The 230,686-nt window shown below is 57.8% G+C and carries 203 protein-coding genes, 1 tRNA gene and 4 pseudogenes (2 of these 208 running past the window's edge); 118 read left to right on the plus strand and 90 right to left on the minus strand.

Translation table 11 applies throughout. From position 1 onward, the window contains the following. Positions 1-3,207 carry the 3' portion of a flavoprotein gene (locus JT51_RS12405; protein ID WP_037312972.1) on the plus strand. The gene continues 372 nt to the left of window position 1, outside the view, so the window shows 3,207 of its 3,579 coding nt (coding positions 373-3,579); the start codon falls outside the window, past its left edge; the stop codon is at positions 3,205-3,207. On the opposite strand, the gene JT51_RS12410 is transcribed toward JT51_RS12405, so the two are convergent. From JT51_RS12410 to JT51_RS12445, 8 genes are all read right to left on the minus strand, one after another. Beyond that, entirely contained in the window at positions 3,204-4,367 is a 1,164-nt protein-coding gene (locus JT51_RS12410; RefSeq protein WP_037312975.1) for a hypothetical protein, read from the minus strand. The two genes, JT51_RS12405 and JT51_RS12410, sit on opposite strands and share 4 nt — an antisense overlap. 16 nt (positions 4,368-4,383) lie before the next feature. Continuing rightward, positions 4,384-7,647, minus strand: coding sequence for an adenylate/guanylate cyclase domain-containing protein (locus JT51_RS12415; protein ID WP_081894681.1), 3,264 nt, complete (start codon positions 7,645-7,647; stop codon positions 4,384-4,386). A gap of 132 nt (positions 7,648-7,779) precedes the next feature. After that, positions 7,780-9,489 carry an ABC transporter ATP-binding protein gene (locus JT51_RS12420; protein WP_037312981.1) on the minus strand — a complete coding sequence of 570 codons (1,710 nt, stop codon included), beginning with the start codon at positions 9,487-9,489 and terminating at the stop codon, positions 7,780-7,782. A gap of 4 nt (positions 9,490-9,493) precedes the next feature. After that, positions 9,494-10,444 (minus strand): ABC transporter permease, encoded by a 951-nt coding sequence (locus JT51_RS12425; RefSeq protein WP_037312985.1) that lies wholly within the window; start codon positions 10,442-10,444, stop codon positions 9,494-9,496. Continuing rightward, positions 10,441-11,418, minus strand: a complete 978-nt coding sequence (locus JT51_RS12430; RefSeq protein ID WP_037312988.1) for an ABC transporter permease — start codon at positions 11,416-11,418, stop codon at positions 10,441-10,443. Before JT51_RS12430 ends, JT51_RS12425 begins: the two co-directional genes overlap by 4 nt. 107 nt (positions 11,419-11,525) lie before the next feature. Continuing rightward, on the minus strand, positions 11,526-13,091 hold the full coding sequence (locus JT51_RS12435; protein WP_037312990.1) for an ABC transporter substrate-binding protein: 1,566 nt from the start codon (positions 13,089-13,091) through the stop codon (positions 11,526-11,528). A gap of 172 nt (positions 13,092-13,263) precedes the next feature. Then, the gene (locus JT51_RS12440) at positions 13,264-14,844 is read right to left on the minus strand and encodes an ABC transporter substrate-binding protein (RefSeq protein ID WP_051927589.1); all 1,581 of its coding nucleotides are present in this window, start codon (positions 14,842-14,844) and stop codon (positions 13,264-13,266) included. Between the two features lie 175 nt (positions 14,845-15,019). Further along, positions 15,020-15,991 (minus strand): alpha/beta hydrolase, encoded by a 972-nt coding sequence (locus tag JT51_RS12445; RefSeq protein WP_037312993.1) that lies wholly within the window; start codon positions 15,989-15,991, stop codon positions 15,020-15,022. A 427-nt stretch (positions 15,992-16,418) separates the two neighbouring features. On the opposite strand from JT51_RS12445, the gene JT51_RS12450 reads away from it, so the two are divergent. From JT51_RS12450 to JT51_RS12495, 10 genes are all read left to right on the plus strand, one after another. Then, positions 16,419-16,838 carry a hypothetical protein gene (locus tag JT51_RS12450; protein WP_235216174.1) on the plus strand — a complete coding sequence of 140 codons (420 nt, stop codon included), beginning with the start codon at positions 16,419-16,421 and terminating at the stop codon, positions 16,836-16,838. A gap of 180 nt (positions 16,839-17,018) precedes the next feature. Next, entirely contained in the window at positions 17,019-17,675 is a 657-nt protein-coding gene (locus tag JT51_RS12455) for a metallophosphoesterase family protein (protein ID WP_037312998.1), read from the plus strand. A 159-nt stretch (positions 17,676-17,834) separates the two neighbouring features. Beyond that, complete coding sequence (locus JT51_RS12460; protein WP_037313001.1) at positions 17,835-19,283, plus strand: mannose-1-phosphate guanylyltransferase/mannose-6-phosphate isomerase; 1,449 nt, start codon at positions 17,835-17,837, stop codon at positions 19,281-19,283. 175 nt (positions 19,284-19,458) lie between these two features. Continuing rightward, on the plus strand, positions 19,459-20,448 hold the full coding sequence (locus JT51_RS12465) for a BMP family protein (protein ID WP_037313004.1): 990 nt from the start codon (positions 19,459-19,461) through the stop codon (positions 20,446-20,448). Positions 20,449-20,487: 39 nt separating this feature from the next. After that, positions 20,488-22,005, plus strand: a complete 1,518-nt coding sequence (locus JT51_RS12470; protein WP_037313008.1) for an ABC transporter ATP-binding protein — start codon at positions 20,488-20,490, stop codon at positions 22,003-22,005. Beyond that, positions 22,005-23,075 (plus strand): ABC transporter permease, encoded by a 1,071-nt coding sequence (locus tag JT51_RS12475; RefSeq protein WP_419177311.1) that lies wholly within the window; start codon positions 22,005-22,007, stop codon positions 23,073-23,075. The genes JT51_RS12470 and JT51_RS12475 overlap by 1 nt, the downstream gene beginning before the upstream one ends. Beyond that, entirely contained in the window at positions 23,075-24,016 is a 942-nt protein-coding gene (locus JT51_RS12480) for an ABC transporter permease (protein ID WP_037314199.1), read from the plus strand. The genes JT51_RS12475 and JT51_RS12480 overlap by 1 nt, the downstream gene beginning before the upstream one ends. 2 nt (positions 24,017-24,018) lie before the next feature. Continuing rightward, the gene (locus tag JT51_RS12485) at positions 24,019-25,356 is read left to right on the plus strand and encodes an amidohydrolase family protein (RefSeq protein ID WP_081894682.1); all 1,338 of its coding nucleotides are present in this window, start codon (positions 24,019-24,021) and stop codon (positions 25,354-25,356) included. 429 nt (positions 25,357-25,785) lie between these two features. After that, a complete protein-coding gene (locus JT51_RS12490) occupies positions 25,786-26,817 on the plus strand; it encodes an NADP-dependent oxidoreductase (RefSeq protein ID WP_037313013.1) in 1,032 nt (343 codons plus the stop codon). A gap of 304 nt (positions 26,818-27,121) precedes the next feature. Beyond that, complete coding sequence (locus JT51_RS12495) at positions 27,122-27,940, plus strand: DUF2189 domain-containing protein (RefSeq protein WP_037313017.1); 819 nt, start codon at positions 27,122-27,124, stop codon at positions 27,938-27,940. 316 nt (positions 27,941-28,256) lie between these two features. Here the strand turns inward: JT51_RS12495 and JT51_RS12505 are convergent, their stop codons facing one another. Continuing rightward, entirely contained in the window at positions 28,257-30,440 is a 2,184-nt protein-coding gene (locus JT51_RS12505) for an esterase-like activity of phytase family protein (protein WP_037313024.1), read from the minus strand. A 293-nt stretch (positions 30,441-30,733) separates the two neighbouring features. Here JT51_RS12505 and JT51_RS12510 point away from each other — a divergent pair, with 293 nt between their 5' ends. The 9 genes from JT51_RS12510 (at position 30,734) to JT51_RS12550 (ending at position 38,124) form a co-directional block, all read left to right on the plus strand. Continuing rightward, positions 30,734-31,813, plus strand: coding sequence for a hypothetical protein (locus tag JT51_RS12510; RefSeq protein ID WP_037313026.1), 1,080 nt, complete (start codon positions 30,734-30,736; stop codon positions 31,811-31,813). Positions 31,814-31,827: 14 nt separating this feature from the next. Further along, positions 31,828-32,202 (plus strand): hypothetical protein, encoded by a 375-nt coding sequence (locus JT51_RS12515; RefSeq protein WP_152563345.1) that lies wholly within the window; start codon positions 31,828-31,830, stop codon positions 32,200-32,202. Beyond that, positions 32,195-33,313, plus strand: a complete 1,119-nt coding sequence (locus JT51_RS12520; protein ID WP_037313032.1) for a hypothetical protein — start codon at positions 32,195-32,197, stop codon at positions 33,311-33,313. Before JT51_RS12515 ends, JT51_RS12520 begins: the two co-directional genes overlap by 8 nt. Positions 33,314-33,335: 22 nt before the next feature. Then, positions 33,336-35,267 (plus strand): AAA family ATPase, encoded by a 1,932-nt coding sequence (locus tag JT51_RS12525; RefSeq protein ID WP_037313035.1) that lies wholly within the window; start codon positions 33,336-33,338, stop codon positions 35,265-35,267. Beyond that, the gene (locus tag JT51_RS12530) at positions 35,267-35,560 is read left to right on the plus strand and encodes a hypothetical protein (protein WP_037313037.1); all 294 of its coding nucleotides are present in this window, start codon (positions 35,267-35,269) and stop codon (positions 35,558-35,560) included. The genes JT51_RS12525 and JT51_RS12530 overlap by 1 nt, the downstream gene beginning before the upstream one ends. Then, positions 35,557-35,793: a hypothetical protein gene (locus JT51_RS12535; RefSeq protein WP_037313041.1), complete on the plus strand. Its 237-nt coding sequence runs from the start codon at positions 35,557-35,559 to the stop codon at positions 35,791-35,793. Before JT51_RS12530 ends, JT51_RS12535 begins: the two co-directional genes overlap by 4 nt. Before the next feature lie 67 nt (positions 35,794-35,860). Beyond that, positions 35,861-37,198, plus strand: coding sequence for a DUF6638 family protein (locus JT51_RS12540; RefSeq protein ID WP_037313044.1), 1,338 nt, complete (start codon positions 35,861-35,863; stop codon positions 37,196-37,198). After that, positions 37,199-37,465 carry a hypothetical protein gene (locus JT51_RS12545; RefSeq protein ID WP_037313047.1) on the plus strand — a complete coding sequence of 89 codons (267 nt, stop codon included), beginning with the start codon at positions 37,199-37,201 and terminating at the stop codon, positions 37,463-37,465. Positions 37,466-37,476: 11 nt separating this feature from the next. Beyond that, positions 37,477-38,124: a DUF1523 family protein gene (locus JT51_RS12550; protein WP_037313050.1), complete on the plus strand. Its 648-nt coding sequence runs from the start codon at positions 37,477-37,479 to the stop codon at positions 38,122-38,124. Positions 38,125-38,169: 45 nt separating this feature from the next. Here JT51_RS12550 and JT51_RS12555 read toward each other — a convergent pair whose 3' ends face one another. The 6 genes from JT51_RS12555 to JT51_RS12580 form a co-directional block, all read right to left on the minus strand. Next, entirely contained in the window at positions 38,170-39,264 is a 1,095-nt protein-coding gene (locus tag JT51_RS12555; RefSeq protein ID WP_037313054.1) for a flagellar basal body P-ring protein FlgI, read from the minus strand. Next, positions 39,261-40,268 carry a flagellin gene (locus JT51_RS12560; protein ID WP_037313057.1) on the minus strand — a complete coding sequence of 336 codons (1,008 nt, stop codon included), beginning with the start codon at positions 40,266-40,268 and terminating at the stop codon, positions 39,261-39,263. The genes JT51_RS12555 and JT51_RS12560 overlap by 4 nt, the downstream gene beginning before the upstream one ends. 2 nt (positions 40,269-40,270) lie before the next feature. Then, positions 40,271-41,716, minus strand: a complete 1,446-nt coding sequence (gene flgK / locus JT51_RS12565) for a flagellar hook-associated protein FlgK (RefSeq protein ID WP_235216175.1) — start codon at positions 41,714-41,716, stop codon at positions 40,271-40,273. Between the two features lie 39 nt (positions 41,717-41,755). After that, positions 41,756-43,051 carry a flagellar hook protein FlgE gene (locus tag JT51_RS12570; RefSeq protein ID WP_037313063.1) on the minus strand — a complete coding sequence of 432 codons (1,296 nt, stop codon included), beginning with the start codon at positions 43,049-43,051 and terminating at the stop codon, positions 41,756-41,758. Between the two features lie 97 nt (positions 43,052-43,148). Next, positions 43,149-43,985 (minus strand): flagellar motor protein MotB, encoded by an 837-nt coding sequence (locus JT51_RS12575; RefSeq protein ID WP_037314206.1) that lies wholly within the window; start codon positions 43,983-43,985, stop codon positions 43,149-43,151. 86 nt (positions 43,986-44,071) lie between these two features. Next, positions 44,072-45,409, minus strand: coding sequence for a FliI/YscN family ATPase (locus tag JT51_RS12580; RefSeq protein ID WP_081894684.1), 1,338 nt, complete (start codon positions 45,407-45,409; stop codon positions 44,072-44,074). An 87-nt stretch (positions 45,410-45,496) separates the two neighbouring features. On the opposite strand from JT51_RS12580, the gene JT51_RS12585 reads away from it, so the two are divergent. From JT51_RS12585 to JT51_RS12625, 9 genes are read left to right on the plus strand one after another with little or no spacing between them, the layout of a single operon-like run. Continuing rightward, positions 45,497-45,883, plus strand: coding sequence for a FlgB family protein (locus tag JT51_RS12585; RefSeq protein WP_037313064.1), 387 nt, complete (start codon positions 45,497-45,499; stop codon positions 45,881-45,883). A 12-nt stretch (positions 45,884-45,895) separates the two neighbouring features. Beyond that, complete coding sequence (flgC, locus tag JT51_RS12590) at positions 45,896-46,282, plus strand: flagellar basal body rod protein FlgC (protein ID WP_037313066.1); 387 nt, start codon at positions 45,896-45,898, stop codon at positions 46,280-46,282. A gap of 11 nt (positions 46,283-46,293) precedes the next feature. After that, positions 46,294-46,584, plus strand: coding sequence for a flagellar hook-basal body complex protein FliE (fliE, locus tag JT51_RS12595; RefSeq protein WP_037313068.1), 291 nt, complete (start codon positions 46,294-46,296; stop codon positions 46,582-46,584). Between the two features lie 4 nt (positions 46,585-46,588). Beyond that, complete coding sequence (locus tag JT51_RS12600) at positions 46,589-46,861, plus strand: flagellar biosynthetic protein FliQ (RefSeq protein ID WP_037313069.1); 273 nt, start codon at positions 46,589-46,591, stop codon at positions 46,859-46,861. Continuing rightward, the gene (locus tag JT51_RS12605) at positions 46,861-47,571 is read left to right on the plus strand and encodes a flagellar hook-basal body complex protein (protein WP_037313071.1); all 711 of its coding nucleotides are present in this window, start codon (positions 46,861-46,863) and stop codon (positions 47,569-47,571) included. The genes JT51_RS12600 and JT51_RS12605 overlap by 1 nt, the downstream gene beginning before the upstream one ends. A gap of 22 nt (positions 47,572-47,593) precedes the next feature. Next, positions 47,594-48,379: a flagellar basal-body rod protein FlgG gene (gene flgG / locus JT51_RS12610; protein WP_037313074.1), complete on the plus strand. Its 786-nt coding sequence runs from the start codon at positions 47,594-47,596 to the stop codon at positions 48,377-48,379. After that, entirely contained in the window at positions 48,379-48,795 is a 417-nt protein-coding gene (gene flgA, locus JT51_RS12615) for a flagellar basal body P-ring formation chaperone FlgA (RefSeq protein ID WP_037313077.1), read from the plus strand. The genes flgG and flgA overlap by 1 nt, the downstream gene beginning before the upstream one ends. After that, positions 48,795-49,526, plus strand: a complete 732-nt coding sequence (gene flgH / locus JT51_RS12620; RefSeq protein WP_037314211.1) for a flagellar basal body L-ring protein FlgH — start codon at positions 48,795-48,797, stop codon at positions 49,524-49,526. Before flgA ends, flgH begins: the two co-directional genes overlap by 1 nt. 29 nt (positions 49,527-49,555) lie before the next feature. After that, positions 49,556-50,056, plus strand: a complete 501-nt coding sequence (locus tag JT51_RS12625; RefSeq protein WP_327285168.1) for a flagellar basal body-associated protein FliL — start codon at positions 49,556-49,558, stop codon at positions 50,054-50,056. Positions 50,057-50,078: 22 nt separating this feature from the next. Here JT51_RS12625 and JT51_RS12630 read toward each other — a convergent pair whose 3' ends face one another. The 7 genes from JT51_RS12630 to JT51_RS12660 all read right to left on the minus strand — a co-directional run bounded on the left by JT51_RS12630 (position 50,079) and on the right by JT51_RS12660 (position 56,877). Beyond that, complete coding sequence (locus JT51_RS12630; protein WP_037313082.1) at positions 50,079-50,465, minus strand: hypothetical protein; 387 nt, start codon at positions 50,463-50,465, stop codon at positions 50,079-50,081. Next, entirely contained in the window at positions 50,462-51,550 is a 1,089-nt protein-coding gene (flhB, locus tag JT51_RS12635) for a flagellar type III secretion system protein FlhB (RefSeq protein ID WP_037313084.1), read from the minus strand. Before flhB ends, JT51_RS12630 begins: the two co-directional genes overlap by 4 nt. Continuing rightward, a complete protein-coding gene (locus tag JT51_RS12640; RefSeq protein WP_037313088.1) occupies positions 51,547-52,320 on the minus strand; it encodes a flagellar biosynthetic protein FliR in 774 nt (257 codons plus the stop codon). Before JT51_RS12640 ends, flhB begins: the two co-directional genes overlap by 4 nt. Beyond that, positions 52,317-54,404 (minus strand): flagellar biosynthesis protein FlhA, encoded by a 2,088-nt coding sequence (gene flhA / locus JT51_RS12645; RefSeq protein ID WP_037313091.1) that lies wholly within the window; start codon positions 54,402-54,404, stop codon positions 52,317-52,319. Before flhA ends, JT51_RS12640 begins: the two co-directional genes overlap by 4 nt. 9 nt (positions 54,405-54,413) lie before the next feature. Further along, positions 54,414-55,109, minus strand: a complete 696-nt coding sequence (locus JT51_RS12650; protein WP_051927536.1) for a lytic transglycosylase domain-containing protein — start codon at positions 55,107-55,109, stop codon at positions 54,414-54,416. Between the two features lie 73 nt (positions 55,110-55,182). Beyond that, positions 55,183-55,611 carry an Lrp/AsnC family transcriptional regulator gene (locus tag JT51_RS12655; RefSeq protein WP_037313096.1) on the minus strand — a complete coding sequence of 143 codons (429 nt, stop codon included), beginning with the start codon at positions 55,609-55,611 and terminating at the stop codon, positions 55,183-55,185. 36 nt (positions 55,612-55,647) lie between these two features. After that, complete coding sequence (locus tag JT51_RS12660; RefSeq protein ID WP_081894685.1) at positions 55,648-56,877, minus strand: MFS transporter; 1,230 nt, start codon at positions 56,875-56,877, stop codon at positions 55,648-55,650. Positions 56,878-57,087: 210 nt separating this feature from the next. Between JT51_RS12660 and JT51_RS12665 the strand changes: the two genes are divergently transcribed. From JT51_RS12665 to JT51_RS12695, 7 genes are all read left to right on the plus strand, one after another. After that, positions 57,088-57,702, plus strand: coding sequence for a ribonuclease D (locus JT51_RS12665; RefSeq protein WP_037313099.1), 615 nt, complete (start codon positions 57,088-57,090; stop codon positions 57,700-57,702). After that, positions 57,699-58,667 (plus strand): KpsF/GutQ family sugar-phosphate isomerase, encoded by a 969-nt coding sequence (locus JT51_RS12670; RefSeq protein WP_037313102.1) that lies wholly within the window; start codon positions 57,699-57,701, stop codon positions 58,665-58,667. The genes JT51_RS12665 and JT51_RS12670 overlap by 4 nt, the downstream gene beginning before the upstream one ends. Positions 58,668-58,681: 14 nt before the next feature. Beyond that, a complete protein-coding gene (gene lptC, locus JT51_RS12675) occupies positions 58,682-59,281 on the plus strand; it encodes an LPS export ABC transporter periplasmic protein LptC (RefSeq protein ID WP_037313105.1) in 600 nt (199 codons plus the stop codon). A 3-nt stretch (positions 59,282-59,284) separates the two neighbouring features. Continuing rightward, positions 59,285-59,776, plus strand: a complete 492-nt coding sequence (locus JT51_RS12680) for an LptA/OstA family protein (RefSeq protein ID WP_037313108.1) — start codon at positions 59,285-59,287, stop codon at positions 59,774-59,776. After that, the gene (lptB, locus tag JT51_RS12685) at positions 59,776-60,534 is read left to right on the plus strand and encodes an LPS export ABC transporter ATP-binding protein (RefSeq protein ID WP_037313111.1); all 759 of its coding nucleotides are present in this window, start codon (positions 59,776-59,778) and stop codon (positions 60,532-60,534) included. Before JT51_RS12680 ends, lptB begins: the two co-directional genes overlap by 1 nt. Positions 60,535-60,786: 252 nt before the next feature. Then, a complete protein-coding gene (gene hpf, locus JT51_RS12690) occupies positions 60,787-61,350 on the plus strand; it encodes a ribosome hibernation-promoting factor, HPF/YfiA family (protein WP_037313115.1) in 564 nt (187 codons plus the stop codon). Between the two features lie 60 nt (positions 61,351-61,410). Next, positions 61,411-61,875, plus strand: coding sequence for a PTS sugar transporter subunit IIA (locus JT51_RS12695; protein ID WP_037313120.1), 465 nt, complete (start codon positions 61,411-61,413; stop codon positions 61,873-61,875). An 81-nt stretch (positions 61,876-61,956) separates the two neighbouring features. On the opposite strand, the gene JT51_RS12700 is transcribed toward JT51_RS12695, so the two are convergent. Further along, positions 61,957-62,472, minus strand: a complete 516-nt coding sequence (locus JT51_RS12700; RefSeq protein ID WP_037313123.1) for a CAP domain-containing protein — start codon at positions 62,470-62,472, stop codon at positions 61,957-61,959. Between the two features lie 168 nt (positions 62,473-62,640). Between JT51_RS12700 and JT51_RS12705 the strand changes: the two genes are divergently transcribed. After that, the gene (locus tag JT51_RS12705) at positions 62,641-63,240 is read left to right on the plus strand and encodes a L,D-transpeptidase (RefSeq protein WP_037313126.1); all 600 of its coding nucleotides are present in this window, start codon (positions 62,641-62,643) and stop codon (positions 63,238-63,240) included. 139 nt (positions 63,241-63,379) lie between these two features. Then, complete coding sequence (locus tag JT51_RS12710) at positions 63,380-63,562, plus strand: hypothetical protein (RefSeq protein ID WP_037313128.1); 183 nt, start codon at positions 63,380-63,382, stop codon at positions 63,560-63,562. 75 nt (positions 63,563-63,637) lie between these two features. On the opposite strand, the gene hemH is transcribed toward JT51_RS12710, so the two are convergent. Both hemH and JT51_RS12720 read right to left on the minus strand, forming a co-directional pair. Continuing rightward, positions 63,638-64,687, minus strand: coding sequence for a ferrochelatase (gene hemH / locus JT51_RS12715; RefSeq protein ID WP_037313131.1), 1,050 nt, complete (start codon positions 64,685-64,687; stop codon positions 63,638-63,640). A gap of 57 nt (positions 64,688-64,744) precedes the next feature. Then, positions 64,745-65,575, minus strand: coding sequence for a methyltransferase domain-containing protein (locus tag JT51_RS12720; protein WP_037313134.1), 831 nt, complete (start codon positions 65,573-65,575; stop codon positions 64,745-64,747). Between the two features lie 16 nt (positions 65,576-65,591). Here JT51_RS12720 and JT51_RS12725 point away from each other — a divergent pair, with 16 nt between their 5' ends. From JT51_RS12725 to JT51_RS12745, 5 genes are read left to right on the plus strand one after another with little or no spacing between them, the layout of a single operon-like run. Beyond that, positions 65,592-66,320, plus strand: coding sequence for a ComF family protein (locus JT51_RS12725; protein WP_037313138.1), 729 nt, complete (start codon positions 65,592-65,594; stop codon positions 66,318-66,320). A 37-nt stretch (positions 66,321-66,357) separates the two neighbouring features. Further along, positions 66,358-66,615: a glutaredoxin 3 gene (gene grxC, locus JT51_RS12730; RefSeq protein ID WP_037313141.1), complete on the plus strand. Its 258-nt coding sequence runs from the start codon at positions 66,358-66,360 to the stop codon at positions 66,613-66,615. After that, complete coding sequence (locus tag JT51_RS12735; protein ID WP_037313145.1) at positions 66,615-67,445, plus strand: carbon-nitrogen hydrolase family protein; 831 nt, start codon at positions 66,615-66,617, stop codon at positions 67,443-67,445. The genes grxC and JT51_RS12735 overlap by 1 nt, the downstream gene beginning before the upstream one ends. 14 nt (positions 67,446-67,459) lie before the next feature. Continuing rightward, positions 67,460-67,900: a MarR family winged helix-turn-helix transcriptional regulator gene (locus JT51_RS12740; protein WP_037313149.1), complete on the plus strand. Its 441-nt coding sequence runs from the start codon at positions 67,460-67,462 to the stop codon at positions 67,898-67,900. Positions 67,901-67,907: 7 nt separating this feature from the next. Beyond that, entirely contained in the window at positions 67,908-68,678 is a 771-nt protein-coding gene (locus JT51_RS12745; RefSeq protein ID WP_152563346.1) for a hypothetical protein, read from the plus strand. Positions 68,679-68,749: 71 nt separating this feature from the next. Here the strand turns inward: JT51_RS12745 and ubiG are convergent, their stop codons facing one another. Further along, entirely contained in the window at positions 68,750-69,496 is a 747-nt protein-coding gene (gene ubiG / locus JT51_RS12750) for a bifunctional 2-polyprenyl-6-hydroxyphenol methylase/3-demethylubiquinol 3-O-methyltransferase UbiG (protein ID WP_037313153.1), read from the minus strand. A gap of 48 nt (positions 69,497-69,544) precedes the next feature. Between ubiG and pip the strand changes: the two genes are divergently transcribed. From pip to infB, 6 genes are all read left to right on the plus strand, one after another. Further along, entirely contained in the window at positions 69,545-70,522 is a 978-nt protein-coding gene (pip, locus tag JT51_RS12755) for a prolyl aminopeptidase (protein WP_037313156.1), read from the plus strand. Continuing rightward, the gene (locus JT51_RS12760; protein ID WP_037313159.1) at positions 70,519-71,340 is read left to right on the plus strand and encodes an ABC transporter substrate-binding protein; all 822 of its coding nucleotides are present in this window, start codon (positions 70,519-70,521) and stop codon (positions 71,338-71,340) included. Before pip ends, JT51_RS12760 begins: the two co-directional genes overlap by 4 nt. 159 nt (positions 71,341-71,499) lie before the next feature. Continuing rightward, positions 71,500-72,090, plus strand: a complete 591-nt coding sequence (gene rimP, locus JT51_RS12765; RefSeq protein WP_037313163.1) for a ribosome maturation factor RimP — start codon at positions 71,500-71,502, stop codon at positions 72,088-72,090. After that, a complete protein-coding gene (nusA, locus tag JT51_RS12770; RefSeq protein WP_037313166.1) occupies positions 72,090-73,703 on the plus strand; it encodes a transcription termination factor NusA in 1,614 nt (537 codons plus the stop codon). The genes rimP and nusA overlap by 1 nt, the downstream gene beginning before the upstream one ends. 22 nt (positions 73,704-73,725) lie before the next feature. Next, positions 73,726-74,349 carry an RNA-binding protein gene (locus JT51_RS12775; RefSeq protein WP_037313170.1) on the plus strand — a complete coding sequence of 208 codons (624 nt, stop codon included), beginning with the start codon at positions 73,726-73,728 and terminating at the stop codon, positions 74,347-74,349. An 8-nt stretch (positions 74,350-74,357) separates the two neighbouring features. Continuing rightward, complete coding sequence (gene infB / locus JT51_RS12780; RefSeq protein WP_037313173.1) at positions 74,358-76,838, plus strand: translation initiation factor IF-2; 2,481 nt, start codon at positions 74,358-74,360, stop codon at positions 76,836-76,838. A gap of 59 nt (positions 76,839-76,897) precedes the next feature. On the opposite strand, the gene JT51_RS12785 is transcribed toward infB, so the two are convergent. The 6 genes from JT51_RS12785 to JT51_RS12810 form a co-directional block, all read right to left on the minus strand. Further along, on the minus strand, positions 76,898-77,725 hold the full coding sequence (locus JT51_RS12785; RefSeq protein WP_037313175.1) for an alpha/beta hydrolase: 828 nt from the start codon (positions 77,723-77,725) through the stop codon (positions 76,898-76,900). Positions 77,726-77,728: 3 nt separating this feature from the next. Next, positions 77,729-78,610, minus strand: coding sequence for a tryptophan 2,3-dioxygenase (locus JT51_RS12790; RefSeq protein WP_037313178.1), 882 nt, complete (start codon positions 78,608-78,610; stop codon positions 77,729-77,731). A 61-nt stretch (positions 78,611-78,671) separates the two neighbouring features. Further along, a complete protein-coding gene (gene tdh / locus JT51_RS12795; protein ID WP_037314217.1) occupies positions 78,672-79,700 on the minus strand; it encodes an L-threonine 3-dehydrogenase in 1,029 nt (342 codons plus the stop codon). Between the two features lie 14 nt (positions 79,701-79,714). Beyond that, the gene (locus tag JT51_RS12800) at positions 79,715-80,899 is read right to left on the minus strand and encodes a glycine C-acetyltransferase (protein WP_037313181.1); all 1,185 of its coding nucleotides are present in this window, start codon (positions 80,897-80,899) and stop codon (positions 79,715-79,717) included. A 136-nt stretch (positions 80,900-81,035) separates the two neighbouring features. Next, entirely contained in the window at positions 81,036-81,668 is a 633-nt protein-coding gene (locus JT51_RS12805) for a sulfotransferase family protein (protein WP_037313184.1), read from the minus strand. Positions 81,669-81,754: 86 nt separating this feature from the next. Then, the gene (locus JT51_RS12810) at positions 81,755-82,318 is read right to left on the minus strand and encodes a helix-turn-helix domain-containing protein (RefSeq protein ID WP_037313188.1); all 564 of its coding nucleotides are present in this window, start codon (positions 82,316-82,318) and stop codon (positions 81,755-81,757) included. A 118-nt stretch (positions 82,319-82,436) separates the two neighbouring features. Between JT51_RS12810 and JT51_RS12815 the strand changes: the two genes are divergently transcribed. After that, positions 82,437-83,612: an acetyl-CoA C-acyltransferase family protein gene (locus JT51_RS12815; protein ID WP_037313191.1), complete on the plus strand. Its 1,176-nt coding sequence runs from the start codon at positions 82,437-82,439 to the stop codon at positions 83,610-83,612. A 97-nt stretch (positions 83,613-83,709) separates the two neighbouring features. On the opposite strand, the gene ubiB is transcribed toward JT51_RS12815, so the two are convergent. After that, entirely contained in the window at positions 83,710-85,239 is a 1,530-nt protein-coding gene (gene ubiB, locus JT51_RS12820) for a 2-polyprenylphenol 6-hydroxylase (RefSeq protein WP_037313194.1), read from the minus strand. 3 nt (positions 85,240-85,242) lie between these two features. Beyond that, the gene (ubiE, locus tag JT51_RS12825) at positions 85,243-85,995 is read right to left on the minus strand and encodes a bifunctional demethylmenaquinone methyltransferase/2-methoxy-6-polyprenyl-1,4-benzoquinol methylase UbiE (RefSeq protein WP_037313197.1); all 753 of its coding nucleotides are present in this window, start codon (positions 85,993-85,995) and stop codon (positions 85,243-85,245) included. A 142-nt stretch (positions 85,996-86,137) separates the two neighbouring features. On the opposite strand from ubiE, the gene JT51_RS12830 reads away from it, so the two are divergent. The 7 genes from JT51_RS12830 to recF all read left to right on the plus strand — a co-directional run bounded on the left by JT51_RS12830 (position 86,138) and on the right by recF (position 93,422). Further along, positions 86,138-86,845, plus strand: a complete 708-nt coding sequence (locus JT51_RS12830) for a hypothetical protein (protein WP_152563347.1) — start codon at positions 86,138-86,140, stop codon at positions 86,843-86,845. Beyond that, complete coding sequence (gene mutM / locus JT51_RS12835) at positions 86,803-87,654, plus strand: bifunctional DNA-formamidopyrimidine glycosylase/DNA-(apurinic or apyrimidinic site) lyase (RefSeq protein ID WP_037313201.1); 852 nt, start codon at positions 86,803-86,805, stop codon at positions 87,652-87,654. The genes JT51_RS12830 and mutM overlap by 43 nt, the downstream gene beginning before the upstream one ends. A gap of 66 nt (positions 87,655-87,720) precedes the next feature. Then, positions 87,721-88,497 (plus strand): enoyl-CoA hydratase, encoded by a 777-nt coding sequence (locus JT51_RS12840; protein WP_037313203.1) that lies wholly within the window; start codon positions 87,721-87,723, stop codon positions 88,495-88,497. A 225-nt stretch (positions 88,498-88,722) separates the two neighbouring features. Continuing rightward, a complete protein-coding gene (gene rpsT / locus JT51_RS12845; protein WP_037313205.1) occupies positions 88,723-88,986 on the plus strand; it encodes a 30S ribosomal protein S20 in 264 nt (87 codons plus the stop codon). 554 nt (positions 88,987-89,540) lie between these two features. Beyond that, positions 89,541-90,926 carry a chromosomal replication initiator protein DnaA gene (dnaA, locus tag JT51_RS12855; protein WP_037313210.1) on the plus strand — a complete coding sequence of 462 codons (1,386 nt, stop codon included), beginning with the start codon at positions 89,541-89,543 and terminating at the stop codon, positions 90,924-90,926. A gap of 227 nt (positions 90,927-91,153) precedes the next feature. Next, positions 91,154-92,275, plus strand: coding sequence for a DNA polymerase III subunit beta (gene dnaN / locus JT51_RS12860; protein ID WP_037313212.1), 1,122 nt, complete (start codon positions 91,154-91,156; stop codon positions 92,273-92,275). A 49-nt stretch (positions 92,276-92,324) separates the two neighbouring features. Next, positions 92,325-93,422 carry a DNA replication/repair protein RecF gene (recF, locus tag JT51_RS12865; RefSeq protein WP_037313214.1) on the plus strand — a complete coding sequence of 366 codons (1,098 nt, stop codon included), beginning with the start codon at positions 92,325-92,327 and terminating at the stop codon, positions 93,420-93,422. Here the strand turns inward: recF and JT51_RS12870 are convergent. Next, positions 93,419-93,985, minus strand: a complete 567-nt coding sequence (locus JT51_RS12870; protein WP_037313216.1) for a carboxymuconolactone decarboxylase family protein — start codon at positions 93,983-93,985, stop codon at positions 93,419-93,421. The genes recF and JT51_RS12870 overlap by 4 nt on opposite strands. Positions 93,986-94,084: 99 nt before the next feature. Here JT51_RS12870 and JT51_RS12875 point away from each other — a divergent pair, with 99 nt between their 5' ends. Then, the gene (locus JT51_RS12875; RefSeq protein WP_037313218.1) at positions 94,085-94,657 is read left to right on the plus strand and encodes a TetR/AcrR family transcriptional regulator; all 573 of its coding nucleotides are present in this window, start codon (positions 94,085-94,087) and stop codon (positions 94,655-94,657) included. A gap of 102 nt (positions 94,658-94,759) precedes the next feature. After that, positions 94,760-97,177: a DNA topoisomerase (ATP-hydrolyzing) subunit B gene (gene gyrB, locus JT51_RS12880; RefSeq protein ID WP_037313220.1), complete on the plus strand. Its 2,418-nt coding sequence runs from the start codon at positions 94,760-94,762 to the stop codon at positions 97,175-97,177. A 558-nt stretch (positions 97,178-97,735) separates the two neighbouring features. On the opposite strand, the gene JT51_RS12890 is transcribed toward gyrB, so the two are convergent. Next, positions 97,736-98,494 (minus strand): nuclear transport factor 2 family protein, encoded by a 759-nt coding sequence (locus tag JT51_RS12890; RefSeq protein ID WP_037313224.1) that lies wholly within the window; start codon positions 98,492-98,494, stop codon positions 97,736-97,738. Between the two features lie 223 nt (positions 98,495-98,717). Between JT51_RS12890 and JT51_RS12895 the strand changes: the two genes are divergently transcribed. Further along, entirely contained in the window at positions 98,718-99,875 is a 1,158-nt protein-coding gene (locus JT51_RS12895; protein ID WP_037313225.1) for a DUF2235 domain-containing protein, read from the plus strand. A gap of 4 nt (positions 99,876-99,879) precedes the next feature. Here the strand turns inward: JT51_RS12895 and JT51_RS12900 are convergent. Further along, positions 99,880-101,231, minus strand: a protein-coding gene (locus JT51_RS12900; protein WP_419177295.1) for an IS3 family transposase whose coding sequence is annotated in 2 segments (ribosomal slippage) — positions 99,880-100,893 and positions 100,896-101,231 — 1,350 coding nt in all. Because the reading frame shifts where the segments join, the coding sequence is not laid out codon by codon here. A gap of 109 nt (positions 101,232-101,340) precedes the next feature. On the opposite strand from JT51_RS12900, the pseudogene JT51_RS12910 reads away from it, so the two are divergent. Together JT51_RS12910 and JT51_RS12915 are read left to right on the plus strand one after the other, a co-directional pair. After that, positions 101,341-102,237: pseudogene (locus JT51_RS12910) on the plus strand (BREX system ATP-binding domain-containing protein); the annotation flags it as partial. A 9-nt stretch (positions 102,238-102,246) separates the two neighbouring features. Beyond that, positions 102,247-104,418: a DEAD/DEAH box helicase gene (locus JT51_RS12915; RefSeq protein WP_037313227.1), complete on the plus strand. Its 2,172-nt coding sequence runs from the start codon at positions 102,247-102,249 to the stop codon at positions 104,416-104,418. Between the two features lie 196 nt (positions 104,419-104,614). On the opposite strand, the gene JT51_RS12920 is transcribed toward JT51_RS12915, so the two are convergent. Beyond that, a tRNA-Pro gene (locus JT51_RS12920) sits at positions 104,615-104,691 on the minus strand. Positions 104,692-104,798: 107 nt separating this feature from the next. Next, positions 104,799-105,914 carry a THUMP domain-containing class I SAM-dependent RNA methyltransferase gene (locus JT51_RS12925; protein WP_037313229.1) on the minus strand — a complete coding sequence of 372 codons (1,116 nt, stop codon included), beginning with the start codon at positions 105,912-105,914 and terminating at the stop codon, positions 104,799-104,801. 300 nt (positions 105,915-106,214) lie between these two features. On the opposite strand from JT51_RS12925, the gene JT51_RS12930 reads away from it, so the two are divergent. Genes JT51_RS12930 through nqrF form a run of 6 tightly spaced genes read left to right on the plus strand, consistent with a single transcriptional unit; the run spans position 106,215 to position 112,075 of the window. Then, positions 106,215-107,558 carry a Na(+)-translocating NADH-quinone reductase subunit A gene (locus tag JT51_RS12930; protein ID WP_037313230.1) on the plus strand — a complete coding sequence of 448 codons (1,344 nt, stop codon included), beginning with the start codon at positions 106,215-106,217 and terminating at the stop codon, positions 107,556-107,558. A gap of 5 nt (positions 107,559-107,563) precedes the next feature. Continuing rightward, positions 107,564-108,772, plus strand: a complete 1,209-nt coding sequence (locus JT51_RS12935) for an NADH:ubiquinone reductase (Na(+)-transporting) subunit B (RefSeq protein ID WP_037313232.1) — start codon at positions 107,564-107,566, stop codon at positions 108,770-108,772. After that, the gene (locus JT51_RS12940) at positions 108,765-109,580 is read left to right on the plus strand and encodes a Na(+)-translocating NADH-quinone reductase subunit C (RefSeq protein ID WP_037313233.1); all 816 of its coding nucleotides are present in this window, start codon (positions 108,765-108,767) and stop codon (positions 109,578-109,580) included. The genes JT51_RS12935 and JT51_RS12940 overlap by 8 nt, the downstream gene beginning before the upstream one ends. After that, positions 109,580-110,233 (plus strand): NADH:ubiquinone reductase (Na(+)-transporting) subunit D, encoded by a 654-nt coding sequence (locus JT51_RS12945; RefSeq protein WP_037313235.1) that lies wholly within the window; start codon positions 109,580-109,582, stop codon positions 110,231-110,233. The genes JT51_RS12940 and JT51_RS12945 overlap by 1 nt, the downstream gene beginning before the upstream one ends. Continuing rightward, positions 110,233-110,841, plus strand: coding sequence for an NADH:ubiquinone reductase (Na(+)-transporting) subunit E (gene nqrE, locus JT51_RS12950; protein WP_037313237.1), 609 nt, complete (start codon positions 110,233-110,235; stop codon positions 110,839-110,841). Before JT51_RS12945 ends, nqrE begins: the two co-directional genes overlap by 1 nt. A 10-nt stretch (positions 110,842-110,851) precedes the next feature. After that, positions 110,852-112,075 carry an NADH:ubiquinone reductase (Na(+)-transporting) subunit F gene (gene nqrF, locus JT51_RS12955; protein ID WP_037313238.1) on the plus strand — a complete coding sequence of 408 codons (1,224 nt, stop codon included), beginning with the start codon at positions 110,852-110,854 and terminating at the stop codon, positions 112,073-112,075. A gap of 51 nt (positions 112,076-112,126) precedes the next feature. Here nqrF and tviB read toward each other — a convergent pair whose 3' ends face one another. Beyond that, positions 112,127-113,410 carry a Vi polysaccharide biosynthesis UDP-N-acetylglucosamine C-6 dehydrogenase TviB gene (tviB, locus tag JT51_RS12960; RefSeq protein WP_037314223.1) on the minus strand — a complete coding sequence of 428 codons (1,284 nt, stop codon included), beginning with the start codon at positions 113,408-113,410 and terminating at the stop codon, positions 112,127-112,129. 14 nt (positions 113,411-113,424) lie between these two features. Beyond that, positions 113,425-114,438 carry a GDP-mannose 4,6-dehydratase gene (locus tag JT51_RS12965; RefSeq protein WP_037313240.1) on the minus strand — a complete coding sequence of 338 codons (1,014 nt, stop codon included), beginning with the start codon at positions 114,436-114,438 and terminating at the stop codon, positions 113,425-113,427. Positions 114,439-114,620: 182 nt separating this feature from the next. Here JT51_RS12965 and JT51_RS12970 point away from each other — a divergent pair, with 182 nt between their 5' ends. After that, on the plus strand, positions 114,621-115,394 hold the full coding sequence (locus tag JT51_RS12970; RefSeq protein ID WP_037313242.1) for a metallophosphoesterase family protein: 774 nt from the start codon (positions 114,621-114,623) through the stop codon (positions 115,392-115,394). 15 nt (positions 115,395-115,409) lie between these two features. On the opposite strand, the gene JT51_RS12975 is transcribed toward JT51_RS12970, so the two are convergent. Next, the gene (locus JT51_RS12975) at positions 115,410-115,934 is read right to left on the minus strand and encodes a CBS domain-containing protein (RefSeq protein ID WP_037313244.1); all 525 of its coding nucleotides are present in this window, start codon (positions 115,932-115,934) and stop codon (positions 115,410-115,412) included. A 121-nt stretch (positions 115,935-116,055) separates the two neighbouring features. Here JT51_RS12975 and JT51_RS12980 point away from each other — a divergent pair, with 121 nt between their 5' ends. From JT51_RS12980 to JT51_RS13010, 7 genes are all read left to right on the plus strand, one after another. Then, positions 116,056-116,241 carry a hypothetical protein gene (locus tag JT51_RS12980; protein ID WP_037313246.1) on the plus strand — a complete coding sequence of 62 codons (186 nt, stop codon included), beginning with the start codon at positions 116,056-116,058 and terminating at the stop codon, positions 116,239-116,241. A 67-nt stretch (positions 116,242-116,308) separates the two neighbouring features. Next, a complete protein-coding gene (locus tag JT51_RS12985) occupies positions 116,309-117,334 on the plus strand; it encodes an FAD:protein FMN transferase (protein ID WP_037313248.1) in 1,026 nt (341 codons plus the stop codon). A gap of 15 nt (positions 117,335-117,349) precedes the next feature. Continuing rightward, the gene (gene nqrM / locus JT51_RS12990) at positions 117,350-117,586 is read left to right on the plus strand and encodes a (Na+)-NQR maturation NqrM (protein WP_037313250.1); all 237 of its coding nucleotides are present in this window, start codon (positions 117,350-117,352) and stop codon (positions 117,584-117,586) included. Between the two features lie 73 nt (positions 117,587-117,659). Continuing rightward, on the plus strand, positions 117,660-119,348 hold the full coding sequence (locus JT51_RS12995; protein ID WP_081894686.1) for a sulfatase-like hydrolase/transferase: 1,689 nt from the start codon (positions 117,660-117,662) through the stop codon (positions 119,346-119,348). A gap of 89 nt (positions 119,349-119,437) precedes the next feature. Then, on the plus strand, positions 119,438-120,955 hold the full coding sequence (gene gpmI, locus JT51_RS13000; RefSeq protein WP_037313251.1) for a 2,3-bisphosphoglycerate-independent phosphoglycerate mutase: 1,518 nt from the start codon (positions 119,438-119,440) through the stop codon (positions 120,953-120,955). Further along, positions 120,952-122,082, plus strand: coding sequence for a murein hydrolase activator EnvC family protein (locus tag JT51_RS13005; protein ID WP_037313253.1), 1,131 nt, complete (start codon positions 120,952-120,954; stop codon positions 122,080-122,082). Before gpmI ends, JT51_RS13005 begins: the two co-directional genes overlap by 4 nt. A gap of 6 nt (positions 122,083-122,088) precedes the next feature. Next, positions 122,089-123,429, plus strand: a complete 1,341-nt coding sequence (locus tag JT51_RS13010) for a S41 family peptidase (RefSeq protein ID WP_037313255.1) — start codon at positions 122,089-122,091, stop codon at positions 123,427-123,429. A 47-nt stretch (positions 123,430-123,476) separates the two neighbouring features. Here JT51_RS13010 and JT51_RS13015 read toward each other — a convergent pair whose 3' ends face one another. The 3 genes from JT51_RS13015 to JT51_RS13025 all read right to left on the minus strand — a co-directional run bounded on the left by JT51_RS13015 (position 123,477) and on the right by JT51_RS13025 (position 126,225). Next, positions 123,477-125,003 (minus strand): MFS transporter, encoded by a 1,527-nt coding sequence (locus JT51_RS13015; RefSeq protein WP_051927537.1) that lies wholly within the window; start codon positions 125,001-125,003, stop codon positions 123,477-123,479. Positions 125,004-125,092: 89 nt separating this feature from the next. Next, the gene (locus tag JT51_RS13020; protein ID WP_037313257.1) at positions 125,093-125,452 is read right to left on the minus strand and encodes a hypothetical protein; all 360 of its coding nucleotides are present in this window, start codon (positions 125,450-125,452) and stop codon (positions 125,093-125,095) included. An 11-nt stretch (positions 125,453-125,463) separates the two neighbouring features. After that, entirely contained in the window at positions 125,464-126,225 is a 762-nt protein-coding gene (locus tag JT51_RS13025; RefSeq protein ID WP_037313259.1) for a DUF6478 family protein, read from the minus strand. Positions 126,226-126,474: 249 nt separating this feature from the next. Here JT51_RS13025 and JT51_RS13030 point away from each other — a divergent pair, with 249 nt between their 5' ends. The 4 genes from JT51_RS13030 to JT51_RS13045 are packed head-to-tail and all read left to right on the plus strand — an operon-like array spanning position 126,475 to position 132,725. Next, the gene (locus JT51_RS13030) at positions 126,475-129,573 is read left to right on the plus strand and encodes an ABC transporter transmembrane domain-containing protein (RefSeq protein ID WP_037314232.1); all 3,099 of its coding nucleotides are present in this window, start codon (positions 126,475-126,477) and stop codon (positions 129,571-129,573) included. Beyond that, positions 129,566-130,462, plus strand: a complete 897-nt coding sequence (locus JT51_RS13035; protein ID WP_037313261.1) for a CPBP family intramembrane glutamic endopeptidase — start codon at positions 129,566-129,568, stop codon at positions 130,460-130,462. Before JT51_RS13030 ends, JT51_RS13035 begins: the two co-directional genes overlap by 8 nt. A 59-nt stretch (positions 130,463-130,521) precedes the next feature. Then, positions 130,522-131,454: an acetyl-CoA carboxylase, carboxyltransferase subunit beta gene (accD, locus tag JT51_RS13040; RefSeq protein WP_037313263.1), complete on the plus strand. Its 933-nt coding sequence runs from the start codon at positions 130,522-130,524 to the stop codon at positions 131,452-131,454. After that, positions 131,451-132,725 carry a bifunctional folylpolyglutamate synthase/dihydrofolate synthase gene (locus JT51_RS13045; RefSeq protein ID WP_200876087.1) on the plus strand — a complete coding sequence of 425 codons (1,275 nt, stop codon included), beginning with the start codon at positions 131,451-131,453 and terminating at the stop codon, positions 132,723-132,725. Before accD ends, JT51_RS13045 begins: the two co-directional genes overlap by 4 nt. A gap of 60 nt (positions 132,726-132,785) precedes the next feature. Here the strand turns inward: JT51_RS13045 and zapE are convergent, their stop codons facing one another. Further along, the gene (gene zapE / locus JT51_RS13050) at positions 132,786-133,844 is read right to left on the minus strand and encodes a cell division protein ZapE (RefSeq protein ID WP_037313265.1); all 1,059 of its coding nucleotides are present in this window, start codon (positions 133,842-133,844) and stop codon (positions 132,786-132,788) included. A gap of 145 nt (positions 133,845-133,989) precedes the next feature. Between zapE and JT51_RS13055 the strand changes: the two genes are divergently transcribed. Beyond that, complete coding sequence (locus JT51_RS13055) at positions 133,990-135,228, plus strand: MFS transporter (RefSeq protein ID WP_037313267.1); 1,239 nt, start codon at positions 133,990-133,992, stop codon at positions 135,226-135,228. Position 135,229: 1 nt separating this feature from the next. On the opposite strand, the gene JT51_RS13060 is transcribed toward JT51_RS13055, so the two are convergent. The 5 genes from JT51_RS13060 to JT51_RS13080 all read right to left on the minus strand — a co-directional run bounded on the left by JT51_RS13060 (position 135,230) and on the right by JT51_RS13080 (position 139,768). After that, positions 135,230-135,850: an HAD family hydrolase gene (locus JT51_RS13060; RefSeq protein ID WP_037313269.1), complete on the minus strand. Its 621-nt coding sequence runs from the start codon at positions 135,848-135,850 to the stop codon at positions 135,230-135,232. 145 nt (positions 135,851-135,995) lie between these two features. Beyond that, entirely contained in the window at positions 135,996-136,451 is a 456-nt protein-coding gene (locus JT51_RS13065; protein WP_037313270.1) for a YaiI/YqxD family protein, read from the minus strand. Further along, on the minus strand, positions 136,448-137,896 hold the full coding sequence (gene sthA, locus JT51_RS13070) for a Si-specific NAD(P)(+) transhydrogenase (RefSeq protein ID WP_037313272.1): 1,449 nt from the start codon (positions 137,894-137,896) through the stop codon (positions 136,448-136,450). The genes JT51_RS13065 and sthA overlap by 4 nt, the downstream gene beginning before the upstream one ends. Before the next feature lie 3 nt (positions 137,897-137,899). Then, positions 137,900-138,733 carry an S-formylglutathione hydrolase gene (gene fghA, locus JT51_RS13075; RefSeq protein WP_037313274.1) on the minus strand — a complete coding sequence of 278 codons (834 nt, stop codon included), beginning with the start codon at positions 138,731-138,733 and terminating at the stop codon, positions 137,900-137,902. Between the two features lie 105 nt (positions 138,734-138,838). Continuing rightward, positions 138,839-139,768 (minus strand): AEC family transporter, encoded by a 930-nt coding sequence (locus JT51_RS13080; RefSeq protein WP_037313276.1) that lies wholly within the window; start codon positions 139,766-139,768, stop codon positions 138,839-138,841. A gap of 204 nt (positions 139,769-139,972) precedes the next feature. On the opposite strand from JT51_RS13080, the gene JT51_RS13085 reads away from it, so the two are divergent. From JT51_RS13085 to JT51_RS13115, 7 genes are all read left to right on the plus strand, one after another. Further along, on the plus strand, positions 139,973-140,590 hold the full coding sequence (locus tag JT51_RS13085) for a TetR/AcrR family transcriptional regulator (RefSeq protein ID WP_037313278.1): 618 nt from the start codon (positions 139,973-139,975) through the stop codon (positions 140,588-140,590). A gap of 305 nt (positions 140,591-140,895) precedes the next feature. Further along, a complete protein-coding gene (locus JT51_RS13090; protein WP_037313280.1) occupies positions 140,896-142,479 on the plus strand; it encodes an ABC transporter substrate-binding protein in 1,584 nt (527 codons plus the stop codon). Between the two features lie 67 nt (positions 142,480-142,546). After that, a complete protein-coding gene (locus JT51_RS13095) occupies positions 142,547-143,641 on the plus strand; it encodes a M24 family metallopeptidase (RefSeq protein WP_037313281.1) in 1,095 nt (364 codons plus the stop codon). Next, positions 143,641-144,648, plus strand: a complete 1,008-nt coding sequence (locus tag JT51_RS13100; protein WP_037313283.1) for an ABC transporter permease subunit — start codon at positions 143,641-143,643, stop codon at positions 144,646-144,648. The genes JT51_RS13095 and JT51_RS13100 overlap by 1 nt, the downstream gene beginning before the upstream one ends. Further along, entirely contained in the window at positions 144,645-145,550 is a 906-nt protein-coding gene (locus JT51_RS13105; protein WP_081894687.1) for an ABC transporter permease subunit, read from the plus strand. Before JT51_RS13100 ends, JT51_RS13105 begins: the two co-directional genes overlap by 4 nt. A gap of 4 nt (positions 145,551-145,554) precedes the next feature. Further along, the gene (locus JT51_RS13110; RefSeq protein ID WP_037313286.1) at positions 145,555-146,532 is read left to right on the plus strand and encodes an ABC transporter ATP-binding protein; all 978 of its coding nucleotides are present in this window, start codon (positions 145,555-145,557) and stop codon (positions 146,530-146,532) included. Further along, entirely contained in the window at positions 146,529-147,485 is a 957-nt protein-coding gene (locus tag JT51_RS13115; RefSeq protein WP_037313290.1) for an ABC transporter ATP-binding protein, read from the plus strand. Before JT51_RS13110 ends, JT51_RS13115 begins: the two co-directional genes overlap by 4 nt. Here the strand turns inward: JT51_RS13115 and JT51_RS13120 are convergent. Then, positions 147,482-148,162: a GntR family transcriptional regulator gene (locus JT51_RS13120; RefSeq protein WP_037313292.1), complete on the minus strand. Its 681-nt coding sequence runs from the start codon at positions 148,160-148,162 to the stop codon at positions 147,482-147,484. The two genes, JT51_RS13115 and JT51_RS13120, sit on opposite strands and share 4 nt — an antisense overlap. 176 nt (positions 148,163-148,338) lie before the next feature. On the opposite strand from JT51_RS13120, the gene JT51_RS13125 reads away from it, so the two are divergent. The 4 genes from JT51_RS13125 to phnY all read left to right on the plus strand — a co-directional run bounded on the left by JT51_RS13125 (position 148,339) and on the right by phnY (position 153,390). Then, positions 148,339-149,358: a GlxA family transcriptional regulator gene (locus tag JT51_RS13125; protein WP_037313296.1), complete on the plus strand. Its 1,020-nt coding sequence runs from the start codon at positions 148,339-148,341 to the stop codon at positions 149,356-149,358. 145 nt (positions 149,359-149,503) lie between these two features. After that, positions 149,504-150,631, plus strand: coding sequence for an iron-containing alcohol dehydrogenase PsrA (gene psrA / locus JT51_RS13130; RefSeq protein WP_200876088.1), 1,128 nt, complete (start codon positions 149,504-149,506; stop codon positions 150,629-150,631). A 51-nt stretch (positions 150,632-150,682) separates the two neighbouring features. After that, positions 150,683-151,927 carry a phosphonoacetate hydrolase gene (gene phnA / locus JT51_RS13135; RefSeq protein WP_037313301.1) on the plus strand — a complete coding sequence of 415 codons (1,245 nt, stop codon included), beginning with the start codon at positions 150,683-150,685 and terminating at the stop codon, positions 151,925-151,927. 14 nt (positions 151,928-151,941) lie between these two features. Further along, positions 151,942-153,390, plus strand: a complete 1,449-nt coding sequence (gene phnY, locus JT51_RS13140) for a phosphonoacetaldehyde dehydrogenase (RefSeq protein WP_037314237.1) — start codon at positions 151,942-151,944, stop codon at positions 153,388-153,390. Positions 153,391-153,464: 74 nt separating this feature from the next. Here the strand turns inward: phnY and JT51_RS13145 are convergent, their stop codons facing one another. The 8 genes from JT51_RS13145 to JT51_RS13180 are packed head-to-tail and all read right to left on the minus strand — an operon-like array spanning position 153,465 to position 160,751. Next, the gene (locus tag JT51_RS13145) at positions 153,465-154,307 is read right to left on the minus strand and encodes a fumarylacetoacetate hydrolase family protein (RefSeq protein ID WP_037313304.1); all 843 of its coding nucleotides are present in this window, start codon (positions 154,305-154,307) and stop codon (positions 153,465-153,467) included. 18 nt (positions 154,308-154,325) lie between these two features. Beyond that, positions 154,326-155,081 carry an SDR family oxidoreductase gene (locus tag JT51_RS13150; RefSeq protein WP_037314238.1) on the minus strand — a complete coding sequence of 252 codons (756 nt, stop codon included), beginning with the start codon at positions 155,079-155,081 and terminating at the stop codon, positions 154,326-154,328. 8 nt (positions 155,082-155,089) lie between these two features. Beyond that, on the minus strand, positions 155,090-156,592 hold the full coding sequence (locus JT51_RS13155) for an aldehyde dehydrogenase (NADP(+)) (protein WP_037313306.1): 1,503 nt from the start codon (positions 156,590-156,592) through the stop codon (positions 155,090-155,092). A gap of 13 nt (positions 156,593-156,605) precedes the next feature. Next, the gene (locus tag JT51_RS13160) at positions 156,606-157,718 is read right to left on the minus strand and encodes a fumarylacetoacetate hydrolase family protein (RefSeq protein ID WP_037313309.1); all 1,113 of its coding nucleotides are present in this window, start codon (positions 157,716-157,718) and stop codon (positions 156,606-156,608) included. 1 nt (position 157,719) lies between these two features. Then, positions 157,720-158,550, minus strand: a complete 831-nt coding sequence (locus JT51_RS13165; protein ID WP_037313311.1) for an amidohydrolase family protein — start codon at positions 158,548-158,550, stop codon at positions 157,720-157,722. Then, positions 158,547-158,975 (minus strand): RbsD/FucU family protein, encoded by a 429-nt coding sequence (locus tag JT51_RS13170; RefSeq protein ID WP_037313313.1) that lies wholly within the window; start codon positions 158,973-158,975, stop codon positions 158,547-158,549. The genes JT51_RS13165 and JT51_RS13170 overlap by 4 nt, the downstream gene beginning before the upstream one ends. Then, a complete protein-coding gene (locus tag JT51_RS13175; RefSeq protein WP_051927538.1) occupies positions 158,965-160,017 on the minus strand; it encodes an aldo/keto reductase in 1,053 nt (350 codons plus the stop codon). Before JT51_RS13175 ends, JT51_RS13170 begins: the two co-directional genes overlap by 11 nt. Beyond that, positions 160,014-160,751 (minus strand): GntR family transcriptional regulator, encoded by a 738-nt coding sequence (locus JT51_RS13180; RefSeq protein ID WP_051927539.1) that lies wholly within the window; start codon positions 160,749-160,751, stop codon positions 160,014-160,016. The genes JT51_RS13175 and JT51_RS13180 overlap by 4 nt, the downstream gene beginning before the upstream one ends. Positions 160,752-160,834: 83 nt before the next feature. Here JT51_RS13180 and JT51_RS13185 point away from each other — a divergent pair, with 83 nt between their 5' ends. The 6 genes from JT51_RS13185 to JT51_RS13210 all read left to right on the plus strand — a co-directional run bounded on the left by JT51_RS13185 (position 160,835) and on the right by JT51_RS13210 (position 168,642). Continuing rightward, positions 160,835-162,388: a UxaA family hydrolase gene (locus JT51_RS13185; RefSeq protein ID WP_037313316.1), complete on the plus strand. Its 1,554-nt coding sequence runs from the start codon at positions 160,835-160,837 to the stop codon at positions 162,386-162,388. 42 nt (positions 162,389-162,430) lie between these two features. After that, positions 162,431-163,957: a sugar ABC transporter ATP-binding protein gene (locus tag JT51_RS13190; RefSeq protein ID WP_037314244.1), complete on the plus strand. Its 1,527-nt coding sequence runs from the start codon at positions 162,431-162,433 to the stop codon at positions 163,955-163,957. Continuing rightward, positions 163,954-164,961 (plus strand): ABC transporter permease, encoded by a 1,008-nt coding sequence (locus tag JT51_RS13195; protein WP_037313319.1) that lies wholly within the window; start codon positions 163,954-163,956, stop codon positions 164,959-164,961. Before JT51_RS13190 ends, JT51_RS13195 begins: the two co-directional genes overlap by 4 nt. A 46-nt stretch (positions 164,962-165,007) precedes the next feature. Next, positions 165,008-165,952: an ABC transporter substrate-binding protein gene (locus tag JT51_RS13200; protein WP_037313322.1), complete on the plus strand. Its 945-nt coding sequence runs from the start codon at positions 165,008-165,010 to the stop codon at positions 165,950-165,952. Between the two features lie 223 nt (positions 165,953-166,175). Beyond that, complete coding sequence (locus JT51_RS13205; protein WP_051927540.1) at positions 166,176-166,781, plus strand: GNAT family N-acetyltransferase; 606 nt, start codon at positions 166,176-166,178, stop codon at positions 166,779-166,781. Between the two features lie 142 nt (positions 166,782-166,923). Next, positions 166,924-168,642, plus strand: coding sequence for a tetratricopeptide repeat protein (locus tag JT51_RS13210; RefSeq protein ID WP_235216177.1), 1,719 nt, complete (start codon positions 166,924-166,926; stop codon positions 168,640-168,642). Between the two features lie 54 nt (positions 168,643-168,696). On the opposite strand, the gene JT51_RS13215 is transcribed toward JT51_RS13210, so the two are convergent. The 4 genes from JT51_RS13215 to JT51_RS13230 form a co-directional block, all read right to left on the minus strand. Continuing rightward, a complete protein-coding gene (locus JT51_RS13215; protein ID WP_037313332.1) occupies positions 168,697-169,578 on the minus strand; it encodes a TrkA C-terminal domain-containing protein in 882 nt (293 codons plus the stop codon). Between the two features lie 149 nt (positions 169,579-169,727). After that, positions 169,728-171,023 (minus strand): hypothetical protein, encoded by a 1,296-nt coding sequence (locus JT51_RS13220; protein ID WP_051927541.1) that lies wholly within the window; start codon positions 171,021-171,023, stop codon positions 169,728-169,730. Positions 171,024-171,066: 43 nt separating this feature from the next. Next, positions 171,067-172,380, minus strand: a complete 1,314-nt coding sequence (locus tag JT51_RS13225; protein ID WP_037313335.1) for a TfuA-like protein — start codon at positions 172,378-172,380, stop codon at positions 171,067-171,069. Further along, positions 172,377-173,582 (minus strand): YcaO-like family protein, encoded by a 1,206-nt coding sequence (locus tag JT51_RS13230; protein ID WP_037313336.1) that lies wholly within the window; start codon positions 173,580-173,582, stop codon positions 172,377-172,379. The genes JT51_RS13225 and JT51_RS13230 overlap by 4 nt, the downstream gene beginning before the upstream one ends. A gap of 264 nt (positions 173,583-173,846) precedes the next feature. Between JT51_RS13230 and JT51_RS13235 the strand changes: the two are divergent. The 3 genes and pseudogenes from JT51_RS13235 to JT51_RS13245 all read left to right on the plus strand — a co-directional run. After that, positions 173,847-174,581: pseudogene (locus JT51_RS13235) on the plus strand (IS30 family transposase); the annotation flags it as partial. Next, positions 174,578-175,231 (plus strand): annotated as a pseudogene (locus JT51_RS13240) (IS3 family transposase); the annotation flags it as partial. The pseudogenes JT51_RS13235 and JT51_RS13240, both read left to right, overlap by 4 nt. A 350-nt stretch (positions 175,232-175,581) precedes the next feature. Beyond that, the gene (locus JT51_RS13245; protein ID WP_037313342.1) at positions 175,582-176,553 is read left to right on the plus strand and encodes a UDP-glucuronic acid decarboxylase family protein; all 972 of its coding nucleotides are present in this window, start codon (positions 175,582-175,584) and stop codon (positions 176,551-176,553) included. Between the two features lie 114 nt (positions 176,554-176,667). Here JT51_RS13245 and JT51_RS13250 read toward each other — a convergent pair whose 3' ends face one another. Further along, positions 176,668-177,972 (minus strand): UDP-glucose dehydrogenase family protein, encoded by a 1,305-nt coding sequence (locus tag JT51_RS13250; protein WP_037313344.1) that lies wholly within the window; start codon positions 177,970-177,972, stop codon positions 176,668-176,670. Positions 177,973-178,395: 423 nt separating this feature from the next. Between JT51_RS13250 and JT51_RS13255 the strand changes: the two genes are divergently transcribed. The 5 genes from JT51_RS13255 (at position 178,396) to JT51_RS21245 (ending at position 185,825) form a co-directional block, all read left to right on the plus strand. Continuing rightward, complete coding sequence (locus tag JT51_RS13255; protein WP_037313348.1) at positions 178,396-180,357, plus strand: glycosyltransferase family 39 protein; 1,962 nt, start codon at positions 178,396-178,398, stop codon at positions 180,355-180,357. A gap of 432 nt (positions 180,358-180,789) precedes the next feature. Then, positions 180,790-181,968 (plus strand): glycosyltransferase, encoded by a 1,179-nt coding sequence (locus tag JT51_RS13260; RefSeq protein WP_051927543.1) that lies wholly within the window; start codon positions 180,790-180,792, stop codon positions 181,966-181,968. Next, on the plus strand, positions 181,965-182,552 hold the full coding sequence (locus tag JT51_RS13265; RefSeq protein ID WP_081894688.1) for a GtrA family protein: 588 nt from the start codon (positions 181,965-181,967) through the stop codon (positions 182,550-182,552). Before JT51_RS13260 ends, JT51_RS13265 begins: the two co-directional genes overlap by 4 nt. Before the next feature lie 17 nt (positions 182,553-182,569). After that, positions 182,570-183,982 (plus strand): NAD(P)/FAD-dependent oxidoreductase, encoded by a 1,413-nt coding sequence (locus JT51_RS13270; protein WP_037313354.1) that lies wholly within the window; start codon positions 182,570-182,572, stop codon positions 183,980-183,982. Between the two features lie 148 nt (positions 183,983-184,130). Further along, positions 184,131-185,825: a PQQ-dependent sugar dehydrogenase gene (locus JT51_RS21245; RefSeq protein WP_051927544.1), complete on the plus strand. Its 1,695-nt coding sequence runs from the start codon at positions 184,131-184,133 to the stop codon at positions 185,823-185,825. Between the two features lie 138 nt (positions 185,826-185,963). Here JT51_RS21245 and JT51_RS13280 read toward each other — a convergent pair whose 3' ends face one another. Both JT51_RS13280 and JT51_RS13285 read right to left on the minus strand, forming a co-directional pair. Beyond that, positions 185,964-187,943, minus strand: a complete 1,980-nt coding sequence (locus JT51_RS13280; RefSeq protein WP_051927545.1) for a bifunctional 2',3'-cyclic-nucleotide 2'-phosphodiesterase/3'-nucleotidase — start codon at positions 187,941-187,943, stop codon at positions 185,964-185,966. Positions 187,944-188,169: 226 nt separating this feature from the next. Next, positions 188,170-189,084 carry a LysR substrate-binding domain-containing protein gene (locus tag JT51_RS13285; RefSeq protein ID WP_037313361.1) on the minus strand — a complete coding sequence of 305 codons (915 nt, stop codon included), beginning with the start codon at positions 189,082-189,084 and terminating at the stop codon, positions 188,170-188,172. A 179-nt stretch (positions 189,085-189,263) separates the two neighbouring features. Between JT51_RS13285 and ugpB the strand changes: the two genes are divergently transcribed. From ugpB to JT51_RS13305, 4 genes are read left to right on the plus strand one after another with little or no spacing between them, the layout of a single operon-like run. Further along, on the plus strand, positions 189,264-190,574 hold the full coding sequence (gene ugpB / locus JT51_RS13290) for a sn-glycerol-3-phosphate ABC transporter substrate-binding protein UgpB (protein ID WP_037314253.1): 1,311 nt from the start codon (positions 189,264-189,266) through the stop codon (positions 190,572-190,574). 59 nt (positions 190,575-190,633) lie between these two features. Then, positions 190,634-191,515 carry a sn-glycerol-3-phosphate ABC transporter permease UgpA gene (ugpA, locus tag JT51_RS13295; RefSeq protein ID WP_037313364.1) on the plus strand — a complete coding sequence of 294 codons (882 nt, stop codon included), beginning with the start codon at positions 190,634-190,636 and terminating at the stop codon, positions 191,513-191,515. A 20-nt stretch (positions 191,516-191,535) separates the two neighbouring features. Then, on the plus strand, positions 191,536-192,372 hold the full coding sequence (ugpE, locus tag JT51_RS13300) for a sn-glycerol-3-phosphate ABC transporter permease UgpE (protein WP_037314254.1): 837 nt from the start codon (positions 191,536-191,538) through the stop codon (positions 192,370-192,372). A 3-nt stretch (positions 192,373-192,375) separates the two neighbouring features. Continuing rightward, positions 192,376-193,431: a sn-glycerol-3-phosphate import ATP-binding protein UgpC gene (locus tag JT51_RS13305; RefSeq protein ID WP_037313367.1), complete on the plus strand. Its 1,056-nt coding sequence runs from the start codon at positions 192,376-192,378 to the stop codon at positions 193,429-193,431. 48 nt (positions 193,432-193,479) lie between these two features. Here the strand turns inward: JT51_RS13305 and tcuA are convergent, their stop codons facing one another. From tcuA to JT51_RS13335, 6 genes are read right to left on the minus strand one after another with little or no spacing between them, the layout of a single operon-like run. After that, the gene (gene tcuA, locus JT51_RS13310) at positions 193,480-194,955 is read right to left on the minus strand and encodes an FAD-dependent tricarballylate dehydrogenase TcuA (protein ID WP_037313370.1); all 1,476 of its coding nucleotides are present in this window, start codon (positions 194,953-194,955) and stop codon (positions 193,480-193,482) included. Continuing rightward, the gene (locus JT51_RS13315) at positions 194,952-196,634 is read right to left on the minus strand and encodes a thiamine pyrophosphate-binding protein (RefSeq protein WP_037313372.1); all 1,683 of its coding nucleotides are present in this window, start codon (positions 196,632-196,634) and stop codon (positions 194,952-194,954) included. The genes tcuA and JT51_RS13315 overlap by 4 nt, the downstream gene beginning before the upstream one ends. 3 nt (positions 196,635-196,637) lie before the next feature. Further along, positions 196,638-199,049: an FAD-dependent oxidoreductase gene (locus JT51_RS13320; RefSeq protein WP_037313374.1), complete on the minus strand. Its 2,412-nt coding sequence runs from the start codon at positions 199,047-199,049 to the stop codon at positions 196,638-196,640. Continuing rightward, the gene (locus tag JT51_RS13325) at positions 199,049-201,448 is read right to left on the minus strand and encodes a GcvT family protein (RefSeq protein ID WP_037313375.1); all 2,400 of its coding nucleotides are present in this window, start codon (positions 201,446-201,448) and stop codon (positions 199,049-199,051) included. Before JT51_RS13325 ends, JT51_RS13320 begins: the two co-directional genes overlap by 1 nt. Next, positions 201,445-202,734: an aspartate aminotransferase family protein gene (locus JT51_RS13330; RefSeq protein WP_037313377.1), complete on the minus strand. Its 1,290-nt coding sequence runs from the start codon at positions 202,732-202,734 to the stop codon at positions 201,445-201,447. The genes JT51_RS13325 and JT51_RS13330 overlap by 4 nt, the downstream gene beginning before the upstream one ends. Beyond that, positions 202,731-204,275 (minus strand): trimethylamine methyltransferase family protein, encoded by a 1,545-nt coding sequence (locus JT51_RS13335; RefSeq protein WP_037313379.1) that lies wholly within the window; start codon positions 204,273-204,275, stop codon positions 202,731-202,733. The genes JT51_RS13330 and JT51_RS13335 overlap by 4 nt, the downstream gene beginning before the upstream one ends. 109 nt (positions 204,276-204,384) lie before the next feature. Between JT51_RS13335 and JT51_RS13340 the strand changes: the two genes are divergently transcribed. Next, a complete protein-coding gene (locus JT51_RS13340; protein ID WP_051927546.1) occupies positions 204,385-205,287 on the plus strand; it encodes a LysR substrate-binding domain-containing protein in 903 nt (300 codons plus the stop codon). A gap of 105 nt (positions 205,288-205,392) precedes the next feature. On the opposite strand, the gene JT51_RS13345 is transcribed toward JT51_RS13340, so the two are convergent. From JT51_RS13345 to JT51_RS13380, 8 genes are all read right to left on the minus strand, one after another. Beyond that, on the minus strand, positions 205,393-206,040 hold the full coding sequence (locus JT51_RS13345) for a zeta toxin family protein (RefSeq protein ID WP_037313381.1): 648 nt from the start codon (positions 206,038-206,040) through the stop codon (positions 205,393-205,395). 50 nt (positions 206,041-206,090) lie between these two features. Next, a complete protein-coding gene (locus JT51_RS13350; RefSeq protein WP_037313383.1) occupies positions 206,091-207,578 on the minus strand; it encodes a mannitol dehydrogenase family protein in 1,488 nt (495 codons plus the stop codon). Between the two features lie 2 nt (positions 207,579-207,580). After that, the gene (locus tag JT51_RS13355) at positions 207,581-208,351 is read right to left on the minus strand and encodes an L-iditol 2-dehydrogenase (RefSeq protein ID WP_037313385.1); all 771 of its coding nucleotides are present in this window, start codon (positions 208,349-208,351) and stop codon (positions 207,581-207,583) included. Then, positions 208,351-209,355: an ABC transporter ATP-binding protein gene (locus JT51_RS13360; protein WP_037313388.1), complete on the minus strand. Its 1,005-nt coding sequence runs from the start codon at positions 209,353-209,355 to the stop codon at positions 208,351-208,353. Before JT51_RS13360 ends, JT51_RS13355 begins: the two co-directional genes overlap by 1 nt. A gap of 12 nt (positions 209,356-209,367) precedes the next feature. Further along, the gene (locus JT51_RS13365; RefSeq protein ID WP_037313390.1) at positions 209,368-210,198 is read right to left on the minus strand and encodes a carbohydrate ABC transporter permease; all 831 of its coding nucleotides are present in this window, start codon (positions 210,196-210,198) and stop codon (positions 209,368-209,370) included. A gap of 13 nt (positions 210,199-210,211) precedes the next feature. Continuing rightward, positions 210,212-211,090: a carbohydrate ABC transporter permease gene (locus JT51_RS13370; RefSeq protein WP_037313394.1), complete on the minus strand. Its 879-nt coding sequence runs from the start codon at positions 211,088-211,090 to the stop codon at positions 210,212-210,214. Between the two features lie 109 nt (positions 211,091-211,199). Next, positions 211,200-212,513 carry an ABC transporter substrate-binding protein gene (locus JT51_RS13375; protein WP_037313396.1) on the minus strand — a complete coding sequence of 438 codons (1,314 nt, stop codon included), beginning with the start codon at positions 212,511-212,513 and terminating at the stop codon, positions 211,200-211,202. Between the two features lie 96 nt (positions 212,514-212,609). Continuing rightward, positions 212,610-213,635: a LacI family DNA-binding transcriptional regulator gene (locus JT51_RS13380; protein WP_037313399.1), complete on the minus strand. Its 1,026-nt coding sequence runs from the start codon at positions 213,633-213,635 to the stop codon at positions 212,610-212,612. Between the two features lie 195 nt (positions 213,636-213,830). Between JT51_RS13380 and JT51_RS22240 the strand changes: the two are divergent. Beyond that, positions 213,831-214,209: pseudogene (locus JT51_RS22240) on the plus strand (transposase); the annotation flags it as partial. 296 nt (positions 214,210-214,505) lie between these two features. Here the strand turns inward: JT51_RS22240 and JT51_RS13395 are convergent. Further along, the gene (locus JT51_RS13395; RefSeq protein WP_037313405.1) at positions 214,506-215,270 is read right to left on the minus strand and encodes a hypothetical protein; all 765 of its coding nucleotides are present in this window, start codon (positions 215,268-215,270) and stop codon (positions 214,506-214,508) included. Between the two features lie 635 nt (positions 215,271-215,905). Between JT51_RS13395 and JT51_RS13400 the strand changes: the two genes are divergently transcribed. Further along, positions 215,906-218,041, plus strand: coding sequence for a GumC family protein (locus JT51_RS13400; protein ID WP_037313408.1), 2,136 nt, complete (start codon positions 215,906-215,908; stop codon positions 218,039-218,041). A 147-nt stretch (positions 218,042-218,188) separates the two neighbouring features. Here JT51_RS13400 and JT51_RS13405 read toward each other — a convergent pair whose 3' ends face one another. The 8 genes from JT51_RS13405 to JT51_RS13435 all read right to left on the minus strand — a co-directional run bounded on the left by JT51_RS13405 (position 218,189) and on the right by JT51_RS13435 (position 226,450). Further along, positions 218,189-219,385 (minus strand): hypothetical protein, encoded by a 1,197-nt coding sequence (locus JT51_RS13405; protein ID WP_037313411.1) that lies wholly within the window; start codon positions 219,383-219,385, stop codon positions 218,189-218,191. A gap of 15 nt (positions 219,386-219,400) precedes the next feature. Beyond that, complete coding sequence (locus JT51_RS13410) at positions 219,401-219,661, minus strand: hypothetical protein (protein WP_152563349.1); 261 nt, start codon at positions 219,659-219,661, stop codon at positions 219,401-219,403. Beyond that, on the minus strand, positions 219,634-220,671 hold the full coding sequence (locus JT51_RS13415) for a polysaccharide pyruvyl transferase family protein (RefSeq protein ID WP_037313416.1): 1,038 nt from the start codon (positions 220,669-220,671) through the stop codon (positions 219,634-219,636). Before JT51_RS13415 ends, JT51_RS13410 begins: the two co-directional genes overlap by 28 nt. Continuing rightward, complete coding sequence (locus JT51_RS13420) at positions 220,668-221,933, minus strand: hypothetical protein (RefSeq protein WP_037313418.1); 1,266 nt, start codon at positions 221,931-221,933, stop codon at positions 220,668-220,670. Before JT51_RS13420 ends, JT51_RS13415 begins: the two co-directional genes overlap by 4 nt. Beyond that, positions 221,933-223,069 (minus strand): glycosyltransferase family 4 protein, encoded by a 1,137-nt coding sequence (locus JT51_RS21255; RefSeq protein WP_152563371.1) that lies wholly within the window; start codon positions 223,067-223,069, stop codon positions 221,933-221,935. The genes JT51_RS13420 and JT51_RS21255 overlap by 1 nt, the downstream gene beginning before the upstream one ends. Beyond that, entirely contained in the window at positions 223,066-223,269 is a 204-nt protein-coding gene (locus JT51_RS21775) for a GDP-mannose 4,6-dehydratase (RefSeq protein WP_419177304.1), read from the minus strand. Before JT51_RS21775 ends, JT51_RS21255 begins: the two co-directional genes overlap by 4 nt. A gap of 42 nt (positions 223,270-223,311) precedes the next feature. Beyond that, a complete protein-coding gene (locus JT51_RS13430) occupies positions 223,312-224,526 on the minus strand; it encodes a glycosyltransferase family 4 protein (RefSeq protein WP_160175187.1) in 1,215 nt (404 codons plus the stop codon). Between the two features lie 694 nt (positions 224,527-225,220). Then, positions 225,221-226,450 (minus strand): acyl-CoA dehydrogenase, encoded by a 1,230-nt coding sequence (locus JT51_RS13435; RefSeq protein ID WP_037313424.1) that lies wholly within the window; start codon positions 226,448-226,450, stop codon positions 225,221-225,223. A 98-nt stretch (positions 226,451-226,548) separates the two neighbouring features. Here JT51_RS13435 and JT51_RS13440 point away from each other — a divergent pair, with 98 nt between their 5' ends. The 5 genes from JT51_RS13440 to JT51_RS13460 form a co-directional block, all read left to right on the plus strand. Continuing rightward, entirely contained in the window at positions 226,549-227,460 is a 912-nt protein-coding gene (locus tag JT51_RS13440; protein ID WP_037313426.1) for a LysR substrate-binding domain-containing protein, read from the plus strand. Positions 227,461-227,742: 282 nt separating this feature from the next. Further along, the gene (locus JT51_RS22245) at positions 227,743-227,862 is read left to right on the plus strand and encodes a cupin domain-containing protein (protein WP_235216179.1); all 120 of its coding nucleotides are present in this window, start codon (positions 227,743-227,745) and stop codon (positions 227,860-227,862) included. A 355-nt stretch (positions 227,863-228,217) separates the two neighbouring features. Continuing rightward, the gene (locus JT51_RS13450) at positions 228,218-229,297 is read left to right on the plus strand and encodes an ABC transporter substrate-binding protein (protein ID WP_037313431.1); all 1,080 of its coding nucleotides are present in this window, start codon (positions 228,218-228,220) and stop codon (positions 229,295-229,297) included. A gap of 72 nt (positions 229,298-229,369) precedes the next feature. Next, positions 229,370-230,425 carry an ABC transporter ATP-binding protein gene (locus JT51_RS13455; RefSeq protein WP_037313434.1) on the plus strand — a complete coding sequence of 352 codons (1,056 nt, stop codon included), beginning with the start codon at positions 229,370-229,372 and terminating at the stop codon, positions 230,423-230,425. An 11-nt stretch (positions 230,426-230,436) separates the two neighbouring features. After that, positions 230,437-230,686 carry the beginning of an ABC transporter permease gene (locus JT51_RS13460; protein WP_037313437.1) on the plus strand. The gene runs 593 nt beyond the window's last position, so 250 of the gene's 843 nt are visible here — the first part of the coding sequence; the start codon lies at positions 230,437-230,439; the stop codon falls past the right edge of the window.

Consider the following 230,686-nt stretch of genomic DNA (forward strand, 5'->3'; position numbering starts at 1 on the left):
GCCACCCTGTTTGGCGATCTGGTCAGCGTGCATTTGCAGAACTTTCAGCAGCCGATCAATTGTTGCAGCGTGACAGCGGCCGCGCTGAGCATGTCGGCGCTTGGGTTCAGCTGCGAGGTCAACGACATCTTCCGCGAATGCGCCCTGCCGACCTCATTCGTGGTGAATGACGGCATTTCACTGGGCGAGCTCTACGACGTCGCCTGCACCTTCATCCACACGCAGGGTTTGCGCGACCGGGTACAGGTTCAGGCGTATTTCATGGATGCGGCCACGACCTCTGTTCCGCTGCTGCTTGAGGCGATCGACGAATCCAACCGGCTGGGCGGGGATAACGACATTCTGGTGGCGAATTTTCAGGTCGGCGTGGCCCATGGCAAACCCACCATGCCCGGCGGCCATTTCGCCATCATCGCCAAATGCAACCCCAGCACCGGGTTGGTGCATATGATGGATGTACACCCGGAAAAATACGGCAAGCTGTGGGTCACCACCATCGACAGGCTGTGGGCCGGGATGTCGGATCGCGACGGAACCTCGATGCGGTCGCGGGGTATCCTGCGGTTTTCGGCGCGCGAGGCGGTGAAGACCAATCTGCAGACGTTGCAGCAGGACTGCAATTATGTCGACAGCACGCGCTATCTGGCCAAGGACCCCAAAAAGCGCCGCAACCTGTTCCGGCGGGCCAGCCCGAACATGAACTCGCTGGGGGTGCTGGCCGAAAGCCTTGCGATTCTTGGCGATGAACAAGTCGACGAAGACAAGCTGCTGATTGCGACGCAGACCAATTTCACCGATGCGCTCAGCCGGGTATCCACCGCGCGGGAAATGCACGCGATGGCGCAGCGGTACCTCAGCCAGACGCCGACTGTCCATCTGGGCAGCGCCTTCCGCAGCTATGGCAAACGCCCAGACACGGATGGTAAAACGCCTCAGGCGTGGTTCCACGATCAATTGCGCGGGCTGAACACGCATAAAGACCGGCACCTGATGATCAACATCGACTTTAACCGCGTGCTGGGGTTCGAGGTCATCCGATCTCCGGAAAACGTGTTTCGCGAAACCGCCTTGCTGGAAGAGTTCTGGTGCCTGTGTATCGCCTATGACGCGGAAACCGATCTGGTGACCGTGGTGGATATGAGCCCTGCAACCTCGCAGGTCTGGCAGGCCCCGCGCGGGCATATTTTCCGGGGTCTGCGCGACCTGAAGGCCCCGGCCATGCTGGTGATCGAAGAACGCGAACCACCCGAAGATCCAACCGATGTCGCCCGCATTATCGAGACCAACCCATTGGTTCTGTTTTATGCGGATGAGGACCCGTGGTCTTACATGCTGCGCAGTATTCTGGCCAATATCGGCATCACTCGCATCAAACTGGTCGATGTCGAAGGCCCCGGGGCCAACGTGATGAAGATGCGCCGGCAACTGAACGTGCTGACCGGAAAGGAAACCGCGCCCTACCTGTTCTTTCAGGGCGAATGCCTGGGCCGACGCAGCGATATCGTCGACATGATTCTGGAAGGCAGCCTGCAAGAACGTGTCCGCGAGGCTGGTTTGCCGGTTCTGCTGCGCCATCAGTCGCCCAGTCTGGACAAGAACATCTTTGGCTATCCAAAGGGCGGGTTGACCGACGCCCCCACCGAAAAGCGCAATGTGCTGCTGTGTGCCTGCGGGTCATCGGCGGCGGACAAGGTGCCCGAACTGGTCGAGCGGATCACCGAGGCCGGGCACAACGTCAAACTGATCCCATCCGTTTCGGCCGAGCGGTTCTTTCGCGATTTCGGGGCCGAGCGGATCGAAAAATGTATCTCGCACCATGATTATTACCGCGACGATGACGAATGGAATTTCCGGTATATCGAATTCGGAATGCCCCTGCGCGCCTCGCATCTTGCGCTGTGCGATTGGGCCGATTGCGTGATTGTGGCACCGGTGACCTGCAACACGATGGGCAAGATCGCCAACGGGATTGCCGACAACCTGCTGACCTCGGTTTTTGTCGCCTGGCAGTACCGGAACAAGCCGGTGATCCTTTGCCCGGCCTGCAACACCAACATGTGGAACAACGTCACCACCCAGAACAATGTCGAAAAACTGCGCGATCTGGGTATTGATCTGGTAGGCCCGCGCAAGGGGCGGCTGTCCAACGGCATGATGGGGATCGGCATGATGGCCACCCCGGATCAGATCATGGAAGTTCTGGACGAAGCCTTCGAAGAACTGGCCGATCAGGAGCACAACATCTGCAAATGGGCGCAAGAGGCCGCCGCCGCAGACAGTTTCGCGCAGTGGAGCCGGGTGCTTCAGGCCATCGACACCGGCATGGCCGGGATCGACATCGTGGACGACAGCAATGGCGACACGCTGCTGCATTATGCAGCAGGCGGCGAGGGCGAGCTGCACGAGAACGGGCAGGATTTTGGAAAGCCCGATCTTGAGGCCGCGCAGGCGCTGATCGACCGTGGCATCAACGTCAACGCCACCAATGACCATGGCTTTACCAGCCTGCATGTGGCGGTGATGAACAACTCGGTCGAGATGGTGAAAACCCTGCTGGCCGCCGACGGGATTGACGCCAGCGCCTGCATTCACTTCCTGCAAAACGCCAAAGACGTCACAGTCTCGGCTGAGATACAGGCGATGCTTGAGGGCTGGGCCAACACCCACACCCTGACCGAGGCAGACGACAACGAAGACTGCCTGATCGAGGATCGGGAACGGACCTATCTCTACTTCACATACGGATCGCTGAAAAGGGGGTTTCCCAATCACGACGCCCTTGCCGAAGTGCTGGATGATTTCGTAGGCGAGGCCGTGACCCGGCAGCCCATGCCTTTGATCGTCCCGCACGAGCCGTATTGCGACAATCCCAATTGCGGCTTCCTGCACCGGATGGCCACGCTGGTCGACCAGAAAGGGCGCGGCAAACCGGTGTGGGGCGAGGTCTATCGCGTCTCGTCCAGCGGGTTGAAGGAACTGGATAGATTAGAGGGCTATCACGGCCCCGGATCGCCCGAGAATGTCTATGTGCGCAAGCGGATCAATGTGGTCATGGACGGTATCAAAAAGCCCGCCTATGTCTATGTGATCGCGCAGCCGACCAAATATCTGGATCAGTGGGAACAGGGTGTTTCGGGGATAGTCGCGAATTACACGCAGGACATGTCCATAGGCACACCAAAACCGGGCTACCAGCCGCCCACTTAATTCTGTCTTTCGATCACGGTCTCATCCTCTGGCCCGGCCTTGAGGCTGAGGTTATAGGCCGTGATCCCCACCATGCACAGCAGGACAAAAGGCCAGAACGCGGCCTTTGGGATCAGGTTGTCCCGGTAATGGATGACCCACAGCGACGACGACGCCTCGGACGCAAACAGATAGGTGTTCACCGATACGGCCAGCAGCAGGAAGTACATCAGGAAAAAGAACGATTCCATATAGATCACCGGCGACCCGGCAAAGCCTTCGCGCAGTTGTACGTGCGCCAGCAGGATCACGAAGAACAGGACGGAACAGGTGCCGATCACACTGGAGGTGTTGAAATCGTGCCGTTCGACCAGATTGGGTTTGCGGGTGACGGTCATCACCGCCCCAAACAACAGCATCGTCACAACGATCAGGGGGATCATGTGGACGATGAAAGCGTTCCCGAAGTTGCGCTTGATGACAAAGTTGTAATGCAGCTCGGGCAGGTTAGTCTGAAACTCGTTCTCGCTGATGCCCAGCGTGGTATCCAGATCGGACAGGCGATAATCGAAATAGGTATTCTCACGCTCCCAGGTGCCCATGACGATGCGGTTGTCGATACCAAAAATATCGGCGGGACCGGTGGCGGGATAAGACGCGAAATCGGGGATCAGCGCCACATCAACGTCGAACTCACCGGGCCAGAACCGGACCCAGACGGTTTTATGGTCGAAGGGATAGCTGGTGTAGTCAAAGCTTTGCCGCAGGGTCTGTTCGAAATACCAGCCGATCAGCTCGGATCCATCCTGATCCATCCGATACGCCTCGTGTATCAGGCCGCTCGCGGCGTCGACAGCTTCGGGCAGGATGAACCCCACCTCACCGCTGGCGGGTTTGATGGCGTCATGCACGCCGTCCTCATAGTGCTGCCAGACATACCCCGTGATCCGCACGTCACTGGCACCTGTAAAGCTGAAGGATTTGATGAAGATGCCGGTTTTCACCCGATGCTCCGGCACATTGCCCAGCTTTTGCAAATAGTCGTCGACCGAAGCCTGATCAGGCAGCTGCGTCGGGTCTTCTTCGAAATGGTTCAGCGCCACCCAGAGATTGAACAGCAGAACCGCCAGGATCAGCGTAACCGCGCCAGAGATCAGCCAAACTTGCTTTTCGATGGTCATGCAGCGCCTCTTTTGCCTAGCCCAGCCGCCCGACCAACGACTGTGTGATGCCCATCTGGTCAAAGCGGGCACCCAGCGGCCCGAACCCTTCGTGCGCGGCCATAGGAATACCCCAGGCACCGCATTCGGCCAGAACCCGGGTGTGCTGAATGGACAGATCGACCATCGGCAGCGGCTCCTCCGCGGTGAATGCCGCCAGCGCATCCGCATAAGCGGTGGCCCTGTCCCATTCCTGTCGCGCCAGCATGACGGCACTGGCATCGGGGTAGAAATGCAGGTGGCTGTGGCCAACGCAGCCTTCGGCGATGATCTCGGCCCCCAGTTTCAGATGGCGGTCCTGCGCGTCAGGGTCTGTTTCGGCCATCGCCAGCGCCGACAGCGCCTTGGGCCCCACGAAGTTCCGGCCATGTTCCAGCGCGATATCAACCGCGCGCTGGCCAGTTTCGCGAGCCTGCCGGGACTGCCCCGTGTAGACCTGCGTGCGGGCCAGATGTTCCAGCGCCTGCGCCTCAAGCCTTTTGGCACTGACGCGATGCGCGATTTCGGCGGACAGGGAAAATGTCTCCAGCGCCTGATCCAGCTCACCCAGAAAGGTATGCGCCACCCCCAGACAGGTTTGCGCAACACATTCGGGCACAAAGGCAAAGTATTTCTGCGACACCTCGATCGCCTCTTGCGCGTCCAGCTTGCCCTGCGCCACGTCCCCTGCATAGCTGCGCGCCACGCTGAGGTTATGCAGATTGGCGGCCAGATCGCGGACCAGCCCCTTTTCCCGCGCCCGCTCGACCGCCTGCGTGTAAAACCCGGCGGCGGTCTGCATCGTGGCGTTCATGAAATTGGCGTCCCCAAACCCGCTGAGCGCCCCAACCTCCAGCCGCGCCGATTCCAGTTTGCGCGCCAGCGTCAGGGCGCGTTCGTTGCTTTTCAGGGCATCCTCGACCCGGCCCAGCGGGAAATACACATTGCCACGCACATAGTTGATCTGCGCGATATCACGGTCCGATCCGCATCGCTCCGCTGCGGCCTCGGCCTGTTCAAGGCTTTCCAGCGCATCCCCATACAGGCTGGCCTGACGGGCGGCCTGCGCCAGCCCGATATGGGCGCGGCAGACCTGTTCATCGGCCTCGGCCAGTTCGGCGGCCTCTTTGAATTCGCGCAGGGCGTCGTCGGACAGGCCCTGCAACCGGTGCGTTTCACCCCGGGCACAGAACAGATCGAACCGCACGCCCGACGGCGACGGCAGTTCAAGCGCCCGTTCGATCAGTGGGCTGGCCTCATCAAACTGAAAGGCCTGAACCAGTTTTTCGGCAGCCTCCAGATAGGCCTGCGCGGCATTGGTGGCCCCGGCCCGGTCCAGATGCTGCGCCCGCAGGGTGGCATCGCGGTCTTCGAACCATTTCGCCGCCTGCCGGTGCAGCCGCGCGCGTTCCGATTTCACCAGCGTCGCATAAGACCCATCACGGATCAGCGCATGGGCGAACATCAGGTCGGCCCCCGCCTCGCGGATCAGGGCCGAGCGGATCAGGGTCGACGTATCCAGATGCCCCTCGCCCAGCAGGAAATTCAGCACCTCCGGAGAGAACCTCTGCCCCAGTACCGAGGCCGCCTGAATCGCCGTCCGGCTGGCCCGGTCCAACGCATCCAGCCGCGATTGCACGATGCCCTGAATGCTGCCAGGCACCGATTCACGTTTTAACACGTCGATATTGCGCAGAAGCTGTTCCAGAAACAGCGGATTGCCCCCGGCGCGCTGCACGCAAGCGTCCAGCAGCTCGGGGTCGATGCCGGTGAATTCCTCGACCAGTTTGCGGGCCTGATCGTCACCCATCGGTGCCAGTTCCAGCTTTGAGATCAGCGCCCCATCGGTGCCTGACTGCCATTCACGGTTGATCGGGTCGCCTTCGACGCGGCTGGTCATCAACAGCACACAAGGCAGATCCCGCGTGGTGGCCGCAATATGGGCGCAGGCGGTCAGAATTTCGGGCGCGGCCCAGTGGATATCCTCAATCTGGATCAACAGCGGGGCGTCGCGGCTGCGTGCAGCGATCAGCTCATCAATCACCTGACGCCGACCGCGCAGACGGGTTGCATTGTCCATGACCGCATAGACCTCGGCCAGGCCGGGGTCCTGCTCCAGCTCCAGCAGCGCGCTCAGATGGGCGGCGTTCGACGGCGATACCCAGCCCTTGCCCACCGCCTGTTGCGCTTTTGCGGCGCAGGTGGCGGCGTCATCTGTGGGTTCCAACCCCAGAATGCTACGGGCGACGGATTGGATCGCGGAATGCCCCTCGCGCGCGCCGAAATCCATGACCACGCCGTTATGGATCGAATAGCCCAGACCGGCGGCCATTTCGGCCACCTGCTCGGACAGGTGGGTCTTGCCGATCCCCGGCTCGCCCAGAACGATGTGAACCTCACCCTTGCCGTGCTGCCGGCAGCGGTCGAAGGTGGCTGAAAACAACGACATCTCGCGTTCGCGCCCGACAAAGCGGTGCCTGCGCGATCGGATGTTGCGCGCCATCCGGTGCAGCCGCCACAGCTCGACCGGGTTCGCCAGCCCCTTGATCGCCTTGGTGCCGACGGATTCGCCCACAAACAATGGCCCCAGCGCGCGCTGAATGTCATGCGATACCAGCGTCTCACCCGGTGCCGCCATATCGGTGATGCGCGAGGCCAGGTTCACCCCGTCGCCGGTCACCGTGTATTCCGTATGCGCCTGACTGCCCGTCGTGCTGGCAATCACCTGCCCCGAGGCAATGCCCACATGGCATGAAACGGGCGGGTTCAGGCCGGGCAGAACCGCATGGATTTCCAGCGCCGCCCGCGCGGCGCGTTCGGTGTCATTGGTATGAGAGATCGGCGCGCCAAACACCGCCATCACCGCGTCACCGATATGCTTGTCGATCCGGCCGCCGAATTTCTCGACCACGTGATCCACTTTCTTGAAGAACTCATTGAGCAGTGCGTGCATGTCTTCGGCATCCAGCTCGCTCGTCAGACGGGTGAAACCGGTCAGATCGGCGAACATGACCGTGACCTGCCGCTTGGCGGGTTCCAACGGCGTCTGCGATTCATAGGCCGGAACGGTTTCAACTGTGTCCAGCTCGGATATCGCGCGCAGCAGCCGTCGGCGGTCGCCGACTGCGCTCACTCCGATTTCGATCAGGTCTTCGCCCGTCAAATCGGGCAGAATTGCGAAATCAATTTTGTTTTCCAAAAAGGCTTGCGCGTAGTCAGATAGCCCAAGTGCGCTCAGCCAGTCCCTAAGGTCCTGAGACATGTCGCCCCTCTGAAGCCCCCAGCTTCAGAGATAGACCTAGCACAGCAACCCTGCCTGAGTCTGCAAAACTTGACTAACTTAATGTTAATACACACCCATTTACCCGCAATACGTGCATCCGGACATCTTTGATCAAGCTTCCGCGCCCAGCCCTTCGGTCGACAGATCGTCAAGCCTGGGCATCAACCGCAGCAATTCGCGCGCATAATCCGTTTGCGGGTTGGCGAACAAGTCATCGGTGTTTTGCAGCTCGACCACCTTGCCCTGTTTCATCACCGCCACCCGATCGCACATCTGGCGCACCACCGGCAGGTCATGGCTGATGAACAGCAGCGTCAGACCAAGATGTTCCTGCAGATCCTTCAGGATGTTCAGGATCTGCGCCTGGATCGAGACATCCAGCGCGCTTGTCGGTTCGTCGCAGATCAGGAAACGCGGCTGCGTGGCAAGTGCACGTGCAATCGAAATCCGCTGCCGTTGCCCGCCCGAGAATTCATGCGGATACTTCATCCCGGCACCAGACCCCAGCCCGACCTGATCCAGCAACTCATCGACGCGCCGTTTGATATCGGCCCCGCCCATCAGCTTGTGATGTCGGATCGGCTCGGCCACGATGTCATCCACACGCATACGGGGATTCAACGAGGAAAACGGGTCTTGAAAAATCATCTGGATGTTCTTGCGATAGGCATCCAGCGCGGCCCTGTTGGTCAGATCGCTGACCACCTGACCCTCAAAGGTGATGGTTCCGCCATCCACCGGGTACAGCCCCGCAATCATGCGCGCGATGGTGGATTTGCCCGAACCGGATTCGCCCACAACACCAAATACCTCGCCCGCGCGGATATCAAAGCTGACGTCGTCAACAGCGGTGAAATAGGTGCGGTCCCAGGGCAGCAGCCCGCGTCGCTGCAGGAACTTCTTGGTCAGATTGCGGATCTCGAACACGGGTTTCGAGGTGTCGTTTTCCACTTTGGGCCAGTGGCGCGCCATATCGTCGATTGCAAAGCGGGTTTCACGCCCGCCATAGCTGATCTGGGGAAAGCGGTGCAGTTTCAGCGTCGGGCGCGGCACCGCCGCAATCAACGACTTGGTGTATTCATGGTGCGGCTGCCCCATCACCTGCGCGGTCGGGCCGGTTTCGACGACCTTGCCAGCATACATCACCGTGACCTTGTCGGTGGTGTCCGCGATGACCCCCATATCATGGGTGATCAGGATGACACCCACCTGCCGTTCCTGCGCCAACCCTTTGATCAGGTCCAGAATCTGCGCCTGCACCGAAACATCCAGCGCGGTGGTCGGCTCGTCCGCGATGATCACATCCGGTTCAGTGCACAGCGCCAGGGCAATCACCACGCGTTGCCGCATCCCGCCCGAAAACTGGTGCGGATACTGGTCCAACCGCGTGTCGGGGTCCGGGATACCCACCCGGTCGATCAGGTCGCGGGCGCGGGCATTGACCTCGACCTCGGATCCGCCCAGATGGGCCTGAATCGTCTCGGTCAGTTGCTCGCGCACCGTGAACAGCGGGTTCAGCGAGGTCAGCGGATCCTGAAAGATCATCGAGATCTTCTTGCCGCGCAACCCCCGCATCGCGTCAGCGTCCAGGCCGCTGATCTGATCCCCGCGCAGCCGGATTATGCCGCTGGCAATGCGTCCGGGGCGATCCAGCAGGCCCATGATTGCGGCGCCGATGGTCGATTTACCCGCGCCGGATTCACCGACCAGCCCATGGATTTCGCCGGGCTCGACCGACAGGTCCACATGGTCCACAGCGGTGAACAATTGGCGGCGGGTCGGGAATTCGACCGTCAGGTCGTTGATTGTCAAAAGGCTCATGAAATCACCGCAGCTTGGGGTTCAGCGCATCGCGCAGCCAGTCACCCAGCAAGTTGACCGAAAGGGCCAGCGCCAACAGGGTGCAGGCCGGGAAGAACAAAATCCACCACTCTCCCGAGAACAGGAACCCCTGTCCGATGCGGATCAAGGTGCCAAGTGACGGCTGTGTCGGCGGCGCACCGACGCCCAGAAAGCTCAGCGTTGCCTCAGCGATGATCGCAAGCGCCAGCGAGATCGTGGCGATCACCAGCACCGGGCTCAGCACATTCGGCAGGATGTGGCGGAACATGATCGGAAACGACCCGCGCCCGATCAGGCGGGCGGCCTGCACGTATTCCTTGTTCTTTTCCACCAGCGCCGCGCCGCGTACCACACGAGCGAACTGCACCCAGTCAGACAGGGCAATGGCGATAATCAGAACGTAAATCGCCATCTCGTTGCGGTATTCCGGGGGCGTCACCCCCTTGGCGATGCCAAAGATCAGCATGGCGACCAGAATGGCCGGAAAGGTCAACTGCACATCTGCGATCCGCATGATCAGGGTTTCGATCCAACCGCCGAAATAGGCGGCCACCAACCCTAGGATCACACCGATGATCATCGCGAGCATCACCGCCGCGGCCCCGACGAACAGCGAAATCCGCATCCCGTACAAGATGGTCGAGAACACATCCCGGCCCTGATCGTCAGTGCCCAGCAAAAACGTCTCTTGCGTAAAGGCGTTCGGGGTGCCGGGCGGGGTAAAACCGTTCATCAGATTCAGGGTCGCCGGATCAAACGGGTTATGGGGTGCGATCAGCGGGGCGAAAATGGCCGCCAGCACAAGGATCACCACAAACAGAAAGGCGATCACCGCAACCGGGGAATGGCGGAAAGACCACGCGAAATCACTGTCCCAGAACTTGCCCAGGCGCGATTTAGGGCGGGATTGCGGAGTATCGGATGTATCGGTCATGTGGCCCTCGCGTCGACCCGCAGGCGCGGGTCAATGGCGTAGTATAGAAGATCGACAATCAGGTTGATTGTGACGAACATGACCGAAATCAGCATCAGATAGGCGGCCATGACGGGGATATCGACGAACTGGATCGCGTTGATGAACAGCAGGCCCACGCCCGGCCACTGAAACACCGTCTCGGTGATGATGGCAAACGCGATGATCGAACCCAGCTGCAACCCGGTGATGGTGATAACGGGAACTAGGGTGTTCTTCAGCGCATGGCGGAAGTTGATCACCCGGTCCGACAGCCCCCGTGCACGGGCAAAGCGGACATAATCGGCGCGCATCACCTCAAGCATTTCCGACCGCACCAATCGCATGATCAACGTCATCTGATACAGGCCCAACGTGATCGCCGGCAGGATCAGCGCCTTGAGGCCCGAGGCGGTCAGGAACCCCGTTGACCAATTGCCGATCATAACGGTTTCGCCCCTCCCGAAGCTGGGCAACAGGTCTAATTCGACCGAGAATATGTAGATCAGCAATATCCCGATCAGGAAGGTGGGCAGCGACACCCCGATCAGGGATACGGTCATGATGATATTGGCGGCGACACCCTGTCGTCGGATGGCGGTGAACACGCCCAGCGCGATCCCCAAGGTGATTGCCAGAAAGCCCGAGACAAAGGCCAGTTCCAGCGTGGCAGGCGCACGTTCGGCAATGATCGTCGAAACAGGGCGCCCCTGACGGTAAGAGACACCGAAATTGCCCTGAACAGCACCCTGCAGGAACTTGAAATACTGAACCGGAAAAGGCTGATCCAGGCCAAGTTCCGTCCGCAGCCGGTCGATATCGGCCTGGGTGCGTTCCTGACCCAACATATTGTCGATCGGATCACCGACAAACCGAAACATCGAAAACGCGACAAGACCCACGACCAGCAGCACGATCACGGATTGGAACATCCTTCGAACGATAAATGCGAACATTCAATTTCCCCGTTGATCCGCCTCTCTTGGCGATCTTTGATCAGATGGTCAAGATACCGCTAACACGCGCGCCCCGGAAATTTTGGGTTGCAGCCCTTACCGCCACCTCAGTTCACCGTCACCCAGCGCAGCAAAAAGAAGTTGTCCGGGCGTTGGGTCAGCCCGATGTTGCTGCGCGTACCCCAGACCAGGGGCTGCACGTACATCGGAACATAAACCTGCTCATCCTGAATTATCTGCGCGACCTCGTCCAGCATGGCCTGCCGTTTGACCGCGTCCAGCTCGGACTGGATGGCGGGCAGCAGCTCATCCACGCGGGGGTTGGAAAAGCCGCCGAAGTTCCAGCTGCCCAGCTTCTTTTCCTCGTTGGGCGTCGCGACCAGAAAGCGCACAGGATGTTCTGCGTCAAAGGTGCCCGGGCTCCAACCCAGAAGGTACATGTCGTAATTGCCTTCGCGCAGTTCCGGCCAGTAATTGCGCACCGGCATCGCATCCAGTTCCGCCGTGACCCCGATCTGAGCCAGCATGCTGACCACCGCCTGACAGACGGCTTCGTCGTTCAGGTACCGATCGTTGGGGCATTTCAACCCGAATGAAAAGCCGTCGTCATAGCCCGCCTCGGCCAGCAGGGCCTTGGCCGCCTGAACATCATACGCGGGACGCTCGGCATTGGCCTCGGAATAACCGCTCATCGCAGGGCTGACCAGTTGCGAGGCGGCTTCGGCGTTGCCACGCATGATGGTGGCCAGAATGGCATCGACATTCACCGCCTGTGCCACCGCCCTGCGCACGCGCGGGTCGCGGAACGGGTTGGGCTTGCCCGCGTCATCCGTATACTTCAGCACTTCGGCCTGATGATCGAAACCCAGCATGATCACCCGCGCCTCGATCCCCTGAATGACATCGACATCGGCGTTTCCGGTCAGGCGGGCCACATCCTGAATCGGCACCGGGTTGATCATGTCCACATCACCCGAAAGAAGCGCCGCAACCGCGGTGGCCGGATTTTGAATCGGATTGAACTCGGCCCGGGTAATGTTGTGCTCGGCCTCATCCCACCAGCCATCAAATGGTTCCAGCTCGGTTTTCAGCCCCGGCTCGCGCGCGGTGACCTTGAACGCGCCGGTGCCATTGGCATTGATGGTCGCAAAATTGCCGGTTTCCTTGTCCGGCACGACGGCGTCATTGGCCTCGGTCCAGGCCTGATCCATGATCATCCAGTTGGCGATTGAGGACGGGAACAGCGGATTTGGCGCGATGGTCATGAAATCAATTGTATAGTCATCCACGACGTTGACCTCGCGGATCGGCGCAAACCAGCTGCGGGTGTCCGCCGCCTCGCCCGAGGCGCGCTGATAACTGAACAGAACGTCCTGCGCATCGAAATCGCCGCCGTCGTGGAATGTTACCCCCTGACGCAGGTGGAACCGCCAGCCCTCACCATCGCCGATGGGTTCCCAGCTTGTCGCCAGCGCGGGTTCAACGCGCATGTCCTTGTCGCGCCGAACCAGCCCTTCGTACACGTTGTTGAGAAACCCCAGAACCGGGGCAGAGTTGACCGCATGTGGGTCCATCGTCTGCGGATCGGTGGTCGAGGCCCATTTGAAATCGGCAGCTTGAACGCTGGTGGCAGCCAGCAGGGCCAGACCGATTGCACTGTTCCTGAGGATCATGGCGATTTCTCCCTGACTATGGACCAAGTGTTCTTGGTTTTTCGTGTTGGTGCAAGGAAATCCCGATTTCACGCCGGAATCTCAGGGCGTGGACCCTGGCCATCGGCCCAGCGATGCAGATAAACAGCAGGGCGCGAAAGCCGCGCCCTGCCTGATCATTGAAATGATCGCCTTAGTTCAAAGTGAAATATTTGATCTTGGGCGAATCTTCTGGCTCGACCACCGTGCCCACGTCTGACTTCATCCCCCAGTTCAGCACCTGATGGTGGATCGGGATATACAGCTGTTCGTCCTGCACCACCTGCCAGATGTCGGCGATCTGCTTGTCACGCTCGGGCAGGTTGGTTTCCGAGGCCAGCGCCACGATCTTGGCGTCCAGCTCGGGGTTCGAATAGCGGGTGCCGTTCCACGAACCGTACTTCTCACCCTTGGTGTGTGCCAGGAAGTTGAAAATATACTCGGAATCGTAGGTCGGAACCCCCCAGCCCAGCATGTAGAAGTCGGTTTCCAGATTGTTGATCAGCGGGAAGTGCTGCGCCTTGGGTTTGGCATCCAGATTCACCGTGACGCCGATCTGCGCCAGCATACCAACTGCCGCCTGACAGATCGCCTCGTCGTTGACATAGCGATCGTTCGGGCAGTCCAGCGTCAGCGAGAACCCGTCGCTATATCCAGCCTCGGCCATCAGGGCCTTGGCCTTTTCGACATCGGTGGCGGATGAGCTGTCCATCGCCTCGTCCCAGCCGTTCACGAACGGCGGGGCAATCATGCCCGCCGGTGCCGACTGACCGCGCATGACGACCTGCTTGATCGCATCGCGGTTGATCGCCATCGACATGGCCTGACGCACACGCACGTCGGACAGGGGGTTCTTGCCGTCGACATTGTCCGACGTCAGATCCGCATCGCCCATGTTCATTCCAAAGAAGATGACCCGGTTCTGCGGTGCCGTGCGCACGTCCAGGCCATCGGTTCCTGCAACGCGCTCAAGATCCTGCACCGGCACGTCCTGAATGAAATCAACCTCGCCCGACAACAGCGCCGCAACGCGGGTCGCTGCGTTCTGGATCGGGGTATAGACGATTTCGGTCACCTGCAGCGGGAACTCATCCTTGCCCCAATAGCTGTCGTTGGCAGCCAACACGGTCTTTACGTCCGGCTCGCGGCTGACCAGCTTATACGGGCCGGTGCCATTGGCGTTCTTGGCGGCAAAGGTATCTTCGCCACCCTCATAGTCCTGAACCTTGACCGCGTTGTTGGCCTCGGCCCAACCTTTGTCCATCATGAACATGTTGGTCAGGTTGTTGGGCATGATCGGGTTCGGACCATCGGTTTCGATCTCGACGGTATACTTATCCGGCGCGCGCACCTCTTTGACCGAGGCCAGCAGTTCCTTGTAATCGGAATCAGGTGTCATCGCACGATTCAGCGAAAAGACGACATCCTCGCTGTCGAACTCGGCCCCATCGTGGAAGGTGACGCCCTCGCGCAGCTTGAACACCCAGACATTCGGGTTCGCCTCGGACGGGGCCCATTCGGTCGCCAGCGCAGGCACAAGGGCGCCGGAATGGTCACGCATGACCAGCGGCTCCATGATCTGGTGGGCCAGGGCCGATGTCGGGCCTTCGTTCTGCGCGTGCGGATCAAGCGTCAACGAGTCGCCCGCCCGCGCCCAGCGCAGGGTTTCAGCCGATGCACCCGCCGCCATTATCGCAGTCGCGCTGGCGGCAATCATCAGGTTTCTCAGGATCATTTTAGTCTCCCCAGTTTTTTGTTCGCACCGTTTCGAAAAACGATGGACCGTCTTGTTACGGTCTTGGTGATCCTGATCATCCAGATCATTGTCACGGTTGCAACAACAGATTGTGACTATCGCCCACACAATGGGCTTTGCGTCGGATTTCCCTGCCCGTTTCCCAATCGCCACCTCAGCTTATGATGACCGAGCGTTGGTGCGCATCATGTGGAAAAACACGGCCTGATTGCACGCATTGGAAGATATGCCGGAACACCTGACCGGCCTCGCCGCCGGGCTTGATCGCTCCGAAATATTTGTGCCCGGTCGGGCTGTCGTACCGGGTGTTGACGTCGTCGCAGTCAACCTGAAACACGTTGCGCGGCGTGCGGTCGATGGCTTCTGGCCCCGTGTGCCCCAACCTGCGCGAGGCCACTTTGTTCCTGAGGTTTGCGGCCTTGCTGGCCCGCAGTGCCAGATCGTCGGACGCATAGTAAACCACCACATTGCGCGAGGCATGGCTGATCAGAACGCCCGGCTCATCCTCGTGCACCGATTCATTGACCACATCGGCGGCGACCATGAAGGTGTTTCGGAACAACAGCGGCACGCCGGACGCCAGATCATAGCGATCCCATGCGGTCAACGTCTGCCGCAGCACCCGGTTTCCCATCGAATGCGCCAGCAGATTGATCCGTTTCAGACATGGGTCGACGTCGGGCGCGTTGTCTTCACTGTTGCGCCATTCCAGAAACCGTTCCAGCACGCGGGCAAAGGAAAACCCGCTTTGATCGGCGGATTTCTGGTCATCCCAGTACTTTTGAACGATGCCTTCTTCGGCGTCGCTGGGCCAGATCAACGGCAGCACCAGAACCTCATTCGGCTTGGCCCCGTCGCTGAGCCGCTGAAGTTCGGCCGCGGTTTCAAACACGTCTTCGGGCAGGTTGTTGAAACCGTGCAGATACAGCAGGATTTGCCTGCACCGGCTGTCGCGCACGCGGCGCAGCAGCTCTTTGCTGGTGATTTCGGTGTGATGCCCATCCTCGCCCTTTTCACAATAAAAGACCGAATTGGACGGCGCATTGTTGTTGAGGTCGAAGGTAAAACGGCGCCCTTTGCGGGTGCGGATACTTTGGGTCGGAAATCGGTTGGTGATGAAAAGCATGTGAAAACTCCGGGCTGAAAAAGGCTCTGGATAGGGCCAGAGTATCAATCCGGGGCTGATCTGTCAGCAGCCGGGCTCAGGACACATAACCAACAAATGGCATGCGCCGCGCGGGCGAAGGCAAGGCTCTCGGGTGGTGCGTGCGTGCTGAAATAGTGGCTGACCATCGCAGAACGCGCGGTCTTTAGGACGGGTGCGAAAATTCCCCTAAAATCAAAGTTAAACTGTTGATTTAAGGCCAAGTTTCGACACAACCGCAGCACATGGGGCACCCTGTCGGCCGCTATCTGACTCTCAGTTCGTCAACGAAACCGGAGATCAGACGATGCTGACAGCTGCATCAGGCCTATGGGCGCCATTCCGAAAACCTTGTGTCAGACCAACACGCCACACGGCCCGTTTTCCGGCGTCACTTTGCGGGGTCGTAATGGCAATGGCTGCTGCGTTGCCCCCTTCGGACGTCGCCGCGCAACAGTCTTATGTTGTCGGCAGTGATCGCGGTGGGTTTCTGCATGATCGTCTGATCGAGCTTGAAAACCTTCGCCGCAATGGTGTGCAGGTCGAAATTCGCGGGCGTGTTTGTTACTCGACCTGCACCATGTTTCTGGGTCTGCCCAAAACCTGCGTGACCCCGGACACGGTTTTTGGATTTCACGGTCCGTCCCGCAGTGGTCGCCGGTTGGCGCAACGGGATTTCGATTACTTCAGCCAGGTCATGGCGGATTTCTATCCCGAGCCGTTGAAAACCTGGTTCATGCAGAAAGGTCGCAACCGGGTATTTGGCGTGCATAAAATTAAGGGCAGTGAGATTATTCGCATGGGCGTTCCGGCCTGCAGAACGGCCTGAGGGTGGGCTTGTCCCTGTCAGTTGAGATCGCTATCAGATGACGATCCATCGCGGCCGGACACACCAATTCAGGCCGCATCACGCCAAACAGGGGATCCGCACACCGTGCTGTCATCCTTTCTTCAAAGGTTCGCGCGGCGGACGCCTTTTGATGTTCCCACGCCTTCAGAACCTCTTTGCGTGATCGGCGACGTGCATGGTTGCATCGTGCAGTTGGAAAAGCTGTTGCACCAGGTGCCACAAGGGTTTCGGACAATTCTGGTGGGGGACTACATCGACCGGGGTGAACACAGCGCCGAGGTGCTGCAGCTTTTAAGCTCACACAATGATTTGACCTGTCTGATGGGCAATCACGAAGAGATGTTGTTGCAATTCTTGCGTGACCCCGAACGCCATGGCGCGCGGTGGGTCCGCTATGGGGGTTTGCAAACGCTTGCCTCATTTGGCATCCGCGGCGCGCGCCCCGAAATGGCCGGCACCGAATTGAAAGACGCGCGTGACAGGTTGCGGGATACGATGGGCGAGACCCTGTGTGTCTGGCTGAAGCAGCTGGGCCGATCAGAGATTTCCGGCAATGTTTTGGTTACCCATGCGGGGGCCGACCCCAATCTCTCGCCAGATCAGCAGCCGGACGAAACGCTGACCTGGGGACATCCGCAATTTCGAACAGCGGACAGAAAGGACGGGGCTTGGGTTGTGCATGGCCACACCATTGTCGACGTGGCGACAGCGCGTCGGGGGCGGATTTCGATCGACACTGGCGCTTATGCGACAGGAACGTTAAGCGCGGTTTGTCTGACCGGGGCAGAACCCACATTTCTGACGGCACGGGTCTAAGTTTTTACGCGGTTGACGCCTTTGATCACCCGTCAGCGGCATACCGCGCACAACCTCAGGACTAATCACTCTTTTTTCGGGTTGAAATCCCCTCACCCTTGTCAGGACCAGCACCATTCAATAAGACAAGGGCAAAACAGACTATTAATAGAGATTTTTATGTTGATAACACCTGTCCTGCTATGCGGAGGGTCCGGAACACGACTGTGGCCCCTGTCGCGTAAAAGCTATCCCAAGCAATTTGTTCCGCTTGTTGGTGACGAGACATTGTTCCAGGCGTCGGCGCTGCGGCTTTCGGGCGTAGGGTCAGGCTTGGAATTTGCCTCGCCCATGGTTGTGACCAACACGGATTTCCGCTTTATCGTCGCCGAACAGCTGGTGGCAATCGGAATAGACCCCGGAACGATTTTGATCGAACCCGAAGGGCGCAATACGGCACCTGCCATCCTGGCCGCGGCGCTGCACGCGTTTAGCGCAGATCAGGATGCGGTTTTGCTGGTCGCGCCGTCGGATCACGTTGTGCCGGATGCGGATGCGTTCCGCGCAGCGGTCGTGCGTGGGCTGGATGCCCTTAAGCAGGGGAAGCTTGTCACATTCGGGATCACGCCGACACATGCGGAAACGGCATACGGGTATCTTGAACTGGCAGAGACGCCGGACAATTCCGGTGCTCCGGTTCCATTGAAGCAGTTTGTCGAAAAACCCGATGCACAGCGCGCGGCCGAGATGCTGGCGGCCGGGAATTTCAAATGGAACGCCGGGATTTTTCTGTTCCGCGCCTCAGATATTCTGGCAGCCTACCGGACACATGCGCCCGAATTGCTTGCCCCTGTCGAAGCCGCGCTTGCCACCGCCACGCCGGATCTTGGCTTTTTGCGGTTGGACCCTGAACCCTGGGCGCAGGCCGATGATATTTCCATCGACTATGCGGTTATGGAAAAATCTTCCAACCTTTCGGTTGTGCCGTTTGATGCGGCCTGGTCAGACCTTGGTGGTTGGGATGCGGTCTGGCGCGAGACCGGGCCAGATGAAAACGGGGTTGTCACCAGCGGCGACGCCACGGCCATCGAATGCCAGAACTCGTTGCTGCGGTCAGACAGTGACCAGTTAGAGCTTGTGGGGATCGGGCTGGAAAACATCATTGCCGTGGCAATGAACGACGCCGTTCTGGTTGCGGATGCGTCCCGGGCACAGGATGTGAAAAAGGCGGTCGTGGCCCTAAAGGAAAAAGGTGCGCCACAGGCCACGACATTCCCCAAGGATCACCGCCCTTGGGGTTGGTTCGAAAGCCTTGTGGTCGGCAACCGGTTCCAGGTGAAACGAATCATGGTTCACCCCGGCGCATCATTGAGCCTGCAAAGCCATTTCCACAGGTCCGAGCATTGGATCGTGGTCGAAGGCACCGCGCGGGTGACCATTGATGATGACGTGAAACTGGTGACAGAAAATCAATCGGTTTACATCCCCTTGGGTGCGGTGCACCGGATGGAGAACCCGGGCAAGGTGCCGATGGTTCTGATCGAAGTGCAAACCGGAGCTTATGTGGGCGAAGACGATATCGTCCGCTACGAAGACAAATATGCCCGCGGGCAGGGTGCCAAGGGCTGACCTGTGAAGGGGTCAGCCATTTATGCGATGGCTGGCCCTGATTTTCAGTGCCGAATAAGGCGCGAGCCGCCGCCATTTCAGGGAACCCTGCGCGTTGCCGGATTGGCGCGTGGCGCTCGAAAAAATTGACTAAACAGTAAAATAATGTTGGCATCCTCTGAAACAGGAGGAAAAAATGGCCAATTTCAACGTGACGCGAAGGGTAATGCTTGCTGCGGTCGCAGCGGCGTCCACCCTGTTTTCAGCCGGTGTGGCGGCTGCCGAAACCGTGAAAGTGGCGGCGATTTACACGCTGCCCGTCGAACAGCAATGGATCAGCCGCATTCACCAGGCGCTGAACACCGCGGCCGAACGCGGCGACATTGAATATGTCTTCTCTGAAAACGTCGCCAACACGGATTATGAGCGCGTGATGCGCGAATATGCCGAACAGGGCGCACAGCTAGTCGTGGGTGAGGTGTTTGGTTTGGAGCGCGCCGCGCGCAAGGTAGCGAAGGATTATCCCGACACCGCCTTTCTGATGGGGTCGTCTTTTGGGCCGGTCGGACCCAATTTCTCGGTCTTTGACAACTGGATTCACGAACCTTCGTATCTGAGCGGCATGGTGGCTGGCGCGGCGACTGAATCGAATGTGATCGGTATGGTCGGCGGCTATGCCATCCCCGAGGTCAACCGCCTGATGAACGCCTTCATGGATGGCGCGCGCGAGGTGAACCCGGATGTTACCTTCCTGGTGACCTTTATCGACAGCTGGTACGACCCGCCCAAAGCCAAGGAAAGCGCCATCGCCATGATGGATGCAGGTGCTGACATCATGTACGCGGAACGCTTTGGCGTCTCGGATGCGGCGGTTGAACGTGGGGTGAAGGCTGTGGGCAATGTCATCGACACCTCGGGCGATTACCCCGGTACAATCATGGCCTCGGCCCTGTGGCATATGGAGCCGACCATCGACAAGGCCATCGCCAACGTCGCGAACGGATCATTCGAGGCTGCGGATTATGGCCAATACAGTTTCATGGGATATGGCGGCGGTTCGCTGGTTCTGGACGAAGCACTGGTTCCCGCCGACATGCTTGAGGCGGTGAATGCCCGCCAGGCCGAGATTCTGGATGGCCTGTATCGTGTCAACGTGAACGATGATCGCCCGGTTTCAGACAATTGATGGCAACAGGGTCGGCCGCTGCGCCGACCCGCTTTCACAATGACGGATTCAACAGTTCTCAAGCTCAACGGGCTAAGCAAGCAGTTCGGCCCGGTTGTTGCCAATGACGACGTCAGCCTGACCCTGAACCGGGGCGAGGTGCTGGCGCTTTTGGGCGAAAACGGCGCGGGCAAGACCACGCTGATGAACATGCTGTTCGGGCATTACCTGCCCGATTCCGGCACGATCGAGGTCGCGGATACAGCGGGTCAATTGCAGCCGCTGCCGCTGGGCCATCCGCAACTGGCGCTGGCGGCGGGCGTGGGTATGGTGCATCAGCATTTCACGCTGGCCGAGAACATCTCGGCACTGGATAACATCACGCTGGGGTCCGAACCACTGTTTTCCCTGCGTCGCAACCGGCGCGCGGCGCGGCGCAGGGTCGAAGAGATCATCGCCCAAAGTGGGCTGAACGCGCCGCTGGATACGCCTGTGGGGCGGTTGTCAGTGGGCGAAAGGCAGCGGGTCGAGATCCTCAAGGCGCTGTATCGGCAGGCGCGGATACTGGTTTTGGATGAACCCACCGCCGTTTTGACCCCGCAAGAGGCCGACACCCTGTTCGAAAACATCCGCATGATGACGAATGACGGGCTGTCGGTGATTTTCATCAGCCACAAATTGCGTGAAGTTCTGGCGTTTTCCGACCGAATCGCAGTGCTGCGCCATGGACGCAAGGTTGGCGAAATGGCAACGTCCGAGGCTGATGAGACATCCATTGCCCGAATGATGGTCGGGGCGGAAACGCCGGAACTTGCCAGTGCGGCGATGACCCCGGGCGCGCCGGTACTGACCATGTCCGATGTGTCGGTGGCGGGCCGGTCCAAGCGCGATACGCTCAACGGCGTCAATCTGACCGTACATGCGCATGAAATCCTTGGGATTGCCGGGGTTTCAGGCAACGGACAAAGCGGGTTGGCCGATGTGATCTCGGGTCTGGCGCATCCTGAACAGGGTCTAATCAAGGTAAATGAGGTGGAAATTGACACCCTCAGCCCGGCTGCCATGGTGCAGGCGGGCGTGGGCCGCATTCCCGAAGATCGCCACCGCGAAGGTATCGTCGGCGCGATGAGCGTAGCCGAGAATATGATCATCGAACGTCTGGATGACGGTGGCGTGCAGTCGCGCGGCCTGCTGCGGCGCGAGGCGATGCAAGCCAACGCCGAACGTCTGGCCCAAGCCTATGATGTGCGCGGGCCAGGCGTGAATGCCCCGGCGCGGCTGCTGTCGGGGGGCAATATCCAGAAACTCATCCTCGCGCGCGTGTTTGACCGCGCGCCGCAGCTGATCCTGGCCAATCAGCCCACCCGTGGTCTGGATATGGGGGCCGCAGCCGAGGTCGGGCGACGATTGCTTGAGGCGCGCGAACGCGGTGCAGGAGTGGTGCTGGTCTCGGAAGATCTGGACGAAATTCTGGGTCTTGCCGACCGGATCATGGTGATCCGCGACGGCGAATTGCACCAGACCCCCGGCCGTGACCGCGAACAGATTGGCCTGATGATGGCAGGAGAACCGGCATGATCCGCATAGAACCGCGTCAGACCCAATCGCGGGCCTTTACGCTGGGCGTTCCCATCCTGTCCGCCGTGATCGCGCTGGCCTTTGCGGCGATCCCCCTGCTGGCCGCCGGGGCCAATCCAATCGCAGCCTACGCCGAGATGTATCGTGGGGTGTTCGGCTCAGTCTTTGCCTTTTCCGAAGTGCTGACCCGCGCCACGCCGCTGATCTTTACCGGCCTGGCCGCCGCTTTGGCGTTCCGCGCCAAACTGTGGAACATCGGGGCCGAAGGGCAGCTGTATCTGGGTGCAATGGCCGCCGTTGCCATCGGATCGGGGGTGTTGGATGTGTCCGGTATCCTGCTGTTACCGCTGATCGTGGTGCTGGGCGCAGCGGCAGGCGCGGCGGGGATGGTTGCGCCGACATATCTAAAAACACGGTTTGGCGCGGATGAGGTGGTCACCACCTTGCTGCTGAATTTCATCATTCTGATCTTTGTGCAGATGATGCTGGAAGGCCCGTTACAGGACCCGATGAGCCTGGGTTGGCCACAATCGGCACCCGTTTTGGAGCAGGGAATGCTGCCGCCCTTGTTGGAGCGGATGCGGGTCCATTCCGGGTTGATTCTGGCTCTGATACTGGCCGGGATGGCCCAATTCATGCTGGCGCGTTCGGTTTGGGGGTTCCGGTTGCGGGCCGTTGGGGAAAACGCTGCCGCCGCGCGCCATGCGGGGATCAACGTGAAACGCTCGTTGTATGGTGTGGCCATCTTGTCGGGTGGTCTGGCCGGTTTGGCCGGGGTCAGCGAGGTGGCGGGCCTCAAAGGGTATCTGACCGCCGACCTGTCGCCCGGCTTTGGCTATACCGGTATCGTCGTGGCGATGCTGGCGGGCCTGTCGCCGGTGGGCGTCGTGATTGCGGCTTTGTTCATCGCCTCGGTCTTTGTCGGGGCCGACAGCATGAGCCGCGCCATGGGGGTGTCGTCCTTTCTGGCGGACCTCGTGGTTTCAATGTCGTTACTGTGCGTTCTGGTTGGCGGGTTCGTGGCACGTTATCGGATCGTCCGGGCCAGCACCGCGAGGGCAGCGTCATGATGGATATCCTCAATATCCTGTTGTCCGAGAGCTTTTGGGCCGCCTCGCTGCGCATCGCGACGCCGCTGATCTTTGGCGTGCTGGGTGCGCTGATCTGTGAACGTGCCGGCGTGCTGAACCTTGGGATTGAGGGCATCTTTGTCGTCGGCGCCATGTGCGGATGGATGGCCGTCTGGCTGGGCGCTGGCCTGTGGGGTGGAGTGTTGGTCGCCGCGCTTGCAGGCGCATTCTTTGGCCTGCTGCACGCCATCCTGACCGTTCCGTTGGGACTGTCGCAGCATGTTTCGGGGTTGGGGATTACGCTGTTTGCCACCTCGGTCAGCTATTACACCTATCGCACCGCGCTGCCGAATGTATCTTCGCCGCCCAGGATTGAGCCGTTCCAGCCGCTGGACCTGCCGATCCTGTCTGATTTACCCTTTTTAGGGTCTGTTTTATTCCAGCAAACCGCGCTGACATGGCTGGCGCTGCTGCTGGTGGCGGTGGTCTGGTACGTGATGAACCGCACGGCGCTGGGTGTGGCGATTCAGGCGGTGGGCGACAACCCCGACAGCGTTGATGCACAGGGGCTGTCAGTCTATGCGTTGCGGATGGGCGCGGTCGCTGTCGGGTCTGCCCTGATGGCACTGGGCGGGGCCTTCCTGACCATGAGCGCCTTTGACGCCTTTTTCTTCGGCATGGTCAACGGACGTGGCTGGGTATGCATCGCTCTGGTGATCTTTGCCAGTTGGCGACCGGGCAAGGCGCTGCTGGGCGCGTTGCTGTTCGGCGCATTCGATGCGTTGCAGGTGCGGCTACAGACTGAGATCGGCGCGCTTGTTCCCGGTCAGGTGTTCCTGATGGCACCTTATATCCTGTCGATCATCGCGCTTGTGATCGCCGCACGCTCGGCGGATTATCCGCGTGCATTGCTTACCCCCTGGTTCAAAGGCCAACGATAATCATGTTCGATCTGCTCATCAAAAACGCCACCCTGACCGACGGACAGACCGGTGTGGATATCGCCTGCAAGGACGGCAAGATCGCTGCGGTCGAGGCCGGGATCACCGCCGAAGCGGCTGAGGTGATCGACGCCGGAGGTCAGCTGGTCTCACCCCCTTTTGTCGATCCGCATTTTCATATGGATGCAACCCTGTCGCTGGGCACGCCACGCATGAATGTCTCGGGCACCTTGCTTGAAGGCATCGCGCTGTGGGGCGAGCTGAAGCCGATCCAGACGGTTGATGACATCGTCGCCCGCGCTCTGCGGTACTGTGAGCTGGCCGTAGCCAAGGGGATCGGCGCGATCCGCAGCCATGTGGACACCTGCGATGATGAATTGAAGGGTGTGCAAGCCCTGTTGCAGGTCCGCGCGCAGGTAAAAGACTATCTGGACCTGCAATTGGTGGCCTTTCCGCAGGACGGGGTTCTGCGCGATCCTACCGCGATGCAAAACACCATCCGCGCGCTGGATATGGGGGTGGATGTCGTGGGTGGCATTCCGCATTTCGAACGCACCATGGCCGAAGGCGCGGAATCCGTGCGTCTGCTGTGTGAAATCGCAGCCAAGCGGGGCCTGATGGTCGACATGCATTGCGACGAAAGCGACGATCCCCAAAGCCGCCATATCGAAACGCTGGCCTGCGAAACCCAACGTTTGGGTCTGAATGGTCGGGTGGCGGGCTCGCATCTGACGTCGATGCATTCGATGGACAACTACTATGTCTCCAAGCTGATCCCGCTGATGGTCGAGGCCGGGGTGCATGCGATCCCGAACCCGTTGATCAACATCATGCTTCAGGGCCGCCATGATAGCTATCCCAAGCGCCGCGGCCAGACCCGCGTGCGCGAGTTGCGCGATGCCGGGATTACTGTGGGCTTCGGGTCGGATTGCGTGATGGACCCGTGGTATTCGCTGGGCAAGGCCGACATGCTGGATGTGGCCTTCATGGGCCTGCATGTGGGGCAATTGTCCAGCCGCGCCGATATGGCGTGGTGTTTCGATGCGGTCACGGAAAATTCGGCGCGGATCATGGGGTTGCAGGGCTATGGCGTGGCCAAAGGGTGCGCGGCAAATTTCGTGCTGTTGCAGGCCACCGACCCGATCGAGGCGATCCGGCTACGCGCCCATCGTTTGGCTGTGGTGCGCAAGGGGCGCGTTATTGCGCGGTCGAATCCGGTGATCCACGAGGTGAACCTGGGTGCTGGCCAAAAGCCGCTGGACGAAGCGCGGGTGCCCTTTGTGTCCGAGGGCCCGGACCCGGTGATTTCTGGTGGAATTCGTGATTCACGGTTCGAATGACGGGTGGTAAACGTGTCTGGTCTTTTCAGGTTGACCAGCGCGCAGATGGCACGTCTTGAACCCTCCTCTCCAAGCCCCACGGCAAACCTCGTGCCAATGTCAGGCGTGTTCCGAGGAGGATTACCGTCGTAAATCGCAATGGCTGACGTTGACAGGATGGATCGAAGAAATCTGTTGTGGTGCTGCCACAAAGATCAAAACCGAGCTATGTGGATTGCGCGATCAGCACGTACCCCAGGGCCGCTATCTCTCGTTTTTTGGCAGTATCGCATGAGGAGAACCTCATCGCAGCATTTATAGTTGTTATGCTACCGCGACGTGTATGGAGCGGCCATCGAGAGGCAGCTTCCGAACCCGTTGGCATTGTCTTGTTGCACTCCAGCCAAATACGGTCTCTGCTGCAAGAGAACCGCATTTTAAGAGGTCACAATGCCCCAAACATCCGACACCAATCGTCGTATTGTTCTTGCCGAACGCCCAAACGGACAGCCGGACGAAAATACGCTGCGCCTTGAAACCACGAGCGTTCCTGACCCTGGGCCAGCACAGATGCTGGTACGCACGGTGTATCTGTCGCTGGATCCTTATATGCGCGGCCGAATGAATGATGCAAAATCCTATGCCGAACCCGTTTCGATTGACGGGGTTATGACGGGTCAGGTCGTGGGGCAGGTGGTCAAATCCAACATCGAAGGGTACGAAGCCGGAGACTATGTGCTCAACACAAGCGGGTGGCAGGACTTTGCGGTCTCAGATGGAACGCAGGTCGTCAAGTTGGGGAAATCCCCGGAAAACCCATCTTGGTCGCTCGGAATTCTCGGAATGCCGGGCTACACGGCTTATGCGGGGCTTTTGAAGATCGGGGAACCCAAGGCGGGTGAAACCGTTGTTGTGGCCGCCGCGGCCGGTCCGGTTGGCGCGACAGTCGGTCAGATCGCAAAGCTAAAAGGATGTCGCGTGGTGGGCATCGCAGGCGGTCCTGAAAAATGTGCACATGTCGTCGAAAACCTTGGGTTTGATGCGTGTTTGGACCACCGGTCTGGCGATCTGGCGGCGCAATTGCGCGAGGCTTGCCCAGATGGAATTGACGTGTATTTTGAAAACGTTGGCGGCAAAGTTCTCTATGCCGTATTGCCGCTGTTGAATCCGTTTGCACGGGTGCCCGTCTGCGGAATTGTATCCTGGTACAACCTGCCCGGCCTACCGGACGGCCCGGATATGGGCCCTGCGATCATAGGTACGATCCTGCGGATGAAAGTCAGAATGCAGGGTTTCATAATTTACGACAACTTCGGTGCCGACGTGTATCAGGAGTTTGTCCGCGATATGACGGCCTGGCTCGACAACGGTTCAATAACCTACAAGGAACATGTGGTTGAGGGGCTGGAGAATGCTCCGGAAGCATTCAATCAGCTGCTGGTTGGCGGAAATTTTGGAAAAATGGTTGTCAAAGTTGGTTAACCGAACACGCGGCGTGACATGGTAACGCTCTTTGGATGGGTCCATCGTTAGCGTTGGGCCCAAAGTTGCCAGTCAGCGAATACCTCTGTTGCTTGGACAAGACCTGCAAGTCCGGGCCTTCGGTGCGACAGCGAAATCTTGAGTTGGCCGAACTTACAATTTGCGAGACGTGGCTGCCCTACCTCTGCCTTGCCCTTAAGCCTCACCTGATGCACCTTATATGCGAAGGAGGGATGTCCGTTTCACGGCTGGTTCTGTTGGCAAACGGATCAGCGCGGTGCCATGTTTGGGGAAGGAGTGTGTCATGACATCCAAGACCAAAGGCTCCACACCACCGGACAATCCGAGGCCGCAGCAGCAGGCCATGCCCAAGGTCAACAAGGTGACTGCGGGTGATATAATCGCGTCACTGAAGGCCGGGTTTTCCGACTTTCTGGCTCGCCCCATCATGAGCGGCTTCTTCGGCCTTTTCTATGCGGTTTTCGGAATCCTATTTGTCTGGAGCCTGGTCTGGCTCGGCAAGATCTGGATGATCATTCCCGCCATTGTAGGCTTTCCGCTGGTCGCGCCTTTTGCTGCAGCCGGGCTTTATGAGATGTCCCGCCAATTGCAGAAGGGAGAGAGTTTCGGCTGGTCTGAAATCCTCACCGTCATGGCAAATCAACGCAAGCGCGAAATGGGCTGGATGGCCTTTGTCACCCTGTTCATTTTCTGGGTTTGGATTTACCAGGTTCGGCTTTGGTTGGCGATCATCCTGCAGAACGCCTCCTTCTCGGATTTTGACGGTTTTTTGAACACTGTATTCTTCACACCTCAGGGCTGGACCTTCCTTGCTGTTGGCACCTGCGTCGGCGCGTTTCTGTCAGCTGCCCTGTTCTCGGTGACCGTCGTCGCCATGCCCATGTTGCTGGATCGGGAAACCAACTTTGTCTCCGCCATGTTAACGTCCATTCGCGTCGTCACGGAAAGTCCGGTGGTCATGCTCACCTGGGCTGCGATCATCTCGGTCACCATGCTGCTGTCACTGGTGTCGGCGTTCCTGGGCCTGATCTTCACCCTGCCGATCCTTGGTCACACCTCGTGGCATCTCTATCAGCGGGCCGTGTCGCCAGCGGAGGGGTGATCTATCAAGTCATCGGAAACGGCTGATTTTGTTGAAAAACTCAGTTTTTGGCGCAAGTTGGTGATTTTTTTTGCAGCACAGGGCGGGTCGCCGTTTTTGGCGAGGCGGTCGGCCAATTCCAACCTCCGGCCCCGCAGCGCCGTCTCATAGTCTGTGAACCACAATCTGGCGTGACTTTCGCGGGCCATGCGATTTCTGCGGAAAATCACACTTTCACATTTTGGAGTTTTTCAACACAATCGGCTCCAAGCCGAACTTCAAAGCAAAAAGCCCCACGCTTGTTTTGCGCGGGGCTTATCTTTTGCAGGGGTGAACCTCAGTTCCCGGCCGTCACCGATCCGATTGACCAGAACATCGTCTCGCCCGAGGCATCGTCGACGCCGTCATTGTCGGTCATCACAAAGGCCTCGCCCGTGGGCAGGATCGCCAGGCCCTCGATCTTGTCCAGAACATAACCGCCGGTCGATGTCAGGTCAGGCAGCAGGTCGCGGACCAGCTGTTTGCTGACCACGGGCAGGTCGCCGCCCAGCGGGGCCGGGGTCATTTCCGACAGCGGGATGCGATAGACCTTTTTGGTCACGGCACGGTGGTCGTGCTGGTTGTCGCGTTCGATGACATAGACATGGTCGCCAAAGGCCACGATTTCCGACAGGCCAACCCAGCCGGTGTCAGGGTCTGCCTTGGGATAGTGCACGGCACCCCATTCCTTGGTCTCAAGGTTATAGGACACCAGTTTCACGTGGTTCTTCGGATCGTCCATCCATTCGCGCTGAACCGCCATCCACAAGGTATCGCCGACGCGGGTGATACCCTCGAACCCAAAGCGTTTCTCAACCGCCATCAGTTCCGGCGGCAGGCCGATCTCACCCTTGCGGTCCTTGATCTTGCCGTCGGCGGACACGTGATAGATCGCGTGCGGAATGACCCGGTCGGTGCGGCCTTCGGAGGCGACGTAGAACCCGCCTTTACCGTCCAGCGTGATGCCTTCCAGATCCAGCTTTTGCGCCGGGTTGCCGTCCTGGCGATGAATGCGGATCACGTCCACGATGCGCGCCGGGGTCTGGCTGGGGTCGATCTTGAAGATCGACGGCTGGAAGCCATAGAAGCTGTCGTTGACCGCATAGATCATGCCGTCTTCATCCGCCACCAGACCAGAGAGCGCGCCCCAGCCGATCAGCTCATCCGCGCCCTCGGACGTCAGATGCGGATAGGCGGCGGGGGCGTCTTGATATTCATAGATCATCACATGGGCGCGCGGGCCGCCGTCTTCGATCAGATCCTTTTCATTGGCCGAAACCAGCAGGTTGCGATCAGGGATTGCAACATAACCTTCGGGACCAACGCCCGAGGGCAGCAGCTGCTTGAGCACCGGATTGGCCGGATCGGTGGCGTCATAGACACCAACGATTGACGCCCGCTCGGCCCCGACAAAGATCATCGGTGTGTCGCCGAAGGTGGCGGCGGTCACGCTTTCAGGCTCGACCCCTTTGCTGTCAGAGCGCTTGTCGGGGTAGTGGCCGATCTGGATGATCGCTTTTTCGAAATCCGTGCCGTTTTCATAAACAACGGTGCCGTCCTTGTGGAAGATCGTCCAACCGCGCGACCCGCCCTGATAGTCGCCTTCGTTGGCGGTGGCGAAGTGATCATCGTCGATCCATTTGACCGCGTCAGGCTCGCGCAAGCGGCCCATTTGGTTTTCGGTAAAGATCAGCGCGCCGCGCTCATCGGTGGCGTCGATGCCGTCCAGATCCACGCTGCCAGCCGGGAAATGACTGATCACCGTGCCATGCTTGTCGACCACGGCGATATGGTTGTTTTCCTGCAGGGTGATGACGGTTTCACCCAGCGCGTTGATGTCCACGAATTCCGGTTCGGGGTCAGTTGGGGCAACCTCGGCCAGGCCGGTCAGGCCGACCATCTTCATGCCCGCGCATTCCAGCGCGCCGTTTTTCAGCGGCACCAGCGCCAGCGAGCCGGCAGGCAGTTGCGGGATGAGGCCGTCATTCAGGTCTTCGTCGCGCTCATTCTCGATGGCGACGGCGACAAAGCTGCCGTCGGGGGCCACCGCGACGCTGTCGGGCTGACCGCCCAGATCGCAGGCACCGGTTTCCGCCTTGCCCGCGACGTCAACCGAGATCAGCTTGCCCGACGGGGCGGTGTAGCTATCCGATGTATTCACGCCCACAAAGGCCGTCGTGCCGATGATCCCAACGGAGGTCGGTTCACCGCCAACCTCCATCACGCCCAGCGGGGCCGGGTTGGCGGGGTCGGTGATGTCGATCATGCCAACCGCACCCAGCGGGCTGTCGGTATAGACCAGCGTCATGCCATCCGCAGTTGCCGCAATGATCTCGGGCGAGGTTTCGCGACTTGTATCCGCCCCTTCGGCCATGTTTTTGACGACGGGGAAGGATGCAATTCGGTTGAAATTCTTCTCTGCTATGGCCTGACCGGCGGTCAGGGCAAGGGCAGAGGTCAGGCAGGCAAGGCGCAATGACATCGGTGGGTATCCTCTCTCACTTTGGATGCGAGGGGGATGGACGCAATACATTGCGGCGATGTGACGGTTTTGTTTCGGTTGTATGACAAGATCGGGTCGCGGTACGGATCGGCAATTCCGATAAGTGGCGATTGAAACAGCCCTGCATTTTTCAACCCGTGGCCGTGGTATTGCGCCTTTCTTTTAAGGCCCGAGTTTGTCACAGTTTGCGGGAAACAGGGCCTGAGGGGGATGTAAATCATTGTTACATTCCCTATCTTGCTAAGTAATTAAAGAAAAAGGGGATAGATGAGATGTCGAACCAGCAATTTGACGCCTTGATTGAAGAGACGCAGCAAAAAGTGCGTGAAAGCCAGTCGCAGATTGCAGGGCTGACATCGCGAATTGACGCCGCGCGGGCCAAGATCGGCACCGCCGAGGCGGATATCGACATCGAAAACGCCACGCTTGAGGATGTGCACGCCCATACCGAGGTGATGAATGCCAATATCGCCGAGCTGATCATGGGGCTGGATGACGTCACCAGCGCGTTCTCCAAGGATTTTGACGAGATGCGCTCGAAATCCGGGTGGGAGGCGTTTGTCGGCATCTTCTCGAAAGGCAAATCTGAATCGATGCGGCAGGAGCGGATGCGCACCGCCAATATCGACGACAAGCTGCAAGACCTGATCGCCAAATCCGACGTGATCGTGCAACTGCTGCAAGGGCAGTTATCGGTGTTGGAAGAACAGCGGGTCAAAGTTGAGGACAACCTGACCGTCACGCTGGACGACCGCGAGGCGACGGTGGCCGAGTTGGAGGCCCTGCGCGCCGAGATTCAGGGCATGGACCCCGCGATCATCACGTTGGAGAACAAGATCAGCGTCGAACAGGACGCCGCCGCGCGCACCCAGCTGGAGACCGAATTGGCCGAGTTGAACAAGCAATACAACGCCAAGGTTCAGGAAGAGCAGGTCAAGCTGGCCAAATCGCAGACGCTGGAGCGCTATATCGAAAAGGGCAAGACCTGGGTCGACTCCCTACAGAACCAGGCCGCGACGCAGATGGTGCTGATCAACAAGCTGCAAACAGACACCCAGCAGCGCGTGGTGTTGTATGACGCCCTGACCAAATCGCTGAAAACAGCACAGCAGCAGGACGTGGCCCACCGCATCAACGAGATCGGCGTGCAGACCGACCAAGAGGCGCAGACCGCCATGGCCTCCATCGGTACCGCGACCAACCAGAAAATGGCCGACATGCTTGAGGCGCACGAAGACCACATGGTCTTTGCCCGCGACGTGCTGGAGAAAAAGGCCAAGGCAGATGAACGCTTTGCGCGGCGGTTTGCCTCGATTGTCGAGAAGCATGATAAGAATTTGTATGGTGGGTGATGTATAACCCTAGAATGAGAGCTTGCCTGGCGTTCGGACTATTTTTCTTTGCGCTGACGGCACTAATTTTTTCGGTACCAACTTATTTTTCGGAGTCGGTGAAAGTAGAATACAACAACGGTTTCACTGGGGAGTCTGGAGAATACACAGCTCCAGGTTCGCAACTTGTTGCGATGCTTGTCGCTTTTCCTGTTGTTTTTGGCCTATTTGGAGCGTTTTTTGGTTGGCAAGCGCGTAAGCAGCGCCAGTTAACCCTTTTGGCCGCTTCCAACCCAGTAGCACCGATATACTTGAAGAAAAAAATCAAAACGCGGTTCTTAGACCGAACTCTTTACCGATTGAACCTAGACGGAACCGATATGCAGGTCGCTGGGATCAAAAATGACTGACCCCACCCAAGACCATGTCGGCCTGACTGATACCTTCGCCTCGCGTCGCTATTTTCGTAAATTCGAGGTGATCACCGTCCACCTCCTGCGCGTGGCTGCAACGATGGAGGCGGAGGGCGCGATCTCGAAACAAGAGGTGCGGATCGTGTCGCGTTACCTCTCGGGGCTGCTCTACACTTTCCGCGCGCTGTCCATGAAATACCTGCTGGTCGGGCGCAATACGGGGCGGTTCTTTGGCAGCCTCGCCATGGACAAGCGCGACAGCGGGTTTCCCGTGGCGGCCGAGTTGCTGACAATGGCCAACGACGCGCAGCAGGCGCAGGTGCATCTGGCCAATATGCCGTCCGAGGATGAACTGAAAACCGATATGGTCCGTACCATCATCAGCGACCGGGAAATCCCCACCAAGCTGCAATTCGCGCTGTCTCAAAGGCTCTATTACGAGGAATTGCTGAAAGGTCAGCTGTTCTGGGCCCGCAACGATCCCGAATGTCACTGGATCGGCAACGAAGGCGAACGGCGCAAATTTCTGATCCACTGGGCGGTCTATGACAGCCAGATCAACCTGCCGGTCATCTACCTGTTGCAGCTTGAGGACAGCGGCAAAACCGCCCTGCCCAAAGACCAACGCCGCTGGCCCGAGGTTCAGGCGCATCTGATGGCGCAGGCGCTGGGCGGGTTGAAACTGGTGACCATCGCCAAAGGCTTCGATCAGGATTTCGACGATCTGCACCCGAAACATCTGCGCCGCATCCATGTGGGGCCGATGTATTCCTCGGCCTATACCGAACAGTCCGGTCCCTTGCGGCAAGTGTTGGAGGACGCGCAGGCGCCCGAAGGCCAAGACTGGGCGCTGGCCTGGACCACCGAAGAGCTAGAAAGCGAAGAGGTGATCGAAGAACGCGCTGGGTGGTTTTCCACCGTCGAGCGCGAGATTTTCGCGCTGGACCCGTTCGGAGGGCAGGGGGCCGAAACCGGGGCCACGCGCACCCAGCGATCGATCATCTTGCCGCAGCGCCCGTTTCAGGTACTGGCCGAACGTAACCCGCCGGGTTTTGGCGATGTGCGCAAGTTCGTCGTCAGCAAGGCCGGGCAGGTCTTGAGATATTGAAGACAGCAAAGGCGATTTTTCGATGAGTTTGACGTCAGATCAGATGGAATTGCGCGAAGACGACATTCGCAAGCATTATTCGGCAGCGACCGCCTTGCTGAACGGGTTTGAACACGCGCCGCGGATAGCCAAAGCGGTTGAGGTGGCGGTCGAGCGGTCTCCGGGCGTTTCAACTGGACGGCGGTTCCGCTCCACGACGCCGGGGCTGGTGACACGCCGAACCGTGCGCGCAGATGGAGTGCATCTGGTCGAACGGATCGAGGCCTCGGATGATGGCGATGTGTTGGTCTCGCCGCCTCAGGCGACCACGCAACAGGCCATTCGTCGGGCGATTGCCATCGCGTTGGCTGTGGCAGAGGCCTATGCGGAACAGACCCCGCTGGCCGACTTGAAGCGGGCGAACCTTGCTGGCGACTTGTCTGCCGCCCGCAAGACAGAATTCTCCGAACTGCTGACGGCGGAGGCGTTGATTACGTCGCACACGTTTGGCAATGCGCTCGCTTACCTGATGTCTTCGCATCTGGGCGAAACCACGGTCGACATTGGCGAGATCGAAGAAGTTCTGACCGACAATGGCCAGCTTGCCCTGCACGGTGCGCTGTGGGAGCTGGATCAGACGCTGGCCAAACATGCGCCCGACGATGCCCACCTGATCGCCGCCACCAGTGCCTATTCTGAACAGCTGATGGAGAAATCCGCCCTACGTGCCCAGTCCGCAGGCCATCTGGCCCCGTTCCAGAACGCCGCTTGGCATATCGAAGCCGACGATCTGACCATTCGTGGCTTTGAACCCGCATCCAAGGCTAAATCCACCACCCTGACCATGACGTTCAAGAAACCCAACGAGGTGGTCGGCAACCACATTGCCAAGTATCAGGCGATGAAGCTGGCCAAGATGGTGATGGCCTATGATTTCGACCGCCGCCAGAACCCGTTCGCGGAACTCGGCGGGTTCATCTTTACCTTCATGGGCGACGGCAAGCCGGGCACCGGCAAGACGACCCTGATCCAGATGATGGCCGGGCTGATCAACGACTATTGCCAGAACGCGGGCTATCCGTTCCGCTATCAGAACCTGAGCACCGACAATATCGACAGCTATCAGGGCAAATCCGGCCAGAACGCCAAGGCCTTTATCAACACGATCATCGACCCCTCGGTCATCGGCTTCGGCACCATCGACGATATCGACCAGCTTGCAGGCAAGCGCGGCGACCGGCAGTCGTCAGCCGGTCAGCTTGAGATCACCGCCGTGCTGATGGAGAGCTTCGCGGGCGCCAATACCGTCGTGCGCGGCAACTGTACCTTTGGCATGTTCTCGAACTACCCCGAGAATGTGGACGACGCCCTGCGCCAGCGCGCGGGCGCGCGGTTCCTGGTGGACGGGCCGCAGACGCGTGAGGATTACATCGACATCCTTCACCTGCTGATGGGCCGCAACCACGACATCCCGCTGGGCGAGCACGAAGCCTATGCTGCGCAGGAGATCAAGAAGGCCGTTGCCGCCAGTTTCGAAAGCCACGCCCGCCCGCATGAGGACGCTTTGCTGCAGGTCTATGACCGGGTTCAGGGTCAGATCGGTCAGTTGGACACCATCGCCAAGATGGGCACCTACCTCAAGGCGATCCAAGCCGCGGATGAGCGGTTCACCGGTCGCGCCATCAAGAACATCACCGACGCGGTCAAGGTCCGCGCGATGGATTTCGAACTGCCCGACGAATGGATGGAAAACCCCGACCTGTTCCTGTTCCGCGACTACGACACCAAGAAGGCCATGATTGAGGACCTGCGTCAGCCGATCACGGTTGAGATGGTGATGCAAGAGATCAACCGCTACGCCGACAGCGAGTTCCGCTATGCCGACAAGAGCGACGAGGTCGCCATCGAAAACGCCGTCCGCGAGATGGGCCGGATGGAAGAGGCTAAGCGGCGGTATCTGGAGGGGAAGGGGTGATGCTCGTTTACGCCATTTCCGTTCTGGCATTTGTGCTAGGCCTGATCTTGCCTCTTCGCTGGGGTGTGTTCGGATTTATTGGCGCCGTGGCGGTTCTGTTTCTGACCCAGTTCGGCGTGAACACAGGCAACGGGTTTGAGGGCACCACTTGGGAGGAATCCTTGATCCTGTTCGAAGGCAGCGTGGTGTCTTACATCGGGTTCAACCTGCAGATTTCAGCGCGCGCGTTTGCATTGCCGCTGTTGGTTTTGGCGGTTGTGGTCGTTGGGCGGTTCAATAGAGCAGTGTTATGAGTAAATTGATTTTTCTCACTCCCATTGTTATTTTTGCAGTCGTTTTGGCTGTATTCATGACAGTCACCATGTGCGGTTGGGAGGGATTGCTGCCCAAGAACTTTAGTATCATTGGCACATGTGCTGCGACGGACTCACCAAGCGAAGTATTTTTCAGCTTCCTGATGCTTGGAGGTATTCTCGGTGCCACCGGAATGTCGCTGGTTCTTTTTTGGCGGCGGGTGTCGAGATGATGCACGTCGCATTGATGCAAACACTGTGCGCTGACCATCACAACCGTTGTGCGCAAAGGCAAATGTCATGATCCGCCTCATCGAAAAAGGCCTGATGTTCGGCAATCTCGTCCACATCTCCAGCCCGGCTCTGGTCGAGCGGTATAACCGCGCGCTGCAGCATCTGGCGGGCAAGACCACGGCGCTGACGGATTTTCATGTCGATATCTCGGGCTATTCGCCCGAGGTGGGGATTGAGCTGGAGGACGAGCTCTACCTCAACCCCAACGGGGTCAACCGACAGTTCATCCTGCTGACGACCGAACAGAAACGCGCGCCTTTGCTGAACGTCAAATTCTCGACCTCGCGCGATATCCTGCGCGAATTCATCGAGATGAACGAGGCGCAGCTGTTTGCCCTGACCGCCACCGATGCCGTGGCCGGAGAGCTGGTGAACTCGGTCATCAAACTCTCCACGCCACGCGATCTGCTGAACCTGCGCAAGATCGAGATCGAGGCCGACACCGCAGGCGGCACCCTGCGCAAGGCGCAGCAACTGGCGGGCATGGTCGAGCGGTTCAAGACCGAAGAGGACGCCTGGTTCGACGATGTGCTGATTGCGAAGATGATCGAAACGGCCAAAGAAACCGGCGACGTCACACGCAACCCCGTCCGCCTGCGCCATACCGCGTTTGAGCAACGCAATTTCTGGACGGCGCATTTCGGCGGGCTCTATCTGTTCCCCGATCTCGATCACCCGGCAGCGATCTGCATGGGTGAAAAGCCTGACGAAATGCCGATCAAATACGTCTTCGACCCGTCGCAACGGAACAAGATCGCCAAGTTTCTTGGGCTGAACGATCTGGTCGAAACGATTATCGAAGCGCGCGGCGTGAATTCCGCCGCGATCCTGCAACAAAAGATGGATTTTCTGACCGTCGACGCTGCCGCTGGCGCGGGCGTTGACCTGACGGGGCTGGATCGCAACGACATGCGGCGTCTGGCGCGCAATCATGCGGATCGCCTGCCCAAGGCGTATCACGGCCTTGCCCAATTGCTGCGCTGGGCGAAAGATGGCGGTCCGTGGCCGCGCATCACGTCGGATCACCCGGCCTATTTCTATACGTTGCGCGCGACCGATACGCCCAATCGTGATCTGGTGAACATGCTACTGGCCGAGCTTGCACCCCTGGACCCGCGCCAGATGTTCATCTGCCACAAAGAACTGTTCTACAGCACCTATTCCACATGGCCCGAGGCCAAGAAAGCCTATGTTGCCGATTTCCTCGTGCGCGAGTATCAGGTGGACAAGGCGGGCGCCCGCACCGCTTTGTTCGGACACGAACCGGACATGAGCGGAACCGACAGGGTCAGCGATGACATCATCGCCCGCGTCGGCCCCTGGGGCGCGGTAGGGAGAAGTTGAATGTTCGTCGCACTGCGTTTTCTGATCCCGCTGCTGATTTTTCTGACGATCCTCTATGTCGGAGTGTCGATCTATTCCCGCTGGGTGCGGCGCGGTAAACTGATCGCGCATTGGGAAAAGAAGGGGCTGACCGGCGACCGCGATGCTTTTGTCCGGCGCGGGCTGGAAAAATATGACGGATCGTTTCGCCGTAAACTGATCCTGGGGATTTACGTGGTGCCGCTGGGCCTGATCGCAATCCTGATTTATGTTACGAATTTCATGTGAGGGTTTCGCGGATGCGTTACATCAAATGGGCCATCATCTTTCTGTTCTGGGGCACGATTGCTGCGGTACTTAATTACACCCTGCCGCAGCAGGACGTGGTACGGGTTGTCAAAACCGAGGTGCGCCGGGTCGACTTCGGCGAGAACTCGATTTTTTGGGCGCAGCAGGACACAGGTCAGGAGACCGCGCAGGCAGTCAACCGCGATGTGCGTTTCGTCGAAACGTTCCGCCCCAATGGAAAGCCGCGGGTCTATCGCAACGAGGATACTGGCTGGGGCTGGCCACCCTATTTCAAGCTCGACAGTTCGAACCTACAGGCCGAACTGACCAATCTTGTGTCCACTGCGGATAACCCGAAATGGGTAGTGTTGCGCCATTATGGCTGGCGTAATCAGCTTATGTCGATCTTCCCCAACGTAGTCTCGGTGCGCCCGGTGGACAGCCCAGATGTGCGGTTGATCCCGTGGTTCAACATTATCTTCCTGACCATGTTCTTTGCGATCATCTGGGCCATCTGGGTGCGCTGGCGCCGGTTCCGCGAGGCCCGCGTCGATCCGGTGCTCGAGAACATGGAAGACGGGCTCTACGCCGCAGGTGACGCAATCGAAGAAAAAAGCAGCCGGTTCAAGAAATGGTTGGACAGCTGGAAATCCAAGTGATCGCGCGAAGCGTCTGTTCCTGCCAGCGCGCCTGCGACTGCCTGGTTATCGGACCACAAACTCGGCATGTAACGCCCCGGCGGCTTTGATCGTTTTCAGAATGTCGATCATGTCGCGCGGTGATACGCCCAGGGCGTTCAATCCGGCCACGACCTCGGACAATGTGGTGGCTTCGGGTATCTCGGCCAGCCCGGTACCTTCCTCTTCTTCGATGCCTGCGATTGTGCGGGGCACAACAACCGTTTCACCACGCGCGAACGGGTTGGGTTGCACTGCAATCGGGGCCTCTTCAACCGTCAGGGTCAGATTACCCTGCGAGACTGCCACCCGTGAAATGCGCACCTCTTGCCCCATGACGATCGTGCCCGAGCGTTGGTCGACAACGACACGCGCTTTGGCTTCTGGTTCAACCAGGATGTTTTCGATCCGGCCCAGCGCATGTGCGGTCGAGACTGCCTGAGTAGCTGCAATGTTCAGCTCGACTGTTCCGGAATCGCGCATGATGGCCACGGCGCGATTGAATTCGGCGTTGATGGCGGCCTCAATCCGGCCTGCGGTGGTGAAATCAGGCTCTCGCAAGGCCAGACGCATTTGCGTCAGCGTGGCTAGTTCAAAATCAATCTCGCGCTCGACCCGGGCACCAGACGGGATCACACCGGATGTCGGAACCCCCCGGACGACCGAGGCCGCCTGACCTTCGGCAACGGCACCGCCTGCCAGAACAGTGCCCTGAGATACCGCATAAATCTGACCATCGGCCGCATTGAGCGGCGTCATGATCAAGGTCCCACCCAGCAAGCTTTTGGAATCCCCGATGGCCGACACCGTCACGTCGATTTGGCCGCCGACGCGCGCAAAGGGCGGCAGGCTGGCCGTGACCAACACTGCGGCCACGTTTTTGGGGCGGAAATCCTCGCCCGTGACGTTCACGCCAAGCCGTTCAAGGATGTTGGACATGATCTCGGCCGTGAAGGGTGAATTTCGCAGGCCATCACCTGTTCCGTTCAAGCCCACAACCAAGCCATAGCCCACCAGATCGTTGCCCCGCACCCCGTCGAAATCCACAAGGTCCTTCAGCCGGATTGCACCTGCAAAAGCCACGCTTGGAAAAAATGCGAGCAAGAAGACAAAAAGTTTCATCTCAGAAAATTCACCAGTGATAGGTTCGCGTTGCGAACGGTGACGGAATAAAGGCTTTCCAGCTGGAACTGGATGGTTTGCAGTTGCGCCGCAGTTTCATAAGGGTCTGCGGCAATCAGCTGGTTGCGGCTGTGTTCCAGACTGGTTCGCGCCGCACTGTTCCGCGTTGCCGCCTGTTCAATTCTGGCTTCTGCCGTCCCCACCTGAGCCCGAAGGTTCACCGTGTCGTTTTGTGTATTCGCCAGGTCGACGCCCAACTGCTTGAACAATACCGTGCGTTGATTTGACGGCAGCGCCAGACGGTCGTCGGAAACCAATGCGGCAACGGCAATATCCCGTATCGCGGTCTTGATCGCCGGGTCCGTCGCCCGGAGTGAAAGCGTGACGTTCTCATTCTCGGATACCTGCATCGGCGCAAGGCTGGAGGCCGAACCCTGATAAATCACCGCGTCAAACCCGGCAGGATCGTTGAACCAGTCTTCGGCCGCCTGCCGGATATCCGTGGCAGTGGTCAACCCGGTCAATTGCGCCTCTAACGCGGATAGCACCGTGTCCGTCGATGGCAGCGGCGAGACATCGGTGGCAGTCCCCGAGAACAGGCTGCGCCCACCTGCGCGCGTATTCAGTGCTGATATGATCGTATCCAGCTTATTTTCAGCCTGATCCGATGCGTTCTCGTGTGTCACAGCCTGATTTGACGTTCCAAAGGACAGCAGGGACGCGGTGATTTCACCAACTGACTCGCTGATTGTGGCCAGGCTCAGTTGCATGGCGTCCATGAACAGGCCTGCCTCGGCGGTCGAGACCTTAAACGCGTCCAGCCGCGACAAGCTGCGATCCAAATCCAGAAGATGGGAATAATCGCCATCCAGATGGCCGGAAATGTCCTGAACCTTACCCGTGGACAGTTCGTACGAAAGGGTTTCGATCTGGCTTTTGATTTCCGTGGAACGAGTTCGCAATGTCAAACCCCGCGCCAGGTCACCGATAGAAGTCAACGTCATGATTACAACCTCAGCAAAGTGTCCATCAGCTCATCAACCACCGAGATGAGCCTTGCATTGGCGGCATAGATTTTTTCGATCTGCATCAGGCGCTGCAGTTCCTGATCCGTGTCCACACCTTGTTCGGCCTCGATTTTTGTCATCTCGATCTGCGCACCGCTGGCAAACACCTTGCGCGCGTCGGCTGTGTGGGCGTCCGCGCCGGCCCGCGACAGAAGGGCTTCGGTGATCTCGGCTGCGCGCATGTTGCCGGTGCCAAAGATTGCTCCGGCGACTGGCCGCGCGTCGTTCAGGACAGCACCGAAAGCCCGCAACTGCGTTGCATCTCCAGGGTCGCCGGGGGTTGCCGCACCCAAACCGGCACGCAGCCTCCAGCTGTCGCCGCCTGTGTCTGGATCAACGATGTCGTTCAAGCTGACACGCGACGCCAGCCCAGTGACGGCGGTGGTGTCGAACCGGCCCCCGCCATCAGTGAACAGCCCCGGATCGGTTGCACTGGCGGTTGGATCAACTCCTGGCGTTTCAAAACGCTCAATCAGATCGCGGGCGAGGGTGTCCAGGTTGACCTGAGCATCCAGCGTAAGCGCATCGCGAATTTCGAATTGCGCCATCAACGCGCCGCCGCGGATCTGAGCGTTGTCGCCGCTGGTTCGCACAGGATTCCCGTTCATTTCCAGCCCCGACAACAGGCCGTTGGCAACCGTCATATGAGGTTTCGTATCGCCGGTTACGGAAAACGAAAATTCTGCGGCTTTGCCCTCAAGCAGGATCAAACCGCCATCCGAGTATATTGAAACCTGATCGTTGCTCCGGGGGACAACATTCACCGGAACCAGCGTATTGAGCTGATCAATAAGCACCTGCCGTTGATCCAGCAAGGCACCGATGTCGCTGCCTGCGTTTTTGATCGCCGGTATCTTGGCGTTCAACTTTTCGATGTCGTGGAGGGTCTGGTTCAGAGTCTGGACCTGTTTGCCGATCGTCCGATCCGAGTCTGATCTTAGCTGACGAAGCCCCTCGGATGCCACGTTCAGGCTTGTGGACAAGCCGCGCCCGGCCCGCGCCACCTGATCCAGCCGCTGAGTCGAATCCGGCAGGCTGGCTGCGGTAATCAGGCTGTTGTCGAAATCTGCAAGCCGCGTGGCCAGCGATGTCGACTGATCGGCCGATCCCACAAGCCCTTCAAGCCGAGTGTGAAAATCGGAAATAGCGGATTGGCGGGCCAGGTCTGCGTCGGTTTCGCGGCGATTGGCGGTCAGAACCGGATCGTGATGCCGGACCACTCCGACCGTGCGGACCCCGTGGCCCGCGATCGTGTTCGTTGCCAGTTCAAGAGACCTGCGCGCGTAACCCGGCGTCAACGCGTTGGCGACATTGCCCGAGACCACAGCAGCGCCGCGGCTGGCGGCGGTCAACCCGCCCAATGCGTTGTTTAAAGCTGTCGACATATTCATGAGACAGATCCCCTTTTGCGATCAGTTCCCGGATCAGCGTTTGATATTGGTGGTTTCCTGAAGCATTTCGTCCACGGTCTGAATCACCTTGGCGCTGGATGAATAGGCGCGCTGCGTCTGAATCATCGACGTCAGCTCGGTGGCCACGTCCGTGGTTGATTCCTCTCGCGCGAAGGACACCAGATCGCCGGTTGGGCCATCGCCCGCATTCCACAAAAAGAAGGTGCCGCTTTCCCGCGATGGCGCATATGTCTGACTGTCGAGCGCGCTTAAGCCGTTGGGGTTCGGCACATCGGCCAGCGGGATCTGGAACATGCGGCGGCTGACACCCGTATCGTAAAACGCATAGACGTATCCGTTTTCATCCACCTGAACGCTGGTCATCGTACCCACGGCGGACCCGTCACGCGTGATCGACACCGGCGCGAAGGTATCGGACAGCTGGGTGATACCGTCCGCGTCGCCGATCTGACCGATGTTGATCTCCATCGGGCCGCCCGCAACGTTGACCACAAGGCTGCCGGTGGCCGGATCATAGGCCCCGCCCGAAACCGTGGTGACACTGGCCAGCGTGCCGCCTGCCGTCCGACTGTCGGTAAAGGTCAGCGTATACTCTCCGATAACAGCCCCGCCCGACGCGGAATCGCGCAGGGTCATTGTCCATTCATTGCTGGATCCGGTGGCCGGAACGGTCGGGGCAAGCTGAATGTCGACGCTTTCGGATTTTCCCAGGTTGTCGAAGTATTCAACAGACAAGGGTTGCGTGTCCCCCGAAGCCCCGGCATCGGTTGCCGTCGCCGGAAGGTTCATGCGCAGGTTCATCTGGGTCGTGGGGGCGCCCGACAATTGGTTGACGCTCAGCTGAATGGGTTCCAACGCCGCAGGCGTGTCGCGTGGGACTGGCGGAATTGAACCATCGGCTGCCGCGCGCCATCCCAACAGGACCAGACCGGATTCGGTGACCAGATAGCCTTCTTCATTCGTGCGGAATGACCCTGTGGTGGTCAGCAGCATTTCGTTCGACCCCCCCGCGATTTGCGAACTTGGGCGGACGGGCAGCATGCCCCGGCCACGTACGGCCAGATCGGTCGAATTGTTGGTTGTGACCAACGATCCGCGCTGGTCGATCAAACGCTGGCTGGTGGTTCTGACGCCGCCTGCCGAATAGCTGCCGCCCTGGCCGGACGTGACCATCGAGTGGAAATCCGTTTCAACCCGCTTGTACCCAAAGGTCGAGGAATTGGCGATGTTATCCGAAATCGTGGCCAACCGGTTGGCGTTGGCCTTCAATGCGGCCACACCGGCATTCAGCGAAGAGGAAATTGTCATTGGCACGCCCTTCTGTTGCGTCAATCCTTGTGCAACAGGTAACGCGCCGGGCCTTAACAGCGCGCTAACAGGTAAAATGCGTCCTATCCTTTTGCCGTCAGGACGCGCGCAGGAATATGATCTCGATCCTGTTGTTGCGGGGCGCCATCGGATTTTCGTCGGACAGTTTCCGGTCAGCATGGCCCGTTACGCGGTGCAGGCGCGGTTCCGCCACGCCCTTGTCCTCAAGCAGTTGGCGCACCACCTGCGCCCGCGAGGTCGATAAATCCCAGGCCGGATTCTGTGCCAATACCACCGGCGACGCACCGACATGCCCTTCGACGGCCATGGCATTCGTCACCAGATCAGAGGATCGCGCAACCAACAAAGACAAGGCGCGCAACATTGGCGTCGGCTGGTTTGTGCCCGATTCGAACAGTGGCTGATCCTTGGTCGCGAACAGTTCCACCACCAATCCCTGGTCCGTGACGCGGGTTACGATGTGCTTGAGAACTTTGTCGGACACCATGCTTTCGCCCGTGCGCCCCAGCAACTGGGCCTCGAGCGAGGAAAAATCCTCGTGGCTGTCTCTGCCGCCATCCATGTTCACCCCGACCGACCCGCGCGCCTTGCGGGCAACTGTCGGTGTCCGTTTGCTGGCGCCCGAGCCATCCATGACCATGGTTTTCTCGGAAAACATGTTGTTGCCGCCAAATGCTCCATCACCGCCGCCCGACACCGGGTTGACCGGAATCGTCGGCGAAAAGTAATCCGCCAGCCCCTTGCGTTGCTTTTCCGTCGTTGCATTCAGCAGCCACATCAACATGAAGAACGCCATCATGGCCGTGACAAAGTCGGCATATGCGACCTTCCACGCGCCACCGTGATGGCCATCGCCACCTGACACACGTTTCTTCTTGATGATGATTGGCGCCGCATTGGTTTGCGCACCCATCTCCACCACCTTTTCTATCACCCAGTTACAGGCGTAGCGGGATAGGTCTTAAGGGGCGCTTAACACTTAAAACTGTCTTGATTTCCCTAGCGCGGCAGGGTGGCTCCGGCGCGCCGCAGGATCAGTTGCAGGTGGTTGAAACTGTTCTGGATACCCTCGGCCTCGGGCTTGCCAAAGAACGCGTCCAAATCGTCATGCACCCGCACCGCCTGATCCAGCAGCGGGTCGGCACCTTCGGCGTAAAGCCCGGCCTTGATCATAACTTCGGATTGCTCATAACTGCCGACCAGCTTGCGCGCCTCAGAGATCATCCGGTTCTCTTCCTCTGACGCCGCCGCAGGCAGGCTGCGTGAGACAGAGCGGCTGAGGTCGATGGCCGGGAAACGCCCGCGCTCGGCAATCCCGCGGTTCAGTACAATGTGCCCGTCCAGCACGCCGCGCAGAATATCTGCGACCGGTTCATCCATGTCCGATCCGGCGACCAGAACGCTGAACACAGCAGTGATGTCGCCCTGATCCGCGGTGCCGGGACCAGCCCGTTCACACAGCCCGGCAATCAGCGGCGTGACCGAGGGGGGGAAGCCGCGCAGCGAGGGTGCTTCACCCATTGCGACGGCGATTTCCCGGTGCGCTTCGGCAAAGCGGGTCACCGAATCGGCCAGAAACAGCACGTTCAGCCCCTGATCGCGCAAGAATTCCGCCACCGCCATCGCAGACCAGGCACAGCGGCGGCGTGCCAGGGCGGATTGATCCGAGGTGGCCGCGACAACGACCGCTCGTTTCATCCCCTCGGCCCCCAGCGCATGTTCGACAAACTCGTTCACTTCGCGCCCGCGTTCGCCGACCAGCGCCACGACGACCGCGTCCACCTGCATTGATTTGGCCAGCGTCGCCAGCAGGGTGGATTTGCCCACGCCCGATCCGGCGAACAACCCGATGCGCTGCCCCTGAACCACCGGCAGCATGGTATTGAGCATGGCCAGCCCGGTTTCCATCCGCGCGCCCAGCGGTTTGCGCGCCACCGCCGGGGGCGGCGCGCGCATGATGTCCTGTTCCCGTGCGCCCGACAGCAGGGGTTTGCCGTCCAGCGGTTTGCCAAAGGGATCGACCACCCGCCCCAGCCAGTGCATTCCCGGGGCAAAGGCAGGCGTCTGGTCCAGAATTACCTGATCGCCCAGGCAAACCCCATCGGGCGCGGCGGTCGGCATCATGTGAATCATCTCAGCTTCGACATGCAGCACCTCGCCCGGTAATTCCGGCCCGCTGCGCCGCCGCAGGGTCAGGTGATCGCCGATGCGGGCCTGCCCCTCAAGCCCTTGTATTTCAATGACACCTCGTGCCACGCCGCAGACGCGACCCATGTGGCGCGTGGCGGACAGCCGGTCGAATTCGCATTTCAGAAGCATCGGGTCGAGATCGGACATCGTGGGTTCTCCAACGGGTTTCTGAAAACTCTTTCTAAAGGAATCGGGGTTAAGCCTTGATTGAAATTGATCGAGGGAGAAGCCCCGATGTTCTATGACCTGAACGTCTTTAAGACAGCGTACGCAATGGCAACCCATGCCGGGCAACGGCAGGCCGTCATCGCGCGCAACATGGCCAATGCAGATACGCCGGGCTATCAGCCCCGCGATATCGAGGCCTTTCAGAAAGCCTTTGAAAACACCGGCCGTGAGGTTGCCATGACCGTCACGCGGCCGGGCCATCTGCACGGTGCCACTGTCCAACAGCCCTGGGCCGAGTTTGAGGCCGCGCCCTCGGGCGACCCCAATGGCAACGGCGTATCCGTTGAAGAAGAGATGTTCAAAGCGGTTGAGGTCAAGCGTCAGCATGATCGCGCGCTGACCATCTATAAATCCTCGATGAACATACTGCGCAGCAGCCTGGGCCGGGCATAAAGGGGTTGAAGGATGAGCGATTTTTCACATTCACTTGCCGCCTCGACCAACGCCCTGCGCGCGCAATCGACCCGGTTGCGCCATGTGTCCGAAAACATCTCGAACGCGGATACGCCGGGCTATCGCCGCAAGTCGGTGCCCTTTGAGACCGTGCAGAAAAACGGGCAAGAGGTGGTGCAGGCCGGGCGCGTCAAGCTGGATCGCCGCGACGGGTCGCGCATCTATGACCCCAGCCACCCGATGGCTGATGAAAGCGGTCATTTCCGGGGCTCGAACGTCGACCTGATGATCGAGATCGCCGACGCTCGCGAGGCGCAGCGCAGTTACGAAGCCAATCTCAAGATGTTCGACCAGACACGCCAAATGTCGTCGAGCCTGATGGAACTCCTCAGAAAATAAAGGACACCAGAATGGATATCCGATCCCTGACCGCCGCGCAGAACTATGCCGTTGCGCGCCCTGCCACCCAGGCCGACCCCGACCACGCCGGAATGGCGCAGGGGCTGCGATCGACCTTTCAGGATTTTGCGTCGACGCTGAAACAGTCCGAGCAGATGTCGCAGGCCGCCATGACCGGGCAGGCCGATCCACACGCGCTGGTGCAGGCGCTGGCGCAGACCGAGCTGGCCGTGGAAACGGCGGTGATCGTGCGCAACAAAGTGGTCGAGGCGTATCAGGAAATCCTGCGGATGCCGGTCTGACCCGATGCTAAGCGAGGGTCTTTTCTATGACATCGTGCGTCAGGCGCTGTGGGTCGCGGTGATCACCTCGGTCCCGATCCTGGCGGTGGCGCTGATCTCGGGCCTGGTCGTCGGTCTGTTTCAGGCGCTGACCTCGGTGCAAGAGATGACGCTGACCTTCGTGCCCAAGCTGATTGCCATCGTCATCGTGTTCTGGATTTCGATGGGTTTCATGACCCAGACTTTGGTGACGTTTTTCACCACAACCCTGATCCCACTGATCGCAGGAGGTCGTTGATGGATACCGCCTATGTCACCCTGTCCCGCCAATCCGGGCTGATGAATGAAATGCGGCTGGTGGCGAATAATATCGCCAATGCCAATACCACCGGATACCGGGCGCAGGGTCTGGTGTTTTCCGAGTTCGTCCGCGACATGCCGGGCAACCCGTCCCTGTCCATGAGCCGGGCAGAGGTGCGCAACACCTCGTTGCAGCAGGGTCTGCTGACCGAGACCGGAGGCCAGTTCGATTTCGCCATCGAAGGCGACGGGTTTTTCATGGTCGAAACCCCGTCGGGCAACCGGCTGACGCGGGCGGGGGCGTTTTCCCCCAGCGCCGAGGGCGATCTGGTCACCATGGATGGACATCGGGTTCTGGACAGCAATGGGGCACCGGTCTTCATCCCGCCTGATGCCGCCTCGATTGATGTGGGCGGTGACGGCACGCTCAGTATCGAAGGGCAACTTCTGGGGCAGATCGGGGTCTACCGTGTGGCCGATCCCAAGACACTGGTGCGCGAGGGCAGCACCCAGTTCCGGGCCGAGGGCGAGATTGATCCGGTGGAAGCCCCCGTGGTCCTGCACCGTTTCCTCGAAGGGTCCAACGTCAACGCGGTTCAGCAGGTGACCCGACTGGTCGAAATCCAGCGCGCGTACGAGTTGGGGCAAAGCTTTCTGGAAACCGAAGACGAACGCGTTCGCGGGGCGCTCAAGGCGCTGATGCGCTGATTTGTGAAAAGGAGATTTCAACATGCGGGCTTTGAAAATCGCAGCGACGGGCATGACCGCGCAGCAGATGCGGGTCGAGACGATCTCGAACAATCTGGCGAACACCAATACGACCGGGTACAATGCGCGCCGGGCCGAATTCGCGGATTTGCATTATCAGCAGATGGCGCGGGCCGGGGCGGTGAACGCCAGTGACGGGACGGTTCTGCCGACCGGCATTCAGTTGGGTCTGGGCGTGCGCCCGGCGGCGGTGACGGTGCAACTGGAACAGGGGGCACTGGCGGCCACCGGCAATGATCTGGACGTTGCCATCGAAGGCCGTGGTTATCTTGAGGTGACGCTGGCCAATGGTCAGCCCGGATATACCCGCGATGGCAGTCTGAAACGCTCTGCCGAGGGGTTGATCGTCACCTCGGACGGCTATGCCGTCGCCCCCGAGATCACCATTCCCGACGATGCCCGGTCGATCTCGATCAACGCCTCGGGCGAGGTTTACGCCTATTTTGACGACACCGCCGACGGGCAGTTGCTGGGCGAGATCACGCTGGCCAGTTTTTCGAACGCCAAGGGCCTTGAGGCGATTGGCAGCAACCTGTTCAAAGAGACCGAAGCCTCGGGCGCGCCGGTGGCTGGCACCCCCGGCGAAGACGGTTTGGGCACCCTGCGGCAAGGCTATCTTGAGGGCAGCTCGGTCGATGCGGTGCGCGAGGTGACCGAACTGATCGAGGCGCAGCGGGGATATGAGATGAACGCCAAAGTCATTTCCGCCGTCGATCAGATGATGGGCGCAACGACGCAGGTGCGGTGATGCGGGGGCTGTTCATAGTGTTGGCCTTGTTAGGGCCGATTTCTGCGCAGGCAGAGATCGTTGTCCCGACCCGAACCATTCGCGCCAAGGAAGTCATTTCGGTCGCGGATCTTGAGGTGAAAGCCCAACAGGTGCCCGGCGCTGTGACGGACGTGGATCACCTGATCGGGCAGGAAGCGCGCGTGGCTTTGTATCCGGGCCGCCCCATTCGCGAAGGTGACGTGGGCCCGCCAGCCATCGTCGACCGAAATGATCTTGTTGTTCTGGTCTTTGATCGCCAGCCCCTGTCCATCACTGCCGAAGGCCGTGCGTTGGGCCGGGGTGCGGTCGGGGATCGTATTCGGGTCATGAACCTGTCCTCCCGCACGACGGTTACAGGCTTCATCCGGTCCGATGGTCAAATCGAGGTAAAATGATGTCTGCACTTACAAAATCAATGTTGCTGACCGCCATCGCTCTGTCGGCTTGCGGGCGTGTCGATCACCTCGGAAAACCGCCCAGCTTCACTCCGAACGAAGAATCGCCTGAACATGTCGCCATGTTGTGGCCGGGTCTGCCGTTGCACACGCAGCCACAGCGCCATGTTGACCAATCCTCGCTTTGGAGTGGTGGCCAGCAGTCTTTGCTGGGGGATCAGCGGGCGATCAAAAAAGGGGATATCCTGACGGTGGTGATCGAGCTGGACGAAAAAGCCGAAATCTCGAATGACACCAACCGGTCGCGGGCCGGATCTGAGAGCTTGGAGGTTCCCGGGTTGCTCGGGTTACCTCAGCGGGCACAGAAACACCTGCCCGATGGCGCATCCCTTGACGAGGCCGTGTCGATTGACTCGGCATCGGTCAGCAAAGGCAAAGGGTCGGTGAAACGCAAGGAAAAGCTGACGCTGCGGGTTGCAGCGACCGTGATCGACGTACTGCCGAACGGGGTGCTTTCAATCTCGGGCTCGCAAGAGCTGCGGGTCAATTTCGAGCTGCGAGAGCTGCTGGTCGCCGGGTATGTGCGGCCGCAGGATATCTCGCGCCAGAATGAGATTACCTACGACAAGATCGCCTCGGCGCGGGTGTCTTATGGTGGGCGTGGGCAGATCACCGATGTACAGCAACCGCGTTACGGGCAGCAGGTCCTGGATACGTTGCTGCCGTTCTGAGGGGGGATAGGATGAAAAAACTGATACCCGTGGTCTTTCTGCTGATCGGGCTTGCAGGTGGGATCGGTGCCGGGATGATCCTGGCGCCCTCGGCTGAGACGAAAGAGGGCGCGAAAGAGAAAAAAGCCGAAACCAAAGCGGATAAATCCAAGGATAAATCTGCCAAGTCTAAGTCCGGTAAGGCTGGGAAAAAGGAAAAGCAGGGTGAATTCGAATATCTAAAGATCACCAAGCAGTTCGTGATTCCAGTTGTGGATGCTGATCGAATTTCAGCCCTTGTTACCATGTCGCTGAGTCTGGAAGTCACACCCGGCATGACCGAGGCTTTCTATGCGATTGAGCCCAAGCTGCGCGATGGTTTTTTGCAAGTCATGTTCGATCACGCCAACACGGGCGGCTTTGATGGTGCATTCACCGAGTCTGATAACCTGAAAGTGTTGCGGCAAGCTTTATGGGAAGTTGCGCGCAAGGATCTTGGCGATGACGTTTCACAGGTTTTAATCATGAGTGTCAGCCGTCAGGATACCTGACGGCCCGCGCCGGCAGCGCGTTTTACAGAGACGACAGCTTTTTGTTCTGCGCCCGCCGGCGGGCCTCTTTGTGATCCGCCGACAAGGTGGCGACGGCTTGTTTCCGCCCGAAGGCAACGCGCAAGGCGTCCAGCGCTGACAACTTTTGCGCCCGCAACCGGGCAAGTTCCATGTTCAGTTGGCGACGCGTTGCCGATTCCCATCCGTTCCACAAAACATCAGTGCCGGTGACACGATACCCTTGCGCCGACACGCCATCGTGACGGGTTTGCTGTACCTGCGCATCCAGACGGGTCAGTTGGTTCTGCACCCGGGCTTCTGCCTCGAGCAGGGGGCGCAAGGTGATATACTCTTTCTGGAATGCGGCTTCGGTGACCTTTTCCAGATCGGAGATCCCAGCCTGTCTCATTGTATTTTCCCCTTGGCCTTCTTGCGCATTGCCTCAGCAAATCTGATGGCGGCGGCGACAGGGCGGAAATGCTCTTCCGCGATTTCCTGCCCGATTTCGATCGTGGCATACAGCGCGCGCGCGGTGGGTGGATCGGAATGAATCGGAATGCCGGATTCGGCCGCACGGGCACGGATCGCGGCGGCCACCTCATCCACGCCCTTGGCCACGCAGACCGGCGCAGAACCTGCGGCTCTGGACCATTTCAGGGCTACTGCAAAGTGGGTTGGGTTGACGATGACCACATCTGCCTTGGGAACATCCGACATCATCTGGTTCGTGGCGATGTCCTGCGCCCGCTGGCGGCGTTGCTGTTTGACATGCGGATCGCCCTCGGCATCTTTGGTTTCGTCCTGAATTTCCTTGCGCGACATGCGGTTCTTGCGCATGTGCTCGGAGTATTGCCAAAGATAGTCCACCACCCCGATCGCCAGCGCCACGGCGATGACGATGAACAGGAAGCGAAACAGGAAGTTCATCATCAGCATCACCGATGACCGTACGGGTGCGGCGCTGGCCGAGAGGATCTCGCTCAGGTTCGAGCGCAGGAACAGGGCCAGACAGGTGCCGTAGATCACCAGTTTCACAAAGCTTTTGGCAAACTCGAACAACCCGCCACGCCCGAATTTGTTCTTGGCATTCGAGAGGATCGAAATGCGAGAGAGTTTTGGTTTCAGCTTGCTGGGGGCGAAGATCAACGCGCGCTGGGCGATCAGGCTTAGTAAGACGGCGCTGGCGGGCAGGGCAAACAGGAATGCGACTGAAAGCAGCGCTGTTTTTGCCATCCCCCCGACCGGGCTGGCGGCAGGGCCGTCGGTCAGCAGGGGGGCAATCTTATCCGCCTGGTCGATCAGGACGACAAACAGGGTGCCCAAGCGCTGAACACCGTATTGACCGGCGGCAAACAGGGCAATGAGAAATCCGGTATAGGCGGCAACGACGGACAGGTCGGTGGATTTGGCGACCTCACCCTTTTCCCGCGCTTTCTGAAGTTTCTGCGGCGTTGGTTCATGGGATTTGTCGCTGTCGTCGTCCGATCCGCTCATCTTGTGCCCTCAAGCGGGTTCAGCATGAAGGCGAACAGGGCATCGGACCAGACCGACAGGATCAGCGGCGTGCCCGCGAACAACAAAAACAGCCCGGCAAACGTAATGGCCGGGGCACCGACAAAGGCCACCATCAGCTGCGGCATTGCGCGGTTGATGACCCCAAGCGCAAGGTTATAGATCAGCGAGGCTATGACAAACGGCATGGCCAGCGCAAAGGCCAAGCCAAAGCTGCGGGCGATCCGTTGCACACCCCACTGCGACAGATCTGCTGCCAGCGGGGCCGTGCCCATCGGGAACAATGTGTAGCTGTGGATCAGAAACTGGGCGACGCGGATATGCAGGCCAAGCAACACGGCCAGGGTCAGGCCCGCGAGGGTCAGCAGATACCCCATCGCGGGCACCGGATCCGCCGCGGCCCCGCCGAGAATCTGGGACAAGGACGTCGCCTGCGCAGCGATCGAGCCCGCCGTTTGCAAGGCCAGCACGAACAACCGCAGCGCCAGTCCAAGGGTCACGCCGATCAAGATTTCGGTCAGAACCATCCGCGTCACGGTAAACAAGCCGGGCTCTAAGGGCGGAGGTGAAACCGCTGGTGCCACAATCAGCGTAAAGGCCGCGTCGATCCCCAGTTTGACCCGGGTCGGGATGCTGCGCTCGCCAAAGGCGGGCAGCAGTGACACCATCGCCGAGACTCGCAGAAAGACGACAAAGAGGTGCCACAAACCTTCGCTTAACTGCGGCAGAAGCTCTGGCGGCAGGGCAATCACGCGGGCACCGTTCCAACCAGCGCGGGGCGGGCTTCAAGCCCGATTTCCTCAAACGACAGCACCGGGTTGGCCACACCGCGCGCGTGCATGATCGTGCGCAGCAATCTGCGCCGCCGGGTTGAGGTGACAAGGGCCGGAAACAGCCCGTGATCGGCAGATTGCGCGACACTGTCGACCACGCCGTCGGCCAGCTTGTTGAACAGGTTTGGCGGCAGCGCAACGTCCAGCCCCGCATTGGGCGCGTCGATCTGATAGGTGGCGAAGGTATCCTCCCACTCTGGGGCAAGCTGGATCAGCGGGATCGAGCCATCCTCGCGCTTCATTTCGGCGATCAGCTGAAACCCCAACCGCTGTCGCACCAGTTCACAGATGCCTTCGGGTTGGGTTGTGGTCAATCGCGCCTCGGCCACGCTTTCCAGAATCAGGGCCATGTTGCGGATCGAGACCCTTTCATCCAGCAACAGGCGCAGCACCGCGTGCAGCGTGTCGATTGGCACCTTGTCGGGGATCAGCTCATCCAGCAGCTTGCGGTTGGCTTCGGCCCGGACCGGATCGCTGAGCCGTGTCATCTCGGACAGCAGGCGGCGCAGCGATTTCAGCGTCAACAGGCGAGAGAAGTTCTGTTTGATGATCTCAAGCAGATGGGTGGCCAGAATTTCGGGCGGCGAAACAATTGTGGCCCCGCTCAGCGCTGCGGCCTCTTGATCCTTGGGCAAAATCCAGCGAGCAGGCGCGCCATACACGGGTTCAGTCACGTCGTTGCCTTCGGGCAGCACGTCATGCCCGTCTTGTACCAGCGCCAGCACCAGGTCGGAGTTCAACACCCCGCGCGCCTGTTCGACGCCCTGTACCTTGACCACATAGGTGCCCATGGGCAGATCGGCGCGGTCGGTCAGGCGGATATCGGGCAGGATCAGGCCAAAGCTTGAGGCGACATAGGTCCGCATGTTGGCAATCCGCGCGTCCAGTCCGGTGCCGGGATTCAAGACCAAGCTGACCAGGTCCGGCGCGAATTCCAGATGGACATCATCCAGATCCAGAATATCGCCGATGGCCTGCGATATCGGCGCGTCATCCTGTGGCGTCGGGCTCAGGGCCTCCTCCGCCTCGGCCTTTTGTTTGCGGTTCACGGTGTAGGCCGAATAGCCCAGCACGCCCGCCCCCAGAATAAACGGCAGGAAGGGCAGGCCGGGCACCAGCGCGAACAGCACCATCAGCAGCGCAACCGTCGCCAGCGCCGCCGGATGCCGCCCCAGCTGCGAGAAGATCGCGCTGTCGGTCGCCCCCTGCGTGCCACCCCGCGCCAGCAGCAAGGCAGACGCGATTGAGATGATCACCGCCGGTATCTGCGACACCAGCCCGTCGCCCACGGTCAGGATGGCATAGGTCTCAAACGCCGAGGATATTGGCATTCCGTGCACGATCACGCCCATGATCAGACCCATCACAAGGTTCAGCAGCGTGATCAGCAGCCCGGCAACTGCGTCCCCTTTGACGAATTTCGACGCCCCGTCGAGCGAGCCGAAGAATGTCGTCTCTTGCTGTTCGCGTTCGCGGCGTTCCTTGGCCTGTTGGTGGTCGATGGCCCCGGCGGACATGTCACTGTCGATGGCCAGCTGTTTGCCGGGCATCCCGTCCAAAGCAAAGCGCGCGCCAACCTCGGCCATGCGGGCGGCGCCCTTGGTGATAACCATGAAGTTCACGATCAGCAGCACGCCGAACACCACAAGGCCCAGAAAAACGCTGCCACCCATGACGAAATTGGCAAAGCCTTCGATCACATCCCCGGCGGCGCTCGGGCCGGTGTGACCCTGACCGATGATCAGCTTGGTCGAGGACACGTTCAGCGACAACCGCAACATCAGCGAGGCCAGCAGGATGGTCGGGAAGGATGAAAAATCCAGCGGCCGTTCAATGAACAGGGTCAGCGTAAAGATCAGGATCGCCAGCGCGAATGACGTCGCCAGCCCGACGTCCAGCACCCATGCGGGCATCGGCAGGATCATCATCACGATGACCGTCATCAGCGCCAGCGCCAGCAGCACGGTCGGAGAGAACAGGGAGCGGATGTCGATATTGGGCACGCGGGCCTCCTAGTTGAACGGAATAAAGGCCGAAGCTGTGCCCGACGACGGCACCAGTGATCCCAGCCTGCCCGCGCCCGATTGTGACAGGTTCACCGGGATCAGAGGGGCGGCGGCGGTGGTGAATGGATCGCCTGCATCCGCTTCCGGTGATACGGGCAAATTCTGATCCAGCTGCGCCATCACCGTCTGAAACCGACCGGAATAGGCATGGGCCAGCGACGGTGTGCGGGAATGATAAGCCCCCACCGCGGCGGGCCACGAGCCGAGCTCGGCATGCAGTTCCTTCAGGAAGCGGGCGGCATAGGTGGCGTTTTCATCCGGGTCGAACATGGCGTCGATGGACCGGAACGCCTTGCCGTGCCAGCGGTAGTTGATCTGGAAACAGCCGATGTCAAAGCTGCGTTTGCCCGCCTTGAAGATGTTGAAGACATAAGTCTTGGCCTCGAACTCTGAGGTGAACCAATATCCCTGTCCTTCGACGTTGATGGTCCAGGGCCAGGGTTCCAGCCGCCCATCCCGGACACGCCCGGTTTCCACCCGCGCAATCGCGCGCAGCACGGCCAGCGGTACGCCCTCGGACTGGGCGGCGCGCCGTGCGGCGGTGTCGCAAATCCCCGCCACGCGGGCATCAGGCATGGCAAGGCCCTGTTGCGCCATACACAGCGCAAGGAAGCTTAGTCCGAAAATCAAACGATGGGGCATTCTGCCGGTCCGGGATTCTGATCAATCCCGGCCAAGCTAGGCGCGTATCGGTTTACAGAGGGTTATCAGCCGTTCAGATTCGATCAATCCGCCGCCCGAACACGACGCTGGTGTTGGTGCGCGATACGCCGGGGATTTTGGCCAGTTCATCGACCAGAATATCCAGATCCTCGATCCTTGGGGCCTCAGCCGACAACAGCAGGTCGAACTCACCATTGATCGACAGGCAGAGTTTGACCTCGGGATAGGCCTCAAGCCGTTTGATAATACGCTTGGTTTCCTTTTGCTGCACTTCCAGCAACACGACAACCTGCACGCGCGGGGCGTCTTCGGGGCTGTTCAGCACCACCGAGTATCCGGCGATCACGCCGCTCTGTTCCATCCGGCTGATGCGTTCATGCACGGTGGTCCGGGCCACGCCCAGTTTTGCGGCGATCTTGGTGGTCGACGCGCGGGCGTTGTGTTGAAGGGCGGCGATAATGCGACGGTCTAGCTGATCCATGATGCATCAAGGTGTAATGCACGGGGGCAGGGGCACTCAAGACATGTCAGCGCGTTCTTTTGAAACGGCTTTCCGCCCCTTTGGCCAGATCAACACGGCGGCCAGCAATCCGGGCACGGCGGCCAGCGTCATCCAGCCAAGTGTTGCGGCCACGCTGGTGGTGGTCATGATCCAACCGGCCAGAGGGTACAGCACCAGCCAGCAAGCGTGCGACAGGGTGAACTGGGCGGCAAACACCGCCGGTCGATCCTCGGGGCGGGCCGAGCGGGTTAGCAACCGGCCCGAGGGTGTCAGCGCTGCGGAATAGCCGAACCCGATGCAGGCCCACATCAGCGCCAGCCCGGTCAGCGACACCGGAAAGGCCGCGAACAAACCTGCCGCGACGCCCATGGTGATTGTGCCGAACACGGCCCCGGTCAGCATGATTGTGCGGTCCTTGAATCGGCCCAGCAGGCCGGGCAAGGCAAAGGCGGCCAGCATCGAGCCGCCGCCAAACCCGGCCAGCGCAATGGCAACGGCGCTTTCGGACAGGCCCAGTTCGGTACGCACGATGACCACGGTGTTGACGATGACCATCGCGCTGAGCGCCGCCGCCGTCCAGCTGAGGGCCAGCAATCCGCGCAGGCGCGGGGTGTTCAGATACAATCGAATGCCGCGCGTGGTACGGTCATAAATCCCCCGTCGCCGGGTTGGTCTGGGCGAGGGCAGAGCAACGGAGACAACCAGCACAGCCGAGGCGACAAAGCCCAGCCCGGTGCCCCAGAACAGGCTGTCGGAACTGATGAAAACCAGCAGCGCAGCCGCCAGCATCGGGCTCAGCAAGCTTTCCATATCCACTGCAAGGCGCGACAGAGACAGGGCTTTGGTGTACTCCTGCTCATCCGTCAGCACGTCGGGGATTGTGGCCTGAAAGGCCGGGGTGAACCCCGCCGAGGCCGATTGCAGGACAAAGATCAGCACATAGATCTGCCAGATATCAGTCACAAACGGCAGGCAAAGGGCAACGGCCGCGCGCACCAGATCCAGTGCCACCAACATGCGCCGCCGGTCGATCCGCTGGGCAAAAGCAGCCGCCAGCGGGGCGATTGTCACATAAGCCACCATCTTGATCGTCAGCGCCGTGCCCAGCACCAGACCGGCGGCATCCCCCGCCAGATCATAGGCCAGCAGGCCCAGCGCAACGGTCGCCAACCCGGTGCCCGTCAAAGCAACGACCTGAGCCGCCAGAAGATGGCGATAAACGCGATTGTGTAGAATGCTCAGCATGGCGTGTGGGGGCCTTACGTTCGAGTGGAAATACACCGCCGATGCAAGCTTAGGTCGCATGGGCCGGGAGCAATGTGCGTGGATTCCATTTTCCCGCCAATCGCTTTGGCGTCAAGAAATCTGCGCATATTGGTCGCATTCGACTGATGGCGTTGAGTTTGCGGGCCAAACCTCCTATCTCGGGGGCGATAGCGGACAAAGGAAGACCCCGTGGCGAACCATCTGTATAAAAACGACCTGCCGGACGGGTTGGATATGGGCCCTGTAGTGGCCATTGATTGCGAAACCATGGGTCTGAACCCGCACCGCGACCGCCTGTGCGTGATCCAGATGTCGGGCGGCGACGGCAACAGCCACATCGTGCAGGTGGAAAAGGGTCAGGCACAGGCCCCGAACCTGTGCGCGATGTTGGAAAACCCAGAGGTGCTGAAGCTGTTTCACTTTGGCCGGTTCGATATCGCCGCCATGTACCACGCTTTCGGCGCGCTGGCAGCACCAGTCTATTGCACCAAGATCGCCAGCCGCCTTGTGCGCACCTATACTGACCGGCACGGGCTGAAGAACCTGTGTCAGGAACTGATCGGCGTCGACATCTCGAAGCAACAGCAAATGAGCGACTGGGGGGCCGAGACCCTGACCGACGCGCAGCTGGACTATGCGGCCTCGGATGTTTTGTACCTGCACCGCTTGCGCGAGGCGCTGGACGGTCGACTGGCCCGCGAAGGCCGGACCGAAATGGCGCAGGCCTGTTTTGACTTCCTGCCGATGCGTGCGAAACTTGACCTCGCCGGTTGGCCCGAAACGGATATTTTTGCGCACTCATGACCGATACCAAAGCATTCCTGAGCACCGCCAGACAGGTCATCACCGATGAAGCCCGCGCGCTGGACGTGCTGGCCGAAGGGCTGAACGACGACTTTGCTGAGGCCGTGCAACTGATCCTGCAGGCCAAGGGTCGCATCATCATCAGCGGCATCGGAAAATCCGGCCACATCGGCCACAAGATTGCCGCCACGCTGGCCAGCACCGGCACACCCGCCTATTTCGTGCATCCGGCCGAGGCCAGCCATGGCGATCTGGGCATGGTGTCGAAGGGTGACGTGGTTCTGGCGATTTCCAACTCGGGCGAGGCACCGGAACTGGTGAACATGCTGGCGTTCACGCGCCGCTTTGGCATTCCGCTGATCGGGTTGTCCAGCAAGCCGGAAAGCACGTTGATGCAACAGGCGGATGTGCATCTGCTGATCCCCTCGTTGGGCGAGGCCTGCGGCTTTGGCATGGTGCCGTCGATTTCAACCACGCTGACGCTGGCCATGGGTGACGCGCTGGCAATTGCGCTGATGAAATACCGTGATTTCAAGCCCGAGGATTTCCGCGCCTTCCATCCCGGCGGCAAACTGGGCGCACAGTTAAGCACGGTGAGAGATCTGATGCATTCGGGTTCGGCGTTGCCTTTGGTGGCAGCCGACACACCGATGAGCGACGCACTGATAGAGATCAGCCAGAAAGGTTTTGGCGTTGCTGGTGTCACGGATGCGCAGGGGTGGCTGCAAGGCATCATTACCGATGGTGACCTGCGGCGGCATATGGATGGCCTGCTGGACAAGACGAGCAGCCAGGTCATGACCGAAGACCCCACGACGATCAGCCCGAAGGCATTGGCCGAAGAGGCTGTTGCGATCATGAATGACCGCAAGATCACCTCGCTTTTTGTCGTCGATCCCGACGCGAACAGGGGGGCCGAAGGCCTGTTGCACATCCACGACTGCCTGCGCGTCGGGCTGGGCTAGGCGGGGGCTGAACAGTGGACAGTCACTCTCGTATGGTGCAATTCCTCAAGGTGCTGTTGCCCCTTGCGGCCATCTTGCTGCTGGCGACCGTGTTTCTGTTGTCCCGCAGCATAGAAACCAACGTGTCGGTTCCGTTCACGCAAAGAGATATTGAGGAACGTCTGGCGGATCAGGTGGTGACGCTGCCGAACTACCTTGGGACCACCCGAAAGGGTGAGAGTATTCAGATCGAGGCGACCCGGGCTGCACAGGGTACGGAGAATGCCGTGCCAACGGCTGCGGATTTTCAAGGTCGTATGGGCCTTTCGGATGGCGGTATGATAACGCTGGATTCCAACTCGGGGATGATCCGCCCGGACAAGAACACCGCGACCTTTGTCGGAGATGTGGTTATCACCACGACTGACGGTATCGAGGTCACGACCGATCTTTTGAACACCGCGCTTGACGAAATCCGCGGTGATACACCCGGTCAGGTCAATGGAACCGGGATCATTGGGGATTTCACCGCAGGTCGAATGACGTTTGGGACTGAAAAAAACGATGGTCCGGTCCATATTCTTTTTACAGATGGCGTTAAGCTGATATATGAGCCTGAAAAAACAGAAAGATAACCTGTGTTTTATTTTCGATTTCTCCTAATAGGTTTCGCTCTGGTTACGGGTGCCCTTTCTGCGACAGCGCAGGAAACTCAGGTGGCATTCGGGGCGGTAAAAGCCGACCCAAGCCTTCCGGTCGAAGTGACCTCGGAAAAGCTGAACGTGAATCAGGAAGACGGATCAGCCGAATTTCAGGGCAATGTCATCGTCATTCAAGGTGAGATGCGCCTGACGGCTGAACGGGTGCTGGTCATCTATAACGCCGACCGTTCGGGTATCGACCGGCTGGAAGCGACCGAGGACGTGGTTCTGGTCAGCCCACCGGATGCGGCCGAAGGCGACTGGGCCGAATACACGATCGATTCCGGTGTAATTGTCATGAAGGGCAATGTGTTGCTGACGCAGGGGCCCAGCATTATCAGCGGCGATCAGATGAACGCGAACCTGACGACAGGTACGGCAACGATGACCGGACGGGTCAAAACCATCCTGCAACCGGGTGACAATTGATGGCACAGCCAAATTTGTCAGTTTCTGAGGGCAGCTCTGGCCTCAGGATCGAAAAGCTGCGGAAATCCTATCGCAAGAAGACCGTGATCCGGGATGTTTCGATGACGTTGGACCGGTCCGAAGTGGTGGCCTTGCTGGGGCCAAACGGATCGGGCAAGACCACGACATTCTATTCCGTGGCCGGTTTGGTGTTTCCCGAAGCCGGGACCGTTACAATTGACGGGCAGGCGGTCACAACCTTGCCGATGTATCGGCGTGCGCGCCTTGGAATCGGCTATCTGCCGCAGGAAATGTCGATCTTTCGCGGCATGAGCGTCGAAGACAACATTGCCGCCGTTCTGGACATCACGATCAGCCATGCGCATCGCCGCAAAGAACGGCTGGAAGAACTGCTGTCGGATTTTTCGATCGAACATCTGCGCCGCGCTCCTGCGCTGGCGCTGTCAGGGGGTGAGCGGCGGCGGGTCGAGATTGCGCGCTGTCTGGCGGCCGATCCGAAATACCTGTTGCTGGATGAACCCTTTGCAGGTGTCGACCCGATCAGCGTGGGCGATATCCGTCACCTTGTGGCAGATCTGAAAAAGCGCGGAATCGGCGTGCTGATCACCGATCACAACGTCCGCGAAACGCTCGAGATCGTGGACCGTGCCTATATCCTGCATGATGGTCAGGTGCTGATGTCCGGCACCCCTGACGAGGTTGTTGAAAACGAAAACGTGCGCCGGGTCTATCTGGGCGAAAATTTCCGTATTTCATAGGCTTGCGCAGGAATGCGCCGACCGCATGGCGGAAATCGCGTATATACACACCTGTTTTGATTGACTCTTCCGCCGTCTCTTGCCTCAATTGGGTCATGGCATTTCCTCGGTTCCAGTCTGGATCACGATGCCCCTTCTTCGAAGGGCTTAGGGTTCGGCTACCGCAGGTCATGCCGATACCCCCCACCCGATAAAAACAAGTGTGCCACGTTACGTGGCGTCAGAATGGGTGTGAATTGTGAAGGAGATCACATGCGTTACCAAATCAGCGGAAAACAGATCGACATCGGCGAAGCACTTCAGACCCATGTGCAGACCGAACTTGGCGAGGTTGTTGGCAAATATGCCCAGCGGCCGACCGATGCCAACGTCGTCTTTTCCCGTTCTGCGCATGAATATGTGTGCGAGACTACCGTGCATCTTTCCACGGGCCTGACGGCGCAGGCCAAAGCACATGCGACCGAAATCTACGCAGCGTTCGAAGGTTGCTGCGATAAAATGGAAACACAGCTGCGCCGTTACAAGCGCCGTCTCAAGGATCACCACAAGGACCGGGCAGAGCCGGTTGAACTCTTTGGTGCATCCTCATATATCCTCGCGTCTGACGAATCAGAGGCGGCGGTTGAACCCGATTCCCTGCAGCCGATGATTGTGGCCGAGATGGAAACCAAAATCCCATCTCTGAGTGTTGGTGAAGCCGTTATGCAGATGGAACTGGCTGGTGCCCCGGTGCTGGTGTTCCGCAATGAAAACAAGGACGGATTGAACGTCGTGTACCGTCGCGAAGACGGCAATATCGGTTGGATCGATCCGTAACAGGCAAGAATAGCAAGGCACGCCCCTGCGCAAGCGGGGGCCTCGCCGTGGAGCGTGACCATGGAGCTTTCGAGCATACTGAAGCCCGAAGCAGTACGTGTATTGTCCGCCGCTTCCAGCAAGAAGCGGTTGTTTCAGGAAATCGGCGATATCGCTGCGGCTACCCTGGGTCTTGAGACTCAGGTCGTTGTTGACGGATTGCTGGAACGCGAAAGCCTTGGGCCTACTGGCGTTGGTCATGGGGTGGCTTTGCCACACGCCCGGATGACAGAGCTTGAGGCCGTTTCCGGCGTTTTCGTGATGCTTGAAAAGCCAATTGATTTCGGCTCGGTCGACCGACAGCCGGTGGACATTGCGTTCGCGTTGTTTGCGCCGGAAGAGGCCGGGGTAGACCATCTGAAGGCGCTTGCGTTGGTATCCCGGACCCTGCGCGATACGGCGGTCTGCGCAAAGCTGCGGGCCAACCCGGACCCGGTCAAATTATATGCTATTCTAACCGAAGCGCAGTCCATGCAGGCGGCTTGATCGCCCTACCTGACTTGCGCTGCAGACACAAAAAAGCCCCCGAATTTCGGGGGCTTTTTTCGTGTGTCGTGACTGGCGGGGTTACCCGCCTGCGCCCATTTCCAGTGTCCACCAGATTTTACCGCCGCCTTCCTGATGCCAGGAAAACCCCATCTGTGTGGCTTTGGGGTCCATGATCACCGATCGCGGTCCGGGCTCCTGCATCCACGCGGCCAGGGTTTCGGTTTCCGTCTCGAAGGTCTCGGAAATCGCTTCGCCCAGGAAGGTGCCGTAATATCCGACGCGTGTTGCGCGATCCAATGGGGATGATCCGTCTGAGCCAAAATGCCAGGGGCGGTTCTGCCGCGCCATATCCTTGGCGTGGGTGGCCGCAGCCGCATTCAGCTGCGCGTTCAGCTGCACCGCCTGCAGGCCCTGCGCCTGACGCAGCGCGTTGACCGAATCAAGCATACGGAACTGAAGCTTTTCTGGATTGCCCCGGATTTTATAGACCGTGGGCAATGGTCGCCCATCCGCCCCATAGGACGGGGTGCCGCTGGGGGTACATGCAGAAAGTGCAATGAAGCAAACGAACAGTACAGAAAGAATACGCGTCATGATCGACCTGATTATTGTGTCGCCCTAGGGCATAGCGTGACAAACCGTCTTGGGCAAACGCACATTGACCTTGTTCTGCGTGATTCTGCCGGTTTGATTTGCGACTGAAGCATTCTGGCAATAAAATGACCCCAATTTCCAAGTTCGCCTTAGCAAAGGACCGCCATCATGGTCAAAAAGTACATTCACTCGTCAACGCGCCGCGGTTTTCTGACTGGCGCGTCGGCGTTGTTGGCATCGCCCGCGATCGCCCAATACATTCCCGGCGATCCGTTGCGCCCCGCAGCCGATCCGGAACCAGAGGTGCGCCGCAATATCTCGGGGTTCCGAGCGCTGGACTGGCAGCCGTACTTCTCGAATACAAACAACGGGGCCATTCTGGTCGATACCGTTTCACGCGCGCTGCATTATTGGTCGGATGACCAAAGCGTGTACAAGCTCTACCCCTCTTCCGTGCCACTGACCGAGGAGCTGACCCGTCGCGGGCGCACCAGTGTGATCCGCAAGGTCGAAGGGCCAAGCTGGTCGCCAACACCGTCAATGAAGAAAAGAAATCCAGAATGGCCGGATCACATACCGCCAGGACCGGATAACCCCTTGGGAACGCACGCTTTGTACCTGAGCTGGAAATATTATCGCATCCACGGCACCCATGATACGCGCAAAATCGGGCGCAGATCGTCAAATGGCTGTATTGGTCTGTTCAATCAGGACATCGCCGAGCTGTTCTCGATGGCCAAGGTTGGCACGCAAGTGTTGCTAATTTGACGACATTTTCTCGCTCGAACCCGCTTGCGGCGTAAGTTGCAATTGCATTCCCGGCGGATAGCTGGTTAGAAAAAAACACGAGGTAAGTCTTGGGTGTGCGGTTTCGCTATTTGGAACCGTGCGAATTCTGGAGGTTAATATGAAGAAACTCGTTCTCGCCGCTGCGCTGACTGCTGCTGCTTCCACCGCATTTGCCGGTAACCTGGAAGAGCCGGTTGTTGAAGCACCGGTTGTTGTTGAAGAAACTCAGGGTTCGTCGCAGGGCATCATCCTGCCGCTGATCCTGCTGGTCGTCGTTGCAGCTGCTGTTGCAGCAAGCTAATTTGACGAGCATCATCTAGAGAAAAGGCGGTGGATTTATCCACCGCCTTTTTTCATGTCTGAATGGTCGGGTTGGTTACGCCAGCCAGCCGCTTAGATTGTCTTCAATGACTTTCCCCAGCGCCGCGATGTGCAAATCATCGTCGTTGAGGCAGGGGATATAAGCAAAGCCCTCGCCGCCTGCTTCCTCAAAGCTTTCCTTGATCTCTTCGTTGATTTCTTCCAGCGTTTCGATGCAATCGGCGGAAAACGCCGGTGCGATGACGGCGATGTTCTTCTTACCCTGCCGGGCCAGTTCGGCCACGTGTTCCACCGTGTAAGGTTTCAGCCATTCCTCGGGTCCAAATCGCGACTGGAAGGTTGACACAAGCTGATCGTCCGACCAGCCCAGCCGTTCTTTCAGCAACCGGGTCGTTTTCGCGCATTGGCAGTGATAGGGGTCGCCCTGCTGCAAATAGCGTTCCGGCATCCCGTGGTATGAACAGACCAGAACGTCTGGTTTCGTCTCCATCGCGGCATAGGCTTTTTCCACCGAACTGGCCAAAGCGTCGATATAGGCGGGCTCATCAAAATAGGCGGGGACGGTACGGGCGGCCGGTTGCCGGGCCTCCCCCATCAGGGCGCGGAAGAACTGATCGTTTGCCGTGGCCGTCGTCGCACCTGCGTATTGCGGATAAAGCGGGAAGAACAGGATGCGGTCACACCCCGCAGCCACCATGTCGCGCACTTTGGATTTGGTCGACGGGTTGCCGTAACGCATGCAGAAATCAACCATCACCTGATCGCCATATCGGGCCTGCATCGCCGCGCGTATCTTGGCGGTCTGGTCCTTGGTGATCGTCATCAGCGGGCTTTCGCCCTTGTCGTGGTTCCAGATCGACTTATACGCTTGGCCCGAGCTGAAGGGGCGTTTGGTCAGGATGATACCCTGCAGGATTGGCTGCCATTTCCACTTGGGATAGTCGATCACGCGCTGGTCTGACAGAAACTCGTTCAGATATCGGCGCATCGGCCAATAGCTGTAGTCATCCGGCGTGCCAAGATTGGCCAGCAGAATGCCGACACGGCCCATCTTGACCTTGGGATGGTCAGCGGGTGCATGTGATGGGCGAGTGGCGTCAAACATTTGGGGCTTCCTGAGGTTTCTCTGTATCGGGCTGAAATAACCGGAATTATCCGGTCGTCAATTGGACAGTTTGCCTTCTTTTGTGCCTAAAGCGTCAGCAAGACGTGCCTGTGCCGATCCCGGGCGCAACGGCTTCTGCTGACTGTCGTCGGGGGACCAGCCGGTCAGGCAGATCAACTCGAACGTGGCTGGCAGGCGCCCCTGCGGCGTAGTGAAATGATCGGCATAGATCTGCTGCGCCCGTTCAAACACCTGTCGGCGGGTTGGGTGCTTGACCCGGTCTATAAGGCTGTTGGCCTCGCCCATCGCGCGCAGGTCGCGCATCAGATGGGTCAGATCGCGATACTCCGCCGTCATGCGCGCGGTGTCGGCCACCGGCAGCGCAAAGCCCGCGCGTTGCAGCAAGCCACCCAGATCGCGCAGCTCGGCCATCGGGGCAATGCGGGGGCTGAGGCCCCCGGCCACCTCGATCTCGGCCTGACCCAGCGCGGCGCGCAGCTCGTGCAGGGTTTCGCCGCCCAGACACACCACCAGCAGCAGCCCGTCGGGTTTAAGGGCGCGGTGGCATTGGATCAGCTGCCCGACCGGGTCATTGGCCCAATGCAGCGCCATGGCATGAATCACCAAGTCATGCGCGCCGGGGGTCAGGGCCAGAACGTCGTCATCGGTGGCCATTTCCGCCTCGGGCAGAACGTCGCGCCAGATATGTGAAAACGGAGTCACGATCGCCGGGGCCGTAAAGGTTTTATTAACCATGGAGAGCCGATCCTGAACCTCGTCCACGGCGGCGCGGTGCAGGAACAGCGCCTCGTCGCGCGCGCGGGCGCGGTGCAGGGCCAGGGCCGGGCGGTCAAACAAAGAGGGTGCGTTGGATTCAGGCAGTTTCATAGGCCGCAAGTACCGCATGTCGCAGCGGATTCAAACCGCTGTCGCGCTGATCTACCCGCCGCGTTGTCTGGGATGCGGTGATCTGACCGAATCCGATTTCGGCCTGTGTGGCCCATGTTGGCGTGAAACACCGTTCATCGGTGGGGTGGTGTGCGAAAGCTGCGGTGTGCCCCTGCCCGGAGCGGCCGATGGCCACCGGATCGAATGCGATGACTGCATGAAAGCACCGCGCCCCTGGTCGGATGGGCGCGCGGCGCTGTTGTATGACGGCAAAGCGCGGGCGCTGATTTTGGCGTTGAAACACGGGGATAGGCCGGAACTGGCCCGCCCGGCGGCGCGCTGGATGGCGCAGGCCGGAAGCGACCTGATCCAAAGCGATATGCTGATCGCGCCGGTGCCGTTGCATTGGTCGCGGCTGCTCAAACGGCGGTACAACCAGTCGGCGCTGTTGGCGCAGCATCTGGGGCGGCAGACCGGGCTGGATGTATGCCCTGATCTGCTGGTGCGGCGGGTCCGAACCCCTGTGCTGGATGGGAAAACAGCGGCTGAGCGGGCGGAAACCTTGTCGGATGCAATCACGGCGCACCCGAAACGCCGAAAAAACATGCAGGGGCGCGATGTTTTGCTGGTGGATGACGTCATGACATCGGGGGCGACGCTGACGGCCTGCGCGCGCGCATGTCTTGCTGCCGGGGCAAATCATATTTTCGTGTTGGTACTGGCACGCGTTGCCAAGGATGCCTAATTCGCTCAAGATTATGCGAAACCCGAAGGGACGGATTATGAAACCCGTAGAAATCTATACCTCGCCGCTGTGCGGTTTTTGCCATGCGGCCAAGCGTTTGCTGAAACAGAAAGGCGTCGAGTTCAAAGAGGTCGACGTGCTGATACACCCCAAGCGCAAGCCCGAGATGATCAAACGCGCCGGTGGCAAGCGTACTGTGCCGCAGATTTTTGTTGGGGCGACCCATGTGGGCGGCTGTGACGAATTGTATGAGCTGGAACGTCAGGGCAAGCTGGACCGTCTGCTGGCGGCCTGATGAAAACCGCGCTGCTGCAGATCACCGCATCGGACGATCCGGCCGAAAACCTGGACATGGTGTGTGCCATGATGGCCGAGGCGGCAGATCAGGGGGCGCAGTTCATCCTGACGCCCGAGGTTACGAACTGTGTCTCGACCAGCACCACGCGGCAGCGCGAGGTTTTGCAGCACGAAGAAGATGACATTACCCTGGCCGGGCTGCGTGTGCAGGCCGCCCGGCTGGGTGTCTGGCTGCTGATCGGTTCGTTGGGGATCAAGTCCCACGATCCCGATGGGCGCTTTGCCAACCGGTGTTTCATGATCGGCCCGCAGGGGCAGATCGTGGCGCGGTATGACAAGATTCATATGTTCGACGTACAGGTCACCGAGACCGAGACCTTTCGCGAATCAAAGAATTACCGCGCTGGCGACAAGGCGGTCGTGGCCGAGACCGAGTTCGGCAAGGTGGGGCTGACCATCTGCTACGACATCCGCTTTCCGCATCTCTACGCCGCGCTGGCACAGGCGGGGGCGCGGATTCTGACGGTTCCGGCCGCGTTTTCTCCGGTCACCGGGGCGGCGCACTGGGAATCACTGCTGCGCGCGCGGGCGATTGAAACCGGCTGTTGGGTGCTGGCCCCGGCGCAAACGGGTGAACATCCCAAAACGCGCGGAAAAACGCGCTATACCTACGGTCACAGCATGGTTGTGACCCCATGGGGAGAGGTCGTTGTCGACGCAGGCACCGATCCAGGCATTCACTTTTTCGATTTGGATGATAGTTCTGTGACAGAGGCGCGCCGCCGCGTGCCCTCATTGACGCACACCCGTCGCTTTGACGGACCCTGATCCAGAACGGGACTATGACTGACGAACACAATGCCCTGGCGGTCACGCTGTTCAGCGAGATTCTGACCGCAGATCAACTGTTGCGCAACCGGTTGAGCCGGGTGCTGCCCAAGGGCATGGAAATCTCGCATTTCTCGGTGCTGAACCATCTGGTCTTTGTCGGGGATGAGCGCAGTCCGGCGCAGCTGGCCAATACGTTCCACGTCACCCGAGGCGCGATGACCAACACCTTGGCCAAGCTGGAATGGGCCGGATACATCCACATCCGCCCCGATTGGGACGACGCCCGCCGCAAGATGGTTGCGATTAGCCCCGCTGGTCGCCGCGCGCGGGATCAGGCGATTTCCTCGATCGCGCCGCTGATCAACCGCGTGGTCGGAGAGCTGGGGCTGGAGCGCGTTCGCAGCACGCTGCCCGTGCTTCGTGATTTGCGATTGCAGTTGGAGGGGGAGTAGGAAGGTCATGCGTTGGTTTAGGAAGCGACGGAAATCCAGGGGGCTTTCAGAGAACGTGACTTCGCCAACCTCTTCGGCGGCATCCGCTGACGAAGATCAACAAAATCGATCTAACCTGAAGACTGCAAAGCCGAGTGGCGCAATCTGGGTTAGCGATGTTTATCAAAGACATGAACTCAGCATTGGTTTTGTCACTGAACCAATGCGAAACAAGATCACTTCGATCAAGTTTCGCGACGAAGATGTCGAAATCGCTAAGAAACATAGTGATGGAAACAAAAAAAATTCCCGCGGCGAGCATGTCGATCCAGGCGCGGTGCCGAGTGAACTATATTGGAACCTAAGCGAGGCATCACCTAGCACTATCCCGCCGGTTTTCAACGCAGGGCACCCAATGTTGCGTGCGGATATCGCAGAGATTTTTAAGCATCATGATTTAGGTCAAGCACGTCTGCAAGAAACGCAACTTTTTGGCTGTGATGCGGAAGCACCGCTTGATTATGTCGCCTATGCTCTGATTTTCCAGAATCAAGGCCATGCTATCGATATAGCAAAGAGCGATGTGGAGCCTGTATGGCCTGGGCGCGAGGTGTTTAAGCCTAAACCAGATGCCTCACTTGCTGATTGCCTTGTGCCGGATACCAGAACGGTAAATGGTCCAGCAATCTGGATTGATCCCAATATGTTCAGGTATTTTTTCCTTAGTGACGCACTTGGCAGCGAACTAGCAGCAGCTGGTTTTGGTCCTGCTTTTGGACTGACCCGTTTGGAATTTTAAGAAATCGTAGGATGGGTGCTTGCACCCATCGCCTGCGTTTGTCGTCGGAATGATGGGTGTAGACACCCATCCTACCCCGGCTTCACACTCGCCGTCACATAGTTCACGCTCAGATCCCGGTCCGAGATCGACCAGTTCCACAGGATCGGGTTGAACACGAAGCCCTTGCGGTCCACCGGGTCCAGTCCGGCCTGACGCAGCAGGTCGAATAGCTCATCCGGAGTGATGAACTTGTTCCATTCATGCGTGCCGCGCGGCAGCCAGCGCATGACGACCTCGGCCCCGAATATGGCCATGGCATAGGATTTTGGGTTGCGGTTGATGGTCGAGCAGATCAGCAGCCCGCCCGGTTTCAACAACTGCTGCGAGGCGGTCAGGAACCCTAAAGGATCGGCCACGTGCTCGACCACTTCCATGTTCAGCACCACGTCGAATTGTTCGCCAGCGGCCGCCATGTCCTCGGCGGTGGTGTGGCGATAGTCGATTTCCAGCCCGGATTGCTCGGCATGGATGCGCGCGACGGGCAGGTTGCCTTCGGCGGCGTCGGCCCCGACCACAGTTGCCCCAAGGCGGGCCATGGGTTCGCTCAGCAACCCGCCACCGCAACCGATATCGAGCAGGCGCAGGCCCTGAAACGGGTTCGGGGCCTTCAAATCCCGGTCAAACTCACCTGCAATCTGCTGTGTGATATAATCCAGACGACAAGGATTCAGCATATGCAGGGGCTTGAATTTCCCATGCGGGTCCCACCATTCTGCCGCCATCGCTTCGAATTTTGCGATCTCGGACGGGTCGACCGTGTTCGGATGCGCTTGCATTCCTGTCTCCGTGTGCTCTTTTACGTTTAACGACTATATAGGGCCATAATGGACAAGTACCCGGACCAAAAGCGCGCAGTTCAATATCTGTACCCGCCGATCGACCCGTTTGATCAGCGTATGGTCGATGTGGGCGATGGACACCGTATTTATATGGAACAATGCGGCAATCCGGACGGGATTCCGGTTGTCGTGCTGCACGGCGGGCCGGGCGGCGGATGCAGCCCGGCGATGCGGCGTTACTTTGATCCAAACGTGTTTCGGGTGATTCTTTTTGATCAGAGAGGCTGTGGACGCTCGCGCCCGCACGCGTCGGTCACAGACAACACAACCTGGCATCTGGTCGCTGACATCGAGCGGCTGCGCACCCTTTTGGATATCGACGACTGGACAGTGTTTGGCGGCAGCTGGGGCGCGACATTGGCGCTGATCTATGCGCAGGCACATCCCGACCGGGTGAATCGTCTGGTGTTGCGCGGCGTGTTTCTGGCCACTCAGGCCGAGCTGGATTGGTTTTACGGCGGCGGCGCGGGCAAATTCTGGCCCGAGCAATGGGCCAAGTTCACATCCCTGCTGACCGAGGGTGAGCTGACCGATGCAATCGGCGCGTATAACAGGCGTCTGTTTTCAGGCGATCACGCAACAGAGGTTCTGTATGCGCGGGCCTGGTCGGCATGGGAAAACGCGCTGGCTTCGATCCATTCGAACGCCCCGGCCGGAGAAAGCCCCGGCGAATACGCGCGCGCCTTTGCGCGGCTTGAGAACCACTATTTTATCAATGGCGCGTTTCTTGAGGAAGACGGGCAGATTTTGAATCAGGTGGACAGAATCGCGCATATCCCCGGCCATATTGTTCAGGGCCGTTATGACATGATCTGCCCGCCGCAGGCCGCCTGGAATCTTGCCGAGCGTTGGCCCAATGCCGAACTGAAGATGGTGCGCAACGCTGGCCACGCCTTGTCGGAACCGGGCATCAGCGCAGAATTGGTGCGCATCATGGACCGTGTGGCGGAGGGCGTGGCATGACCCGGATCGACCGTCGTGCTTTGTTTGCTTCGGGTGCCGCAGCTGCATTGCTGGCGGCCACGGGGACCTCGCTGGCGGATACGCCGAAATCGGGCGGTATGTTGCGTCTGGCAGTTCCGCGCGATGACAGTTTGGAACAACTCGCCCGTGGTGCCGTGTTCGATACCCTGACTGAGATCGCACCCGATGGCACCCTGCGCGGCGAACTCGCGACCAGTTGGCAGACTGACGCCCAGGCGCGGGTCTGGAGCTTTGATCTGCGTGAGGATGTCGTGTTCCACGATGGTGCGGCGCTGGACGTGGGCGATGTGCTTGCAGTTCTGAACGCTGTCGGACGGGCCGAGGCTGTGACGCCGAACGCGATACGGCTGGAGCTGGCAGAGGCCAATCCGGGTCTGCCGTTCCTGTTGGCTGACAGCCGTTTTGTCATCACGCGGGACGGGCAGGGCGTAACGCCGCTGCACGCGGCCAATGGCACGGGATGTTATCGCGTTGAGCGGGCCGAGGACGGGCGGCATTTTCTGGGGCGCAAGATGGCGGATCATTACAAGGCCGGGTCAGCAGGCTGGGCAGATGCGGTGGAAATCATCGTCATCCCCGACGCCCGTGTCCGGGCCGAGGCCCTGCGGGACGGGTATGTGGATATCGCGGCACTGCCGGCAGGTGACGATCTGAGGGGCCGCCGAGGATTGCGTTTTCACCCAGGCGAATCGGATATGGCGCTGGCTGTCGCCTCGCATGTGGGCATGCCGCGCCAGGTCGGCGGGGGGCGTGCGCTGGATGATGGGCGGATCGCCGAACGGTGGTGGCTGGCGTAAATCCGATCACGAATCCCGCCGGGGGTTGCAGATTCGGGAAACCCTGCGTATATGCAGTTTCAACAGCGGCGCGTCGGACTTCTGGTTCGGGGCTCCACCGGAAATTTCGACGGGCCGCGCGCCCGTTTTTTTGTGCCCGGATGAAGGGTAGAGAACCTGATGACAAACGACCTGATAGCCAAAGCAGCAATTGACCGGCGACTGGCCGAAATCATTACTCCAGTGATCGAAGATCTGGGGTACGAACTTGTGCGCATCCGTCTGATGAGCGGCAAGCAGACCACGCTGCAGATCATGGCCGACAAGCCCGATGGCGGTATCGAAGTGGACGGTTGCGCCGAAATCTCGAATGCGGTCAGCGCCACGCTGGATGTCGAGGATCCGATCCTGGACGCCTATGCGCTGGAAGTGTCCAGCCCCGGCATCGACCGCCCGCTGACCCGTCTCAAGGATTTTGAGATGTTCGAAGGGTATGAGGCCAAGATCGAGACCACGGAACTGATCGACGGTCGCCGCCGCTTTAAGGGTGAGCTGGCCGGGATCGAAGGGGACGAGGTTCTGATCAATATCTCTGAAGGGGATGAGACGATCACCATCGGTCTGCAATTCGACTGGCTGAGCGACGCAAAGCTGGTTTTGACCGACGACCTGATCAAGGAAATGCTGCGCCAGCGCAAAGACGCCGGTGCCCTGAACGAAAACGCTTTCGACGAGATTGAGACCGAAGGGTCCGAAGAGGAGACGAACTGATGGCAATCACCTCAGCCAACCAGCTGGAGCTGCTGCAGACCGCCGAGGCCGTGGCCCGCGAAAAGATGATCGACCCCGGTCTGGTTGTCGAAGCAATGGAAGAATCGCTCGCCCGTGCCGCCAAAAGCCGTTACGGGGCCGAGATGGACATCCGCGTGTCGATTGACCGCAAAACCGGCAAGGCGACCTTTACCCGCGTCCGCACAGTGGTCGAGGATGAAGAGCTGGAGAACTATCAGGCCGAGATGACCGTCGAACAGGCCAAGCAGTACATGGAAGCGCCCGAAGTCGGCAACGTCTATGTCGAAGAAGTCCCCCCGGTTGAAATGGGCCGGATCGCCGCGCAATCAGCGAAACAGGTGATCCTGCAAAAGGTCCGCGAAGCCGAGCGGGACCGTCAGTTCGAAGACTTCAAGGATCGCGCAGGCACCATCATCAACGGTGCCGTCAAACGCGAAGAGTTTGGCAATGTTATCGTCGATCTGGGTGGGGCCGAGGCCGTTCTGCGCCGCAATGACAAGATCGGCCGCGAAAGCTATCGCCCGAATGACCGTGTGCGCGCCTATATCAAGGAAGTCCGCCGCGAGGTACGTGGCCACCAGATCTTCCTGTCGCGCACCGCGCCGGAATTCATGGCCGAGCTGTTCAAGATGGAAGTGCCGGAAATCTATGATGGCATCATCGAGGTCAAGGCCGTGGCCCGTGACCCCGGTTCGCGCGCCAAGATTGCTGTGATCTCTTACGACGGGTCGATTGATCCGGTCGGTGCTTGCGTTGGTATGCGCGGCAGCCGCGTGCAGGCCGTTGTGAACGAGCTGCAGGGTGAAAAAATCGACATCATCCCGTGGAACGAAGATCAGCCGACATTCCTGGTGAATGCGCTGCAGCCCGCCGAGGTTTCCAAGGTGGTTCTGGACGAAGAAGCCGGCAAGATCGAAGTTGTGGTTCCCGAGGAACAGCTGAGCCTGGCCATCGGTCGTCGCGGTCAGAACGTGCGCCTGGCCAGCCAGTTGACCAATCTGGACATCGACATCATGACCGAGGCCGAGGAATCGGCGCGCCGTCAGAAAGAATTCGAAGCCCGCACCGGCCTGTTCATGGAAAGCCTGGACCTGGACGAGTTCTTTGCACAGCTTCTGGTGTCCGAAGGTTTCACCAACCTCGAAGAGGTTGCCTATGTGGAACTTGACGAGCTGCTGGTAATCGACGGTGTCGACGAAGGCACAGCCCAAGAGCTGCAGACCCGCGCCCGTGAACACCTGGAAGCACAGGCCAAGGCGGCGCTGGACGCGGCGCGCGCGCTGGGTGTCGAGGATAGCCTTATTGAATTCGAAGGCCTGACGCCCCAGATGGTAGAGGCACTGGCCAAGGACGATGTGAAGACTCTGGAAGACTTCGCGACCTGTGCCGACTGGGAACTGGCCGGTGGCTGGACCACGGTCGATGGTGAACGCATCAAAGATGACGGCGTGCTGGAGCCTTTGGGCGTTACGCTGGAAGAGGCTCAGGATCTGGTCATGACCGCCCGTATCATGCTGGGTTGGGTTGATCCGGCCGAGCTGGAACAGGCCGAAGATGACGGCGAAGCTGTTGAAGAGGAGGCCGAGGCCTGATCTCGGGCTTCGGGTAGCACGTATGAGTCGCGGTGGCGTCCATAAGGATCGGTCCGACGGACCTGAGCGGAAATGCATCGCCACGGGCGAAATTCAGCCTAAATATGGGTTGATACGCTTTGTGACGGGGCCGGACGGTCAGGTCTTTCCCGATGTCGCGGCAAAATTGCCGGGGCGCGGGGTCTATGTGGCAGCAGATCGCGCCGCATTGGACAAAGCCGTCGGCAAAAAGCTGTTTGCACGGGGTTTCAAGGCGCAGGTGACCGTGCCACAGAATCTGACCGATGAGGTCGAGCGCCAGGTTTTGCGCCGTGTAATCGAACTGTTGAGCCTTGCGCGCAAATCCGGTGACGCGGTCGCGGGCTATGAAAAGGTCAAGGCGTGGCTGGACCGGGAAGAGGCCCAGGTTCTGATTCAGGCCGCAGACGGATCAGGGCGCGGAAAGTCCAAACTGAGCACGCCGCATTTTGGCAAATACATCGGTTGGCTGACTGCGGACGAGTTAGGACAGGCATTTGGGCGCCAAACCGTGATTCATGCGGCGCTGGCCTCTGGCGGACTCGCCAAACGTGTTGTAGAGGAAGCGCAGCGCCTGCGTGGCTTGCGCGAAACGGATGACGGCGGCAAGGGCCGCGCGGAAGGGTAAGAAGCTTTATGAGCGATAGTGACGGCAAAAAGACATTGGGTCTTCGTGGCGGGGCACGCCCCGGAAATGTGAAACAGAGTTTCAGCCACGGGCGCACCAAGAATGTCGTGGTGGAAACCAAACGCAAACGCGTGGTGGTCCCCAAGCCGGGTGCGGGAAAGCCGGGGGGCGGTGCGTCGCCGTCGGGTGATCCGTCGCGTCGCCCTGCGGGAATTTCCGACGCCGAGATGAGCCGCCGCCTGAAGGCGTTGCAGGCTGCCAAGGCGCGTGAGGCCGAAGAGGCCGCTGCCCGTGTGGCCGAAGAAAAGGCCCGCGAAGAAGATCGCGCCCGTCGTCGTGCCGAGCTAGAGGCCAAGGAACGCGAACAGCGCGAAGCCGAAGAGCGCGTCCGCGCCAAGGCCGAAGAAGAAGAACGCAAGCGCAAGGAAGCTGAAGATGCTGCCAAGCGCGCTGCGACGGCCCCTGCTGCACCACAAGAACCCAAGGCGGCACGCCCTGCGGCGAACAAGCCTGCGCCGGCGGCAACACCGCGCAAGCAGGATCGTGAACGCGATCAGCGCGGCAACCGCGGTAAAGGTCGCGACGACAACCGCCGCTCGGGCAAGCTGACACTGGGTCAGGCGACGGGTGGCGAAGGCAATCGTCATCGTTCGATGGCTGCGATGAAGCGTAAGCAAGAGCGTGCGCGTCAAAAAGCCATGGGCGGTGCGGTTGAACGGGAAAAGGTGATCCGTGACGTACAACTGCCCGAGGCGATCGTCGTCTCTGAGCTGGCCAACCGTATGGCCGAGCGTGTGTCGGATGTTGTCAAATCGCTGATGAACATGGGCATGATGGTCACGCAGAACCAGACCATCGACGCTGATACTGCCGAGCTGATCATCGAAGAATTCGGCCACAAGGTGACCCGCGTATCCGATTCGGATGTTGAGGACGTCATCAAAGAGGCCGAAGACGACGATAAAGATCTGCAGCCGCGTCCACCGGTCATTACCATCATGGGTCACGTCGACCACGGCAAGACCTCGTTGCTGGATGCAATTCGCGATGCGCGCGTTGTTGCGGGCGAGGCCGGGGGCATCACCCAGCATATCGGTGCCTACCAGGTAAAAACCGACGGTGGTGCCACGCTGACCTTCCTGGATACGCCGGGCCACGCGGCCTTTACCTCGATGCGCTCTCGTGGTGCTCAGGTCACGGATATCGTGGTTCTGGTTGTCGCTGCGGATGACGCGGTGATGCCGCAGACCATCGAGGCGATCAACCACGCCAAAGCGGCCGGAGTGCCGATGATCGTGGCGATCAACAAGGTCGACAAGCCTGATGCAAACCCGGACAAGGTGCGCACCGATTTGCTTCAGCATGAAGTGATCGTCGAGAAGATGTCGGGTGAGGTGCAGGACGTCGAAGTATCTGCCGTCACCGGTCAGGGTCTGGACGAACTGCTGGAATCCATCGCCCTGCAAGCCGAGATCCTTGAACTGAAAGCCAACCCCGATCGTGCCGCCCAAGGTGCCGTGATCGAGGCGCAGCTGGACGTGGGTCGCGGCCCTGTGGCCACCGTTCTGGTTCAGAACGGCACGCTGCGTCAGGGTGATATCTTCGTTGTGGGTGAACAGTACGGTAAGGTCCGTGCGCTGATCAACGACCAGGGTGAGCGCGTCAAAGAAGCTGGCCCCTCGGTTCCGGTTGAGGTTCTGGGCCTGAACGGCACACCCGAAGCCGGTGACGTTCTGAACGTGACCGACACCGAAGCGCAGGCCCGTGAGATTGCGGAATACCGCGAACAGGCCGCCAAGGACAAACGCGCCGCCGCCGGTGCCGCAACCACCCTTGAGCAGTTGATGCAGAAGGCCAAAGAAGACGAAAACGTCACCGAGCTGCCAATTCTGATGAAAGCGGATGTGCAGGGGTCGGCCGAAGCCATCGTTCAGGCGATGGAAAAGATCGGTAACGACGAGGTGCGCGTGCGCGTACTGCACTCGGGCGTGGGTGCCATCACGGAAACCGATATCGGCCTGGCCGAAGCCTCGGGTGCGCCAGTGTTTGGTTTCAACGTGCGTGCCAATGCTTCGGCGCGGAACACCGCGAACCAGAAGGGCGTGGAGATCCGTTACTATTCGGTGATCTACGATCTGGTCGACGACGTGAAAGCGGCCGCATCCGGCCTGCTGAGCGCCGAGATTCGCGAAAAATTCATCGGTTACGCCGAGATTCGCGAAGTCTTCAAGGTTACCGGCGTTGGCAAGGTTGCGGGCTGTCTGGTCACCGAAGGTGTGGCGCGTCGTTCCGCAGGTGTCCGTCTGCTGCGCGACAACGTGGTGATCCACGAAGGCACGCTGAAGACGCTGAAACGCTTCAAGGACGAAGTGGCCGAGGTTCAGTCGGGTCAGGAATGCGGTATGGCGTTCGAAAACTACGACGATATCCGCGCAGGCGACGTGATCGAAATCTTCGAGCGCGAAGAGGTCACTCGCACGCTGGATTGATCCGGTTACAAATTGAAACAGGAAACAGCGGCTCAATCGGGCCGCTGTTTTTCTTTGGGCTACTGCGGCGCGGTCAGGAAAGTACCGGGATGCATGATGACATCGAAATGCTGCATCCCCTTTTGCAGATCGAAACTGACCGAATGCCCGCCCTTGCGCAAAAGTTCGACATAATCCCGGCTTTGACGGATGAATTCGGGCGTGTCCCTTTCGGCCACCGTTACGCGATAGCGCGGGCCGGGGGTGGGAAGATGCAGAATAGGCGACAGGTCGTGCACCTCTACCGGTGTCAGTTGCAGCGGATCGTTCACCGGGGTCAGGCTGATCGGTTCCAGGTCATAGACACCGCTGATCAGGATCACATCGCGCACCCGCATTCCGGCACGGGCCAAGGCGCTGGCAGAGGTCGCCATCACCATCGTCGCCAGCTGCGCGCCCGCGCTGTGCCCCGACAGGGTGATCCGCGATGGGTTGAATCCCAGCGCCTCAGCCTGTGACGCCAGCCAAAGCAGCGCGTCGCGGCATTCGCCGATCATGTCGCCAATGCGTGCATGCGGGGCAAGGGTATAGTTCAGCGTGGCAAAGGCCTGCCCGTTTTCGACCACCGCTGGCGCCATCATCGCCGAATCGCGCTGGCTGAGCGCCTGCCAATAGCCGCCGTGGATAAAGATATGCAGCGGCGCATCGGCTTGCTGCGCGGGAAAGAAATCCAGAACCTGCGTTGGCGAATCGCCATAGGCGAGGTTTTCCTTCACCTCCATCCGGCTGCGATGTTGCGCGCTGAGCGCCGCGTAGCTGTCGACATAAGGCGTCAGATCGCCGCCGATCATCGACCGGGGCGAATATTCCTGCTCCAACTCGTCCTGAGAAAACCCGCGGTACAGCATCGCTCACTCCTGCTCGGGATACATCAATTCGGTGCGCAGGTCGTAAAGATCATGGAAGAACCGCAAATCCAAGGCCTTGCGCAGAAAGGCAACGCCGCTGGACCCGCCGGTGCCGGGTTGATTGCCGATCACCCGTTCCACGGCGGTGACATGATCAAAGCGCCAGCGCTGGAACAGGGATTCCACATCCATCAGCTTCTCGGCCAAGGCGTAAAGGTCCCAGTGCCGATCCGTGTCGCGGAACACCTGCACCCAGATTTTCACCACACGGCTGTCGCCGGAATAGGGCTGCGCATAGTCCCGATCCAGTAGATCCCGGGGCACATCGAACCCCTGACGCGCCAGCATGTGCAGCACCTCATCATAGAGCGAGGGCTTGGTCAGCGCGGCGGTCAGTAGCGCCATGACCTCGGGGTCATGTTCGTGCACCTTCAGGGTCGAGGCATCCTTGTTGCCCAGAATGAACTCAATCTGGCGATAACCGTAACTTTGAAACCCCGAGGAGTTCCCCAGCGCCTGCCGAAAGGTCATGTAGTCGGCGGGCGTCATGGTCAGCAGCGTCTCCCATGCAGAGATGAGCTGCCGCTGGATTGCCTTGACCCGGTCGAGGTTTTTCATCGCCGGTCCGAAATCGTCCTGTTGCAGGAACCGGCGGACCTCGACCAGTTGATGATGCATCAGTTTCAGCCACAACTCGCTGACCTGATGGATGATGATGAACAGCATCTCATCCGGTTGCGCGGGGTCCTGAAAGGTCTTTTGCAAGTTCAGCAGAGTTTTGAGCTGCAGGAAATCGCCATAGCTTTTGCGATGGGTTTCGGTGAAATCGGTGATCAGCGTATCTTCGATCCCGCGTTCCAGAAACCGATCATCCTTGTCGCTCATCTGCTCCTCCAACCGCCTGAGTTTCGTTGATTAAGGCCTGTTTCAGCACAGTGCCACAACGTCAGGTCCAGTCCAGTACCACCTTGCCCGACCGGCCCGATTTCATTGCGGCAAAGCCTTCGGCGAAGGCGTCGACGCCAAAGCGGTGGGTAATCACCCGGCTGACATCCAGACCGTTCTGCAACATGGCGATCATCTTGTACCAGGTCTCGAACATCTCGCGGCCGTAGACGCCTTTGATGGTGATGGCCTTGAACACGATACGCGACCAGTCGACCGGAGATTTTCCGGGCGGGATTCCCAACAACGCGATTTTGCCGCCCATCACCAACGCCTCGACCATCTGGTCCAGCGCGATTTGAGAGCCCGACATTTCCAGCCCCACGTCAAAGCCTTCTTTCATGCCCAGTCCGGTGATGACGTCCGGCAACTCTTCGCGGCTGACGTCGACGGCGCGGACCGTTGGCACCACATGTTCGGCCAGTTTCAGGCGATCGGAGTTGATATCGGTAATCACCACATGCCGCGCGCCCGCATGGCGGGCCACAGCGGCGGCCATGATGCCGATGGGGCCTGCGCCGGTGATCAGCACGTCCTCACCCAACAGATCGAAACTCAGCGCGGTGTGAACGGCGTTGCCCAGCGGATCGAGGATCGCGCCAATTTCATCGGGTATGTCGTCGGGCAGCGGGACGACGTTGAACGCCGGCAGCTTCAGATATTGGGCAAAGGCCCCCTGTTCGTTCACCCCGATCCCGCGTGTGCCGGGGTCCAGATGGAACTTGCCTGCGCGGCTCTGGCGGCTGTCGGTGGTGATCAGATGCCCCTCGCCGGAACAGCGCTGACCGATCTCAAGCCCGGTCACGTTGCGCCCGATCTCGACAATCTCACCGGCGAATTCATGGCCGGTGATCATCGGGATCGGCACCGTTGCGGCGGCCCAGTCATCCCAGTTCCAGATATGGATATCGGTACCGCAGATGCCGGTCTTGTTGACGCGGATCAGAACCTCATCCGGGTCGATCTCGGGCACCGGGGCCTGCACCATCCACAAGCCTTCCTGGGGTTTGGATTTCTCTAGCGCCTTCATCGTGTTCGCACGCATCAGATCACCCCCAGTTCTTTGCCGACTTTGCCAAAGGCCACCAGAGCTCGGTCCAGTTCGTCCTTTGTCAGAGCCGCATTCATCTGCGTTCTGATCCGCGCCTGACCGCGCGGGACCACAGGGAAGAAGAAGCCCGAGACATAGACGCCTTCGTCAAACAGCCGTGACGCCATATCCTGCGCCAATTGCGCCTCGCCCAGCATGACCGGGATGATCGGATGTTCGCCGGGCAGCAGATCAAAGCCCAGCTTTTCCAACCCGGCGCGCCAGTATTTGGCATTGGCGAACAATTGGGCGCGCAGCAGGTCGCCTTCTTCGACCAGACGGATCGCCTCAAGCCCTGCGGCGACGATGGAGGGCGGCAGCGAGTTTGAGAACAGATAGGGCCGCGCCCGCTGCCGCAGCAGGTCGATCACTGGCTGCGGCCCGGCGATGTAACCGCCGATTGCCCCCCCAAGTGCCTTGCCCAAGGTTCCCGTCAGAATATCCACATCGACGCCGAAATGATCCGGCGTACCCGCGCCGTTTGGCCCCATGAAGCCGGTGGCGTGACAGTCATCGACCATGACGATGGCGTCGTATTTGTCGGCCAGTTCGCGGATCTTGGGCAGGTTGGCCAGATAGCCATCCATCGAGAACACGCCATCGGTGGCGATCATGATATGTCGCGCGCCATCCTCGCGTGCCTGTTTCAGCCAGGCCTCCAGATCGTTCATGTCATTGTTCAGGTAGCGATAGCGTTTCGCCTTGCACAGCCGCACGCCGTCGATGATCGAGGCGTGGTTCAGACTGTCCGAGATAATCGCGTCTTCAGGCCCTAACAAAGGTTCAAACAGCCCACCATTGGCGTCGAAACAGGCGGCGAACAGGATCGAATCGTCCTTGTTCAGGAAGTGCGCCAGCTTTTGTTCCAGCTCTCGGTGGATGTCCTGCGTGCCGCAGATGAACCGGACCGAGGCCATGCCAAAGCCCTTGGGTTCCATCGCGCCCTGTGCGGCGTCGATCAGCGCGGGGTGATCGGCCAGACCCAGATAGTTGTTGGCGCACAGGTTGATGACCTGTTTGCCACCCACCGTAATCTCACCGCCCTGAGGCGAGGTGATCATTCGTTCGCGTTTATACAGACCCTCGGATTCGATCTGCGCGAGGGTGTCCGTGATGTGGGACAGGAATGCATCAGCCATGGCGGTCTCCTTGCTCTGAGTCGCACATCTAACATAACGGATGTAATTCCCAAATAGGGGAATTCACTATTACGGAAAAATATCCGTGACAACGGATACAGCAACTTCGGCGAAATCCTCCGGGGGCCGACGCCACCTATTCCGGCGTGGGCTGGGTTTCCTGAAACTCTTTGGTCGAATTCGTGCGTGGATAGGGCTCCCCCGGGGTCTCGACCCCAAGGAATGCACATAGCGGGCCCCAGCCGCTTCCGGTTTTGTATACCAAAAGCCTGTCTTCAGGGATTGTGTCGCGCACCTGCGCAACATGGGCCTGAAAAACACGGGTCGCGTGTTCCCTGTCGTTCAATCGCCCATCAAAGATGTCCTGAACGATAAACCGGTCGCACATTTCCGAAATCGCGTTTGCGTGGGGGTTGTCGTGCTTCCCTCGCATGGTTGTCATGAACGGGCCGATTGTGGCCTGTACGCTGTCAAACCAGGCATCGGGGTCGCGGACGCTCAGGATGACCTTGGCCTTTGGGTAATGCGCGGCAAGCTGGCGCCAATAGGCTGCGCCGGGCCAGTCGACCTGGGCGCGATACCCCTGAAACATGGCGTCCCAATCCGCCGGTTCGCCGCGGGCAGCCGCCGCCCAGGCGGGAAGCTGCCCGGGATTGTCCCGGACCTCGAACATATGGTGGCAGGGGCCAAACCCCAGCTGTTCCAGTGCAAGTTTCAGCGAGTTTGTTCCCGTGCGGCCAAACCCGGCCCCAATAACGTCCAATGCCATTGTGAAAACCCTTCAAAAGCAAATGCCAATGTCGGAGCCTAACACAGCGGGCGGAAATCCCCCAATTGCGGGGTGGGTCTGTACTGTTACGCGTTCTTTACGATCAGGAACACGCGGGCCGGGTTTTCGGCCGTGATCGCGTGCGGCACGTCGGCACCGTATCGCGCCGTGTCGCCTTGTTTCAGATCACTGACAGCCGTGCCCGAGGTCACGCGGACCGCGCCGCTGAGCACCGTCAGCTGTTCTCGCGCCCCGCGCGCGTGGGGCTGGCTGTTCAGCGCGCCGCCTGCGTCAAACAAGATGTCATAGACTTCGTGGCCTCCGGCCTCTTCCGGGGGCGAGAGGATACGGATGCGGCAGTTCTGCCCCATGTTGTCGATGCTGGGGACTTCGGAGTGTCTCAGGACTTCGATCTGATCGGCGCTGTCGGTCTCTTCCAGCAGGCCCGCGAAATCCACCTGCAGCGCCCGTGTCAGGTTCCACAACGTCGAAATGGTCGGGCTGCTTTCCCCCCGCTCGATCTGGCTGACCATTGAGCGGGACACGCCGCTGAGATTGGCCACGGCCTCAAGCGAAAGACCCTTGGCGCGGCGCGCGTCTTTCAGGCGGGTGGGCAGGCGTGTCAGGATATCGTCTGAATTTTCCGTCATGACGGAATTTCATGCGCGTTTCACGTTGCCTTGTCAATTCCACTTGTGACGGTACGTCCCATGGGACAGCCCGTCGCCGCGGATGCATATTGCCGCCAATTCCAAGAGGAGAAGAGACATGAAAGATATCGTGATCCTGGACGGTGCCCGCACCGCGATTGGCGCGTTTGGTGGGTCGCTGGCCGCGACGGCACCGATTGATCTGGCCACTGTTGTGACCGAAGCCGCGCTGGAGAAATCCGGCGTAGAAGCCACCCAGATCGGCAGTGTGGTGTTTGGTCATGTGATCAACACCGAACCGCGCGACATGTATCTGTCGCGCGCCGCTGCGAAACAGGCGGGTATCCCGGTTGAGACCCCCGCGATGAACGTGAACCGCCTGTGCGGTTCCGGCGCGCAGGCGATTGTGTCGGCAGTACAGTCGCTGATGTTGGGCGATGCAGAGTTTGCGGTTGCCGGTGGTGCGGAAAGCATGTCGCGCAGCCCCTACATCGTGCCTCAGGCGCGCTGGGGTGCGAAAATGGGAGACGTGACCGCGCTGGACATGATGCTGGGTGCGTTGAACTGCCCCTTTGGCACTGGTCATATGGGTGTCACGGCAGAAAATGTGGCGGATGAACATCAGGTCACGCGCGAGGAGATGGATGCCTTTGCCCTGGCCAGCCAGACCCGCGCCGCGGCGGCGATCGAGGCGGGGTACTTCGACAGCCAGATCGCGCCTGTTCAGGTCAAGGTCAAGCGTGACATGGTTGATTTCAAAGTCGACGAGCATCCCAAGTCGACCTCGGCCGAGGCATTGGCGGGCCTGCGCCCAGCCTTCAAGAAAGACGGCCGCGTGACCGCAGGAAACGCGTCGGGCATCAACGACGGTGCGGCGGCGATGGTTCTGGCAACGGCGGATGCTGCCGAGAAAGCAGGTCTGAAGCCCAAGGCACGCATTCTGGGGTACGGGCACGCAGGTGTGCGCCCCGAAGTCATGGGCATTGGTCCGGTTCCCGCAGTGCAAAACCTGTTGGCGCGCACTGGTTTGTCGATTGCCGATTTCGATGTGATCGAAAGCAACGAAGCATTTGCGTCGCAGGCATTGGCCGTCAACAAAGAGCTGGGTCTGGACGCGGCCAAGGTAAACCCCAACGGCGGTGCGATTGCATTGGGTCATCCGGTTGGTGCAACCGGTGCGATCATCACGCTGAAGGCGCTGTATGAGCTGGAGCGCATAGGCGGGTCCAAAGCGCTGATCACCATGTGCATTGGTGGCGGGCAGGGGATTGCCGTCGCTATCGAGCGGCTTTGATTGAGATCGGGTCAGGGGGGCTGTCTGCCCCCCATCGCGCGGTGCGCGCGATTCCCCCCGAGGATACTTTTGGCCAGATGAAGCAGGCGGGTCAGCGCTAGCAGAGCGCTGCGATCAGGGTAACTGCGGCGGCACCGATGGCGGTGCCGATCAGGACGGGCAGGAGCTTGGGTAAGAACCCTGTGTTTGATGGTTCGTCCTTTTGGGTCTGGGCGATCAGGGCGTTTTCAACCAGCGCTGGCAGGCGTGGGCCGAAACGGGCCAGAACCATTGCGGTTTTGCCGAAGTCCCGTAGGGCGGCGCGGGGGCCGATGGATTGCTTGATGTAATCCTCGACCACGGGGTGGGCCACTTCCCAGATGTTCATGCGCGGGTCGAGCGAGCGGGCGACGCCTTCGACCACTACCATGGTGCGTTGCAGCAGGATCAACTCGGTCCGGGTTTCCATGCCAAAGCGTTCGGTGACCTCGAACAGGTAGTTCAGCAGCCGCCCCATCGAGATATGGGTGGCGTCCATGCCGAAGATCGGTTCCCCCACTGCGCGCAGGGCGCGGGCGAATTCGTCGACGTCCTGGTTGGCGGGCACATAGCCGGCCTCGAAATGCACCTCGGCCACGCGTTTGTAGTCGCGGCGGATGAAGCCGAACAGAATTTCGGCATAGACCCGGCGGGTGTATTCGTCGATATGGCCCATGATGCCATAGTCATAGGCAATGATATCGCCATTGGCGGCGACCTTGAGGTTGCCCTGATGCATGTCGGCGTGGAAGTAACCGTCGCGCAGGGCGTGCAGCAGAAACAGGCGCAGGACCCGCTCGGCCAGATCGCGGCGGTCGTGACCGGCGGCGTCGAGGGCGTCGTTTTCGCCCAGCGCAATGCCGTCCGCCCAGCTGAGCGTCATCACCCGGCGCGCGGACAGGGACCACACAACCGGTGGCAGCCAGAACCCGGCGTCATCCTTGGTGTTGGCCGCGTATTCCGAGGCGGCGGCGCTTTCCAGACGTAGATCCAGTTCACCACGTACGACGCCATCGAAATGTTCAATCACCTCCATCGGGCGCAGGCGGCGTGCGCCGGGGGCGAACAGCTGAACGATACGGGCCGCGAAGTAGAAGGCGTCGACATCCTTGCGGAAGGCGCGTTCGATACCGGGACGCAGGACCTTGACGGCCACGTCCTCGCCTGTGCTGGTCCGTTTGGCCTTGTGGACCTGCGCGATGGAGGCGGCTGCGATCGGCTCGCTGAATTCTTCGAAGACATCGGCGACCGGCTGACCCAGTTCTTTTTCGACCTCGGCCATGGCCTCGGCGCGTGAAAAGGGGGGCAGTTTGTCCTGCAACACCCGCAATTGCTCGGCCAGTTCATCACCAACCACATCGGGACGCGTGGACAGAACCTGCCCGAATTTGATGTAGGCGGGGCCAAGCGCAGTCAACGCGCGGGTGGCGGGCGGCATGTCGGGGTCGCCCTTATAGCCCAACCATTGGAACGGTTTGCCCAAGGCATGAGCGACAAAGCGCAGCGAAGGCGGGGCCTCAAAAGCGTCCAGCACCACGTTCATGGCGCCCGTGCGTTCCAAAGTCGCGCCTGTGCGGATCAGGCGGATGATGTTGTGAGGGCCACGCATGAATCAGATCTTCCAGCCAGAGTGCAGCGCGGCGATGCCCAGGCTGAGATTGCGGTATTTGGCGTTTTCGAAACCGGCGGCGCGGACCATATTCAGGAAGGTTTCCTGATCAGGGAACTTGCGGATCGATTCCACCAGATATTGATAACTGTCATAATCATTGGCGATCAGCTTACCCATGCGCGGGATCACGTTGAAACTGTAAAGGTCGTAAAGTTTCTGCATCCCGTCATTCGGCAGCTGGCTGAATTCCAGCACCATCAGGCGGCCACCGGGTTTGAGAACGCGGAACGCCTCGTTCAAAGCCTCTTGCGGGCGGGTCACGTTTCGGATGCCAAATGAAATCGTGTAGACGTCAAAGGTGTTATCTTCGAACGGCAGGGCCATGGCGTCGCCCACCACCCAGTTCAGGCTGTCGACCATCTGATCGGCTTCGGCGCGCTGGCGGCCTTCGACCAGCATCGGTTCGGTCAGGTCCAGAACGGTGGCGTGGCCATAACCGGCGCGTTTCAGAAAGCGAAACGAGATATCGCCGGTGCCGCCCGCCACATCCAGCAGGCGCTGACCCGGGCGCGGGGCCAGCCAGTCCATCATCGCGTCTTTCCAGACCCGGTGGATGCCCATCGACATGACATCATTCATCACGTCGTATTTCGAGGCGACCGAATTGAACACGCCCTGCACGCGCCCGGCCTTTTCAGCCTCGCGCACGGTTTCGAACCCGAAATGGGTGGTCTTGTCGTTGGTGTCGGACATGAATGGATGCCTCTGTCTGTGTTGCCCTTCCTTATAGGCTGCACGGCGGGGAAGACAATCGCGCGAAATGGTAGCAGGGGGCGACGATTTGGCAGGCGTGCCACAGATTTTCCACAGTCGTTGCATACGTCAGGAGGTAGTTTTGAAAAGCAGCCTTTCTGACATGTCCAACTATTCAATTTTTGTGGGTTTGATAACGACTGCTCTGGTGTTTCTGTTCATCATCTGGCGGGTGAGGGCGCTGTTCCGCACGATACTGCGGGTGGGTCGCGCCAGAGGGCTAGGCGACAAAATGGATGCGGCCATGCGGCATTTTCCCAACGATATCGTGAATGAATCGATGCTTCGGGCCGGTAGCGAGAGGCCAGCACAGCAATCCCTGACACGGATGACCTTTCGAACAACACCCGGCACCATTGTAACGACTTTATTGGTGTTGATTGCCCTGTTTTATATCAGTTTCGTCCAACCTGAACTTGCCCGGGCCGAGGAGATGTTCCCAAGGCTAGACGCCCACACAGTCGTAATGATCAAGCTTGGGGTTTTGGGGCTGGCTGCTTACACGCTGGTATATCACCTTGCCAATTCGATCTCGATTGACGGGGTTGAATTGGTGACGATGAGCCCGCTGTTCCAGCGGCGGTATTTTGATTTGACCAAACTTAGCCAGATCGATCTCAGGCAAAGTGGCAATTACCTTCTGCGCTTTTCAGATGGGAAGACGGCGCGGATTCTGAAATATGTAACCGGACATGATGAAATGGTGCAGGCGCTGGAAAGCGCTCTTGCGGCAAATCAGGAGAAAATATGCCGGAACTTCCCGAAGTCGAAACGGTCCGTCGCGGGCTAACCCCCGCCATGGAAGGGGTGGTGATTGAACGGGCGGACGTGAACCGGCCCGATCTGCGCTGGCCCTTCCCTGACCGGATGGCGGAACGGCTGACGGGGCAGCGGGTGGATCAATTGCGGCGGCGGTCGAAATACATTCTGGCTGATCTTAGCAGTGGCGAGACTTTGTTGATCCATCTGGGCATGTCTGGGCGAATGACGGTGTCCGGCGATCCGCTGGGGCAATTCGCCCATAACCATCCGATGCCTGAAAAACATGACCATGTGGTGTTTCACATGGCCAACGGGGCACGGGTGACGTTCAACGATCCGCGCCGGTTCGGGGCAATGGACCTGCTGCCGACAGCCACGGCCGAGGATCACAAGCTGTTGGCGGTACTGGGGCCGGAACCTTTGGGCAATGATTTCCACGAGCAACATTTGATTGACGCGTTTCGTGGAAAAAACACGCCGGTCAAATCCGCGCTGCTGGACCAGAGAATCGTTGCCGGGCTGGGGAACATCTATGTCTGCGAGGCGCTGTACCGCGCCCAAGTGTCGCCACGTCGCAAAGCCGGACAGATCTCGGCGGCGCGGGTGGCCGCGCTGGTTCCGATCATCCGGCAGGTGTTGCGCCAGGCCATCGAGGCGGGTGGGTCGTCGTTGCGCGATTTCCGGCAAGCCGATGGAGAACTTGGATATTTTCAGCACAGCTTTGATGTTTATGGCCGCGAGGGTGAACCCTGCAGAACCGAAGGCTGCGGTGCTGCGGTCAAAAGAATCACCCAGTCCGGTCGCTCATCATTCTATTGCGCGCAATGCCAAAGATAGCTTGATCCAAGTTTTCCGCATGGTAAGGAATTGTACCTGAACGGAACAACCGGAAGCTTAAACCTCATGGCTTTTGAGACGATCATCGTCGAAATCGAAGACCACGTCGCCCTTATCAAGCTCGACAGACCAGACGCGCTGAATGCGCTGAACTCGAAACTTACTTCCGAGCTGTGCACCGCGTTGGAAGATGCGGATGCGAATGACAAGGTGCGCTGCATCGTCCTGACCGGATCGGAAAAGGCCTTTGCCGCGGGGGCTGATATCAAAGAGATGTCAGTGCTTAGCTTTGTGGATGTGTTTGGCCAGAACTTCTTTGGCGACGTCAACGACCGGTTCACCGCGATCCGCAAGCCGATCATCGCGGCCGTGGCCGGATATGCTCTGGGTGGCGGGTGTGAGCTGGCGATGATGTGCGATTTCATCATCGCTGCGGATACGGCCAAGTTCGGCCAGCCCGAGATTAATCTGGGTGTGATTGCAGGATTGGGTGGCACGCAGCGCCTGACCCGTTTCGTGGGCAAGTCCAAATCCATGGACATGAACCTGACGGGTCGCTTCATGGATGCCGAAGAAGCCGAGCGCGCCGGGCTGGTCAGCCGCGTCGTCCCTGCCAAGAAGCTTATGGAAGAGGCCATCGCTGCGGCACAGAAGATTGCCGAGAAATCGCAGCTGAGCACAGTCGCGGCCAAAGAGGCGGTCAACCGCAGCTATGAACTGACCCTGAGCGAGGGGATGCTGTTCGAGCGTCGCGTCTTCCATTCCATGTTCGCCACGGAAGACCAGAAAGAGGGCATGGCCGCTTTCCTTGAAAAACGCGCAGCTCAGTTCCGCGACAAGTAAGTCGCATATCATTACAGCGAGACAGGCGGGCACGACCCGCCTTTTTCATGCCCGCAATGCTTGGGAAAGAATCGACTTGGCAAAGCCTGCAAACTTGGGTAAGTAGCGCCGCATACATGCGCGTGCGGCCCGCTTGGCCCGACTCACACTCGTGATTCTGATCCGGTGCGGATAGTCCGTGACGCGCTTTTATTGATAACCGTACCGAACAAAGGTCAGAGACACATGGCAAATTCGCCCCAGGCAAAGAAACGCGCGCGTCAGAACGAAAAGCGTTTCGCAGTCAACAAAGCACGCCGTTCGCGCATCCGCACCTATCTGCGTAAAGTCGAAGAAGCGATCGCTTCCGGCGACAAAGACGCAGCAACCGCAGCTCTGCGTGCCGCACAGCCCGAGCTGATGCGCGGCGTTACCAAAGGCGTTTTCCACAAGAACACTGCATCGCGTAAGATGTCGCGGCTGTCGTCGCGTGTAAAAGCGCTGGGCTAAACTGCGACTTGACCCGGGGTCAAGTAAGCAAAGCTGATATATTTTAAAGGGCGTCGCGGTTTGCGGCGCCCTTTTTAATGTTGCCAGAATACCGCGCCTTCACGAACCCGAGAGATTCTTTCGGCCAAAGACCCGAGTCAATATCAGAGTTTCGTTGCCGTACGCGTCAGCCTCTTGTTACCACTAAGTCAGCGATTCACTCGCTTGGGGGGACAGGCTGTTCCAGCGATCAAACTGACGGGCATCAGGATGATCCGGGAACGAATGTTGGCAACCGGTCTGCGCCGGTATTGTCGATCTGCTATGGGCCTTGGGGTAACCAAAGGTCCAAGCCCTGTCGAAAATTTAGATTGCGACGCGCAACCCGGTTTCTGGGATGTCCTGCTATTGGATATCGAGATGCCCGGCTGTGCTGACTTTCGGGGACATTCCCGCCAGATCGCTGTGGTCTGGCGCATGGGTATCCTTTTGCGTGTGAATGCTGAATCCGGGAAACCGGATCAAAGTTAATAAGGTCGAAAGACCAATAAATAATGGGATGCGTGAGGCGCTTAATGACACAAGAAAAATGGGGACTACTGCGTAATAAGCTGCTCAAAGCGATCGGCCGGAACAACTATACCACCTGGATTGAACCCCTGGAATTTCAGGAGTTGCAGGATGGTGTGGCAGTGTTTTCGGTGCCGACGAACTTTATGGGCAATTACGTCAGTCAAAATTTTGCGGATCTCATATTATACGAGATGAACACCGCAGGTGAATCCGTGCAACGCCTTGCATTTCGCGTTGCCGCCAATTCGCCGGTTCGACCGTCCAAAGATGCGGACCCCGCTCCGGCCGCCACGCCAGAGCCAACTCTGTCGCAGCAGGCAGAGGTTACGCATGATGCGCTGGAATCGTTACAGGCCGCGCCGTTGGACGCCCGTTTCACCTTTGACAGCTTTGTGGTCGGCAAGCCCAACGAATTGGCCCATGCCGCTGCGCGCCGTGTGTCCGAAGGTGGTCCGGTCACCTTTAACCCGCTGGTTCTGTATGGTGGCGTAGGTCTGGGTAAAACTCACCTGATGCACGCCATCGCCTGGGAATTGAAAACCAAACGCCCCGAGCTGAATGTGCTGTACCTGTCGGCCGAACAGTTCATGTATCGCTTTGTGCAGGCCCTGCGCGAGCGTCGGATGATGGATTTCAAGCATCTGTTCCGCTCGGTCGATGTGCTGATGGTCGATGACGTGCAGTTCATCGCCGGCAAGGATTCCACCCAGGAAGAGTTCTTTCACACCTTCAACGCGCTGGTGGATCAGAACAAGCAGATCATCATTTCGGCCGACCGCGCCCCGGGTGAGATCAAGGATCTGGAAGACCGCGTGAAATCGCGCCTGCAATGCGGGTTGGTCGTTGACCTGCACCCCACCGATTACGAACTGCGTCTGGGTATCCTGCAGAACAAGGTGCAGCAATACAGCAGCACCTATCCAGACCTGACCATTGCCGATGGCGTGCTGGAGTTTCTGGCGCAGCGTATCTCGACCAATGTGCGCGTTCTTGAGGGGGCTTTGACCCGCCTGTTCGCCTTTGCCTCGCTGGTGGGTCGTGAGATCGACATGGATCTGACCCAGGATTGTCTGGCCGACGTGCTGCGCGCGTCCGAGCGTAAGATCACTGTCGAAGAGATTCAGCGCAAGGTGTCCGACTATTACAACATCCGCCTGTCCGACATCATCGGCCCCAAGCGGCTGCGGTCTTATGCCCGCCCGCGTCAGGTGGCGATGTATCTGTGCAAACAGCTCACCAGTCGGTCCCTGCCCGAGATCGGACGTCGCTTTGGCGGCCGTGACCACACCACGGTGATGCATGGCGTCAAGCGCATCGAGGAACTGAAAGTCACCGACGGCCAGATCGCGGAAGATGTGGAAATGCTGCGGCGTTCACTGGAAGCCTGAGTTCGGCCCAATCACACAGAAAACGCCCCGGACCCTCACGCCCGGGGCGTTTTCTTGTGCACTATTGTCCACGGTCGGGAATGAACTGTGCCAATGCGGTCACGCGCCCCTTGACGCTTTGACCAATCCGACCCAGAAATCCATAAAAAATCCTTGTGCCTCAGGGCGGAACCGCTAACGTGCCAGTCCCGCCCATTTTCGGCACGCAAGTCAGAGGAATAGAGGGTATGAAGATCAGCATCGAACGCGGCACCCTTCTCAAGGCCGTTTCGCAGGCCCAATCCGTTGTCGAACGTCGAAACACAATTCCCATACTTGCCAACGTGCTGATCGAAGCCGAAGGCGATCAGGCGCAGTTTCGTGCCACCGATCTGGATATCGAGGTTGTCGACAAAGCCCCGGCCCAGGTCGAAAAGGCGGGCGCGACCACAGTGGCAGCGACAACCCTGCATGAGATTGTGCGCAAACTGCCAGATGGGGCGTTGGTCACCTTGACGGCTGACAGCGCCGCAGGCCGCCTGACGGTTGAGGCGGGGCGGTCGAACTTCTCGTTGGCGACCCTGCCGAAAGAAGATTTCCCGGTGATGGCGTCTTCGGAATATGCGTCGAACTTTTCCGCCTCGGCGGCATTGCTGCGTCGGCTGTTCGACAAATCGAAATTCGCGATTTCGACGGAAGAGACGCGGTATTACCTGAACGGCGTTTACATGCATGTGGCGGACGGGTCCGAGGGTGGCAAGGTGCTGCGCTGTGTGGCAACTGATGGCCACCGTCTGGCGCGCATTGATGCGGATCTGCCCGATGGCGCAGCGGATATGCCCGGCGTGATCGTGCCGCGCAAAACCGTGGGTGAGCTGCGCAAGCTGCTGGATGACGATGAAATGGATATCGCCGTATCCGTCAGCGAAACCAAGGTGCGCTTTGCCACGCCTGATATCACGCTGACGTCGAAAGTGATCGACGGCACCTTCCCCGATTACACCCGCGTCATTCCGCAAGGCAACACTCGTCAGTTGGAAGTGGACGCCGCAGAATTCGCACAGGCCGTGGATCGGGTGGCGACTGTGTCGTCTGAACGGTCGCGTGCCGTTAAGCTGCAACTGGATACGGACAAGCTGGTGTTGTCGGTGAACGCACCCGACAGCGGCGCGGCCGAAGAAGAACTGGCTGTTGCCTATAACGACGAACGTCTTGAGATCGGGTTCAACGCCAAATACCTGCTAGAGATCGCCTCGCAGGTTGATCGGGAAAACGCTGTGTTCCTGTTCAATTCGGCGGGTGATCCAACCCTGATGCGCGAAGGTGGTGATCTTAGCGCAGTATACGTGGTCATGCCGATGCGCGTCTGATCGCGCTGCCTTTGGCGGGCGTAATGTTGCAAAGATGAAGGGAGGGGTCATGGCGTTGACCCTGACCGAGCTTACGGTTTCGCATTTTCGGTCTCACAAACTGGCGCGGTTGTCTTTGGATGGGCGGCCGGTGGCCATTCATGGGCCGAATGGGGCCGGTAAGACCAACATTCTGGAAGCGGTGTCACTGTTTTCGCCCGGTCGCGGAATGCGGCGGGCCAGTGCCGCCGAGATGACGCGGCGGCCCGAGGCGCTGGGCTGGAAACTGTCCGCAGTGCTGAGCGCGCAGAACCAGAAGTATGAGATTGAAACCTGGTCCGAAGACGGTGCCGCGCGGCAGGTTCGGATTGATGGCAAGGCGGCCAGCCAGATTGATCTGGGTAAACTGGCGCGGGTTGTCTGGCTGATCCCGTCGATGGACCGGCTGTGGATCGAAGGGGCCGAGGGGCGGCGGCGGTTTCTGGATCGCATCGCGCTGAGTTTTGATCCCGCCCATGCCGAAGCCTCGCTGACCTATGAAAAATCCATGCGCGAACGCAACCGGCTGTTGAAAGAACAGGTGCGGGATGCCCATTGGTACGCCGCGCTGGAAGGGCAGATGGCCGACACCGGGCACCGAATTCACGCGGCACGCCTTGCAGCACTGGCGCATCTGCGCGCGGCGCAGGATCAGGCGGAAACCGCATTTCCGTCGGCTGATCTGGAACTGACCCAAACCGAGGGCGCGATGCCTGAGACGGCAGATGATCTGCGCGAGGCTTTGGCCGAAAGCCGGTTTCGCGATCTGGCGGCGGGGCGCACATTGGTGGGGCCACATCGGGCGGATCTGTACGGCGTGTTTGCCGCCAAAGGTGTGCCCGCCAAGGATTGTTCCACCGGAGAGCAAAAGGCCCTGTTGGTCTCGCTGATCCTGTCCAACGCGCGCGCGCTGGCCGGGATGGTTGGCGCGCCGCCGATTGTGCTGCTGGATGAGGTGGCCGCGCATCTGGATGCGGGGCGGCGGGCGGCGCTGTATGATGAGATTTGCGCGCTGGGGGCGCAGGCCTGGATGACGGGCACCGGGCCTGAGCTGTTTTCCGAATTGGGCGACCGGGCCCAGACGCTGATTGTCAGTGAGGGCGAAGAGGGCTCGGTCGTAGCGTCTTAGGCAGGCTCGCCAACTTTACGTTCCCACAGGAAGCCGCGCATAACCTCGTCCACCGGCGTCTGCGCCATGTGGTTGACGTAGTTCGACATGGTTTTCTGTGCCAGACCCAGAACCACATCCAGAACCGCGCGGTGCGAGTAGCCTGCGTCAAAGAACGCCTGCATCTGTTCGTCGGTGACATTGCCGCGCTGGTTCATCATTTGCAGGGTGAAGGTACGCAGCGCCTCAAGCTTGGCAGTAGGCAGCGGGGTTTCGTCACGCAGCGCGTTGGTGATCTCGTCCGAGACCTTCATCATCTTGGCGATGCCGGTATGGGCGGGCACGCAATAGTGGCACTCGTTTTCAACGTTGATGGCCTGCCAGACGACGGTTTTCTCGTCGTTGTCAAAGTCGGTCTGCATGAACAGGTGGTGCAGGACCTGATAGCCTTCCAGATGCTGGGGGCTTTCGGACATGACCTTGTGCAAGCCGGGCAGGCGGCCAAAGGCGGCTTGCGATTTTTCCAGCAGTGGTTTGGACCCTTCGGGGGCGGTGGTCAGGTCATGAGACGGAAAGTCAGCCATGTCGGAACTCCTTTTTCTGGCGGGTGAGTCGTATTTAGTCTTTCTTGAGTGATCGCTCAAGTATATATTTGAGTGAACGTTCAAGAATTGGTGACGCCGATGCCCCGCAAGCCCGCATATGACCGTGACGCGCTGATCGCTCAGGCCAGAGATGTTTTCTGGCGTCAGGGCTGGGCTGGCACGTCGCTGAAGGACCTGGAGCGTGAGTTGAAGCTGAAACCGGGCAGTTTCTATGCCGCGTTCGGATCCAAGGATGCGCTGTATGCGCTGACGCTGGAACGGTACGCGCAAGACGGCGTGGCGCGCCTGACCGCCATGGCCAAGGAATTGGGGCCTTTGGGTGCACTCAAGGCGCAGCCTCGGGTGGTGATCGAGGCCAGTGAAATGCCTGCGCGGGCCTGTATGCTGGCCAAGACCTATGCTGAATTGCAAGCCAAGGGTCACGATCTGGCCGCGCAAGCCAGCCTGCATATGGCCGAGATGAAGACTTGTTTCACGGCGCTGTTTCGCCGCGCGCAGCAGGCCGGTGACATCGGTCCGGATCATGATCCCGACCGGCTGGCGGCGCGGTATCAATCCGATCTGCTGGGCCTGCGGTTGTCTGCTGAACGTGACGATGTGAACGCAGCGGAAATCGCCGCAGATATCGCCGCGGACCTGGATCGGCTTTGATCCGCAGATAACCCGGGCCACTGCCACAAAATGTTGGGGGACCGCGTGACAATCCCCACCAGAAAACGTATAAGTTACCAAAATAATATAGGTACTAACGGCATGTCCGAAGACGCACAGGCACCACAAGAATACGGCGCAGATTCTATCAAAGTTCTCAAGGGCTTAGAGGCGGTCCGCAAGCGCCCCGGGATGTACATCGGTGATACGGACGATGGCTCGGGTCTGCACCACATGGTGTATGAGGTTGTCGATAATGGAATTGACGAGGCGTTGGCCGGTCATGCCGACCATGTGACGGTGAAAATTCACGCGGATTCCAGTGTTTCGGTCAGCGACAACGGGCGCGGAATTCCGGTCGATATCCACCCCGAAGAGGGCGTATCCGCAGCCGAGGTCATCATGACCCAGCTGCACGCGGGCGGTAAGTTCGACAGCAACTCGTACAAAGTGTCCGGCGGTCTGCACGGTGTGGGTGTGTCGGTGGTGAACGCGCTGTCCAACTGGTTGGAGCTGCGCGTTTGGCGCAAGGGCAAAGAGCACGTCGCCCGGTTTGAGGGCGGTGAGACGGTTGAACACCTGAAAGTCGTCGGTGAATGCGGTGACCGGACCGGAACCGAAGTGCGGTTTCTGGCCTCGACCGACACGTTTTCCAATCTGGAGTATTCGTTCGAGACGTTAGAGAAGCGCCTGCGCGAGCTGGCCTTCCTGAACTCGGGCGTTCGTATCATCCTGATCGACGAACGCCCCGCCGAACGGCTTGAGACCGAGCTGTTTTATGAGGGCGGCGTCAAGGAATTTGTCAAATACCTCGACCGCTCCAAGACCTCGGCGATGCCCGAACCGATCTATATCAAGGGTGAGCGGGACGATATCGGCGTGGAAATCGCCATGTGGTGGAATGACAGCTATCATGAGACGGTGCTGCCCTTTACCAACAACATCCCACAGCGCGATGGCGGGACCCATATTGCCGGTTTCCGTGGCGCGCTGACCCGGACGATCAACAATTATGCGCAATCCAGCGGCATTGCGAAAAAGGAAAAGGTCAGCTTTACCGGCGATGACGCCCGCGAGGGTCTGACTTGCGTGCTGTCCGTCAAAGTTCCGGATCCGAAATTCTCCTCTCAGACCAAGGACAAGCTGGTCAGCTCCGAGGTTCGCCCGGCGGTCGAAGGGATGTTGAATGAAAAACTGGCCGAGTGGTTCGAAGAGAACCCCAATGAAGCCAGAATTATCGTCGGCAAAATCATCGAGGCGGCATTGGCCCGGGAAGCCGCCCGCAAAGCCCGCGAACTGACCCGTCGCAAAACAGCGATGGATGTAAACTTTCTGGCCGGTAAGCTTAAGGACTGCTCGGAAAAAGACCCGACAAAAACCGAAGTCTTTCTGGTCGAGGGGGACTCGGCCGGTGGGTCGGCTCAAACGGGCCGCGACAGGCTTACGCAAGCGATCTTGCCCCTAAAGGGTAAGATTCTGAACGTTGAGCGCGCGCGCTTCGATCGGATGCTGGGCAGTCAGGAAATCGGTAACCTCGTCATGGCGCTGGGCACTGGTATCGGGCGCGATGAATTCAATATCGACAAGCTGCGGTACCATAAAATCGTCATCATGACCGACGCGGACGTGGATGGCGCGCATATTCGTACCCTATTGCTGACGTTCTTCTATCGGCAGATGCCGGCACTGATCGAAGGCGGTTACCTCTACATCGCGCAACCGCCGCTTTACAAAGTGTCGCGCGGCAAGTCCGAGGTGTATCTGAAAGATCAGGCGGCGATGGATGAATACCTGGTCAATCAGGGCGTCGAAGGGGCAGTGCTGAAACTCGGCTCGGGTGAGGAAATCATCGGGCAAGACCTGACCCGCGTGGTGGATGAAGCGCGTCAGCTCAAACGCGTGCTGGACGCCTTTCCGACCCATTACCCGCGCCACATTCTGGAGCAGGCCGCTGTTGCGGGCGCCTTCGTTCCGGGCGCTGTGGATGCCGATTTGCAGGGCGTGGCCGACAAGGTTGCCGCCCGTCTCGACCTGATCGCGCTGGAATATGAGCGCGGCTGGCAAGGCCGGATCACGCAGGATCACGGCATCCGTCTGGCCCGTATCCTGCGCGGTGTCGAAGAAGTGCGCACACTGGATGGCCCGATGCTGCGCTCGGGCGAGGCGCGCAAGACCGGCAGCTTTACCCAAAGCCTGCAAGAGATCTACAACACCCCCGCAACCCTTGTGCGCCGCGACCGGATGCAGGCGGTCCACGGCCCGCTGGACCTGCTGCGCGCCATTCTGGAAGAAGGCGAAAAGGGTCTGTCTCTGCAACGCTACAAGGGTCTGGGGGAGATGAACCCCGATCAGCTGTGGGAAACCACGCTGGACCCGGATGCGCGCACACTGTTGCAGGTGCGGGTGGACGATATGGTCGAAGCTGATGATCTGTTCACCAAGCTGATGGGCGACGTGGTGGAACCCCGCCGCGAATTCATCCAGAAAAACGCGTTGAGCGTGGAGAACCTGGATTTTTGAGCCCGTGTAGGTGCGCCCAAAGCTTTGCATTTCGCCTAAAGATTTGCATCTTTGGCCCAAAACCTTGGGCGCAATAGCCACCCATTAAATTTCGAATTCAAAGCTAATTTCGCACAGTGCAAATTTTGGTTGGTCCCATGCCATGGTCGTGGCCCCCGCGAAGCTTGAGGACTGCCGCTTCCAGCCGATTGTGTTGAAAAACTCCGAATTTCAGATGTCGCAATTTTTCGGAAAGAACCCGTGATACCGAAAAGTCAGATGAGATTTGCCATGAGGCGCAGTGAGCTGCCCCATGAGCAGCAGAAGACCAATTTGGCCGAAACCCCTCGCCTTGAAAAGTTGGCCGGGCTGTACGGACAGAAAAATCACCGATTTCGTCAAAAAACGGAGTTTTTCAACACAATCGGCCCGAAGCGGACATTCACAACTGGACTTTGTAGTTCCCGAGATCGGGGCAAAGCACAATTTCGGCTAGAGTTCACATAGGATTGCTTTCGGGCAGGCTAAGAATATCTCTTTTCGCCGCTGAAAGAGACGCGTCTGTCTTCTCAAAACCCACTAGAACTTTCCGTTGTCGTTCTTCCATTCGTTGCGCGGAGGAATGGGCGTGCAAGTGGTCCAGTGCTCGACGATCTTGCCATCGGCTAGACGAAACAGGCTGAATAGGCCTGCATGTTGTCCATCCCGTCGTCCTTCAATCATACAAAGGGCGAAATTCCCCTCGGCCAGGACACGGTGGAGTTTCTGATGGGCGATTCTAGGCGCGCCGTTTTGCTCTTCATTAAGTGCGGCGCGCAGCGAAGCGATCCCGTCAGCGATCTCTGGATCGTGCTGGATAAGGTCGGTTGCGAGATATGTCGCCATCAACTCGAATTTCCGTTCGATCAGGACGCGTTCCACAAATGCACGGACCAATTCCCGATTGCCCTCGGTCTTATCGAGATCTGTGACTACAGTCTCCCCATCCAACATTGTTCGGCCTGATGGATTCGGGGATTGGATCTCTTGAATATTGTCCCAATGTTCAACCGCCCTCCCGTCTTCAAAGCGAAATACTTCAAACGCAATTTCCACGCCGTTGAAGTCGTACTCATTGTGCGCAAATGCGAAATCACCATCCTGGAAAACCCGGAAAAAAGTGACACGCGGGTTTGCCTTGGCCAAACGCGCAAAAAGTTCTGCCAATCCAGGGCTTCCTTCGCCTGTACGTGGGTTATGCTGAATATACTTGCTTTCATTAACAACAGCAGCCGCCTCTGAATCGCCGGTTTCGATACCCTTGAGAAGCTTCATAAGTAACTGTTTTTTGGATGTCATAATGCGCGTTTCTCATGGTTCTTTCGTCACTAAAAGTAGACCATGCCAACCAACGCGGGAACAAGGCAGGTTCTTCTGACAAGGCCGTTAGTGTTGCGGTTCTCCGCAGCAAGCATGATTGGCTGGTCGCAGTCCTAAGCAAACCGTGTGTTGAAGTGGTATCAATGGAACCCAACCACAGCTAGAACTAGAGCATTGGATAAAGTTCGCTAAGGCTCTGGATATGGTCAAAAAAATAGTGATTTGCTGCGATGGAACTGGCAACGAGATAAAGGAAAATCAGTCTAACGTTCTCAAATTCTACCGTGTGCTGAAGGAAAATAGAAACCAAATCGGCTTTTATGATCCAGGTGTTGGAACTATCTCCAACAGCGGGGCATGGAGCCGAATAAAGAACCAAGCAAAAGGTGTATTTGCGCTAGCGACAGGATATGGACTCGATGGGAACGTACTCGACGCGTACCGCTTCCTAATCCGGCACTACCAAGACGGGGACCAGATTTATCTGTTCGGTTTCTCGCGAGGCGCGCATACGATCAGGGTCCTCGCCGGCTTCATCAATATGGTGGGGTTACTTCATTCGCACCAAGAGCATCTCTGCTCTTATGCTCTAACCGCTTACAAACAATCCAGTTCAATGGACGAGTTTGACATTGCTTGGCGGGTACAAGAGGTATTGGACACGAGGCGTACAACAATTCGCTTCATGGGCTCCTGGGACACAGTAGCGTCTGTCATCGTGCCGCGTCCCGACCGACTGTACTTACCGTCCTTAGAGGCCTTGCCGTACACGCAACGAAACCCTTGTGTCCAAGTGTTTCGACAAGCCTGCGCTATCGACGAAACGCGTCGAATGTTTCGACTTTCCAGGTGGGCTCAACCGCAGAAGTTTAAAGCAAATCCCTTTATCAAAGACGAGGATGCGGTTGAACAAGATATTCTCCAAGTTTGGTTTGCAGGAGTTCACGGAGACATCGGCAGCGGCTATCCAGAACAGGAAAGCGGCGCTGCAAAGTATCCGTTAGCATGGATGATAGACGAAGCCAGAAAGCACGGTTTGACATTCAGAGAAACGATGGTGAAGCGGCTGGTAAGAGGAGAAAATCCAAAAAATGTAGAGCCGGGTAGCAAGCGCGATTATTCCGCTCCGCAGCCAGATGCGGTTCTTCACGACTCTATGACCTTTTTTTGGAAACCACTGGAGTACTTGCCAAAGAAGAAGAAATACCACGACGATCCGAACGTTCAGCAGGTAGGTGGATTTTACCTTCCCTTTAAGGAGCCAAGAAACATTCCATACGATGCCATCGTTTGTCCGTCGTCATATAAAATGGGACATCAGAGCGGCTTGATTATTGGAGGCTCTGGTTCGTTAACGTGATTGATTATGCGGCTTGTTTTTGATGTTGCAAGCGGCGCTGTTGGATTGTCAGCTTCTTGATCTTTGCCCTTTCTCTGATGATGGCTTTGTCACGCCCGAAGTAGACGTCTGCCGGTGTGACGTTGTTCAGGCTCTCGTGGTATCGCTCGTTATTGTAGTAATCGACGAAAGCCTCGATCTGACGTTCCAGATCGCCGGGCAGGTAGTAGTTTTCCAGCAGAACCCGGTTCTTCATGGTTTGATGCCAACGCTCGATCTTGCCCTGGGTTTGCGGGTGGAACGGAGCGCCGCGAACATGGCCCATCTTTTGGTCTTCCAGCCATTCGGCCAAATCGCCGGAGATGTAACAGGACCCATTGTCACTCAGCAGGCGTGGCTTGTGCCGAACGATGGCCTGGTCGCATCCAGATGCCGCCAGAGCCAGTTCGATTGTGTCAGTCACGTCTTCGGCCCGCATGTTTGTGCAGAGCTTCCAGGCAACGATATAGCGGCTGAAATCGTCCAGGATCGTGCTGAGATAAAACCAGCCCCAGCCGATGATCTTGAAGTAAGTGAAGTCGGTCTGCCACATCTCGTTGATGGCGGTGGTTTTATCCGTGAACTCGTCGGCTGCTTTGATCACGACGTAGTCTGGTGCGGTAATCAGATCAGCTTCCTTCAAAAATCGATAAGCAGATGATTCAGAAATAAAATACCGCTTTTCGTCGGTGTATTTGACCGCCAGCTCCCGTGTCGTTAACACCTCATGTTCCAACGCAAACTCGATCAGATCATCCCGCCTAGCTTGTGGAATGCGGTTCCAGACAGACTTTGGGCAAGGTGAGCGATCCGCCAGGGCATCAAAGCCGCCTTCGACATAGCGATCATACCAACGATAAAATGTCGTGCGGGGGATGCCCAGCATGTCCAGGGTCTGCTTGGTGGGCAGATGGGACCCCTCAACGGTGCGGATGATCTCCAGTTTCTCAGAGGCAGGGTATCTCATTCCTCGAACTCCCCAGCCCCTGTCATGCTTTTTTTGAGCAGGCGGTTTTCAAGGGTCAGATCGGCGACGCATTCCTTCAGTGCCGTCGCCTCGGATCGAAGCTCCTTCACTTCAGGCGACGTCGCTTGCCGGGCTGTATCGCCAGACAGACGGCGTTTCCCGGCTTCGAGGAACTCCTTTGACCAGCTGTAATACAGGCTCTCAGAAATGCCCTCGCGCCGACACAGTGCCGAGATGCTTTCCTCACCACGAAGACCCGCCAAAACAATGCGGATCTTCTCCTCCGCCGAATAGGTTTGCCGCGTCTTGCGGCGGATGGTTTTGACCAACTTGGTAGCCGAAGCTTTGCTGGTTCCGGATTTCTTGTTCATCTTCACTCCTTGACGGTTACGATGAACCAGAAATCCTCCGTTGTTCAAATCCTCAAATCTGTCCCACAGGTGCTGACGTCAAACAGTCTCCACAGCACATCGTGATGCTGAGGCACGTGACCTGACGACTGGGAACGTGATCCGCGAGAAGCTGGCACACTTTGAGGAGCTGACCGGTGGCTTCGATTTTGCCGAAGTGGTCAGGCGCTACTGGGAAGGCCATGAAACTGGAGAAGACGAACTGAAATCAGCGGCACTGCGGTGGCTACGCGGGGAGTATGCTACCCGCACGGATGCTCGCAAGGCTCTTGGAGTCCGTACAATCATCAACGACGCAAGTGTTTATGACCACCTCAAGCTGATGTCTGCATTTACAGTAGAAGCGGGTTACAAAGGTTTGCTTGTTGGTATGGATGAGATGGTGAACCTCTATAAACTCACCTCGTCACAAGCCCGCAACGCCAACTATGAGCAAATTTTGCGCATCTTGAATGATGTCCTCCAGGGCAGCGCGCAGAACCTCGGTTTCCTGATGGGCGGAACACCGGAGTTTCTGATGAACACCCGACGGGGGCTTTACAGTTATGAGGCGCTTCAATCGCGTCTCGCTGAAAACACCTTTGCGCGGGACGGTCTCGTGGATCTGTCTGGGCCGGTCATACGCTTGGCGAGTCTGACCCCGGAAGATTTGTTTGTTCTGCTGGCGAACGTGCGTGGTGTCATGCAGGGGGAAGAGGCTGCACTGCCCGACAATGCGCTGGAAGCGTTTATGACGCATTGTTCCGAGCGCATTGGAGAAGCCTATTTTCGCACTCCACGCAACACTGTGACGGCCTTTGTAAACCTGCTTGCGGTTCTAGAGCAAAACCCGGGCGTGGGGTGGTCAGACTTGATTGATCAGATTGAGGTTGCTGGCGATCAAGGGGATGACCTCAGTGATATCGACGAAGCTACCGGATCGCAGCCCACCGAGAAAAATGACGACCTCGTCAGTTTCCGGCTGTAACGCGGCCCGATGACAACTGCCTTCGACAAGCTCGCACGCCCCGTTCAGAAATGGGCGCGTTCCAAAGGCTGGCGTGAGTTGCGCCAGATACAAGCTGATGCAATTCACGCGGTTATGGACAGTGACCGCGATCTCATCATCTCGGCTACAACTGCCGGAGGGAAGACCGAGGCTGCGTTCCTGCCGTTGATTTCACAGGTCTTGGCCGATCCTGCCGACGTTAGTGGCTTTGATCTTCTATACATCGGTCCTCTTAAGGCGCTAATTACTGATCAAGCCATGCGGCTGGAAGACATCTGCCGTGACGCAGAGTTGCCGGTTTATCCCTGGCATGGAGATGTCTCAAGCAGTGTGAAAACTCGCGCAACGAAGTCGCCCAAAGGCATTTTGTTGATCACACCTGAATCCCTCGAGGCGCTGTTTGTCCGGCGCGGTCTCGAAATTCCGCGTCTGTTTGGTGCGACACGGGCGGTCGTGATCGATGAGTTGCATAGCGTCTTAGATTGTGAGCGCGGCGTGCAGATGCGCTCTCTACTGACAAGGCTGGAAATAGCGGTGAAACGCCCGATCCGTCGCATCGGCCTGTCAGCCACGCTTGGTGATATGAACATAGCAAGTGTGTACTTGCGGCCGGATAGCGCAAATGCTGTTAAGCTGATCGAGGCCGAGGGAGGAGAAGCTGAACTTCTCTTGCAGTTGCGCGGTTATGTGTCAGGGGGTGAAGGTGAAAACACACCTTCAGCAACGGATGCCGTCTCTGAGCACTTGTTCCAGCACTTGCGTGGCAGCGACAACCTCGTTTTTGCAAGCAGACGTGACCATGTCGAAATATACGCAGACCGGCTGCGCGAATTCTGCGAGAAGTCCCACTTGCCCCAGGAATTTTACCCACATCACGCCAGCCTTTCCCGTGAACACAGGGATTTTGTAGAAAAGAGGTTGAAGGACGCAAACCAGCCAACCACCGCCGTTTGCACGTCGACGTTGGAATTGGGGATCGACATTGGTGATGTGACCTGTGTGGCCCAAGTCGGGGCGCCCTTCAGCGTTGCGGCGTTGCGTCAAAGGCTGGGGAGATCTGGGCGCCGCAAAGGACAGCCCGCGGTCCTGCGCCAATATGCGATAGAAGCAAGGCTGGATAGTAAGAGCAGTTTTGTGGATCAGCTCAGACTCGGTCTGATCCGGTCCGTTGCGATGATCGAGCTGTTGCTCGAGGGGTGGTGCGAACCTCCGAGGCCGGATGCCCTCCACCTATCCACGCTGGTTCATCAAGTTCTTTCAGTCATTGCAGAACGCGGAGGAGCCCAAGCAAGCAGGCTCTATCGCCTTCTATGCCAGGAAGGACCATTCCGACAGGTAGGCACGGACCTGTTTCTGGATGTTCTCAGGGCAATGGGGCGCGCTGAAGCCGGTCTAATCGAACAATCGCCCGATGGTCTTCTACTGCTTGGCGCAGCGGGGGAGCGTCTGGTCGAACACTACAGTTTCTATGCCGTATTCAAAACACCCGAAGAGTTTCGCCTTGTTGCTGACGGTAAAGAGCTTGGTACTCTGCCCATCGACAACATCCTGTCTCCGGGGATGCTTCTTATTTTCTCCGGGCGCAGATGGGTGGTTCAAGAAATCCACGATCTGGAAAAGGTCATCCTTGTGAAACCTGCAAAGGCTGGCGTACCACCACTGTTCGGTGGCGACCCGGGAATGATCCATGATCGCGTCATAGAAAAAATGTTTGAAGTCTACGAAGGCAATTTCGAACTGGCCTATATGGATCAGACTGCTCTGGGCCTGCTCGAGGAGGCCCGCAGAAACTTTTGTCTCTGGGGTTTCTCTGGTTCACCCATCGCGGATACTGGACAAGGATCGTACGCTCTCGCAACCCGTTGCGGAACTATCAAAACGACCACACTGGCCATGGCACTGGGAGCGTACGGATTTGAAGTGACACAGCATGACGGCTTCCTCTTAGTAGAGGCTGGAGACGCTGAAATGCCGCTGCATCAAACTCTTGCGCGACTACCACCAAATGAGGCTATGGACTTGTTTGCGCATTCGCCAAATCTGATCTTTGAAAAGTTTCATGGGTATCTGACGGTGGATTTGCTTGTGCAGGACGCACTATCGTCGCGTGTGCAAATTGAGTGTTTTCAAAGTATCTGTGACATTATCGCCAATAAATGAAATCGGAAACCTACTTCCACAATTCGATCCGGCGACTGCTTTAGACCCTCCTAGAGCCGGTGACTAAGGGCCGATTACTTCAAAAGGAGCGTTTGAATCAGCAGCAATTCAGACTGACAGAAGCAACTTTAGTTGGCGGAAAGGTAAGTTAATTGGTCAAAAGGCAAAATATCTCTGCATTTGACACTTAAAATATTGGTCGGAGTGAGAGGATTCGAACCTCCGACCCCTGCCTCCCGAAGACAGTGCTCTACCAGGCTGAGCTACACTCCGACCGTGGCGGGTGATCTATACCCGAGGATTTGGATGTGCAAGAGGGATTTTAGGCGCCATCGACGATTTGGTCTGACCGGTTAGCGGACCACCTTTGTATGCTTTTGTCAGCCAAGGGGGGCGGTCCGGTACAGCCGGACTTTCGTGCCGCCGTGATCCACGATCGGCCCCAAAGGAAGCAAGGGCAGACGTGTGGACCGGGCCAGTGATGGGTTGCTTGTTACGATACCAACCCGCCAGCCTCTGAACCTGGACATGAGCACCTTACCCAGGCTGCCGTAAAGAGAGCGAAGCCGCTTTTCATCGCCGATTCTTGCGCCATAAGGTGGGTTAACGATGACCAGCCCTGCGAGGCCGGGCGGGGGTTTTATGTCGCTGATTGACCGGCACTGAAAACTGGTGTTTGCGGTCACACCTGACTGTTCTGCATTGGTGGTGGCCGCGTCGACCGCCCCCGCGTTGCGGTCCGATCCCAGGAAAACCAAATCCGTTTCTGACGACGGCTGCTGTGCGCGCATTGAAGTCCAGGCATCCGAATCGAAAGCCGCTAGATGTTCGAAAGCGAAGTTACGAGAGCGCCCGGGCAGCAACCCAAGGGCAATCTCGGCAGCTTCGATGACGAAAGTACCGGACCCGCACATCGGGTCCAGAACAGGCTCGGACCCGTCAAACCCACATTCGCGCAGGAACATCGCGGCCATCGTCTCGCGCATTGGCGCTTTGGCGATTGCGGGTTTGTGGCCCCGTTTGTGCAGAGGGTCACCGGAGCTGTCTACGGAAAACGTGCAGATGTCTTTTTCGATGCGCAGCAGAACCCGCACGGCCGCCTCGGATGAAATCGGTGCGCCAAGGGTCTCGGTGATGGCGTTCTCGATGCGCTGGCGAGCGGCTCCGGCGTGATAGATGCGTGATTTCCGGCTTGTCGCCTCGACCCGGACGGCAACGTCCGGGCGCAAAAAATCAGACCATGGAAATTTGCGTGCCCGTTTGTCCAGTTGCGCCAAATGAACAGCCGGAAAACTGCCAAGCCTGACCAACACCTTGTTGGCCCCGCGCAGGCACAGGTTGGCGCGCCAGACCTCGGACCAGCTGCCGCGGCAGCTGACGCCACCTGCAACCTGCCGGGCGTCGGCGAATCCCTGTTCGGTGACCTCGGCGTGCAAGGGGGCTTCGAGGCCGGGCGTGGCCACAAGAAAGATTTCCAGATCGTCAGATGTGTTCATTCTGGCTGGTTACACCGGAAACGCCGTCAGCGCGATACGCAATTTGCCTGACAAAGCCATCAGATTATTCTATCAGATGAAAGGAATACGAGGGTCATCCTTGCAGTTGGGCGGTAACTGGTTTGCGTTTGTGACCGTCCACGCGTAAAGGGTCCGTGATCGAAATTGCGCTTGCGGATTTCGGCTGGATTTTGACGCTTTTGCGACACTGCCGGTGGGAATATCCGCGCTATTTAACGCCAACCTGATTATGGTCGGGGATAGCGGGCACAGAAAAAAGGCTTGGAAGAACGTAGCGACATGCAAACTTTCAAACTGAAAAAGGGGTTGGAACTGCCGGTGCAAGGTGCGCCGGATCAGGCTATCCAACCGGGTCCTGAATTTTCTTCAGTTGGTGTATTGGGGGCCGATTATCTGGATCTCAAACCACGGATGCTGGTTCAGGAAGGCGATGAAGTTCAGCGCGGAACGCCGCTGTTTTGTCACAAGGATGCGCCCGAGGCGATGATGGTTGCCCCGCTCAGCGGTAAGGTCGTTGCCATCAACCGCGGTGCGCGCCGGGTGTTGCAAAGCGTGGTGATCGCGATTTCGGACGCCAACGACGCGGGCATTGATTTTTCGGGAATCGGTGACACAACCAGCGCCGAGGGCGTGGCGGCCAAACTATGCGCCGCCGGGCTGTGGACTGCTTTCCGCACCCGTCCGTACTCGAAAATGCCCGCGCCGGGCACGGCACCGGCGGCGATCTTTGTGACCGCGATGGATAGTGAACCGCTGGCGGGTGACGCTGCTGTCATTATCAATGATGCGGGCGACGCCTTTGCAACGGGGCTTGAGGCGGTTTCCAAGCTGACCGGAGGCAAGACCTATCTGTGCCACAAAGAAGGTGAGGCGGTTCCCGGGGCGGATGTGCCCGGCGTCGAGGCGGCGGCCTTTTCCGGCCCGCATCCGGCTGGTCTGGCCGGAACCCATATCCATTTCCTCGAACCTCTGGCCGGTGACAAACAGGTCTGGACCATCGGGTATCAGGATGTGATCGCCATCGGGCGGCTGATGCAAACCGGTCATCTTGATCCCAATGTTGTGATCGCACTTTCCGGTCCCGGGGTGCGCCAGCCGCGCCTGATCCGCACTGCCATGGGCGCTTCGACGGATGATCTGATCCGCGATGAAATCGATGTAGACGGCACCCCTCGTGTGATTTCGGGTTCAATCCTGTCAGGGCACCTTGCCGATGGGCCCCGGGCCTATCTGGGCCGGTTCGCACGTCAGGTCTGTGTCATCCGCGAAGACCCGGATCAGATTCCAATGGGCTGGATTCGACCAATGCCGTCGAAATACGCGGTGCAGCCGGTTCTGGGGTCTGCATTTGCCAGAAAGCTGTATGCCTTCACCTCTAACCTGAACGGCGGGCGGCGTGCGATGGTTCCGACAGGCACGTTCGAAGACCTGATGCCGCAGGATTACCTGCCGACGCAGTTGGTGCGCGCGCTGTTGGTAATGGATACGGATGCCGCACAGGCGCTGGGTGCGCTAGAGCTGGACGAAGAGGATCTGGGCCTGATCGGCTTTGCCTGTCCCGCAAAATATGAATACGGGCAGGCGCTGCGCGACTGCCTGTCCAAGATTGAAAAGGAGGGCTGAGCCACATGGGTTTGCGCAGCTTCTTTGACCGGATCGAGCCGAACTTTACCAAGGGCGGCAAGTACGAAAAGTACTTCCCCATCTACGAGATGGTGGAGAGCTTTATCTACACTCCGAAAACTGTCACCAGTGTCGCGCCGCACACGCGGTCCTATGTGGATATGAAGCGGATCATGACCTATGTCGTGATCGCGACGATCCCTTGTATCCTGTGGGGGATGTGGAATACCGGCTATCAGGCCAATTCTGCCATCGCCGGGCTGGGACCGGATGCCGCAACCGGGTGGCGGATCGCAATTTTGCAGCTGTTCGGCATCTCGCTGGACCCGGGCAGCATCTTTGCCAATGTGGTGCACGGGTTGCTGTATTTCCTGCCGATCTACATCGTGACCTTGGTTGCCGGTGGTATTTTCGAGGTCATCTTTGCCACCGTGCGCGGGCATGAGGTGAACGAGGGGTTCCTTGTTACTTCAATGCTTTACACGTTGATCATGCCTGCGACCACGCCGCTGTGGCAGGTGGCGCTTGGCATCATTTTCGGCGTGGTGATCGGCAAAGAAGTCTTTGGCGGCACCGGCAAGAACTTTCTCAACCCCGCGCTTGTGGGGCGGGCGTTCCTGTATTTTGCCTATCCGGCGCAGATGTCGGGCGACTCGGTCTGGACCCCGGTTGACGGGTTCTCGGGCGCGACGGCCTTGGCAGTGTCAGCCGCCGATGGGTATCAGGCACTGGCTGCGGATGGCATCACCTGGTGGAACGCGTTCTTCGGCACAATTCAGGGCAGCTTTGGCGAAACATCAACATTGGCGTGTATGGTTGGGTTGGCCTTCCTGCTGATGACAAGGATCGCTAATTACCGGCTGATCGTGGGGTGTCTGGCCGGTACAATCGCGTTCACCTGGCTGTTGAACCTGGTCGGATCGGACACCAATCCGATGTTCGCGATGCCGTGGTACTGGCATGTGGTTCTGGGCGGTTATGCCTTTGGTCTGGCCTTCATGGTGACCGAGCCTGTCTCCGCCAGCCACACCAACGTTGGGCGTTACATCTATGGTGCGTTGATCGGTGTCATGGTTGTGTTGATCCGTGTGGTGAACCCGGCTTTCCCCGAAGGCATGATGCTGGCAATCCTGTTCGGTAACGTCTTTGCGCCGCTGATCGACTATTTCGTGGTACAGGCAAACATCAAACGGAGGGCGCGTCGCCATGTCTGATACGCAATCCCCAGAACCCAAGGGCGCGATTGCCCGGTTCCTGGCGGCCTCGCCGGATTCGGTCGGCAAAACCATTTTTGTCGCCGTCGCGATCTGTCTTGTCGCGTCGATGATCGTGTCGGCCGCAGCCGTTAGCCTGCGTCCGGTGCAAGAAGCGAACAAGCTGAAAGACAAGCAGGTCAACGTGTTGCAGGTGGCGGGTGTCTATGAGTCGGGCATCAACGTGACCGAGGCTTTTGCCGCGTTCGAACCGCATGTGCTGGATCTGGCCACCGGCGAATTTGTCGACGATCAGTTCGATCCGGCCACGTTTGACGATCAGGCTGCCGCATCTGATCCGGACCTCAGCGTCGCGCTGGACAGTGATCCCGCCGGGATTGGCCGCAAGGCCAAGTATCGCGTGATCTATCTGTTGCGCGATGACTCTGGCGCGTTGGATAAGGTGATCTTGCCGCTGCACGGCTACGGGCTTTGGTCTACGCTCTATGGCTTTATCGCGCTTGAGAGTAACGGCAACGATATTTTTGGCCTGCAATTCTATCAGCATGGTGAAACCCCCGGCCTTGGGGCTGAGGTGGATAATCCACGCTGGAAAGAGCTGTGGAACGGCAAAAAGCTGCGCGATGACGCGGGTGAATTGCAGATCACTGTATCCAAGACGCAGCCTGCGGCCGGGCCGGATTTCTATGTTGACGCGTTGGCCGGTGCCACGCTGACCTCGGTCGGTGTCGATAACCTGGTGAAATTCTGGATGGGCGATGCGGGCTACGGTCCCTTCCTGACCAAACTGCAAGCAGGAGATCTTTGATGTCCCAGACAAAGAAAGAGCTGTTGGTCGACCCGCTTGTCGACAACAATCCGATTACGTTGCAGGTGCTGGGCATCTGTTCTGCGCTGGCGGTGACGTCGTCGCTGCAGGTTGCGTTTGTCATGGCCCTGGCGGTGACATTTGTGACCGCGTTTGCGTCGATGTTCATCTCAATCCTGCGCAACCAGATCCCCGGTTCGATCCGGATCATCGTGCAGATGGTGATCATCGCCTCGCTGGTGATCCTGGTGGATCAGATCCTCAAGGCATATGCGTTCCAGATTTCGAAGACCCTGTCGGTCTTTGTCGGTTTGATCATCACCAACTGTATCGTGATGGGCCGCGCCGAAGCCTTTGCCATGAAGAACCCGCCGATGGCCTCGTTCATTGACGGTGTCGGCAACGGGCTGGGCTATGGTCTGATCCTGTTGCTGGTTGGCTTTATCCGTGAGCTGTTCGGCTCGGGCAGCTTGTTTGGCGTGACGATCCTGCAAACGGTGAACAATGGTGGCTGGTATGTGCCCAACGGGTTGCTGCTGTTGCCGCCGTCGGCCTTTTTCGTGATCGGTCTGCTGATCTGGGCTTTCCGTACGTGGAAGCCGAAACAGGTTGAAGAACGTGAATACAAAATCCAGCAGGTAGAGGCGCACTGATGGAAGGGCTTATCTCTCTGGCCGTAAAGGCCGTTTTTGTCGAAAACCTTGCGCTTAGCTTTTTCCTTGGCATGTGTACGTTCATCGCCGTGTCAAAAAAGATCTCGACCGCGCTGGGTTTGGGGATATCGGTCATGGTCGTGCAGGCCATCACGGTGCCCACAAACAACCTGCTGCTGACCTATCTTCTGAAGCCGGGCGCGCTGGCCTGGGCTGGATTTCCCGATGTGGACCTGACCTTCCTCGGCCTGATCTCATACATTGGTGTGATCGCCGCGATGGTTCAGATTCTGGAGATGGTGCTCGATAAGTATTTCCCGCCGCTATACAACGCGTTGGGTATCTTTCTGCCGCTGATTACGGTGAACTGCGCCATACTGGGTGGGTCGCTGTTCATGGTGGAACGCGACTATAACTTTGCTGAGGCCGCGACCTATGGCCTGTCTTCGGGTTTTGGCTGGGCGTTGGCGATCACTGCAATGGCCGGGGTTCGGGAAAAGCTGAAATATTCAGATATTCCCGACGGGCTGCAGGGTCTGGGCATCACCTTCATCACCGCAGGACTGATGGCGATGGCCTTCATGTCCTTCTCGGGCGTGAAGCTGTAAGGAGGGGCCAATGGAAACTTTTAGCCTGGGCGTCGTCCTTTTCACCCTGATCGTTCTTGCGCTGGTGGCCATCATCATGGCGGCACGCTCGCGCCTGGTGTCGACCGGTAATGTCAATATTACCATCAATGGTGAGAAGACCATTGCTGTCCCGGCGGGCGGCAAGCTGCTGCAAACGCTGGCGGCCGAGAAGCTGTTTGTGCCGTCTGCCTGTGGTGGCGGTGGCACCTGCGCACAATGCCGGGTGCGGGTGCATTCGGGCGGCGGGTCGATCCTGCCGACCGAGGAAAGCCACATCACCAAGCGTGAGGCATCTTGCGGCGACCGCCTGTCCTGTCAGGTTGCGGTCAAGCAGGACATGGATATCGAAGTTCCCGAAGAGGTCTTTGGCGTCAAGAAATGGGAATGCACGGTTCGGTCAAACGAAAACGTTGCGACCTTCATCAAGGCGCTGACGCTGGACCTGCCGGAAGGTGAGGATGTCAATTTCCGCGCTGGCGGCTACATCCAGATCGAAGCGCCCGCGCACCAGCTGGCCTATACCGATTTCGATGTCGAAGAAGAATACCGCGAAGACTGGGATCGCTTTAACCTGTGGCAATACAAGTCCGTGGTGAATGAGCCGATCGAGCGCGCCTATTCGATGGCGAACTATCCGGATGAAAAGGGCATGATCATGCTCAACGTCCGGGTGGCCTCACCACCTCCGGGCTCGGAAGGTATCCCCGCCGGTCAGATGTCGTCTTACATCTTTAACCTGAAACCGGGGGATAAGGTGACAATCTCGGGCCCGTTTGGCGAATTCTTTGCCCGCGAGACGGAAAGAGAGATGGTCTTTATCGGTGGTGGTGCGGGCATGGCCCCCATGCGCAGCCACATTTTTGACCAGCTCAAGCGTCTTGAAAACCGGAACCGGAAAATCAGCTTCTGGTACGGCGCGCGATCCAAGAAAGAGATGTTCTTTGTCGAAGATTTCGACTCGCTGGCCAAGGAATTCAGCAATTTCGAATGGCACGTCGCCCTGTCGGACGCGCAGCCCGAGGATGACTGGAAAGGCTACACCGGCTTTATCCACAATGTTCTGTTCGAAGAATACCTCAAGAACCACCCGGCACCTGAGGATTGCGAATATTACATGTGTGGCCCGCCAATCATGAACCAGTCGGTCATCAACATGCTGCTGGATATGGGCGTGGACCGCGAAGACATCATGCTGGATGACTTCGGCGGTTAAGAAGACAAAAAGCCGGTGCACACAGCGCCGGCTTTTCCAATTTTGCGACACTTACAGCCGAAGGTCGTCTTCCTTTTTGGGCAGGCAGGATTTGACGTCGAAAAAGACACTTTGGTCTTTGCCATAGGCGCGAATTTCGGCTGGATCGAGATCCAGAAACTCTTGGTGCGCAACAGCTAGAACAACACCGTCATAGCGGGCTTGCAGTGGCGTTTCTGTCAATGAAACCCCGTATTCTGCCTGCGCGGCGGCAGCATCAACATGCGGGTCGTGAACGTCAACTTTGACCCCATATTCATTAAGCTCGTCGATAATATCAACAACCCTTGTATTGCGCAGGTCCGGGCAGTTTTCCTTGAAGGTCAGCCCCATAACCAGCACCCGGGCCGCGCCCACATCAATGCCATCGCGTATCATCCGCTTGATCAGCTGGGATACGACATAGCCGCCCATACTGTCGTTCAGCCGCCGCCCGGCCAGAATGATCTGTGGGTGATGGCCAACAGATTCCGCCTTATGCGTCAGATAATAGGGGTCCACCCCGATACAATGCCCACCAACCAGACCGGGGCGAAACGGCAGAAAGTTCCACTTGGTGCCCGCCGCGCGCAACACGGCGTCCGTATCAATATCAAGGCGGCCAAAGATCATGGCCAGCTCATTTACAAGGGCGATGTTCAGGTCGCGCTGAGTGTTTTCGATCACCTTCGCAGCCTCGGCCACGCGAATGCTTTCGGCCTTGTGGGTGCCGGCCGCGATGATCCGCCCGTACAGCGCATCCACCAGATCAGCCGCGTCAGGGGTCGAGCCGGACGTTACCTTGCAGATGTCAGATATTCTGTGCGTCTTGTCGCCGGGATTGATCCGTTCGGGGCTGTAGCCCACGAAAAAATCCGTGTTGAACGTCAACCCCGAGGCGCGTTCCAGTACCGGAACGCAGTCTTCCTCGGTTGCGCCGGGGTAAACAGTGGATTCGTAGATCACCAGATCGCCCGGTTTCAGAACGCGCCCGACCGTTTCCGAAGCCGCCAGAAGCGGCGACAGGTCGGGCTGTTTTCCTGCCGTGATCGGTGTTGGTACGGTCACAATGAATGTGTCGCAACCGGCCAGATCGCCAGTTTCGGTTGTGAACGTCAGGCCATCTGCGGCCTCAAGATCGTTGGGCTCAACTTCCTGAGTTGCATCCAAACCCGCGCGCAGGGCTTCGATCCGGGGTGCGTTGATGTCAAATCCCACGACCTGAGCGGTTTTCCCAAAAGCCACCGCCAGCGGCAGCCCGACATAGCCCAGTCCAATGACGGCAATCCTGCGAGAGTTCGGGTCGGTTTCAAACATTCTGGCCCCCTGGATCATTTGCCGTGGTAATCGCGGAACCATTCGACAAACTGCGCGATCCCGTCTTTAAAGTCCGTTTGCGGGCGATAGCCGGTCAGCTTTTGCAACAGGTCATTATTGGCCCAGGTCGCAGGCACGTCTCCCATCTGCATCGGCATATAGTTGCGGATGGCCTTCTTGCCGATGGCGTCTTCGATGGCTTCGATGAAATCCATCAGGCGTACCTTGTCGCCGTTCCCGATATTGACCACGCGCCAGGGCGCGGCGGGGGAAAGGCTGTCGCCGTCCTCGATATCATCGGCACTGGCGGGGCGAACGGGCGGCACGTCGATCAGCAACCTGATTCCGCGGACAAGATCGTTCACATTCGTAAAGTCGCGGTACATGTCGCCATGGTTGTAAACATCAATCGGGCGGTCATCCAGGATCGCATCCACGAACTTATAGAGCGCCAGATCAGGTCGCCCCCAAGTGCCGTACACTGTGAAAAACCGGAACATAGTCGTCGGCAAATCCCACAGATGTGCGTAGGAATGGCCCATCGCCTCATTCGCCTTTTTGGTGGCGGCGTAGATGGTCAGCGGTGTGTCCGCTTTTTCGACCTCGGTAAAGGGCATCTCTTCGTTGGCCCCATACACCGATGAGGTCGACGCCATCAGAAGATGCGCAACCTTGTGTTGCCGGGCCACCTCCATCACGTTGAACGTTCCGACAACGTTCGAATTGATATAGCTGCGCGGGTCTTCCAAGCTGTAACGGACCCCGGCCTGAGCGGCGAGGTGAACGATGACTTCGGGTTTAAAATCATCGGCGACTTGCATCAACCCGTCATGATTTTCCAACCGATCCTCGGTTGCCGTGAACCCCGGCGATTGCATCAGCATCTGGTGGCGGCGTTGTTTCAGGGTGACATCATAGTAATCCGTCATCCCGTCATAGCCGTGTACGCGAAACCCCTCGGACAGCAACAGTTTCGCCAGATGGAACCCAATGAACCCCGCCGTACCCGTGACCAATACCCGTTTCATGCGCCCCTCGACTGCTGATCAGACCTTTTGTGCATCAGGGATACTGTCGCCCGAGCAAGGTCAAGAAGATTTTCCGGATCATGCCCACTTACGCAGCAGGAAACCGGTGCAATTGACGAAACCGGCATCAGCCGCGTTTGTTGATTGTTGTTGGACAGCCATCAAGATAGGCAAGGTGCATTATGTTATGGGATTGGATCAACAAGTCGCTTGGCCGCAGCCGGGCCGGAATTCAAAATATGCCGGTGTCTGAAATTGCGCCGGATATGCGGTTCTATGCCGTTGGCGACATTCATGGGCGACTGGATCTGTTGCAGGCGCTGCTATCGCGGATGGACCCCGATTGCCCGCTGGTTTTTGTTGGGGACTACATTGACCGGGGCAGCTACAGCGCCGAAGTCTTGCGCCATCTTCGCCACCTCAGTCAGGGCACTGACAGACAGGTCGTTTGTCTGATGGGCAATCACGAAGCAATGTTGCTGAACTTTCTGGATGACCCTGAACAGTACGCGCCACACTGGTTGCAAAATGGTGGCGCGCATACTTTGGCGTCCTTCGGGGTAACCGGGATTGACGAAAACCTGGTGGGTGAGACATCTGTGGCCGCAGCAGACCAGTTGCGGCGGGCGATGGGTGAGGATCTGATTGCCTGGTTGCGCGCGCGGCCACTGACATGGTCCAGTGGAAATGTCACGGCGGTTCATGCCGCGCTCGATCCGGTGCTGGCCGTCGGTGATCAGCCGCATCAGGTCTGCCTGTGGGGGCACCCAAAATTTTTTGATCAGTCGCGAACAGACGGGCAGTGGGTGGTGCACGGCCACACAATCGTCGAATCCTCACGCGTGCAAAACGGAATCGTTTCGATTGATACCGGCGCTTTTTTCAGCGGCCGTTTGACAGCCGCCGAAATCCTTGAGGGCGAGGTCCGGTTTACCTCAACCCCGGGTGGGCGCTAAAACCCCAAAGCGTTGTCAGCCGACAATCATCTGCTTCATCCGCAGGGCTTCGTATTCCAGTTCCTTCAGTCGGAAATGAACCACGTCACCGATTGTGATGACACCCAGCAGATTGCCATCCTTGAGAACCGGCATGTGCCGGAACCGTCCCTCGGTCATGGATTTCAGAACATCGTTCAACAAATCATCGGGGGCGCAGCTCTGGACGTCGCGGGTCATCAGGTCTTCGACCGACTGCGGCAAGGTTTGCCCCGGCGTATCGGCCATGCGCCGCACGATGTCGCGTTCAGACAGGATGCCCTTTAACGTTCCGTTCTGGTCGGTGACAAGCACCGCACCGATCCGCTTGTCCTTGAGGGTATTCACGACCGAATGAATCGTGTCCGTAGGCCGCACTGAAAAGACGGCATCACCTTTGCCTTCCAGCAATTTGGCCACTGTTGTCTGCGTGTGCGACAGATTGGATTCAGCCGATTGGCTGCGGGTGGCTTTCTCGGCCTTGTCGCCGCGTGTGGGGGGCTGGTAAGAGCTTGGGGCCATAGGCAATCTCCTCTTATACCTGAGATGGCTTTTGTTTTACCTTACCGCAGCCAAACGACCTGTATAGGGTGCAAATGCCCTGACAGGGGAAAACTGCCGCAAACCAAGGATACCCGGCCTGTTGTCTGACCTTTATCTGACCCCGCCCATTGCCGCGTTCATTTTCTTTGCGGTTGTCGTCTGCGGTCACAATTTTCGGATGGCCTGGAAACAGCAGGCACAGGGCTGGCAGCGCAAAGCCTGGTTGTTTGGCGTTCCCGCAGGCGTTGGATTGCTGGTTCTCGGGTTCCTCCCGCTGAAAATCTGATGTTGGTTTGACTCTGATTGGGGCCACTGGCATACGCCGGGCACGGTTTCCCTCAGGAGGTTCCTTAATGCGCTTTGTGCCTATTCTGGCTGTTGTGGCTTTAGTTTCCGGCTGTTTTCTTGACAAAGAACCCGAAGTGGTTCGCCTGTCTGGTGAAACGATGGGAACCACGTTTAATGTCACGGCGATTGGGACAGAGGTAGACGAAGATGCCCTGGCGGCGGCGGTCCAGGAAACATTGGCCAAGGTCAACGCCAAGATGTCCAACTGGGACCCGAATTCCGAAGTGTCGGTCTTTTCCGCGTCGGCCAGCACAGAGCCTGTTCCGATATCGGATGAATTCGGCCTCGTCATTGCCGCGGCGGAAGACGTGCATGAGAAATCCGGCGGAACTTTTGATGTTACACTTGGCCCGTTGATCGAACTGTGGGGTTTTGGGCCACGCAAACCCGAAGATCCCGTGCCTTCCGATGCCGATATTCAGAACGCGCTGGACCGGGTCGGCCAATCCCGGTTGCTGGTTCTGGACCGTGAAAAAGGAACCCTGGCGAAATCTGATGCGGGCGTAGGGATCAACCTGTCCGCAATTGCCAAAGGGTACGGTATCGACGCGGTGGCCGAGACCCTGCGCGATGCGGGGGTCGAAGATTACATGGTCGAAATCGGTGGCGACCTTGTCACCAAAGGCGACAATGACAAGGGCGAGACCTGGCGGATCGGTATCGAAAAACCGGAAGCTGGGGCGCAAAACCTGCAACTGATCGTTCAGCTTGATGACCTTGGAATGGCGACCTCGGGTGACTACAAGAATTTCTTCGAACAGGATGGTGTGCGGTATTCGCATATCATCGACCCAATCACCGGTCGCCCGATCACGCATCGCACGACCTCGGTCACGGTTCTGGCCGAAAACGCGATGATGGCGGATGCATGGGCGACCGCGATGCTGGCGTTGGGGCAGGAAAAGGGTCTTGAGCTGGCCGAAAAGTATAAACTTGCCGTGTATTTCATCTCGCGGGATGTGACAGGCGACGAAGAAGCCTATATCACCGTCCATAGCAGCGCGTTCAAGGACGCGCTTGGAACCAACTGACTGGTAGGAACCGAGATGAGCACCTTTATTCTGGCCTTCTTTCTGCTGTTGATCATCATTGTCGGCATGTCGCTGGGTGTGATGCTGATGGGCAAGACCATCAAGGGCAGCTGTGGCGGTTTGAACGCAATCTCGGGCGCGGATAAATGTGTGGTCTGCCAAAAGGACGTCGATCCCGACAGCCCGCTGCGGGATAAACTGCAATGCAAACGCGCCAAGAAGATGCTGGAACAGATGGAACGTCAGGCCTGAGCGCAGATTGCGCTTCGCGACGGGCGTGAAATTAGCTAATTAAGTCCCCGACGACTCCCGGGGAGGTATCACATTGGCCAAAGCCAGGAACATCCTGTTCATCATGTTCGACCAGCTGCGCTGGGATTATCTGGGCTGTTACGGCCACCCGCATCTGCACACGCCCAATATCGACCGTCTCGCCACGCGCGGTGTGCGGTTCAACCGCGCCTATATCCAATCCCCCATTTGCGGCAGTTCGCGCATGTCCACCTATACCGGGCGCTATGTGCATTCGCATGGGGCTTCGTGGAACGGCATCCCCCTGAAGGTGGGTGAGATGACCATGGGCGATCACCTGCGCAAGGCAGGGATGGGTTGCTGGCTGGTCGGTAAAACTCATATGCGGGTGGATGCTGAAGGCATGGCGCGGCTGGGTCTGGAACCCGACAGTTTGATCGGTGCCCGTGTGGCCGAATGCGGGTTCGACGTGTTTGAACGCGACGACGGGATGCGACCCGAAGGGCCAGACGGCTTCTATGACCCGGATGGTGCCAGAGAGTACAACAAATACCTGTCCGACAAGGGCTATGAAAGCGACAACCCCTGGCACGACTTTGCCAATTCCGGGCTGGATGCGGATGGCAATGTTCTGTCCGGCTGGTTCCTGAAAAATTCGACCGAGGCGGCCAACATCGCCGAGGAAGACAGCGAAACCCCATATCTGACAGGGCGCGGGATCGAGTTCATGGAGTCCCAAGACGGCCCATGGTGCTGCCACCTGAGCTTTATCAAGCCGCATTGGCCATATATCGTGCCGGACCCCTATGCCGCGATGTACGGGCCTGAACATGTGACGCCGGTGGTTCGATCCGAGGACGAGCGTCAGAGTGCGCATCCGGTTTTGAAGGCGTTCATGGAAACCAAAGTTGGACAGGCGTTTTCGCGGCAAGACGTGCGGGATGCGGTGATCCCGGCCTATATGGGCCTGATCAAACAGGCCGATGACCAAATGGGCCGCCTGTTCGACTGGATGGAAAAAACCGGCCGGATGGAGGATACGCTGATCGTGCTGACCTCGGATCATGGTGATTTTTTGGGTGATCACTGGATGGGTGAGAAGACGTTCTTCCATGACGCCTCGACCAGAGTGCCCCTTATTATCTACGACCCGTCACCTGCGGCCGACGCCACCCGTGGCACCGTCAGCGACGCATTGGTGGAATCCGTCGACCTGGCCCCCACCTTTGTGGATGTTGCGGGTGGCGAGGTTGCCAACCATATCCTCGAAGGGCATTCGCTGCTGCCGATCCTGCAAGGGCAACAGGCAGAGACACCCCGCGATGTGGTGGTTTGTGAGTATGACTATTCGGCCTCTCCTATCGCGGACACGTTGAACGCCTCGGTCCGGGATGCGGTGATGTTCATGGTGGCCGACAAAAAGTGGAAGCTGATCCATTGCGAAGGCGGGCATCGGCCCATTCTGTTCGATCTGGAAAACGACCCGGATGAATTGACCGATTTGGGGGATAGTGCCGCCCATGCCGATGTCATCACTCAGATGTACGACCACCTTTTTGCCTGGGCGCGCCGCCCGTCGCAGCGCACCACGCGGTCCGAAGAGCAATTGACCGAGATGCGCACAAAAAGCCGGGGCAGGGGCGTTGTTGTTGGGATTTATGACGAAAATGACGCGCCACTGGATCTGACCGTCAAGTACAGGGGGCGCAAGGCCCGTCCTTTTGCAGACTACATCGGCAAGGACAAACCGCAGGGGCATTAAATCTGCCCACGCGGGGGTAAAAGGCGGTTCACCCGCCGCAGGTCAGGCGATACAAGACGGACCAAGAGCAGAAATCCGGAGAGCAGAAAATGACCGCCCCCAAACCCGTTGTCCTGTGCATTCTTGATGGTTGGGGCCTGTCCGAAGACACCAAGGCCAACGCGCCCTATCTGGCGCATACGCCGACGTTCGATGCGATCATGGCCAAAGGTCCGCACGCGACGTTGATCACCCATGGTCCCGATGTTGGCCTGCCCAACGGGCAGATGGGCAACTCTGAAGTTGGTCACACCAATATTGGCGCAGGCCGGGTTGTCGCCATGGATCTGGGGCAGATTGATCTGGCGGTCGAGGATGGTTCGTTCCTCGAAAATGCCGCATTGCAGGATTTTATTGGCAAGGTGAAGGCCGCTGGTGGCACTGCGCATCTGATGGGGCTGGTGTCGGATGGCGGTGTGCACGGCCATATCAATCACATCGTCGCAGCGGCCAAGGCCATCACCGGGGCCGGTGTGCCCGTTGCGCTGCATGCCATGACGGATGGGCGCGACGTGGCCCCAAAGTCCGCTTTTACATACATCGCCGAACTGGAAGACCGGCTGCCTGACGGTGCGCGCATTGTTTCGGTCTGCGGGCGTTATTTTGCGATGGACCGGGACAATCGTTGGGAACGTGTTGCCGAGGCTTATGAGGCGATGATCAACGGCAGGGGCCGCGCTGCTGCGACGGCACATCGCGCGATTGACCACGCTTACAGCCAGTCAGAGACCGATGAGTTCATCGCTCCGACCGTTCTGGATGGGTATGACGGTGTCAAGGATGGTGACGGTCTCTTTTGCCTGAACTTCCGCGCCGACCGCGCCCGCGAGATTCTGCGCGCGATTGGGGAACCGGGTTTTACCGATTTCGACACCGGGCCGCGCCCGCAGCTATCGGCGCTGCTGGGGATGGTCGAATATTCAGACGGCCACAATGCCTATATGGCCACCGTGTTCCCCAAACGCGCGCTGGTGAATACGCTGGGCGAATGGGTGGCCAAACAGGGGTTGCGGCAGTTCCGTCTGGCCGAGACCGAGAAATATCCCCATGTCACCTTTTTCCTGAACGGCGGCAAGGAAACCCCCGAGCCGGGCGAAGACCGTTACATGCCGAAATCGCCCAAAGTGGCAACCTATGATCTCCAGCCCGAGATGTCCTCGGCCGAGGTGACCGCAAAATTTGTTGAGGCCATCGGGGCAGGCTATGACCTGATTGTCACCAACTATGCCAATCCGGATATGGTTGGTCATACGGGTGATTTGCAGGCGGCTATCAAGGCATGCGAAGCCGTGGATCGGGGATTGGCACAGGTGGTCGCCGCCCTAGAAAAAGCCGGTGGCGCGATGATCGTCACCGCCGATCATGGCAATTGCGAGGTGTTGGTTGATCCCGAAACCGGCGGGCCGCACACAGCGCATACGCTGAATCTGGTGCCGGTGATTTTGGTCGGCGGCCCCGAGGGCGCCGGGTTGCGACAGGGGCGTCTTGCGGATTTGGCCCCAACCATTCTGGAACTGATGGGCTTGGATCAACCGCCGGAAATGACCGGTCAGAGCCTTTTGACATGATCGTGCGCGCGCTTCTTCTGGCTGCTGTATTGTCAACGCCGGTCAACGCCCAGACCGACCCGGCGACAGCGGCGCTGAATGCGGCGCAGATGTTGGAACAGGCATCGGTTGCCTTGACCGAAGCCAACAGCGCGCGGGACCGGGTGCGGGCGCTGACCGAAACGATACAGGCTTATGAGGCCGGCCTGAGCGCCATGCGCGATGGTCTGCGCCGTGCGGCAACGCGCGAAGCACAGCTGACGGCCGAGTTGCGGACCCGTGAAAAGGACGTGGCCCAGTTGCTGGGCGTGTTGCAGACCATTGAAACGACCGCACCGCCGGTTTTGATGCTGCACCCCTCGGGGCCATTGGGGTCGGCGCGGGCGGGCATGATGTTGTCCGAGGTCACGCCCGGCCTGAACGCGCGGGTGCAGGCGCTGGCCCGAGACTTGCAAGAGGTTCAGACCCTGCGGCGGTTGCAGCACAGCGCCTCGGAAACCCTGACCGAGGGCCTGATGGGCGTGCAGAATGCCCGCACCAGATTAAGCGAGGCCATCGCGGATCGTACCGATTTGCCGCGCCGTTTTGTCGAAGATCCGGTGCGCACCGCGATTTTGATATCGTCCACCGAAACGCTGGACGGGTTCGCCAGCGGCCTGTCCGAAATTTCAGAAGGTGAAATTGCCGCGACTGATGCCGATGTTTCGGACCGGAAAGGTCAGGTTTCACTGCCGACCCAAGGTGTGATCCTGCACAGCGCAGGCGAGACGGACGCAGCCGGTGTCACCCGGCCCGGTCTGGTTCTGGGCACCCGGCCGCGCGCAATTGTTACATCGCCGACCGCCGCCACCATCCGCTATCGCGGGCCGCTGCTGGACCTTGGGAACCTGGTGATCCTTGAACCGCAACCCGGTTTGTTGTTCGTGTTTTCAGGCCTGCAGGAAGTTTATGGCGAGGCCGGGCAGGTCATCCCCGAGGGGACACCGGTCGGGTTGATGCCGGGTGAAACACCGGAAATCGGCGCTATTTTGTCAACAAGCGGTGATGGCACTGGAACTGACCGGTCAGAAACGCTCTATATAGAAGTCAGACAAGACAATACCCCCGTGGACCCGGAATCGTGGTTTCGGACCGACAAGGATGGATAAACGAGTATGAAGAAATTTGTGATGGCCGGTCTGGCCGGAACCGTGGCAGGCATAATCGCGACGACCCAGATCGCGGGACCTTTGCTGGCGCAAGAGGCCGAAAGCAAGGCCAGCGTTTATGAACAACTGGACCTGTTTGGCGATATTTTCGAACGCATCCGCGCCCAATACGTGGAAGAGGTTGAGCCCGAGGAACTGATCGAGGCCGCCATTGACGGTATGCTGACCTCGCTGGATCCGCATTCCAGCTATCTGTCGCCCGATGATGCCGAGCAGATGCGCGTGCAGACCCGTGGTGAATTCGGCGGGTTGGGAATCGAAGTCACGCAGGAAGAGGGTTTTGTCAAAGTGGTCTCGCCCATTGATGACACCCCTGCGGATGAAGCCGGGATCGAGGCGGGCGATTTCATCACCCATGTCGACGGCGAAAGCATCCTAGGCCTGACGCTGGACAAGGCGGTTGATCTGATGCGCGGTCCGGTTGGGTCGGAAATCGTGATCACCGTTGTCCGCGAGGGTGAACAGGAACCCTTTGACGTCACCATTGTCCGCGACACCATCAAGCTGACAGCTGTGCGCGCCCGGACAGAGGGCACCAGCGTTGTGGTACGTGTGACCACCTTTAACGACCAGACTTTCCCCAACCTTCAGGAAGGGCTGAAGGAACAGATCGAAGAGGCCGGCGGCATCGACAAGGTCAACGGCGTCGTTCTGGATCTGCGGAACAACCCCGGTGGGTTGCTGACACAGGCGATCAAAGTATCCGACGCCTTCCTGAACGAAGGCGAGATTGTTTCGACCCGCGGCCGCGATCCCGGCGAAGGCGAACGTTTCAACGCGACCATTGGCGATCTGGCCGAAGGCAAGCCGATCGTTGTTCTGATCAATGGCGGCTCGGCCTCGGCGTCTGAAATTGTTGCCGGTGCGCTGCAGGATCACCGCCGGGCTATCGTTGTCGGCACCAAGAGCTTTGGCAAAGGGTCCGTACAGACGGTTATGCCGCTGCGTGGTGATGGCGCGATGCGGCTGACAACCTCGCGGTATTACACCCCTTCGGGCCGGTCGATTCAGGCGCTTGGGGTCAGCCCCGATATCATCGTGGAACAGCCGCGCCCCACGCCAGACGACGAAGCAGAAGAAAGCAATGCGCGCACCCGGACCGAGGCCGACCTGCGCGGCAGTCTAAACAACGACAGTCTGAGCGAGGATGAAATCCGCCAGATTGAGGAAGATCGCGCCAAGGCCGAAGCCACGGCCGAGCTGCGGGAACAGGATTACCAGTTGGCCTATGCCATCGACATCCTCAAAGGTCTGTCAGCCTTCAATCCAAACGGACCATCACAGTAACAGAAAGGGGCCGCCAAAAGGGCGGCCCCTTTTTTTCGGAGGACACGTCAGCCTTCCACTTTGTGCAGCTTGTCCTCATCCAACATCATCGCCAGAACGACCCCGACCGATACGGACAATGTCGCAAAGATAAATGCCATGTTCATTCCGGTGTCAAAGGCTGCGGCGATGGCGGTTTTGACCTTTTCGACCTCGGCCGAATTCAGTTTTGCCATAACGGCTTGGGCAGAATCCGTCGTCAGCGATCCGCCGTTGATCACGCGTTGATCAGCCTCTGACATTGTCACCCCGTCCGCCGACAGTTGTTTGCCGAGGCTAGCAAGGCTGGTGACATACATGATTGCAGTCGCACAAGCGACCGAGATGGCACCATACACCAGATGCGTCATAAAGCTTAGCCCGCCAACCAGCCCGGCGCGTTCCGGTTTAACAGCGCAGACCGCAGCCGTACCTGATGGCCCCACGGTCAATGTCGCGCCCAGCCCGATCATCGCCATGCCGGGCAGGATCTGAAAATACCCCAACCCGTCGGGCATCACCACAACACTGGCTGCCCCTATTGTTGCAATCAGATAGCCCCAGAACAGCAGGCGTTTGGGACCAAAGTCATTGTACAGCGTACCCGATACAATCGAGCCAACCGCCAGCAGCACGGTCAGCGGGGCCAGACCCAGTGCCGACTGAAAGACTGACCATCCCAGAACTTTTTGCATGTATTGCGGAAAATACAGCAACCCCACAAAGGCCGCTGACACATTGAACATGTTCAACCCGAGTGTGATCCGAAACTCGCGGTTCTGCATCATCTGCGGCAGCAACACCGGCTCTTTCACGCGTTTTTCGACCTTGGGGAACAGAAAGAACAACACGGCGCTCAGGAAGAACAACATCAGCAACGGAACCGAGGTCCATCCCCAATCCGCGCCCACGTCCAGCCCGTACAGCAGTAACAGTACGGCAAAGGACAGAACCCCGATGCCTGAAAAGTCGATATGTTCGCCTTGTTTGTGCTGGGTTTCGCGCTGCATCAGAAGCAGGGCAGTGATCATCGAAATGCTGGAAAACACCACATTCGCCAGGAAGAACAACCGCCAGTCACCAAAATTGACCGCCGCGCCGCTGATCAGCGGCCCAAAGACATTGCCCGTGGTCACACCCGCCAGGATCATGCCCATGATCATCGCTCGGTGTTCGGGTTTGGACACTTTGGTTGCCCCGAAGGCCAGCGTGCAAGGCCAGACACAGCCCGCCCCGATACCTTGCAGCGCCCGCGCGCCAATAAGGAAATCCAGGTTGGGCGATACAAAACACATGACGGATGAGAACAGAAAGATCGACAGACCGATGATCATCATCTTTCGATGCCCGAACATGTCGCCCATCCGCCCCCCGGCAACCATGGTCATAGCGAAAAACAGGGCGTAGATGTTCAGAACCCATTGGGTGCTGGTGATGTCGGTGTCAAAGCTGTTTTCAATAGCAGGGACCAACATCAGCGCACCGGTGAAATCTATGCCGATCCCGAATCCGGTCACCATCAGCGCGATGACTTTGATTATGCTGCTTCGGTCCATGAGCCCGTCCTGATTGCCTCAGATAGCTCATTGATGCACGTAACTCGTGCAATTGACAGGAATTTACCTGATGCGAAGTGGGCGAATGATCAATCGTCGCGGGTTTGGGCGCGGCGAAACGCCCGCTTCAACAGATCCAATTCAGCCCGCAACAACTCGACCTCGGCCCGCAGGTCATCTGCGGCGGGTGCCCCCGCGATGATCGTGAAATCCCCAAGCTTTTGTGCGGTGTTGGCATCGACAATAACAAAGCAATGCACCCCGTCAGACAGGGCGGATGCCGGGACAGGGATGCTCAGCTCCCACCCGTTGTCCGAGGGGGTCAGACCTATGTTGTCGAGGGTATTTCCCAGTAAATGAACTTCGACCCGAGGCTCGGTTTGGGCTTGCAGGTGCCCAAGCCAGATGCCGTTTTCAAAGCGGATGGGTGTCAGAGTTGGATGTGTCATTGCCTGGGGCCTCACAAATCGGCGCGGTGGTGGCGGCAAACGGTCAAATCGCGCAGGGTTATGCGATTCATCTCGGGGCGTTCAAAGATCAGGTCCAGCCAGATTTTTTCAATGCGCCGCTCGTTCAAGGGCAGATTAGCCAGATCAAAATCAATCGAGTTTGTTGGGGATGACAAATCCAGCGCGCGCGGCACCTGATCCGTATTCGGCCCGTGCTGAATATTGAGCCGCGCGACAACCCCCAAAGGGCGTTCGGCTTCGATCAGAACATCCATGCGCATCAGGTGCTGTTTGGTCAGCCCCTGCGCGGCCTCGGGCGGAAGCTCCACGGACAGGGAAAGGAAAGAGCCGGAAAAGCCAAACACTTCGACTGTCAGCCCGAAGGGGGCCAGATCCTTGTCCCGCGTGTTTCGCGTTTGCCGCATCCCAATCTCAGCCAGCGCACAATCATGAAACAGCGTCACCTGATGATCCAAGCTGGCCCTGCGCGACGCCGAGGCAATCCCCGGACGGGGCAGCGGCCCGCGCCACAAGTCCGGTCGGCAGCACCAGTCTGTTCCCAGTGGTTTGGGGAATTGCGTTGATCCGACGCCGGGGCGGGCCAGCCGGCTTTCGGCCTTGTGGATCAGATTGTTCAATTGCCCGCGCAGTTTGCGCGCCTCATCTCGCATCTGACGCAATTTCGGCGCAGGTAGTGCGGCAGCGCCCTGCGTGGCTTTGCGCCAGCGCTCTGCAACTTTGCGATGAATATAGCGGTCCAGAAGTTTGCCCATGATCCCATCATTTGAACTTGCCCCCTCTTTAGTCAAAGACTGCGTCGGGGATAAAGGTGAATTGATAGATTGGGGATCAAATATTCCCAAATTGTGAACACGCTTTTGGCTGGGCAGCCGGGTTTCAAGCTGATAGAACGGCCGCCATTCTTGCAATCGACCGGGTCAGTGCGTACCGTCCGGCATCTGATTGCAGCGGATCATCCTGAAAAAAAACCTGATACAATAATATTGAGGCAAGGCCGGGGCATGGAACCCACACTGTTCGCATTCATCTGGAAACATTCAAAGAAACAACAGCTTGTGCTGTTGTCTCTGACGGTTCTGTCATTTCCGTTCCTCTATGCCTCGCTTGAGTTACCCAAGCAGATCATCAACGATGCCATTGGTGCCCCCAGTGATACGGTGACGGTTCTGGGTATCACCGTATCCCAGGTGCAATACCTGATGATCTTGTGTGTCGCCTTTCTTGCGACGGTGATCGTCAGCGGTTTGATGAAGATGCGCATCAACACGATGAAAGGTGTGCTGGCCGAACGGATGCTGCGTCGATTACGGTTTACGCTGATCCACCGCACAATGCGGTTTCCCAAATCCTACTTTGCTACAACCAGTCAGGGTGAGCTGGTTTCGATGATCACCTCCGAGGCCGAGCCGATGGGCGGCCTGATGGGGGATGCAGTGGCCCAACCGGTGTTTCAGTTCGGCCAGATGATGACCATCGTCACCTTTCTGTTTATGCAAAGCGTCTGGTTCGGACTGGCTAGCATTGCGCTGATTCCGTTGCAGGCCTGGCTGATTCCTAAGCTACAGCGGCAGATCAACCTGCTGAACAAAGAGCGCATTCAACAGGTCCGCCATCTCAGTTCGGAAATCGGGGAAAGTGCCGCGGGGATCAGCGACCTGCGTACCAATGGTGGCTGGCGTTACCGGTTGGCGCAATTCAGCCATCGGCTGGGAACCTTGTTCGAGATCCGGTTCAAGATCTACAACAAGAAATTCTTCATGAAGTTCATCAACAATCTGATCACTCAGATGACGCCGTTCCTGTTTTATTCGGTCGGCGGTTATCTGGCGATTACGGGTGAGGTGACTGTGGGTGCTCTGGTCGCGGCCCTTGGGGCTTACAAGGATCTCAGCGGCCCCTGGAAGGATTTGCTGACTTATTACAATCAGGTCCAAGACATGTCCTTGCGCTGGGAAATCGTGACTGAACGCTTTGCACCCAAAAACATGATTCCCGAAAAGCTGTTTTTGGGTGAGCCTGAGACGATCCCGCATCTGGATGGCGATATTGAGCTGCGCAATGTGACCGTGCGCGACGATGACAGCAAAACCATTCTGGAAGACATCGACCTGACCATTCCCAATCGGGCCCGCGTCGCCATCAAATCCTCGAATGCGGCGGAACGCAGCGCGCTGGCGCAGCTGTTGACCCGAGAGCTTTTGCCAGTTCAGGGCGATGTTCTTATCGCGGGGCATGACGTTCGGACGTTGCACCAATCAGTGATCGCGGCGCGGATCGGGTATGCCTATTCGCGCCCGTATTTGTTTGACGGAACTCTGGGCGACAATCTGTTGATGCCGCTTCGGACCCACCCTCAGCACGAGGCCGAGGCGATAAAGGCCCCAACCCGCTGGCAGATCGAAGCCGAGCGCGCGGGTAACCCGATTGACTCCTTGTCTGACGAATGGATCGACCCGGGTCTGGCCGGATTGGATGATATCGAAGAAATCCGCGACTGGTGGTTCCAACTGGTGGAGGCGATGGGCATTGATGAGTTCATGTTCCGCCGCACGCTGCGTACGCAATTCGATCCCGAACAGCATCCGACCCTGGCGCGGGACATTGTAAATCTGCGCGAAATGGTTGCTGAACGGCTCGAGGAAAAGGACCTGGCCCGCTACGTTTACCGGTTCGATCCGGACCGGTTCAATCCGGCGGTTCCGCTTGGCGGGAACCTGCTGTACGCGGCGCCGTCTCGCAATATCTCTCCGGATATTCTGGCGGGTGATGAGCGATTCATGTCGATGCTGCGTCTTCACGAGTTGGACGAAGACGCCATGAGCATCGCAAACGCGGTGCTGACCACGCTGAACCAGACGTTCGGACGTGACGGGACGGACCACCCGCTGTTCCTGCGGTTGGGCATGACCAAAGAGATGTATCACCGTCTTTTGGACATCGAAGATCGCCGCAAGGCAAAGGGTGACGCCGCGATTACCGATCATGAGCGGGCCTTGCTGCTGACTGTTCCCTTCCTGCTGACCGCAGAACAGATCGGGCCAGATTTCCCGGATGAATATAAAGACAAGATTCTGGCCATTCGCAGCGAACAGGCCGAAAGGCTGAGGACGTCGATGAACGGTCTGTTCATTCCCGTGACGCCCGACACCTATATCGCCCGTATGACGGTCATGGAGAACGCTTTGTTCGGGCGGATTTCGATCATGGCAGGGGCGCATAAGGACGAAATCGAAGACGTCGTGGCCGAGGCGATGAACGAGGTTGGATTGCGCCGCCAGGCCGCAGCCATGATTTACGACCTGCCATCGGGCCTGGGTGGGAACAACCTGCCGACCGTCTTTCAGGAAAGGGCTGCATTTTCCCGTGCGGGGATCAAACGCCCGGATGTTCTGATCCTTGATAAGGCGCTGGCCAGCCATGATTCCGAAAGCCGGCTTCGGACTCGGCTGAAGCTGCGCGAGCTGCTGCCCGATTCGATCATGATCTTCATGGAGGATCACTTTGCACACCCCGAGGCGTATGACCTGTTCGTCGAAATCAAAGACGGCCGGATCGACGGCGTTTCAAAGACCCATACCGAAGAGGAAATTGGCACAACTGCTGATCTTAGCCGTAAACTCAAGATCATATCCTCGACCGAGCTGTTTTCGGGTATTGATGGCCGAAACCAGCGCCTGCTGGCCTTTTCGGCGCAATGGTACGAGGCGGCGGCCGGTCAGGTCATCTTTTCACGCGGACAGACCCCGGATGCGGCTTATCTGTGCATCTCGGGGCAGGCCGATCTGATTTGGACCGAAGATGACGGTACGACTCGGACGATTTCGGTAATCGAACCGGGCCGCCTGATCGGGGATCTGTCGGTTATCACCGGCGATGTCCGGCAGCTTGATCTGGTTGCGGTCAATAATTGTTCGTTCCTGCGTCTGGGCGCTGAAGAGCTGCGCGCAGTCATAGAAAGCGATGCCGGTGTCGCGCTGCAATTGCTCAGAACAGTGGCCGGATATCTGACCACCCTGTCTGGCCGGGCCAATGCGGCGAACGCAACCAGCCTGTTTTTTGACATAGAAAACCAAACCGACGGAAAGGCCGGGGATGTCTGAAGCCCGGCCCGCACCTTACGCAGCGCACGAACGTCTTGTCGCTCAGGTGCGGTCACAGCCCGAGTTATGGCGTTTGCTGGTGGGCCTTGTTGTCATTGGGGTGACGGTAACGGTTCTGAATATGGTCCTGATTGCCCTGGTTGCGGGGCTGGCTTCGGATGATTGGAAACAAAGTTTTATGGCAGGATCATCGCCCGTCGCGATGCTCGTGCTTTTGGCCAGTTTCGGTTTCGTGACGCTGGGCGTGGCGGTTGCGGCACGTCTGCTGCAATACCGTTCGCTTTGGTCAATTCTTGGCCCATCGTGGGAAGGTGTCACGCAGTTCTGGCGTGTTTTCAAGGCGTTGCTGGTTGTCGGTGTTGTGGCTGCAATTCTGCCCCCCTATGGTCTGGGCGCGGCTTTGGTCAGCAATCTGGCGTTTTCCACATGGCTTTTGTTCCTGCCGCTTTCGCTGCTTGCCGTGCTGATTCAAACCAGCGCCGAAGAGGTGCTTTTTCGCGGGTTCATACAGCAAAGCCTGGCGGCGCGATTCCGATCTCCGATCATCTGGTTGGGGGTGCCGTCCCTTGTGTTCGCTGCCGGGCATTATGCGCCCGGCACCGCGGGCGACAACGCGGTCCTGATCGCGCTCTGGTCCGGCATGTTTGGCTTGTTGGCCGGTGATCTGACCGCGCGTTCAGGGACATTGGGGCCTGCCATTGCCTTGCATTTTTTCAACAATATGGTGGCTTTGTTGTTTTTCTCATTGCCTGACCACCTGAATGGTCTGGCCCTCTACCTGCTGCCATACGATATGTCGGACGCGGACATGCTGCGACAATGGCTGTATGTGGATTTTGCCATGATGATTGTCACATGGCTGACAGCACGCGTTGCGATCAGGCGTTGATTGCATTTCTTTCCGTCGCGTCTTATTTGACGTCAAAGCCGCACTAGCAAGGTTCCGATATGAACTGGATCACAAACTACGTCCGTCCCCGGATCAACTCGATCTTCTCACGCCGGGAAGTGCCCGAAAACCTTTGGCATAAGTGCGATGAGTGCGGCACGATGCTGTTCCATCGCGAGCTGGCGGAAAACCAGAACGTCTGCACCCAGTGCGACCACCACATGGCGATTACGCCCCGGGACCGTTTCACCCATCTGTTCGACGGTGGAATTTTCACCGAGATCGCCGTTCCGGCCCCCAAGGATGATCCGCTACAATTCCGCGATCAGAAGAAATATCCGGATCGGATGAAGGCCGCCCAGAAAAAAACCGGCGAGAAAGAAGCGATGCTGGTCGCCATGGGCGAAATCGGCCGGACACCGATCGTGGCCGCAGCCCAGGATTTCTCGTTCATGGGCGGGTCGATGGGCATGTATGTCGGCAACGCAATCATTGCCGCCGCGCAAGAGGCGGTAAAGCACAAGCGCCCGCTGATCCTGTTTTCCGCCGCGGGCGGCGCGCGGATGCAGGAAGGCATCCTCAGCCTGATGCAGATGCCGCGTACCACCGTGGCCGTCGAGATGTTGAAAGAGGCAAAGCTGCCCTACATCGTTGTTCTGACCCATCCGACGACTGGCGGCGTGACCGCATCCTATGCGATGCTGGGCGATGTGCATATTTCGGAACCGAATGCGCTGATCTGTTTCGCCGGTCCCCGCGTGATCGAGCAGACCATCCGTGAGAAACTACCCGAAGGGTTCCAGCGCGCCGAATACCTGCTGGATCACGGCATGCTGGACCGCGTGACCAAGCGCACTGAAATGCGCGAAGAGCTGATCACCATCACACGTATGCTGATGAACCAGCCCCCGGCTGTAAAAGGCGATTTGCCTGCGCCCGAACCCGAAGACGCCAAAGCCGAAGAACCGGCTGAGGACGCAGACAAGAAATGATCGCTCAGACGTCTGACCTCATCCTTGAACGGATGATGGCGCTGCACCCCAAGATCATTGATCTGACCTTGGACCGTATGTGGCGTTTGCTGGCTGCTTTGGACAATCCGCAGGGCAAGCTGCCGCCGGTGATTCATATCGCGGGCACAAATGGCAAAGGGTCGACACTGGCAATGATCCGGGCCGGGCTCGAAGGGGCCGGGCGGTTGGCTCACGCCTATACCTCGCCTCATCTGGCGCGGTTCCACGAACGAATCCGCCTTGCCGGAGAGTTGATTTCAGAACCCGATCTAAGCGCCGTTCTGGATGAATGCTATGCCGCCAATGGCGGCGAGAACATCACCTATTTCGAAATCACGACCTGCGCCGCCCTGCTGGCCTTTGCGCGCACGCAGGCAGATTACACTTTGCTCGAGGTCGGTCTGGGCGGCCGTCTGGACGCCACCAATGTCGTTCACCAACCAGCGGTGACCGTGATCACGCCGGTTTCCATCGACCATGAACAGTTTCTGGGCAATACGCTGGGCAAGATCGCCGCCGAAAAAGCCGGGATCATCAAGCCGGGCGTTCCTTGCATTGTCGGCCCGCAACACGATGAGGCGCTGGAGGTTATCGAATATACCGCAGCCCGCCTTGGCGCGCCGCTGCTGGTCCACGGCCAACACTGGCATGTAACCGAAGAAAACGGGCGCTTGGTCTATCAGGACGAATCCGGTCTGCGCGACTTGCCCCTGCCGAAACTGCTGGGCGCACATCAGATCCAGAACGCCGGTGCCGCCTTGGCGGTTCTGCGTCACCTCAACCTTGGCGATGACGCCTATGAGGCCGCAATGATCCGGGCCGAATGGCCTGCCCGAATGCAACGGTTGAAAACCGGCCCGCTTGTCGATCAGGCGCAACAGGCCGAGCTGTGGCTGGACGGCGGCCATAACGCTGCCGCCGGAGAGGCCCTGGCCGATGTGCTGACCAAACTGCCTGCGCGCCCGACGCATATGATCTGCGGTATGCTCAATACAAAGGATGTGACCGGCTATTTGGACCCGCTCGCCAAACAGGTCCAAAGCCTGATCGCGGTTTCCATTCCCGGTGAGGCCAACACGCTCAGCGCCGAAGACACCGCCCATGCTGCCGCGAAGATTGGCCTGACCGCCACATCGGCTGACAATGCCGCCGCTGCCCTAAAAGCCATCCTCGACCAAGACCCGCAGGCTCGGGTTCTGATTTGCGGTTCGCTTTATCTGGCAGGCAACATCTTACGCGAAAACAGCTAGCTTCATCTGGCCCTAAATATCCCGGGGGAGGCGCGCGTCGCGCGACGGGGGCAGCGCCCCCTATTTCCCCCAGTCCTGACCCTGCATTTCTCGCAGGCGCGACGCCGTGCGTTCGAATTCAAACGTGCCTTCCCCTTCGACATACAACATCTCGGGTTCTGCCGCAGCGGAACAGATCAGCCGAACATTTGCCTCGTAAAGGGCGTCAATCAGCGTGACAAATCTCTTGGCCTCGTTGAAGTTGTTGCGCGATAAACGGGGGATGTCCTCAAGCACCAGAACCTTGACCTCTGCAGCGACGGCCAGATAATCCGCAGGCCCAAGCATCCGTCCGCACAGGTCGTAAAAGCTGGCCCGGGCCACGCCGTTTCGAAAGGCGGGCAATTCCACCGCGCGGCCGTTGACCTGCAGGACCAGAGGATCGGCTACCCCGCCGGAAAGGTCGTTCCACACAGCTCGTATATTCTGCCGGGCCTCGGGGCCGATCGGTGTGAAATACACCGGCGCACCCTCAAGGCGGTTCTGGCGGTAATCAGTGGGCGAGATCAATTCCCACACATCAAGCTGTTCCTTGATATGTGCTATGAAGGGCAAAAAAAGCTGCCGGTTCAATCCATCCTTATACAGATCATCAGGGTGACGGTTCGAGGTCGTGATGACCACAACGCCCCCCGCGTGCAGCAGATCGAACAGGCGGCCCACGATCATTGCGTCGGTGATATCCGTGATCTGCATCTCGTCGAAGGCCAGCAAGCGAACAGATTTGACAACCGCATCTGCCACCGGCGCAAGCGCGTCTTCCACGCCGTCCTTACGGGCCTTATGCATCCCTGCGTGAATTTCCTGCATGAACGCGTGGAAATGGACCCGGCGCGCCGGAATATCCGTCAAGGCATCAACAAACATGTCCATCAACATGGACTTGCCGCGCCCGACGCCGCCCCACAGGTACAACCCCTTTGGTGCTGGCGGGGGTTTACGGAAAAAGCCACGTTTAACAGGGGTCAGCAGGGCGCTGCGTATCCGCTCGAATTGAGGTAGAACAGCCTCTTGCGCGTCATCCCTGGTCAGCGTGCCATCGGCAACACGCGCCTCATAAAGCGAAATCAAATCCGTCATGACCCGAGGCATAACCTCCGGTTTGCCGGTTGAAAAGCAACGTTTTTGCGGCGTATCAATTTTGCTTATTCCCGGGCTCAAATATCCTGAATTGACCTGAACGGAAATCCGAGTACTTTCCGCGCTGCGTCAACCCGAGATCCCTATGCCCCAGACCGCACGCCTGATGAACCCAATCCTGATCGTCGGATGTATCATCATCACGGTCAGTTTCGCTGTGCGTGCGTCGTTTGGTGTGTTTCAAATCCCAATCGCGGATGAGTTCGGTTGGTTGCGATCCGATTTCTCGATGGCAATTGCGATTCAAAACCTGGCCTGGGGGATCGGTCAGCCGATTTTCGGGGCGATAGCGGAAAAGATTGGCGACCGCCGGGCGATTGTTCTGGGCGCGTTGACATATGCCGCCGGAATGGTGCTGTCTGCGTGGTCGGTGACGCCATTTGAACATCAGATGTACGCCTGGCTGGTTGGATTCGGAATTGCCGGAACGGGGTTTGGCGTCATTCTGGCGGTTGTGGGGCGGGCGTCTTCGGACAGCAACCGATCCATGTCTCTGGCCGTCGTCACTGCTGCGGGCAGCTTTGGGCAGGTGCTGGGCGCGCCGACGGCCGAATGGATGCTGTCCTTTCTGCCCTGGCAACAGGTGTTCATCCTGTTTGCGGTGGCGATCCTTGCCCTTGTGCTGACTTTGCCCTTCATGCGCGCGCCCCAGCCGGCCAGCAAGGCCGAGCTGGAAGAAAGCATGGGCCAAATCCTTGGCAAAGCCTTTCGTGATCCATCTTATACGCTGATTTTTCTGGGCTTTTTCAGCTGCGGTTATCAACTGGGTTTTATCACAGCGCATTTCCCGGCTTTCGTGACCGAAATGTGTGGGCCCATTCAGCCCGGCGGTGTTCTGCATTCGGTTGGCATTACGACAACCTCGGCGCTGGGGGCTATTTCGATTTCTCTGATTGGCCTGGCAAATATCGGAGGCACATTGCTGGCAGGGTGGGCCGGAAACCGTTTTCCCAAGAAATACCTGTTGGCGGCGGTCTATACGGCCCGAACTGTTGCGGCAGCGGCCTTTATTCTGCTTCCCATCACCCCGCTGTCGGTGGTCGTATTTTCGCTTGTGATGGGGTCTTTGTGGCTGGCGACAATCCCCCTGACATCGGGGCTGGTCGCGCATCTATATGGCCTGCGTTACATGGGTACGCTTTACGGTATCATCTTCTTTAGCCATCAGGTCGGCAGTTTTCTGGGCATCTGGCTGGGCGGCCGGATGTATGACCAATACGGCGATTACACCTTTGTCTGGTGGATCGGCGTTGCCATCGGCGCCTTCAGCGCCATCGTCCACCTGCCCATTCGCGAAGATCGGCCCAAGGCTCTGGCGGCCTGACCTAGGCCGCCTCATCCGGCGTCAGAAGCCCTTCGGCGACCAGACGATCTGCCCAGCCCTGCGGGCCGGTAAAGTGATGTGTCTGCCACCCTCGCGCCCGTGCCGTTTCGATGTTGTCGATCCGATCGTCCGTGAACAACAAAGCCTGGGGCGGCAGGCCGCAATCGGCTTCGACCATTTCATAGATCGGAACATGCGGTTTGACCGTCTGCATCCGGCCCGACACATAATGCCGGTCAAATTCGTTCAGAAACGGATAGACCGTGGTGGCATAGTCGAAATTCTGCACTCCGAAATTGGTCAACGCAAAAACGGGGATACCTTTGGCACGCAACGCCCGCTGCAGGCGGACGGAACGGGGAATTTCCGGCGCGGCAAGCTCGATCCACTTGTCATGCCACATGCGGATTTCGTCGCGCCATTCAGGGTACTTCTCGGCCCAATCATAGATCGTATCCGTGAAATGATATCCCTGATCCACAAGGTCGTTCATCCCATGCAAATCGACCTCACGGAACATGGCCCGGCGCCGCTTTTCGCCGATGACCCGGTCATAATACCGTTCCGGTTGCCATTCGATCAGAACATTTCCGATGTCGAAAACGACGGCTTCAATCGGCATGAGCGTATCCCGGTTTAATCAATCCCTGTTCCTAACGACTGAACCAATCTTGGCGGGAATGTTCAAGGCGCAACCGCAGCGCGCAGCGCTGCCCGGCCCAACCGGCGATGGTGCATCTATGATGCGCCTGAGACGGGCGGGAGGGTTACGCCCGTCGCGCCGCCCGTAATTCACGCTCAAGCGCATCCAAAAAGCGAGACCGATCAGCCTTACCAAATGGCTTTCCTCCGCCACCCGCCCCCAAAGGGTTGGCCGCGCGTAGGTCGGCCATCAGGTCGCGCATCGCCAGTTGCTGGCCGATGTTGGCCGCTGTGAACGCCTCGCCATTGGGGCGCAGAACACGTGCGCCGGCTTCGACGCATTTCGCGGCCAGCGGGATGTCAGAGGTCACCACAACATCCCCCGGGCCACAGCGATCTGCGATCCATTTGTCGGCTTCATCCGCACCTTCAGAGACCACCACAACCTGCACCAACGGGTTCGCCGAAGGACGAAGCCCACCGTTGGAGACCAGGGCCATCGGCACTTTGTGCCGGGTTGCCACGCGCTCGGCCTCAGCCTTTACGGGGCAGGCATCGCCATCGATATAAAGGGTCGTCACGCCGTCTTTGCCTGTGTTTCCGCAGGGGTCTTGCGCACCTTGAACTCCTCCGGGATAGGCATCCGGTTGAACGCATCCAGGCCCGCAATCTTATAGGCCTCGGCCAGTGTCGGGTAATTGAATGTATTCTGCACAAAGTAATCCACGGTGCCTTTCAGGTTCAAAACAGCCTGCGCGATGTGGATCAGTTCGGTCGCGCCTTCGCCAACGATCTGCACGCCAAGAACCCGGCGGGTTTTCAGCGAGAACAACATCTTCAGCATCCCGTGCTCCAACCCCATAATGTGCCCGCGCGAGGTTTCCCGGAACCGCGCCACGCCGACTTCATAAGGGATGCCGCGCTCCTGCAATTCTTCTTCGGACATGCCGCAGGTCGAGATTTCGGGAACGGAATAGATGCCATAGGGGTACCAGGGGCTTTCCGGCAGGGTTGGGGTTTCCAGCGCATGACAGGCCGCAACGCGCCCCTGTTGCAGCGAGGTCGACGCCAGCGAGGGGTGCCCGATCACATCGCCTGTGGCATAGATATGCGGCACGGCGGTCTGATAGGTCTTGCGATCAACTTCGACGCGGTTGCGGTGATCGGTTTCCAGCCCGACCGCCTGCAAATTCAGCGCCGAGGTCGCGCCCATCCGCCCCGCCGCGAACAAAAGCATCTCGGCGCGCACATGGCGTCCGTTTTCAAGGGTCACTTCGACATGACCCGCTGCATCCTCGATCTTTTCGACGGCAGACCCTAGTCGCAGGTCCACCCCATTCTCGCGGATCTGATGGGTGAAATCATGGATCAGGCGGCTGTCAACGAAATCCAGAAACGTGTCGCGCGGCTCGATCAGCGTGACCCGTACGTCCAGGGTGGAAAACATTGTGGCATATTCGACCCCAATGACACCCGCGCCAATCACGCAGAGCGATCGGGGAATTTCCGCCATCTCCAGAAAATCATCCCCGTCCACAATGGTCTTGCCGTTGAAGGGCACGTAATCGGGCCGATAGGTCTTGGTCCCGGTGGCGATCAGAAACTTGGCGGCGGTCACCCGTATCTTGTCGTCTGCGTCGGTGGCTACCTCTACCTCATGCGGGCCGATGAATTTCGCTAGCCCGTTCAGCGTTTCCACGTGGTTGCGGTTGAACTGATGCTCCAGCACGTCAACTTCGTGGTCCAGCGTCATGTGCAGACGTGCCTTGAGGTCCTCGGCACGGATCTGATCCTTGACCCGGTATGAGCGCCCGTAAAAGCTGCGTTCGCGCCAGCCTGACAAGTTCAGCACCGTCTCCCGCAGGGTTTTCGAGGGGATGGTGCCAGTGTGCACCGATACGCCCCCCAGCCGGTCCTTGCGGTCGATTACCAGCACGCGCCGTTTCAGCTTGCCCGCCTGAATTGCTGCCGAACGTCCCGACGGGCCAGACCCGATGATGATCAGGTCATAATCGTATTTGCTCATGCCTCAGTCTCCGTACAGTGCCTCGGCGTGGAAGGTGATGTGATCTTCCATAAAGGTCGACACAAAGAAATATGAGTGGTCATACCCCGGTTGCAGCCGGAAGATTGCCTGTTGCCGACGTTCGGCAATCGCCAGCGCCAAGGTTTCGGGACGCAGCAGGTCGATGAACTGGTCGTTTGCACCGGTATCAATCAGAACCGGGCCGTCAAACCCCTTTTCCTTCATCACAACCGAGGCGTCGTGTTTCGCCCAGGCCGCGTGATCCTCGCCCAGATACGCGCTGAGTTGCTTGCGGCCCCAGTCCGCGCCGGTGGGATTGGAAATCGGCGCGAAGGCCGAGACCGAGCGGAACCGGCCCGGCAGGTTCATCGCCAACGTCAGCGCGCCGTGCCCGCCCATCGAATGGCCGGTGATGGCCTGGCGGTCGCCGTCGATGGCGAAGTTTTCCAGCAACAGCGCGGGCAGTTCCTCGGCCACGTAGTCCCACATATTGAAATGCGGTGCCCAGGGGGCTTGGGTTGCGTTCACGTAGAACCCGGCGCTTTGACCCAGATCGTAATCTTCGTGATCCGCCACCCTTTCGCCGCGCGGCGAGGTGTCTGGGAATACGACAGCGATACCCTGTTCCGCGGCCCATGCCTGTGCGCCGGCTTTGATCATCGCGTTTTCATGGGTGCAGGTCAGCCCCGACAGATACCACAAGACCGGGACAGGGCCGTCCTTGGCCTCAGCCGGTAAAAACAGGCCAAAGGTCATATCGCATTGGCAAGCTTTGGACGCATGGCGATAGACGCCTTGCACGCCACCGAAACAGGCATTTTCCGACAGGGTTTCCATCTGGTATTGTCCTTACGTTAGGTTCGCGTCATGGCTAGCCTTCCCAGCCCCCTACGTAAAGTCTGTGTGCCTTTGGTTATCGGGTATTTTTCGCAAAGTTGAAGATCAGGGCGCGGTGACCCATGCGATGATCAGCGGGACCGTCAGAATGCTGGCCGCCGTCGACAACAAGATCGCCGCCGAAGCCCGGTGCGGGGCCACGCCATAATGCGCCGCCAGCATGTAGACATTGCCCGCCACCGGCAGCGCAGCAGCTGCAATGGCGACCGAGGCCGGGAATGCGGCCACCGGAATAATCCAGATCAGAACCACGGCAACACAGGCCGGATGTATGACAAGCTTGCAGAAACTTAACCAGCCCGCCACCTGCACACGTTCAGCGGATTTGCTGGCCAGCGAGGCACCGATGGCAAACAGGGCCCCCGGCGTAGCCGCGCCGCCCAAAATCGTCAGAAAATCATTCAAAGGTGCGGGGACCGGGAATTCAAGGGCCGACCATAGCAGCCCTGCTGAGATCGAAACGATCATGGGGTTTTTCAGCAATCCCAATCCGATCAGGCGAAAGGTGGCGGGCGTCAGCCGCCCGTCGCGCCCGCCATTGATCAAAATCACGATCAATGAGGAAAAAACGACCAAATCGACCGTCAGCACCAGCATCACCGGCCCGATGGCTGCCTCGGAAAAAAGCAGGGCCAGCATTGGCAGGCCAAGAAAACCCACGTTTCCGATGGCGGCACATTGGGCTTCGACTGCGGCTGTGGGGATGTCCAGGCGGCGCACCCATGCAACAAACGTCGCCAGCGCATAGACCGTCATGGTGCCCAGCAAATACCCGACAACAAGCCGACCGTTAAAAATGTCGGCAAAGGGCAGGGTGGCGGCAAAGCGGAACAACATCGCAGACAAAGCGAAGAAGAACACGAATTTTGTCAGATAGGCTGTCGCCTCTTGGGAAAAGAACCGGCTACGCCCAGCCCAGTAGCCCAGGCCAATAATCGCAAAGAACGGAAGTGTGCGCAGGAAGATATCGACCATGGCCCGAGTGTTAGCACGGTTTGGCAGCTCGACAAGTTTTCAAATGCAGGCGGGCGCTTGTACATGAATGAAACGGGTGACGGTTGCGTTCCGATGATAAAATTAATGGAATTTGCGGTTTCGAATACGCTCCGGTTATGCGAATCGTTGTATCTGAACTGAACGGTTTATAGATTCGACCAACCTGTTGCCCAAGGAGAGCTCATGACCGACACAGCCGTCATTCTGCGAACAGGCCGCAAATTCGATCAGGTATTGCGCGGTGCCCGGGCAGTATTCATGGCGGACGGTTTCGAAGGCGCAAGTGTGGATGATATCGCGCGTGCAGCCGGCGTATCCAAGGCGACACTGTACAGTTACTTCCCCGACAAACGCCTGTTGTTCATGGAGGTGGCGCAGACCGAATGCAAACGGATGGCCGAGAACATCATCTCGATGATCGACGACAGCAAGCCCGCGCGCGAAGTGCTGACAATAGCGGCGACGCAACTGACCAGCTTTCTGGTGTCAGAGTTCGCACAGCAGGTCTTTCGGATTTGCGTGGCTGAACGGGACAGGTTTCCCGAGCTTGGAAAAGCCTTCTATGAGGCCGGGCCGCAAAATGGTCAGCGCCAGATGGCTGAATATCTGGAAAAAGCCGTCAACAAAGGCGAATTGGCCATCGAAGACGTTCAGATCGCAGCTGAACAGTTTTCCGAATTGTGCAAAGTGCGGATTTGGACGCGCGCCGCATTTGGAATTCAATCCAGCTTCAGCCCGGCCGAGATCAACGAGATCGCGCTGCAGGCGGTTGATATGTTCATGTCCCGCTACGGGATCTAGTCGCCTTTCTGTGTCCACAAAGTCGCAAGGACACCCGCTTGGACTTGCTTCGCTTTTTTGCCTGATTGTATCGGGGCGGCGGTGGTCGCTGCTATTTTCCCGCAGGCGCCCGTGGGCGGCGCATAGTGCACTCTAAAGATCGACCCCACAGGGTCATGGTGTCGGCCCGGTAAGCCAGTTGACAATGGATTTTGTATTTTGGATACATTGGGCAGAGATTTCGCGGCGATGAGAGTCGTCAAAGATTGCTCGGGCCAAAACAGAGCAAAGCGAATGTCTGACTAAAACATTTCTGGGAGAGACACATGAAACTGAAATTGATGGCCGCAACTGCTGCGATCGCCCTAACGGGTGCTGCGGCACAGGCTAATACCCTGGTTTATTGCTCAGAAGGATCGCCCGAAGGGTTTGATCCCGCACTCTTTACCGCAGGCACCACATTCGATGCGTCCTCGCATCCGATCTACAACCGCCTGCTTGAGTTTGAAACCGGCACGACCAACGTCATCCCCGGTCTGGCCGAAAGCGTCGAGGCCAGCGATGATGGTCTGGAATACACGTTCAAGCTGCGTCAGGGCGTCAAGTTCCATTCGAACGACGAATTCACCCCGACCCGTGACTTTAACGCTGATGACGTGATCTTTTCGTTCATGCGTCAGAAGGACGAAGGCCACCCCTTTAATCAGGTATCTGGCGGCACCTGGGAATACTTCCAGGGCATGGGTATGCCGGATCTGGTCGAATCCATCGAAAAGGTCGACGACTACACTGTGAAGTTCAAACTCTCCAAGCCCGAGGCCCCTTTTGTGGCCAACATGGCGATGGACTTCGCGTCGATCCTGTCGGCGGAATATGCTGACGCGATGATGGAAGCGGGCACACCTGAAAAGCTGAACACCGCGCCGATCGGCACCGGCCCGTTTTCCTTCGTGGCCTATCAGAAGGACGCCGTGATCCGTTACGCCAACAATGGCGATTACTGGAAAGCGCCTGCGGATGTCGACAATCTGATCTTTGCGATCACCCCGGATGCCTCGGTTCGTTATCAAAAGCTGAAGGCTGGTGAATGCCACATCATGCCTTATCCGAACCCCGCCGACATTCAGGCGATGCAGGATGACGCAGACATCAACATGATGGAGCAAGAGGGCCTGAACGTCGGTTATCTGGCGTATAACACCACCATGGAGCCGTTCGACAATCCGAAGGTCCGTAAGGCGCTGAACATGGCGATCGACAAGAATGCGATCATTGATGTGGTGTTTCAGGGCTCGGGGCAGGTTGCCAAGAATCCGATCCCACCGACCATGTGGGGCTATAACGACGCGATCACCGACGACGCCTATGATCCCGAGGCGGCCAAGGCGATGCTTGAAGCCGAAGGTGTATCCGATCTGTCCATGAAAATCTGGGCAATGCCGGTACAGCGTCCTTACAACCCAAATGCGCGCCGTATGGCCGAACTGCTTCAGGCGGATTTTGCCAAGGTCGGTGTGGATGTCGAAATCGTGTCTTATGAATGGGGCGAATACCTGTCGCGTTCGAAAGACCTGAATCGGGATGGCGCGGTTCTGCTGGGTTGGACCGGCGACAACGGTGATCCGGACAACTTCCTGGCCGTGCTGCTGGGCTGTGACGGTCGCGAAGCATCGAACCGCGCGCAGTGGTGCCACGAGCCCTTCGAAGACCTGATCCTGAAGGCCAAACAGTCCACCGATCAGGCCGAACGCACCAAGCTGTACGAAGAGGCGCAGGCTGTCTTCAAAGAGCAGGCACCCTGGGCCACAATCGCGCATTCGGTTGTCTACATGCCGATGAGCAACAAGGTGCAGGGCTATAAGGTGCATCCGCTGGGCGGCCACATCTTCTATGGCGTAAGCGTCGAATAAACCACCACTCACCGGCCGGAGCCGCCCAATCGGCGGCTCCGGTCTGTTCTTCTGGAGATCGGTCTTTATGCCGGATTTGTCCGAGTACCGCCAACTGGCAAAGGACATGTCAGTGGATGCCGTGGCGCTGGTGCCCGGCCCGAATTTCACCCGCGCTTTGGGAAAACCCTTCATGAGCCACGAGCGACCCTTTGTGGTCGTGGTCCCGGCCAAAGGCGATCCTGCTGCGATTGTGCCCAATCTGGAATTGGGGTCATGGGCGCAGGTTGGATTTGAGGGCACTGTTTTCGACTGGCGCGACCAGTCCGGATATGACGGTGCCTTTGCCGCGCTGGCGGAACACATGCCTTTGTCTTCGCTTGCCGTCGAAGGACAGGTGATGCGTGTCTTTGTTTCCAAGGCACTGACCCGCGCGCTGCCTGATCTGCGGATCGTGGATGGCGAGCGTGAGATCTCCGGCCTGCGCATCATCAAGACAGATGACGACATTGCCGCGCTGCAAGCGGCAATTGATATCTCGGAACGTGCGCTGGGGCGGGTCATCGCGGATGTACGCGTGGGCCAGACCGAGAAGCAGATCGAACAATCCCTGATCCAGGCGCTGTTTGCCGAAGGGGCTGCTTCGCTGGCCTTTGCGCCCATTGTGGCCGCTGGCGATAACTCAGCCCAACCGCACGGCAAGGCGCGTTCGGATTACCGGATCAAGGCAGGTGACGCGCTGCTGTTTGACTTTGGTGCCCGCAAACATGGCTTTGCCGCCGATATCACCCGCACCTTCTTTGTCAAAGAGGTCTCGGACGAGGGCAGGGCGGTCTACGACATGGTTCTGCGTGCCAATCAGGTCGGGTTTCAGGCCTGCCGCCCCGGTGTCACGGCACATGATATCGACGATGCGGTGATCAGCGTGCTTGAGGCCTCGCCCTTTGCCGACCGTATCCGCACCAAGACGGGTCACGGGCTGGGTCGCGATGTCCACGAGGCCCCTTATATCATGCGCGGAAATGACCAGAAAATCCTGCCGGGCATGGTCTGGACCAATGAACCAGGCCTTTATGATCTGGACAATTTTGGCGTTCGCATAGAAGATGACGTGCTTGTCACCGAGGATGGCTGTCGGTCGCTGACCCGCTTTCCCAAAGATCTCACAATCATAGGTCGCTGATGTTTGGCTACTTTCTCTCTCGCCTCGGTATGTTCATCCCGACCTTTTTGGGTGTGACGCTGATTTCCTTCATGTTCATCCGGGTTTTGCCGGGCGATCCCATCATCGTCATGGCCGGTGAACGTGGCATGACCGAAGAACGCTATCAGGAAATGGTCGAAAAGCTGGGCTTCGACAAACCGGTTCTTCAGCAATACTGGGAGTATCTGACCGGTGTTTTGCAGGGTGATCTGGGCGAAAGCTTTGTCACCAAGAAACCGGTCTGGGATGAATTTTTCGCCCTGTTCCCCGCCACGATGGAACTGTCGCTTTGCGCGATGATTTTTGCCGTGGCTCTGGGCCTGCCTGCCGGTGTGATCGCGGCGGTCAACCGGGGCAAGTTCTTTGACCGGGCGCTGATGTCCTCGGCGCTGGTTGGGTATTCCATGCCGATCTTCTGGTGGGCGCTGCTGCTGATCATCGTATTTTCGGGCAATCTGGGCTGGACGCCGGTGTCGGGCCGGATCGACCTGCTGTATTACTTCCCGGACGTGACCGGCTTTATGTTGATCGACAGCCTGCTTTCGGGGCAAGAAGGCGCGTTTGCATCAGCCGTGCGTCATCTGATCTTGCCGACAATCGTTTTGGGCACCATTCCGTTGGCCGTAATTGCCCGTCAAACACGTTCGGCAATGCTGGAAGTTCTCGGCGAGGACTATATCCGTACCGCCCGCGCCAAGGGCCTTGCGCCCGTACGGATCAATGGTTTGCACGCGCTGCGCAACGCGCTGATCCCGGTGATCACTGTGATCGGCCTGTCGGTCGGCACCCTGCTGGCGGGCGCAATTCTGACCGAGACGATCTTTAGCTGGCCCGGCATCGGCAAGTGGATGGTCGACAGCATTTTCCGCCGTGATTACCCAGTGGTGCAGGGCGGCCTGCTGATGATCGCAGTGATCGTCATGCTGGTGAACCTGCTGGTCGATGTCCTTTACGGCGTCATCAACCCCAAAATCCGGAGGCGATGATGGCTGAACTGTCCGCAACCCCACCCAAAATCGAAGAGCGCCCCAGCGCCCTGCGCGAATTCTGGTACTACTTCAGCGAAAACCGTGGCGCGGTGTTCGGTCTTTGGGTCTTTGCCGCCTTTGTCTTTTGCGCGGCCTTTGCGCCCTTGCTTGCCCCCTATGACCCGACCGAGCAGTTCCGGACCCACATCTTGCAACCCCCCGCCTGGCAAGAGGGCGGCAGCTGGGCCTTCCCACTGGGCACTGATCCGCTGGGGCGGGATATGCTGTCGCGGCTGATCATGGGGTCGCGCTATTCCTTCTTTGTCGGCATCGTCGTGGTCTGTGTCGCGGTGACGGGCGGTGTGATCGTCGGGCTGTTGTCGGGCTTTGCACCGAAATGGGTCGATACGCTGATCATGCGGGTGATGGATATCATCCTGTCTTTCCCGTCGCTGCTGCTGGCGCTGGTTCTGGTGGCGATCCTTGGGCCGTCGCTGACCAACGCGATGATCGCCATCGCCATCGTGTTCCAGCCGCATTACGTGCGACTGACCCGCGCTTCGGTGCTGTCGGAACGGCAGAAAGACTATGTCACCTCGGCCCGTGTGGCCGGGGCGGGCAAGGCCCGGTTGATGTTCAAAACCGTATTGCCGAACTGTCTGGCCCCGATCATCGTTCAGGCGGCGCTGTCGTTTTCTACGGCTATTCTGGACGCCGCCGCCCTTGGCTTTTTGGGCATGGGCGCACAGCCACCGACACCGGAATGGGGCACCATGCTGGCCGAAGCGCGTGAATTCATTCTGCGTGCCTGGTGGGTGGTGACCTTCCCCGGGCTGGCCATCCTGGTCACGGTGCTGGCCATCAACCTGATGGGCGACGGTCTGCGTGACGCGCTGGACCCGAAACTAAAGCGGAGCTGACGACATGAGCCTGTTGGAGATCCGAAACCTCACCGTCGAATTCGCCACTGCGTCGGGCCAGTTTCGCGCTGTGGATGGCGTCGACCTGTCTGTCGACAAGGGCGAGCTTATGGCCATCGTGGGCGAAAGCGGCTCGGGCAAATCCGTGTCGATGCTGGCGCTGATGGGCCTGCTGCCATGGACCGCGACAATCACGGCCGACACGCTGAGTTTTGAGGGGATCGACCTGGCCAAAATCTCGGCGCGGGACCGTCGCAAGATCATCGGCAAGGATATCGCTATGATCTTTCAGGAACCGATGTCCTCGCTGAATCCCTGTTTTACCGTTGGTTTCCAGATCAAGGAAGCGCTGCGCATCCATCTGGGACTGAACCGCAAAGACCGCCACCAGCGCGCCATTGAGTTGTTCGATCAGGTTGGTATCCCGGCCCCTGAAAGCCGCCTGGGTACTTTTCCGCATCAGATGTCGGGCGGGATGAACCAGCGGGTGATGATCGCCATGGCGATTGCCTGCAACCCCAAACTGCTGATCGCGGACGAACCTACAACGGCGCTGGACGTCACCATTCAGGCGCAGATTCTGGACCTTCTGGTCCAGCTGCGCGACGAACAGGGGATGGGGCTGGTGCTGATCACCCACGATATGGGTGTCGTCGCTGAAACCGCTGAACGGGTTCAGGTGCAATACGCCGGCCAAAAAGTCGAGGAACAATCTGTCGCCGACCTGTTTCGCACCCCGCGCCATCCTTATACATCCGCATTGCTCAGCGCGCTGCCCGAACGGGCGACGTCCAAGATGCTGCCGACCATTCCCGGTGTTGTGCCCGGTCAGTTCGACCGACCAAAGGGATGCCTGTTCAGTCCCAGGTGCCAATTCGCCGATGATCTTTGTAAAACCCTGCCACCAACCCCGCACAGCGCAGAGTTCGGCAAAGCCCGTTGTCACCATGTCGAAAAGATAACCGCCGGAGAAATGGCATGACCGCCCCTATCGTTCAGGCCAGCGCATTGGCCAGGTTCTATACCGTCAAAGGCGGGCTTTTGTCGAAACCAGCGACGGTCAAAGCCTTGTCCGGCGTGGATTTCGATCTGCAACCGGGCAAAACGCTGGCCATCGTGGGGGAATCCGGTTGCGGGAAATCGACGCTGGCGCGGGTTGTAACAATGATCGAGGAGCCGACATCGGGTAGCCTGACCATCGACGGCGTCGACATCACCCCATCGAAGTGGGCGCAGATGCGCGAGACGGTGCAGATCGTGTTTCAGGACCCTTACGGGTCGCTAAACCCGCGTCAGCGGATCGGGCAGATTTTGCAGGAACCGCTGATCATCAACCGCCGCGACATGTCCGCCGCCGACCGCGAGGCGCGCGCGCGTGAGATGATCAACCTTGTCGGCCTGCGTCCCGAACATTACGACCGTTACCCGCATATGTTCTCGGGCGGGCAGCGCCAGCGGATCGCGATTGCCCGCGCGCTGATGCTTAACCCCAAGGTGCTGGTTCTGGACGAACCGGTCTCGGCGCTGGATGTGTCGATCCAGTCCCAGATTCTGAACCTGCTGGTCGAGCTGCAAGAGCGCCTGAACCTTGCCTATCTGTTCATCTCGCACGACCTGTCTGTGGTGAAGCATTTCGCCGATGATGTGATCGTCATGTATCTGGGGCGGGCGGTGGAACGGGCCCCCAAGGAACTGCTTTTTGCAACCCCCCGACATCCCTATTCCAAGGCGCTGCTGTCCACGACCCCGCGGGCTGATCCCGAGGCGCGAAAAGAGCGGATAAAGCTGGAAGGCGAATTGCCGTCACCGATGAACATCCCCAAAGGCTGCGCCTTTGCTCAGCGATGCTGGTTGGCAACCGACGAATGCCGCGCCGCCCCGCCCGAGCTTAGCGGCACCACACATCAGGTGGCGTGTCTGCACCCCCTAGGCTAAGGTCCTTCGATTTTTCGTTTGGTGGTCACCATATCCAGCAGTTGATCCTTGGTGCGCTGAATATGCTTGGTCAGAAGGTCACATGCTTTGTCCTCTTGCCCCGCGCGGGCCAGCGACAAAAGCTGCCGGTGATCTTCTTTCGCCGGTTCGCGTTGTTCCATAACGCTGAGGTGCATCCGGACATAGCGGTCGGATTGCAGGTTGACGCGTTGAAGAATTTCATTGGTCAGCCCACGACCAGCAGCAGCATATAACGCCATGTGATATTCATAATTCAGACTGCCCCACCGGCCCACATCATAGGCTTCATAAGATTTTTCCATCTCGGCCAATATGGTTTCGCAAACCGCGAAATCCGCGTCGGTCATCTGCGGGATGGCGCGTTTGAAAAGATCGACCTCAAGCAAGACGCGCAGGTCGAAAATCTCGCCTATTTCTGACAGGGAGTGCACTGTGACCGATGCGCCCCGGTTATTTGTCAGATGCACAAGCCCCTCGGCGTCCAGCCGCTTGAGCGCTTCGCGGATTGGCATACGCGAGACGTCGTAATCCTCGGCCAGTGCTTCCTGACGGATGGTTTCGCCTTCGGCCATTTCACCGCTCAGAATCCGCTCTCGCAGGTCATTTGTGATAACGTCGGGCAGGCTTTGTCTTGGGATCGCGCGTGTTCTGGGCATTTGGTTGGACTCGGGCACTTGTAAACTTGTATCCAAAATACAAAATGAGGGCGCGATTTCCAAGGGCCTAGAAATCACTGGTCTGTGTTAATTGGTTACAGAACGCTGCGTTAGATGGGCGCTGCGTTCTTACGGCCCAAACACCGCCCCGAACAAAGAGAGGGAAGGAGGACAATATGGACAACCAGCGGTTCCTGCCCAAAGGCGCGATATCCGTGGATGTGCCGTATGACGGACCACCAAAATCCTTTTATTTTCTGCTGCTGCCCAATACGACGATGCTGGCCTTTAGCGCCGCAATCGAACCTTTGCGTATCTCGAACCAGCTGGCAAGAAAGCAATTGTTCGAATGGTATGTTCTGACCCCCGACGGCGCACCTGTGGCCTGTTCCAACGGCATCCGCATTCAAGCCGATCATCCGATGCAGGATTTGAACAAAGGAGCCTATACCTTTGTGTGTTCCGGGACCGAGCCCATGACCTCGTTTGACGCAGGTGTTCTAAACTGGATTCGCAAGCAAAAGGCGCATGGCTGTGACTTTGGCGGCATTTGCACCGGTGCTTTCGCACTGGCCAAGGCCGGGCTGATCGGGGATCGAAAATTCACGGTTCACTGGGAAAACCGACCCGGGTTCTGCGAGAATTTCACGACGATGGTGCCGACGCAGAACCTGTACGAAATTGACGGCAAGCTGCGCACTTGTGGCGGTGGGCACGCCAGCACGGACATGATGCTGGAGGTTATCGAAGAGATGTTCGGCAACGCCCTTGCACTGAGTGTCTCCGAGATGTGCCTGCACCGCCGCGCCGGTGAAAGCGGCAGCACGCAGGTTTCCCCGGTTTCGGCCCTGCTGGGAACCCGCAACGCCAAACTGATCGAGGCCGTGCAGATCATGCGCAACCACATTGAATCACCACTCAGTCTAGAATCCGTGGCAGATTTGGCCAACCTGTCCCGCCGTCATATGGAACGTCTGTTCAGGCAACACACCAACATGTCGCCGGGTCGGTATTACAACAATCTGCGCCTGGACCGTGCGTTTGCCTTGCTGAACGAAACGGACCTGAGCGTGTCTGAGATTGCCTTTGCATCCGGGTTTTCAAGCGCCGACCGGCTTTCGGTTCATTTTCGGGGAAGGTACAGGGTTTCCCCACATAATTTCAGACGCTCATGGGCGCATGGCGATGATGGTTGAAGCTGTCCGAACAGGGAAATCAATGTGTGTGTTCATGTATTGATTAGGGCTATGAGTTTTATCCAAACAATCTATTGGACCGATGGAGGGATTTATCCCAAATTGCGGCCAGTTTCGGGGATTCCGCTTTATTATGAGGCCAGCCATGTGGACCTACTCCAATCCGGTCAGAACTGTATTCGGGGCCGGTTCGTTCGCAGAGCTGCCCCGGCTTATCGGGGGGCGCACATACGCTTTGGTGACCTATCCAAGTCCACGGTTTCAGGCTTTGGCGCAAAAACTGGCGGAAACGGCGGGCCCTGCGGCTCTGATCATTGACGATGTCGCGCCAAACCCGGATTACAGCGTCTTGCCAGATCAATCCGCACGGTTTGCGCGGCTAAAGCAAGACGTGGACGTCATCGTCGCGGTTGGTGGCGGCTCGGTCATTGACTCGGCCAAGGTGTTTGCCGCCGCCAATGGTGATTTTGGCAAGGTCGCGCGGTTTCTGGAAACCAAAACTGGGGCCGAAGCGCTGTCATCCATTCCGGTTATCGCGGTTCCGACAACCGCAGGCACTGGCAGCGAAGTTACCTGCTGGGCGACGGTTTGGCATGAACGCGATGGCGAGAAGTACTCGCTGGCGCGGCCGGATCTGTATCCGGAAACGGCGCTGATTGACCCCGAGTTGATGGTGAACAAACCCTACGGGCTGACGCTGGCGACGGGTTTGGATACGCTTTCACACGCGTTGGAGAGTATCTGGAACATCAACGCAAACCCGATCTCGGCCGGGCACGCGGTTGCCGCCGCCCGCATGGTTCTGGACACATTGCCTGATCTGCTGAGCGATCTGGGAAATCTGAACCTGCGCACCCAGATGGCCCAGGCCGCGCTAAGCGCCGGTTTGGCCTTTTCCAACACCAAAACTGCGATCGCACATAATCTGTCCTACCCGGTCACGCTGGGTTGGGGGGTGCAGCACGGCATCGCGTGTTCATTCACTTTGCCGATTATCCTGCGGTCCGTGGATGGGCTTGGCGGGTTCCGACAGGCGGCATTGCACGACATTTTCGGGCCGGATCTGGTGGCTGGTGCGGATCAGCTGAACGCGTTCCTGAACGGGCTGGGCGTTGCCACCCGATTCGCCGATTACAACATTGATGATGACCGGCGCATGAACATCATCGACGAAGCCTTCGCCGGTGAGCGCGGCCGAAACTTTGCCGGCACAAAGGCGGGTTTTCTTGCCGCTGCTGACGCCATGCAATCCTCGCACCGGAAAGTGGCGTGAGGCAGTAACCGAACTTTGGTGCGTGCCCGCACCGTTAACAAGGACCGAAAGATGACATTGCACACGCCGATCACCGCCAACGAACGGGTTTACCCGCAGCCCAAAGTTCCGGCCATTGCGATCTGCCTGGACGGGTGTGAGCCGGAATATCTGGACAAAGCCATCGAACAAGGGCTGATGCCCACGCTCAAACGGATACGCGAGACAGGGACCGACCGGCTGGCCCATTCGGTGATCCCGTCTTTCACCAACCCCAACAACCTGTCGATTGCCACAGGCCGCCCCCCAAGCGTGCACGGGATTTGCGGCAACTACCTGATCGACCCGGACAGTGGCGAAGAGGTGATGATGAACGATGTGCGGTTCCTGCGGGCGCCCACCATCTTTTCGCACTTCTATGATGCGGGCTATCGTGTGGCCATGGTCACCGCCAAAGACAAACTGCGGGCACTGCTGGGTGCGGGTCTGAAGTTTGACGAAAACCGCGCTGTTGCGTTTTCGTCCGAGCGGTCGGGCGAAACAACCGTGGCCGAACACGGTATCGACAATGCCAGTGAATGGCTGGGTATGCCCGTGCCCGAGGTATACTCTGCCGATCTGTCCGAGTTTGTCTTTGCCGCAGGCGTAAAGCTGCTGCAGGATTTCAAGCCGGACATCATGTATCTGTCGACCACCGATTACATTCAGCACAAGTTTGCCCCGGATCAGCAGGGCGCGCTGGATTTCTATGCCATGTTCGACCGGTATTTGGCGCAACTGGACGAGATGGGCGCTGCCATTGTCATCACTGCGGATCACGGCATGAAGCCGAAACACAGCGCCGATGGCACGCCAAATGTCATCTACGCCCAGGACCTGATGGATGAATGGCTGGGCAAAGACGCCGCCCGCGTGATCTTGCCGATCACCGACCCTTATGTGGTGCACCACGGGGCGCTTGGGTCTTTCGCCACGGCGTATCTGCCCGAAGGTGCGGATAAGGTTGATATCATGGCCAGGCTGGATGCAATCGACGATATGATCCTGGTGGTCGACAAGGACGAGGCGATCCGGCGCTTTGAGCTGCCCGCCGATCGGATCGGCGATATCGTCATGATCTCGGGCGAGAATATGACCATCGGCACCTCGGCAGATCGTCACGATCTGGCCGCGCTGAAGGAACCTTTGCGCAGCCATGGCGGGCTGACTGAACAAGAGGTGCCCTTTATCGTCAACCGCGTGATTGATCTGGGTAACGCGCCCGAATTGCGCAACTTTGACGCCTTTTTCTACGCCACCACAGCTGCGGCTTTGTAGTAATGGACGGGAACATGAACACATCCGACATCCGCAACGAGGGTATGCGCATCGGGGGAGAGATCGTCTTTACCGATGCCACCGTGCCGGTGCATTACCCCTATACCAACGAGGTCGTGGGCACCGTTCCTGCGGGCACCGCGGAACATGCGCGCAAGGCTTTTGAGATTGCCGCGAATTATACCCCCAAACTAACCCGATACGAGCGCAGCCAGATTCTGCAACGCGCGGGTGAATTGATCGGCGAGAAACGCGAGTATCTGGCCAAATGGCTGACGCTGGAGCTGGGCATCTGCCATCAGCACGCGATCTATGAGACCAAACGCGCGCAGGACGTCTATCAGTTTTCTGCCGCTGAGGCGCTTAAAGATGATGGTGAGATATTCTCGTGCGATCTGACCCACAACGGGAAAGAGCGCAAGATTTTCACCAAACGCGAGCCGGCCAAAGCCATCAGCGCGATTACCCCGTTCAACCACCCGCTGAACATGGTCAGCCACAAGATTGCGCCGTCGATTGCCACCAACAACTGTATGGTGTGCAAACCAACCGAGCTGACGCCGCTGACGGCGCTGACGCTGGCCGACATCCTGTATGAGGCCGGCCTGCCGCCCGAGATGTTTCAGGTTGTCACCGGCTGGCCGCAGGACATTGGCGATGAGATGGTCACCAATGACAACATCGACATCATCACCTTTACCGGCGGTGTTCCGGTGGGCAAGATGATCGCCGCAAAAGCGGGGTATAAACGGCAGGCGTTGGAGCTGGGCGGCAATGACCCTTTGATCGTTCTGAACGACCTTTCCGATGCTGATCTGGATAAGGCCGCGACCATCGCTGTGGCCGGGGCAACCGGCAATTCAGGTCAGCGGTGTACGGCGATCAAACGCATTCTGGTGCAGGAAAGCGTGGCGGATAAATTCGTGCCGTTGGTACTGGAAAAGGCCAAGGCGATCCGCTTTGGCGATCCACAGGGCCCGGAAACCCAACTGGGCTGCGTGATTCACGCCCAAGCCGCCGAGCTGTTCGAAAAACGCGTTTACATGGCCGAGGCGGACGGCGCGGAAATCCTCTATCATCCCGGCCGTCAGGGCGCGTTGTTGCCGCCGATTGTCGTCGACAGGGTGCCGCATGACAGCGAACTGGTGATGGAGGAAACCTTTGGTCCCATCGTGCCCATCGTACGCGTGCCTGACGACGACGCGGCGGTCATGGACATCTCGAACGGGACCGAGTTTGGCCTGTCCTCGGGTGTGTGCACCAACGATCTGAACCGCGCCATTGCCTATATCAACGGTTTGGATGTTGGCACCTGCAACATTTGGGAACAGCCGGGTTATCGGATCGAAATGTCCCCCTTTGGCGGCATCAAGGACAGCGGCAATGGTGTCAAGGAAGGGGTCATCGAAGCGATGAAGTTCTTCACCAACGTCAAAACCTATTCCTTGCCCTGGCCGGGTTAACCCCTGTCCGCAAGAACATGATGCCCCGGCCGCTATGACCGGGGCATTGCTTTGCGCAGATATAACGTTGGGTTTTACCCCTGAACCACGTTCTGCCGCTGAATACCCAGCCCTTCGATGCCCAGTTCCATCCTGTCACCCGGTTTCAGATAGGTTTGCGGGGTCTGCCCCATGCCCACGCCCGGCGGCGTCCCGGTCGAGATGACATCCCCCGGCTGCAACGACATGAACTGCGACAGGTGCGAGATGACAGTTGCCACGCCAAAATGCATCGTGCGGGTTGAACCATCCTGATATCGGTGGCCGTCCACCTCAAGATACATCGGCAGGTTCTGCGGGTCCGCAACCTCATCCCGCGTCACCAGCCAAGGGCCGATCGGGCCGAATGTGTCGGCCGATTTACCTTTGACCCACTGGCCCGAGCGGTGCAGTTGAAAATCACGTTCCGACAGATCATTGACCACGCAATATCCGGCCACATGGCTCAGCGCTTCGGCCTCGGACACGTATTTGGCCTGTTTGCCGATCACCACGCCCAGTTCGACCTCCCAATCGGTTTTGACCGAGCCCCTTGGGATTTCAACCGTATCATTCGGGCCAATGATGGCAGAGGTGGCCTTGAAAAAGATCACAGGTTCGGCGGGCAGGTCCATGCCGCTTTCGGCGGCGTGATCGGCATAGTTCAGGCCAATGCAGACGAATTTGCCCACATCCCCGACACAGGCACCGATACGGGTGTCGGCGGCGACAACAGGCAATTCTGCAAGGTCAAGCCCGCGCAGCTGCGCCAGACCTTCGTCGCTTAGCACCGGACCGGCGATATCCCCGACAACACCCGACAGGTCGCGAATATCTCCGTTCTGGTCTAAAATACCGGGCTTTTCTGCACCAGCCGGTCCATAGCGTAAAAGCTTCATTTCCTGTTCCCCTTCAACTCAGATGGTCCAGCCGCCGTCGATGGCAAAGGGCTGACCCGTGGTGTATTTGCTGGCGTCGCTTGCCAGATAAAGCGCAAGTTCGGCTATCTCATCCGCCGTGCCAATGCGGCCCATTGGTTGACGGGCGATGAAGTCCGTCATCGCCTGTTCATAATCACCGGTGGCGCGCAGACGGTCATGCAGGCTGGGGCTGTCCACGGTGCCGGGGCAGATCGCATTGCAGCGGATGCCCTGCGTGACAAAGTCGGCGGCGACCGATTTGGTCAACCCGATCACCGCGGCTTTGGACGCGCAATAGGCAAACCGGTTTGGTACCCCTTTCAGGGAGGATGCGACCGAAGACATGTTGATGATTGACCCGCCCCCGTTTTCCAGCATTACCGGCAGGGTCAGGCGGATCAGCCGGTACATGGCCTTGACGTTGAGATCAAAGCTGAAGTCCCAATCGTCTTCGCCGCAGTCCAGGATTGAGCCGCCCGCAACGTATCCGGCGCAGTTGAACAACACGTCCAGGGGCGGCCATTCAGCGGCTGCGGCTTGAACGACCCTGGCATCGGTGACGTCCAGTTTCAGCGGGTGAACGCCGTCAATCCGGGCCAATTCAGCCAAGGCTGCATCATTGATATCGCAGGCGATGACCTGCGCGCCGTCAGCCGCAAAAAGATGCGCCGTTGCGCGGCCGATGCCTTGTCCGGCGGCTGTAATCAGGGCCGTCTTGCCGGACAGACGGCCCGGCGGGGTGGATAGCGTCATATCTTTGCTCACACTTCTTCTGGCAAGAGGTCGGTGGGAATGTTCTGATAACAAACCGGGCGCAGAAACCGCCGGATCGACAAAGTTCCGACCGAGGTTGCGCCAAAGTTGGTCGAAGCGGGGTAGGGGCCGCCGTGAACCATGCTGTCGCAGACCTCGACCCCGGTGGGAAAGCCATTGGCCAGCAACCGGCCCGCCTTGCGTTCCAGCACTGGCACCAATGTGCGGGCAACTGTGGAATCCCCGGCATCCATGTGCAGGGTGCAGGTCAACTGCCCTTCGATCTTGCCGGCAATGTCCAGCATCTGAGCGGTATCCCGGGCGCGAACGATGATACCCGCCGGGCCAAAGACTTCTTTGTGAAGGGTGTCGTCAGCCAGCCAGTCGTCACCTGAAACAACAAACAGATTAGGCGCGGCACAACGCGGCTCGCTGTCCTTGTTGACCAGTCGGGTGACACCGGTTTCGGCGGCGATCTGGGTCACGCCCTTGCGATACGCATCGGCGATATCGTTGGTCAGCATGGTCTGTTCCGCCGTCTCGGACAATGCGGTTTGCGCGGCGGCTTGCATCGCATCGGCATCCGGTCCGTCGATCACGACCGCAATGCCCGGGTTGGTGCAGAACTGCCCGGCCCCCATGGTCAGCGATCCTGCCCAACCGCCCCCGATATCCGCGCCGCGTGCGGCAGCAGCTTGGGGCAGCACAAACATCGGATTGACCGAGCCGAGCTCACCAAAGAACGGTATAGGTTCTTCGCGTTGTGCACACAGGTCAAACAAAGCCCGCCCGGCGCGTTGTGATCCGGTAAAACCCACCGCGCGGATCAAAGGGTGCTGGACCAGCGCGGTGCCAACCGCGATCCCGTCACTTTGGATCAGTGAGAACGTGCCCGCAGGGTTGCCCGTGGCTTTTATCGCTGCATCAATGGCTTGCGCGATGATCTCACCTGTACCGGGGTGCGCGGGATGACCTTTGACCACAACCGGACACCCCGCCGCCAGCGCGGCGGCCGTGTCGCCGCCCGCCACGGAAAAGGCCAGCGGAAAGTTAGACGCGCCGAACACCGCGACAGGCCCCAGGGGGCGTTGGATCATCCGCAATTCGGGGCGCGGCAAGGGCGCGCGGTCTGGCATCGCGGGGTCGTGGCGCAGATCCAGATGGCTTCCCTGTTCGATGTGATCCGCAAACAGGCGCAGCTGGCCGACGGTGCGGCCACGTTCACCTTGCAGGCGGGCTTCGGGCAGGCCGGTTTCCTGACAGCCGATTTTGGTAATGGCATCGCCGCGCGCGTCGATCTCATCTGCGATCCTGCGTAGCAGCGCGGCGCGCCCGGTGCTCGAGGACCAGCCAAAAGTTGTGAACGCCTCTTCGGCGGCCCGAACTGCCGCATCGACATGCGCGGGCGACCCGACGGCAAACGCGTGGGCAGGGCCATGCGCGGGGTCCGAGGTGAAACTGGCCTCGCCTTCTGTCCATTCACCAGCGATCAGGTGTTTTCCGGTCAGCATATTCAAATCTCTCTTAAATCAGGCCGCGTTTGGCAAGGTTTCGCATCAGATGAGATGCGCCAAACTGCCATTCAGGGCATTCGGTTGACAGGCGCACCCGATTGGTCAGCGCGCCCAGCTTGTCGTTTGAGATTTTCACGATATCGCCCAGCTTATGTGTGAACCCACCACCCGGCGCATCGCGATCCTGCGTCGGTGAAAAGAGGGTGCCCAGAAACAGCATGAACCCGTCCGGATACTGATGATGTCGCCCGATGGTTTGCGCCACCAGATCCACCGGGTCCCGGCTGATATGCGCCATCGAGGATTGACCGTTCAGAACAAAGCCATCCGGCCCGGTCACCGTCAGAGTCAATTCGGCGGCGCGCACATCGTCCAGCGTGAACCCGTCACCAAACAGCCGGATCATCGGCCCGATGGCGCAAGAGGCGTTGTTGTCCTTGGCCTTGCTCAGCAACAGGGCCGAGCGCCCCTCGACATCGCGCAGGTTGACGTCATTGCCCAGCGTCGCGCCCTTGATTTCGCCCTGCGACGTGACGGCCAGCACGACCTCGGGCTCGGGGTTGTTCCAGGTCGAAATCGGGTGAAGCCCGACATCGGCGCCAAAGCCGACCGACGACAGAACCTGAGCTTTGGAGAAGATTTCGGCGTCTGGTCCGATGCCAACCTCCAGATACGGGCTCCACAACCCCTCATGAACCAGCGCCTGTTTGATCTGTTCCGCCGCCGGTGACCCCGGAGTGATATTGGACAGGCTGTCACCGATCCGCGCGCCTAGGCGTGTTCGGATTGCATCGGCTTTGGTGGGGTCGCCTGCGGCTTGTTCTTCGATCACGCGCTCAACCATGGAACCGGCGAATGTGACGCCGCAGGCCTTGACCGCCTGCAGATCGCAGGGGGCCAGCCAATCATGGCCCGCATCCACCGGGCCCAATGGCTCGCCAACGGCGGTTTGTAGGTATTCGGAGGCGTCTTCACGCTCAAGCACGTCCCGGACGGTTGGTGCTGTTTTGGACGTTATATCAACAAGCTGGCCATCGCGCAGGGTCACAACCGCCGGTCCAATCCCGGCGCGTTCAACGCGCCCAAGCCAAAGCCCACCGGGGTCAAGTTCCGGAAACGTCATCTCAACCCCAAAGGTTATAGGCCCGGGTGGCGTTGCCCCCCAGAACCGCGCTGCGTTCGGTATCTGTCAAATCTTTCAGCAACGCATCAGTGGTGTCCAGCCAGCGGTCATAACTGCAAGCCAGCGTGCAGACCGGCCAGTCACTGCCCCAGATCAGGCGGGACGGGCCGAATGTATCCAACAGATGATCTACATAAGGGCGCAGGTCGGCGATCTGCCAATCGGGTGCGGCCTCGGTCACCAGCCCGGATATTTTGCACCAGGCATCTGTTTCCCGGGCCAGGGTGGTCATGTCCTCAGCCCAGCCCACCATCGTGCCGTCACGGATCATCGGTTTTGAGGCATGATCAATAACGACGCGCATCTGCGGCTGCCGCGCCAGCAGTTGACGTAAGGACGGTAAATGCCGGGGCAGGGTGAGTGCATCGAAAGTCAGGTCATGATGTTGCATTGCCTCAAACGCCGGGATCAGCGCTTTGTGTGTCATCCAATGGGTGTCGGCGATGTCCTGAATCATGGGGCGCAACCCAACCAAAGCCGGGTGGGCTGCCAGAGTGGCGATCTGCTGTGACGCATCAGCCGCTTCGAAATCGACCCAGCCAACGACGCCCTTGATGAACGATGTCTGATCGGCCAACGACAGCATGTATTCTGTTTCGGCAACCGTCGGTGCGGCCTGAACCAGAACCGTCCCTCCTATCCCTGCCGCCGTCAGCATGGGTGCCAGATCATCCGGAGCGAAATCGCGGTAAATCGGGGCCAGATCAGGGCTGAGCCAGCCGTAATCACCCCGCGCCAATGCCCAGAAATGCTGATGGGCGTCGATCCTCATCCAATAATGCCCTTGGTCAGGATGATGTTGCCATACAGTCTGTGCTCGCCCGTCTGAACGATGGCGAATGCGCTGGACGCCCGGTCGTAAAAGGCAAAACGTTCCAGTGATTGGACCTGCACCGGATTGTCCGCTGTGGCGTTGATGATGCGTTGAAAATCGGCGACGGCTTCGGGGGTGGCCTCTGGGTTTTCGACCACTTGCATGGTCAGCGCCGGGTCTGACACGAAGGCATCCAGCGGCATGACGGACAGAACCGCGCGCAAGATTTCACTGGCGGTTGACCCGTCAGCCCGAATGCAATCCGGCCCGATGCTGGAACCCGGAAAATTCGCATCCGCGATCACGATTTCATCGCCATGACCCATCGCCCGCAGTGCGTGCAGCAGATCGGGTGACAGGATCGGGTCGATGTTACGCAGCATTCTCGGTCTCCGCTGGCAGAGGGGCGTCGGGGCGGATCAGGCCCTCGCCACGAAGATCTGACCAAAGGCTGTCAGGAATGCCGTGATCCAAAAGTGTAACATTAGCCTGCACTTCGGCAGCATTGACCGCGCCGGGCACAACAGTTTTGACGCTGGGATGACCCAGAACGAATTGCAGCGCGGCGGCAATCAGCGGGACGTCATGCGCGGTACAAACGGCCTCGATCCTGCGGACCCGTTCCAAAATTTCATCGGGTGCATCGGCGTAATTGTACTTGGCCCCCGGTATCGCCCCTGTGGCCAGAATGCCCGAGTTGTACGGCCCGCCCAGAATGATCCCAACATCGCGTTTTTCACACAGCGGCAAGAAGCTGTCCAAGGCGTCCTGTTCAAGCAGCGTGTATCGCCCCGCCAGCAGGAACCCGTCGAAATCACCAAGCCCCAGCAGTTTTTCGCAAACCTGCCATTCATTGACGCCCGCGCCAATTGCGGCGATCTCACCCGCGTCGCGCAACTCGGACAAGGCGCGGTAACCACCTTGGTCGAACAGCTCCCGCACTTTGGCATCAGACATTTCCTGACTGCCTTGGCTGAAGACGCAGACATCGTGCACCAGCAGAATATCGGCATTGGTAACCCCGATCCGGTTTCGACTGGCCTCATACGATCGCATCACCCCATCATAGGTGTAATCGAACACAATGCGCTTTTGCGGAACGTCGACGAAGGCCTCAGGCGTGACTTGATGTGGGGCGCAATCCAGCAACAGGCGCCCAATCTTGGTGGACAGCTGTATATTCTCGCGACCAAAACCGGCGATGGCCTCACCGAAACGGTGCTCGGACCGGCCCAGCCCATATTGCGGGGCGGTGTCAAAAAACCGGATGCCCGCATCAAAAGCGGCCTGCAGCGCGGCCTGCGCGTCCTGATCCGAGACCTTGCGGTACAGGTTGCCCAAGGGCGCGCCACCAAAACCCATTCGGGTCAGGGGAACGGGCCGTCTTGTGCGATTGTTCAGAAACTCGGTGCGCAAAACGGTCATCCTACCTTTTGTGTCAGTTGGGGCGTGGTGTTGAAAAGATGTGGTTTCTCGTGTTCCAGAACCTCGATCCGGGGCATGAGTTGCCCCAGATGATAGCGCATGGCCGCTTGCGCGACCTGTTCATCCCTATCCTGTATGGCGGCATGGATGGCGCGGTGTTCTTCCAGTGTTTCGACAACGCGCCCGGGTGTCGGCAGCAGCAACATGCGTGCACGGCTGACTTGCAGGGAAACTGTTTGCGCCACGTCCGCAAGACGCTTGAAGCCGGTGAATTCCATTAGCAGAGCATGGAATTCCTCATCCGCCTGATAGAATCCGGCGATGTCTTCGTCTTCGATCAGCAGCTCTTGCAGGCGCATGTTCCGGCTTAGCTTTTTGCCCTGATCGTCTGTCAGGTCGCGTGCAACCTTGGCGACGGTCGCCAGTTCCAGCGCCTCGCGCAGAAATGCACCCTCGCGGATTTCAGACATCGAGAAATATGAGACGCGCGTGCCCGATTGCGGCACGACATCCACCAGACCTTCGGCGGCAAGCCTGGCAATCGCTTCGGTCACAGGTGCCCGCGATACGCCAAGCTGTTCGCAGATTGGTGCCTTTCGTAGGTTGGCACCCGGCAGGAAGTCAAACGACAGGATCGCCTGCTTGATCGCCAGATAAACCCGCTGCGCAAGTGAGCCGTCAGCCGAAGCAATATCGCCAAGAAGTTGCGCGTTGATGTCCTGAGGTTTCGTCATGGTATTTGACCTAGCATACTAACATGTTAGTTGACAAGATGAGGGTTGGAGTTTAGCAATCTGGTCACGCAAGCGGGGACACAATGCAAGCTGATCAGGAAAATAAGGCCCCCCAGACACCAGTTCGTGACACGGTCAGGCTGAATCCCGATGACAATGTCGTTATTGCCTTACGCGATTTGCAAGCAGGTGAGATGCCATTTGGTGTCCCGGTGCCGCTTGCAGGGTCTGTTTCGCGCAGTCACAAGATCGCGGTTTCAGATATCCCTAAGGGTGAAAATGTCATCCGATACGGTCAGATCATCGGGCAGGCCAAATCCGACATTGCGCCGGGGCAACATGTTCACGTCCACAACCTTGGAATGGGCGCGCATCAACAGGACTATGCCTACGCCAGCGCCAACACGCCTTTGCCAGCGATTGACGCCACACGTTTGTTTAACGGCTTTCACCGCGCTGACGGCAAAGTGGGAACGCGCAATTACATCGGCATCCTGACGACCGTGAACTGCTCTGGCTCGGTGGCGCGCTTTATTGCCGAAGCGGCCGTAAAGTCAGGCCTGTTGGACGCGTTTCCCAACGTCGATGGGGTGGTGCCGATCGTTCATGGCACTGGCTGCGGCATGTCTGGCAATGATGAAGGATATGCGACGCTGTTCCGCACCCTTTCCGGCTATGCGCAGCATCCGAATTTCGCGGGCATTTTGTTGATCGGGTTAGGTTGCGAAGTGATGCAGGTCGCCGATCTGGTCGGAGGCCGCCCGATCCGTCCGGACGGCGCGTTGCGCTATATGACCATCCAGAACGAAGGTGGGACGCGCCGCACCATCGAACGGGGCCTGGCCGAGCTTTGCGGGATCGCAGAACTGGCCAATCAGGCCCGGCGCACGCCTGCACCGGTCAGTGCGATCACCATTGGGATGCAATGCGGGGGGTCGGATGGCTATTCCGGGATCACTGCGAACCCTGCGCTGGGGTACGCCTCGGACTTGCTGGTACGGCACGGGGGCACCACGATCTTGTCGGAAACCTCAGAGGTTTATGGGGCCGAACATCTGCTGACCCGCCGCGCGGAAACTGTCGAAGTGGGCAAAAAGCTGATTGACCGCATTCATTGGTGGGAAAGCTACACCAAACGCAATGGCGGCGAGATGGACAACAACCCCAGTCCCGGCAACAAGCGCGGCGGCCTGACGACCATTCTGGAAAAGTCACTGGGCGCGACAGCCAAAGGCGGAACAGCCCCCCTGCGGGACGTATACGAATTTGGCGAAATCATTGACAAAAAGGGCTTTGTCTTCATGGACAGCCCGGGGTTTGATCCGTGTTCGGTCACAGGACAGGTGGCTTCGGGTGCGAACCTGATCGTGTTCACCACGGGGCGGGGGTCTGTCTCAGGCTATCAGCCGACACCCTGTATCAAGCTGGCAACAAACTCCGAAATGTATACGCGCATGGCGGACGATATGGATCTGAACTGCGGTGACATCGTCACCGACGGGGTCAGCATCGAGGCCAAGGGCCGGGAGCTGTTCGAAATCCTGATCCGCGTGGCCTCGGGCGAGAAAACCAAAAGCGAGGAACTTGGATTTGGAGGCGTCGAATTTGTTCCCTGGCAAATCGGCGCGGTGATGTAGGCCGCGCAAACCCAAGGGGGCAGGGGGCGAATGGGAGGTGAAATGGAAAAACTTGTCGACATGACGGGGATCGACAAACACTTTCCCGGGGTGCACGCGTTGAAATCCGTGCAGTTCAACCTGCTGCCGGGCGAGGTTCACGCGCTGATGGGCGAGAACGGAGCCGGAAAAAGCACGCTGATGAAAATCCTGTCGGGCATTTATCAGCGCGACGGCGGCACGCTTGAGGTGGACGGGCAGATTGTCAGCCCTACCACCCCGCGCGAGGCGCAGGATCTGGGGATCGGCATCATTCATCAGGAATTGAGCCTGATGAATGACCTGACTGTTGCACAGAACATCTTTATCGGGCGCGAGCCGCGCAAACGCTTTGGCAGGTTGGATGATGCGGCGCTGAATGCGCAAACGGCGGGGATCTTTGCGTCGATGAACCTGAACCTTGATCCCAGAACACAAGTAGGCAGCCTGACCATTGCCAAGCAACAAATGATCGAGATTGCCAAGGCGCTGTCCTACCGCTCGAAGATGCTGATCATGGATGAGCCGACCGCAGCGCTGAATGATGCCGAGATCGCCGAGCTGTTCGTGATCATCCGCCGCCTGCGCGCCGAAGGTGTGGGGATTGTTTATATCAGCCACAAGATGGACGAGCTGAAGCAGATCGCTGACCGCGTAACGGTGATGCGCGACGGGGAATACGTCGGCACGGTCAGCGCGGCAGATACGCCTGTCAGTAAGATCATCGCGATGATGGTGGGGCGCGAGGTCAACGAAGAACCGCTGGACCCGCCTGTTCTGGGCGATGCCGCGCTGTCACTGGAAGTTTCGGGGTTGAACCGGGGCAAGGACATCCGCGACGTCAGTTTTTCTGTTCGAAAGGGCGAGATTTTGGGATTCGCCGGTTTGATGGGCGCTGGTCGAACCGAAGTGGCCCGCGCCATCTTTGGTGCCGATCCCAAGGACAGCGGGGAAATCCGCGTACATGGCAAGCCGGTTTCGATCAGATCACCCAAGGACGCAGTGCGCGCCGGGATCGGCTATCTGTCCGAGGATCGCAAACATTTTGGTCTGGCGACCGGCATGAACGTGCGTGACAATATTGCGCTGGCGTCAATGGATAGGTTTGTCGGCATTGGCGGGGTGCTGCACGACGGCGAGATCAGCACCACCGCCAAAAGCTATATCCAGCAGTTGGGTATCCGGACGCCTTCGGACGCGCAAGAGGTCCGGCTTTTGTCAGGTGGCAACCAGCAAAAGGTCGTCATCGCCAAATGGTTGCTGCGCGATTGCGACATCCTGATCTTTGACGAACCCACCCGTGGCATCGACGTGGGCGCGAAATCCGAAATCTACAAGCTGCTCGAAGACCTTGCCGCACAGGGCAAGACAATCATCGTCATTTCATCAGAGTTGCCGGAAATCATGCGCCTCAGCCATCGTATCGCCGTGATGTGCGAGGGCCATCTGACCGGCATTCTGCCCGGCGGCAAAGGCACAACTCAGGAAGACATCATGCATCTGGCCACCCAACGCACGGCGGCGATGCAGGTTACAGGGACAGCACAATGACCACAGCGACGGATATCGATAAGAAAAAGCCGCCCGCAGGGTTTTCGGAACGCGGCGCGTATCAAAAGCTGCTGGCGTTTGCCAGCCTGATTGCCTTGTTGATCGGGTTCTCAATCGCGTCCCCGAACTTCATGCAGACCTCGAACATGATCGCCATCTTACAGGCGACATCGGTCAACGGTGTCCTGGCGGTGGCCGTGACATTGGTCATTATCACCGGTGGCATCGACCTGTCGGTTGGAACGCTGATGACGTTTTGCGCCGTCATCGCGGGCGTGGTGCTGACCTATATGGGGATGCCCATGTTGTTGGGGGTGGCAGCGGCGATTGCCGCCGGGGCCCTGTGCGGACTGTGTTCGGGAACATTTGTAGCCAAGATGAAGATTCCACCCTTCATCGCAACGCTGGGCATGATGTTGATCCTCAAGGGCCTGTCGCTGGTGATTTCGGGCACGCGCCCGATCTATTTCAACGATACGCCCGGTTTCGACCAGATCTCGCGCGGGTCACTGATCGGAGAGGTCTTTCCTGCGCTGCCAATCCCCAACGGCGTGCTGATCCTGTTTCTGGTAGCTATTGCAACATCATATATTCTGGGCCGCACTGTGCTGGGACGGTACACTTTCGCGCTGGGGTCGAACGAAGAGGCGGTGCGCCTGTCAGGGGTAAACACCGACCTGTGGAAAATGCGCATCTATGCGCTGGCGGGTGGCATTTGTGGCATCGGCGGCATCCTGATCGCATCCCGCCTGAACTCGGCACAGCCCGCTTTGGGGCTGGGCTACGAACTAGAAGCCATTGCTGCCGTCGTGATCGGGGGGACGTCCTTGTCCGGTGGGCGTGGCACGATCCTTGGAACCCTGATCGGTGCGCTGATCATGGCCGTTCTGACCAATGGTCTGCGCGTCCTGTCGGTGGCGCAGGAATGGCAGACCGTGGTGACCGGCGCAATCATCATCCTTGCCGTCTATGCCGATATGGCCCGGCGCAAAAAATCAAGTTGAACGACAAAACACCAAAGACAGAACGATCAACTGGAGGAGAGAGAAAATGTTAACACGTCGTTTCATTCTGGGGGCGCTGAGTGCGGCCACCCTTGCGGCCCCGGCCTCGATGGCTGTGGCCGAAGAGGTTTACATACCGCTGGTATCCAAGGGTTTTCAGCACCAGTTCTGGCAGGCTGTCAAAGCGGGCGCAGAACAGGCAGCGGATGACTATGGCGTCACTATCACCTTCGAAGGCCCCGATAATGAAACCATGGTAGATCGCCAGATCGACATGCTGGCTGCCGCGCTGGCCAACAATCCCAAGGCAATCGGCTTTGCCGCTTTGGACAGTCAGGCCGCCATTCCGCTGCTGAAACAAGCCAGCGAAAACGGCATTCCGATCATTGCCTTTGACAGCGGCGTGGACAGCGACATTCCGGTGTCGACCGCAACAACCGACAATCTGGCGGCAGCCGGGCTGGCCGCTGACAAGATGGCTGAAAAGATCGGCGGCAAAGGCAAGGTCGCGGTGGTCGCGCATGACCAGACCAGCCGCACAGGCATCGACCGCCGCGACGGGTTTGTGAACCGCATGGCCGAGAAATACCCCGACATTCAGGTCGTGACGGTCCAATACGGTCAGGGCGATCACCTGAAATCGACCGAGGTGACCAAGGCGATCCTGACCGCAAACCCTGATCTGGCGGGCATTTTCGGCACCAACGAGGGTTCGGCCATTGGCGTCGTAAACGGTGTGCAGGAACTGGGCACCGAAGGTCTGATAATCATCGGTTATGACAGCGGAAAGGCACAGAAGGATGCGATCAAAAGTGGCCTGATGGCGGGTGCAATTACCCAAAATCCGGTTGGCATTGGCTATGAGACGGTCAAAGCCGCTGTTGCCGCGATGAAAGGCGAAGAAGTTCCGGTGCTGATCGACACGGGTTTCTATTACTACGATGCCTCAAACATGGACGACCCAAAGATTTCGGCTGTTCTATACGATTAATCCGCCAGGCTACCTGCGGTTCCCCGGCCCGTCTTGAACAGGCGGGCCGGGTCTTTTCAGGTGTGAAGGGCTCTGCTGAACAGCACCAAATTGCCGGGCTATTCTCTTTTCGTGTTTGCACTGATTTTGTGTTAGTGTCTGTTTATCGTATTATTTCAGACATTAGTTAAAGGTGGTTTTATCCTTGACCGACAAACCAAACAGCGTTTTTAAGCTGCGCCCAATGGAAAAGGCGGACTTGGAAGTTGTCACACCCTGGTTTCAGGACATCGAAGACCTTGCCCGTTTTGACCGCACCTCGCGGGTTCCCCTGAACCTTGTGCAAACAGAAGAAAACTGGTCTGACGCATTCAGCGCGTCGGGCAGTGCCTGCAAGTGCTGGTTTGTTGTCGAATCCGACAGTGGACAAGTGCTGGGGTTGACCGGGCTCGAGGCGATTTCCTCGATCAATCGTGATGCAGTCGTTGCGATGTTCGTAGACAAATCAATCCGCAGGCTTGGCGTCGGCATTCGGGCGACCGCGTTGATGGTTGATTTTGCCTTTCGTCAGCTGGGTCTGAACCGGTTGACCTCTTATTACCGGGCCGACAATCACAACAGCCGCGATCTTGTCGCGAAATTGGGCTGTCAGATAGAAGGAACGATGCGCCAGGCCTGGTATTCTGACGGGCAATTTCAGGACATGGTTGTGGTAGGTGTTCTAAGGCAGGACTGGATGGTTCGACGGCTGGAACTGGCACAAGAGCTGGGCCGGGAAACGAAAGTCATTTTCGGGTCGAGCTCATGCGCAACCTGGTCCTGGCCACCGCAAATTGATGGGTGTGACTGAAAGCCAATCAATTGCTTCCGGATTGCGACAGCTTTTTTTGCTATAGATTAACCACCGGGTTCAGTAGCAACCCCTTATTCGAGTATCGCCTGTGAACAATACCAGTCTGAATCCTCCGATCACGCAAAAACTGGGAGCAGTCTTGTTCGCCGACGTCGTCGGTTATTCCCGATTGATGAGCGAGAACGAGCTAGACACATACAACACCTTAAAATCATTGATTTATCAGCTGGAATCGACTTGTGTAAACTTCCATGGCCGCGTGGTCGAAGTGCGTGGCGACGGAATTCTTGCCTTGTTCGAAACAGCCACCAGCGCAGTAGAATTCGGGGTGGAACTGCACCGGATTGCCAGCCAGCACAATCAGAACCAGGCGGGAAGTCAACGAATCAAGTTTCGGGCAGGTGTTCACCTTGGGGAAATCCTGATCGACGAGCGTGGAATTCACGGCGATAACGTCAATATCGCCGCGCGGCTTCAGGAAATCGCCGAACCCGAAAGGGTTTACGTCAGTGCGGCCGTTTATGATCAGGTCTGCAATCGCCTGCGGTATGGGTACGAGTTTCTGGGGCCTAAGCAGCTGAAGAACATTCTTTCACCTGTCTCGACCTATTGCGTGCGCAGCGAGGTTGCGGGTGCCACCATGGCTGGAACCATGCGGCCAGACATGCCTGGTGATCTGCTTGAACGACCGGACACGCCATCGGTTGCCGTTCTGCCTTTCAGTAGCAATGGCGGCGACGAGTCGGACAGTTGGATCGCCGAAGGTCTGACCGACGATATCATCATGAACCTGTCCAAGTTTCGGAACCTGTTCATCATCGCCCGGAATTCGTCCTTTTTCTTCAAGGCGCAATCCATGCCGCCGCAAGAGGCCGCCCGCAAGCTGAACGTCCGTTACGTCGCCCGTGGCAGCGTCCGCCGTTCGTCCAGCCGAATTCGCATCTCGGCTGAGCTGGTTGATGCCAGCACCGAACGCACGATCTGGGGGGAAAGGTTCGACCGCAAGATCGACGACATCTTTGACATTCTCGATGAGGTGACCGAATGCATCGTGGCGGCCACCGCTGTTATGATCGAGTCACATGAAAAACAACGCCTGATACAAGCGATTCCGACGGATCTTGAGGCCTATAGCTCGGTTCTGCAAGGTCAGCACCACATCTTGAAATACACGCGTAACGACAACAAAAAGGCACAGGTTTTTTACCAATCCGCGCTTGAAAGCGACGAAGGTTATGCCCGCGCAGCGGCGGCGTTGTCGCGGACGTTGAATATCGACTGGCGTTACTCCTGGACCGAAGACCCTACGACCGCGTTTGAACAAGCGTTGACCCTTGCGCAGCGCTCGATCGAGCTGGACCCGACTGACGCCCGAGGTTTCGGCGAGCTGGGCTATGTTCACCTTTACCGCAAAGAGCACGACGCGGCGATCGAATCCTACAAACGGGCGCTGGCGCTGAACCCCAATGACGCGGATATGCATTCGGATTTTGCAGATGCGCTGGCCCATTCCGGTGACAATGAAACCGCCATTACGCATCTTCAGCAGGCGATGCGCCTGAACCCCTATTTCCCGGATCAATACCTGTGGCATCTGGGTGGGGCGTATTACAACCTCAAGCGCTATGACGATGTCATCAGCGCCGTGAACAAGATGAACAACCCGACCGAAGGGCAACGGATGCTGGCCGCCAGCTATGCGCAGTTGGGTAACATGGATATGGCGCGCCTTATTGCGGATAAACACCGGGCAGCACATCCCAATTTCTCGCTGACCCGCTGGGCCAAAGTTCTTCCTGACCGATTAGAGGACGACACGCAGCATTTTGTCGAAGGTCTGAAAAAGGCTGGGTTCTGAAAAGAAAAAAGGGCGCGTATGAACGCGCCCTTTTTTGTTGGATCACTTGAGAATTCAGTCGCCGCCACGCGCTTTTGCGCCGCTGACCTTTGCGCCACTTACCTTGGCGCCGCTGACTTTGGCACCGCTCACCTTGGCGCCGCTGACCTTTGCACCTGAAACTTTGGCGCCACCGATAGCCGGGCTATCGAACCCGAAATAGATATCCAGCAGGACCTGTTCGAATTGGCCCGTCATGACGTCCATACGAATGGTGAAATCGGCCTTGTTGTAATCCCAAACACGAATGTCGTCAGCAAACTGAAAATCAGCAGAGGCGACCCCGGTCAGGTTGGGATTGTTTGGCGCACGCGCAGCAAGATTGCCCGGCGCATTGTCATCGTCGCCTTCTTGGTTGACGAAATCACCGTCGCCATGCACCAGAAAGATAACGGGCTCAGGCAGTTCATAGTACACGCCTTCATAGGAAAACCCGTAAATTCTGGCGAGACGCCCGCCGTCCAGGAACTGATCCCCAAGGAAATTGTTCACACCCTTTCCACGGCGGCGTTTTCCTTTGAATTTAAATTCCTGCGCTTCTGGGGACCCATCAACCTTGGCGACCTGTTTCCAGAAAGTACGCTTGTGTTTGGAACCTTTCTTAACGAAAACAAAATCGCCTTTTGGTTCGGTCCTACGGTCTGAAAGGACAAGATCGGTGCCGGTTTTTTTGATTTTGTAAACACCTGAAATTTCAGAATTGTTTACCTGCACCAGAACTTTGTCGCCAACTTCCACTGTCACGTCATCAATTTTATCATCCGTGATATCCGGCTTTGTCGTTATGCTGTCATCAATAATTGCGACACGCACACGCGTATCCTTTTTGAGCTTCAAGTCATCAACGGTTCGGCCAAACAACAACACTTCAGAAAAGCTCAGTAAAGACTCGGTCATAATTTACTCTCCCGATTACGGGATCGACGGCGTTCAAGACTGCGTCGCCCCCTCTTGGCGGTTCGAAAAGATACGAACCAAAATGTTCCACAATAATCACCCCACAACTCAATGCCATAAAATGGCTCAGAAAAAAAGAATTTTAGGCGTTAGCTCGGAACCTGCGTTCGGACGGAATTGGCATGGCTGTCGCCTTCGGGATCCGGCAATCTGGGTCCGGCGGTTGTCAGGCCGATATCGCGCATTCGGAAATTGCCTTCGATGATCCGGCGAAATGCCCCTCCGGTGATGTCCTGATCCACCGCCAGCAATGCCTTTTCCACCCCGAAATAGCTGAGCATATCCGCGTCCAGCCGTTCCCAGGTATCGGCCAGATAGGTGCCCAGAAAATCGCGCGCCTCAAGCAGGGCGATGCGGAACCCTTCGGGGTTTTTTGCATAGCGGGCGTCGAAGATATCCTGCATCACGGCAGAGTAATTCGGGGACCCTTCCATCTGGTCTGACAGGTCTTCGTCCTCGGGTGAAATCAGGCCGTGCATCAGCAACCGCTCGTGATAGATATCTACGAATACGTCGAACATTGCGCCGGTCAATGGCTCGGACAGGGCATGTTCACTGGACCATCCTGCGGCGAATTCGGACAGGGACCGGTTGTTGGCTGCTGTTCGGATTTGGGCATTTTCGGACAGTTCTGCAAACCGATTCAGGCGATTGAAGGTGTAAAGATTGCCCCGTGTGTTTTTCAACAACGTGTCGACAACCGACCCGAAGTGCAAAGATGCCAACAGGGCAACCAAATCGGCGGCGGATTCATGAAATCCGTAATATTCCCCCGATGCATCCCCGTCAGAGGGCATTCCGATCACGCTGTAAATGATGGCGTGGCCGATTTCATGTGCGACGACATCAAAATTCAGGCTGTAAGGGCGGTATTCGTCTCCATGTTCGTGCGTGCCGCCGGTTTCCAGAAACCCCCAGCCAATATGAGCGTTGTCCAAACTGGGCAGCAGCGACAATTCCAGACGGTCGAAGTCTCGGGCGAAATGCCAGGGGATTGGTCGGTCGAAATACCCTTGCCAGACGTCCATGGTGAAATGTGCAGACCCATATAGATGTGCCGCCTCAAACGCCGGATCAGATGGGTCGATATGGATGAAATTGCCGAATTCATCCGGCATGGCGGGCGGATGAATGTACCCGTCCCAAGGCGGTAAATACATGCCCGGCCCATTTGGCCCCGGCACGATTGCGCCATAGGGGGTCGTTTTGCCCACTGGGTTGACGGTGTACATGCGCGGCCCGGACGGTCCCGGTCCGATACTGCCTTGCGGTGCCGAAACCTCGACCAGTTCCAACTGCGCGTCAGGCTCCAGAAAAGGCGATTGCGGAAACAACAGAAACCGAGTGCCCGGTTCTTCGTCATTGGTATGTTCGGGTAAGTTCATAAAACACCCTTCCGTGTCGTGCGCGGATCAATCCAGTGATCCTTTAGTTGGACGTATCCTCCGGGCCGACACCCTGTTGGCAAAACAAAAATTCAGTTTCTATCAATTCATAAAGTGCATCGCGCCCGGCCAGGCCAAGCGATCCTGCGTATGATTCAAGATCATCTGGCACCTCTTGGTCAAGACGTGTTTCAAAAAACCACATCATCATGCGTAAACGATCCGCGCCGGCTTTACCGCCGGGGGTTACAATCGCCGCCTTGCTGGTCGCGCGATCCCGCAATTTGGCATATTGGCCTGTGCGGCGCAGATCTGACAATAGCATGGCATCCAGTTTCCCGGCGCGCGCGCTTACGGTGCCGTCGATCCGCGATGCATCGGCCAGCATCGCCTCATATCCTTCGACACTCAGGTCATTGGCGGTGAGCCATGCCATCAGATCAGCCTGCCGCGACAGGCCCGCATCGGCCCGGTGATCCGCCATTTGCTTGAGCAGGGTGTCGCGATCGGGTTCGCGGTTCTGTCGGGACGCGTCCTCTTTGGACAGCAATGCCAGAACTGCACGCTCGCGCATTCGGGCGTACAGTTTTGGGTTCAACCGGACCTCATCAATCACCGCGCTGTCGACCGAGGGCGCGTCACCGTCGACCCGTGCCCGCAGACCTTTCCAGACCAGGGTCCGTTCTGTTCGCGCGGGCTCGGTCAGGGGCAGGGGGGTGCCGTTCAGATGTTCGGACATGCGCATCAGCATGTCGCGTGCATCCTGCCCCTTGGCGTCGATACCCCCTTCAGGCAGCCATTCGGTGAATTCCGTAATTCCGGCAAGGTCTTTCACACGGCCCAAAATGTCCGGCCAGACACGTTGACGATAATGCATAGCCTTGGCGGCCCGCAGCACCTCTGCCGCAGTTTCCGGTGGCAGAATTCCGTCAGCCTGTGCCTGAGCGACAGTGGCGCGAACTGACACCATTGGTACGCTCAGCGGGGGAAACCCCAATTCGGCCGGGCCGTGCAGAACCGCCACCTCATCATCATCGTGCAGAACGCCCGAGTGATAATCTTCGAAAATGCGCCCAACACCGATCATCCCGAAATCGGCCAGTTCGGCCGCCCTCAATGCACCCATGCTGGCGCTGCCGAACACCGGGATACCTTGTTCAATCGCCCACAGGATTTCCTTGTGCCAGACCGAGGGGACACCTTCGAAAAACCCATCAATAATGCCAATGGCATCGGGCTTGTCCCGGGTCACGCGATAGACATCACCCTGCTGCACGGGCGGTAGGATCGTGGCGTCCAGGCATTCGGACACCGCGTCAGCCGTAAGGGTCGGCCCAACAAAAACCACTGCCGTCATGCAAACCCTTCCATAACACGTTGCGCCCGTGGCCCCGGTACATAGTCCGGATCGTCATGGGGGGCTTCCAGGCCGGGGATGACGGCCCTGACAACCGCAATATCAAACCCCGGGCGCGATAGATCGACAGTAACCACCTGCGACATCCCTGTCGCGGCCAGCCGATCCAGCAGCAATTCCAAATCCTCGTCAAACGATGAGGTCAGCGCAGACGGGCAATCCGCAAATTTCTGCCGGGGCGCGGCCCCGTCGATCAAATCACGGACGTATCTGGCCCGGTCTGTCTTGGCCTGATCGGTGAATTCAGACGGGTCCAGATCATCCCGCGCGCCCGAGATATAGGTCAACCGGGTCTGCGCCGCTTCGGTCACGGCACGAAGCAATGCGATGGCCCGATCCGGGTGACACCCATCACCGATCCCGATGTGGCCGGGTTGGGCGCCGCCTTCACAGATCACACAGCGAAAACTGGCGATGCCGATATCCGAGGTCGTGTTCCACAATCCCATCTCCAACCCGGCCTCAGTGATCATGGACATGGCCTGACGACAACGCTTGTCGTCAACGCTGTCCGGATCAAGCCGTGTGGCCGCTGGCTGATGGTGCCACAAGGTCGTGGCGTCGCGCTCAATCAACTCGCAGATTGCGTGGCAACTGGCCTCGGACTCATTGTTGCCCGAGGCCAATCCGTTCGTAGTTCGCGGAAAGGCGGCCTGACCGCCAACCGGCGCATGGGTATAATCGGTATCGACCATCTCAAGCGGGACCCAACACGTCCGAGCAGACCCCAGATCGCGCCCCTGAACCCACAGCAGATTGCCATGCGGATCAAAGCGCCCGCCGGTCACGCGCGGCAATCTGGTGGCGTCAACCACCCAGTCTTCGGCTGCCAATTCGATGTATCTGGCCAGACGTTGTGGCAATTGAATCCGTTCGGCGTGCCACGATTCAATTGCCTCCATCACGCCCGACGCCTGCGCCGCGCTGAGCGACAAACCTTTCCCAAGCGAAACCGCAACCGAGCGGGAATTCGGACGCGCGACCATGACTGTAGGCAGCCCGATCCGATCCAACCCCGTCAGGTTGGCTATTCGGGTAATACCCATTTCGTGGAGCAACGGTTTTACGATTTCCAGAGTCTGTTCAGGGTCACGCAGGCGGTGCGTATCCAGCACATATCGCTTCTGTGATGTTTTAGGCATTTGCTGACCTTGCCAGGAATATGTGCAATGACCACAATGCAAAAAACACGCCGGGCCAGTCTGTTAAATCTTAGGATGATGGAACAAATCCGTTGGGTCAACAGCGTCGGCAGGTCGGTTTTTGAGAGGTCGCTGGCGTAAACTCGGGTTACTCAAATATTTTTACATAACTAGTATTACGCGATTCAAGTATCGCTCACGGGCACATTCTAAACTGGAAAGCGACTTTTCCTCTATCCTACTGGAAAGTCAGGAGAACAGTTTATGGAACGAACCGAGTTAAATCTAGCCGAACGGCGCACAATCGAGGACCTGTTGCTTAGAAAGATCAAAGTGGCTGAGATCGCCCGACAGATACACCGTCATCGTGCGACCGTGTACCGTGAGATCAAACGCAACTTCTTCAAGGACGACGAGCTTCCTCAGCTGAATGGTTATTACGGAATGCTGGCGCAGAAGTCCGCAGCCGAACGACGTGCGCGGCGACGCAAACTCGTTCGAATTCCTGAACTGCGAGAGGCAGTGATTGATCGCCTCCAAGAAGGTTGGTCACCTGAGCAGATTGCCGRCCGCCTGAAACTTGAAGGGCATGCAGTCTCTGTCAGCCACGAAACGATTTATGCCTATGTCTACAGTGCGGATGGTCAATCCCAGGCTTTGGCCCGCTACCTTCCTGAACGGCGGAAGAAGAGAAAACCGCGCTATGCCCGAACCCCGCGCGGTATGATGTTCCCGCCGGCACGCTCGATCCACAACAGGCCTAGTTACATCAAATCCCGAGAGACATTTGGTGAATGGGAAGGCGAGCTGATGATCTTCCGGCGGGAGCACGGAAAGACAAACGTTGCATCTTTGGTCGAGCGCAAGACCCGTTTTGCAGTCTTGTTCCGCAACAATGATCGCAGCTCGAAACACTTCATGGCGAAACTCATGAATGTAATGGAACCCCTGCCCCAGATCGCGCGCCAGTCTATTACGTTTGATCGCGGAATTGAGTTCTCGGGTTGCTGCGAGACGCAGGCTGGCAGGTGAATGACAAACGTGTCGAGCGTTTGTGGAAACGTGAGGGGCTGAAAGTGCCTATGAAGCAACCCAGGAAGGGACGGCTCTGGCTGAACCATGGATCATGTGTCCGGCTGCGGCCTGAGTACCGCGATCACGTCTGGTCGTACGATTTTGTGCATCATCGAACAGACGATGGCCGAGCGTTCAGGACATTGAACATTCTGGACGAACACAGTCGGGAATGCCTGGCGATCCGGGTGAAGCGGAAGCTGAACTCAACCGAGGTCATAGATGCACTGGCGGACCTGTTCATCCTACGTGGCGTGCCAGCGTACATTCGGTCAGACAATGGCCCAGAGTTCATTGCTGAGGCCGTCAGGAATTGGATCAAAGCCGTTGGGGCCAAGACCGCCTACATCGAGCCTGGATCGCGCTGGGAGAACGGATACTGCGAAAGCTTCAACGGGCGAATGCGAGACGAGCTGCTGAACGGTGAAATCTTCTACTCACTGCGTGAGGCCCAAATAATCATCGAAAACTGGAGGAAACATTACAACAACAAACGACCCCACAGTGCTCTGGGCTACCGACCACCCGCGCCAGAGGCCATCGTCTCGATGGACCAAAGGCCAACCATGCACTAACTTTCAACTTGGACCACTCAAGTGGGGCTGCTCACCCCCAATCGCAACAATTCAAATGCTGGCCCGTTGATTTCATTGGCGTCCCAGTCTCAAAATCACGAGGGCTTCACAGTTAGAATGTCTCACCTCTGCAAAGCAGAAGTGTCACATTTCCCTGTTGAGCAGACAGGATTTAAATAGCGGCCACTCGGTTCGGATCAGCCTTGAACACGATTAGAATTTATCGTCTCCAAAACACTTAATCCGGGCTGGCCCAGGCCCGGATGTACGCCGCCGCTTGCTAAAAATTGCAAAATATGTCTTTCCTAACCATAGGGTATTTGATGTATTTTTTTGTTTTGAGGTGTTTTATGACCCGTCCATATGACAGCAGGAAACGTATTCTGGTTACCGGCGGTGCCGGATTTTTGGGCTCTCATCTCGTCGATCGCCTGCTCGAACAAAAGCACGAAGTCCTTTGCCTGGACAATTTGTTCACTGGAACCAAACGAAACATCGACCATCTGCACAACCACCCCCGGTTCGAGTTTCTGCGTCATGACGTGACATTCCCGCTCTATATTGAGGTGGATCAGATATTCAATCTGGCCTGCCCCGCCAGTCCGGTTCATTACCAGCACGACCCGGTGCAGACGACCAAGACCAGCGTGCACGGCGCGATCAACATGCTGGGTCTGGCAAAGCGTCTGCAATGCCCGATCCTGCAGGCCTCGACATCCGAGGTCTACGGCAACCCGAACGTGCATCCGCAGACCGAAGACTATTGGGGCAATGTCAATCCGATCGGGCCACGCTCGTGCTATGATGAGGGTAAACGTTGTGCCGAGACGCTGTTCTTCGACTATCACCGTCAGCACAATCTGGACATCAAGGTTGTGCGGATATTCAACACCTACGGGCCACGCATGCATCACGCCGATGGGCGGGTGGTTTCGAATTTCATCGTGCAGGCCCTGACCGGTCAAGACATCACCATATTTGGCGATGGCTCCCAGACACGTTCGTTCTGCTATGTCGAGGATCTGGTCGAGGGTATCCTGCGCATGATGGACAGTGGCCCGGATATGACAGGCCCGGTTAATCTGGGCAATCCCGGAGAGTTCACCATGCTGGAGTTGGCCGAAAAGGTGCTGCGCATGACGAAATCAAAGTCGAAGATCGTCTACCAGGCGCTACCTCAGGATGATCCGCTCCAGCGTCGCCCCGACATTTCCCTGGCGAGAGAAAAACTGGACTGGAAACCTACCGTCGCGCTGGACGACGGGCTGAAGATGACCATCGACTATTTTCGACATCTCGTAAAAGAGGTCGGTCTGGTCTGACAGCGTCCCCGGTCCAGAAGTATCGCATTGGCTGCCCAATCGGTGCTGGCCCTGCGGTGCATATGCTTGGGAAAATACGTTTCGTACAGAAAGCGTTTCGCCCGTGCTATCCTTTTATCGACCCACCCCAACGTAAGACTCAAAACCTGCTTTTTCGGCTGACTTTTTCGAGTAAATGTTTCTGAGATCGACCATACGAGCTGTTTTCATACCGCTGGCCAAGTCAGACAGGTTCAGAGCGCGAAACTCGTTCCATTCGGTCAGCAGCACCACGGCGTCGGCGTCTTTGGCTGCCGCATACGGATCTTCGGTCCATTCCACACCAGGCAGCAGTGCTTCGCCCTCGGATCTGCCCTGAGGGTCGACCACCCGTACCCTAGCCCCGCCACCGATCAGCGCCGGAACGATGGACAGCGACGGCGCATCCCGCATGTCGTCGGTGTTGGGCTTAAAAGTTACGCCCAGCACTGCCACAGTTTTGCCGTTGAAATGGTCATCGCAGGCTTCACATATTTTGTCGATCATCCGTTTTTTCACCCCGTCATTTACGCGAATTACGGTCTCGGTGATCTGCATAGGATGCGCATGTTCCTGCCCGATCCGCGCCAGCGCCGTGGTGTCTTTGGGAAAGCACGAGCCCCCGTAACCCGGACCGGCATGCAGGAACTTGTTGCCGATCCGGCCGTCCAGACCAATGCCGCGCGCCACTTCTTTGACGTCTCCGCCGACGCGTTCACACAGGCCGGCAATTTCGTTGATAAAGGTGATCTTGGTCGCCAAAAAGGCGTTGGCCGCGTATTTGATCATCTCGGCACTTTCCAGATCGGTGGTCAGGATCGGAAAATCCCGCAGGTAAAGCGGGCGGTAAACCTCGGCCATGACCTCGGCCGCGCGGTCGGTTTCGACACCGACCACAACCCGGTCAGGGCGCATGAAATCGTCGATCGCGGCACCTTCGCGCAGAAACTCCGGGTTCGAGGCCACGTCGAATTCGGCCTGCGGGTTGGCGGCGGCCACGACGTCGCGGACCTTGCGGTTGGTTCCAACCGGAACAGTGGATTTGGTCACCACCACGGTATATTCGTCGATGGCGCAGGCGATCTCTTCTGCGGCGGCCATGACATAGGACAGATCGGCGTGCCCGTCACCACGCCGGGTGGGTGTGCCAACAGCGATAAATACCGCATCTGCCGCAGCCACGGCAGATGCCAGATCAGTGGTGAAACTCAACCGTCCGGCAGCAACATTTCGGGCCATCAACGTATCGAGGCCCGGCTCATAAATGGGAACCCTACCCACCTGCAGCGTTTCGATTTTTTGCTCAGATTTGTCGACGCAAACGACGTCATGACCGAAATCCGAAAAACAAACCCCTGACACGAGGCCTACATAGCCTGTGCCGATCATCGCAATGCGCATTCTTAAATCCTTTTACTGGTACTTGGGGTAAGTACGCCCAACTTCGATAGTCCACATATGCGTTTCAACACCACCAGAAATTCAGCCAGGTGCCCATATTGCCCAGACTTTTAAAGGGCAATGTAAGCTTTGTGTAAAGCCCGGGGTAAGCTCAACCCCCTGAACTCTGGCAGAGTTTTTCTGTGTAGCCCTCGACCGATGCAGTTCAATTTCAGTTCGCCAGCTGTCACAACTTGCTGTCTCGATTGACCTGCGAGGCACACTCCCAAACTGAAGGACAGAAATTTGGCGCGACATGAACCTTCATTCAAGTGCCTTGATCGAAACGCAATTGCCAGCCATTCTGACCCTGCCATCCGATTGTGATCGGCCGCCTGTTTTTTTGGGTATGAGTGTATTTATTTTAGCCTGGGACCATTTGGTATGCGCGAGGGATTTGAGTCTATTCGAACGACACACTCCGAGAGCCTCGGACCTGCGGTTGTCATTTCGGTTTTGTTTGCTGTCGTGACGGCAGTTCTTTTTATTCTCAACGCGGTGATAGGAGAGGCAATTGTTGACGCCATGTACCGGGCGCAGTTTTGGCCTTCTGTAAAGGAAGGGTTCTCTAAAAACGGCGCAGTTCCGTCGGTGGAATTTTATAGAACAGCAATTGAACGCACGCTTTTCTACCTTCTTCTCATATCCGGGTTGAGCATGTTGGTCAGCCTCTCATTTTCTCCGCGTCTTGCTGGCAACCGGCATATTGGCGGCCTGGCAAATAGACTTGAATCGCCTGCATTTCGAGATATCAGCATTCTTGTCTGTCTTTTGATCATAGCGACTGCGTTTCGACTGCCCGGATTGAATCTGGGAATCTGGAGGGACGAGGCCTCTACCTATTTCGAAGCAGCTTCGGGCGGTGCCTCGGCAGTAATCGACATGGTAAAATACGGAGAATTGAACCCGCCGGGATTTTACCTGCTGACGCATTACGCAATCGAATGGCTTGGCACTGGTGAAAATGCCCTTAAAATATCGCCCTTCATCTTTGGGCTGATGGCGATCCCTGTCGCCTATTACCTTGCCAGAGCTTCCGGATCGCGCCCTGCCGCGCTGCTTGCCGCATCGTTGGTAACGATTTCGCCGGTCGGCATCTACTATGCCCAGGAGGCACGGCCCAACACGCTTGCAGCACTGCTGTGCTGCCTCGTGACCCTCTTTTTCCTCAAAAGCCTCAACAGCAGACACCGCACTTGGTCGCTTGTCGCGTTTGTGCTCAGCGCCAGCTTGCTCATCTATGTTCAATACACCGGCCTGATGCTGCTTGTTTCGCTTGCATTTGCAACAGTCGTTCTGATTGCGCGCCGTCCTGGTGAGGTGCCTGCCCTTCCGTATCTGATCGCAGGTCTCGCTATTTTCGCGATCTATCTACCGTGGATTCCGACCTTTTTTGACCACCTCGGAACCGGTACGCCATGGACGCCTGAAAGCGAGTGGTCGGACCTGCCGCGCGTCATCTACAAAAACGTCGCATACTTGCTACCGTGGAGCAGCCAAAAATCGACCATCGCAAAGGTTATGATGGGGATTGCGGCGCTCGCGACGGTTTGCACCTTGGCTTGGTCCGTCGCCAGTTTCTTTCGTCGTTCACGGAATCCCGCCGCCGCCGCGCAAGAAGAGACGGCCACGTTCGTGTTGGGCACAGCCCTGCTCGGGCCGATTCTCATGCTGGCTGTGCTGTCTCTTACTGGCCGTTACATGTTTTCATTCATACCAATCGCCAGTGCGTTTTTTGGTATCTGGCTGGTTCGTGCTGGCCGTCAGATGAACCAGCGCGGTTGGCAATGGGTACAACCCCTGCCCGTCGCTATTGTCGCCTTATTTGTTTGGACGCTATTGAATGTGTGGGATACTGCGACGTCTGATCGACTGCCAAAGTCAGGAATACCGGCCGTTGTAAGTGGTATTGGCCCTGCTTCGGACAAAACGATCTACCTTCTCAACCCTGATTTCATCGCCCCTACATTCGGGTACTACACTCGGAACAAGAACGTGCGCTTTGTGGGTTTCGCCCGGCTTGAAGATCCCCATATTTTCAAACCTCAAGATTATGCCGAAATCTGGAGCCGTGACGATGCAGTGGAAGAGAGCATCGACTATCTACGGCGCATGGCCGCCGAAGGATACGTTCGACTCGCACTGATCGAAGACGGCAGCTGCAAGGCATTGCAGGACAAAGGCAAGATGCAATATTCACGAGTACGCGAGCTTCGGGCTGAGATTGACCGAATTTTGTCTCCGGTAAGCTCTATCAAGCACCCCGCTCGTATCGAATGCGTGACTGTTACCGAGTATGATCTAGCCAGCTTGGCCAACGATGGGTCGACCGAAGCAGCTGATTGAAGCAAGGTCTAAGCGAGACAAAAGGTGGATGCATCTGAATTTTCGACATTTTCCACCGAAGGCATGTGGGCTTGGCCTATCTTGGTCTCGGGCATATTACCCCAAAAACCAAGAGTACTTTTGACGCTTTCTCCGACACATTTTTGGGGTGCTACTCGCCCGCCACAGTTACCTTGAAGCGTCCCCCGACGTTGACGTTACGCATCGGCGGGATACAGGGCACCCAAACGTTGCAAACCAAATCCTTTGACCAAATCCTCTAAAGCGGATACCTTCAAATTGTTTTTTTATTGTGTGCGGCGTCCTTGTTTAGGTTTGCCGGGGGTGTGTGTTTGTGAAAAACTTTGTTGTGAATTCTTCCCTATTTGATCAGGTCGACAGTTCAGATTCTATCCGAATTAAAGTGGCAATTTGCTATCTGAGGAGGGTGTCATGACCACAAAGGCGCATGGGTCCGGTGCGCCGGATTTAATTGCGCTTTCCGTCGTGGTGCCAACCTTCAACGAAGTGCGCAATGTCGCTGAACTTGTAAACAAGCTCGATTCCGCGCTCGACGGTATCGCTTGGGAAGTTATCTTCGTCGATGATGCGTCGCCTGACGGCACAGCTGACGCCATCCGAAAACTGGCGCGGGCAGACCGTCGCGTAAGGCTTATCTCGCGCCATAACCGGCGCGGGCTTTCCTCGGCAGTTGTCGAAGGAGGTCTGGCCGCCACATCGGATGTCGTCGCCGTTATGGATGGTGATCTGCAACACGATGAAACCATCCTGCCAAAGCTTTACGAAAAAGTCGCAAGTGGCGAGGCTGCCATTGCATCGGCCAGTCGTTTTCTGGCCGAGGAAAAACCGACAGGCCTGTCGTCCGAGACAAGAGTGAAAATAAGCAATACAGGCATTCGTCTTGCAAATCGTCTGTTCAATCTCGACATGTCGGATCCGCTGACCGGTTTTTTCGTATTTCGTCGCGAGGTATTACTGAGAGCATTGCCAAACCTTTCCGAAATCGGCTTTAAAATCCTGCTGGATCTGATTGCGGCTTCGCGACCACGGCCAAAGGTCGTCGAATTGCCATTCAAGTTTCGCGAACGGCTTCATGGCCAGTCAAAGCTTGATACTGGTGTCCTGTACGAGTTTTTCCTGTTCTTCATCGAGAAAAAGATCAGCCGCATTCTTCCACTTCCTGCCCGCTTCATCTCGTTTGCGATGATCAATTGCGTTGGCATCTTTTTCCACATGATCATTTTTATTGCGGTCGAAAGGCTTTTCGGTGCGTCATTCGCAGCCTCTCAACTCATGGCGACGATGGTTGCACTTACATTCAATTATTCGGCCAACAACGCCATCACCTATAATGATCGCCGTCTCAGGGGCGTTGATTTCTATTTCGGATTCGTGATCTTTGCAGTGCTGTGTTCGGTCGGCATCTTCGCCAATATCGGAGTCGCGACCATGCTGCACGATCAATATAATGACGTAATTGATCTTGCTCCGGCGATGGCTGGTGCCCTGATTACGGTCGTTTGGAACTACGTCGCCACCCAGGCCTTCGTTTGGGGCCGGGTGCGATATCCAGTTCTTACATCGCGCAAAAGCGAGAGGGCAAAATCATGACAGAGGCAACCCTAAACGGCCTGCACGCAGAGCCACCGAAAAGCGGCGACCAAACATCTCACACCGGGGGTAAGACTTCGGGACGCGCCGCTGATGGAGACATGTCAAACGACAGCGACCCGGCCGCGCCGACCTATTCGGGAGGCCAGGGTTCAGCAAATGGCATCGCGGCCCTGTTGAAGCGCCATGAGACGTTGGTCAAATATTTTGTAATTGGATGCACGGCGAGCGCCATAGACGTGCTGCTCTTTCTGATACTCTACAATTCGATTGGTACCAGTGCCCTTGTGGCGCATTCAATCTCGGTGCCGGTTTCGGTCTTGTTCAGCTTTTTTGTCAACACCAGGCACAACTTTAAAACCAACGATTATCTGGGCCTGCGACTGGCGTCCTTCGTTGTCGTTTGCGGGATCGGCTATGTCGCTGGCTACGGTGTCATCTACGCAGCCCAACTTGTTGGCCTTGATGCAAATACAGGAAAAATTCTGTCTTTGCCCTTTGTTTTTGTCGTCCAGTATGTGCTGAATTCCCGCATCACTTTCCGCAAATTCGGGACGACTACAAGACCTGTTGATAACCAGTAACACGGTGGTTTGTTAAAATGAAAAAACCAAGAGTTTGCATCATCGGAGGTGGTTTCACCGGTTTAACCGCCGCTTATCGCCTAAGCAAAAAAGGCGTGGACGTGACCATCTGCGAAGCGTCTGATCGGCTTGGCGGTCTTGCCGCCGGGTTTAAGCTTGCGGATCACAGCGTCGAACAGGCCTATCATTTTCTCTATAAGACTGACGAGTTCATCCTGTCTCTGGTCGATGAATTGGACCTGAGCGATCGGCTGACCTATCACAAATCTTCCGTCTCCACCTATTACGATGGCACACTCTATCCCATGGAGTCGCCGCTTGATCTTATTCGCTTCAAGCCGCTCAGCTTCATCAACCGGATACGCGCCGGGGTAAGTGTGCTTTGGCTACAGCACGAGAAAGACTGGCGGAAACTCAGCTGCACAACAGCACTGGAATGGCTTAGAAAATACGCTGGCCGTCAGGTAACCGATGTGATCTGGGAGCCGCTGCTGCGCGGAAAATTCGACCGCTACTATGACAAGGTTACAATGTCCTGGCTTTGGGGGCGTTTGCTCCAGCGTGTTGAAAGCCGCGACAAACAGGCTGGCGGAGAGGTGCTGGGGTATTTCGATGGCGGTTTCAGGGTAATTGTCGATGCCCTTGAAAAGCCTCTGCGCGAAGCCAACACAGACATTCGCCTTAAGACGCCGGTTACGGGTATCACGCACGACCCCGAGACGGATGAAGTCATAATTACCACCGATGCTGGCGAAGAGCGTTTTGACCGTGTTCTGGCCACGGTGCCGAGCCATATCCTGGCCCGAATGATTGCCCCCTATGAGGAACGCGACCCAGAGTATTTCGAGCGCCTCAAAAGCATCGATTATCTGGACGCGGCGGTTCAAGTATTCGCCACCCCCCAGAAATTCACCAAGTATTACTGGCATAACATCAACTCAGAAAACGCGCCTTTCGTGGTGTTTCTGAGCCTGACAAATCTGGTCGGCAGCGACCGGTTTGACGGGTTGAACATCTACTACATCGGCGACTACGTTCCGCCGGACCACGAATACATGTCGATGGCGCCCGAAGACTTAAAAGAACGCTGGTACGGGGAAATCAAAAAGATATTCCCGGAATTCGATCGCCAAGCCGTCGTTGATGATGGGCTCTTTCGCCTGCGGAATGCGCAGCACATCGTCGACATCGGCTTCGAAGAAAATAAACTCGTACCACACCAGACGCCCTGCCCCGGGGTTCTGATGTGCAATTTCTCGCAGATTTACCCAATGGATCGGGGAACGAACTATGCCGTGCGTGACGGAGACCGCATGGCAGAACAATTGTTGGACAGCCTGGCAAAGCGAAATCACGGTGAACGTGAGGCAACGCCGAGTAAGACTCGGCCACCTCTGACCGTGTTAGAGTCGGCCAGTTCGGCAAAGTGAGGAATGACCGAAATACGGGGACCGGGATTGACTCATGGCACAGAACCCAGAAACGTCGCCTAATCAGGGCAACAGACACAGGATAAGCACGCCTGCGTGTGAAACAAGCGGATTCGCCGGCGGATTCCGGTGGATTAAGCGCGTGGTAATGTTTTCCCTGGCTTTTGGTTTTATCGGGCTTGCGGTCTTTGCAGGTTACGAGATTGGAAAACGCCAGTGGCTCCTTCACACCGTGTTCGAAAAGGTGGACCGGCGTATCGAAAAAGCCATGGCCAAGGTCGCGCGGGGTCAGCCTGCGATTTTAAGCCTTGAGCGGCTGCCCTCGCACCTCATTGACCTTCAGGCGGAAGTCGCGGCCGTGCCAGTCGGGCGCGTCAGCCCCTATCACACAATCAGGGAAAATGGCGGTGGGCTTACGTCTTTTGGCGCCGACGTCCTATTGCTTCCTTATGATGGGCGCATCTATGCAGCCAGCTCGGCAAAGGACGTGCGAGCGACGAAAGTAACCGTTCCCGATACCAACCGCGCGGCCTATGAGGCTTTGACCGATGATCCGGAGAATACCGTATACCAGATCAAGGCGGGATATTTACGGTACAATGACCTGATCCAATTTTCTGGCCCGGATGGTCCCGCCCTGGCAATTTCTTACACCGAATATCACCCCGACCGGAAATGTGTAACGAATACAGTCGCGCTCTTGCCGCTGGGCGCAGAAGTAAAGTCAATTGACGAAGTTCAGGCCACGGCCGACGACTGGCAAGTGATTTATCGCACCGCACCGTGCTTGCCCCTGAAAACCCGGCACCTTGCAATTGAAGGCCATATGGCTGGCGGTAAGCTCGTCTTCGAAAACCCGTCCACGATCTATATGACAAGCGGCGACTATCACTTCGATGGAATGCGCTCGGAAGCGGGCCCAGGCATCGCCCAGAACCCGACAGCGGAGTACGGAAAGATATTGGCGATTGACGTCGCCTCGGGCGACGGAAGGATCGTCTCGATGGGCCACCGAAACCCGCAGGGGCTGACGCTTACGCCTGACGGAACTTTGTACACCCTGGAGCATGGCCCAAAAGGCGGCGATGAATTGAACCTTGTGCGTGACGGTGCCAACTATGGTTGGCCGCTGGAATCTTATGGTCTGACCTATTGGGCTGCCAGCACAATTCCGGGTTCGCTGAGTTACGGACGGCACAGCCATTTCGAGCGGCCGATATACTCATGGGTGCCGTCAATTGCGGGATCGGCTCTTACCTATGTTGAAGGCTTTCACCCCTCATGGGATGGCGATTTGCTTGTCGCTGCGTTGCTGGATGGGTCCCTATTCCGGCTGCGTGTTGCAGAAGGTCGGGTTGTTTATTCAGAGCGTATCGAAGTCGGCACGCGCATACGCGACGTGCATCAGCACAGCGACGGGCGGATCGTTCTTTGGACCGATGACCGGGCTATGATCTTTTTGACGGGCCAGGATCGGCAAAATCGATCGGAATTGTTTGCGACAAGCGTCAGACATCAGGGGCTTTCCAACCATGACGCAAAACGACTGGAAACAGCAATCAGCGCATGTGCGGAATGCCACTCGTTTGAGGTCGACGACCACGCGCGCTCGCCAAGCCTTGCCAGAATTTTCGGCAGCAAGATTGCTTCAACCAGTTATGATGGCTACTCAAACGGACTTAGCGCCCAAACCGGTACGTGGAACGAAGAGACATTGACAGAGTTTCTGAAAGATCCTCAATCCTTCGCTTCCGGAACACCCATGCCTAATCCGGGGTTTGATGACAACCGGTTGATCCAGTCGCTGGTTGCCTACCTCAAATTGGTCAGCGAGTCCTTTTGACCGCTCAGTGGCTCTGCCCTGTTCCAGAGTTCAAATTCATCATCACTTTATAAAGGCTAGGATGAAGCAGAATTCCTTCTGCTTTCAAGCTACCCTAAACGGTCCCACTGGTGCTGTAGGCAGACAGTCTATTTGTTACTAAAGCTTGATGCGGAAAGCCGCGAACCCGTCCACGCCTTCGCCAGCATCTTCAATTGTGACGCCTTTGACTTCACCCATATAGTCGCGTGCTTTTGGACCGGTTTCAAACAGCACCGTGGTATCGCCCAGAGGTGCGAATGACCAGTTGGCATCGGCGACCGGGTCTATCGTTCCCTGCTCGACAATATAGCGAACAATGACATCGCGGTTGGTATCGGGTGCCTCAAAAACAATGGTATCGCCCAATGCCCCTGGGAAGGCACCTCCGCCAGAGGCGCGATAGTTGTTCGTGGCGACAATGAACTCCATCTCATCAGTTACAGGCGCACCGTTGAACTCAAGATTTATGATCCGCGATGCGCCTGGGTTGATCTCTTCACCATTCGGGCCGAAACGCGACGGCTGGGACAGGTCGATTTGATAAGTCACACCGTCCATAACGTCGAAGTTATAGGACGGGAAGGATGGGTTCAGCAGGATCGCGTCTTTTGACCCAGCCTCAATTTGATTGAACATTCCGGCGGACCGTTCCAGCCATCCCCGCACCTGCGCGCCAGTCACGCGGACCGCGCGCACCGTGTTCGGATAGAGATACAGGTCAGCCACATTTTTGATCGCGACATCGCCCACCGGAACATCGGTGTAATATTCTGGCCCGCCACGCCCCCCCGCCTTGAACGGGGCGGCAGCCGACAGGATTGGCAGGCCTTCGTGCGCTGTGCCCTTCATCATCTCTTGGATGTACCATTTCTGTGCGATCGACACGATCTGCACAGACGGATCATCTGCCACAAGTGCGAAATAGCTGTGCAGCGGGGCTGAGGTCTTTCCAACCGCACGGCGCACGTAAGCCAGGGTTTCGTCGTGATCCGTGGCAACCGAATCCAAAACCTTGTCGTCATCGCCGACCAGCGCCGTGATTGTGCGGTCTTCGTTGCGTTTTGAGATCGGGCGCGCCTCGGATGTCGTCGTCAGGACGCGCCAATCGTTGCCGTCACGTTCAAGTAGCAAGTCCAGCAGACCCAGGTGAGACCCCCAGAAGCCACCCATTACCGCAGGCTTGCCCATAAGCGTGCCCTTGTCCACGTCGATGCCGGGGCGATCCGCAAAGGTCGGTGACGGGAAAACAAGGTGATTGTGGCCGGTCACCAGCGCGTCGATGCCATCGACACCGGCCAGAACCACCGAGGCGTTCTCCATACCCTCGGCATGATCTGCGTCTCCGATACCGGAATGTGAAAGGGCGAGGATCAGATCACAACCCTGCTCTTTCATTTCCGGCACATAAGCTTGCGCTGTTTCAATGATGTCGCGGGCTTGAACATTGCCTTCCAGATGCTTGCGGTCCCAATTCATGATCTGCGGTGGGGTAAACCCGATGACGCCGATCTTGATCGGATGCTTAGCGCCATCGCCCAATTCAATGTCACGGTCGAGGATGGCATAGGGTTTTACCAAGGTCTTGTCGTCACGCGGGTTGGCCGATTTTTCCTTCACCACATTGGCCAGAACCACAGGGAAATCCGCGCCAGCCAGGGCTTTTTCCAGAAAATCCAGACCATAGTTGAATTCGTGGTTGCCCAAAGTGGCGGCATCATAGCCAACCGTGTTGAACGCCGTGATGATCGGATGGCTGTCGCCATCTTTCATGCCGCGCTCATAGGCGATGTAATCGCCCATCGGGTTGCCCTGCAGAAAGTCGCCATTGTCAACGAGAAGCGAGTTGGTTGCTTCGGCCCTTATGTCATTGATGATCGACGCAGTGCGGGACAGGCCAACGGTGTCGCGTGGTTTGTCCGCATAATAATCATAGGGGAACACATGAACATGGATGTCTGTGGTTTCCATGATCCTTAGATGAGCCTGATTATTGGCTGCCGCAGCGGAAAACGGGTGCAGCGTTATCGCTGCCGCGCTGGCTGTCGTGGTTGCAAGAAACTGACGACGAGAAATCACTCTGCGGCTGGAATAAGACACGGGACACCTTTCAGGTAAATTGGTCGACGCGTTTTGTGGATGCCTTACACAACAAAGATATGACACTGATTGCTTGCGCATCACTTGCGTAGATCTGTGACTAGGCTTCTGAGCCACTTTGCCTCAGATGCATGTACTTCGTAAAGCAAAGCGACATGACGGCGATTGGCTTAGGAAGAAATACGCCACAAACAATGAATGCGCGCCGTCTGCACGTCGAAGTCACTCAGTCATCAAAACCCAGCGCCACAAAGGGTTGCAGGCTTTCGCGAAAAAGCTCGATAAATTCCAACGCCACCAGAGAGGGTTGTTTCAGAACCGGTCGTACCAGTGACAGGGTATGCGGCAGAATAGGTTTGAACGGCCTGTAGGAAAGCCCATGCTCAGCATATCGAACCGCGTCCAGCTCACTCACAACGGAAACACCGATGCCCTTCACCGCCATCTCACATGCGGTCGTGAACTGCCGGACTTCGATATGTGAATTCAGATCGACTTTTGCGTTCTGGAACACTTTGGACAGCCGTCCAAAGAAATCACTGTCGCGCCGCGTGTGGATGATTTTCTCGCCTGCCAGATCCTCGGGTGTCACGTCGGTCGTGGCCTCAAGGGCGTGACCCGCCGGGAACACACAAACAGTTCGCACGTCAATATTTCTGCTTTCCACGGCTGGATGTCCGACAAAACCATCCGTGATTCCAAAGTCGTATTGCTCTCCGATCATCCATTCCAGAATGCGTTCCGGCCTGTCCGGTTCAATCGTCATGGTGACACCAGGCCGGTTTTTCAAAAATCTGGCGACGACGTCCGGAAGATGACTTGTGGCAAACCCGGGCAAGCATGCCACGCGAATATGGCCAGCTTTTCGCTGAGTGATGTCCTGGCTGACGTCAGCAATTTGCGACATCAATTCCAAAACCCTCTCGACGCTGGGCTGCAGATACCGAACTTCCTGCGTCGGCACCAATTGCCCCTCACGGCGATCAAAAAGCTGAAACCCGAGCGATTTTTCCAGATCTGAGAGCAGCCTGCTTACGGCTGGTTGGCTCACGCCCAGATCGGACGCAGCAGCTGTGACTGAACCATTGGTGGTCACCGCCATCAGGGCTTCCAACTGCCGAATTCTCAAGGTTTGGCGCATTGCCGATCCTGCTCTGACGATTGTTTCGTTGAAGGTATAACACTGTGTTATGTTTTTTGGCAATTTTAAGGGCTTGAATTATGCACCGCCGTCGGTAACGTCGTCGGGATAATTAGCCCACCAAATGCGCCAGGCGCATGGTGTTAATTTTGGCATCAAATCTGATGCAGGGAGGAATCATGAATAAGAATTTACTCGGCGCTCTTGCCGTAACAACTGCTTTGTCCCCAGTGGCGGCATTCGCGCAAACCGAAGTACAGTTCTGGCACGCCTTTACAGGCCGCCTGGGTGATTTGGTGAAAGCCCAGGTCGAAGAGTTCAACGCAAGCCAGGATGAGTTCGTTGTGGTTGAAAGCCACAAGGGGAATTACTCTGAAACGCTGAATGCGGGCATTGCAGCGTTCCGCGCCGGCGAACAGCCTCATATCCTGATGGTTTTCGAAGTTGGTACAGCGACCATGATGTCGGCTGAGGGCGCAATCAAGCCTGTGCATAAGGTGATGACGGATAGCGGGGCGACTTTTGATCCCAATGCGTACATCGGTTCTGTTAAGGGGTACTATACCACCACTGGCGGCGACATGCTGTCGCTTCCGTTCAACTCTTCCACTCCTGTCTTGTGGGTCAATCGCGATGCGATGTCTGCGGCGGGTGTCGATCCCGACGCAGACCTGTCGACCTGGGAAAAGGTCGGCGATGTGTTGGACCAGCTGAAAGCAGGCGGCGAAGACTGCCCGTTGGTCACCGCATGGCAGAGCTGGATTCATCTTGAGAACCTCTCGGCCTATCACGATGTTCCATTTGCGTCGCAGGACAATGGATTTGCTGGCCTGGACACAGAGCTGATGCTGAACGGGCCGACGCAGGTCGCCCACCTGACTGCTATGGGTGATTGGGCCAAGGATGGGAAATTCATCTACACCGGACGCAGAAACGAAGGCGGCGCGAACTTTCGGGCAGGTGAATGCGCGCTGTTCACCGAAAGCTCAGCCGGTTACGCTGGCATCAGCTCGGAAGCTGAGTTTGAGTTCGACGTTCGGCCCCTGCCCTATTGGGAGGCTGTCGTCAGCGAACCGCAAAACACCATTATCGGCGGTGCTTCCCTTTGGGTCATGGAAGGTCATGAGGGCGAAGAATACAAAGGCGTCGGCGAATTCCTGAGCTTCCTGTCATCGGCAAACGTTCAGGCAGATTGGCACCAGAACACTGGGTATCTGCCGATCACTTCGGAAGCGGGTGAAGTCACCCGTGCTGCCGGTTTCTATGACGAAAACCCCGGCACCGATATCGCGGTGATACAGATGACCGCCAAAGAGCCGACCGCAAACTCGAAAGGATTGCGTCTGGGTTCGTTTGACCAAATTCGCGGCATCATCGACGAAGAGCTTGAAGCCGTCTGGTCGGGCGAGAAAACAGCTCAGGAAGCGATGGACAGCGCAAAAGAACGCGGTGATGCGTTGTTGCGCCGGTTCGAATCCGCCAATCAATAAGTCGTTAATCAGTGCGGGCCTTTCGGGGCCCGCACGCCCTTTTTTGGTGGACTATCAGGATGGAAAAACGCGTCACATTTCGCGGCTGGCTGTTGCCGCTTGCGCTGATCGCTCCGCAAGTCTTTATTTCCGCTGTTTTCTTCTTTTACCCTGCTGGGCAAGCTGTATGGCAATCGCTGTTCATTCCTGATCCCTTTGGGTTGTCGTCCCAGTTTGTGGGTTTGGGTAACTTTGAGTTTCTGCTGAGCGACAAGTTCTATCGCGCCTCTTTCGTCACAACGGCGGTGTTTTCGACGCTGGTCACCCTTTGCTCGATGATCCCAGCGCTGTTTTTGGCTGTCATTGCTGACCGCCTGATCAAAGGCTCAGGGGTCTATCGGACGCTGTTGATCTGGCCGTATGCTGTGGCGCCAGCTATCGCGGGCGTGCTGTGGCTGTTCATGTTCAACACGCGGGTCGGCGTCGTTTCGTGGTACCTCGGCCAACTCGGCTATGACTGGAACCACGTCTTGAACGGCACCGAAGCCATGGGCCTGGTGGTTGTCGCCTCGGCCTGGGGACGTATCAGTTACAATTTCCTGTTTTTCTTCGCAGCCTTGCAATCGGTCCCACGGTCCGTGATTGAAGCCGCCGCGATTGATGGCGCGTCTTTCTGGCGTCGGTTCTTTACCATCGTGCTGCCGTTGCTGTCGCCGACGGCGTTCTTCCTGCTGGTGGTGAACGTGGTCTATGCCTTCTTTGAGACCTTTGGCGTGATCCATACGATCACCGGGGGCGGACCACAGCAGGCAACAACGATTCTGGTCTATAAGGTCTTTTCGGACGGGTTTGTGGGGCAGGATCTGGGATCCTCCTCAGCGCAATCAGTCATCCTGCTGTTTGTGGTCGGAATTCTGACCGTCATCCAGTTCAAATACGTGGAAAAGAGGGTGCATTACTGATGGCGGCCCAACAGCACGGCATGGTCGAAAAGCGCGGTTTGGGGATCTGGCTGACCCATGCCCTGATGATCTTTGGCGTGTTGATCATCTTCTTCCCGATCTGGCTGGCTTTTGTCGCCTCGACAGTCAGTCAGCCTGAAATCGTTTCCCCCCCCATGCCCATCTGGCCCGGTGATCAATTCTGGGAAAACTACAGGGCCGCGCTGTTTTCCGGTGTGAATGTCCCTGTTGCCACGATGCTGTTCAACAGTCTGGTGATGGCCATTGGCATTGCCGTCGGAAAAATAGCTATCTCACTGTTATCGGCCTTTGCGATCGTCTATTTCCGCTTCCCCGGGCGAACGATGTTCTTCTGGCTGATCTTTCTGACGCTGATGCTGCCAGTTGAGGTGCGTATCGTTCCCACCTTCGAAGTCGTCGCCGGGTTCGGTATGCTCAACAGCTATTACGGGTTGATCTTTCCCCTGATCGCGTCGGCCACGGCCACGTTCCTGTTTCGTCAATTCTTTCTGACGATCCCGGATGAATTGGCCGAAGCCGCCCGCGTTGATGGCGCCCGTCCGATGCGGTTTTTCATCGACATTGTTGTGCCCATGAGCCGGACCAATATCGCGGCGCTGTTCGTGATCTTGTTCATCTACGGGTGGAACCAATACCTTTGGCCGCTGCTGATCACCACCGATCCCGAGATGAACACCATCGTGATGGGTATCAAACAGATGTTCCCATCCGGCGACGATGTGGCGGACTGGCCTGTGATCATGGCCACATCCATCCTAGCAATGATCCCGCCGGTCATTGTGGTTGTGTCGATGCAAAAGCTCTTTGTCCGCGGCCTTGTCGATAGCGAGAAATAAGAAATGGCAACAGTAACCCTAGAAAACGTCAAAAAGAGCTTTGGTCCCACGGACGTCATCCATGGCATTGATATCGACATCGCGGATGGCGAATTCATCGTGATCGTCGGCCCTTCGGGGTGCGGAAAATCCACGCTGCTGCGCATGGTGGCTGGGCTTGAAACTGTGACCGCGGGTGAAATCCGGATTGGCGATGAGCGCGCCAATGAAAAGGAACCAATGGAGCGTGACATCGCAATGGTGTTCCAGAATTACGCGCTCTATCCACATATGTCTGTGCGTCAAAACATGGGCTATGGCTTGAAAATCGCCAGGCTGCCCAAGGACCAGATCGATCAAAAGGTGACGGATGCGGCAAAACTGTTGCAGCTTGAACCATTGCTGGATCGCAAACCCAGACAGTTGTCAGGCGGTCAACGTCAGCGGGTGGCGATGGGTCGTGCCATCGTGCGCGAACCTGCGGTGTTTCTGTTTGATGAACCGCTTTCGAACCTCGACGCCAAGCTGCGGGTACAGATGCGTTTGGAAATCCGCGAGCTTCAGGAAAAACTGGGCATTACCTCACTTTACGTGACGCACGATCAGGTCGAAGCCATGACAATGGCGGACAGAATGGTGGTGATGAACGGTGGCATCGCCGAACAGATTGGTACGCCGCTTGAAGTTTACGAGACACCAAGAACGTTGTTCGCGGCGCAGTTCATCGGAAGCCCCGCCATGAATATCTTTGAAGCGCAGCGTGAAAGCGGGTCGATCAAGATCAGAGATATCGAAGTCGGCCCATCCCAAGGCCCCGAGGGTTCCCTAAAGCTTGGTATCCGACCCGAGCATTTGACGCTGGATGAAAACGGCCCGCTTGAGATCACGATACAGATGGCCGAACCGTTGGGGGCAAATACGCTTTTGCACGGTCATCTTGCGGGCTCAGGCGACATGATCACCGCCAGCCTCCCCGGTGTTCACCCGATTGAGGGCCGACACCCGAACTTTCGGTTTTCTGTCTCTGCGGAACATATGCATTTATTCAACGCCGCGACCGGAGAACGGTTGGAAAGCTGACGAGTGACGAGATCTCATCTTTGATCGAAACCAAGGACACTTACCCGCCTACTCACCCGCTGCGCTTGAACCTGCCAGCCGACCAAAGACAGACCCATTCATAAGACCCGTGCCCCCTGGATAATTGAAGAAAAACACCCCGCCAACCAGCTCTCCCGCAGCAAAAAGCCCGGGGATGGGCCTAAGGTCGTTGTCCAACACTTGAGCGGTGTCGGGATCAATCCGCAGCCCGCCGAAGGTAAAGGTGATGCCGCAACCGACCTGATAGGCTTCGAACGGACCTTCATCAATTTTGTTGGCCCAGTTCGATTTCGGCACGGACAGCCCGTTGGTGCCGCGCCCGTCTTTGATGTTGGGATCAAAGGGCGTGTCCGTATCGACAGCAGAATTATAGGTTTTGACTTCATCAAGGAAAGCTGCGGGATCAACACCCTCTAGCTTCTCGGCCAAGCCCTCTAGTGTTGGCGCGCTGACCTTGGTCACGCGCTTGATCCGGTACTCGTCACGCAGAATGTGGGTGACTTTGGAATCAAAGACTTGCCATGCAAACTGATCTGGTTGTTCCAGAATAACCCGGCCATATTTCGCGTAGGTGTAGTTGCGGAAATCTGCGCCTTCGTCGACGAAACGCCGACCAGAGGCGTTCACCATGATGCCCCAGGGATAGGAATGTTTCTGGAACCCATCGCCGACATCCAAATCGCCAAACTCAGGTGCATTGTAATCCCAGCCGACAGCGTGACAACCAGACCAGTTGCCATAAGACGACGCGCCGACAGCCATCGCCATCTTGATGCCTTCGCCGGTGTTAAAGCGCGAGCCTCGTACGCGGGCCATCTCCCATCCTGGGCCAAGATAGCGTGTGCGCATCTCGGGGCTGGCTTGAAAGCCGCCTGCTGCGACGACGACGGATTTCGCGCTGAGGTCTTCCAACTGACCTTTGTGACGGACCCTGACGCCGGTCACCGCGTGCCCCTCGGTCAGCAGTTCAAGGGCGCGGGTCTCATAGCGGATTTCTACACCACTTTCGCGGGCAATCTTGGTGTGCGCATCAACCAGCCCTTCACCGCCACCCCATGCTTCCAGTGTCAAGCCGCCCCAGAACTTGAAACGGCCATCGACCTTGAAAGCCTGACGGCCATAGATAGGCAAAAATCGAATGCCCTTGGTGCGCATCCAGTGCATTGTTTCGCGGGATGAACGCACAAGGCGATCACATAAGGCTGGGTCCGTGCGATACCGGGTGACCCGGAACATGTCATCAAAGAACTGTTCTTCTGTATAAGTGCCGAAATCGGTGATCGCGATCTGGTCTTCGGACAGATCAGGGCAAAGCGCGCGGATGTCGTCAACACTGTCATAGGCAAAGCGGATGGCACCGGCGGTATAGCGCGAGTTGCCGCCGTTCTCCGCCTCTGGGGCGCATTCCAGCATCAATACGCTTGCGCCTTTTTCACGGGCAGCATGTGCGGCGCAAAAGGCTGCGTTGCCCGCGCCGATTATGATGGTGTCCCAAGTGCTCATGACGGGTCCCTTTTTTGCGGTGCTTTGAACAGATCTTTTCGCAGTGTCATCAGCGCGCCAGGGTCGATCTTGGCTTGAATGACTGTGGTTTGGCCCGAAGCAAGCGCCATTTTCAGGGCCGGGGCCATGTTGCCGGGCCCTTCAACCCAAATTCCCTTGCCACCGCAAAGTTCCGCGAACTTGTCATAGCGGGGCGATTGAATTTCCGCACCAAGCAACCGCCCGCCATAGAATTCCTGCTGATATGCTTTTTCTGCCCCCCAGGCTTCGTTATCCAAGACGACGATGACGATCGGAAGATTGTGCGAAATAGCCGTCTGAATTTCGATCATTGTATAGCCGACCGCACCGTCGCCCATGATCGCGACAACCGGACGTTTCGGCGTGGCGGCCTTGGCACCAATGGCGGCTGCCAGACCAAAACCCACAAGGCCAAAATCAAGTGGCGTGATCAGCGACATAGGCGCGTAGTGGGCCAGGCGGTCGGCGGCCTGAAGACAGGTATTTCCGGTGTCGAGCGTTACGATGGCATCCTCGGGGAGCGTACTTCTGATCTCGGCCAGAGCGCGGCGGGGATGCATGGGGGAAGTATCAATCGCTGCTTCTGTTGCCCGTTCGGCCCAAAGGGTTTCGATATCTGCCCTAAAGCTGTCGCGCCATGCGTCGCAATCGGGTTTCGCAGCGGTTTTGGTCAGCGCTTCGGCAGTCAACCGGGCGTCACCTTGTGCCGCGATCTCGGCTGGAAAGTAGCGCCCGACAGCAGAGCCTTCGACGTCGACATGGGCAATGCGGGTGTCCGCGCCTACATAGTCGTTGCTGTGGAAGGTCGAGTTGAAGCCAAGGCGCGCGCCAAGCACGACCATCACATCGGCCTCTTTTGTGAGACGCGACGCCACGCGGTTGCCGCGCGGACCCGCCTGCCCCGCAAACCAGGGATGGCGGTGACGCATTACATCGGCGTGACCGGTAGAGGCCACCACGGGCACTTCCAGCTTTTCTGCCAAGGCCGTGAGCGCATCGCGGCCAGCTGCCCATTTGAAACCGCCGCCGGCAAAGATTACAGGGCGTTCGGCAACGGCCAGCAGTTCAGCCATGGCGGCGATATCTTCGGCGCTGGCCGGGCCCGGACGCGCAATGCGCAGCGGTTGGGGGCTGACGGCAGGTACTGCGGCTGCAAAAAGATCGCGCGGCACATGCAGCACGACCGGACCGCGACGGCCTGTGTTTGCCAGCCGAATGGCATCTTCGAGCATCGGAACCAGACGGGACGGATCGGTGACCATGACCGAGCGTTTCGAAATAGGGGCAAAAAGCGCGACCTGATCGACCTCTTGAAATGTATCTTTGCATTGATCGGCCCGGGTTATGGCGCCTGCAATCACCACCATCGGCGAATAGGCCAGATGCGCCTCGGCCACCGCCGTCACAAGGTTAACCACACCAGGCCCGGCTTGCGCGCCAAGCACCACACCGGGCTTACCGGTCATCCGCGCCCAGGCATCAGCCATATGTCCGGCGGCCCGCTCGTCCCGCGCACCGACATAGGCGATATCACCGCCAAGATACATCGCGTCATAAAGTTCAAGCATTGAGCCGCCCAGAAGGCCGAATACCGTGTCGATACCATTTGCTTTCAGGACGCGATAGACAGCCTCACCACCGTTGATTTGGTCGATCATGTCTCAATCCTCCGATCTGGGACGCAGGTTTTCCGGGTCAAACAATGCGTCATCATGTACTGTCACCGGAATGGCGCGGTTCAGGATTTGCACGCTTAACCCCTTGTGCGGCGTGCCCCTGCGCACAAAGAGCCAGCCCAGCGATTTTCCGATGCTATAGCCGTATCCGCCTGAGGTAGTGAGCCCAACGACCTGATCACCCAGCAGAACTGGTTCGCCACCATGGATGTCGATGTCGTCGCTATGAAGCTCGCCGTAAAATAGCTCCCAATCCGGAGTGCGTGACAACATCGCCGCCTTACCAAGGAAATCGCGGTCTTTGGTGACGACAAACCGGTCCAACCCGACATCGAGCGGTCCGACATCAGTCGTGAGTTCGCCACTGGCACGATAAGCCTTTTCCATACGCATCCCGTTGAAGGCGTATGACCCAAGATCAACAAGCCCGTGCGCTGTGCCCGCTGCAAAGAGAGCATCATAAAGGTCTGCGATACGGTCCAGCGGGGCGTGCAGTTCCCACCCAAGCTCGCCGACAAAAGATACGCGCAAAACGTAACACGGCACATCTGCCACTGTGATCTCCTGCCCTGAAAGCCAGGGGAAGGCGACGTTGGAGAGATCCGCATCGGTAAGCCTGGATAGAATACCCCGCGCGGCGGGGCCGGACAGGGCCAGCATCCCCCAATCGTTGCTGCGGTTGATCATTTCAACATCTTCACCGGGCAGGATATGGCTTTCGATCCAATCAAAGTCGGGATTGGCACGGGCAATGGGGGATCCGGTGAAAAAGCGGTTTTCGGTGATACGCCAGATGGTAATCTCGGTCTCGAAACGGCCTTTTTCGGTAAGCAGGTGGTTCAGGCTCATCCGCCCGTCTTTGCGCGGCACGCGATTGGCTGAGAGCCGGTCCAGAAGTTTCCCGGCGTCCTTACCGGTGATCTCGAACTGCCCAAAGGCGCAAAGGTCGATAACGCCTGCGCCCCGACGCGTGGCCTGCGCTTCTGCCTGCGCATAGGCATGCCATGGCTGACGGCCCCATCCTTGTGGTTCTACCTCGCCCACCTTGCCGAAATACCGGGGGCGTTCCCAACCGGCGACCTCACCAAAGACCGCGCCTTTGGCGGCCAGACGATCATACAGCGGATGCCGGTTCAGCGGACGCAGCGCGTTGAACTGCTTGCCAGGGCAAGGCGTGTCATGGCGACGCATAAATTCGTCTTTTGTGCGCTCGACAATGAAATTATCGGTGGTGAAATCGCCATAGCGGCGCGGATCAAAGCTGCGCGTGTTGATCGCTGTTTCGCCATGCACCATCCAGTCGGCAAGCACCTTGCCAGCGCCACCACCCCAGGCAAGACCAATCGACGACCCGCACGAGAGCCAGACATTCGGCACACCTGAGGGCCCAACCAACATGCCACCATCCGGCGTATGGGTGATCGCGCCACGTACGACGCGTTTGATGCCAAGTTCGGAGAGGATTGGCATTTTGTCGAAAGCGACCATCAGGAAGTCGCCAATTGACTCGTAATCAACCTCGAAAAGCTCGTTCTCGGCGGCCCAGGGCGCGCCGTTGGGCATTTCCCAGACAGTCGGGCAGACATGATCTTCGTAAATGCCGATGAGACCTGATTTTTGCTCCTGACGAATATAGCCACCAAAGGAATTGTCGCGCATTACGGGCAGTTCCGGACGATCTTCAAATTCAGGCACCGTGTCCGTGACCAGATAGTGATGCAGGCAGGATACCGAAGGGATTTTCAATCCGAACCAAGCGCCCACCTGATTTGCATAAGATCCCGCCGCGATCACGATATGCTCGGCCAGCACATCGCCTTTTTGGGTTTTCAACAGCCACATATCACCCTTGCGGCTGGCACCCAGCACCTGATTGCGGCGCTCAATCCTGGCCCCTCGCGCACGCGCGGCTGCGGCAAGCGCCATGGTCACGCCCGAGGGGTCGATATGGCCGTCCTCATATGTGCGCACAGCAGCTTTTACATTGTCGACTTTGTAAAACGGATTGGCTTTTACAACCTCGTCCGGGCCGACTAGATCCATGGGCAAGTCCAGCAATCTGCCGACGCCCATGATCGACTTCATCCAATCGACTTCATCATCCGTGGTCGCGATGCGAAGCCCGCCCACATCGTGCCAGCCGATGCTTTGGCCGGTCTCTTGTTCGACACGTTTGTAGGTCTCGATCGAGGTTTTATTGACCCAACCCATGACACGGCTGCCGACCGCATGGGCGATCTGCCCCGCCGCGTGCCAGGTTGAGCCCGACGTCAGTTCGGCCTTTTCAAAAAGGATCGTGTCGGTCCAACCATTTTCGGCCAACTGGAACTGGGCAGCGACGCCCATGATGCCACCCCCGATAATTGCGACGCGCGTGGTGCGGGTTGTTTCCGCCATCAGAACGCCTCCTTGGCGGGTTTGAGGGAACATTTCGCGGCAAACCGCGTGCAGGCGATTTCGACCTCGAATCCGGATACGACAGCATGGTTGTTAAGTTGGTCCAGCGGAGCGTTGATCATCGCCAACGCGACGGAACGGCCAAAACGATAGCTCCAGGCCGCGGAGGTGATTTGCCCTACAGGCTTGCCGTCGAAGTAAATTGGCTCATCGTGGATCGGGATGGCCTCGGGACGTTCGAACAAAAGTGACACGATTTGCCGCGTCGGCGGTGGCGCGTCCCGCAGTGCTGCCTCGCCGACAAAGCCTGTGCCGAAAGCGCAGAATGCTGCCAGTCCAGCTTCTTGCGGCGTGGTGCCGGGTGTCAGTTCGTGTCCGAAGGCGCGGAAGCCACTTTCGATCCTAAGCGCGCCGCTCGCATAAAGCCCGGCATGGGTCGCGCCTGCATTGATCAACGTCTCATATGCGGCCATGGCCATTTCCGCAGGGACGTAAAGCTCAAATCCCGCCTCACCGGTAAAGCTCAGCCGCCCGGCCCAGCCCCGGGCCAGGCCAATTTCTACGGGCGCAAAATCAAAGCGAGCCAGATCGGGAACTGGCGAACGTGATGTGGCCTGCAAGACATCCCGCGCCTTGGCCCCGGCCAGCCCAAGGATCGCGTAACCGCTGGTCACATCGGTAAACTCGACGCGAAAAGCGCCCCTGGCCTCGCGCATCCGCTTTATGTCACGTACGACCTCGGCCGCGCCGACAATCAGCAGATAGGTTTCGGGACCGTGCCGTTGGACGGTAAGATCGCTTTCAATGCCGCCGCGCGCATTCAATATCTGTGTATAAGCGATCCTGCCCTCACGGATGTCCATCTGGGCGGCGCATAGATGGTTGAGAAAGGCACAGGCGTCCGGCCCCTGCACCATAATCTTGCCAAAGGCGGATTGATCCAGAATGGCCGCACTGTTCCGACATGCGTTTACTTCTTGCCCGACTTGATCGCGCCATTTTGGCACGCCGAAGGTCAATGGAAAATGCCTGGCCTCGCCGCCGAAATGCAGGGCGCGTTCCCACCCGCCGCGCGCTTCGAACTGCGCACCAGCAGCGACCAGACCCGCATGGATGGGCGACCGGCGCTGCCTCCGTGCGGTGTTCATTGCCCGGCCCGGATATGGGTTGTCGTAGTGACGACCCAGCACTTCAGGTATCCGCGCCTGCAACGCACCGAGCACGTTCATTTCAGGGCTGAAACGCCGAATGTCTGCTTCGTTCAATTCCATCGTAGGTTCGCCTGCGATGATCCATTCAGCCATCGCTTTGCCCGCGCCACCGGCCAGGGCGATACCGGTCGAATTCATGCCGCCCATCAGGAACAGGCCCGGAACTTCGGGGCTTTCGCCCATCATGAACTGACTATCGAGGGTAAAACTTTCGGGGCCGTTCAAAAGCATCCTCACCTCGGCCTGTTCCAGCGCGGGAATGCGACGTAGGGCGCCTTCCATCATTGGCATGAAGTGATCCCAATCCTCATCCAGCAGATCGAAAGAGAAATCGGCGGGTAGGTCTTGGGTGGAAATGCCCTTGGCATGGGGCTCAAACGAGCCGACAAGCAGCCCTTCGACGTCATCGCGGGCGTAGAGGTAAGCGTCCTGATCGTTGAGGGTTGGCAGATGTGCGCCCTTGCCCAGGGCCTGAACTTCGGCCAGCGGCTTTGTCAGCATGTAGAAATGTTCGCAGGCATAAAGCGGCATATGCGCCCCGGCCATCGCGGCCACCTCGCGGGACCACAGGCCGCTTGCGATCACGACTTCTTCTGCCTGAATGACATGCGCGCCAATCTCAACACCAGAGATCCTGCCATCTGTTTTCTGCAGCCCGGTTACGCGTGTGTCTTCGAAAATCTGCACGCCGCGCGCCTTGGCCCCTTTGGACAGCGCAAGCGCCACATCCGACGGGTTCACGCGCCCATCAGCGGGCGACCAGACCGCGCCGATCACGTCATCCACCTCTATCAGCGGCCAAAGCTGTTTGGCGCGGGTTGCATCGATCACTTCGGCCTCCAGCCCGAATGCGCGACCCAGCGAAACCTGGCGTTTGATATTGGTGAGACGATCCTGGTTTGTGGCCAGCGTCAGTGAACCGGTCTGAATCCAGCCTGTGGCCTGGCCGGTCTCACGCTCAAGTTCGCCATAAAGATCAATGGAATAATTGATCAGTTTGGTCAGCGTCGTAGAAGGGCGTAGACGGCGCACCAATCCGGCGGCGTGCCAGGTGGTGCCTGATGTCAATTTAGATCGCTCAACCACGACAATATCGCGACGTCCCTCGCGGGCAAGGTGATAGGCGATGGAACAGCCAATTACCCCGCCACCAATCACAACAGTACGGGCATTGGTCGGCAGGGTCATGGCAGCACCCCGTCGCGGATCATATCAGAGAGGGTCGCGCGAAACGCCTCCAACGCCTCGTCGATGAGAGCGTATGTGTGAGCCGCCGAGGTCAGGCCTGAAGTATAGGCCATCATATCGATACCCCGTGCCAACATCCCATCGCGGTAGGCTTTGACGGTCGGTTTCGGCAGCCCCCGGATCTCAGCCGGGCTGAGCCCGTCAAGTTTATCGCGGCCAAAGAAGATATGGAAAACCGAACTGTCGCCATAAGCCAGCCCGATCACGTCATAGTCGGCCATGGCTGTGTTCATTCCCTCGCGCATCCGTGTCGCCATTGCATCGGCGTGCGACTGCACGTCCCCTTTTGCCAAATGGGGCATTGCCGCACAGGCCGCAGCAGCGATCAGGGGCGCGCCGTTGAACGTGCCTTTGTGGCTGACCGCCGGGGCAATGCCGTTGCGCATCGTGGTATTGTTCATTAATTCCATGATTTCAGCCCGCCCGCAGACGGCACCGCCAGGCAACCCACCGGTGGCGATCTTGGCCAACGTGGTCACATCCGGCACGATCCCGTCGCGCGCCTGTCGCCCGCCAGGGGACCAGCGAAAACCAGTAATGATCTCGTCAAAGATCAGGACAACGCCAGCGGCGCGGGCCACGTCGTGCAGGGCTTTCAACGCAGCCGCGGAAAGGGGGACGCAGCCGTAATTCGCGCCTGACACCTCGATGATCACCGTGCCGATACGGTCGTCCTGAAGCGCGCTTTCCATCGCGTGCGGATTGGCGGCACAAACATGGATGAGCGTGTTGAGCACATCGGGAACACCAAGGGACGTGGCGCGGTCGCTGCCGGGTTTTGCGCCTTTCAGCACATGGTCATGCCAGCCGTGAAAATGACCATCCACCCGCAACACGTGATCCTTACCGGAAAACGCGCGCCCAAGCCTTAGGGCCAACATTGTGGCCTCGGTACCTGACGCGGTGAAACGCGTCCGTTCAGCGGAGGGGTAAAGGCGATTGATCCACTCTGCCCACTCGATCTCGGCTGTGTGGCAATCGGCACTGAAAATATGTCGTTCTGCCTGCTTTTGGATCGCCTCGACAATTACCGGATGACAATGGCCCAGCATCTGACTGGCGCTACCCATCTTGAAGTCGATGTAACGCCGACCTTCCCTATCCCATTTTTCGGCGCCCTTTGCCCGGTCGATGAAAATCGGATGTGGGTCACGGTAGCGTAGCTCATGGCTGACACCACCGGGCAAGGCGGCGCGGGCGCGGTTGCTGACCTCATGATTGGTCATTCGCGGCGCCCTGTCTGCGTGCGGGTCAGGCGAATGTCGAATGACTGCCTTAGGACGCGATCAATTTTGTCAGGCAGATGATCGGGGAAATATGTACGCAAGATGTCACGTGCCTTGTTGCGGGCCACATCGCCGACACGCTGCCCGCCGTCGTCCTGCCACTCGCGCGGAGAGCGACGATCCGCGATTTCGGGATAGAAGTAGTCCGACTTCATCCGGTTGAACGTGTGCTGTTCGCCCAGATAGTGCCCTTCGCCGCGGCAAACCTCTGCAATGACTTCGGCGGCGATGTTCTCTGGCGTCGCCTCAATCCCGCGGAGTGTACGCAGGATATTGCCCAGCAAATCATTGTCGGTGATGTAGGCCGCGTGGCTGACGCCCAGAAGGCTCGACATCATGCCAGCGGCCTGGGTGACGATGTTTGAACCCGCATGGGCGGCCATGGTTACGGCCAGCGATTTTTCCGCACCATATTGCGCGTCAAGCCGCTTGGCATCCGTGATCCCGGCTATGGAACTGGTGGGCAAATCCCAATGGCGGCCCATTTGCGCCGCCCCGGCCATAAGGATCGCCTGTTCACCGCCACCCCCGCTCATAGAGCCGGTGCGCAAATCGGCGACCAGCGGTTTTGGCGCGAAGATCGCCTTGACCTCTGGATCGACGAGACGGGCAAACACAAGACCGGCAAGCGTCTCTGCCACCGCCTGCACCAATGAGCCTGCGATTGTGGCGGGGCTGGTGGCACCCGCCTGACCGGCGCTGATCAACTGCACCGGGAACCCGGCTTTGATGGCCAATTCCAGAACTTCGCAGGCTTCTTCTGCAAACCGCATTGGCGGCACAACATGGCAGACCATGACGGTCAGAAATGGCCGCGCGCGAAAGGCCGCCTCACTTCCGGCGATGCAATAGCACAATCTAGCAATACCCGCGACATTCTGCGGTTCCGTGATCGAGATCGACACGTGTTTGGAGGTGCCCGCAAGACAGGCGAAAGCCGTGTTGATATCCAACAGCGCATTGTCATCAATATCGCGCGCCACGACCGACCGGCTGAAATGATGGATGTTATCCATCTGGTCCACGATACGGGCGGCATCGTATAGGTCTTGCAGCGTTGACTCTCGGTATTCGTGCGTATCGAGGTCAAACACGCCCGGCGCCGCCCCGCCAGTGGACATATGCACCCGAGCACCACCGATTTTCAAATCCCGATCAGGGTGTTGGCCGCAAAGCTTAAAGTTACGATGCGCCCCATCGATGGCCCATTGAACCAACGCACGGGGAAACAGAAGCCGATTGTCGTCAGTCGTGATCCCGCCCGCAGCGGTCACCTTTGCAGTCATCGACGGAATTGCCTGGCTCAATCCCAGCGTTTCCAAAAGCGTCAGGGCAGCGTTTTCGACCAAAGCAACTTCGCTGGCGGACAACGGCTTTAGCCGACCGCCCAATACACCCGGCCATACTGGCGGGTTGGGTTCGGGTTCAGCTGCCCGTCTAAGGCGAGCCTTGCGCCCGCGTCGCTGCACTGCATCAGTCATAAATACATGAGCTTAACTTTCCTCTGCTGCAAACTGCGCACGAATCCCACTTATTTACAAAAGCAACATTTTCAGCATTAAATGAGTAAAACTCATCTATGGAATTGTCATGAGCGCTTCGCTTCCGGCCCTTCGTGCCTTTGATGCCGCCGCCAGACATGGTGGGTTCCGTGCTGCGGCCGAAGACTTGCGCGTGACACCAACCGCAATCAGCCATCATGTTCGCGGGCTCGAAGATAAACTGGGCGTCAGGCTGTTTGAGCGCACAGGCCGAAATGTGACCCTGACCGAGGATGGCCAACGGTTGGCCGAAGCCACCAGACAAGCCTTTGACACGCTGGATCACGCTGTGCGCAGGCTTCAACGCCGCGCGCGCAAGGTCGTCCGGCTTGCAGCCGGCCCGATATTCACTGCGCGTTGGCTCATGCCGCAAATCAGCGATTTTTGGGAGACACATCCCGACATCGAACTTGAAGTGGTTCCATCCTTCCAACCGGGCGCACAGGATCGGGGTAACGTAGACATTGTCATACGCTGGGACCGTATTGTGGGACAGGGCATCAACGCCACCAAGTTGCTTGAACTCAGCCCGGTAGCTATTGCATCCGAAGGTTTCGTGCACAGCCACGGACCTGTAACTGTCCCGGCGGATCTTCTGCAATTGCCGTTGTTGCACCAGAAAAATCACTGGGGTTGGCATGATTGGTTCACAGCCATGAACGTCCCTCTCGTCGACCCTCTGCGCGGGCCTATTTTCGAGGACGCGAATGCGCTGCTTCGTGGTGCGGCCGACGGTCAAGGCGTGGTCATCGGCTGGCTGCCGCTAATCGATCAGGATCTCGCGGAACGCAGAGTTGTAAGGCTTTTTGACGAAGTGATCACGCCAACTCATGGGTATTTTGTCGAGGTTCGAACAGCCAATCCGACGCGGCAAGAGGTCCGACAAGTGATTGATTGGCTCACCAAAGGGAAAAGCGTCGATACAGCTGGGCCTGCGCAAAGATCAGCCTAGCACGGCAGGAGTTTTCCGTGGCATCCAAGATCCTACGCATTGGCGTTTCACACACGACACGGAAGCCAACCTGTGGCACGCCTAAGCGCGTGATGCCGATGTCACCTATGTTCTCACGAGGGAAAATTCTGCCTTAACGCTGCCCTCGGTGACCCGCCGCGCATTGGGGAGGTCATTGTATTCCACCTTTCCCGTAGCTTCCGGCAGGTCAAACCCTAGGTCGGTCCATCGCTTCTGCAGCCTTGCGCAAAGGGTTTGCTCATCGCAGGCAATCATCACGGTAATGTCAAAATACTGGTGAAGCCGGCGCCATGGCGCATCCTTTAGAAGAAGATAGTTCCCCTCGACCAACACGATGCGCGTGTTCCGGTCGATAAGGCGGGCACCGGCTCGGGAGAGTTCTCTGGACCTGTCAAAGATCGGAACTGCCACGTCAGCAGTCAGGTAGGCCGTTGCCAATCGGCTCATGGTCACATCAAAGCCTTCTACATCAAAGGTATCAGGTGCGCCTTTCCTTTGAGACCGGCCCAACTGAGCCAATATCGCATCGTCAAAATGGAACCCATCCATTGGGACAATTTGTACTGTTTGGTTGTAAGTATTCTGAAGGTCAGTTTGCAATAATTCGGCGGTCGTCGATTTGCCGCTACCTGGCGCGCCAGCTAGGGCCACTATAACCCGAGATTCCGTCGTGCGCGCCGCGATTTCAACGACAAGCTCTTTCAGAACAACTGCTTTTGGCTGATTGATCATGTGATGCCCAAATTTATGTCCTATGGATCCGAGCCAATCATACGCCTCAATTAGTCAGAGTAAGCTCTTAATGCAGCATAGGAGCCATCGTTCCAGATAAGGTTCAGCCAGTGTGAAAACACATCGGCAAAACGCTTGTTTTGCGCCTGATTGCCATATGTTTGACGCATCTCCAGCCAAGCCAGAGGATCCGATTTTGCGCGCTTGGCCGTTTCACTCAGAAGATTCCAATGCGGGTCATTTGGATCAATCAGGGTGCCGTCTTCGCGCACACCCGCGCACATGCGCGCCCACAACGCCTCGACAAGGGCCAGCCCATCAATCGACCCTCCGCAGGCCAGCGCATCCCGCAGGACCGGTAGTACAAAACCGGGATGCCGTGACGATCCATCAAATGCCACACGCCGCGTGGTGTCGCGGATCTTGGGATTTGCAAACCTCTTTTCAACCAACGCCAGGTAGTCCGACCGTGTGATCCCATCGACAGGTTCTACATATGGCAGAATTTCCTTGGTCTGGACTTTGTGGAAGAACGCCCGGATCAGTGGATCGGCCATGCAATCGGTGATTGTCGCAATACCCAGAACTTCGCCTGCATTGGCCAATACCTGATGACCGGCATTTAGGATACGGATCTTCATGCTCTCATACGTGTGCACATTTTCAGTTATCGTGACACCGGCCTTCTCCCAGGGAGGTCGACCTGCGCAAAACTGATCTTCGATGACCCATTCGCGGTAGTTTTCATGGGTAACTGGTGCTGCGTCCAGAATGCCCAATTCCCGGACAGAAGACAGCTCGGCTTTGCCCGTCGAGGGAACGATGCAGTCCACCATCGCATTGGGGAAACGTGCGGTTTCGTTGATCCACCGAGCAAGACCTGGGTCCGTCAATTGCGCCAGATCAATAACCGTTTGCCGCAACACTTCGCCGTTATTTTGAAGGTTGTCGCAGCATTGGGCGGTAAACGGAGGGTGTCCTGCATCTCGTCTGGCGCGATAAGCCGCAATCATGGCGCCAAACGCTGTGATGGGGCGGTCAGGATTGGCAATATCATGCGCAATGTCGGGGTGTTTGACCTCAAGACCCCCGTCCTCGGACTGATAATAGCCGCCTTCGGTGACAGTCAAAGACACAATACGGATACGCGGATCTGACATTGCCGCAATCAGCGGTGCATTCTCTGGATGAACTTCGACAAAATCGACCATTGATCCAATGACTTCGACCGAGGTGCTGTTGGGGTCCAGCTCGACCAGCGTTGTCAGGCAGTCCTGTTGCAGCAGACGCTCACGCATTGCCGCGTCACCGGGGCGCACACCGGCACCGATAATGGCCCAATCATATGCCAGGCCTTGCTGCATAAGGCGATGCAAATACCATGCTTGATGTGCACGGTGGAAGTTTCCCAAACCAATGTGAACGATCCCGGGGCTGAGCTTTGAACGGTCGTAGGAAGGAACCGACACCCCGGCGGGTAAGTCACCAAGCGTTTTCGATGAGAGTTTTACAGCAGGTGTGCCATCTGTTTGCCCCATCATCAGCTCATCCAGTTTCCGCCGTCGACGTTGTAGGTCTGGGCCACAACGTAAGAGGCGTCATTGCTTGCAAGAAACACGGCCATTCCGGTAAGGTCTTCGGCCCGACCCATCCGTCCATAAGGCACGGCCTCGCCCGCCTCCTTTTTCTTCTGGCCTGGGATCTTGCCCTCATATTTGGCGAATAAGGCATCGACACCGTCCCAGTGTTCGCCGTCCACAACACCGGGCGCGATTGCATTTACGTTAATGCCATGTTGGATCAGGTTCAGCCCCGCTGACTGCGTTAACGAGATGACAGCGGCCTTGCTTGCGCAGTAAACCGCGACAAGGCTTTCGCCCCGCCGTCCCGCCTGGCTGGCCATGTTGATGATACGCCCCTTGATGCCACGTTCGATCATGTGCCGGGAGACTGCTTGCAGGGTGAAAAGCACACCGCTTACGTTGACGTCAAAGACACGGGCGTAGTCTTCGCGCGTGATCTCATCAATTGGTGCTGCGGTAAAAAGCGCGGCGTTATTGATCAGGATATCAATTTGGCCAAATGCAGTGACGGTGGCTGCGACACCAGCGTCGATGCTGACCTGATTGGTGACGTCCATCTGTATCGCAACAACACCTGGCCCAATGTCGGCAGCGGCGGTTTGCGCGCGGTCCAGATCAATGTCAGCAATGGCGACCTGCGCCCCTTCGGCGACAAAGGCTTTGGCAAAGGCCAATCCTATACCGCGCGCCGCACCGGTGATAAGCGCAGATTTTCCAGCCAGTCGCATTAGGCGATCCGTAACCCATCAGCGTCAAACCGATGGATCTCGTCCACTCTTGGTTCCAGGTGAATGGTATCGCCGTGCTTAAGGCTCACATCGCCTATAGAACGCACGGTCAACGTCTCCATCAACCCGGTGTTGTGGATATGGAAAAACGTGTCTGAGCCAAGGTGCTCGGCCACACCGACTGTGCCCTGCCATTGGCCACCACTTTCGACGACATCAATATGTTCGGGGCGGACACCAATGGTATGGGCACCATGTTTGGCCGCTTCATCCCCGGTCATCAGGTTCATCTTTGGCGACCCGATGAACCCCGCCACAAATGTGTTGCGAGGTGTATGATAAAGTTCTAGCGGAGTGCCGACCTGTTCGATCACTCCGGCATGCAGCACGACGATCTTGTCAGCCATGGTCATTGCTTCGACCTGGTCGTGGGTCACATAAACCATCGTTGTTTCTAAGCGTTTGTGCAGTTCGCTGATCTCAAGGCGCATACCAACACGCAATGCGGCATCGAGATTCGATAGCGGTTCATCAAACAAGAAAGCGGCCGGGTCGCGGACAATGGCGCGACCAATGGCAACCCGCTGACGCTGACCGCCGGACAACTGGCCCGGACGACGGTCCAGATAGTCGGTCAGATTCAACACCGATGCGGCCCTCTCGACCCTTTTGGTGATCTCGGCCTGATCCAGCTTGGCCATCCGCAAAGGAAAGGCAATGTTCTTGCGTACCGACATATGCGGATAAAGCGCGTAGGACTGGAACACCATGGCAAGGCCACGTTTGGCGGGCACCACATCCGTTGCGTCCTGACCGTCAATCTCGATATGGCCGGTCGTTATATCCTCAAGCCCTGCGATCAGACGCAGCAGGGTTGATTTTCCACAGCCTGACGGCCCGACAAAAACGGTGAACTCTCCGTCCTGAATAGTCAGGTCCAAGGGCGGTATGACTTCAACGTCACCAAAACTCTTGGTCACCTGCTTGAGTTGAATTTGTCCCATAATTAAGGTTCCTTACTTCACCGCGCCAAAGGTCAGGCCGCGGACCAGTTGTTTCTGGCTGAACCAGCCAAGGATGAGGATCGGCGTGATGGCCATGGTCGAGGCCGCGCTCAATTTCGCAAAAAATAGACCTTCAGGGCTGGAGTAGCTGGCAATGAACGCTGTCAGCGGAGCTGCGGTGGATGCAGTCAGGTTGAGTGTCCAGAACGCTTCGTTCCACGCGAGGATGAAGTTGAGAAGAACGGTAGACGCTATGCCCGGAATGGCCATTGGCGTCAGGACATAAAGGATTTCCTCTTTCAGCGTGGCGCCATCCATACGCGCGGCTTCCAGTATCTCGCCGGGGATTTCCTTGAAGTACGTGTAAAGCATCCAGACAATTATCGGCAGGTTGATGAGCATCAGCACAACCACCAGCCCCCCACGGGTATCGAGCAGGTTGAATTCGACAAAAATCAACGAGATCGGGTAAAGAACACCCACTGCAGGCAACATTTTGGTCGAGAGCATCCACAACAGTATGTCTTTGGTCCGTTTGGACGGCACAAAAGCCATGGACCACGCAGCAGGGATCGCCACGAGAATGCCAAGGATCGTGGAACCCCCGGCAATGATCACAGAGTTCCATAAGAACTTCATATAATCGGACCGCTCTTGGACAACGGCGTAATTCTCCAACGTCCAGTCAAAGGCAAAGAACAAAGGCGGGTCGTTGATCGCCTGCGCTTCGGTCTTAAAGCTGGTAAGGATCGTCCAATAGATCGGAAAAAAGATGATCAGACCAATTGTCCAAGCAGCGGCAGTGGTGATCATCTTGCGTTTTGTTGTGACGGAGCGTGCCATGTGAACTGTCCCTTTAAGCGTCCAGATTCTTGCCGACGATGCGCATCAAGAAGATAGCCACGATGTTGGCAAGGATGATGGCGTAGACGCCACCTGCAGATCCCAGCCCGATATTCTGACTATCGATGACCCGCTGAAAGATCAGGTAAGTCAGAGTCCGCGTGCCGAATGCACCGCCCGTGGTCACGAATATCTCGGCGAAGATCGACAACAGAAAGATCGTCTGGATCAGAATGACGATGGTAATCGCACGGGCCAGATGCGGCAGCACAATGTGCCAGAACCGTTTGAGCACAGGTGCGCCGTCCATTTCAGCCGCCTCAAGCTGTTCGCTATCAAGCGACTGGATGGCGGTAAGCAGAATAAGCGTGGCAAACGGCAACCACTGCCAGGACACGATCATAATGATCGAGCTAAGCGATGCGTCTTGTAGCCAAGCCACAGGTTCGGCCCCAAAAAACCGCCAAAGATGGGCGAGTATGCCGTTGACCGGGTCCATCAGCATGTTTTTCCAAACCAGCGCGGATACGGTTGGCATTACAAAAAATGGTGCAATCACAAGGATGCGCACAACGCCCTGCCCCCACATCGGCTGATCCAGAAGGATCGCCAGCAATATGCCAAGCACCAATGTAATCAGCAGGACGCCGCCCACCATCACAAGCGTTGTTTGCACTGAAGGCCAGAATGAACTGGATGAAATAAACCGGGCATAGTTCGAAAACCCCACCCAATCGAGCCCGCGGTCAATGCTGTCGCCGCGCAGGGGCAGGTATTTCGTGAACGAGAACCACAAAGTCATGATCAGCGGGACCAGCATCCAGCCCAAGAGCAAGACCACAGCGGGTGCCATCATAAAGCGGGCGGCAGATCTGGAGGCTTTGGTGGCCATTGGATGGTCCTCTCCTGTGGACGGGTGTACCGAACCGGATCGTAACAAAGGTCAAATTGAAAGTCGTGGATCAGAGGGCAACGCATTGTGCCCTCTGATCGAGTGGCGCTTAGCGGTAACCAGCGGCTTCCATTGCTTCGTTTGTAATCGCCTGCGCTTTCTCAAGCGCCTCTTCGACGGTCTGCTGACCGGCGTAAGCGGCCGAAAATTCCTGGCTTACTTCGGTTGCGATGCCTGCAAACTCCGGGATCGCCGCAAACTGAATGCCAACATAAGGGCTCGGCTCTACTGTGGAATTATTCGGATCAGCGGACAAGATCGAGTCCAGTGTCATCTGAGCGAACGGAACAGCCTGGTAATTTGGGTTTTCATACAGAGATGTCCGCGCGCCCGGCGGAACATTGGCCCAGCCTTCGTTCTCGGCAACCAGATCAATGTAGCCGGTTGAGGTTGCCCACTCGATGAACTGCTTGGCTTCAGCTTCTTGCTGAGTGCCAGCCGGAATCGCAAGCGCCCATGCCCACAGCCAGTTAGACCGCTTGCCCAGACCCGTGTCGGGGGCCAGTGCAAAGCCAACGCTGTCAGCAACCGTAGAATCGTCACCCGTTACGAATGACGCGGCAACAGTTGCATCAATCCACATGCCACACTTGCCCTGATTAAACAGCGACAGGTTTTCGTTGAAACCGTTGGTCGCATATCCCGTCGGGCCAGAGGCATCCATCATCTCTTTGTAGAAATTCAGCGTGTTGGCCCATGGTTCTGTGTCGAATTGCGCGTTCCAGTCCATGTCGAACCAACGTGCGCCGAAGGAATTGGACATTGCTGTGATAAACGCACCACCTTCGCCCCATCCGGCCTTGCCGCGCAGGCAAATGCCGTTGATGTCCGCGTCGCGGTCCGTCATTGCAGCAGCGGCCTCGGCAATAAATTCCCATGTGGGCGCGTCGGGCATCTCAAGACCAGCGGCCTCCATCAGGTCCGTCCGGTACATGATCATTGAGCTTTCGCCATAGAACGGTGCCGCATAAAGCGTACCGTCGTAAGAAAGCCCCCCTGCCATCGCTGGCAGTAAGTCGCCAACATTGTATTCTTCGGACAGATCATCCAGCGGAACGAGCCAGCCATTGGAACCCCAGATCGGGGTTTCGTACATGCCGATCGTCATGATGTCGAAGGCGCCGCCTTTGGTGGTAATGTCGGTTGTGACGCGCTGACGCAGCACGTTCTCTTCCAATGTCACCCACTCGACAGCGATGCCCGTCTCTTCAGTGAATTTGTCGGTGTAACCTTGCATTCGGATCATGTCGCCATTGTTGACAGTGGCGATCGTGATCGTTGCGGAAGGGTCGGCTGCGAAAGCACCAGTTGCTGTAATCAGCGAAAGCGCAGTTGCAGCACTAAGCGTGCTCTTCAAAGACATCCGGTTTCCTCCCTGGTTGGATGTTATGTACCAAGGCTAGTCGGATAGACGACGCGGCGTCAATAAAAGTTTTACGCGCGTAAAACTTTAGAGCACTTATGCAGAGTCACGCAATATCAACGTCCCTTCCAAACGTGTGCTTTTCCAAGGTGATACCTGCCCTTCAATTGCTGCGAACAACGCTTCGGCTGCTGTCTGAGAAACCATGTCATAATTGTGCGAAATTGTTGTAAGCGGTGGACAGGTATAGCGTGAATGCGGGTGACCGTCTTGTCCGGCGATCCGAATCGCGCAGTCTTCGCCGCGACCAACCCGGATGTTTTTCTCGTAACAAGCGGTCAGTAATCCAATCGCCAACCGGTCGTTGCTGCACAAGATCGTATTGGTTGAAAGGCGCTCATCTTGCAGCATCTCGTGCCCGCCCAGACGACCAATTTCCTCGAACCCCCATCCTTCACCTTCAACCGAAATGACGTTCGGGGTATGGCCAAACTCTTCCATTGCATTCAGATAGCTTTGGCGACGACGATGCGCATTTGGGTTAGCAGGCGTCTTCATTTCAAAAAAGCAGGGAGGTTCACCCGTTCTGCATAAGTAATCGGTGATATGGGCTGTGAACTGAAAGTTGTCAGAGCCCACAAAGGCAAGACCGATCTCATCGACACTGCTATCGAAGATCAAAGTGGGCACATCTCTGCAGAAATTCTCTAGCGCCTGTCGGTCCGAAGCACGCCCCAAAGGGGCCAATAAAACGCCCGCGGGTTTGAGAGATCGCAGAGTTTCCAGAACCTCAACCTCAAAGGCAGGGTCCCCGTGTGAACTGAACAATGTTGGGCGATATCCCGCGGCGATACATCTTTGTTCAAGGTTTCGCGCGATCTCTGCAAAATAGGGATCCGACAATAGCGGCACCACAACCCCGACGTTCTTTGTCAGCTTCCGGTTCTGGTTCATCGCATAGATATTGGGGCGATAATCATGCAACTCCAGTGCGGCCTCAATCCGGGCGCGTGTGCTGGACCTGACACTGTCAGGGTCATTGAAATACTTCGACACTGTCGGACGGGAGATACCACTGACTCTGGCAAACTCCTCCATATTCCGAATTTTGTTGCCCGCCATCTCTGATCGTCCCGTCACATTTTTGCGCTAAGAATTAAAATTTCCACTGAGGTACAATTTCTTGTCGCGCGCAAAAATGCAACTTTCCGTTGGGCAGGAGGTAACTATTGGCCCTTCGTTACCGTTTGCCCAGGCTTTGTTGTACAAATCAGTTGAAGAATTCATTTTATGAACCCTGCGCGACAGCTGGGAAACATGAGCATTTGGGCCCAGACGAAGTACAAGACCAAGACCTGGCTTTCGTACAATATCGCACTGAAGCAACGCGGATCGCTTTCGATTTGGCTTGATCCGGAGATGAACTGGGCACCGCCGCTGAATGGCAAGCACGGTCGGCAACAGGGTTTCAGCGATGCTGCGATCCAGACCTACCTGGTCTTGAAGGTGTTGTTCGGGATGCCGCTCAGGTAGACGACTGTTTGCGTCGAGAGCCCACTACAGCTCGCCGGACTGGGCTGGGCGGCGTCCAACTATAACACAGTGCCATCGCCAAAAGACACTGAATGGCGGCCTGCCCTATCACAGCGGCACCGGCTCGCTGAACCTGCTGATCCCCTGTCGGGACATCACTGCATGATGCCCTGCCGATTGCCAGAAATTTTGAAAGGCGACGGGCGTGTCCCGGTGATACCTATCATCTGGATGGGTTTTGTTGCGCAATTCACGTGACGAGCGAACTTCCCAGCCCTCTCCGCGCCAACCGCCCTCCCCGCGCGTAAGCACAAGGAGTGCAGAGGCGCGCCAGCGTCCTTCCTGATTGATAGCCACATGGATGAAGCGCTTAGGCAGGCAATCTCCAAAGTGTCTGGCACTGGCGCCGACACCAAAGACTGGTGATCATCAGAACAGGCATGTTTTTCACAACGCGCTTCACGCCCTGCCCCCGGACAAGGCAGAGAAACGCCGCCTGACCAGCGCTATTTCGTCATCAGACAGTTTCCGGTTCGCCTGGAACGTTCCGTAAAAGCGCATGGCAGCGCGATTGCCTCCACTGATCTCAAACGGACCCGAGCCACCATCGGCTATCGGCTCGGCAACAGAGTAATCTTTCGCGATGCCATTGGCATTGATGTTTCTGTCAGTGCCTGTCGTCCACGAAGATAGAACCATATCCAAGCCGATCGGTGACTGGCCGACACTAACCGATGATGACAGCGCCCCCCACGCCGCGCGGACCAGGGTTGTTCCGTTTTGGAGAGAAACCAGCGGCTGACGGTGCCTATAATTGCTCGGCCCGCTGATGCGGTTGGAAATAACGTGTGGGTGGGCTGCGTTAAAGCTGTTCAGGCGAAAAGCCGTAACGTTTGTGGCATCCTCGCTGAACGGCAAAGCGCCTGCCGACAATTCGTCATCAATCCCGTCAAAGTTGAGATACCTGCGTCCGTTTGCATCCTCGAAGAAGGTGGGGCGGCGGTTTGCATTGATTGACTGAACCGCATGGTGGCCATTGCCGCTTTTGTCGTTCATGCGACCCACCGGTTCGCCTGATGCTGTTACCGGAATAGTTCCTGCCGCGTCCTGAAACAACGTGCCTTTGTCAGACGGGTCGAACCAAATCAGCGGGCTTAAGCTGCCGACGCCTGAGTGCCTGTTGCGAAGTGCCAGCGATGTGATGGAAAGGCCGAGATCAATCATGCTGAGTCACCGCACCGCGCTGGAACCGCTGATTGTGGCTTTAACCGCAAGTTGAGGGCCACCCCGGCCCGGTAAGTGCATCCTGCTTGGGACATTTTCATAGGTCTCCATCTCATTGAAAATTGTGGTTGCTCCGACAGGCCCACCAACATTGCCAGGCAATCTGCTCACCGCGCTTTCAGTGTTTTTCTGAAGGCGTCAGTTATTGGTGCCCTGAAGTGGCGATTCAGCCCCGTCCGTGATTTCCCAGCTAATCTTCCAAGATGTTTCCCGAACTTCGTTGACTTTGCCCTAGGCGACCGTTCGGCATGGTTACCAAAGACGTCTGGAACATGCCGACGCGTGTGGTCGTAGCCTTTAGTCCGGGCATCATTCCGAAGTGCTATGGGGCAGAGTTCGTAGGTAAAGGTGTAGGGTTAGTTTATGTCAGGCGCTCTCCTCAGGCGGGAATACGACACCGCAATAAGTATCTGACGCTTGAACAGTCTGAGGGCTTGCCGCGACGTTCACCGGATCTTTTGAAGCCCGGTGGATAAAAAAATCCTACAGACCTTTCATACGGCTTCGACCGCATGTAGACGATCCGCAATGCACATATTTTGCACCTGCCTGATATTTAGGATTGTTAGCGTATTATGAAGCAAACTCCGATAAACGAAGCGTCTTTCCAAGCGAACCGCCCCACATTGGATGCCAGTTCCGACGATGAAACGATCGACATCGGGGCCTTGATAGGAACGCTATGGCGCGGCAAGTGGATCTTAGCTGCAACTACGACCGCGGCCATATTGTTGGGCGCTTATTATGCATTTGTCGCCGCCGTTCCGATTTACAGGTCCGGTGCGGTTGTCATGCTGGAAACCGACCAGGCAAGCGTGGTTGATCTGCAAAGCGTGGTTGGCGGATTGGCCGGGGACACGGCCGAAGTCAATTCCGAGCTGGAAGTGCTGAAATCCCGCGGTCTTATGAGCAAAGTGGTGGACAAGCTGAATCTGACCTCGGATCCGGAATTCAACAAGGCGCTTCGACCGGCATCTGCCCTCAGCGGATTAAAGCAGAGCGTGAAGTCTGTGCTTGGTGGGCAGGGTGAACCAGATGACATCCCATCTGATCTGGCCGCTCAACTGACCCAAGACGATGTGATTTCGGCCCTGCTCAAGAAGATCCAGGTGCGCAACGTTCCGCAAAGCCTGGTGTTCAACGTAACGGTTGAGACAGAGTCGGCGCGAAAATCGGCTCTGATCGCCGATACCATTGTCGAACTGTACATTTTGAACCAGATCGAAGTGAAATTCGATGCGACTGAACAGGCGACCACGTGGTTGGCCGACCGTGTGGCGGAATTACAGATTGAGCTGGAAACCTCTGAGGCGAAGGTCACCGAATTCAATTCGACCACGGCGCTGGTTTCGCCCGAGGCGCTGCAACTTCAGGAAGTTCAGCTGAAAGACCTGCGCGAACGCAGCGTATCTGCTGAGGCGACCCGCGCATCGGCACAGGCCCGATTTAACGCTTTGGATGCAGCGGGCAGCCGCGCGGCACAAGCCGATGCCAGCCAGGACCCGCAACTTCAACGTCTTTTTGCCCAGATCGAAAATCCAGACGTGGGTGAAGCAACCTTCGACACCGCCTTCCAACGCCTGGTTGCGCGGACAGCGCTTGATGCACGCCGGGCGACGCAACAGGTTCAGGCGTTGAACCGATCCTCCGAGGAGCTTGGGCATCAGATCGCGCAGCAGAATGCCGACTTGATCACGCTGCAGCAATTGGCGCGCGAAGCCGAAGCGGTTCGGTTGCTATATGAATATTTCCTCGGTCGCCTAAAGGAAACGTCGGCGCAGGAAGGGATCCAGAAGGCCGACAGCCGGCAGCTGTCGCGCGCAGTGATCCCCAGCAATCCGTCAGAGCCGAAAAAGCCCATGATCCTCGCGCTGTCGGCCATTTTAGGGTTTGGGTTAGGCGTGGCCATCCTGTTCACGATGGAGCTGCGCCGCAAAGGTTACCGATCCGCGCAAGAACTGGAACGCAAGACCGGTTACAGCGTTCTGGGTCAAATCCCGAACTTTCCGGCCCGCGGGCGGCGCAAAGTTCTGGAATATCTCGCATCCAAACCTTCTTCTGCCGCAGCCGAAGCGGTGCGCAACCTGCGTACATCTTTGATGTTGTCCAATGTGGATCACCCGCCGCAGGTTGTGGTGATCACGTCTTCGTTGCCGGGTGAAGGTAAGACGACGAACTCACTGGCGTTGGCGCAGAATTTTGTCGGGATCGGTAAGAAGGTTCTGCTGGTTGAGGGTGATATCCGGCGTCGGACCATGACGGCGCAACTTCAGAGCGTACCTGACAAGGGCATCGTCTCGGTCCTGGCTGGCGATGCAACCGCGCAGGATGCGATTTTTCAAGACCCGCTTTTGGGCTGCGATATCCTGGCAGGCGAGGAAACATCCGCCAATGCGGCGGACCTGTTTGCCTCCCAACGGTTCCGGCAGCTCCTTGACGATATGCGCAAGATCTATGATGTCATCCTGATTGATACACCCCCGACACTGATCGTGTCGGACGCACGCCTGATCGCGCGCAACGCGGATGCGATCCTTCTGACGATCAAATGGAATGACACGTCAGAACAAGATGTCACCGAAACCCTGCGGCTGTTCCACAACGACAAACAAAACCTAACCGGGATTGTGCTTGGGCAGATCAATGTCAAAGGCGCGAAACACTATGGCTATTCTTACGGCAATTACGGGTCGAAGTATTACAACAACTGACCGGTGAGAGCCGAGGAAATACCAGCGAAAAGCCGTGCGCCTATTAAAGCGTGCGGCTTTCATTTGCTCTGACCCCGGTCTGGAATATCTGCCACTGGGCTTGGCACCGGATCAGCGCCATGTGCAGACCAGCGCGCAATTCTGAGGTCAGGTGTTCACAACCGATTTACGCGCGCGAAAACGTTGTACTGCCTTCGGCGAAGTGAGAAAAATTACGACTAGGGTAGCAGCAAAAAACGGGGAACTCATGCCGTTTTTAAAGTTGAGCGTAATTCCAATAAGCGCTGGAATCACAATCGCGCTCCACAAGAGGTAACGCGAACCACTTTGGATGTTGAGCTTGAATAGAGCCGCAATAATTAAGCAGGTTGTGGCGGAAAGGATGAACAATCCAATAAAGCCAAACTTCGCCAGCACCCAGGAAATCGAGAAGTGAAATACGCGCCCTCTAGCACCCGTATTTGTCACGTCTTCATTGAAACCTGAAATTGCGTTCATATAAGATACATCAAAACTGTATCCCAACCCACCGCCGAAAACGTTTACGACAGTGTCTCTAAATGCCAATAGTTCGTATTCAGCAAATCGGATTGTAATGCTCACTGGGTTGGTAAAATGAACGGCCCATTCGCGGAGTTGGTCGGCAGAAATAAGAGAATAAACACAAATTGACGCCAACATAATTATGGTGAACGCGATGCACCTATTTCGAGAGAAAACTGGAAAGGTTTGGAGGCAGAAGCGAAATGCAAATGCGGCCGCGAATGCGCCCAAAGCGATTGCAAGCCCTCCTGATTCACTAAAGGCTAACAAACACAGCAACGACGTGAGAATACCGAGTAACCATCTTCCCTTTGCCAATAACAGTGCAGCGAAGGTCGCAAATACATAAGGCTGCTCCAACCCTTTTCCCGCAATTGCAAAAGGAAGGGTAATTAGAAGGGATAGCCCTGCACTGAACAGTATGGCGTCAACAAGTTTCTCTTCACCTTCCGTGTCTAGAATCGAGAATATTGGAAGTACATGAATTACTGGAAATAGGGCGACTACAGTGTCAGCAATAACAAAACCGATAGGGTTGTCAGTCGATTTAAAAAGTGTGACCGCGTAGAAGTGAACGAAAATAAATAAAACCCAACCCAAAGAGCACACAAGTACACTCTTGGGGATTCTTTTTGTAAATATGGCCGCTGCCGTTAGTGAAAAAATAAAGAAAACAACGTTCATGAGTCGGGATTTTGTGCTGAAATCAGCGACAGTCAGCAAGTTTGCCAGAAGAATCGGAAGCACAACCACAATTAGAAAGTACTTACGGCTTTCCGTCATATTCACGCTAAGGCGCATAGGTCTATCCTGAGTTTACCCTGAAGCCGGCAACACAATGGTAGTTGATTGTTTTTCTATGAGTGCTTTTGGACAGAGGCGCATAAATATGCAATTGAAAAGTCCCAACGCTTGTTGAGTGACCCAGTAAAGGACCACGCATGAAATCAGGTTGGTCGCCGCCAGGAATGTGACCGGCGCAAGGGCGCCCAGCCGAACGTAGACAAAGACCAGTCCGAAAATCAGGTAACTCAGAAGCGCCAGTTCTATCATTGCCCAAGTGTTCTTTCCAGCCACTGAAAGTGCCCTTTGGACCCCTCGGCGATCTCTGGCAACATCTGATCAAGGCGGGTTTTGATATCACTCACGCGTGACAGAATGACCGGGATGTCGGCGGATTTCGGATCCACATAACACAGATCCTGCAGATTCAGTTGCTCAAGCTGTGCCCGAACCTTTCCACGACCGCCCACACTGATAAAGGGAACGCCATACGACATGGCCGTCAGACCAACGTGAAGCTTGGACGACAAGACGAGCGACATGGTGCGCAGCTTTTGGCAGAAGTCCATACAGTCTTCATAGGGCATCAGCGTCAGGTCGCGGTCCTTGCCGTCCCATTCGTAGGTAAAACCGCTTTCGGCCAGATGCGACCGGGTCACCAGAATTTCGGCATTGGGTACAGTCTTGCGGATGTGATCCACAATGGCATGTCCCACATGGGTGTGACGCTTGTGGAAATTCAACAGGATACGCGGCGTATCGTACTGCCAGTCAGCGGGGTCCTGATCAATGTGTTTCGCGGTGCCCATTAGGACATCGGGATAGAACGCGGCCGTGATGCTGCGCTCGTTCAGCAGTGGCACGTCGCGGTTGAGGCGTACGGTCCCGCCCTTCACGCAATCGCTTTTGAACAGATATCGACGGGCAAGCGAGATATCCCGAAATCCCCGGATGCTGTCGCTGCCGATCGAGGTGAAATAAACGGGCTTGTTGTACCTGATCGCGGCCCGGCGAAGCGTCAGGTAGCGCTGTTCGATTTTACGCGGTGCCGATTTCACGATCATGCGCAACAGCTGCGCTTCTTTCAACACAGCACCGCCACCCATGACGACGGCATCCGCCTTGCGAATGCCATCCATTGCATCGCGGTTGACAGTCAGGCCGTTCTTTTGCGCTTCCCGGGTGCTAATGCCGTAGACTTCGACGGAATGGCCCATAGCCTCCAGCTTTTTGGCGAACAGAACGGCCATCAAATCATCGCCGAAATTACCTTGTTGATAGGCACCCCAAAGAAAGATCCTCATGAATGTTCAATCCTGTATCTGGAAAGGCTTATGACCACGATCACCGTGATCGCCAAATTAGCTAAGAATGACCCAATGACCATTGCCGGGAACCCTAATTTGTGGACCAGCAGATAGGTCAGCAGTGATGAAACGGCAAGCGAAACGATGCTGGATACCAGCAACATCGCCGGACGCCCCAATGCCAATAGCGCCTGGATCAAAGCGCCGGATAAGGCGGTCGCCAAAAGCACCGGCAGGAACCACATCGTCACCTGCAGCGCCTCGGCGCTACCTTGCAGAAAACCGGGCAGCCAGCCGTTGTAGGCGGCTAGCCCCGCGATCACGTAAATCGCGCTGATCAGCCCGGCGCAAAGAAATGAAAGGCGCTGGTGTTGCAGCAAGTGTGTGAGACGGGGAACCCCCGCCCCCAGCAGCGCGACCAAATCTGGAAACTCGATCCGACGGGCCATGTTGATGACGTTGTTCGAAGCATTCAGGATGTTGCGCGACAGGATAAAGGCGGCCGACATCTCGGGCGAGAACAGCGCAACGGCGAAAAAGATTTGCACGCGCCCTGTCAGTTGACCGGGCAGTTGCGACAGAAAGACCCCGCCGCCCACTTGGGTGGCGTGCTTCAGGGCGGCTATGGAAAAGCCTCCTAAGGCGCTCAGTGGTGAGCGGCGCAGTATCAGGGCCTGTACAAGCACCGCAGCCAGGGCACCGACCACGAAAGCTATTCCCAAAGCGTAACCAAGCTCGGCCAATGGACGATCCGCAAGGCTGCCCATGATGGCAACTATGCTGGTAAGCAGCCAGGGAAACGCGATGGTCAGCCCCGCAATACCCTGCATCTTGCGCCCGTCCAAAAAACCAGTCTGGTTGAACGACCAGATGATCAGGCCAATCAGGGTCGTTGTCACAAAAGCCTTGGATAACGGGTCTGGATAGATGCCCAGAAGATCACCTGCGCCCAAGGCCAGCGCGCACAGTCCCAGCCATGTCAGCAAGCGCAGGACAATTACTCCGGCAAGGGTTTCGCGTGGATCAATATCTTGGCCGTCCTCTGCCAACGCCTGCTGACGCGCCAGAAAGATTTGGCCTCCCATGTCCATAGCCATGAAAAAAAGCGTCACGATTGACATCGAGAACCCGATCGCCGACGCCAGTTCGTATTTCTCCTGACCAAGGATGACGAACGAGGCGATCAGAAAGCTGCCCTGCCCTAAGAGGTATCCCAGAGCCAGCCCCGCCATGTTGAGCATCCGTCGGTTGGACAGCATCAAGACACCTGACTGATCTTTGTTGCAAAAAATGTCTGATAAGCCTCGGTGCCTTCCCTTTGCATTTTCTCGAATGCAGTGATGTTTTGCCGGGCGCGTGCCAAATGGGCCTCGCGGTCCTGCATCTCGGCGATGACTTCAGCCACTGCAGCTGTGATATCGCGGGCCATGGCGCTGCGATCATCCGACAGCGACACAAGCCGGTGATGCGCGCCATCCAGCGTTTCGGGAATACAGGCATGATCGGTCGAAACCACCGATGCCCCGGCCGAAAGCGCCTCCATCAACACATTGGGCTGGGCTTCCAGCTTGTAGGTCGAGGGAAAGACAAAAACATCGGATGCCTTATAGAAGTCTGCCTTTGCCCCCCCCGAGACATGCCCCAGAAAAGTCACCTGATCGCCAAGCGCCTTTTCCAGCTTCGCTCGCCAGATAACAGCCTGATCATCAGTGGGCTGGCCGCCTATGAGAAATTGTATTCCCTGCAACTGATTTGCCAGCGCTTCAAAAGCGTCGACCACAATGTCAAAACCCTTGTCCGCATTGAGGTTGCTCAGAAAACCGATGGTCAGAACCTTACCCTCGCTCACTACATGATCGGGTGACAGGGCAGTTATATCGCAGGTGGCCGCGTTGCTGATGACCTGAGCGTCCACAGTGGGGCCAAATTGGCGTTCGAATGTGTCGCGCATCCTGTCGGTCAAAAAGATATGGCGAGCCCGATCCCCCAAAATATCGCAAAGCTTACGCAAACGGTTGTTCCCCGTGCGGATGTTAAAGAAATTCCGGTGGTGGAGAAATATTCGTTGAACCCCGCGTAAACGAAAAATCGCGGCATAAAGCAGGTTATACATCAGGCCCATACCGCCATCGGGCACCATGTAGATCACGGTCTTTGGGTTGCTGTGCGTCAGCAGCGTTAGTGCATTCTTTAGGGTCCGATGAACCCGATGCATGTGATAGCGTAGTGATCGGTTATGGGCCGAGCCGCTTTGCACATTGGTCTCTAACCGCAAAACCTCATGGTTCCGGGCTTCGAAGGCTTCTGCCCAGATCTTGGTGTTTTTGGCCGCACCGTTGTGCGGTGGTGGCAACGGACCAATGACGATGACTCGGGGTGTAGAGGGTGTCGTCATATCAAACACATTGGAACTGTCGCGCAAATCGCCAGGCCGCTGCTTGCGACTTTCGCGGTGCGTATGTGAATCCTGGCAGATGTGATCCACCCCTGTGTGTTAAACCGCAAGGCACGACGTTTGATCCCGCGAACCTCATACCCATTTTCCGGCAGAGGTTTAGCCAGATAAGAACCGTCTTGCCCGGTGATGGCGCTCATCAAAGCCTTCTTCAAAATGCTATCTCCAAAATAACCTGTGTCTTAGGCGGCTCTGGACAGACGCCTAATGATGGCTTCGTAACTGTCAAAAATTGTGTCCCGGTTCATGTTTTGCTGCACAAATGAACGCCCGGCCTGCCCCATACGCTGCTGCCGTGCGGGATCAGAAAGAAGCTCCGATACCTCTTGGCATAGCCGGGTTTCGTCACCGGGATAGACACAGATGCCCGCGCCGGATTCCTTGGTTAAAACATCCAGCGGACTGTTTGGTTCAGCGACGCAGACAAAGGGCCTGCCTGCCGACATAATCGAAAAAAGCTTTGACGGAAGCGCATAGTTGGCCACGTTCAAGGCCTGAGGAACAAGGTGGATATTGGCACTTTGCAATGAGGTCATGAATTCGTCGGATGGCGCTAGTTCCAGAAAACGCGTGTTGCCGATACCGCGCCGTGCCACCTCTTGTTCAATCCGGGCTCTTTCAGAGCCCGAGCCTCGCAAAACGATCTCGACGTTCGGATTATTGGCCGACAAATGTGTCAGCAACGGCAGAAGCTGATCCAGATTTTGCTTTTTGCCGAAATTCCCTGAATACATAACCCGTGACGTGCCCGAGGGGGCGATCGGGGATTCCTGCGCGACCTGAGACCAGATTGGCAAAACTTCGATTGGTTTTCTGCAGCCCAGGTCCCTGAGCTCTTGTTTCATACCGTCGGTCAGCACGACAATATTATCCGCAAAGTTGAGACCGAAACGCTCAATCAGACGCATGACTTTCAGCACTGTTGAACTGGAGGTGATGTTGAGAGAACTGGCAAGGCCGCTTTCGATGTCATGGACAATGGCTATCACAGCAGCGCCAGATCGCATTTTCAGAGCTTTGGCCCCAAACAAAGTCAGAACACTGGGCACATAGGCGATGATAACGTTCACATCACGGTGGGTGCCACGAACGGCATGTGAGAGAGCCCGACCGAGAAAACGCAGATCGTTCCTGATCCGATCCTTGAACCCGCCTGACCCGCGCGGGTTCACCGGGACCCGTTCAATTCTGATTTCACCCAATGCCTCGTGATCGCGCGCGCCTTCCGCCCAATCCTTGAAGGGTTCGATACTGGGATAGTGCGGGCGAAATGCCAGCGTGGAAACGGAATATCCCTTGTCCGAAAAATGCTGCGCCAATTCGCGGCAATAAGGTGCGGATCCAATTTCCTCTGGCCAAAAATAGGGCGACAGGTTGAGAACCGAAGTTTGCGGCATTTGCATTTCTAGATTTTCTTTCCAGTGACGCTCGCGCATTTGCATTGCTGCAGTGCGCGGGTTCAAAATAACCGTTGGGTGTAAACCTTTTTTGGTGGCCTGTATGACGGGCGACCAGCGGGGGTTTCAATGTGGTACGGCGCGCCGGATGAATTTCCAACAACAGGTCTGCCGGTTAACTGAGGCCCCCAGCGTGCGGGTGCTTCGTCTGTAATATTAAAGAGTTGCATTGAAAAATATGCACGAGGCCCGGACTGCCGAATGGTTTCGGTTCCTTCGTGAAGGAGGGAAAAGGGAATGGTCATAAATATGTTGCTCGATTGGTAATCCACCGCGAGTTAGTAGTCAGCCACCCTTCCCCTGACAACCCTGGCGATAGCGATCCGGGCGAATTTCAGCACCTCCCGTGGTTTTGGTGCACAAAGTGGTCGCTGCGCAGGCCGCCCTTTCCCTGAGTGGGCTTTCCCTCCGGCCCCGGCGACGAGTATTCCGAGCGAGGTGTCGTGATTGCGAACTTCGATGCGGCTTGGTATTTGCGTATGTCGCAGGCGCGATCCACTGGCCAGCAGGCGAAAGGAACCGCAGTTCGAAAGTTGCGCACAAGCAAAAAAGGGATGCGCCAGCATTACAGCGCATCCCCTTGTATTTTAGACATCCAGTTTTCAGTCAACGATTGCAATCTGGACCGAAGGTATCAAAAGAACGCCTGCAACCCTGTCTGTGCACGACCCAAAATCAGGGCGTGGACATCATGGGTGCCTTCATAGGTGTTCACTGTTTCCAGATTGACCATGTGCCGGATGACCTGGAACTCCAACGAAATCCCGTTGCCGCCGTGCATGTCCCGCGACATCCGCGCGATGTCCAGCGCCTTGCCACAGTTGTTGCGTTTGACGATCGAAATCATTTCAGGGGCGGCATTGGCGTCGTTCATCAGGCGACCGACACGCAGGCTTGCTTGCAGTCCCAATGCGATCTCAGTCTGCATATTGGCCAGTTTAAGCTGGAACAACTGCGTCTGCGCCAAGGGCTTGTTGAACTGCTTGCGGTCCAGACCATATTGACGCGAAGCATGCCAGCATGTTTCCGCAGCGCCCATGACGCCCCAGCTGATGCCATAGCGTGCGCGGTTCAGACAGCCGAACGGCCCTTTCAGACCCTGCACGTTCGGCAGCAGCGCGTCCTCGCCGACTTCAACACCTTCCATAACGATCTCACCGGTGATCGAGGCTCGCAAGCTGAGCTTGTTCTGAATCTTCGGCGCGCTCAGACCTTTCAGCCCTTTGTCGAGCACAAAGCCGCGGATTTTCCCGTCGTGTGCATCCGACTTGGCCCAGACGACAAACACATCGGCGATGGGCGAATTCGAAATCCACATCTTGCTGCCGGTCAGACGATAACCGCCGTCGATCTTTTCGGCGCGGGTCTTCATTCCCGCCGGGTCCGAACCTGCATCCGGTTCGGTCAGGCCGAAGCAACCGATCCACTCGCCGCTGGCCAGTTTCGGCAGGTATTTCCGGCGCTGTTCTTCGCTGCCATAGGCATAGATCGGATACATCACCAACGAGCTTTGCACTGACATCATCGAGCGATAGCCCGAATCAACCCGCTCGACCTCGCGGGCGACCAGACCATAGGCGACGTAACCGGCGTCAATGCCGCCGTACTCCTCAGGGATGGTGGTGCCCAACAGCCCCATTTCACCCATTTCGCGGAAAATCTCGGGGTCGGTTTCTTCGTTCTGGAACGCTTGCGTGACCCGTGGTTGCAGTTTCTCTTGTGCGTAAGACCTTGCGCTGTCTGCAATCATGCGCTCGTCTTCGTTCAACTGCTGATCCATGCGGAACGGGTCGTCCCACTGGAACTGTCCAAGATCGGGTACGTCTTTGGCCCGTAGGGCCGGTTTGGTGTCCGGGGCGTTCATGGCTATTCTCCGATGTGGTGATTTGGCGCGGACTATACTGTGCGTTCCGGCCGAAAAACAGCGAGACTTTTGCACCGTTCCATGAGAAAAACGCATACATGGGAACTCCGCGACGTTTTTTACCCTCCATTTCATCCCTGCGCGCGCTTGAAGCGTTGGACAGGCTCGGATCCGCCTCGGCCGTGGCCGAGGAGATGTCTCTGACGCAAAGCGCAGTCAGCCGGCAATTTCAAAGCCTTGAAACCCAACTTGAAGTGGAGTTGATTCGGCGCGACCAAAAGCGTCTGTCGCTGACCCCTGCGGCACAAGAATATGTCGGTGAAATCCGGCAGGCGCTGAATCAGATTGCGCAGGCGTCGATGAATCTGCATCTGGCACCGCTGGGCGGATCTTTGAATCTGGCGATTTTGCCCACATTTGGGATGCGCTGGTTGGTGCCCCGCCTGCCCGAATTTGCGCGGCGGCACCCCGATATCACCATCAATATGTCCACCCGCCACCGACCCTTTAACTTCGCCGCAGAACCGTTTGATGCTGCATTACATTTTGGCGAAGCTGACTGGCCTGGAACCGACCGCCTGTTGCTAAAGGTCGAACGTGTTCTGCCAGTCTGTGCGCCCGCGCTTTTGCCGAATGGGCCGCCTGAATCACCACAGGCCCTGTTGAAACTGCCCCTGCTTCATATCCAGACGCGCCCAAAAGCCTGGCAGGGCTGGTTTCGGCAGATGGGGTTTGACAACGTCGGCGCCCTGCCCGGCACGATTCACGACCAGTTTTCAACGATCAATCAGGCCGCCCTGCACGGGCTAGGGGTCGCGCTGATGCCCAGCTATCTGGTTGAGCAAGACCTAGCCGTGGGTCGGCTGATCTCGGCGTTTTCCGATGCGGTGGAAACCGTAGGCGCCTATTACCTTGTCTGGCCCCGGTCGAAATCGGATGACCCGTCCCTGCGCGAGTTCCGGCATTGGCTGGCCGCGCAAGCGCAGAGCGAGGACACCCTGCCCCGGTGAATCGGGGCTTTCTGGGCGCGGCCTGATCCAGGTTCAGTTCCGACCGCGAGAATTTGATCGGGGTACGCAGCCCCGGCACGCCCTCGGGGTTAATCTGCATGTTCCGATGCTGGATTTGCGGATCGCTCAGCGCCTCAGCGACTGAGTTGATCGGCCCACCCGGCACGCCAATCCGTAAAGCTGTGCCAGCAGGTCCGCCTTGGTCCATTTCATGCAGGCCAGACCAAGCAGCCCGGTCAACTCAGACCGGTTCGCAACCCGCGCTGCGTTGTCGGCGAAAAAGTGAGCGTTCTGAAGGCCGGGGATGCTTATTTGTTCGACAGCCGCCGCCCACATAGATTCCGCAACACCTCGGATCAACCGGCTGAAATCATATCGACCTGTGCGCCACCCTACCTTTAATATGTTGAAAACCCTATCAGGTTACGGCGAATGACGACGCCGGGACGTTTCCAATATTGAGCGCCAAAAGCCAAGGGAGCCTACGGAACAAAGCAGCAAGTTGCCCGTGGAAATGCCATCCATGCTCATTCATTTGCGCACAGAAATGTATCATTTTGTCATCTGATATTTTAACTATGGTACCTGATAGAGATATTCCCGATGCAGGGTTCATTGCCTAACCCGGCAGAGATGGCTTGTCTCACCTGCGTATGTGGGTCGATGACGTCGGCTGCCGTTTCAGTGGATGAACCTTCTACTAGGCCAGCGAATTCAAAGCCGTACATAAAGGTTTGAGAGAGGGAGGAAACACTAAATGGCTCTTACTATCGGAAGAAGAAAGTTTCTCGGGGTTACAGCAGCAGCAGCGGCCACGACGCTTGCAGCGCCCGCAATTGTTAAGGCTGCAGGTTCGAAGCTTCGGATCGGTACTTTTGGCGGCTACTTTGAAGAGAGCTTTGAAAAGTTCATCTACCCCGCCTTCACCGAAAAAACAGGCATCGAAGTTCAGTCCTTTGCCACGCCAGTACCTTCAGTGGTTGTGCCGCAGCTGAAAACGGCCGCGCAAACCAAGACGGCACCGATGGACGTCATCATGTTCTCGGGTGTTGCCCGGGCCGAAGGCGCCAAGCTTGGTGTGTATAAAACACTGGACGACAAGAAAATCCCGAACCTGTCGAACTTGCCCGAGCGCTTTCAGGACCGTGACGCCGAAGGCGGACTGTACGGCGTGGGTGCGCTGTCGTGGTTCATCACCTTGTGCACGAACACGGATGAAATCCCCGAAGCCCCGACCAGCTGGAGCGCGCTGTGGGATGAGCAGTACAAAGACCAGATCGGTCTGCTTGCTCTGCCGCAGAACGCCTGGATGCTTGAAGTAACCGCGACAACCTTCTTTGGTGGCACAGATATTCTGAGCACCCGTGAAGGTCTTGAGCAGGTCTTTGACAAGCTCCGCGAACTGGTGCCGAACGTGCGCCTGTGGTATCGCGACGAAGGCTCGTTCCAGCAGGCACTGCAGGACGGCGAAATCCCGATGGGTCAGTATTACCACGACGTGGCGGGCCTTGCCGCTGCCGAAGGGTTCCCGGTACGCTCGACGATGCCGAAAGAAGGCGGTGTACAGGATTCCGGTTACTGGATTTCTCCGAAGTATGCTGAGCCGATTGATGAAATCCACGAATTCATCAACTTTACCAGCAGCCCGGAAACCCAGTCTCTGCTGGCCCGCAGCGTCGGCACCGCACCGGTTGTTGATCTGGATCTGACCGATCTGACACCCGAGGAAATTTCGGCTGTAACCAGCACGATTCCTCCGATCACACCGCGGTATGACGTATTTGTGGAAAACAAAGATTGGATTACCGAAACCTGGAACGAAATGATCTCCAGTTAAGGTACCATAGTAAAAAACAATGGCTGTGATCCGAAAAGCGGGATTGCAGCCATTTTCTGTAAGGAAAAACTCATGACCGGTCTTGTCATTTCCGGGATCACCAAGAAGTTTGGCAACTTCACCGCTGTCAACAACATTGATCTTCACTTTAACAAAGGTGAAATGATCTGCTTTCTTGGCCCCTCCGGCTGCGGAAAAACAACGCTTTTGCGCATGATTGCTGGCCTCGAAGAGCCAACCAACGGCAGCATCAGCTTTGACGATAGCGATCTGACCCGTGTTCCGGTGCATGAACGCAGTATCGGAATGGTGTTCCAGTCCTTTGCCCTGTTCCCACACCTGAGCGTGGGCGAAAACATCAGCTATGCGCTGAAAATTCGTGGGTATTCACGCTCGGATTGTGAAGACCGCGCCCGGGTACTTCTGGATAAAGTCCACCTGCCCGGGATTGAAGATCGTCGCATCTCGCAATTGTCGGGTGGCCAAAGGCAGCGTGTCGCCATCGCCCGCGCCCTGGCACTGGACCCCAAGATATTTCTGTTGGACGAGCCGATGTCAGCGCTAGATGCAAACCTGCGCGAAGCAATGCAGATTGAGCTGCGCCAACTTCAGCAGGAACTTGGCATCACAACCGTTGTGGTGACACATGACCAGACCGAAGCGATGACAATGGCTGACCAGATCGTCGTCATGGGCAACGCAAGGGTCCTGCAAACTGGTGCGCCTACAGATATCTACAAGAACCCGGCCAACAAAGAGGTTGCGTCGTTCCTGGGAACCTCGAACCTGCTGCCCGCCAAAGTAACCTCGGACACGACCGTGGAAACTGCAGGTCACAGCTTTGGTGTGGCCAGTATCGGCGGTTTCTCGAAGGGTGACGAGGTTCTGCTGATGAGCCGGCCCGAAGATGTGACGGTATCCGTCGATGAACAGGAAACAGCGGACAACTGGGTGTCTGGAACTGTGACCTTCATCCGCGATATTGGCGCTATCATTGAAATTCTGGTCGATTGCGGCGGACACGAGGTTATTTCGGTCATCACCCCCAAAGATTGCCCGGATGTCAGCGTTGGCAAAACGGTTTCGGTGCAAATTCCGAAATCCGCCTGCCACGTTCTGGCCAACTAGAGGGTTACGGCATGTCGGAAAAGGGTATCGCAAACAAACTTCTGCTGCTGCCGTCCTCGCTGGTCATCGGCGCATTTGTCATCGTGCCATGTGCGTTGGTTCTGTTGGCAAGCCTGGCCTCGATTTCGGATTCCGAAGGATGGGTATTTGCCTTGGACCTATCCAATTTTGCCCGCTTCTTTAGCTGGTTCTATATTGAACGCGCCTTGTTCTCTATCGGGTTGTGCATGATGGTTGTGGTGATCAGCCTTTTGCTCGCCT

The organism is Ruegeria halocynthiae (assembly GCF_000743705.1).
GTDB lineage: Bacteria > Pseudomonadota > Alphaproteobacteria > Rhodobacterales > Rhodobacteraceae > Ruegeria > Ruegeria halocynthiae_B.

What these genes read in the sequence shown, in the direction of transcription:
- JT51_RS12410 (WP_037312975.1), bottom strand. Translation starts at nt 4,367, where the DNA reads ATGACCATCGAAAAGCAAGTTTGGCTGATCTCTGGCGCGGTTACGCTG.
- JT51_RS12415 (WP_081894681.1), bottom strand. Translation starts at nt 7,647, where the DNA reads ATGTCTCAGGACCTTAGGGACTGGCTGAGCGCACTTGGGCTATCTGAC.
- JT51_RS12420 (WP_037312981.1), bottom strand. Translation starts at nt 9,489, where the DNA reads ATGAGCCTTTTGACAATCAACGACCTGACGGTCGAATTCCCGACCCGC.
- JT51_RS12425 (WP_037312985.1), bottom strand. Translation starts at nt 10,444, where the DNA reads ATGACCGATACATCCGATACTCCGCAATCCCGCCCTAAATCGCGCCTG.
- JT51_RS12430 (WP_037312988.1), bottom strand. Translation starts at nt 11,418, where the DNA reads ATGTTCGCATTTATCGTTCGAAGGATGTTCCAATCCGTGATCGTGCTG.
- JT51_RS12435 (WP_037312990.1), bottom strand. Translation starts at nt 13,091, where the DNA reads ATGATCCTCAGGAACAGTGCAATCGGTCTGGCCCTGCTGGCTGCCACC.
- JT51_RS12440 (WP_051927589.1), bottom strand. Translation starts at nt 14,844, where the DNA reads ATGATCCTGAGAAACCTGATGATTGCCGCCAGCGCGACTGCGATAATG.
- JT51_RS12445 (WP_037312993.1), bottom strand. Translation starts at nt 15,991, where the DNA reads ATGCTTTTCATCACCAACCGATTTCCGACCCAAAGTATCCGCACCCGC.
- JT51_RS12450 (WP_235216174.1), top strand. Translation starts at nt 16,419, where the DNA reads ATGGCAATGGCTGCTGCGTTGCCCCCTTCGGACGTCGCCGCGCAACAG.
- JT51_RS12460 (WP_037313001.1), top strand. Translation starts at nt 17,835, where the DNA reads ATGTTGATAACACCTGTCCTGCTATGCGGAGGGTCCGGAACACGACTG.
- JT51_RS12465 (WP_037313004.1), top strand. Translation starts at nt 19,459, where the DNA reads ATGGCCAATTTCAACGTGACGCGAAGGGTAATGCTTGCTGCGGTCGCA.
- JT51_RS12470 (WP_037313008.1), top strand. Translation starts at nt 20,488, where the DNA reads ATGACGGATTCAACAGTTCTCAAGCTCAACGGGCTAAGCAAGCAGTTC.
- JT51_RS12480 (WP_037314199.1), top strand. Translation starts at nt 23,075, where the DNA reads ATGGATATCCTCAATATCCTGTTGTCCGAGAGCTTTTGGGCCGCCTCG.
- JT51_RS12485 (WP_081894682.1), top strand. Translation starts at nt 24,019, where the DNA reads ATGTTCGATCTGCTCATCAAAAACGCCACCCTGACCGACGGACAGACC.
- JT51_RS12490 (WP_037313013.1), top strand. Translation starts at nt 25,786, where the DNA reads ATGCCCCAAACATCCGACACCAATCGTCGTATTGTTCTTGCCGAACGC.
- JT51_RS12495 (WP_037313017.1), top strand. Translation starts at nt 27,122, where the DNA reads ATGACATCCAAGACCAAAGGCTCCACACCACCGGACAATCCGAGGCCG.
- JT51_RS12505 (WP_037313024.1), bottom strand. Translation starts at nt 30,440, where the DNA reads ATGTCATTGCGCCTTGCCTGCCTGACCTCTGCCCTTGCCCTGACCGCC.
- JT51_RS12510 (WP_037313026.1), top strand. Translation starts at nt 30,734, where the DNA reads ATGTCGAACCAGCAATTTGACGCCTTGATTGAAGAGACGCAGCAAAAA.
- JT51_RS12515 (WP_152563345.1), top strand. Translation starts at nt 31,828, where the DNA reads ATGAGAGCTTGCCTGGCGTTCGGACTATTTTTCTTTGCGCTGACGGCA.
- JT51_RS12520 (WP_037313032.1), top strand. Translation starts at nt 32,195, where the DNA reads ATGACTGACCCCACCCAAGACCATGTCGGCCTGACTGATACCTTCGCC.
- JT51_RS12525 (WP_037313035.1), top strand. Translation starts at nt 33,336, where the DNA reads ATGAGTTTGACGTCAGATCAGATGGAATTGCGCGAAGACGACATTCGC.
- JT51_RS12530 (WP_037313037.1), top strand. Translation starts at nt 35,267, where the DNA reads ATGCTCGTTTACGCCATTTCCGTTCTGGCATTTGTGCTAGGCCTGATC.
- JT51_RS12535 (WP_037313041.1), top strand. Translation starts at nt 35,557, where the DNA reads ATGAGTAAATTGATTTTTCTCACTCCCATTGTTATTTTTGCAGTCGTT.
- JT51_RS12540 (WP_037313044.1), top strand. Translation starts at nt 35,861, where the DNA reads ATGATCCGCCTCATCGAAAAAGGCCTGATGTTCGGCAATCTCGTCCAC.
- JT51_RS12545 (WP_037313047.1), top strand. Translation starts at nt 37,199, where the DNA reads ATGTTCGTCGCACTGCGTTTTCTGATCCCGCTGCTGATTTTTCTGACG.
- JT51_RS12550 (WP_037313050.1), top strand. Translation starts at nt 37,477, where the DNA reads ATGCGTTACATCAAATGGGCCATCATCTTTCTGTTCTGGGGCACGATT.
- JT51_RS12555 (WP_037313054.1), bottom strand. Translation starts at nt 39,264, where the DNA reads ATGAAACTTTTTGTCTTCTTGCTCGCATTTTTTCCAAGCGTGGCTTTT.
- JT51_RS12560 (WP_037313057.1), bottom strand. Translation starts at nt 40,268, where the DNA reads ATGACGTTGACTTCTATCGGTGACCTGGCGCGGGGTTTGACATTGCGA.
- flgK (WP_235216175.1), bottom strand. Translation starts at nt 41,716, where the DNA reads ATGTCGACAGCTTTAAACAACGCATTGGGCGGGTTGACCGCCGCCAGC.
- JT51_RS12570 (WP_037313063.1), bottom strand. Translation starts at nt 43,051, where the DNA reads ATGACAATTTCCTCTTCGCTGAATGCCGGTGTGGCCGCATTGAAGGCC.
- JT51_RS12575 (WP_037314206.1), bottom strand. Translation starts at nt 43,985, where the DNA reads ATGGGTGCGCAAACCAATGCGGCGCCAATCATCATCAAGAAGAAACGT.
- JT51_RS12580 (WP_081894684.1), bottom strand. Translation starts at nt 45,409, where the DNA reads ATGTCCGATCTCGACCCGATGCTTCTGAAATGCGAATTCGACCGGCTG.
- JT51_RS12585 (WP_037313064.1), top strand. Translation starts at nt 45,497, where the DNA reads ATGTTCTATGACCTGAACGTCTTTAAGACAGCGTACGCAATGGCAACC.
- flgC (WP_037313066.1), top strand. Translation starts at nt 45,896, where the DNA reads ATGAGCGATTTTTCACATTCACTTGCCGCCTCGACCAACGCCCTGCGC.
- fliE (WP_037313068.1), top strand. Translation starts at nt 46,294, where the DNA reads ATGGATATCCGATCCCTGACCGCCGCGCAGAACTATGCCGTTGCGCGC.
- JT51_RS12600 (WP_037313069.1), top strand. Translation starts at nt 46,589, where the DNA reads ATGCTAAGCGAGGGTCTTTTCTATGACATCGTGCGTCAGGCGCTGTGG.
- JT51_RS12605 (WP_037313071.1), top strand. Translation starts at nt 46,861, where the DNA reads ATGGATACCGCCTATGTCACCCTGTCCCGCCAATCCGGGCTGATGAAT.
- flgG (WP_037313074.1), top strand. Translation starts at nt 47,594, where the DNA reads ATGCGGGCTTTGAAAATCGCAGCGACGGGCATGACCGCGCAGCAGATG.
- flgA (WP_037313077.1), top strand. Translation starts at nt 48,379, where the DNA reads ATGCGGGGGCTGTTCATAGTGTTGGCCTTGTTAGGGCCGATTTCTGCG.
- flgH (WP_037314211.1), top strand. Translation starts at nt 48,795, where the DNA reads ATGTCTGCACTTACAAAATCAATGTTGCTGACCGCCATCGCTCTGTCG.
- JT51_RS12630 (WP_037313082.1), bottom strand. Translation starts at nt 50,465, where the DNA reads ATGAGACAGGCTGGGATCTCCGATCTGGAAAAGGTCACCGAAGCCGCA.
- flhB (WP_037313084.1), bottom strand. Translation starts at nt 51,550, where the DNA reads ATGAGCGGATCGGACGACGACAGCGACAAATCCCATGAACCAACGCCG.
- JT51_RS12650 (WP_051927536.1), bottom strand. Translation starts at nt 55,109, where the DNA reads ATGCCCCATCGTTTGATTTTCGGACTAAGCTTCCTTGCGCTGTGTATG.
- JT51_RS12655 (WP_037313096.1), bottom strand. Translation starts at nt 55,611, where the DNA reads ATGGATCAGCTAGACCGTCGCATTATCGCCGCCCTTCAACACAACGCC.
- JT51_RS12660 (WP_081894685.1), bottom strand. Translation starts at nt 56,877, where the DNA reads ATGCTGAGCATTCTACACAATCGCGTTTATCGCCATCTTCTGGCGGCT.
- JT51_RS12670 (WP_037313102.1), top strand. Translation starts at nt 57,699, where the DNA reads ATGACCGATACCAAAGCATTCCTGAGCACCGCCAGACAGGTCATCACC.
- lptB (WP_037313111.1), top strand. Translation starts at nt 59,776, where the DNA reads ATGGCACAGCCAAATTTGTCAGTTTCTGAGGGCAGCTCTGGCCTCAGG.
- hpf (WP_037313115.1), top strand. Translation starts at nt 60,787, where the DNA reads ATGCGTTACCAAATCAGCGGAAAACAGATCGACATCGGCGAAGCACTT.
- JT51_RS12695 (WP_037313120.1), top strand. Translation starts at nt 61,411, where the DNA reads ATGGAGCTTTCGAGCATACTGAAGCCCGAAGCAGTACGTGTATTGTCC.
- JT51_RS12700 (WP_037313123.1), bottom strand. Translation starts at nt 62,472, where the DNA reads ATGACGCGTATTCTTTCTGTACTGTTCGTTTGCTTCATTGCACTTTCT.
- JT51_RS12705 (WP_037313126.1), top strand. Translation starts at nt 62,641, where the DNA reads ATGGTCAAAAAGTACATTCACTCGTCAACGCGCCGCGGTTTTCTGACT.
- JT51_RS12710 (WP_037313128.1), top strand. Translation starts at nt 63,380, where the DNA reads ATGAAGAAACTCGTTCTCGCCGCTGCGCTGACTGCTGCTGCTTCCACC.
- hemH (WP_037313131.1), bottom strand. Translation starts at nt 64,687, where the DNA reads ATGTTTGACGCCACTCGCCCATCACATGCACCCGCTGACCATCCCAAG.
- JT51_RS12720 (WP_037313134.1), bottom strand. Translation starts at nt 65,575, where the DNA reads ATGAAACTGCCTGAATCCAACGCACCCTCTTTGTTTGACCGCCCGGCC.
- JT51_RS12725 (WP_037313138.1), top strand. Translation starts at nt 65,592, where the DNA reads ATGTCGCAGCGGATTCAAACCGCTGTCGCGCTGATCTACCCGCCGCGT.
- grxC (WP_037313141.1), top strand. Translation starts at nt 66,358, where the DNA reads ATGAAACCCGTAGAAATCTATACCTCGCCGCTGTGCGGTTTTTGCCAT.
- JT51_RS12735 (WP_037313145.1), top strand. Translation starts at nt 66,615, where the DNA reads ATGAAAACCGCGCTGCTGCAGATCACCGCATCGGACGATCCGGCCGAA.
- JT51_RS12740 (WP_037313149.1), top strand. Translation starts at nt 67,460, where the DNA reads ATGACTGACGAACACAATGCCCTGGCGGTCACGCTGTTCAGCGAGATT.
- JT51_RS12745 (WP_152563346.1), top strand. Translation starts at nt 67,908, where the DNA reads ATGCGTTGGTTTAGGAAGCGACGGAAATCCAGGGGGCTTTCAGAGAAC.
- ubiG (WP_037313153.1), bottom strand. Translation starts at nt 69,496, where the DNA reads ATGCAAGCGCATCCGAACACGGTCGACCCGTCCGAGATCGCAAAATTC.
- pip (WP_037313156.1), top strand. Translation starts at nt 69,545, where the DNA reads ATGGACAAGTACCCGGACCAAAAGCGCGCAGTTCAATATCTGTACCCG.
- JT51_RS12760 (WP_037313159.1), top strand. Translation starts at nt 70,519, where the DNA reads ATGACCCGGATCGACCGTCGTGCTTTGTTTGCTTCGGGTGCCGCAGCT.
- rimP (WP_037313163.1), top strand. Translation starts at nt 71,500, where the DNA reads ATGACAAACGACCTGATAGCCAAAGCAGCAATTGACCGGCGACTGGCC.
- nusA (WP_037313166.1), top strand. Translation starts at nt 72,090, where the DNA reads ATGGCAATCACCTCAGCCAACCAGCTGGAGCTGCTGCAGACCGCCGAG.
- JT51_RS12775 (WP_037313170.1), top strand. Translation starts at nt 73,726, where the DNA reads ATGAGTCGCGGTGGCGTCCATAAGGATCGGTCCGACGGACCTGAGCGG.
- infB (WP_037313173.1), top strand. Translation starts at nt 74,358, where the DNA reads ATGAGCGATAGTGACGGCAAAAAGACATTGGGTCTTCGTGGCGGGGCA.
- JT51_RS12785 (WP_037313175.1), bottom strand. Translation starts at nt 77,725, where the DNA reads ATGCTGTACCGCGGGTTTTCTCAGGACGAGTTGGAGCAGGAATATTCG.
- JT51_RS12790 (WP_037313178.1), bottom strand. Translation starts at nt 78,610, where the DNA reads ATGAGCGACAAGGATGATCGGTTTCTGGAACGCGGGATCGAAGATACG.
- tdh (WP_037314217.1), bottom strand. Translation starts at nt 79,700, where the DNA reads ATGAAGGCGCTAGAGAAATCCAAACCCCAGGAAGGCTTGTGGATGGTG.
- JT51_RS12800 (WP_037313181.1), bottom strand. Translation starts at nt 80,899, where the DNA reads ATGGCTGATGCATTCCTGTCCCACATCACGGACACCCTCGCGCAGATC.
- JT51_RS12805 (WP_037313184.1), bottom strand. Translation starts at nt 81,668, where the DNA reads ATGGCATTGGACGTTATTGGGGCCGGGTTTGGCCGCACGGGAACAAAC.
- JT51_RS12810 (WP_037313188.1), bottom strand. Translation starts at nt 82,318, where the DNA reads ATGACGGAAAATTCAGACGATATCCTGACACGCCTGCCCACCCGCCTG.
- JT51_RS12815 (WP_037313191.1), top strand. Translation starts at nt 82,437, where the DNA reads ATGAAAGATATCGTGATCCTGGACGGTGCCCGCACCGCGATTGGCGCG.
- ubiB (WP_037313194.1), bottom strand. Translation starts at nt 85,239, where the DNA reads ATGCGTGGCCCTCACAACATCATCCGCCTGATCCGCACAGGCGCGACT.
- ubiE (WP_037313197.1), bottom strand. Translation starts at nt 85,995, where the DNA reads ATGTCCGACACCAACGACAAGACCACCCATTTCGGGTTCGAAACCGTG.
- mutM (WP_037313201.1), top strand. Translation starts at nt 86,803, where the DNA reads ATGCCGGAACTTCCCGAAGTCGAAACGGTCCGTCGCGGGCTAACCCCC.
- JT51_RS12840 (WP_037313203.1), top strand. Translation starts at nt 87,721, where the DNA reads ATGGCTTTTGAGACGATCATCGTCGAAATCGAAGACCACGTCGCCCTT.
- rpsT (WP_037313205.1), top strand. Translation starts at nt 88,723, where the DNA reads ATGGCAAATTCGCCCCAGGCAAAGAAACGCGCGCGTCAGAACGAAAAG.
- dnaA (WP_037313210.1), top strand. Translation starts at nt 89,541, where the DNA reads ATGACACAAGAAAAATGGGGACTACTGCGTAATAAGCTGCTCAAAGCG.
- dnaN (WP_037313212.1), top strand. Translation starts at nt 91,154, where the DNA reads ATGAAGATCAGCATCGAACGCGGCACCCTTCTCAAGGCCGTTTCGCAG.
- recF (WP_037313214.1), top strand. Translation starts at nt 92,325, where the DNA reads ATGGCGTTGACCCTGACCGAGCTTACGGTTTCGCATTTTCGGTCTCAC.
- JT51_RS12870 (WP_037313216.1), bottom strand. Translation starts at nt 93,985, where the DNA reads ATGGCTGACTTTCCGTCTCATGACCTGACCACCGCCCCCGAAGGGTCC.
- JT51_RS12875 (WP_037313218.1), top strand. Translation starts at nt 94,085, where the DNA reads ATGCCCCGCAAGCCCGCATATGACCGTGACGCGCTGATCGCTCAGGCC.
- gyrB (WP_037313220.1), top strand. Translation starts at nt 94,760, where the DNA reads ATGTCCGAAGACGCACAGGCACCACAAGAATACGGCGCAGATTCTATC.
- JT51_RS12890 (WP_037313224.1), bottom strand. Translation starts at nt 98,494, where the DNA reads ATGACATCCAAAAAACAGTTACTTATGAAGCTTCTCAAGGGTATCGAA.
- JT51_RS12895 (WP_037313225.1), top strand. Translation starts at nt 98,718, where the DNA reads ATGGTCAAAAAAATAGTGATTTGCTGCGATGGAACTGGCAACGAGATA.
- JT51_RS12915 (WP_037313227.1), top strand. Translation starts at nt 102,247, where the DNA reads ATGACAACTGCCTTCGACAAGCTCGCACGCCCCGTTCAGAAATGGGCG.
- JT51_RS12925 (WP_037313229.1), bottom strand. Translation starts at nt 105,914, where the DNA reads ATGAACACATCTGACGATCTGGAAATCTTTCTTGTGGCCACGCCCGGC.
- JT51_RS12930 (WP_037313230.1), top strand. Translation starts at nt 106,215, where the DNA reads ATGCAAACTTTCAAACTGAAAAAGGGGTTGGAACTGCCGGTGCAAGGT.
- JT51_RS12935 (WP_037313232.1), top strand. Translation starts at nt 107,564, where the DNA reads ATGGGTTTGCGCAGCTTCTTTGACCGGATCGAGCCGAACTTTACCAAG.
- JT51_RS12940 (WP_037313233.1), top strand. Translation starts at nt 108,765, where the DNA reads ATGTCTGATACGCAATCCCCAGAACCCAAGGGCGCGATTGCCCGGTTC.
- JT51_RS12945 (WP_037313235.1), top strand. Translation starts at nt 109,580, where the DNA reads ATGTCCCAGACAAAGAAAGAGCTGTTGGTCGACCCGCTTGTCGACAAC.
- nqrE (WP_037313237.1), top strand. Translation starts at nt 110,233, where the DNA reads ATGGAAGGGCTTATCTCTCTGGCCGTAAAGGCCGTTTTTGTCGAAAAC.
- nqrF (WP_037313238.1), top strand. Translation starts at nt 110,852, where the DNA reads ATGGAAACTTTTAGCCTGGGCGTCGTCCTTTTCACCCTGATCGTTCTT.
- tviB (WP_037314223.1), bottom strand. Translation starts at nt 113,410, where the DNA reads ATGTTTGAAACCGACCCGAACTCTCGCAGGATTGCCGTCATTGGACTG.
- JT51_RS12965 (WP_037313240.1), bottom strand. Translation starts at nt 114,438, where the DNA reads ATGAAACGGGTATTGGTCACGGGTACGGCGGGGTTCATTGGGTTCCAT.
- JT51_RS12970 (WP_037313242.1), top strand. Translation starts at nt 114,621, where the DNA reads ATGTTATGGGATTGGATCAACAAGTCGCTTGGCCGCAGCCGGGCCGGA.
- JT51_RS12975 (WP_037313244.1), bottom strand. Translation starts at nt 115,934, where the DNA reads ATGGCCCCAAGCTCTTACCAGCCCCCCACACGCGGCGACAAGGCCGAG.
- JT51_RS12985 (WP_037313248.1), top strand. Translation starts at nt 116,309, where the DNA reads ATGCGCTTTGTGCCTATTCTGGCTGTTGTGGCTTTAGTTTCCGGCTGT.
- nqrM (WP_037313250.1), top strand. Translation starts at nt 117,350, where the DNA reads ATGAGCACCTTTATTCTGGCCTTCTTTCTGCTGTTGATCATCATTGTC.
- gpmI (WP_037313251.1), top strand. Translation starts at nt 119,438, where the DNA reads ATGACCGCCCCCAAACCCGTTGTCCTGTGCATTCTTGATGGTTGGGGC.
- JT51_RS13005 (WP_037313253.1), top strand. Translation starts at nt 120,952, where the DNA reads ATGATCGTGCGCGCGCTTCTTCTGGCTGCTGTATTGTCAACGCCGGTC.
- JT51_RS13010 (WP_037313255.1), top strand. Translation starts at nt 122,089, where the DNA reads ATGAAGAAATTTGTGATGGCCGGTCTGGCCGGAACCGTGGCAGGCATA.
- JT51_RS13015 (WP_051927537.1), bottom strand. Translation starts at nt 125,003, where the DNA reads ATGGACCGAAGCAGCATAATCAAAGTCATCGCGCTGATGGTGACCGGA.
- JT51_RS13020 (WP_037313257.1), bottom strand. Translation starts at nt 125,452, where the DNA reads ATGACACATCCAACTCTGACACCCATCCGCTTTGAAAACGGCATCTGG.
- JT51_RS13025 (WP_037313259.1), bottom strand. Translation starts at nt 126,225, where the DNA reads ATGGGCAAACTTCTGGACCGCTATATTCATCGCAAAGTTGCAGAGCGC.
- JT51_RS13030 (WP_037314232.1), top strand. Translation starts at nt 126,475, where the DNA reads ATGGAACCCACACTGTTCGCATTCATCTGGAAACATTCAAAGAAACAA.
- JT51_RS13035 (WP_037313261.1), top strand. Translation starts at nt 129,566, where the DNA reads ATGTCTGAAGCCCGGCCCGCACCTTACGCAGCGCACGAACGTCTTGTC.
- accD (WP_037313263.1), top strand. Translation starts at nt 130,522, where the DNA reads ATGAACTGGATCACAAACTACGTCCGTCCCCGGATCAACTCGATCTTC.
- JT51_RS13045 (WP_200876087.1), top strand. Translation starts at nt 131,451, where the DNA reads ATGATCGCTCAGACGTCTGACCTCATCCTTGAACGGATGATGGCGCTG.
- zapE (WP_037313265.1), bottom strand. Translation starts at nt 133,844, where the DNA reads ATGACGGATTTGATTTCGCTTTATGAGGCGCGTGTTGCCGATGGCACG.
- JT51_RS13055 (WP_037313267.1), top strand. Translation starts at nt 133,990, where the DNA reads ATGCCCCAGACCGCACGCCTGATGAACCCAATCCTGATCGTCGGATGT.
- JT51_RS13060 (WP_037313269.1), bottom strand. Translation starts at nt 135,850, where the DNA reads ATGCCGATTGAAGCCGTCGTTTTCGACATCGGAAATGTTCTGATCGAA.
- sthA (WP_037313272.1), bottom strand. Translation starts at nt 137,896, where the DNA reads ATGAGCAAATACGATTATGACCTGATCATCATCGGGTCTGGCCCGTCG.
- fghA (WP_037313274.1), bottom strand. Translation starts at nt 138,733, where the DNA reads ATGGAAACCCTGTCGGAAAATGCCTGTTTCGGTGGCGTGCAAGGCGTC.
- JT51_RS13080 (WP_037313276.1), bottom strand. Translation starts at nt 139,768, where the DNA reads ATGGTCGATATCTTCCTGCGCACACTTCCGTTCTTTGCGATTATTGGC.
- JT51_RS13085 (WP_037313278.1), top strand. Translation starts at nt 139,973, where the DNA reads ATGACCGACACAGCCGTCATTCTGCGAACAGGCCGCAAATTCGATCAG.
- JT51_RS13090 (WP_037313280.1), top strand. Translation starts at nt 140,896, where the DNA reads ATGAAACTGAAATTGATGGCCGCAACTGCTGCGATCGCCCTAACGGGT.
- JT51_RS13095 (WP_037313281.1), top strand. Translation starts at nt 142,547, where the DNA reads ATGCCGGATTTGTCCGAGTACCGCCAACTGGCAAAGGACATGTCAGTG.
- JT51_RS13100 (WP_037313283.1), top strand. Translation starts at nt 143,641, where the DNA reads ATGTTTGGCTACTTTCTCTCTCGCCTCGGTATGTTCATCCCGACCTTT.
- JT51_RS13105 (WP_081894687.1), top strand. Translation starts at nt 144,645, where the DNA reads ATGATGGCTGAACTGTCCGCAACCCCACCCAAAATCGAAGAGCGCCCC.
- JT51_RS13110 (WP_037313286.1), top strand. Translation starts at nt 145,555, where the DNA reads ATGAGCCTGTTGGAGATCCGAAACCTCACCGTCGAATTCGCCACTGCG.
- JT51_RS13115 (WP_037313290.1), top strand. Translation starts at nt 146,529, where the DNA reads ATGACCGCCCCTATCGTTCAGGCCAGCGCATTGGCCAGGTTCTATACC.
- JT51_RS13120 (WP_037313292.1), bottom strand. Translation starts at nt 148,162, where the DNA reads ATGCCCAGAACACGCGCGATCCCAAGACAAAGCCTGCCCGACGTTATC.
- JT51_RS13125 (WP_037313296.1), top strand. Translation starts at nt 148,339, where the DNA reads ATGGACAACCAGCGGTTCCTGCCCAAAGGCGCGATATCCGTGGATGTG.
- psrA (WP_200876088.1), top strand. Translation starts at nt 149,504, where the DNA reads ATGTGGACCTACTCCAATCCGGTCAGAACTGTATTCGGGGCCGGTTCG.
- phnA (WP_037313301.1), top strand. Translation starts at nt 150,683, where the DNA reads ATGACATTGCACACGCCGATCACCGCCAACGAACGGGTTTACCCGCAG.
- phnY (WP_037314237.1), top strand. Translation starts at nt 151,942, where the DNA reads ATGAACACATCCGACATCCGCAACGAGGGTATGCGCATCGGGGGAGAG.
- JT51_RS13145 (WP_037313304.1), bottom strand. Translation starts at nt 154,307, where the DNA reads ATGAAGCTTTTACGCTATGGACCGGCTGGTGCAGAAAAGCCCGGTATT.
- JT51_RS13150 (WP_037314238.1), bottom strand. Translation starts at nt 155,081, where the DNA reads ATGACGCTATCCACCCCGCCGGGCCGTCTGTCCGGCAAGACGGCCCTG.
- JT51_RS13155 (WP_037313306.1), bottom strand. Translation starts at nt 156,592, where the DNA reads ATGCTGACCGGAAAACACCTGATCGCTGGTGAATGGACAGAAGGCGAG.
- JT51_RS13160 (WP_037313309.1), bottom strand. Translation starts at nt 157,718, where the DNA reads ATGACGTTTCCGGAACTTGACCCCGGTGGGCTTTGGCTTGGGCGCGTT.
- JT51_RS13165 (WP_037313311.1), bottom strand. Translation starts at nt 158,550, where the DNA reads ATGAGGATCGACGCCCATCAGCATTTCTGGGCATTGGCGCGGGGTGAT.
- JT51_RS13170 (WP_037313313.1), bottom strand. Translation starts at nt 158,975, where the DNA reads ATGCTGCGTAACATCGACCCGATCCTGTCACCCGATCTGCTGCACGCA.
- JT51_RS13175 (WP_051927538.1), bottom strand. Translation starts at nt 160,017, where the DNA reads ATGACCGTTTTGCGCACCGAGTTTCTGAACAATCGCACAAGACGGCCC.
- JT51_RS13180 (WP_051927539.1), bottom strand. Translation starts at nt 160,751, where the DNA reads ATGACGAAACCTCAGGACATCAACGCGCAACTTCTTGGCGATATTGCT.
- JT51_RS13185 (WP_037313316.1), top strand. Translation starts at nt 160,835, where the DNA reads ATGCAAGCTGATCAGGAAAATAAGGCCCCCCAGACACCAGTTCGTGAC.
- JT51_RS13190 (WP_037314244.1), top strand. Translation starts at nt 162,431, where the DNA reads ATGGAAAAACTTGTCGACATGACGGGGATCGACAAACACTTTCCCGGG.
- JT51_RS13195 (WP_037313319.1), top strand. Translation starts at nt 163,954, where the DNA reads ATGACCACAGCGACGGATATCGATAAGAAAAAGCCGCCCGCAGGGTTT.
- JT51_RS13200 (WP_037313322.1), top strand. Translation starts at nt 165,008, where the DNA reads ATGTTAACACGTCGTTTCATTCTGGGGGCGCTGAGTGCGGCCACCCTT.
- JT51_RS13205 (WP_051927540.1), top strand. Translation starts at nt 166,176, where the DNA reads ATGGAAAAGGCGGACTTGGAAGTTGTCACACCCTGGTTTCAGGACATC.
- JT51_RS13215 (WP_037313332.1), bottom strand. Translation starts at nt 169,578, where the DNA reads ATGACCGAGTCTTTACTGAGCTTTTCTGAAGTGTTGTTGTTTGGCCGA.
- JT51_RS13220 (WP_051927541.1), bottom strand. Translation starts at nt 171,023, where the DNA reads ATGAACTTACCCGAACATACCAATGACGAAGAACCGGGCACTCGGTTT.
- JT51_RS13225 (WP_037313335.1), bottom strand. Translation starts at nt 172,380, where the DNA reads ATGACGGCAGTGGTTTTTGTTGGGCCGACCCTTACGGCTGACGCGGTG.
- JT51_RS13230 (WP_037313336.1), bottom strand. Translation starts at nt 173,582, where the DNA reads ATGCCTAAAACATCACAGAAGCGATATGTGCTGGATACGCACCGCCTG.
- JT51_RS13245 (WP_037313342.1), top strand. Translation starts at nt 175,582, where the DNA reads ATGACCCGTCCATATGACAGCAGGAAACGTATTCTGGTTACCGGCGGT.
- JT51_RS13250 (WP_037313344.1), bottom strand. Translation starts at nt 177,972, where the DNA reads ATGCGCATTGCGATGATCGGCACAGGCTATGTAGGCCTCGTGTCAGGG.
- JT51_RS13255 (WP_037313348.1), top strand. Translation starts at nt 178,396, where the DNA reads ATGCGCGAGGGATTTGAGTCTATTCGAACGACACACTCCGAGAGCCTC.
- JT51_RS13260 (WP_051927543.1), top strand. Translation starts at nt 180,790, where the DNA reads ATGACCACAAAGGCGCATGGGTCCGGTGCGCCGGATTTAATTGCGCTT.
- JT51_RS13265 (WP_081894688.1), top strand. Translation starts at nt 181,965, where the DNA reads ATGACAGAGGCAACCCTAAACGGCCTGCACGCAGAGCCACCGAAAAGC.
- JT51_RS13270 (WP_037313354.1), top strand. Translation starts at nt 182,570, where the DNA reads ATGAAAAAACCAAGAGTTTGCATCATCGGAGGTGGTTTCACCGGTTTA.
- JT51_RS21245 (WP_051927544.1), top strand. Translation starts at nt 184,131, where the DNA reads ATGTTTTCCCTGGCTTTTGGTTTTATCGGGCTTGCGGTCTTTGCAGGT.
- JT51_RS13285 (WP_037313361.1), bottom strand. Translation starts at nt 189,084, where the DNA reads ATGCGCCAAACCTTGAGAATTCGGCAGTTGGAAGCCCTGATGGCGGTG.
- ugpB (WP_037314253.1), top strand. Translation starts at nt 189,264, where the DNA reads ATGAATAAGAATTTACTCGGCGCTCTTGCCGTAACAACTGCTTTGTCC.
- ugpA (WP_037313364.1), top strand. Translation starts at nt 190,634, where the DNA reads ATGGAAAAACGCGTCACATTTCGCGGCTGGCTGTTGCCGCTTGCGCTG.
- ugpE (WP_037314254.1), top strand. Translation starts at nt 191,536, where the DNA reads ATGGTCGAAAAGCGCGGTTTGGGGATCTGGCTGACCCATGCCCTGATG.
- JT51_RS13305 (WP_037313367.1), top strand. Translation starts at nt 192,376, where the DNA reads ATGGCAACAGTAACCCTAGAAAACGTCAAAAAGAGCTTTGGTCCCACG.
- tcuA (WP_037313370.1), bottom strand. Translation starts at nt 194,955, where the DNA reads ATGAGCACTTGGGACACCATCATAATCGGCGCGGGCAACGCAGCCTTT.
- JT51_RS13315 (WP_037313372.1), bottom strand. Translation starts at nt 196,634, where the DNA reads ATGATCGACCAAATCAACGGTGGTGAGGCTGTCTATCGCGTCCTGAAA.
- JT51_RS13320 (WP_037313374.1), bottom strand. Translation starts at nt 199,049, where the DNA reads ATGGCGGAAACAACCCGCACCACGCGCGTCGCAATTATCGGGGGTGGC.
- JT51_RS13325 (WP_037313375.1), bottom strand. Translation starts at nt 201,448, where the DNA reads ATGACCCTGCCGACCAATGCCCGTACTGTTGTGATTGGTGGCGGGGTA.
- JT51_RS13330 (WP_037313377.1), bottom strand. Translation starts at nt 202,734, where the DNA reads ATGACCAATCATGAGGTCAGCAACCGCGCCCGCGCCGCCTTGCCCGGT.
- JT51_RS13335 (WP_037313379.1), bottom strand. Translation starts at nt 204,275, where the DNA reads ATGACTGATGCAGTGCAGCGACGCGGGCGCAAGGCTCGCCTTAGACGG.
- JT51_RS13340 (WP_051927546.1), top strand. Translation starts at nt 204,385, where the DNA reads ATGAGCGCTTCGCTTCCGGCCCTTCGTGCCTTTGATGCCGCCGCCAGA.
- JT51_RS13345 (WP_037313381.1), bottom strand. Translation starts at nt 206,040, where the DNA reads ATGATCAATCAGCCAAAAGCAGTTGTTCTGAAAGAGCTTGTCGTTGAA.
- JT51_RS13350 (WP_037313383.1), bottom strand. Translation starts at nt 207,578, where the DNA reads ATGGGGCAAACAGATGGCACACCTGCTGTAAAACTCTCATCGAAAACG.
- JT51_RS13355 (WP_037313385.1), bottom strand. Translation starts at nt 208,351, where the DNA reads ATGCGACTGGCTGGAAAATCTGCGCTTATCACCGGTGCGGCGCGCGGT.
- JT51_RS13360 (WP_037313388.1), bottom strand. Translation starts at nt 209,355, where the DNA reads ATGGGACAAATTCAACTCAAGCAGGTGACCAAGAGTTTTGGTGACGTT.
- JT51_RS13365 (WP_037313390.1), bottom strand. Translation starts at nt 210,198, where the DNA reads ATGGCACGCTCCGTCACAACAAAACGCAAGATGATCACCACTGCCGCT.
- JT51_RS13370 (WP_037313394.1), bottom strand. Translation starts at nt 211,090, where the DNA reads ATGGCCACCAAAGCCTCCAGATCTGCCGCCCGCTTTATGATGGCACCC.
- JT51_RS13375 (WP_037313396.1), bottom strand. Translation starts at nt 212,513, where the DNA reads ATGTCTTTGAAGAGCACGCTTAGTGCTGCAACTGCGCTTTCGCTGATT.
- JT51_RS13380 (WP_037313399.1), bottom strand. Translation starts at nt 213,635, where the DNA reads ATGGCGGGCAACAAAATTCGGAATATGGAGGAGTTTGCCAGAGTCAGT.
- JT51_RS13395 (WP_037313405.1), bottom strand. Translation starts at nt 215,270, where the DNA reads ATGATTGATCTCGGCCTTTCCATCACATCGCTGGCACTTCGCAACAGG.
- JT51_RS13400 (WP_037313408.1), top strand. Translation starts at nt 215,906, where the DNA reads ATGAAGCAAACTCCGATAAACGAAGCGTCTTTCCAAGCGAACCGCCCC.
- JT51_RS13405 (WP_037313411.1), bottom strand. Translation starts at nt 219,385, where the DNA reads ATGCGCCTTAGCGTGAATATGACGGAAAGCCGTAAGTACTTTCTAATT.
- JT51_RS13415 (WP_037313416.1), bottom strand. Translation starts at nt 220,671, where the DNA reads ATGAGGATCTTTCTTTGGGGTGCCTATCAACAAGGTAATTTCGGCGAT.
- JT51_RS13420 (WP_037313418.1), bottom strand. Translation starts at nt 221,933, where the DNA reads ATGCTGTCCAACCGACGGATGCTCAACATGGCGGGGCTGGCTCTGGGA.
- JT51_RS21255 (WP_152563371.1), bottom strand. Translation starts at nt 223,069, where the DNA reads ATGACGACACCCTCTACACCCCGAGTCATCGTCATTGGTCCGTTGCCA.
- JT51_RS21775 (WP_419177304.1), bottom strand. Translation starts at nt 223,269, where the DNA reads ATGAGCGCCATCACCGGGCAAGACGGTTCTTATCTGGCTAAACCTCTG.
- JT51_RS13430 (WP_160175187.1), bottom strand. Translation starts at nt 224,526, where the DNA reads ATGCCGCAAACTTCGGTTCTCAACCTGTCGCCCTATTTTTGGCCAGAG.
- JT51_RS13435 (WP_037313424.1), bottom strand. Translation starts at nt 226,450, where the DNA reads ATGAACGCCCCGGACACCAAACCGGCCCTACGGGCCAAAGACGTACCC.
- JT51_RS13440 (WP_037313426.1), top strand. Translation starts at nt 226,549, where the DNA reads ATGGGAACTCCGCGACGTTTTTTACCCTCCATTTCATCCCTGCGCGCG.
- JT51_RS13450 (WP_037313431.1), top strand. Translation starts at nt 228,218, where the DNA reads ATGGCTCTTACTATCGGAAGAAGAAAGTTTCTCGGGGTTACAGCAGCA.
- JT51_RS13455 (WP_037313434.1), top strand. Translation starts at nt 229,370, where the DNA reads ATGACCGGTCTTGTCATTTCCGGGATCACCAAGAAGTTTGGCAACTTC.